Source organism: Fibrobacter sp. UWT3 (assembly GCF_900230125.1).
GTDB lineage: Bacteria > Fibrobacterota > Fibrobacteria > Fibrobacterales > Fibrobacteraceae > Fibrobacter.
Genome location: NZ_OCSS01000004.1, coordinates 5,001 through 194,123 on the forward strand (window position 1 = coordinate 5,001; position 189,123 = coordinate 194,123).

The 189,123-nt window shown below is 51.3% G+C and carries 169 protein-coding genes and 3 pseudogenes; 65 read left to right on the forward strand and 107 right to left on the reverse strand.

Annotation, left to right across the window (positions count from 1 at the left end):
* Positions 1 to 16 precede the first annotated feature (16 nt).
* The 4 genes from CRO08_RS15590 to CRO08_RS15605 all read right to left on the reverse strand — a co-directional run bounded on the left by CRO08_RS15590 (position 17) and on the right by CRO08_RS15605 (position 4,147).
* Complete coding sequence (locus CRO08_RS15590) at positions 17 to 1,933, reverse strand: glycoside hydrolase family 44 protein (RefSeq protein WP_097036986.1); 1,917 nt, start codon at positions 1,931 to 1,933, stop codon at positions 17 to 19.
* 263 nt (positions 1,934 to 2,196) lie between these two features.
* Positions 2,197 to 2,775, reverse strand: coding sequence for a hypothetical protein (locus tag CRO08_RS15595; RefSeq protein WP_141398422.1), 579 nt, complete (start codon positions 2,773 to 2,775; stop codon positions 2,197 to 2,199).
* A gap of 23 nt (positions 2,776 to 2,798) precedes the next feature.
* The gene (locus tag CRO08_RS15600) at positions 2,799 to 3,083 is read right to left on the reverse strand and encodes a hypothetical protein (RefSeq protein ID WP_097036988.1); all 285 of its coding nucleotides are present in this window, start codon (positions 3,081 to 3,083) and stop codon (positions 2,799 to 2,801) included.
* Positions 3,084 to 3,160: 77 nt separating this feature from the next.
* The gene (locus CRO08_RS15605; protein ID WP_176495178.1) at positions 3,161 to 4,147 is read right to left on the reverse strand and encodes an FISUMP domain-containing protein; all 987 of its coding nucleotides are present in this window, start codon (positions 4,145 to 4,147) and stop codon (positions 3,161 to 3,163) included.
* A gap of 518 nt (positions 4,148 to 4,665) precedes the next feature.
* Between CRO08_RS15605 and CRO08_RS15610 the strand changes: the two genes are divergently transcribed.
* Both CRO08_RS15610 and CRO08_RS15615 read left to right on the forward strand, forming a co-directional pair.
* Positions 4,666 to 4,899, forward strand: coding sequence for a hypothetical protein (locus CRO08_RS15610; protein ID WP_073320693.1), 234 nt, complete (start codon positions 4,666 to 4,668; stop codon positions 4,897 to 4,899).
* The gene (locus CRO08_RS15615) at positions 4,892 to 5,299 is read left to right on the forward strand and encodes a PIN domain-containing protein (protein ID WP_217990604.1); all 408 of its coding nucleotides are present in this window, start codon (positions 4,892 to 4,894) and stop codon (positions 5,297 to 5,299) included. Before CRO08_RS15610 ends, CRO08_RS15615 begins: the two co-directional genes overlap by 8 nt.
* Before the next feature lie 357 nt (positions 5,300 to 5,656).
* On the opposite strand, the gene CRO08_RS15620 is transcribed toward CRO08_RS15615, so the two are convergent.
* The 9 genes from CRO08_RS15620 to CRO08_RS15655 form a co-directional block, all read right to left on the reverse strand.
* Positions 5,657 to 6,067 carry a hypothetical protein gene (locus tag CRO08_RS15620; RefSeq protein ID WP_255252424.1) on the reverse strand — a complete coding sequence of 137 codons (411 nt, stop codon included), beginning with the start codon at positions 6,065 to 6,067 and terminating at the stop codon, positions 5,657 to 5,659.
* A 158-nt stretch (positions 6,068 to 6,225) separates the two neighbouring features.
* Positions 6,226 to 6,429, reverse strand: a complete 204-nt coding sequence (locus tag CRO08_RS17105; protein WP_176495179.1) for a hypothetical protein — start codon at positions 6,427 to 6,429, stop codon at positions 6,226 to 6,228.
* 349 nt (positions 6,430 to 6,778) lie between these two features.
* Complete coding sequence (locus tag CRO08_RS15630; protein WP_097036992.1) at positions 6,779 to 8,092, reverse strand: hypothetical protein; 1,314 nt, start codon at positions 8,090 to 8,092, stop codon at positions 6,779 to 6,781.
* A gap of 76 nt (positions 8,093 to 8,168) precedes the next feature.
* Entirely contained in the window at positions 8,169 to 8,636 is a 468-nt protein-coding gene (locus CRO08_RS15635; RefSeq protein ID WP_097036993.1) for a hypothetical protein, read from the reverse strand.
* Between the two features lies 1 nt (position 8,637).
* Complete coding sequence (locus tag CRO08_RS16825) at positions 8,638 to 8,895, reverse strand: hypothetical protein (protein ID WP_141398424.1); 258 nt, start codon at positions 8,893 to 8,895, stop codon at positions 8,638 to 8,640.
* Positions 8,896 to 8,908: 13 nt separating this feature from the next.
* Positions 8,909 to 9,304, reverse strand: coding sequence for a zinc-ribbon domain-containing protein (locus CRO08_RS15640; RefSeq protein WP_097036994.1), 396 nt, complete (start codon positions 9,302 to 9,304; stop codon positions 8,909 to 8,911).
* Positions 9,305 to 9,315: 11 nt separating this feature from the next.
* Positions 9,316 to 9,996, reverse strand: a complete 681-nt coding sequence (locus CRO08_RS15645; RefSeq protein WP_097036995.1) for a hypothetical protein — start codon at positions 9,994 to 9,996, stop codon at positions 9,316 to 9,318.
* A 173-nt stretch (positions 9,997 to 10,169) separates the two neighbouring features.
* Positions 10,170 to 11,441 (reverse strand): IS256 family transposase, encoded by a 1,272-nt coding sequence (locus CRO08_RS15650; RefSeq protein ID WP_097034567.1) that lies wholly within the window; start codon positions 11,439 to 11,441, stop codon positions 10,170 to 10,172.
* A gap of 42 nt (positions 11,442 to 11,483) precedes the next feature.
* Complete coding sequence (locus CRO08_RS15655) at positions 11,484 to 11,819, reverse strand: hypothetical protein (RefSeq protein ID WP_141398425.1); 336 nt, start codon at positions 11,817 to 11,819, stop codon at positions 11,484 to 11,486.
* A 500-nt stretch (positions 11,820 to 12,319) separates the two neighbouring features.
* Here CRO08_RS15655 and CRO08_RS15660 point away from each other — a divergent pair, with 500 nt between their 5' ends.
* On the forward strand, positions 12,320 to 12,547 hold the full coding sequence (locus CRO08_RS15660; protein WP_072813531.1) for a hypothetical protein: 228 nt from the start codon (positions 12,320 to 12,322) through the stop codon (positions 12,545 to 12,547).
* Positions 12,548 to 12,549: 2 nt separating this feature from the next.
* Positions 12,550 to 12,966: a putative toxin-antitoxin system toxin component, PIN family gene (locus CRO08_RS15665; protein ID WP_176495180.1), complete on the forward strand. Its 417-nt coding sequence runs from the start codon at positions 12,550 to 12,552 to the stop codon at positions 12,964 to 12,966.
* A 106-nt stretch (positions 12,967 to 13,072) separates the two neighbouring features.
* On the opposite strand, the gene carB is transcribed toward CRO08_RS15665, so the two are convergent.
* The 9 genes and pseudogenes from carB to CRO08_RS15710 all read right to left on the reverse strand — a co-directional run bounded on the left by carB (position 13,073) and on the right by CRO08_RS15710 (position 40,188).
* Positions 13,073 to 16,291: a carbamoyl-phosphate synthase large subunit gene (gene carB / locus CRO08_RS15670; RefSeq protein WP_097036999.1), complete on the reverse strand. Its 3,219-nt coding sequence runs from the start codon at positions 16,289 to 16,291 to the stop codon at positions 13,073 to 13,075.
* Between the two features lie 312 nt (positions 16,292 to 16,603).
* Positions 16,604 to 16,732 (reverse strand): hypothetical protein, encoded by a 129-nt coding sequence (locus CRO08_RS17460; protein WP_255252425.1) that lies wholly within the window; start codon positions 16,730 to 16,732, stop codon positions 16,604 to 16,606.
* Between the two features lie 2,669 nt (positions 16,733 to 19,401).
* Positions 19,402 to 20,832 (reverse strand): annotated as a pseudogene (locus CRO08_RS17660) (SLC13 family permease); the annotation flags it as partial.
* A gap of 127 nt (positions 20,833 to 20,959) precedes the next feature.
* A complete protein-coding gene (locus tag CRO08_RS15690) occupies positions 20,960 to 29,947 on the reverse strand; it encodes a hypothetical protein (protein ID WP_141398426.1) in 8,988 nt (2,995 codons plus the stop codon).
* Between the two features lie 465 nt (positions 29,948 to 30,412).
* Positions 30,413 to 31,564, reverse strand: a pseudogene (locus CRO08_RS17665) (hypothetical protein); the annotation flags it as partial.
* A 71-nt stretch (positions 31,565 to 31,635) separates the two neighbouring features.
* Positions 31,636 to 32,484, reverse strand: coding sequence for an IS3 family transposase (locus tag CRO08_RS15695; protein WP_176495014.1), 849 nt, complete (start codon positions 32,482 to 32,484; stop codon positions 31,636 to 31,638).
* Positions 32,485 to 32,501: 17 nt separating this feature from the next.
* Positions 32,502 to 32,831, reverse strand: coding sequence for a transposase (locus tag CRO08_RS15700; RefSeq protein ID WP_097034692.1), 330 nt, complete (start codon positions 32,829 to 32,831; stop codon positions 32,502 to 32,504).
* 44 nt (positions 32,832 to 32,875) lie between these two features.
* Positions 32,876 to 33,559: a CUB domain-containing protein gene (locus tag CRO08_RS15705; protein ID WP_097037001.1), complete on the reverse strand. Its 684-nt coding sequence runs from the start codon at positions 33,557 to 33,559 to the stop codon at positions 32,876 to 32,878.
* A 230-nt stretch (positions 33,560 to 33,789) separates the two neighbouring features.
* A complete protein-coding gene (locus tag CRO08_RS15710; protein WP_097037002.1) occupies positions 33,790 to 40,188 on the reverse strand; it encodes a T9SS type A sorting domain-containing protein in 6,399 nt (2,132 codons plus the stop codon).
* 193 nt (positions 40,189 to 40,381) lie between these two features.
* Between CRO08_RS15710 and CRO08_RS15715 the strand changes: the two genes are divergently transcribed.
* Both CRO08_RS15715 and CRO08_RS15720 read left to right on the forward strand, forming a co-directional pair.
* Positions 40,382 to 41,212: a transporter gene (locus tag CRO08_RS15715; protein ID WP_097037003.1), complete on the forward strand. Its 831-nt coding sequence runs from the start codon at positions 40,382 to 40,384 to the stop codon at positions 41,210 to 41,212.
* Positions 41,213 to 41,401: 189 nt separating this feature from the next.
* Entirely contained in the window at positions 41,402 to 41,974 is a 573-nt protein-coding gene (locus CRO08_RS15720) for a porin family protein (RefSeq protein WP_176495182.1), read from the forward strand.
* Positions 41,975 to 42,109: 135 nt separating this feature from the next.
* Here CRO08_RS15720 and CRO08_RS15725 read toward each other — a convergent pair whose 3' ends face one another.
* Positions 42,110 to 42,319, reverse strand: coding sequence for a GIY-YIG nuclease family protein (locus tag CRO08_RS15725; RefSeq protein WP_097037005.1), 210 nt, complete (start codon positions 42,317 to 42,319; stop codon positions 42,110 to 42,112).
* An 86-nt stretch (positions 42,320 to 42,405) separates the two neighbouring features.
* Positions 42,406 to 44,223, reverse strand: coding sequence for an extracellular solute-binding protein (locus CRO08_RS15730; protein WP_255252426.1), 1,818 nt, complete (start codon positions 44,221 to 44,223; stop codon positions 42,406 to 42,408).
* 136 nt (positions 44,224 to 44,359) lie between these two features.
* On the opposite strand from CRO08_RS15730, the gene CRO08_RS15735 reads away from it, so the two are divergent.
* Positions 44,360 to 46,660, forward strand: coding sequence for a glycoside hydrolase family 3 N-terminal domain-containing protein (locus CRO08_RS15735; protein ID WP_255252427.1), 2,301 nt, complete (start codon positions 44,360 to 44,362; stop codon positions 46,658 to 46,660).
* A gap of 36 nt (positions 46,661 to 46,696) precedes the next feature.
* On the opposite strand, the gene CRO08_RS17465 is transcribed toward CRO08_RS15735, so the two are convergent.
* The 11 genes from CRO08_RS17465 to CRO08_RS15790 all read right to left on the reverse strand — a co-directional run bounded on the left by CRO08_RS17465 (position 46,697) and on the right by CRO08_RS15790 (position 54,347).
* Positions 46,697 to 46,828: a hypothetical protein gene (locus CRO08_RS17465; protein WP_255252428.1), complete on the reverse strand. Its 132-nt coding sequence runs from the start codon at positions 46,826 to 46,828 to the stop codon at positions 46,697 to 46,699.
* A gap of 200 nt (positions 46,829 to 47,028) precedes the next feature.
* Positions 47,029 to 47,847: a ribonuclease III gene (gene rnc / locus CRO08_RS15745; RefSeq protein ID WP_072813509.1), complete on the reverse strand. Its 819-nt coding sequence runs from the start codon at positions 47,845 to 47,847 to the stop codon at positions 47,029 to 47,031.
* Between the two features lie 71 nt (positions 47,848 to 47,918).
* Entirely contained in the window at positions 47,919 to 48,158 is a 240-nt protein-coding gene (gene acpP / locus CRO08_RS15750) for an acyl carrier protein (protein ID WP_072813566.1), read from the reverse strand.
* 51 nt (positions 48,159 to 48,209) lie between these two features.
* Complete coding sequence (gene fabG, locus CRO08_RS15755) at positions 48,210 to 48,950, reverse strand: 3-oxoacyl-[acyl-carrier-protein] reductase (RefSeq protein ID WP_097037006.1); 741 nt, start codon at positions 48,948 to 48,950, stop codon at positions 48,210 to 48,212.
* A gap of 126 nt (positions 48,951 to 49,076) precedes the next feature.
* Positions 49,077 to 49,997, reverse strand: a complete 921-nt coding sequence (fabD, locus tag CRO08_RS15760) for an ACP S-malonyltransferase (protein ID WP_097037007.1) — start codon at positions 49,995 to 49,997, stop codon at positions 49,077 to 49,079.
* 349 nt (positions 49,998 to 50,346) lie between these two features.
* On the reverse strand, positions 50,347 to 51,330 hold the full coding sequence (gene plsX, locus CRO08_RS15765; RefSeq protein ID WP_097037108.1) for a phosphate acyltransferase PlsX: 984 nt from the start codon (positions 51,328 to 51,330) through the stop codon (positions 50,347 to 50,349).
* A gap of 36 nt (positions 51,331 to 51,366) precedes the next feature.
* Positions 51,367 to 51,555, reverse strand: coding sequence for a 50S ribosomal protein L32 (gene rpmF, locus CRO08_RS15770; RefSeq protein ID WP_072813504.1), 189 nt, complete (start codon positions 51,553 to 51,555; stop codon positions 51,367 to 51,369).
* A 2-nt stretch (positions 51,556 to 51,557) separates the two neighbouring features.
* A complete protein-coding gene (locus tag CRO08_RS15775) occupies positions 51,558 to 52,088 on the reverse strand; it encodes a DUF177 domain-containing protein (protein WP_097037008.1) in 531 nt (176 codons plus the stop codon).
* Positions 52,089 to 52,179: 91 nt separating this feature from the next.
* Entirely contained in the window at positions 52,180 to 52,650 is a 471-nt protein-coding gene (locus CRO08_RS15780) for a hypothetical protein (RefSeq protein WP_097037009.1), read from the reverse strand.
* Positions 52,647 to 53,015 (reverse strand): hypothetical protein, encoded by a 369-nt coding sequence (locus CRO08_RS15785; RefSeq protein ID WP_097037010.1) that lies wholly within the window; start codon positions 53,013 to 53,015, stop codon positions 52,647 to 52,649. The genes CRO08_RS15780 and CRO08_RS15785 overlap by 4 nt, the downstream gene beginning before the upstream one ends.
* Positions 53,016 to 53,030: 15 nt before the next feature.
* Positions 53,031 to 54,347, reverse strand: a complete 1,317-nt coding sequence (locus CRO08_RS15790) for a GntR family transcriptional regulator (protein WP_097037011.1) — start codon at positions 54,345 to 54,347, stop codon at positions 53,031 to 53,033.
* A gap of 228 nt (positions 54,348 to 54,575) precedes the next feature.
* Between CRO08_RS15790 and CRO08_RS15795 the strand changes: the two genes are divergently transcribed.
* The 3 genes from CRO08_RS15795 to CRO08_RS15805 all read left to right on the forward strand — a co-directional run bounded on the left by CRO08_RS15795 (position 54,576) and on the right by CRO08_RS15805 (position 56,805).
* Positions 54,576 to 55,457, forward strand: coding sequence for a glycoside hydrolase family 26 protein (locus tag CRO08_RS15795; RefSeq protein WP_097037012.1), 882 nt, complete (start codon positions 54,576 to 54,578; stop codon positions 55,455 to 55,457).
* 158 nt (positions 55,458 to 55,615) lie between these two features.
* Positions 55,616 to 56,092 (forward strand): preQ(1) synthase, encoded by a 477-nt coding sequence (queF, locus tag CRO08_RS15800; RefSeq protein ID WP_097037013.1) that lies wholly within the window; start codon positions 55,616 to 55,618, stop codon positions 56,090 to 56,092.
* 2 nt (positions 56,093 to 56,094) lie between these two features.
* Complete coding sequence (locus CRO08_RS15805) at positions 56,095 to 56,805, forward strand: queuosine precursor transporter (RefSeq protein ID WP_097037014.1); 711 nt, start codon at positions 56,095 to 56,097, stop codon at positions 56,803 to 56,805.
* Positions 56,806 to 56,887: 82 nt separating this feature from the next.
* Here the strand turns inward: CRO08_RS15805 and CRO08_RS15810 are convergent, their stop codons facing one another.
* The 11 genes from CRO08_RS15810 to CRO08_RS15850 form a co-directional block, all read right to left on the reverse strand.
* Entirely contained in the window at positions 56,888 to 57,079 is a 192-nt protein-coding gene (locus CRO08_RS15810; protein WP_097037015.1) for a hypothetical protein, read from the reverse strand.
* Between the two features lie 175 nt (positions 57,080 to 57,254).
* On the reverse strand, positions 57,255 to 58,103 hold the full coding sequence (locus CRO08_RS15815) for an IS3 family transposase (RefSeq protein WP_176495183.1): 849 nt from the start codon (positions 58,101 to 58,103) through the stop codon (positions 57,255 to 57,257).
* Positions 58,104 to 58,120: 17 nt separating this feature from the next.
* Positions 58,121 to 58,450, reverse strand: a complete 330-nt coding sequence (locus CRO08_RS15820) for a transposase (RefSeq protein WP_097034692.1) — start codon at positions 58,448 to 58,450, stop codon at positions 58,121 to 58,123.
* Positions 58,451 to 58,505: 55 nt separating this feature from the next.
* Positions 58,506 to 60,851, reverse strand: a complete 2,346-nt coding sequence (locus tag CRO08_RS15825; protein WP_217990606.1) for a GPI inositol-deacylase — start codon at positions 60,849 to 60,851, stop codon at positions 58,506 to 58,508.
* A 3-nt stretch (positions 60,852 to 60,854) separates the two neighbouring features.
* Positions 60,855 to 61,733, reverse strand: coding sequence for a hypothetical protein (locus tag CRO08_RS15830; protein ID WP_097037017.1), 879 nt, complete (start codon positions 61,731 to 61,733; stop codon positions 60,855 to 60,857).
* A 100-nt stretch (positions 61,734 to 61,833) separates the two neighbouring features.
* Positions 61,834 to 62,106, reverse strand: coding sequence for a hypothetical protein (locus CRO08_RS17115; protein WP_176495184.1), 273 nt, complete (start codon positions 62,104 to 62,106; stop codon positions 61,834 to 61,836).
* An 83-nt stretch (positions 62,107 to 62,189) separates the two neighbouring features.
* Positions 62,190 to 62,474: a hypothetical protein gene (locus tag CRO08_RS16835; protein WP_141398429.1), complete on the reverse strand. Its 285-nt coding sequence runs from the start codon at positions 62,472 to 62,474 to the stop codon at positions 62,190 to 62,192.
* Positions 62,471 to 62,647 carry a hypothetical protein gene (locus CRO08_RS15835; RefSeq protein ID WP_176495177.1) on the reverse strand — a complete coding sequence of 59 codons (177 nt, stop codon included), beginning with the start codon at positions 62,645 to 62,647 and terminating at the stop codon, positions 62,471 to 62,473. The genes CRO08_RS16835 and CRO08_RS15835 overlap by 4 nt, the downstream gene beginning before the upstream one ends.
* Before the next feature lie 181 nt (positions 62,648 to 62,828).
* On the reverse strand, positions 62,829 to 63,611 hold the full coding sequence (locus CRO08_RS15840) for an ABC transporter permease (protein ID WP_072813273.1): 783 nt from the start codon (positions 63,609 to 63,611) through the stop codon (positions 62,829 to 62,831).
* A gap of 7 nt (positions 63,612 to 63,618) precedes the next feature.
* A complete protein-coding gene (locus CRO08_RS15845; RefSeq protein WP_097037019.1) occupies positions 63,619 to 65,406 on the reverse strand; it encodes a S41 family peptidase in 1,788 nt (595 codons plus the stop codon).
* 103 nt (positions 65,407 to 65,509) lie between these two features.
* On the reverse strand, positions 65,510 to 66,373 hold the full coding sequence (locus CRO08_RS15850) for an RNA polymerase sigma factor RpoD/SigA (RefSeq protein WP_072813275.1): 864 nt from the start codon (positions 66,371 to 66,373) through the stop codon (positions 65,510 to 65,512).
* A 191-nt stretch (positions 66,374 to 66,564) separates the two neighbouring features.
* Between CRO08_RS15850 and CRO08_RS15855 the strand changes: the two genes are divergently transcribed.
* From CRO08_RS15855 to CRO08_RS15870, 4 genes are all read left to right on the forward strand, one after another.
* A complete protein-coding gene (locus CRO08_RS15855; RefSeq protein ID WP_097037020.1) occupies positions 66,565 to 67,767 on the forward strand; it encodes a sensor histidine kinase in 1,203 nt (400 codons plus the stop codon).
* Positions 67,768 to 67,980: 213 nt separating this feature from the next.
* Positions 67,981 to 69,249, forward strand: a complete 1,269-nt coding sequence (locus CRO08_RS15860) for a hypothetical protein (RefSeq protein WP_097037021.1) — start codon at positions 67,981 to 67,983, stop codon at positions 69,247 to 69,249.
* Position 69,250: 1 nt separating this feature from the next.
* Entirely contained in the window at positions 69,251 to 71,773 is a 2,523-nt protein-coding gene (locus tag CRO08_RS15865) for a hypothetical protein (RefSeq protein ID WP_097037022.1), read from the forward strand.
* Between the two features lie 90 nt (positions 71,774 to 71,863).
* The gene (locus tag CRO08_RS15870; RefSeq protein ID WP_141398430.1) at positions 71,864 to 72,664 is read left to right on the forward strand and encodes a hypothetical protein; all 801 of its coding nucleotides are present in this window, start codon (positions 71,864 to 71,866) and stop codon (positions 72,662 to 72,664) included.
* A 69-nt stretch (positions 72,665 to 72,733) separates the two neighbouring features.
* Here CRO08_RS15870 and CRO08_RS15875 read toward each other — a convergent pair whose 3' ends face one another.
* The 6 genes from CRO08_RS15875 to purD all read right to left on the reverse strand — a co-directional run bounded on the left by CRO08_RS15875 (position 72,734) and on the right by purD (position 79,156).
* Positions 72,734 to 73,489: an acyl-[acyl-carrier-protein] thioesterase gene (locus CRO08_RS15875; protein ID WP_097037024.1), complete on the reverse strand. Its 756-nt coding sequence runs from the start codon at positions 73,487 to 73,489 to the stop codon at positions 72,734 to 72,736.
* 132 nt (positions 73,490 to 73,621) lie between these two features.
* Positions 73,622 to 75,352, reverse strand: coding sequence for a maltotransferase domain-containing protein (locus tag CRO08_RS15880; RefSeq protein ID WP_097037025.1), 1,731 nt, complete (start codon positions 75,350 to 75,352; stop codon positions 73,622 to 73,624).
* A 71-nt stretch (positions 75,353 to 75,423) separates the two neighbouring features.
* Positions 75,424 to 76,347, reverse strand: a complete 924-nt coding sequence (locus CRO08_RS15885; protein WP_072813282.1) for a hypothetical protein — start codon at positions 76,345 to 76,347, stop codon at positions 75,424 to 75,426.
* Positions 76,348 to 76,461: 114 nt separating this feature from the next.
* On the reverse strand, positions 76,462 to 77,223 hold the full coding sequence (locus CRO08_RS15890) for a DUF3108 domain-containing protein (protein WP_255252429.1): 762 nt from the start codon (positions 77,221 to 77,223) through the stop codon (positions 76,462 to 76,464).
* Positions 77,224 to 77,349: 126 nt separating this feature from the next.
* Complete coding sequence (gene purE, locus CRO08_RS15895; RefSeq protein ID WP_097037027.1) at positions 77,350 to 77,820, reverse strand: 5-(carboxyamino)imidazole ribonucleotide mutase; 471 nt, start codon at positions 77,818 to 77,820, stop codon at positions 77,350 to 77,352.
* 52 nt (positions 77,821 to 77,872) lie between these two features.
* Positions 77,873 to 79,156, reverse strand: coding sequence for a phosphoribosylamine--glycine ligase (purD, locus tag CRO08_RS15900; protein ID WP_097037028.1), 1,284 nt, complete (start codon positions 79,154 to 79,156; stop codon positions 77,873 to 77,875).
* Between the two features lie 123 nt (positions 79,157 to 79,279).
* Here purD and CRO08_RS15905 point away from each other — a divergent pair, with 123 nt between their 5' ends.
* A complete protein-coding gene (locus tag CRO08_RS15905; protein ID WP_088641367.1) occupies positions 79,280 to 79,804 on the forward strand; it encodes a hypothetical protein in 525 nt (174 codons plus the stop codon).
* Between the two features lie 28 nt (positions 79,805 to 79,832).
* Here the strand turns inward: CRO08_RS15905 and CRO08_RS15910 are convergent, their stop codons facing one another.
* From CRO08_RS15910 to CRO08_RS15935, 5 genes and pseudogenes are all read right to left on the reverse strand, one after another.
* Entirely contained in the window at positions 79,833 to 80,078 is a 246-nt protein-coding gene (locus CRO08_RS15910) for a hypothetical protein (protein ID WP_097037029.1), read from the reverse strand.
* A 79-nt stretch (positions 80,079 to 80,157) separates the two neighbouring features.
* Positions 80,158 to 80,366, reverse strand: a pseudogene (gene dinD, locus CRO08_RS17670) (DNA damage-inducible protein D); the annotation flags it as partial.
* Positions 80,367 to 80,690: 324 nt separating this feature from the next.
* Entirely contained in the window at positions 80,691 to 81,530 is an 840-nt protein-coding gene (gene dinD, locus CRO08_RS15925; protein ID WP_097037032.1) for a DNA damage-inducible protein D, read from the reverse strand.
* Positions 81,531 to 81,726: 196 nt separating this feature from the next.
* On the reverse strand, positions 81,727 to 82,863 hold the full coding sequence (locus tag CRO08_RS15930) for a hypothetical protein (RefSeq protein ID WP_141398431.1): 1,137 nt from the start codon (positions 82,861 to 82,863) through the stop codon (positions 81,727 to 81,729).
* A gap of 104 nt (positions 82,864 to 82,967) precedes the next feature.
* Entirely contained in the window at positions 82,968 to 84,239 is a 1,272-nt protein-coding gene (locus CRO08_RS15935; protein ID WP_097034567.1) for an IS256 family transposase, read from the reverse strand.
* Here CRO08_RS15935 and CRO08_RS15940 point away from each other — a divergent pair.
* Positions 84,238 to 84,561 (forward strand): hypothetical protein, encoded by a 324-nt coding sequence (locus CRO08_RS15940; protein ID WP_097037034.1) that lies wholly within the window; start codon positions 84,238 to 84,240, stop codon positions 84,559 to 84,561. The two genes, CRO08_RS15935 and CRO08_RS15940, sit on opposite strands and share 2 nt — an antisense overlap.
* Here the strand turns inward: CRO08_RS15940 and CRO08_RS15945 are convergent.
* From CRO08_RS15945 to CRO08_RS15980, 8 genes are all read right to left on the reverse strand, one after another.
* Positions 84,558 to 84,956 carry a DUF1016 N-terminal domain-containing protein gene (locus CRO08_RS15945; RefSeq protein ID WP_097037035.1) on the reverse strand — a complete coding sequence of 133 codons (399 nt, stop codon included), beginning with the start codon at positions 84,954 to 84,956 and terminating at the stop codon, positions 84,558 to 84,560. The genes CRO08_RS15940 and CRO08_RS15945 overlap by 4 nt on opposite strands.
* A 105-nt stretch (positions 84,957 to 85,061) precedes the next feature.
* Positions 85,062 to 85,823: a PIN domain-containing protein gene (locus CRO08_RS15950; protein WP_097037036.1), complete on the reverse strand. Its 762-nt coding sequence runs from the start codon at positions 85,821 to 85,823 to the stop codon at positions 85,062 to 85,064.
* Positions 85,824 to 85,836: 13 nt separating this feature from the next.
* Complete coding sequence (locus CRO08_RS15955) at positions 85,837 to 88,857, reverse strand: AAA domain-containing protein (RefSeq protein ID WP_097037037.1); 3,021 nt, start codon at positions 88,855 to 88,857, stop codon at positions 85,837 to 85,839.
* Positions 88,858 to 88,955: 98 nt separating this feature from the next.
* Positions 88,956 to 90,773, reverse strand: coding sequence for a DUF262 domain-containing protein (locus CRO08_RS15960; protein WP_097037038.1), 1,818 nt, complete (start codon positions 90,771 to 90,773; stop codon positions 88,956 to 88,958).
* A gap of 20 nt (positions 90,774 to 90,793) precedes the next feature.
* Positions 90,794 to 92,002 carry a restriction endonuclease subunit S gene (locus CRO08_RS15965; RefSeq protein ID WP_097037039.1) on the reverse strand — a complete coding sequence of 403 codons (1,209 nt, stop codon included), beginning with the start codon at positions 92,000 to 92,002 and terminating at the stop codon, positions 90,794 to 90,796.
* 189 nt (positions 92,003 to 92,191) lie between these two features.
* Positions 92,192 to 94,066 carry a class I SAM-dependent DNA methyltransferase gene (locus CRO08_RS15970; RefSeq protein WP_097037040.1) on the reverse strand — a complete coding sequence of 625 codons (1,875 nt, stop codon included), beginning with the start codon at positions 94,064 to 94,066 and terminating at the stop codon, positions 92,192 to 92,194.
* Complete coding sequence (locus CRO08_RS15975) at positions 94,059 to 95,555, reverse strand: ATP-binding protein (RefSeq protein ID WP_097037041.1); 1,497 nt, start codon at positions 95,553 to 95,555, stop codon at positions 94,059 to 94,061. Before CRO08_RS15975 ends, CRO08_RS15970 begins: the two co-directional genes overlap by 8 nt.
* Before the next feature lie 37 nt (positions 95,556 to 95,592).
* The gene (locus CRO08_RS15980; protein WP_097037042.1) at positions 95,593 to 98,718 is read right to left on the reverse strand and encodes a type I restriction endonuclease subunit R; all 3,126 of its coding nucleotides are present in this window, start codon (positions 98,716 to 98,718) and stop codon (positions 95,593 to 95,595) included.
* A gap of 279 nt (positions 98,719 to 98,997) precedes the next feature.
* Here CRO08_RS15980 and CRO08_RS15985 point away from each other — a divergent pair, with 279 nt between their 5' ends.
* The gene (locus CRO08_RS15985) at positions 98,998 to 99,324 is read left to right on the forward strand and encodes an addiction module antidote protein (protein WP_097037043.1); all 327 of its coding nucleotides are present in this window, start codon (positions 98,998 to 99,000) and stop codon (positions 99,322 to 99,324) included.
* Between the two features lie 96 nt (positions 99,325 to 99,420).
* On the opposite strand, the gene CRO08_RS15990 is transcribed toward CRO08_RS15985, so the two are convergent.
* Positions 99,421 to 100,026 carry a DUF1349 domain-containing protein gene (locus CRO08_RS15990; protein WP_097037044.1) on the reverse strand — a complete coding sequence of 202 codons (606 nt, stop codon included), beginning with the start codon at positions 100,024 to 100,026 and terminating at the stop codon, positions 99,421 to 99,423.
* 166 nt (positions 100,027 to 100,192) lie between these two features.
* Between CRO08_RS15990 and CRO08_RS15995 the strand changes: the two genes are divergently transcribed.
* Positions 100,193 to 100,438 carry a TIGR03905 family TSCPD domain-containing protein gene (locus CRO08_RS15995; RefSeq protein WP_072799897.1) on the forward strand — a complete coding sequence of 82 codons (246 nt, stop codon included), beginning with the start codon at positions 100,193 to 100,195 and terminating at the stop codon, positions 100,436 to 100,438.
* Positions 100,439 to 100,452: 14 nt separating this feature from the next.
* Here CRO08_RS15995 and CRO08_RS16000 read toward each other — a convergent pair whose 3' ends face one another.
* From CRO08_RS16000 to dxr, 8 genes are all read right to left on the reverse strand, one after another.
* The gene (locus CRO08_RS16000; protein ID WP_097037045.1) at positions 100,453 to 101,040 is read right to left on the reverse strand and encodes a zinc ribbon domain-containing protein; all 588 of its coding nucleotides are present in this window, start codon (positions 101,038 to 101,040) and stop codon (positions 100,453 to 100,455) included.
* 71 nt (positions 101,041 to 101,111) lie between these two features.
* On the reverse strand, positions 101,112 to 101,636 hold the full coding sequence (locus CRO08_RS16005; protein WP_097037046.1) for a flavodoxin domain-containing protein: 525 nt from the start codon (positions 101,634 to 101,636) through the stop codon (positions 101,112 to 101,114).
* A 29-nt stretch (positions 101,637 to 101,665) separates the two neighbouring features.
* Positions 101,666 to 102,031: an ACT domain-containing protein gene (locus CRO08_RS16010; protein WP_097037047.1), complete on the reverse strand. Its 366-nt coding sequence runs from the start codon at positions 102,029 to 102,031 to the stop codon at positions 101,666 to 101,668.
* A gap of 254 nt (positions 102,032 to 102,285) precedes the next feature.
* Positions 102,286 to 102,909, reverse strand: a complete 624-nt coding sequence (locus CRO08_RS16015; protein ID WP_097037048.1) for a CatA-like O-acetyltransferase, family 2 — start codon at positions 102,907 to 102,909, stop codon at positions 102,286 to 102,288.
* 60 nt (positions 102,910 to 102,969) lie between these two features.
* Positions 102,970 to 103,554 (reverse strand): TetR/AcrR family transcriptional regulator, encoded by a 585-nt coding sequence (locus CRO08_RS16020; RefSeq protein WP_097037049.1) that lies wholly within the window; start codon positions 103,552 to 103,554, stop codon positions 102,970 to 102,972.
* Between the two features lie 131 nt (positions 103,555 to 103,685).
* Positions 103,686 to 105,065: an RIP metalloprotease RseP gene (gene rseP / locus CRO08_RS16025; protein WP_097037050.1), complete on the reverse strand. Its 1,380-nt coding sequence runs from the start codon at positions 105,063 to 105,065 to the stop codon at positions 103,686 to 103,688.
* 200 nt (positions 105,066 to 105,265) lie between these two features.
* A complete protein-coding gene (locus tag CRO08_RS16030) occupies positions 105,266 to 107,254 on the reverse strand; it encodes a glycoside hydrolase family 9 protein (RefSeq protein WP_097037110.1) in 1,989 nt (662 codons plus the stop codon).
* 216 nt (positions 107,255 to 107,470) lie between these two features.
* On the reverse strand, positions 107,471 to 108,619 hold the full coding sequence (gene dxr, locus CRO08_RS16035; RefSeq protein ID WP_097037051.1) for a 1-deoxy-D-xylulose-5-phosphate reductoisomerase: 1,149 nt from the start codon (positions 108,617 to 108,619) through the stop codon (positions 107,471 to 107,473).
* A 161-nt stretch (positions 108,620 to 108,780) separates the two neighbouring features.
* Between dxr and CRO08_RS16040 the strand changes: the two genes are divergently transcribed.
* Together CRO08_RS16040 and CRO08_RS16045 are read left to right on the forward strand one after the other, a co-directional pair.
* Positions 108,781 to 110,736: an SUMF1/EgtB/PvdO family nonheme iron enzyme gene (locus tag CRO08_RS16040; protein WP_097037052.1), complete on the forward strand. Its 1,956-nt coding sequence runs from the start codon at positions 108,781 to 108,783 to the stop codon at positions 110,734 to 110,736.
* Positions 110,736 to 111,815, forward strand: coding sequence for a histidine phosphatase family protein (locus tag CRO08_RS16045; protein WP_097037053.1), 1,080 nt, complete (start codon positions 110,736 to 110,738; stop codon positions 111,813 to 111,815). Before CRO08_RS16040 ends, CRO08_RS16045 begins: the two co-directional genes overlap by 1 nt.
* Before the next feature lie 20 nt (positions 111,816 to 111,835).
* On the opposite strand, the gene CRO08_RS16050 is transcribed toward CRO08_RS16045, so the two are convergent.
* From CRO08_RS16050 to pyrH, 4 genes are all read right to left on the reverse strand, one after another.
* Complete coding sequence (locus CRO08_RS16050; RefSeq protein WP_097037054.1) at positions 111,836 to 112,717, reverse strand: phosphatidate cytidylyltransferase; 882 nt, start codon at positions 112,715 to 112,717, stop codon at positions 111,836 to 111,838.
* On the reverse strand, positions 112,710 to 113,420 hold the full coding sequence (locus CRO08_RS16055) for an isoprenyl transferase (RefSeq protein ID WP_097037055.1): 711 nt from the start codon (positions 113,418 to 113,420) through the stop codon (positions 112,710 to 112,712). Before CRO08_RS16055 ends, CRO08_RS16050 begins: the two co-directional genes overlap by 8 nt.
* A 12-nt stretch (positions 113,421 to 113,432) precedes the next feature.
* On the reverse strand, positions 113,433 to 113,966 hold the full coding sequence (frr, locus tag CRO08_RS16060) for a ribosome recycling factor (protein ID WP_072807914.1): 534 nt from the start codon (positions 113,964 to 113,966) through the stop codon (positions 113,433 to 113,435).
* Between the two features lie 137 nt (positions 113,967 to 114,103).
* Complete coding sequence (gene pyrH / locus CRO08_RS16065; RefSeq protein WP_072827780.1) at positions 114,104 to 114,808, reverse strand: UMP kinase; 705 nt, start codon at positions 114,806 to 114,808, stop codon at positions 114,104 to 114,106.
* Positions 114,809 to 115,037: 229 nt separating this feature from the next.
* Here pyrH and CRO08_RS16070 point away from each other — a divergent pair, with 229 nt between their 5' ends.
* The 4 genes from CRO08_RS16070 to CRO08_RS16085 all read left to right on the forward strand — a co-directional run bounded on the left by CRO08_RS16070 (position 115,038) and on the right by CRO08_RS16085 (position 120,764).
* A complete protein-coding gene (locus tag CRO08_RS16070) occupies positions 115,038 to 116,915 on the forward strand; it encodes a M6 family metalloprotease domain-containing protein (RefSeq protein WP_097037111.1) in 1,878 nt (625 codons plus the stop codon).
* Positions 116,916 to 117,135: 220 nt separating this feature from the next.
* On the forward strand, positions 117,136 to 118,017 hold the full coding sequence (locus CRO08_RS16075; RefSeq protein WP_097037056.1) for an electron transfer flavoprotein subunit beta/FixA family protein: 882 nt from the start codon (positions 117,136 to 117,138) through the stop codon (positions 118,015 to 118,017).
* A 3-nt stretch (positions 118,018 to 118,020) separates the two neighbouring features.
* Entirely contained in the window at positions 118,021 to 119,046 is a 1,026-nt protein-coding gene (locus CRO08_RS16080; protein WP_072807905.1) for an electron transfer flavoprotein subunit alpha/FixB family protein, read from the forward strand.
* A 5-nt stretch (positions 119,047 to 119,051) separates the two neighbouring features.
* Positions 119,052 to 120,764, forward strand: coding sequence for an acyl-CoA dehydrogenase family protein (locus CRO08_RS16085; RefSeq protein WP_097037057.1), 1,713 nt, complete (start codon positions 119,052 to 119,054; stop codon positions 120,762 to 120,764).
* Positions 120,765 to 120,838: 74 nt separating this feature from the next.
* Here the strand turns inward: CRO08_RS16085 and CRO08_RS16090 are convergent, their stop codons facing one another.
* Together CRO08_RS16090 and CRO08_RS16095 are read right to left on the reverse strand one after the other, a co-directional pair.
* Positions 120,839 to 121,330, reverse strand: coding sequence for a DUF3368 domain-containing protein (locus CRO08_RS16090; RefSeq protein ID WP_097037058.1), 492 nt, complete (start codon positions 121,328 to 121,330; stop codon positions 120,839 to 120,841).
* Positions 121,331 to 121,332: 2 nt separating this feature from the next.
* Positions 121,333 to 121,605 (reverse strand): UPF0175 family protein, encoded by a 273-nt coding sequence (locus CRO08_RS16095; protein ID WP_097037059.1) that lies wholly within the window; start codon positions 121,603 to 121,605, stop codon positions 121,333 to 121,335.
* A gap of 205 nt (positions 121,606 to 121,810) precedes the next feature.
* Between CRO08_RS16095 and CRO08_RS16100 the strand changes: the two genes are divergently transcribed.
* The 5 genes from CRO08_RS16100 (at position 121,811) to CRO08_RS16120 (ending at position 127,854) form a co-directional block, all read left to right on the forward strand.
* The gene (locus CRO08_RS16100; RefSeq protein ID WP_097037060.1) at positions 121,811 to 123,427 is read left to right on the forward strand and encodes a VPA1262 family N-terminal domain-containing protein; all 1,617 of its coding nucleotides are present in this window, start codon (positions 121,811 to 121,813) and stop codon (positions 123,425 to 123,427) included.
* 41 nt (positions 123,428 to 123,468) lie between these two features.
* Positions 123,469 to 124,101 (forward strand): hypothetical protein, encoded by a 633-nt coding sequence (locus CRO08_RS16105; RefSeq protein WP_141398433.1) that lies wholly within the window; start codon positions 123,469 to 123,471, stop codon positions 124,099 to 124,101.
* A 42-nt stretch (positions 124,102 to 124,143) separates the two neighbouring features.
* Positions 124,144 to 125,415, forward strand: a complete 1,272-nt coding sequence (locus CRO08_RS16110) for an IS256 family transposase (protein ID WP_097034567.1) — start codon at positions 124,144 to 124,146, stop codon at positions 125,413 to 125,415.
* Between the two features lie 78 nt (positions 125,416 to 125,493).
* Positions 125,494 to 127,005, forward strand: a complete 1,512-nt coding sequence (locus CRO08_RS16115) for an ATP-binding protein (protein ID WP_217990607.1) — start codon at positions 125,494 to 125,496, stop codon at positions 127,003 to 127,005.
* Between the two features lie 99 nt (positions 127,006 to 127,104).
* Entirely contained in the window at positions 127,105 to 127,854 is a 750-nt protein-coding gene (locus CRO08_RS16120; protein WP_369684806.1) for a tyrosine-type recombinase/integrase, read from the forward strand.
* Positions 127,855 to 127,963: 109 nt separating this feature from the next.
* On the opposite strand, the gene CRO08_RS16125 is transcribed toward CRO08_RS16120, so the two are convergent.
* Entirely contained in the window at positions 127,964 to 128,449 is a 486-nt protein-coding gene (locus tag CRO08_RS16125) for a hypothetical protein (protein WP_141398434.1), read from the reverse strand.
* 239 nt (positions 128,450 to 128,688) lie between these two features.
* Between CRO08_RS16125 and CRO08_RS16130 the strand changes: the two genes are divergently transcribed.
* The 3 genes from CRO08_RS16130 to CRO08_RS16140 are packed head-to-tail and all read left to right on the forward strand — an operon-like array spanning position 128,689 to position 130,224.
* The gene (locus tag CRO08_RS16130) at positions 128,689 to 128,895 is read left to right on the forward strand and encodes a helix-turn-helix domain-containing protein (RefSeq protein WP_072811780.1); all 207 of its coding nucleotides are present in this window, start codon (positions 128,689 to 128,691) and stop codon (positions 128,893 to 128,895) included.
* A complete protein-coding gene (locus tag CRO08_RS16135) occupies positions 128,888 to 129,226 on the forward strand; it encodes a HipA N-terminal domain-containing protein (protein WP_097037064.1) in 339 nt (112 codons plus the stop codon). Before CRO08_RS16130 ends, CRO08_RS16135 begins: the two co-directional genes overlap by 8 nt.
* Positions 129,226 to 130,224 (forward strand): HipA domain-containing protein, encoded by a 999-nt coding sequence (locus CRO08_RS16140; protein WP_097037065.1) that lies wholly within the window; start codon positions 129,226 to 129,228, stop codon positions 130,222 to 130,224. Before CRO08_RS16135 ends, CRO08_RS16140 begins: the two co-directional genes overlap by 1 nt.
* Before the next feature lie 16 nt (positions 130,225 to 130,240).
* Here CRO08_RS16140 and CRO08_RS16145 read toward each other — a convergent pair whose 3' ends face one another.
* Positions 130,241 to 130,531: a hypothetical protein gene (locus CRO08_RS16145; protein WP_097037066.1), complete on the reverse strand. Its 291-nt coding sequence runs from the start codon at positions 130,529 to 130,531 to the stop codon at positions 130,241 to 130,243.
* 45 nt (positions 130,532 to 130,576) lie between these two features.
* Between CRO08_RS16145 and CRO08_RS16150 the strand changes: the two genes are divergently transcribed.
* On the forward strand, positions 130,577 to 131,710 hold the full coding sequence (locus CRO08_RS16150) for an SGNH/GDSL hydrolase family protein (protein ID WP_097037067.1): 1,134 nt from the start codon (positions 130,577 to 130,579) through the stop codon (positions 131,708 to 131,710).
* 240 nt (positions 131,711 to 131,950) lie between these two features.
* Here CRO08_RS16150 and CRO08_RS16155 read toward each other — a convergent pair whose 3' ends face one another.
* Positions 131,951 to 133,018, reverse strand: a complete 1,068-nt coding sequence (locus CRO08_RS16155; protein WP_176495185.1) for a glucokinase — start codon at positions 133,016 to 133,018, stop codon at positions 131,951 to 131,953.
* A 107-nt stretch (positions 133,019 to 133,125) separates the two neighbouring features.
* Between CRO08_RS16155 and CRO08_RS16160 the strand changes: the two genes are divergently transcribed.
* Complete coding sequence (locus CRO08_RS16160) at positions 133,126 to 135,546, forward strand: FISUMP domain-containing protein (RefSeq protein WP_097037069.1); 2,421 nt, start codon at positions 133,126 to 133,128, stop codon at positions 135,544 to 135,546.
* A gap of 28 nt (positions 135,547 to 135,574) precedes the next feature.
* Here the strand turns inward: CRO08_RS16160 and CRO08_RS16165 are convergent, their stop codons facing one another.
* From CRO08_RS16165 to CRO08_RS16225, 13 genes are all read right to left on the reverse strand, one after another.
* Positions 135,575 to 136,654 carry a lipopolysaccharide assembly protein LapB gene (locus CRO08_RS16165; RefSeq protein ID WP_255252430.1) on the reverse strand — a complete coding sequence of 360 codons (1,080 nt, stop codon included), beginning with the start codon at positions 136,652 to 136,654 and terminating at the stop codon, positions 135,575 to 135,577.
* 147 nt (positions 136,655 to 136,801) lie between these two features.
* A complete protein-coding gene (locus tag CRO08_RS16170) occupies positions 136,802 to 137,446 on the reverse strand; it encodes an energy transducer TonB (RefSeq protein ID WP_097037114.1) in 645 nt (214 codons plus the stop codon).
* A gap of 170 nt (positions 137,447 to 137,616) precedes the next feature.
* Positions 137,617 to 138,021 carry a biopolymer transporter ExbD gene (locus CRO08_RS16175; RefSeq protein ID WP_072798016.1) on the reverse strand — a complete coding sequence of 135 codons (405 nt, stop codon included), beginning with the start codon at positions 138,019 to 138,021 and terminating at the stop codon, positions 137,617 to 137,619.
* 57 nt (positions 138,022 to 138,078) lie between these two features.
* Entirely contained in the window at positions 138,079 to 138,762 is a 684-nt protein-coding gene (locus tag CRO08_RS16180) for a MotA/TolQ/ExbB proton channel family protein (protein ID WP_072811763.1), read from the reverse strand.
* A 1-nt stretch (position 138,763) separates the two neighbouring features.
* Positions 138,764 to 139,051: a GIY-YIG nuclease family protein gene (locus CRO08_RS16185; protein WP_369684807.1), complete on the reverse strand. Its 288-nt coding sequence runs from the start codon at positions 139,049 to 139,051 to the stop codon at positions 138,764 to 138,766.
* Between the two features lie 56 nt (positions 139,052 to 139,107).
* Positions 139,108 to 140,760, reverse strand: coding sequence for a MotA/TolQ/ExbB proton channel family protein (locus CRO08_RS16190; protein WP_255252431.1), 1,653 nt, complete (start codon positions 140,758 to 140,760; stop codon positions 139,108 to 139,110).
* Positions 140,757 to 141,593: a DUF3450 family protein gene (locus CRO08_RS16195; RefSeq protein ID WP_097037072.1), complete on the reverse strand. Its 837-nt coding sequence runs from the start codon at positions 141,591 to 141,593 to the stop codon at positions 140,757 to 140,759. The genes CRO08_RS16190 and CRO08_RS16195 overlap by 4 nt, the downstream gene beginning before the upstream one ends.
* Before the next feature lie 90 nt (positions 141,594 to 141,683).
* Complete coding sequence (locus tag CRO08_RS16200; RefSeq protein WP_097037073.1) at positions 141,684 to 143,384, reverse strand: hypothetical protein; 1,701 nt, start codon at positions 143,382 to 143,384, stop codon at positions 141,684 to 141,686.
* A 137-nt stretch (positions 143,385 to 143,521) separates the two neighbouring features.
* Positions 143,522 to 143,965 carry a hypothetical protein gene (locus CRO08_RS16205; protein ID WP_097037115.1) on the reverse strand — a complete coding sequence of 148 codons (444 nt, stop codon included), beginning with the start codon at positions 143,963 to 143,965 and terminating at the stop codon, positions 143,522 to 143,524.
* Between the two features lie 107 nt (positions 143,966 to 144,072).
* Positions 144,073 to 145,683, reverse strand: a complete 1,611-nt coding sequence (locus CRO08_RS16210; RefSeq protein WP_097037074.1) for a hypothetical protein — start codon at positions 145,681 to 145,683, stop codon at positions 144,073 to 144,075.
* Between the two features lie 145 nt (positions 145,684 to 145,828).
* Positions 145,829 to 147,100 carry an IS256 family transposase gene (locus CRO08_RS16215; RefSeq protein ID WP_097034567.1) on the reverse strand — a complete coding sequence of 424 codons (1,272 nt, stop codon included), beginning with the start codon at positions 147,098 to 147,100 and terminating at the stop codon, positions 145,829 to 145,831.
* Between the two features lie 85 nt (positions 147,101 to 147,185).
* Positions 147,186 to 148,208, reverse strand: coding sequence for a hypothetical protein (locus CRO08_RS16220; protein ID WP_097037075.1), 1,023 nt, complete (start codon positions 148,206 to 148,208; stop codon positions 147,186 to 147,188).
* A 38-nt stretch (positions 148,209 to 148,246) separates the two neighbouring features.
* A complete protein-coding gene (locus CRO08_RS16225; RefSeq protein WP_097037076.1) occupies positions 148,247 to 148,828 on the reverse strand; it encodes a WYL domain-containing protein in 582 nt (193 codons plus the stop codon).
* A 74-nt stretch (positions 148,829 to 148,902) separates the two neighbouring features.
* On the opposite strand from CRO08_RS16225, the gene CRO08_RS16230 reads away from it, so the two are divergent.
* Positions 148,903 to 150,174: an IS256 family transposase gene (locus tag CRO08_RS16230; RefSeq protein ID WP_097034567.1), complete on the forward strand. Its 1,272-nt coding sequence runs from the start codon at positions 148,903 to 148,905 to the stop codon at positions 150,172 to 150,174.
* Positions 150,175 to 150,201: 27 nt separating this feature from the next.
* Here the strand turns inward: CRO08_RS16230 and CRO08_RS16235 are convergent, their stop codons facing one another.
* Positions 150,202 to 150,729, reverse strand: a complete 528-nt coding sequence (locus CRO08_RS16235; protein WP_097037077.1) for a hypothetical protein — start codon at positions 150,727 to 150,729, stop codon at positions 150,202 to 150,204.
* Between the two features lie 171 nt (positions 150,730 to 150,900).
* Between CRO08_RS16235 and CRO08_RS16240 the strand changes: the two genes are divergently transcribed.
* Complete coding sequence (locus CRO08_RS16240) at positions 150,901 to 151,143, forward strand: hypothetical protein (RefSeq protein WP_097037078.1); 243 nt, start codon at positions 150,901 to 150,903, stop codon at positions 151,141 to 151,143.
* 32 nt (positions 151,144 to 151,175) lie between these two features.
* Entirely contained in the window at positions 151,176 to 152,195 is a 1,020-nt protein-coding gene (locus CRO08_RS16245; RefSeq protein WP_097037079.1) for a viperin family antiviral radical SAM protein, read from the forward strand.
* A gap of 153 nt (positions 152,196 to 152,348) precedes the next feature.
* Here the strand turns inward: CRO08_RS16245 and CRO08_RS16250 are convergent, their stop codons facing one another.
* Positions 152,349 to 155,051, reverse strand: a complete 2,703-nt coding sequence (locus tag CRO08_RS16250; RefSeq protein ID WP_141398435.1) for a hypothetical protein — start codon at positions 155,049 to 155,051, stop codon at positions 152,349 to 152,351.
* A gap of 257 nt (positions 155,052 to 155,308) precedes the next feature.
* Positions 155,309 to 156,748, reverse strand: a complete 1,440-nt coding sequence (locus CRO08_RS16255) for a sigma-54 dependent transcriptional regulator (RefSeq protein ID WP_097037081.1) — start codon at positions 156,746 to 156,748, stop codon at positions 155,309 to 155,311.
* Between the two features lie 207 nt (positions 156,749 to 156,955).
* Between CRO08_RS16255 and CRO08_RS16260 the strand changes: the two genes are divergently transcribed.
* From CRO08_RS16260 to CRO08_RS16275, 5 genes are all read left to right on the forward strand, one after another.
* The gene (locus CRO08_RS16260; RefSeq protein ID WP_097037082.1) at positions 156,956 to 157,240 is read left to right on the forward strand and encodes a hypothetical protein; all 285 of its coding nucleotides are present in this window, start codon (positions 156,956 to 156,958) and stop codon (positions 157,238 to 157,240) included.
* Positions 157,241 to 157,282: 42 nt separating this feature from the next.
* Complete coding sequence (locus tag CRO08_RS16265; protein WP_097037083.1) at positions 157,283 to 159,853, forward strand: DEAD/DEAH box helicase; 2,571 nt, start codon at positions 157,283 to 157,285, stop codon at positions 159,851 to 159,853.
* A 19-nt stretch (positions 159,854 to 159,872) separates the two neighbouring features.
* Positions 159,873 to 160,547, forward strand: a complete 675-nt coding sequence (locus CRO08_RS16270; RefSeq protein ID WP_097037084.1) for a hypothetical protein — start codon at positions 159,873 to 159,875, stop codon at positions 160,545 to 160,547.
* 20 nt (positions 160,548 to 160,567) lie between these two features.
* Positions 160,568 to 160,717, forward strand: coding sequence for a hypothetical protein (locus CRO08_RS17120; protein WP_173303459.1), 150 nt, complete (start codon positions 160,568 to 160,570; stop codon positions 160,715 to 160,717).
* A gap of 135 nt (positions 160,718 to 160,852) precedes the next feature.
* On the forward strand, positions 160,853 to 162,541 hold the full coding sequence (locus CRO08_RS16275) for a PspA/IM30 family protein (protein ID WP_141398436.1): 1,689 nt from the start codon (positions 160,853 to 160,855) through the stop codon (positions 162,539 to 162,541).
* A gap of 7 nt (positions 162,542 to 162,548) precedes the next feature.
* On the opposite strand, the gene CRO08_RS16280 is transcribed toward CRO08_RS16275, so the two are convergent.
* Positions 162,549 to 163,715, reverse strand: a complete 1,167-nt coding sequence (locus CRO08_RS16280; RefSeq protein ID WP_097037086.1) for a metallophosphoesterase — start codon at positions 163,713 to 163,715, stop codon at positions 162,549 to 162,551.
* Positions 163,716 to 163,900: 185 nt separating this feature from the next.
* On the opposite strand from CRO08_RS16280, the gene CRO08_RS16285 reads away from it, so the two are divergent.
* The 4 genes from CRO08_RS16285 (at position 163,901) to CRO08_RS16300 (ending at position 167,412) form a co-directional block, all read left to right on the forward strand.
* Entirely contained in the window at positions 163,901 to 165,916 is a 2,016-nt protein-coding gene (locus CRO08_RS16285) for a family 43 glycosylhydrolase (RefSeq protein WP_097037116.1), read from the forward strand.
* A 229-nt stretch (positions 165,917 to 166,145) separates the two neighbouring features.
* On the forward strand, positions 166,146 to 166,400 hold the full coding sequence (locus CRO08_RS16290; protein ID WP_097037087.1) for an AbrB/MazE/SpoVT family DNA-binding domain-containing protein: 255 nt from the start codon (positions 166,146 to 166,148) through the stop codon (positions 166,398 to 166,400).
* The gene (locus CRO08_RS16295; protein ID WP_097037088.1) at positions 166,397 to 166,714 is read left to right on the forward strand and encodes a putative toxin-antitoxin system toxin component, PIN family; all 318 of its coding nucleotides are present in this window, start codon (positions 166,397 to 166,399) and stop codon (positions 166,712 to 166,714) included. The genes CRO08_RS16290 and CRO08_RS16295 overlap by 4 nt, the downstream gene beginning before the upstream one ends.
* Positions 166,715 to 167,013: 299 nt before the next feature.
* Positions 167,014 to 167,412, forward strand: a complete 399-nt coding sequence (locus CRO08_RS16300) for a hypothetical protein (protein ID WP_097035781.1) — start codon at positions 167,014 to 167,016, stop codon at positions 167,410 to 167,412.
* A gap of 52 nt (positions 167,413 to 167,464) precedes the next feature.
* Here the strand turns inward: CRO08_RS16300 and CRO08_RS16305 are convergent, their stop codons facing one another.
* Together CRO08_RS16305 and CRO08_RS16310 are read right to left on the reverse strand one after the other, a co-directional pair.
* The gene (locus tag CRO08_RS16305) at positions 167,465 to 167,995 is read right to left on the reverse strand and encodes a hypothetical protein (RefSeq protein ID WP_097037089.1); all 531 of its coding nucleotides are present in this window, start codon (positions 167,993 to 167,995) and stop codon (positions 167,465 to 167,467) included.
* Between the two features lie 40 nt (positions 167,996 to 168,035).
* Positions 168,036 to 168,566 carry a phage virion morphogenesis protein gene (locus CRO08_RS16310; protein WP_097037090.1) on the reverse strand — a complete coding sequence of 177 codons (531 nt, stop codon included), beginning with the start codon at positions 168,564 to 168,566 and terminating at the stop codon, positions 168,036 to 168,038.
* Between the two features lie 52 nt (positions 168,567 to 168,618).
* On the opposite strand from CRO08_RS16310, the gene CRO08_RS16315 reads away from it, so the two are divergent.
* On the forward strand, positions 168,619 to 168,846 hold the full coding sequence (locus CRO08_RS16315; protein ID WP_073115060.1) for a hypothetical protein: 228 nt from the start codon (positions 168,619 to 168,621) through the stop codon (positions 168,844 to 168,846).
* 9 nt (positions 168,847 to 168,855) lie between these two features.
* Here the strand turns inward: CRO08_RS16315 and CRO08_RS16320 are convergent, their stop codons facing one another.
* The 5 genes from CRO08_RS16320 to CRO08_RS16340 all read right to left on the reverse strand — a co-directional run bounded on the left by CRO08_RS16320 (position 168,856) and on the right by CRO08_RS16340 (position 174,019).
* Positions 168,856 to 170,346 carry a phage minor head protein gene (locus CRO08_RS16320; protein WP_097037091.1) on the reverse strand — a complete coding sequence of 497 codons (1,491 nt, stop codon included), beginning with the start codon at positions 170,344 to 170,346 and terminating at the stop codon, positions 168,856 to 168,858.
* Complete coding sequence (locus tag CRO08_RS16325) at positions 170,339 to 171,844, reverse strand: DUF935 domain-containing protein (RefSeq protein WP_097037092.1); 1,506 nt, start codon at positions 171,842 to 171,844, stop codon at positions 170,339 to 170,341. The genes CRO08_RS16320 and CRO08_RS16325 overlap by 8 nt, the downstream gene beginning before the upstream one ends.
* A gap of 131 nt (positions 171,845 to 171,975) precedes the next feature.
* On the reverse strand, positions 171,976 to 173,382 hold the full coding sequence (locus CRO08_RS16330) for a terminase family protein (protein WP_097035759.1): 1,407 nt from the start codon (positions 173,380 to 173,382) through the stop codon (positions 171,976 to 171,978).
* Positions 173,382 to 173,789 carry a phage terminase small subunit-related protein gene (locus CRO08_RS16335; RefSeq protein ID WP_073323780.1) on the reverse strand — a complete coding sequence of 136 codons (408 nt, stop codon included), beginning with the start codon at positions 173,787 to 173,789 and terminating at the stop codon, positions 173,382 to 173,384. The genes CRO08_RS16330 and CRO08_RS16335 overlap by 1 nt, the downstream gene beginning before the upstream one ends.
* Complete coding sequence (locus CRO08_RS16340; RefSeq protein ID WP_097035758.1) at positions 173,786 to 174,019, reverse strand: hypothetical protein; 234 nt, start codon at positions 174,017 to 174,019, stop codon at positions 173,786 to 173,788. Before CRO08_RS16340 ends, CRO08_RS16335 begins: the two co-directional genes overlap by 4 nt.
* Positions 174,020 to 174,115: 96 nt before the next feature.
* On the opposite strand from CRO08_RS16340, the gene CRO08_RS16345 reads away from it, so the two are divergent.
* The 18 genes from CRO08_RS16345 to CRO08_RS16425 all read left to right on the forward strand — a co-directional run.
* Positions 174,116 to 175,405: a hypothetical protein gene (locus CRO08_RS16345; protein ID WP_097037093.1), complete on the forward strand. Its 1,290-nt coding sequence runs from the start codon at positions 174,116 to 174,118 to the stop codon at positions 175,403 to 175,405.
* 10 nt (positions 175,406 to 175,415) lie between these two features.
* On the forward strand, positions 175,416 to 175,943 hold the full coding sequence (locus CRO08_RS16350) for a DUF2190 family protein (protein ID WP_097037094.1): 528 nt from the start codon (positions 175,416 to 175,418) through the stop codon (positions 175,941 to 175,943).
* Positions 175,944 to 175,946: 3 nt separating this feature from the next.
* Positions 175,947 to 177,026 (forward strand): hypothetical protein, encoded by a 1,080-nt coding sequence (locus CRO08_RS16355; protein WP_097037095.1) that lies wholly within the window; start codon positions 175,947 to 175,949, stop codon positions 177,024 to 177,026.
* Positions 177,027 to 177,035: 9 nt separating this feature from the next.
* A complete protein-coding gene (locus CRO08_RS16360) occupies positions 177,036 to 177,482 on the forward strand; it encodes a gp436 family protein (RefSeq protein ID WP_097037096.1) in 447 nt (148 codons plus the stop codon).
* On the forward strand, positions 177,479 to 178,042 hold the full coding sequence (locus CRO08_RS16365) for a hypothetical protein (protein WP_097037097.1): 564 nt from the start codon (positions 177,479 to 177,481) through the stop codon (positions 178,040 to 178,042). Before CRO08_RS16360 ends, CRO08_RS16365 begins: the two co-directional genes overlap by 4 nt.
* On the forward strand, positions 178,039 to 179,472 hold the full coding sequence (locus CRO08_RS16370; protein ID WP_097037098.1) for a phage tail sheath subtilisin-like domain-containing protein: 1,434 nt from the start codon (positions 178,039 to 178,041) through the stop codon (positions 179,470 to 179,472). The genes CRO08_RS16365 and CRO08_RS16370 overlap by 4 nt, the downstream gene beginning before the upstream one ends.
* 10 nt (positions 179,473 to 179,482) lie before the next feature.
* Positions 179,483 to 179,833 (forward strand): hypothetical protein, encoded by a 351-nt coding sequence (locus tag CRO08_RS16375; RefSeq protein ID WP_097037099.1) that lies wholly within the window; start codon positions 179,483 to 179,485, stop codon positions 179,831 to 179,833.
* Positions 179,833 to 180,366, forward strand: coding sequence for a hypothetical protein (locus CRO08_RS16380; protein ID WP_097037100.1), 534 nt, complete (start codon positions 179,833 to 179,835; stop codon positions 180,364 to 180,366). The genes CRO08_RS16375 and CRO08_RS16380 overlap by 1 nt, the downstream gene beginning before the upstream one ends.
* Before the next feature lie 78 nt (positions 180,367 to 180,444).
* Entirely contained in the window at positions 180,445 to 180,750 is a 306-nt protein-coding gene (locus CRO08_RS16840; RefSeq protein WP_141398437.1) for a hypothetical protein, read from the forward strand.
* Between the two features lie 89 nt (positions 180,751 to 180,839).
* Positions 180,840 to 182,432, forward strand: coding sequence for a phage tail tape measure protein (locus tag CRO08_RS16385; protein WP_097037101.1), 1,593 nt, complete (start codon positions 180,840 to 180,842; stop codon positions 182,430 to 182,432).
* Positions 182,433 to 183,710, forward strand: a complete 1,278-nt coding sequence (locus tag CRO08_RS16390; RefSeq protein ID WP_097037102.1) for a DNA circularization N-terminal domain-containing protein — start codon at positions 182,433 to 182,435, stop codon at positions 183,708 to 183,710.
* The gene (locus CRO08_RS16395; protein ID WP_097037103.1) at positions 183,700 to 184,707 is read left to right on the forward strand and encodes a phage baseplate assembly protein; all 1,008 of its coding nucleotides are present in this window, start codon (positions 183,700 to 183,702) and stop codon (positions 184,705 to 184,707) included. The genes CRO08_RS16390 and CRO08_RS16395 overlap by 11 nt, the downstream gene beginning before the upstream one ends.
* Positions 184,704 to 185,168 carry a phage baseplate assembly protein gene (locus tag CRO08_RS16400; RefSeq protein WP_097037104.1) on the forward strand — a complete coding sequence of 155 codons (465 nt, stop codon included), beginning with the start codon at positions 184,704 to 184,706 and terminating at the stop codon, positions 185,166 to 185,168. Before CRO08_RS16395 ends, CRO08_RS16400 begins: the two co-directional genes overlap by 4 nt.
* A complete protein-coding gene (locus CRO08_RS16405; protein ID WP_097037105.1) occupies positions 185,169 to 185,678 on the forward strand; it encodes a hypothetical protein in 510 nt (169 codons plus the stop codon). It begins immediately after the preceding gene.
* On the forward strand, positions 185,675 to 185,998 hold the full coding sequence (locus CRO08_RS16410) for a phage GP46 family protein (RefSeq protein WP_097034549.1): 324 nt from the start codon (positions 185,675 to 185,677) through the stop codon (positions 185,996 to 185,998). The genes CRO08_RS16405 and CRO08_RS16410 overlap by 4 nt, the downstream gene beginning before the upstream one ends.
* On the forward strand, positions 185,982 to 187,190 hold the full coding sequence (locus CRO08_RS16415; RefSeq protein ID WP_141398161.1) for a discoidin domain-containing protein: 1,209 nt from the start codon (positions 185,982 to 185,984) through the stop codon (positions 187,188 to 187,190). Before CRO08_RS16410 ends, CRO08_RS16415 begins: the two co-directional genes overlap by 17 nt.
* Positions 187,190 to 187,777 (forward strand): putative phage tail protein, encoded by a 588-nt coding sequence (locus CRO08_RS16420; protein ID WP_097034551.1) that lies wholly within the window; start codon positions 187,190 to 187,192, stop codon positions 187,775 to 187,777. The genes CRO08_RS16415 and CRO08_RS16420 overlap by 1 nt, the downstream gene beginning before the upstream one ends.
* Positions 187,778 to 188,209: 432 nt before the next feature.
* The coding region (locus CRO08_RS16425; RefSeq protein ID WP_141398438.1) for a hypothetical protein at positions 188,210 to 189,123 on the forward strand (914 nt) is incomplete at its 3' end.

Here is a 189,123-nt window from a genome sequence, read left to right on the forward strand (position 1 = left end):
TGGTGAGAAAAAGATTCTACTTCACATCGATTTTCCGCATCTGCACACCGCCCGCAGTCTTGACGCGCACAAAGAAGACGCCCTTGCCTAGAGTTTCGCTGGCGAGCCGCATATTGCCGCGTGCAGGGCGTTCCATTTGCATTACGCTCTGGCCGTTACTATTGAACACGCTTACGCTGTGCACATTGCCCAAGCCGTTGTTTATAGCCCAGCCACCGTTATCGCGGTAAAGCAAGTTGCTGGTGAGAGCCTTGCCCGCAGAAATCACGCCCTGCTTCGGATTTGCTGTAGTGAGAAGAACCGCGGAGATGGACTTTGCCGGGAGCGTCATCTTGAAACTGTTGATGCTGTAGTCGCTCGCAGTGGTGGTTCCGCCCTGCGGATTTGCATCCACCACGTTTTCTTTCAAGGCGTTGTTTGTGTGTGAAACGAACGTTTCACCCTGGAGGTTCTGCAGCGTGAGTGTTTTTACCGTTCCATCGGAGGCGAAGTTCGCGAGGCTGAGGTTCACGTCCTGTGCATCCTTCTCTGCGCGGTTCACGAAGATGACCGTGAGCGAATCGCCCTTGTTACTGATGGAACTGTAGGCGGACACGAGCGAGTCGTTGCTGGAAGTGGATTGCACGCGGTTCGGGTGGCCGTAGCGGCTGAACAGGTGGACCGTTTCATACATGCCGTCGCCCCAGGTCCACGGGGTGAAAATCTCCACGCCGTTATCCTGCATGGTTCCGAGGAACGACGCGTAAGTGAGGGCCGTTACCATGGGGTCGGAATCGTTCAGGTCGGTTTCGGTGATGCCGAGCTTAATGCCGTGATCCTTGCCGAAGTATTTTTCGAGCCAGTTGTTGATGCGCACGAAGATGTACGACCTGTAACCCTTCTCCTTGTCGCTCCAGTCGCATTTGCCTGTGGCGCAGCGCACACCGTTGCCGCCTTTGTAGTAGTAGGTGGTGTCGAACAGCACGCGGTGCCAGTTGACGCGGCTTTCGTAGTCCTTTTCAGTGGGGTACCAGTGGATGTCGAAAACATCGAGAAGCTTCATGCCGCTCGTCTTCTCTGCCTCGGCAATTTTCTTGGTGAAGAATTCCAGCCAGCAGTATTCCTGGCCGTCAATCTTGGGCCTGCTTTCATCGTTATAGGCGGAGATGTGGCACCATTGCCATTCGTTGGCGACTACGGGGCCGGTGAGCTTGATGTCGCCCCAGGCGGCGCGGGCCTTTTTGGCAACGTCGATGTAGCGTTCGACAAGGAAATCTCCGGTGACAGGCAAGTCCAAATCGTTGTGGGTTCCGCGCCAGATTTCTATTTCGTTGTCCATGCTCCAGTATTTAAAACGGCTCATGTCGTACTTGAGCTCGTCCTTCCAGTGCGGGATGATTCCCACGGTGGAATCGGCGGGCCATTCCATGTTGTAGAGCGAGGCGTCGCCAGCCTTGATGAGCGTCTGGCCGTCTTCCGATACTTCGCCGCCACCCGCAAGGTCGAATGTCTGTGACGGATACGAGCCGTGTTCTTGTTTCCAGTTCCAGTCGGGGAAATTGTATTCGGTGCTGCTTGCCGCGTAGCCCGTGAGCTGGAAGCCGTACATTGCGTCGACTCCCGGCATCTTATCGAGCACCTTTTTCGCGGTGATATCCCAGTCGTGCGCATAAACGTTGTTGAACCAGTCCGGATGAACCGTCATTTTGTGGCTCCAGTTGTAGCGCGTGGAGTTGTTGCCGTTGTTCGCGCGCATCATGTGGATGCCCGCGTCGAGCATCTGGGCGATAAAAGCTTCTTCGTCTGCGTCGCTTGCGGCGTCCGTATCGCTGATTTTGTCGATGTTTCGCCCGTAAATGTATGGCGAAATCTTCTTGATGCCCGCATCTGCATCGACGGTAACATTGATGGCGAGTGCGGGAAGGTCTTCTTTTGGGCGTTCCCGCACATACATGTGCGGTCGGGCTATATTTGACGCCTACGGTGTCCGCAGCATCGCCTCAGCAATGAAAACAAGCTAGCTTGTTTTCGCTGCATTCGGCTCGCATGCTATTTATAGGTTGCCCGGTTCTCCACAAAGTGGATAACAACGACTAAGAACTAAAGTTCTAAGTCTTGTATAACTCCGTTCCCGCCCAACCTCATAAAACGGCGCCTCGCTCCAAAGAACAGTAATACAAGATTGCCGCAAGTCTCCGCCCCAAAGGGTCACTATCCCTAACGCAAAGTTCTGACGAAATCTTTCCCCATAACATTGGGCATATCTTCAGATACTATTTTAATCCAAAGATAATAAGCCTCAGACATTTCTTTCTCATATTTGTCATGATTTGTTTCAGTATGGTCTTTCAGTTTCGTCCATGTTGTGTAGGCTGTTTCTAACAAATCACAGTAATGCAGATATTTCTCAAATATGTCGGGAAACAAAATTTTCATTTCACCACGAAGCCAATTCAATTCATTCAAAATCGTATTATAACACTTATCTTCAGAACATTTAGGAGCATCACCCCGTTGAAAATCAGATAAAGTATACGGATGATTATTGTCATCTATCTGCTGCATACACCAATCAGGATTACGGTGAACAATTCGAGAAAGCCAAACCAATTTATTTCGCAGTTGCGTTCTACGATCATAAATGTACTTCAATGAATTTTCCTGCTCCTTAATAACATTTGATTTTTTCATTGCCGTAGTATTTGCTCGTATTGTCAAAATGGCAAAAACAAACGCAATTACCGTAATCGCAGTTGCAAAAAAATTCATCACAGAAGAAGTAGAATCACAAATCATAAACATTCCTTTCTTGATAAAAACTAATCATCACCATACATCACATTTTCGCAATCAGGGCACATTGTGGGCATCGCTTTAGAAACGTCCCTGATTGCATCGGAAAGTTCTTTTCTTTCACAAAGAAGCTCTCCTCTTGAAATTTTATAATTGCCGAGTTTATATGCATTTTCAATTCTTGACTCGTCAATTAGATACCCTTTCCCATGGGCATTACATATTTCAGCCGCTTTGGCCTCTTTCAAGATATCGAACGCAACACCTCGAAGATTTGCGTCATCTTCCATCTTATGTTTCACTAAACTCATAATCAAATCTCCTTTAAAATGGTGGAAAGCCTACCAGACATCATCATTCTTTAAGCAACGAATGCCCACAATGTCTTTCATTGGGTCTGGATCATATTCAGACGAATGTGTAGCCCAACCCCAAAATGCTTGATAAAAAAGTTAAACTTTTCATTATAAGTTGACGACCAAAAAAAAATAGACGTTTTAATCCTGTAATTGTTCCAATTTGTTTTATGATTCAACATTTCCTCCAGTTCACGATCGTAGTATGCAGTAATGTTCACTCCGTTAGACATATTTGAGGTTGACACCCATTCACTTGTATCGGGAACATGCCAACCTTGCGGGCAAACCCCCTGTAATGGTAACCCATTATTTAAATAAGCATCATCTATGCCGAGAGCGGCTTTTTCCGAATAACGGCGTCCTAATTCGCATACTTCACTCGTATCGGCATAATTATTGGCATCGTACGAATAATAGCAGTAATTATCGTACCCTGTATCAAATCTTAAATCTTGAAGCATCCATATTTTACCCCCAACCAAACCTATTGCATACGTATTGCCATCTCGGTTGTCTACATAGGTCTTATAAGCCAATCCATCTTTTCTAATTGCAACTCCATCTCCACTTTGGATTGGCCTCCATATCCAAGTTCCTGAAGCGTCTTTATCACAATAATAGAAAGTATTTGTAGAACTTACATATACGGACCAACTTGCACCATCGCATAGACACCGAACAGAATCACCATACACCCATGAACATGAACGAAGGTGCTCATAACCATCAATTGTAGATTTTGCTCCCTTTACACTACCTTTCGTATAGTTCTCGAAGTATTCAAAGACGTATTTGGCGTTATCTATTTCTAACGAAGCTGAACTTGCCGCAGTCTCGTTACATATTCCTAAAGAACATTCACTAGACACACTATTTCCATCTCCTGCACTCAACAATGTCGAAGTGCTGGAATTCACATCATCATTTGATGCGTTGCTTCCACTATCTCCGCCACACGCAGCGAAGATGAATGCAAGGGATAATGCGGCGAAATTGCCAATTCTGTTCCAAGCCATAACAGCCTCCATCGTTAAATACCTATGGAGTTTGCCCCAGTTAAACCGCAATGAACTGAGCCGATTTTGTATGAATACAAAAAAGGCGTAGATCGTCGCGTTTACCTAAACGGGGCTCTGCAATGCCTTGTACGATAAATGCAAACGACCCACGCCCCGAAAGGGCTGTTGCTTTTTGGTCATATATACGACCAAAGACCAGCTAAAAAGCTGGTACAGCAAACCGAAGCATACCGCAAAACGGCATACCTGCGTGAGCGTTCGCCTTGTCCTCGTACAGGTGAAATTTGCAGATTTCGTTTAGAGAACAAGAGCTAAACTCTCTAATATGTCCGATTTAAAAATAACTTAAATATGACCCGAACGCACAGAAAATTTACAAAAGAGGGCATTTTTGTGACGAAAACAGCATTTTTGAGGTAAATTGTAAAGGAAGATGGCTATTCCAACTTGGAAGGGGGTTGCCTTTTGAGCGTGTAAAAAGGTATATTTAGAAGGAACGTTATCGGAGTAAAACCATGATAGCAACTGCAAAAGGATTTTTCGATGGGCAGCAGATTGTGCTAGAACCACCTGTTCGGCTAGAAGCGGGACAGGAGGTTGTTATCGCATATACGGTCGTAGCGTCCTCTGAAAAAAAGAATGCAAAAGCGGATCTCGTTGATTCGCTTATTGGTGCTATTCCCAATACAGGAAAGTCACTAGAAGATTACCGTTCAGAGAGACTCGAAAAGTATGCAGATAATGGTTGACACCAATGTTGTTCTAGATGTTCTGCTGAATAGAACCGCCCATGTGAACGAATCGGCAGCAGTTCTCAAGGCAGCATCAGACGATATCCAAGAATTCATTTCAGCTTCCGCGATTACGGATATCTATTATATCGCACAAAAGGAATTGAAGAAACCGTCCTTAACAAAACAGCTTCTTCGCAACCTACTCCAAATTGTCCATGTTTCTTCCGTATCAGAAGTCGACATTTGGGCGGCTCTCGATAGCGGATGGGAAGATTTTGAAGATGCCGTTCAAAATTCCGTCGCAGAACACCACCGGTTCGACTGTATCATCACTCGCAACACTTCCGATTACAGTAATTCCGCATTGTCTGTAATGACCCCGCAGGAATTCGTCAACAAGTTCGTTTCGAAATAATCTTTTTCAAGTATGATAAAAGGACCTCAGCAATAAAGCTGAGGTCCTTTTGCATTTTAGGGCGGGTGGGCGGGGCAAGCCGGGGCGTTACGGCCTTTGGACACTTAGCACTTTAGTGCTTAGGTGTACATGGCCACCTTTAGGTGGTTTAGGCGACTGAGCACCCGCTAGAAGGGGTGGAGAGCAACGAAGTGCGAACCAGGGGAAGGCTTTCCCCTATACACACAAAAAAGGCCGCAGCATTTTATTGCTATGGTCTTTAATGTTCTGGATACTTCGACTTCGGGCTACGCCCTTCGCTCAGGATGACACGCTTACGCTAGGAGATCCCCGCCTTCGCGGGGATGACATTAAGCATTAAATCTCTTCGATGCTTGCGTGATACTCTTGCAGGCTCTTCACAGCACCATGTCCGTTCCTTGCGGCGGCGATGCCCTTCACGGTGTTGTAGGCACCGGCGAGGGTCGTGATGTAAGGAACCTTGTACTTGATGGCGGCCTTGCGGATGGCGCTTTCGTCCTTGATGGCGTCGCGCTTTGCCCACGGCGTGTTGATGATGAGGTTCACCTGCTTGTTCAGGATGATGTCGAGGACGTTCGGGCGGCCCTCAGCAATCTTGTTCACCACTTCGCACTTGACGCCGGCCTTCTCGTAGAACTTGGCGGTTCCTTCGGTAGCGTAAATCTTGAAGCCGAGCTTCTGGAACTCCTTGCCGATTTCAATCGCCTGTTCGGAGAGGTTCACCTTGTCAGAAAGGCTGATGAGCACGGCACCTTCGTTCGGGAGGAAGGAGCCTGCGGCTTCCTGGCTCTTGTAGTAAGCGAGGGCATAGTCGTCGGAGAGGCCAAGGACTTCGATTATGACGACCGTTCGGCTTACGCCTCACTCTCGCCTTCGACGACTCGTTAAGACGAGTCGCCTACGGCTCACAGGGAGCGCATTTCGTTGTCTTTCACCGGGTCCCCTTCGGGAAAACTCCGCAAGCCGAGAGCAGCGGGACTGCTTGCAGGCCCATTGCCGAGGCGAGGAAGTTTCTGCAACTTGTCGAACGGGAACACGGCTTCCTTGGCGCCGTGGTGGTTGAACTTCTTGTCCTTGAGCTTCAGGTCTTCGAGCTTGGCACCGAGCATCAGGCGGGTGGCGAGGCGGGCTTGTGGAGACCGTTCGGCTTACAGCCTCACTCTCGCCTCCGACGACTCGTTAAGACGAGTCGCCTACGGCTCACAGGCGTGTTACAGACCTTGGAGACCAGCGGCACCATGCGGGAAAATTCTTCTTTGGGCGTTCCCGCACACATATGTGCGGTCGGGTTATATTTTAGGGGCGACCACCTTCGCTTCGCTCGTTACTCGCCTCCTAAAACGAAGCCTTGCTCTCGAAAATATCAAGAAGAAACTGTCCGCAAGTCTTCGCCCCAAGGGGTCACTATCCCTAACACTGATGCGCTTTTTATACAGTCAATTTATTCACATCGACTCATTAATAATCATCATATTCAACATCACATAAAGACTTCAAATTCGGTGTAATGTCTTTACAATCTTCAGAAATATTGCAAGAACAGCCTTCCATATTATGGCATCTTATTATCCAATGACAATTGATTCCAAGAACTTCTTCATTTGATTCCAGCCCAAGTTGAAAATCGTAGCCGCCAAGCTCCGTTCCATCGCGAAATTCAAAAAAATCTGATTTAGGAGATTTATAGCCAATAACATTCCATTCAGGATAATCGCATCCCCCATTTGCACAGGCTATTTTGTATTCATCCATTCTTTTCTTATACGCTTTCATTGTAGGAACAATTTGTTTCATAGCCGTATCACGCCTTTTTTTCTCTTCTTCTAGACGTTGGGTTTCCTCTTCCTCCGCCTTACGCTGGGCTTCCTCTTCTTCTATTCTTTTCTGTTCTGCTGCATTTTTTAACATATCTTCTTTTCTTTTGATAACCCGCGGATCACTATTGACAGCATTGGTTATTAAGATTGCTTTAACTTTGGGATAACTAGCCACTTTTCCTTTTAACAAACTATCTGGCAGTTGATTTGTTGTTTCCGCTTGGTCAACAATTTCTTTTGCAATGTTTTTGTAATCAAAAACAGAATAGGTATGACTGGAGTATACAAAATCAATAAAACGATCTGTATTGACAAGTCCTTGAATGTTACAATTAGACCACTCATCCCCATCAAAACCGTAATAACCTAATTTAAAATCAGAGTCACCGCTATTAGTGAAAACAAATTGAACCGTCAATCGATTAGATTTATTAACAAGCGCTGACACGAAATCAGCTTTAACACCAGACTTAATCTTATTTTCCAAATTCCCATCAAGAGCTATGAGTCCAAAGGACGCAACCGATGCTGACACCAGAATTTTTGCTAATTCCGCTCTATATTTTTGTGCAAATGGGTTTCCTAGGCAAGCATCCATAGCATTAGATGCTGCAAAAGGATTTGCCAAATCATCTCCAACATTATCAATTATAGCGGAAGCCAATAATTCAAGAAAATCTATATCAACATCACCTTTAAATTCAACAAATTTTTGGCCCTTTGCTGTTTCTTTTTCAGTCCATTCGGCATTGCCAAATGACGCATCGAATGCTTGGCCAATAGTGGTTGTGGAATTGTCTAGAAAATGTCCACCCTTAACTTGGCCGACTTTTGAAAACACCTCTGTAATTTTATCTAGTGTTGACGAACCTTCTTTGGGCTTATCATCTCCAAGACATCCTGTAATCGCCATTGCGAACACAACAAGCAGAAGTGTTTGCATATATTTTTTCATGACCGAATCCTTTGTTAGAAATGGATTAAAAAAGCATCCGTAGGTTATCAACCTAAAGATGCTCTATTTGACAGATTTATTTTCCAAGGGACCTAAATTTTTCTCCGAAAACTTTTTCACATGCTTCGGGAACTTTTTCATTACGATTCTTAAGATTTAGGATCCCGCTATATTCACCATCATCTGCAACACATTTAGCCATGCCGTCCTTTACATCACATGATATCGCCCAAACTGTTTGAGCCGGACAACCATCTATTTCAACCTTACTTAAGATGGCAAAACCAACGGATTTCATTTCGAATGCAAAGAATTCGTTCTCTTTAGGGGGAATCATTTCAGAAGTGGGGGACCCCATCTCTTTTGCAACATTCTCTATTTCTGAAGAAGAAGCCAAGTGCCCTTTTTCAGCCACAAGCATGTCTTGAAGTTTTATATATGCATTTGCGGAAAGGATTGCTTGAGACTTCGCTTCTTTTTCCTCACCACAGCCAATCAGAAGAAAAGACGCTAATGTCGCAATTAAATAGAACCTTTTTTTCATATTAATTTTCCTTTTTTTCGACATTCTTTTCTGCAAGTTCTTTCTTGGAATTTTCCCTTATTGCAAAAAGGATCTTTCCCAGATAGTTGCAAACGATACCAGTGCAGATTAGCATAGACGCAATAGCATATCCAAGCCACTGAACTGTTTGTTGAAATGCAGTTTGCACATTTGTCGCAAGACTTACGAACCAAACGATTATACCGATGATTATCAGCAACCAACCGCTAACGGAACCGATTTGTATTTTTTTATTCATATTCCCTCTCTTGTTATGTTTTGTTTTTCTTGTTTGAATTCAACAAGTTCTCCATCAATTTCTTATTGTGCCGATGAGCTGCATAAATAGAACCAATTGTCGCAAGAACAAATAGCGCAAGCAACATTTCAGGAGCGTAAATGAACGACAGAATTGCAGCAATCAACAATATGGTCCCCCAAATGTATTTGCCAACATAGAAATATCCAGCTCCGATTAACGCAATGTTTATGAGACCTGCGACAGCCAATGACTTTTCCTTTGATTTTACCGAAAGAAGATCTTCTTGAAGAATTGGCGATGCCGATTCATTTGATTTTGAAGAGCTTGACGATTCTAGATTATATCCACAGGAAGGACAAAACTTAGATCCATCAATATATTCTTTTCCGCATTGAGAGCAGAACATATCCAACCTCCTTACTTACACAAATTCATAAAATCAGGAGTTATTTCTGCACACGCCTCCTTATTATCGCTCTGTATTGAGCATTCGCATTTGGAGATGTCATTCATATCAGGAACACATAACATAGTCCAACTCGAACGAGCTGGACAACCTGCAAGGTCAATCAAGCTAATTGCTTGAATACCTTCAGCAGCCAAAGTTGTCCCAGTATTTTGATCCGGCATCGAGATTTCCTTGAACATGAAGCTGGAAGATTCCGTAGGTTTAAATGCAATCGCACTCCAAGTTCCAAAACTAAATGATTCAACAAAGTGTGCTTCTAGCATACGCTTAAAAGAACGCATTGTAAATTCAATCACAGAGGCTTCTTTTTTCGCTTTCTGTTTTGCCATACGAGGGTCGTCCATCGCATATTTCTCAACCATTTGTTTTTTTTCTTTTGGAAGCGATTCAACCTTTATCAACACTTCTAAAATTCTTTTTAGATTTGGTATTTTACTTTTCAGCTCTTGGTTTTTAGTATTTTCTTCCACACAAGACATTACTTTGTACATTCCCTGTAATTCCGAATATTCCTTAGACTCCGCAAAATGTTTGCATTTTTCAACAATCTCATCTTTCTCACTTTCTATAACAGAATCAAAAGTTCCATCCTGTACCATCTTTTCCATATTAAGCTGTGCTTCTACCATTTCTTTCGCAAGATCTTCTAAATCAGCATAACACATTTTTTCTAGCAAGACGGCGGCAACAAGGTCCGGCGCAGGTTTTCCACCTAATTCCCATGCTTGGAACTGGAACGAAGATTTTTCTTTGAATTTGTCCCTTTTTTAGTTGAAAATCCAGGTCTCCAACTGGTGTAAATCTAGGCTATTAGCGCTTCATTGTCAAGTAATTTCATGCTCTTTTCCCGAAGTTTTTCGACAAGTTCGGGGATTTCCGCATAGCCGTCCAACCGTCTCCAGTTCTTTTCGCGGTGGAGGACCTCAGCGGCCATCCAGCGTTTGAACATTCCAATGTCCCTGTAGCGCTTCACGTTCTTCTCGATGGCGTCGAGACCGTTGAAGGTGGACTCGATTATGTTGGTCGTTATGAGCGACTTGCGCAGGAGCGCGGGGATGCCCAGCCGGTGGACCGTAAGCAGCCTCTCGCCGCCCTCGGAAAGCGATTTGGCGGCACTCGTGTTTATGCCTTCGAGCCACTCGTGGACCTTGAGAAGTTCCCTTCTCGCGTCCTCGTAGCCCACCATCCCGATGGCGTTGTTGTAGCGCCTGTCGAACTCGGCCCGGTACATCTCGGGCAGATGGGACTCGACGTTGCGCCTCTTGTGGATCACGCAGCGCTGGTGCTTGAGGTCCTTGCCGAAGCGGTCCTTGAGGGCGCGGTTGAGGCCCGTCCCGCCGTCGGTCACGAAGATGATGTCGGGGTGCAGGGCGAGGCCCCTGCTCTCCATGTCGGAAAGGAACGAACGGCACATTTCGGTGTTTTCCGAACTGCCCTGCCAGAGGCCAAGCACGCGCTTGTAGCCTTCCGCGTCAACGCCTATGGCGGCCATCACGACCTCGCCGCAGCGATGCATTGCGTCCATGAAGACGGCAACCGCCTCGAAGTCCTCCAGCCTGCGCTCGTTCAGTTCCTTCAGTTTCCTTGTGCATGCGGCAACGACCTTGCGCGACACCGACGACTTGCTTACGCCGAACGCCTCCCCGGCAGTCGAGAACACATCCTCGTAACGCCTCCCGGACAGGCCTGAGAGGCATGCGTGCAGCAGGTGCTCGGAGAACGCGTCGGGGTCTTTCAGACGGGCGTAGATACGCGATTTGACCTCGCCGTTTTCGTCCCTGAGCCTGGGTACGCGCACCTTCGCCTTGCCACCCGCGATGTACACGGAACCACCCTGGCTGGACCACTTCTTGAAGCCCTTCCTGGGGTGGTATGCTGCACCGCCGAGCTGTTCCCTTTCGGCCAGGAGTATCGCCTCCACGAGCCTTGCGCCCATCTCCCTCGACAGCGCGTCAAGGCAGCTTTTCCCCTGTTCGGCAAGGTCGGCCAGAACCACCCCGACACTGGTCGAAATGTCGATTTCTTCGCGGCGGACGATTGACAGTTTGGGGGTTCTTTTTGTACTTTTCATCATGGTGGTTATCCTCTTGCTTGGTGTTTTTTTGCTGAACCAAATTTACAAGTTGGAGACCACCTTTTTCTTTTTGGTTGCAGAAATTTCAACTAACTTTGGGGCATCTTCTTTTTCTTTATTCAGTCGGAACTGAATTTCTGCTTTGGTCGGTTGATTGTTGTAAGAAATCTCTCCAACAACATTGACATAATCATTTCCATCTTCGCCTACAAGGCTACGCCACTCAGGATTGCCCATATAGCCATTGACCATTTGTTCGACAGTCTTGTCCGGGCAACTCTGAAGCGTTCCTCCTTTTACCATCAGAACTTCACTGCTATCACAAGCAACAAAAGCCAATGCTAAAGCAGATAACATGGTTATTTTAAGGCCATTCATACGATACTCCTTGTGGTTGTTTAACCTTTGGGAGTTTGCCCTTGCTTGCAAAGATTTATGCCAATTTTTGTATAGATACAAGAAAAGGCGCAGATCGTTGCATTTACCTAAGTGGGGCTCTAGACTGCCTCTAAGCGATAAACACAAACGACCCACGCCCCAAAAGGGCTGTTGCCCTTGGTCTAACGACCAACAATCGGCTAATAAGCCGATACAGCAAACTGAAGCATGCCGTAAAACGGCATACCTGCGTGAGCGTCCGCCTTATTCTCGCTTAGGGAAACTGTCTAGATTTCACTTAGAGAACAAGAGCAAAACTCTCTATTTCATTCTAAAAATAACTAATAAATCAGCAAAAAACACATTTCCATCAAAATTTCTAGCGAAAATGATGCCAAAAGCACAATTTTCCAAGCGAATACATATTCCAACTTGGAATGAATTCTCCTAAAACTTGCCTTTATGGGGTGAAAAAGGTATATTTAGGGTGGAGGTCCATCATGGCAGCAGCACAAACGCTAAATCCGACTCAGATACATCTTCTTGAGATGTTTTCCTTTTGCAAAGATGCAGAAGCCTTACAGGATTTGAAGGCTGTTCTTGCTGATTACTATGCCAAGAAGGTTCAAGAAGAAGCCGACGCTCTGTGGGATGATGGCGTGCTAGGTGCAGACGCTATTGAGCAGATTGGCAAAGAACACTGGAGAACCCCTTATTCCAAGGTATAACCTTGCGCCGCATTTGCCTTGACACAAACTGTCTGTTGATGAGTCTCCCGTCTAAAAGTCCATATCATCAAATATGGACCGAATTCTTGAACGGGGACTTGGAAATTTGCGTATCGCCAGAGATACTTCTTGAGTACGAAGAAATTGTTTCCCAGAAAATTTCAAGTCGCATGGCAACCATTTTAATGGAAGCCTTAACCAATCGCCCAAACCTTGTGAGAACAACTCCGACTTGGCGTTTCAACTTGATTACGCAAGATCCAGACGACAACAAGTTCGTTGATTGTGCCATCTGCGGAATGGCAGAATACATCGTTTCTAACGATCGGCATTTCGATATTCTGAAGAGCATCGACTTTCCGCTGGTCACAGTTCGGTCCATTCAAGATTTTTCCAAAGAACTCGCGGACGAGATGTAAAGGATTTAATAAACAACTTATGCAAAAAAAAAGACCGCAGCATTTTTGCTACGGTCTTTGATGTTTTGACAGGAGATCCCCGCCTTCGCGGGGATGACATTAAGCCTTAAATCTCTTCGATGCTTGCGTGGTATTCCTGCAGGCTCTTCACAGCGCCATGGCCGTTGCGGGCGGCGGCGATGCCCTTGACGGTGTTGTAAGCACCGGCGAGGGTCGTGATGTACGGAACCTTGTACTTGATGGCGGCCTTGCGGATGGCGCTTTCGTCCTTGATGGCGTCGCGCTTTGCCCACGGCGTGTTGATGATGAGGTTCACCTGCTTGTTCAGGATGATGTCGAGGACGTTCGGGCGGCCTTCGGCAATCTTGTTCACGACTTCGCACTTGACGCCGGCCTTCTCGTAGAACTTGGCGGTGCCTTCGGTAGCGTAAATCTTGAAGCCGAGCTTTTCGAATTCCTTGCCGATTTCAATCGCCTGTTCGGAGAGGTTCACCTTGTCAGAAAGGCTGATGAGCACAGCGCCTTCGTTCGGGAGGAAGGAACCTGCGGCTTCCTGGCTCTTGTAGTAAGCGAGGGCGTAGTCGTCGGAGAGGCCGAGCACTTCACCGGTGGAGCGCATTTCGGGGCCGAGAACCGGGTCCACCTTCGGGAACTTGTCGAAGGGGAACACGGCTTCCTTGGCGCCGTGATGGTTGAACTTCTTGTCCTTGAGCTTCAGGTCTTCGAGTTTCGCGCCGAGCATCAGGCGAGTAGCGAGGCGGGCCATCTGGGTGTTACAAACCTTAGAGACCAGCGGCACCGTGCGGGATGCGCGCGGGTTCGCTTCGAGGACGAACACCTTGCCGTCTTCGATAGCGTACTGCATGTTCATGAGGCCGCAAACGTGGAGAGCTTCAGCAATCTTCCTGGTGTAATCCTTGATGGTTGCCAAGTTTTCCTTGGTGATGGTCACCGGCGGGATGATGCAGGCGGAGTCACCGGAGTGGACACCGGCAAGTTCCACGTGTTCCATCACGGACGGGATGTAAACGTGTTCACCGTCGGAGAGCGCGTCGGCTTCGCATTCGAGAGCGTTGTGGAGGAAGCGGTCGATGAGGAGCGGACGGTCCGGGGTCACGCCCACGGCCTTCGCCACGTATTCGCGGAGCATGTTTTCGTCGTAGATGACTTCCATGCCGCGGCCGCCAAGCACGAAGCTCGGGCGGATCATCACCGGGTAGCCACCAATCTGCTTGACACAGGCGAGGGCTTCGTCGATGTTCGTGGCCATGCCGCTTTCCGGCATCGGGATGCCGAGCTGGTCCATCATCTTGCGGAACAGGTCACGGTCTTCGGCGATGTCGATGGAGTCGATGCTCGTACCGAGAATCTTGACGCCTTCGTCGGAGAGGGCGCGGGCGATATTCAGCGGAGTCTGGCCACCGAACTGCACGATAACGCCAGCCGGCTTTTCCTTGTGGTAAATCTGAAGAACGTCTTCGAGGCTGACCGGTTCGAAATACAGCTTGTCGGAAGTATCGTAGTCGGTAGAAACCGTTTCGGGGTTGCAGTTCACCATGATGGTTTCGTAACCCATTTCGCGGAGAGCCATTGCAGCGTGGCAGCAGCAGTAGTCGAATTCGATACCCTGGCCGATTCTGTTCGGGCCACCGCCGAGAATCATGATCTTCTTCGGGTTGTTGGAAGCGGTAGATTCGTCCTTGCAGTTGTAGGTGCTGTAGTAGTAGTACTGGTCCTTCACACCGCTCACCGGCACTGCGCACCAGCCTTCGACCACGCCGAGTTCGGTGCGTTTCTTGCGCACGTCCTTCTCGCGGATGCCAAGAATCTTGGCAATGTACTTGTCGCTGAAGCCGTCCTTCTTGGCCTTGACGAGGAGGTCGTCGGCAGGCAGGCGGCCCGGAGTCTTGAGCATTTCTTCTTCGAGTTCCACGAGTTCGCGCATCTGCTGCACGAAGTAGGCCTTTTCGTAGGTGGCGGCGAAGATTTCTTCGTCGGTAGCACCCTTGCGGATGGCTTCGTACATCTGGAAGTGGCGTTCGGAGCTCGGGGTCTTGAGCATTTCCAAGAGTTCTTCCTTGCTCTTCTTGTTGAAGTCCTTCGCAAAGCCGAGGCCGGAACGACCGTTTTCGAGACCGCGGATAGCCTTCTGGAGGGTTTCCTTGTAGGTCTTGCCGATAGCCATGACTTCGCCCACGGCTTTCATCTGGGTGCCGAGGCAGTCATCGACGCCGCGGAACTTTTCGAATGCCCAGCGAGCGAACTTGAGCACCACGTAGTCACCGCTCGGGGTGTACTTTTCGAGGCTTCCATCGCGCCAGTACGGAATCTGGTCGAGGGTGAGGCCTGCGGCGAGCTTTGCAGAAATGAGGGCAATCGGGAAGCCGGTAGCCTTGGAGGCAAGAGCGGAGGAGCGAGAGGTACGCGGGTTGATTTCGATGATCACCACGCGGCCGGTCTTCGGGTCGTGAGCGAACTGCACGTTGGTACCGCCAATCACGCCGATGGATTCCACAATCTTGAAGGCCTTTTCCTTCAGTTCTTCTTCGAGCTTCTTGTCGATGGTGAGGAACGGGGCTGCGCAGAAGGAGTCACCGGTATGCACGCCCACCGGGTCGATGTTTTCGATGAAGCAGATGGCGATCATCTGGTTCTTGGAATCGCGCACGACTTCGACTTCGAGTTCTTCCCAACCGAGGATGGATTCTTCGATGAGGCACTGGTGCGTCATGGAGAGTTCAAGACCGTTAGAGCAAATGGTGCGGAGTTCTTCCACGTTGTAGCAGAAACCACCACCTGCACCGCCCATGGTGTATGCCGGGCGAACCACCACCGGGTAGCCGATTTCAGCAACGATCTTTTCGGCTTCTTCCACAGAGTGGCAAATGCCGGAGCGCGGCGTGTCGATGCCAAGCTTCTGCATGGTTTCCTTGAAGATTTCACGGTCTTCGCCGCGTTCGATAGCGTCGAGGTTCACACCGATGACCTTCACGCCGTACTTGTCCAGCACGCCGGCCTTGCTGAGTGCAGAGGCGAGGTTCAGGCCGGTCTGACCGCCCAAGTTCGGGAGGAGTGCCTGCGGGCGTTCCTTTTCGATAATCTGGGTGAGGCGGGCGACGTTCAACGGTTCGATGTAGGTGGCATCGGCCATGACCGGGTCGGTCATGATGGTAGCCGGGTTAGAGTTCACGAGCACAATCTTGTAACCCTGTTCGCGCAGGGCCTTGCAAGCCTGGGTGCCGGAATAGTCGAATTCGCAAGCCTGACCAATCACGATCGGGCCAGAACCGATGATAAGGACTTTGTCGATGCCTTCAATCTTCATTTTTTATCTCCGTTATTGCTATTTAATTTTTAAACTCTGGTGTTAAAGTGCTCGTGGACCCTATCGCTAAGCTCCAGGGTGACATAAAAAAAACGCTGAACTAAAAAGTCCAGCAAAAATAAAATCAGAAAACGGAAAAACTTTAACTGCTTCGGAACCGTGTGTTCCGCAAGGTGCCTTTGCCTTATTCATCATGTGCAAAATCATCTTTGACCAGCTAAAGTTCTGTCGTTTTAAACTTGCGCAAATATAGAATAAAGAACCCCGTCTTGCAACGGGGGAAAACAAAAAAATGTAAAAGGGTAAAAACGATTACGTACCGGAGTCTACTTCCGGGGTATCGACTTCGCCGCCGTCATCCGTCGTCTGGCAAGAGGCCGCATTGTCATCACAATCGTCGTCCGTATTGGTTCCGCTTCCACTGCAGGCGATTAACCCCATGACAGACAACAAGATAGCAAGTCCAAACATTTTTTTCATACATTCACCTTCTAGTTATGATTTATACTACAAATATAGTGAAATTTTTTCAAAAAGAAAAAAGGGCGCCGACGAGGGCGTCCTTTTGAACCTTGATCCGGCCAGAATTACTTCTTGGCGGGAGCGGCTGCGGGTTTTGCGGCAGCGGGCTTTGCAGCCGGCTGCGCGGCAGGCTTTGCTGCGGGAGCAGCCTTCGGCGCTTCGGCAGGCTTCGCAGCAGGGGCCGGAGCGGAAGCTTCTGCCTTCTTCGCTTCTGCCTGAGCCTTGGCGGCTTCGGCTTCAGCCTTCTTAGCCTCTGCCTCGGCCTTCTTGGCTTCAGCTTCAGCCTTCTTGGCTTCGGCCTCGGCCTTCTTGGCCTCTGCTTCTGCCTTCTTGGCAGCAGCTTCGTCAGCCTTCTTCTTGGCCTCTTCTGCCTTCTTTGCTTCGGCAGCGGCCTTCTTGGCGGCGGCAACACTATCGGCCTTGGCCTTCTTCACAGCGGCAATGCTGTCGGCCTTGGCCTTCTTCACAGCGGCGATGCTATCCTGCTGGGCTTTCTTCGCAGCAGCAGCGGCCTTCTTTTCTTCGGCAGCTTTCTTCTTGGCTTCAGCGGCTTCGGCCTTCTTCTTGGCCTCTTCTGCCTTCTTGGCTTCGGCAGCGGCCTTCTTGGCAGCGGCGACGCTGTCGGCCTTGGCCTTCTTCACAGCGGCGATGCTATCCTGCTGGGCTTTCTTCGCAGCAGCAGCGGCCTTCTTTTCTTCGGCAGCTTTCTTCTTGGCTTCAGCGGCTTCGGCCTTCTTCTTGGCCTCTTCTGCCTTCTTGGCTTCGGCAGCGGCCTTCTTGGCAGCGGCGACGCTGTCGGCCTTAGCCTTCTTCACGGCAGCGATGCTATCCTGCTGGGCTTTCTTTGCGGCAGCGGCAGCCTTCTTTTCTTCGGCGGCTTTCTTCTTGGCTTCAGCGGCTTCTGCCTTCTTCTTAGCTTCCTCAGCCTTCTTGGCTTCAGCAGCGGCCTTCTTGGCAGCAGCAATGCTGTCGGCCTTGGCCTTCTTCACAGCAGCAATGCTATCCTGCTGGGCCTTCTTTGCGGCAGCGGCGGCCTTCTTTTCTTCGGCGGCCTTCTTCTTGGCTTCAGCGGCTTCTGCCTTCTTCTTGGCCTCTTCTGCCTTCTTTGCTTCGGCAGCGGCCTTCTTGGCGGCGGCAACACTATCGGCCTTGGCCTTCTTCACAGCGGCAATGCTGTCGGCCTTAGCCTTCTTCACGGCAGCGATGCTATCCTGCTGGGCTTTCTTTGCGGCAGCTGCGGCCTTCTTTTCTTCTGCGGCTTTCTTCTTGGCTTCTGCAGCTTCAGCCTTCTTCTTAGCTTCCTCAGCCTTCTTGGCTTCAGCTGCAGCCTTCTTGGCAGCGGCGACGCTGTCGGCCTTGGCCTTCTTCACAGCGGCAATGCTGTCCTGCTGGGCTTTCTTAGCGGCAGCGGCGGCCTTCTTTTCTTCGGCAGCTTTCTTCTTGGCTTCAGCGGCTTCTGCCTTCTTCTTGGCCTCTTCTGCCTTCTTGGCTTCGGCAGCAGCCTTCTTGGCAGCAGCAATGCTGTCGGCCTTGGCCTTCTTCACTGCGGCGATGCTATCGGCCTGGGCTTTCTTCGCGGCAGCGGCGGCTTTCTTCTCTTCGGCAGCCTTCTTCTTGGCTTCAGCGGCTTCTGCCTTCTTCTTTTCTGCTTCTGCCTTCTTGGCTTCGGCAGCAGCCTTCTTGGCAGCGGCGACGCTGTCGGCCTTGGCCTTCTTCACTGCGGCGATGCTATCGGCCTGGGCTTTCTTCGCAGCAGCGGCGGCCTTCTTTTCTTCGGCGGCTTTCTTCTTGGCTTCAGCGGCTTCTGCCTTCTTCTTGGCCTCTTCTGCCTTCTTGGCTTCAGCAGCGGCCTTCTTGGCAGCAGCAATGCTGTCGGCCTTGGCCTTCTTCACGGCAGCGATGCTATCGGCCTGGGCTTTCTTCGCAGCAGCGGCAGCCTTCTTTTCCTCGGCAGCTTTCTTCTTGGCTTCAGCGGCTTCTGCCTTCTTCTTTTCTGCTTCTGCCTTCTTGGCTTCAGCAGCGGCCTTCTTGGCAGCGGCAACGCTGTCGGCCTTGGCCTTCTTCACAGCGGTGATGCTATCCTGGCGAGCCTTCTTGGCTTCGGCAGCGGCCTTCTTGGCGGCAGCGACGCTGTCGGCCTTGGCTTTCTTCACAGCGGCAATGCTATCCTGGCGAGCCTTCTTAGCTTCGGCAGCGGCAACGAGAGCAGCAGCTTCGGCAGCCTTCACCTTTTCGATGGAGTCGGCCTTAGCTTGAGCAGCGGCAATACTATCGGCGGTAGCCTGGGCGGCAGCGGCACTATCAGCAGCGGCCTTCGCAGCAACACTATCTGCAGCAGCCTGAGCGGCAGCGGCGCTATCCACGACAGCAGCGTCGCTATCAACAACTGCAGAATCGGCAACAGCGGCAGAATCGACAGCCGCGCTATCAACAGCAGTAGTATCAACAACAGAAGAATCTGCGACTACGGCAGCAGGTGCTTCCGGAGCAGGCTGTTCCACAACCTTGGTCACTGCGGCAGGCTCTGCGACCTTATCAGCAGCCTTCGGCGCCGGCGTACCAAAGAAGTTCACATGGGCGAGGAAAATCATCATTCCCCAAGAGAGAACCAGACCGACCAGTCCCATGACAACACCCGTAATCGCCATACCGCGCGTATCCGTATAGCCCGTCGCATGCGCAAGGGCGTTAGGCGGAGTCGAAATCGGGAGGCTCATGCCGAGAGAGCTAGCAAACGCAACGGAAACGAGGAGAGCGGTCACGCCACCGAGGCCAACGAGGTTGTCTTGGCAAGCGATGCCCACAGCACAAAGAATCGGAACCAAAAGCGTAGCCGTAGAGGTATGGCTCATGAAGTTCGCCATGAACAAGCAAATGATACCGCAGCCGATCATGAGAGCAAGCGGAGACCAGCTTGCAAACGGGATTGTCTTGATAAGGTGAGCGGCAAGGCCAGTCGCATTGAGGCCAACACCCAGGGCAAAACCACCAGCCACGAGCCAGAGCACGTCCCAGCTCATCGCATTCAAATCCTTCTTGGTAATCACGCCGGTAAGGGCAAACACGGCCATCGGGATCATCGCAATCGCGTTATCGTTAATACCGTGAACGTTCTTGCCCGTCACCCACAAAAGCACACACACGACAAAGGTAATGTAAACGATGATAGCCTTGGGGCTCGTATCGAACTTGCCGGCACCTTCAATATTCAGGACCATCTGCTTCATCTTGATCGGGTAAATCTTCACGAGCAGAAGCCAAGCAACCACCATCAAAATAATCACGTACGGAATACCGAAGGCCATCCACTGGCCGAAGGTCACCGGGTTCGCGACAAGGTCACCACGGGCAACGGCATCGTTCAGGGCACCAAGGGCGATGGCGTTAGGAGGCGTGCCGATCGGGGTGCCCATACCACCGATGTTGGCACCGAGCGGAATAGCAAGGGCAAAAGCAGCCTTACCGCGATCGTCTTCGTCAAAGAGCTTGAGCACCGGAGCGAGGATGGCAAGCATCATGGCTGCGGTAGCGGTGTTGCTCATGAACATGGAGAACACGGCGGTAATGAGCATAAGGCCGAGGAGCACGAACTTCGGGTTCTTGCCGAAGGGCTTCAGGAGCACGCGGGCCAGGTTCAAGTCCATCTTGTACTTGGTGGCGGCTGCAGCGAGGAAGAAGCCGCCCAAGAAGAGCATGATAATCGGGTTTGCAAACGTTGCCATAATGGACTTATGGCTGATCATGGTCACGCCGTCCACGCGGAAAGGCGTCAGGGACGAATCGGACATCGTCACGATCATGAGCACGATGACAAGCATCGAGGTGGACCAGATCGGGAACGGTTGCAGGATCCAGAAAAGAGCGGCCATGACGAAAACGCCGATGACGCGGATTTCGAGCGGGTTCAGGATTCCCATGGGACTTGCGGCATCGAATCCGAGGGATTCGTAGGGCAAGAAGAGAGCGGCGATGGCGAGCACCGACGCAATAATGAATTTGATGAATTTAGCCTTTGTCATAGTGCGCCCAAATCTAGAAAAAGGCCGTAGGCATGGCAACGAAAAAGTCCGTTACAAAAAGGCCCGCCAGGGGTGGCGGGCATCAGGTAATTCCGGCAATTTCGGGCGATTTTCGCCGTTTTTGGGGTTATTTCACAAGAATACGGCCGGCATTCATCTGGCTACCCGCACGCACGCGGAGCATGTAGATACCCGGCTTCGGGGCATCGAGGGTCACGCGGTTCACGCCGGCAAGGGCACTCGAAGCCACACTCCGGACAACGTTACCCTTCAGGTCGAGCACGTCCACGCGCACTGCACTGCCCGCAAGGCCCGCACCCGCATCGAAGTCCACCTGGAGGGTCGCGCCCGCCTGCACCGCCTTGAGGCCGGCAAGCGTCTTGACCAGCGCGACCTTCGGAGCAGAACCCACGAACACGGTCGCCTCAATGGCATTCGGCTTGAGGAGCAGGCGCAGGGCCTCGCCCTCGTGCATTTCGGTTGTCTCGCCATCGACGGTCACAAACACCTTAAGTCCGTAAGCATTCAGGTCAGAGATCCCTTCGAGACGCAGTTCGCCATAGCGCTCGGAACTGGCATTGAGCGCAATCTTCCATTCATATTCATCGGCAGGAGCCTTCACGGACTTGGCCAGCATGCGGTTTCCATCCAGCACGGAAAGTTTCACGTGGTCGCCCATGCCCTCGGGAGGCTCGTCGGAGGCAAACGGCCTGCGACTTGCACCCAGCATATTCCAGGAATCCCTATGGCCCTTCGCATCGGAAAGAACCAACTTGATTCTCCAGTCTTCCAGGCCGTCCGCCTTCGCAAGGAGGGCTCTCTTGTTAAGTGATTTCGCAGAGGAATCCAAATCCAGCGAATCCGAGGGCTTCGCGAATTCTGGGCGCACAGGTACAAGCCATTCGGTAGAGGCTGAAGCCTTTACCCAAACAGCCTCATAAGGGCCCACAACCGTCACCTCCTCGTAATCCGACATCTCGCTATTCCAGTGATAGAAGATGGTCCGGGATTCTTCGGTCGGGTCCACATTCTCTTCAGGATGGTCGCCATAGAGGTCGAGCGCAAAGCCCACCGGGTTAGCCACCAGGTTCCAACCGCTGTTGATGCTATCGAGCGACCAGACCACATTATCGATATCGGAATCCTTGGCATCCGGCTTCAAGATAAGCGGCCTACCCTCGATAGAGCTGTACCAGTAACCACGCGCAGGATCGATTTCGTCATTCGGCTTGAATTCCTTATACTGCCAGAAGTCGCCATAGACGCTCGATTCATCCCACCAGTAGAATTTGGCATCGCCATCCCAATTCATAGCGTCCTTGTCAAGATGTCCGATGGAAATCATCTGCCAGCCCTCGGCTGCAACCGCAGCGATTTCGGAAACCACTTCAAATGCATCTACAAACTCGACCGATTCCCTAGCATCGGAGAGGATTGCGGTCAGCACGTACCTGCCAGCACCGAGCGGGTACTTTTCCCAACTTCCTCCGTAAGGCGGCAGAAGGGAATCCCCTAGATAAGCCTCGTCAACGAATTCACCATCAATCGTTTCAAGCCGCACGTAAGCAGAAACCTTACGTGTAACTTCAAAATTGCTCGTTGCGAAACCAAAACGGATGGCGTTACCGGTCTTGTCAATCTTCGGATTCACGAACGCAATATCGATCTTATTCGCCTTGCCGAAGTGAGCCACAAGAGTCGCCCCCTCAAGATTGTAAGGCAGCACACCGCCTTCAAAGGTGGCAAGCCTTTCTTCACCCTGATTACGGACAACCACAAGCGAATCGAGCACGTAGCTGGAATCCGGGAGAGAACGCACCCGCAACATGTTACCGTTCATGACCTTCGGTAGGAGAATCGCATCGCCGGCAGCAAAATCGTGTTTTACCGGGGCGGCGTCTGCTTCAGTAGCCACCTCTACCAGCGCGACAGTTCCATGCGCGCCATGGAGTGCGACATGGTTATACATATCGTCGCAAGCCTCCCCGCTACCCCAGACCGCATAGAGAATATGAACGCTGTCATCGGGCTGGAAGTGCCGCAAAGCCTCCACCATCTCGCTGGAGAATTGCGTATAAAGTACACCATCTCCCTTCTTTGAGAGACTCCAACCCACCATGCACCGGTCAGCCGTATAGACATACGTCGGCAACGGGATGGAGGAAGAATCCCCACTCAAGACATATTTCCCGCGGGGAGTCCAGTCATCGCCATAGAACAGCGTTCCGGATTCGCGATTTACATCAAACTTAAGCGTGTACGCTTCGCCTTCTGCAGGAATAGCAAGTGTCACGTCCTCGTTTACCGTCAAAGAACCATCGGTAAGCGACGTCATGAATTCACCAAGATTATCTACTACGAAAATGGAATCCGTAGTGCCTGCATACCCCGCCTTGAGCGTGTATGCCGCCTTGAAGCGCAAACCGCCATCGACAACGGGGACAACGAGGCCCGTATCGGCCACGTCGAACGAGACCGTAGTATTATCGACATCCTGCGTAAGCACGAGGCTCCCTACATTCGTGTTCGCGAACGTCACCCTGTAGGTCCTGACTTTGGCTGCCTCCCACACCGCATAAAGAGTCGCCTCGCGGGAACTGTCTGTCAAGGCCCCAACGAAATCAGAGGACATATCGAGCACTCCAACCGTATCGGCAGAATCAAGCGCCCATCCCACAAGCTTTGCATCGGCACGATAAATGTTGTTCGGCAAGGCAAGTACGGAATCGTCAAGGGACTTGACCGCGTTCCCGGACCAGCCGTCACCATAGAAGACGTTTGCGTCGCCGCCATTTACGTTGTATGTAAAACTGTAAGTGTAGGCAGCAACCATTGCACCGAGCACAGAGTTCGCCCGCCCGAGTACCATTTTTCCACCATTTGCAACATGCGCAACGGCTACGCCGTCAATATTCTTACTACTCAGGGCATCTTCGGCATTGATATAGTAGCCGGGCCTGACCTCGAACTTCACATTAAACGTGATTCCCCTTTCACTGTACGGAATCTGGATTCCCTGCGATGCCACCTCGATAGGAGCGGTTTCCATGCCGTTTACGGTCTGTGAAATGACAAACAAGCCGTTCTTTTCGTTTTCACTTATCACGCGGACATTTTCAACAACGGCATACTCATCCCACACGGCGTAGAGGGTGTCAGCCCGCATACCAATCGATAGATAAGACTGCAAGTCTTTCTGGAAGGTGGAGTCATACACGGTATAATACTTGTAGCTTGTGCGGGAGAGAGCCCATCCAAGCAAGCGGGCGTCCGTACGCAGCACTCCCACTGGGAAGAACAGATTGTCCCAGTTATCTTCATAGAAAACTGTCGTATTCCTGACATTCATATCGTAGACAAAGAGCCTTTCAACTTCCTTACGACCAAAATAATATGTCGCCGAATCTCCCGCGGTCTTAATCCTGTAACCCAAATCCGATTGCTCAACCGTATCAGTAAGCCAAGCATTCTCGCTAAAGTACCGCACATACGCGCTCATCTTGGAATCCGATGCATCAAATGCATAGCCCGCTCCCGGAATAATGCGTACCGAGATATCATAACCGACAGGATTATCCGCCAATTCCAGATCATATCCAACATCGCGATGCATAAAAGTCGCATCGCCGAGAGTCTGCGTCACGACAAGCGTATCGCCTTCGGCCATTTCAACGAAGTTGTCTTTGTCTTCGTAGTAGCGCAGAGCCATGTTGACTGGGCTTGTCGGATAACTGCAATGTTCACCGTAATCCACCCAAACTGCGGTAAGCAAGGTCGGCATCTTCGGAGAGGTACTGTACTCGCCAATATTCTGCGCAGTCAAATCAGAAACAATCTTTATTATTTCAACTTCACCATCGCCATTGGACTGCGGCAAGCCTGATAGCATCCAACCAGCGAAGCACTTGTCGGCGCGGTAAGGAATCCACAACGGAATTGTCGTTTCATCCGCAGTAATCTGGTATTCGCCATTAGCCACTGCATTCGACGGGAGCCATACCTTCGAAGAATCGTCCTCGTTGAGCGCCAGGTCAAAAGCGATATAGACAGGGTCAAACGAACCAAACTTTACGTGCCATCTCTGATTTTCCGCAATATTAAGCGCGGCACTATCCTCCATCACAACGGTCATGTCGTTTCCGTTCTGAGAGATATTGTAAGTCAGTTCCTTAAGCTCATAGCCGTCCTCAGGCAGCACCACGGGCATAAGAGTCACGCCAGCGTTTTCATATCCCTGATAGGATGTTTTAGGAACCCTGAGCGTCAAAACGCCTTCTTCAGCAACAAACGGATGATGTACATAGCTTTCGCCAACTTTCTGCACCATGTCAAGGGTACCGTTGCCCTCGATTTCCAAGGTCAAGGTGTAAAACTCGTTTACCCACGAGCTATCACTACACAACGGATTTTCTCCATCAGGCACAAATTTGTTGATAGTTGTATCCTCTTCAGACACGAGAGGTGTCGCATATCTGAGCATCTCCAAGACATCCCTATCACCATGAGAATCAGCGACTCCGTCAACCTTCCAGCCAACAAGACACCCCTCAGAATTATATAACCGAGGAGGATCAACCGACATCGCGTTTACATGACCGCCATCACGCCAACCCACCCCATACACAGCGTCACCAGCAGAGGAACCCGCACGCACCTCGTTTGCTACAAAGACTCCAGAGCCCGAAACAGGAGGCAAGAACGTAACATTGTAATCATACATCATGAATTTCACGAAAAACGCCATTTGCGTCATAGCATTTTCGCTCGGCTGGATAATCAAGGAGTCCGTCTCGTCATTGTAACCCCAATTGACGGGTTTTCCGTACGGTGTCACTTCCCATTCTTCCTTGTACGGATAATAATCGGACCCGAGTAATTCCATACCAAATCCAGGATCCGGCTTCAAAGATACCGCAAACGAGAATGTATCATCAACAGCAGGCACACGCAACATTTGCCCACAATAATAGCCCTCGCAATAAGTTTCTGATTCATGCTTTAATTGCCGTTCACTGGCATTCGCATAAGATTGCGTAAGCACAAGCTTCCCGGGGAAATTACCAGAGCTATACACTCTTTCATATTTCACACCATCTATTTCCATAATAGAATAACCGGATTCGTCGGAAGTAGGCGTAAGCGCAATCAACTCAATATTCATCGTAGAGCCATAAGCCCAACTGTCAGCATGATAACTAAATGTATTTTCATAATTTGCGAACAAGGTCATTGTATCAAACCCATCCACGAGTTGCTTTTCCAAATACGCTTCGTCGTGCCTCCGCACCAAATCCTGCGTCAGCATGGTATCTTCATAGAACCCTTTAAGTTCACCGTTCACCATTATCGACCAAGATACCGGGTCCAAACGGCCATTGTCCTTATTAACTGCATAGAACTTGGGAACAACTACAGCATCTTCGGAAGCAAGAGTCATTTTTTGTGATACGGGAGCATCCTTGCCCACAAATATCTCGCCATTGTACGCAGAAAAATCGAGCTTCACATTATAGCGGATTAACTCATAATCAAACGTAGCCACAATATTCGTTCCATTGCTCATGGCCTCCTTCAATTCGAGAGTCTTGTTTTTCGCATCGTAGACATACTTTTCGTCATCTTGGCTAAACTTCACCCCCTTTACCTTGAAACCAGGCGCCGAGCGATAATCGACATCTAGCAGAACATTGCTGCCATAAGGGAGCATTGTTGCAAACTGGTGAATCACCTGACCATTTTTATTATACATATCCAAACGGGTGTCTACAACATTTTCCCAAACAGTCTCTACCCCCCCATTTATAAATTTCTGAGAAAGGACAAGAGTACCGGGAAGAGTCGAACAATACCTATTGTACGGATAATCCCCGTACAGTATAAAACCCTCACAATCAATAATAAGTTGCGTCGTATTCAACAGGTTTATGTCATTCGTTCCTATTTCAGGTATAGGCTTATACCACACAGGATACAACTGTATAGCATTGATTCCATCTTCACCCACCCGCATATACGATTGAGCAGCAGCAACAAATTCCTCCGAAAGTTCCGTAAATATTCCTGTCGGATTCTCTGTAACAAGATTCCGATCTCCTTCATTCAGGCTCCATCCTGCAAGTTCCAGCAAATAGAGCCTTGACATAATCGCCCTAAACGTTGTATATGTCGCCCCATGCAATTTGGGGAACACCAAGCTATCAGTTTTGTCTAAAGAATAAAGCGACGGGAAAGGCATTCCGGTATTTTCAATATACAATTTAAGGACCGATGGCTGGTCATAATTCATCAAATGGAGATCAACTCCGCTATTGAACACAATCCTGTACGGAATACCCTTGTAATTAGCAATAATCGAGAACTGCTGTTGGAGTCCACCCCCCTTCAGCAACTTAGCCTGGCGGACATCGGTCAAATCGATGGTATCTTTATCCGTCAGCCCTCGCCGAATCCATTTACGGCTTTCGCACCTTCCCAAAGAAGATTCCGTTTCACTGGCACGAACAAAGTAATTGTTTTCAACTTCAACAGAATCAAGTTCCATTGTCAATTCACAATCACGTGGTTCTGAAGCCTCATATTCTAGCGTATACGATTCATATGTATAACCCGGTTTTGCGGCAAAGTCCTTTGCAACAAAATACATACCATAAGGGACAGATGCAGAATAGTCATTTTCAGGATTATTCGACGGATGCCCTGTTTGAATAACAATTTTTTCGCCATCCTTATCTACGCCAAATACCTCATACTCAAAGTCCGCATACGAAGATTGTTTCAGCGAGATATTGGGATAATTTGCACCAGACTCACCATACTTGAGCCTTATCGTCTTGGTTGCAGGCAATGTTCTTGCAGCATAGCTGGCAATTTCATAGTACGAAGGAGGGAACGGCATCAACGTTAAAGAATAAGGATTTTCCTGCTCCGGCTGGAGAATTTCGCCCGTCTCATCCAGGAATTCTACTCCCATCTGGAGAGAACCTACTTCGTCCAGCACAAAAGCGGCAGGAATCACAGCAGAATCAGCGGAAACGTCATTGTTGGTAAATGACAACCTAGGCGCAGTGAACACAATAGTCTTGTCGTCGACTTCATCTATCGGCAGGCAGTCATCCTCTTCTTCAGCACAGTACACATATTCCACGGCATAGGTGTTAGCGCTTTTCAGGAAAATCTTTCCCGTAGATTTAAACTTGCCTGCAATATCGACCAGGTCATCATAACCATCGGTCAGTCTCACCTGCTGCGGAGAGTTCGCGTTATTTTTGAACAAGTCCATAACAGCCTTGACGTTTTCCCGGAATTCAGGATTTACATACCCGGCTGCGTCCGTAACACCGACCATATACGGGGCCCCCACCAACGCCGTACGATCTTCAAACACCGCCTCCGCATCATAGAAACCGAAGTTGGACTGCTGTTCCGGAGTCAAAGAAAGCGGAGATTCCACCTTCATCATGACGATTTCACTCGAATTGCGGAACCCATCGTTAAAGAACGGGAGTCCGTCGTTCTCGCCTCCAGACCAAGCCCAAACAGAATTCGTTTTTTCAACACGGCATTGCTCACCCGTTTCAGAATCTTCCTCATAAACCGCCGGATTCAAGTTCATCAGAGCGGCAAGCACACCCGACTTCATATCGGCATCCGAAGCCACCCCGTTTTTCACGACCTGGCCGAGTGCGATATAGTAATTGGTTTCCTCGCCTTCTTCCACACCATACGGGAAAATTTCTACACCATAATCACACGTCGTCGATTCTTCATTTGACTCGGAATGTTTATAGTACCCAAGTTTTCCAGTAATCTCGAGGCCATTTGACGCATTACCATTACGCACGTTTGCATAGAAGTTCCCGGTTGCCCCTTCACGCCATTCCGCCGAAGTGTAAGCACCCAGACTATTCCAGTACTCATAGCGCCCCAAACCTGTCTCAACCGCATCGTTGCCATAGTGGTAGTTGTTGAAAATCGTCGGCAAAACGAAATTATTAAAATCAAGAACAATCGCACCGGCGATATAACCGACAGAAGAATTTGTCGCTCCCGCCACAGAGATGTCGCCAACGGAGTACGTATTCTTTACCGTAAAGTTCAACCCCTGCGCACTGTTCCCGCTTTCAACTTCGTTTACCAAGCCCACTATTCCACCCACATTGGTATTAACAAGCGCCACCCCGTCGCAGGCCGATTCATGCACGACAGGGCTAGAAGAGCCCGACTTCACTGAAGATTTTTCAATAGTAAACAAATCAGTGTTGTAGGCTTCCTGGTAAATTTCGCCCACCAGGCCGCCCACGTTAGAACTCGTATTGCAACTCTTGCCCACGGAACCGGCAAAGGCGATTTCAGAAAGATTCACCATCATTGCAGGCGCATCGGCATCTTCACCATTATCGGAGCCATCGTAATAGCCCAATGCGCCACCCATCTTTGCGCCGCCGCTAATCACAGCATTGACAACTGCGCCTTTGACTACAAACGATTTCCCCGTTTTGTGCGTCACACGCCCAATAATACCGCCCGTAGTTCCACCGCCCGTAATGGAGCCGCCAAACTCAACATTCGAAAGCGACACGGAAACACTCGGTTCCACATAGCCGATAAGCCCGCCCACACTCGATTCTTGCTTATACGAAGAAGCATCCTCTACTGCTGTCCCAGTAACCACAATCAGATTATCTACAAGAGAAACATCCGATTCCCATGAATGCTTTTCCACGTAGCCAATCAATCCGCCCAGGTAAAGTTTGCCGTTTGTCGCCGTAGACGTGCCCGTTGCACGAACCGTGTTGTTCTCAAAGACAATGGTATCCAACATATTGCGCGAGTACGACATCCTTGCGGTTAAGGCACCTGCGGCAAAGATTTCGCCATCTTCGGCATTTTCCGAAATGTCCACTTCGATTGTAGAATTCTTGACACCCACAGTCTGGAACATTGCAAGATCCGCATCAGTAGCGGCACCAAACAATCCACCCGCAGAACGCGCGCCGTGGACATACGCCCCATCTACAAGCACATTCTTAAGACCCAGCATCTGGTAGTTGTTTCTAGAACTAATTACACCAGCCGTTTCACCCTTCACATAAGCATTTGCAAAAGTCAAATCCAAGATAGAGCCATTGGGATAACCATCGTAAAAGCCCGCATTTTGTCTTTCCGGAGCAACGAAACAAAAGCCGTCAATGGTTTTTCCTTCGCCATGGATATCATATTCCGGCCGAACCGGAGTAAACGCCATTCGGCATTTGCCTGCAGTAGCGTCATAGCCACCCAAATACAAATTCGAGGCCAATTCTATATATAAATCTGCAGATACATCAGCATTATAAGTTTCAAACAAGTAATCAAATGTAGAATCAAGTTCATGCAAAAGACTTACTTCACCGCTCCAGCAAGCATAGTCGTGCGCACTTGGATCATCGGTCTTTATCTGTGAAAGTCGGCATGTTTTGTAGAACAGTCTTCCATAGGAACTTACTTCGCCACATTCCACATGGAAATAGGTATTATTGGCAAGACATCCGTTATCATCAAAGGTAATTTCCGACGGCGAAAGAACAGTCTTGACAAAGGTCGCTCCGACAGTTACGTTCTGCTCTTGCATGGTAAACGTGGCAGTATTCGCATACACACCGGTTCCTCTAGTTACAGGCAATGACTTACCGTCCGAACCCACAGCACTGATTGTCGCAATTTCATAGCCCGGTTCTGGAGTAATGGTCAGCGTAACGACATCCCCAATAAAAGCCGCTTGCCTATCGGAACTAATCAGACCACCCGTCAACGGAAGGGGTACAACCTCATGCAATTCAGACGCATCAACAACGGTCACTGTCAAATCAAGCCCCGCGTACTCCGTCGTGCCGTTAGACTGGAAGGCCAACGTCATGACATTTTTCCTGCTGAACAGAGTGCCGATATCAAAAGCTCTTCCCGGCGCAACGCTTCCGGCATTGTTCAGCAAAGTAGTAGCACCTTCCGTTCCATCATAGATGGTCAATCCGTCCCTGCCATCGGTGGTCACGGAGCCATAAATCTTCAGCACATACCCTCTAGGCGCAGTCAACACCAATTTACCCGAAGTGTTCGCACTGTAGTTGCCCACACTGCCGCCATCGTCATACACCTTAAACGAAGTCACCCCATCAGGAATAAAAACGTTGACAGCCTCCGCCAGAGGCATCTCCACATGGAGGTTTGCCGCAGTCAAATCATTCGTGAACGAAGGAGTCACAGCAACATCGCTATACGGCATGTCGAACGAGGCTACACCTGCAGAATACCATTTACCGCCGTTAACTTTTACCGGAGTCTCGCCCGCCATAACGCTAACGCCATCCAGCACATAGCCATAAGCAGGAGTGGCATCTAACATCACTTCTTTCCACAAAGGCACTTCCGAATATATAGAACTTTTAAGCAACCCGTTTTCAGATGTCGCAACTTCAACAGAATGCCCGACAGAGCCATCCAGAACTGCAACATTCAAATCAAGACCGGCAGCATTGCCTTCTTCATCGGAATGGAATTGGAATGTCAATTCTCGATTCCTACTAACGTAGGTCCCGATATCAGAAACGGTTCCACTCATTTCATTCAGCACCCGTTCCGAGCCATCAATGACAGATAAATAGTCGCCATTAAGCAACGCTATGCTCCCTGTCAACTGTAGATAATTTCCATTGGGAGCATACTGGATTTGTAGTTTTTTTAATAGTGGGTTCATGAACAACCATATTCATTACCGGTTAAGTTAAATATATCCTTTTTTCTTGTTAAGTGGTATACCCTTGTGGTCTAGGCAGCCTGTTTTGACAGCCTATATTCAACCGGAGTCATGTATCCCAGCGAACTATGGAGCCGTTTCCGGTTGTAGAACAGCTCGATATACCTGAAAGCGGCCTCCCGCACGTCTTCGATGTCCTTGAAGTCACGCCTGTAGGCCATCTCCTTCTTGAAGCTTGCGAAGAAGCTTTCCATGCAGGCGTTGTCGTAGGGGCAGCCCGGTGCGCTCATCGAGGGCGTTATCCCGTTCTCCGAGAGCATCGTGCGGTAACCCATGCTACTGTACTGCACGCCGCGGTCGGAATGGAAGATGAGCCCGTCGTGATGGCCGCGTTGCATGATGGCATTGGACAACGCGCGCTTGACAAGTTCCGTGTCGATGTTCTTGCTTACGGCGTAGCCCACCGCCTCCTTGTTACACAGGTCCAACACCACGGCAAGGTACACCCAGCCAAGCGTAGTCTTGACGTAGGTGATGTCGCCGGCCCAGACGGCGTTCAGGCTGTCGGGATCGAACTTACGCTGCACCAGGTTCTCGCTGTACATGGCGTCGCATTTGCCCTTGCGGTAGGGTTTCCACTTCCTGAGTGTGACTGGATAGAGCCCGTTCTCGCGCATGATGCGGCGCAGTTTCCACACCTTTACCTCGACACCCTTGTCTTGGAGTGCCGCCAGCATCTTCGGGCAACCGTACACGCGGTGGTTTTCTTCGAAGGTGTCGCGGACCTTCTGGACAAGCCGTTCTTCGCGGGCCTTCTTCTCGGCACGTTTTTCCTGCTGGCGCGACCACTGGTAGTAGGAACACTGCGGTATTCCTAGGGCTCTGCACATCTTCCTGACTGAGTATTTCTTGCGGTTCACGTGTATCGCCTCGCATTTCAGTCGTGTGGTCGCATAAAGATGTGCAGGGATTTTTTTAGGATCTCTACCGTCTCCTTCTCGTCCGCAAGCTCCTTTTCACGCTTCTTCAGGAGTTTTTCCAGTTCCCTGTTCTTGGCGGCGAGTTCCTCGACGGACACCTTGCGGATTCGCCGTTCCTCGCGGTAGCTCGGCAGGTTGTGTTCCTTGCGGTACTCGTTTACCCACCGACCGACTGTATTGGGCCCGATTCCGAGTTCCTTGGCTATTTGGTTTGCTGACTTTTCGCCTTTCAGGACCAGCTTGATGACCTGTTCCCTTGTCTCGGAGCTATAGTTGATTTTTGCCATTGTTTTACCTTTTGGGGGTTGCGCAATGAATATAGTAGCTTATGCTACCCTCTTATTAAACTCCTGCATGGTCCATACAGAGTAAAGGACGCATCCGAATTATCGCTATAATTTCCGTCGGCACCGCCATTGTCGTAGACCTTCACAGCAGTCGCACCTTCTGGAATCACAGCATTTCCATCCCCCGCCACCGGAACGACAGCATGATAGCCACTTCCATCATCATCCAGCTTGGAAACAAGCAATACCTTTAAATCAAATCCTCTATCATTTACACCACCATCTGATGTATAACTAACAGACAAGACTCCACTATTAGAAACAAAAGGTCCTACGGTAAATGATGAACCGTATTTGCTAAAGAGTTTATTACCGTTGATGTTTCCATCATAGATGGACAATACATCCGTATCATAGTTTTCCCCAACATAAGACCCCGCAATCCTAAACGTATAACCCTCTGGGGCTGTCATCACAAGGGTTCCATCACAATCATCGCCATAATTTCCATTTTTTCCGCCATCGTCATACACCATGAACGACGTTATGCCATTAGCAACATCTTCAGACGTAAGAGTCAGCTCATACGTTTCCTTTTTATACATGTTCACGTAATATTCGCGGGCACTTTCATCATAAGAGAGTTCTATGGGAGTCGCCCAACCCGTAGATACGGCAAAAAGCGCAATCCATGCGCAAAGGAAAAGAGCGTGAAACACTGTTTTCATATGTTCCTCTTTAGTAAACTTTTTCCATACAACAAATACGGAAGCGAGGAGCGCTCCTTCCTACGTGCAAAATCTAGTTAAATTCGTCACGCTTTTTTGAATTGCTTGTGCATAAAAGATAACAGTCGCCTTCATTTGGCAACGAAAAAGTCCGTTACAAAAAGGCCCGCCAGGGGTGGCGGACCTCAGGTAATTCCGGCAATTTCGGGCGATATTCGCCGTTTTTGGGGTTATTTCACAAGAATACGGCCGGCATTCATCTGGCTACCCGCACGCACACGGAGCATGTAGATACCCGGCTTCGGGGCATCGAGGGTCACGCGGTTCACGCCGGCAAGGGCACTCGAAGCCACACTCCGGACAACGTTCCCCTTCAGGTCGAGCACGTCCACGCGCACTGCACTGCCCGCAAGGCCCGCACCCGCATCGAAGTCCACCTGGAGGGTCGCGCCCGCCTGCACCGCCTTAAGGCCGGCAAGCGTCTTGACCAGCGCGACCTTCGGAGCAGAACCCACGAACACGGTCGCGACCTTCGCTTCGGAAGAAAGCGCGACCTTCAGCGGTTCGCCTTCCCGCATGCGCGTCGTATTCCCGTCCACGGTCACGTACACGGAAAGCCCGCGGGATTCCAAACCGTCAATACCCGCAAACAACAGGTAACCCGTGCGCGGGCTCGTCGCCGTGAGATCGACGTTCCATTCATACGAAGCGCCCTCGCCCGCCGCCTTCACGCTCTTCATGAGCCTCTTGCCACCATCAAGTATCGAGAGGTTCACGTGGTCGCCCATACCGGCAGGCGGTTCCTCGGACTGCCTTGCAAAATCACCTACGCCGAGCACATTCCAGCTGTCCTTCTTGCCGCGACCGTCACTCAGCATGGCCTGCAACGCCCAGCCCGAAGCGTCACCAATCTTTGCAAACCTGCGGTTGAGCGTCCTGTCCATTTCCGCATTCGCGTCGACATTCGTGTCTTCATCGAACGACGGTCTCGCAGCAATTTCAATCGTCGTGCTCATGGAGCGGTTCAGTTGCGCCCACACCGCCTGGTAGGGACCGAGCTTGCTTACAGGCACATACTGACCCTCTTCCGGATTCCAGCGACTGTACTCCACGAGTGGAACCCTCTTCTTGCGATTGTCCTCGGACTCTTCCTCGGGTTCATCCAGGTCGTACTCGTCCACGCCCAGCTCTATTTGCCAGCCGTAGGGGTTCGCGACAAGGTTCCAGCCACCGTTCTCGTTCGTGAGGTTCCACGTAATGTCATCAGCGAACGCAGAGTCCTTCAGCACGAGCGGGCGTCCCTCGATAGAACTGTACCAGTAGCCGCGTTCCTTTTCGGGCGTCTGCGACTTGACCAATTCCTGATACTGCCAGTACTTGCCATAGTTCCTGTCCTCTGCCCACCAGTAGAACGTCTCGTCGCCGTCCCACGACAACTTGTCCATGTCCACATTGGCAAGCGAAATCATCTGCCAGGATTTTTCACCGGCAATCGCGATTTCGGCAACGACCTCGAAATCCTGTTCACGCAAGAGAGAGTCGTGGCCATCGCGCACCACGCTGGCGGTAAACAGGTAGAATCCGGCAGCAAGCGGGAAACGTTCCCACTCCAAGTCACAGGCATCCGTGGTACACCTGTACTCATTGCCGTCAAGTTCCTTCCCGTCATCGTTTTCAAGCGAAATGCGGATCGATGCCTCGCCATCCTTCACGAAGCCATCCTTGTGGAACGTGAAGCGGACTGCATTGCCCGACTGATAGAACTTGGCACCGTCCGTCACGACAGGTTCTGCGCTTTCGATAAAGTAGGCGCGGATTTCGGCACCATCAACAAGGCCCTCGAGCCATTCGCCGTTTTCAAACGGGATGGTGTCGCCGTCCTGGATAAGCAGAATCTTTTCGAGCACGTAGCCATCATCCGGGATAGCGCGCACCCTGAAACCGCCCGTGTATTGTTCAGGAGGCAGGATGATGGAGCCCTCGCCAAACGAGTGCACGCGCGGTTCACCCTCGCCTTCAAGCAGCTCTATGCGCCCGTTCTCGGCAACCGCCTTGACACGCGCATAGCGGGCGCTTTCCACGCACTGTTCAGCATCGCCCCACACGGCATACAGTTTCTGGGTATCCTGGAGTTTTTCATACAGTTCGCTAGACCAAGTCATAGCCCTGTACGTATGGATTTCCGCATCCTTCTCGGCAGACCAACCGAGCACGCACGAATTCGCCGTGTATATCCATGCAGGCAAACGCACCTGGTCATCGTTGTTCAAGACCTTCAGGGAATCGCCCTGGACAAAATCAAGATCGTAGAACACGTCTTCCTGTTTCGTGTTTAGGTCAAACGCCACAGAGATGAACTTTGAGAACTCGACAAGAAGTTCCGGCGAGCGGGAGCCGCTATAAAATTCAATCACGCCATCGCCATCTTGCATGGCGACATCGATTGTATCGGCTTCGCCCGAAGGTGCGTCCGCGTTTTCCATAATGCCACGGACAAATTTCACGTGCGAAAGCGCATAGCCCGGCTCGGATTCGGCACCCACGTGGAACCGGAAGAACGCCCACGCTCCGGGAATCGCCATCGTGGAATCTTCAAAATCGTGCCTGAACGTCAAAGTGTCCACCGGGTTCACAAGTTTCTGCCAGAGATAAACCTTACCGCCCTCCGGGCCGATATCGCCCTGGTAGTGCAGCGAAATCTGCGAATTCTCTATATTGTCGCAGCCACCCATTTCATAAGTTTCCTTACCGGGCTGACCATCCGCTTCCGTTACAAGAGAATTATTCCAGGATCCGTACAAACTAAACACATTGTCTACGGGTTCAACCGCATTGAGCACGTCCGCATCCAGTTCTCTCGCAAGGAAATCCTGCTTATCGGGACTGACGCTCCAGCCACCAAAACACCTCGTTGTGTCTGTCGTATACAGCATCGGCAACGCGGCCGTCTCGTAGGTTTCCCTTGAATAAATTGCGAGCGTATCCGTATAGCCGGCCACAAACACGTCCATATCAGCGGCATTCACATCGAACGAGATTGCATAGGGAATCGCCTCGAGTTCGGGAATCGCGTGCAGGAGGTAGTAATAATGGAAGTCATTGGTCAACATATCACCCATTCCCACAATAGCGGCAATAACGCTATCCATATCGACAACGCCGTCGGCATCGAATTCCGCACTCCACTTCAAGAACGACCCGTTCTCCATGTTGTCCATAAAGGCGGCCTTGATTGACGACGGTTCCGCGAAATAGTTTTTCGTTGTTTCAAAAGTAACCGCCTTGGAGCATTCTTCCGATGCCTGACCTTCTTCGTAGCACTCCTCTATGTTTCGGTAGCCTGTCATGTGCGCCCAGAAATCCGCCTTCCATTTTTTCAGGATAAATCCCGCATCGGCGGCAATGCTGTACTTGGAAGCCATCGGGACAGACGGATTGTTAAAATACCCCGCACTTGCCGTATCAAATTGTGCCAACAGGCCATCCTTGTAACCATACGCAGTATACATGATTGCATGGTTACCGCTCACGCCGAGAGCCATGGTCGGAGTCTCGGAAATTCCCCCAATCGGGGCATAAATCAAGTGAATGGTATCGCTGTACTCCGGACCGTAACGGCCAGCAATATCTTCCATTATCCGTGCAAAGGTCTTGGTATCACCAAGTTCACCATCAATCTTATCAACATCACAGTTCCCGCCTTCCCTACAATTTATATAGTAACTATCTATGCCGTACTCAACTTTTGTACCGTCATTCATCACGAACACGGGAGGGATAACGGCATGTTCGTTATAACGGCGTACCTTCGTCACCTTCGGCCAGAGATACACCGGGTACGGCAAGGTTTCGTCCAAGTTTCCATACGATGCCGCAGGTTGATCCACAACAACTACCGCCGTCTCGTAGACGACCACGAAACTGCTGTTTTCTTCCGTTTGGTAAAGCACGTCTTGCCACATCGGGTAGGTTTCAAGGTCTATTTCATAGGTTTCCTCGAAAACACCAAAATCAACGCTCAGCGCCCGAATGCGCTTTACAAAATCAGGGCTCACGCGGCGGTCCTTTTCCGTATAGGTAACAAGCGTGTACTCCGTATAATCGTCTTCGGGGGCATAGACTGAATCCAGGATGCCTTCCAGGGATTCCTTGTCCGCATCGGTAAACTTGGAAACAATGTCCTGGATATCCAGTTCCACCTTGTATGCAGTGCGGTTTTCACCTTCGCCGCAAACATGCACAAATTCACCGTTATCGTTTTCCCAGCAGGTATAATCATCTTCTACATTGGTCTCACCACCGGAAGCCCTATTTTCTTTTTGGGTTAACACATAAGCCAACAAGCGCGATTTCATAGTAGATTCGTCAAGAACACCGTTCAACAGTCTGGCATCCTTCGCATTGACAAACCCGCTACCATCTATGTCTAGCACGCCCGTAGATACAAGCGGAGTATTTTCGGATGCAATAGCGTTGCGGTAGTTGTGTGTTATACTATAATGGAAATCCGCAGCATAGCTTTCTCCCTCATCCCAGTCGGTCACCGTTTCCCCGCCCAGAATCATTGTCCCAAGAACCTGTTTTACATTCACATCCTTGGTACCGATATGCACGTTCGAAGTAAGCATCACGCCGTCCGCATCGTTTTGCCTGGACAAAACTTTACCTACGGCAAACCCCACATTGTCTGCACCCGCAAGAATATCACCTTCGCTCAAGTTATCAAAAATAAAAACCCGATAAGAATTGAATTCGCCAAACAATCCGCCCACAGCACCGGAATCGGCGATGGTTGCAGCCGGCACATCGATATCACCTACAACTCTCGCCCTATAAAACTTGATTAAATCTCGCGGAGAAGTCACCTGTCCGGCAAGGCCGCCAGCAAACAATTTTTTCACCGTACTCGAAGATACCGTTATGAGGTTACTGCCTTCGGGCGCCTTGACGGTAGACATGTAGGAATAGAATCCGCCGGCCCCCCTTTCACCACCATTAGCCACACCCACAAGGCCACCCGCATAAACGACGCCTGTAGATGCTGCCTGCATAGAAACTGTAACAGTGTCGGCATCGCAAACGACTTCCATAGTTCCACCCTGATTAGCATTTGGCCCGACCACGCTCCCAAACAAGCCGCCCATCGCCACATTGATTTCGCCTTCCCCACTGCTGGCAATAGAAGCCTTGACATCGCTCTGCGCAACAGCAAGAGTCTTAGTCGCGGCCACCGCACCGGCAACGCCTCCAAAGAACTGCGCTTCGGCACCCGCAGCAACAAGTCTCGCATCAACGTTGTCGTGTGCCACCCGCAAGCCACTAGCACGTTGTATCATCCCAAACTCGCCACCCGCATACACTTCACTTATGATATTCTCAATCTCCTCCGTTTCTGGGTCAGGCGTTCCCTTTGCCGCTACAACCGCATGGATGTCATTCAGGGAATCGGTAACAAGCACATTTTCAAAAGACACCTTGCCAACCAAGCCACCAGCATAGGTAGCATAGCCCGTAGAGTTCACGAATAAGTCAATTTTATTGCTTAGATTCCGGAGTTCAGTCGTCCCTCGCGTACTACTCATAAGGCTTCCGACAAGGCCTCCAGCAGTGACATTGTCAGCGCCATTAGGCACCACAAGGGAGACGGTATCGCCGCCGAACGTGAACTCGGGATTTTGCACCCCAGTAATCACTCCAGCAAAACCACCGGCAGTCACAGCGTCTCCTTCTTCGGCAGCAAGAACCTGTACATCGACAGAAATGCCATTGACAGCAGAGCTGCCCTGCATACTCGAAAACTCTGCTCGACCGAACACACCCCCCACTATCTGGCCACGCAAAGTCGCATCCACTTGCACGGAATATGTACTACTGGTCTCGGCGCCATAACAAGCGACAATTCCTGCCGCCACATATGAAGAACTGACAATAGAATTAGTCACCGAAATATTATCAAAAGAAATGTTGGTTACCGTATCCGCAACTACAGCCGCACGGGCTTCGACACCAGTCGCCTTTACGTAGGCGCTATCGAAATGAATGTCAATGAACCGAGCGTTTTGAACGTCTACAATTACTTCGTTAGGAGTTCCGAAACTTTGAACACCCTTGAAAAAAGACTTATCCCCCTGCCCGATATCGCAATAGCCCTTGATTGTCTTGCCATTGCCATTTATCTCCGTAACATAGTTCGTAAGAACGTCTACAGGAATAAGCACCGGGTCAAAAGCGCTCACGCATACCGTATCACCGTTAGAGACTTCGAAACCGCCCAAGTCAAGGTCGGTTTCAAAACGGAGCTCAAATCCATAGCACAAGCCGTCCCCACTGCAAATTTGCATTGCTTCTTGAATTTCGTTATTGAGTTTTTCGCGGAAACCACCTGTTCCGCTCCAAACGGAAAACAAGTCACCCACACGAAAGCCTTTTTCAATAGCCTCGTCTTGGTTGCCAAACTGGCTTATATAGCAGACCTTCGTAAATGTTTGAATGATTTCATCCGGGTAAGAAGGCTCCGGATACTCGTCATTACACTTGATTCCGGTCCATTTTTCTGCGGCAGACGCCCCAGAAACAAAGCCCCAAACCATAAGGGCTGCCAACAAGAAACATTTCGAGTTCAACTTCATAGATGCCTCGCTTTTTCCTAACAAGATAAATAAAAAAAGATAGCTCGGTAAAAAATCTTTTGCCGTTGTGCCCGAATTCACATCCAAAGCCTCCAATAAAGTGTTAAAGCGCACATTTTGCCCCGACAACCAGGCAAGGACGTCCCATTTTTCTAAATTTTCGGCGGTTTTGAACCATTTCCAAGGAGTCAGGATGTTCAAGAAAATTATTCTCGCGCTCGCAGTGCTCGCCTGTGCAAGTTTTGCCACATGGGACTACTATCCCATCCCGCAAAACAAGAACGGAGGCGCAGAAGCGGGCCTCTACTATGACAAGGACCACCGCTGGTCGCAAGCAGGCCTCAAGATGGGCGCCCGCCTTACGATGATCAAGAGCCTCGAAATCGCCTTTACCGGCTGGGGCTACCAGTTCTGGAACGAGGAAGACTGCTCGGGCTGCGTGAACGGCGGCGACGGGCTTCGCGACCTCACCATCGGCGGGCGTTTCGAAATCGCCCCGATGATTACCGCCTTCCTCGACTTCAACCTTCCCGTAGGTGACGACGAGTACGACGGCGCAGGCACGAACCCGCCCTCCAGCGGAGAATTCTCCATCTACGCAGGTGCGCAGTTCTCGGCCCCGACAAAGATGGACGGGCTCCTGTTCGGCACGGAAGCGGGCTTCCTCTGGGGTTTCGAGCACGACAACCACGAGCGCGGGCTCGACATCCATGTGGGCGCCGAAGTGGGTTACACCATCCCGAAAGTCGGCCTTACCCCCTATATCGGCATGCTCCTCAAGTTCCGCCTCAGCGAGAGCGTATGGTACGATGGCAACGATACCGAACACGGCTATGCCGACCGCAGATCCCGCCAGTACAACCTCTGGATGGGTATCGCCTACGACATCACGCCGATGATTACCGTGAAGGGACAGTTTATCTTCCGCAACGAGAAGTACAAGGGCGTTTGGACTGACGGGAACCCGCACCACCTCGGTGGCGACGCCAACGGGCTCTACATGGCGGCAGTTTTCAATTTCTAGCTTTTTTTCGCACAATATAACAGCGAACTACGAATTATTTAGAAAGTATTAGGACGACGCGGGTAAAATCCGCGCCGTTTTTTATTTTTTGAGAAAAATCACATTTTCCGGGACACACGCACTTTTTTTATGGCAAAAGTGCGTTTTTTATATTATATTTTTTTAAAACCACAAACAAAAGGATTCAATATGCTCAAGAAAATCATTTTGGCAGCGGTTGTCGCAGCGACGGCTTCCTTTGCACAGATCAACGTCGGTGTCCGCGCAGGCCTCGACATGAACACCTTCTGGGGTGACGACACCGAAGACGCCGCTTCCGGAATCGGTTTCCAGGCCGGTGTCGGCATGAAGATGTCCCTCCCGATGCTCCCCATCACCGTGGCACCGGAAGTCGTAATCGACATGCGTAACTTCGACCCGAGCGACAACGTTACCCTGACCGAATGGGCCTTGGACATCCCGGTGCTCGTCCGCTTCTCCCTGCTCCCGATTCTCTACCTCGAAGCCGGTCCGGAATTCGCATTCAACCTGAGCGTTTCTGCCGAAGATGACGACGGTCACGAAATCGAATACGACGACGACTACTTCAACACCTTCGAATTCGACCTGGTGTTCGGTGTCGGTACCGGCATCGTTCCGCTGGTCGACATCGACTTCCGCGTGGTTCTCGGTATGACCAACTTCTTCGCCGACCCGAAGCTCGGCGATCCGCTCGATGTTTCGAACATGCAGTTCGTTCTCGGCGCCACCTACTGGTTCTAACCGAAACTGCTAGCGCATAGCATTTAAAAAAAACGTGCAGCGATGCACGTCTTTTTTTATACCCGAATGTCACCCTGGAGCAAGGCGCAGGCCAATGCTGTCATCCTGGAGCCCTGTCAAGGGCGATAGGATCCATTACAATTTAAAGAACAAGTCATCCCATTCAGGATTCATCGACTGTATCAAGGCAATCTTCTTTTCCCGGAGCAAATTCTTCTTTGTAAAGCCTCCAAAGACCTTCTCCTTATGTTGCATTACTCGATTTTTCAAATCGCTCGTAACACCTACATATAAGGTTCCATTTCTCTTATTGAACAGAATGTACGTGTACCCTTTCTTTTGCATGAATTGGAAAGTACAAAAAGAGCCATTGAAAAACAATGGCTTGGATTCTATCGGCCCCGAAGGGGCCTCCAGAATGACAAGATGGGTTATCTCACGTCATACACCGGGACCGGCAAACTCTCGCCGGCCTTCATCGCGGCGTCAAGTTTCTTGGACTTCTCCGGGTCAAGCCACCAGTAGACGGGAATGGCGTCTTCGCGGTTGAAATGGTCCAGCACACCAGCAGGAGTGCCGTAGCGGTTCCAGTAGAGGATGCGGTGGTGGTCGCACTGCCACATGAGCACGTACGGCACGATTTCGGCGAGGCGGTTATCGAGCGCCTTCAGGATTTCGTTCCGCTTCGCGAGGTCGAATTCCGTCTTCTGCAGGTTGATGAGGCTGTCGACAACTTTATCCTGAACGCCGGCCAGGTTGTTCGTCCCCTTGTCCATCGCGGTAGCAGAAGACCAGCTGGCTTCCGGGTCGCGGAGGCGGCCAGCACCCCAGTTCACCCAGTAAAGGTCAAAGTCGGCATCGTCCAGACGCTTGCGCAAAGTACTCTGGCTCATCTGCTCGATGGTCGCCACCACGCCCACCTTCTTCAGGTCTTCCTGGAACAGCGTGAGGTGGCGCAGGTCTTCCTGGCTCGTGATGAAGTTAATCGCAAACGGCTTGCCATCCTTCTCGAGCACGCCCTGGCCGTTCACCTTGTAGCCCGCCTCAGCAAAGAGCGCGCGGGCGCTATCCGGATTGAACGTGTAGAGCGGCGCCGTCGGGTTCTTGTTGCCTTCCCACAGGTCGGGGTAGTAGCTGTTCAGCAAGAAGTACTGGCCGAACATGTACTTCTCGTTCATCGCCTCGCGGTTCAGGAGCATCGAAAGGGCGCGGCGGACGCGCACGTCCTGGAACTGCGGCTTGCGCAGGTTGATGGCCATGCCCTGGAACCCGATGGGCTCCTTGTTGAAAATGCGCTGTTTCACGGCCCAGCCCTTCTTCACGGCGTCGAAGTCGGTCTGCTTCATCCAGATGCTGCTCGTGTAAATCGCATAAGCGTTGAAGTCCTGCTTCTTGAAGGCTTCCAGCGCCTTCGTCTGGTCGTTCATGAAGCGGTAGCGGATTTTCTGGAAGTTGTACTTGCCGCGGTTCCAGTTCTTGTGGAAACCCCACCAGTCGGCGCGACGTTCCAGTTCCACATAGCGGTCCTCGCGGAAGGTCTTGATCTTGTACGGACCCGAGACTACTGGGAACTCGTAGCGGATCTGGTTGAAGTCCTTCCCTGCCCAGGCGTGCTTCGGGAACGCGAGCATGCCCGCGGCTTCCCAGAAGTTACCCCAGTGCGATTCCTTCGCGGTCATCTTCACCGTGAGGCTGTCGACCACCTCCGGGCGGTCGAAACGGCTAAGCCCGACCTTGAAAATCGGCGTGAGGTTCTTCTCGTCCATGATGACGTCGTAGTAGTACTGCACGTCCTCGGCGGTGACGGGCTTGCCGTCGCTCCACCGGGCCCGCGCATCTACGTGGAAGGTGAACGTCTTGCCGTCTTCCGATACGCTCCAGCTGTCGGCGAGGATACCCACTTCGCGGTCCTCGGTGGAGTGCAGACTCACGAGCGGCTCGAACATCATACCCATAAGCTCGGCAGAAAAGCTGTTGTAGTCTTCCCACATGTTGAACGACTTCGGCATCGCAGAGCCCCAGAGGGTAATCGTCCCGCAGGGGCGAGCGTCCTTGGAGGCAACCGGGTCGAACTCGCCCGTTGCGGTGGAATCGACCGGCAATTCCGGGCAGTTCAACTCGGCGTTCTTGCCCGCAGGCTTCGCGCCCGCAGAGCCCTGCTCGTTGCAGGCGGTAAGGGAAAACATCGTTACCAGGGCCAGCGCACCAAGGCCAGCAGCACGAAAAACAGGGAAGGAAAAATGTTTCATACCCCACAAAATAGATTTATTCGCCCTATTTTTGGGAAAAACGCGCCTGTTTTCCATCGTACACAAGAAATAGCAGACTTTTTTCCAAAATGCGCATCCGCGAAAATAGATTTACCTTGTAAAACAAGGTAAAATCATGAAACTTACAAAAATCGGCATTTTCACAGTCACCGCCTGCACGCTAGCGCTGGCAGACATTACCGGTACCGTCGTCGACGAATCGGGCACGCCCCTCCAGAACGCAGTCGTCTCCATGAGGAACCTCCCGAGCCTCCTTTCGAACGCACGCACCCTCACCGACACCCAGGGCAAATTCGTCTTCACCGACGAATCGAGCGCCATCAAGGGAGCACTCGATATCAGGAACGACCGCCTGGTGCTGAATGCCAAGAAGAATGCCGCCATCGAGATTCTCGACCTGACCGGGAAGATTGTCAAAAGCAAGACCCTCGACACCAGCACGCGCACCTACCCCATCAAGGACGCAAACAAACTAACAGCCGGATTGCCGAACGGGATGTACGTCGTGACCGTCAACATCGACGGGAAACGCACCCCGCTTTCTAAAGTCAGCACCACGGCCAACGTGAAGACCGCGCTCAAGAAGGAAGGCGGCGAGAGCCTGGTCATCCGCAAAGCAGGATTCCTGCCCGAGACCCTCAGCGTTAACGGCCCGAAGGACTACGGCCAGATTACCCTGAAGCGCGACCCCATCGAAACGACAATCGACAACCTCATCGCCACCATGTCGACCGACGACATGATCGCCCAGATGACGCAGGCACAGGCCCCCACGACAAGCTGCGGCGGCTCTACCTGCGGTTCTGCACTCGAGGGCGGTGGCGGATACACCTCCAGCTTCTACTCCCGCGCCTGGAACAAGAGCATTCCCATCATTTACGGCAAGGACAACGTGCACGGCATGGGCGACGTGAAGAACGCCACCATATTCCCGCACAACATCGGGCTCGGAGCCACCCGCGATTCCGCGCTGGTCCGCAGGATAGGCCAGGCCGTCGCAGAAGAAATGTGGGCGGCACATATCGACCTGAACTTCGCACCCGCAGTGACTGTCCCGCAGGATGAGCACTGGGGCCGCATGTACGAAGGATTCGGCGAGACCCCGGAACTCGCCGCAAGCCTCGGTGCCGCATATGTGCGCGGGCAACAGGGCGACCGCTTCAACGCGGAATGGCGCGTCATCAGCACCGCGAAGCACTTCGTTGGCGACGGCGCCACCGACAACGGTCACGACCGCGGCAACGCCACCATGACCGACAAGGAACTCTACGAGAAGTACCTGCCGCCCTACGAGGCCGTCGTCGAGCAGGGCGTGCTGAGCGTCATGGCGAGCTTCAACCAGATTAACGGAATCCACCAGCATGTCGATTCCGCAAGGCTTACCGGAATCCTCAAGACCGAACTCGGGTTCGACGGCTACGTGATTGCCGACTGGGAAGGCATCGAGAACTCCACCACGCCGGGGGCCGCGGGCGACTACTCCGGAACCGTGACAGGCACTTCCTCGAAGGACGCCATCAAGAACGCCATCAATGCGGGCATCGACATGGCAATGGTACCGTCTTCTGCCGCAGATTTCGTGAGCAACATGAAGTCGCTCGTACAGGCGGGGCAGATCAGCCAGGACCGCATCAAGGACGCCGTCCGCAGGATTCTGCGTGCAAAGATTCGTGCCGGAAGGCTCGACAACCCGAACGGTCCCAGCGCATACGTAGGCGTCACCAGCAACATCGGGAGCGCCGCCCACAGGCAGATTGCCCGCGAGGCCGTGCAGAAGAGCCTCGTCGTGCTCAAGAACGAGAGCGTTCTCCCGCTGGCGACTACAGACAAGGTGTTCCTTACCGGAAGCCACGCAAACAATACCGGGCTTCAGTGCGGCGGCTGGACGCAAGGCTGGCAGGGCAGCACCAGCAACAACATCTCAGGCGCGACCTCCATCCAGGCCGGTTTTGACGAAGTCGCGAGCGGCGCCCGCGTCACCTCCGCCGACGCGGCAGGTACCATCGTCTACGTAATCGGCGAAGTCCCGTATGCCGAATGGTACGGCGATTTCCGCAACGGCGACTTCAACAACAAGGTCATCTCTTCCGCAAGCTACGAGGGCGTTTCCTTCAGCACCACCGATTCCTACATATCGCAAATCAAGAACTGGCAATCCGCAGGGCACAAGGTCGCCGTCGTGTTCATCACCGGCCGTCCGCTCCCCGTCACCTCGCTCATCGAGGCCGCCGACGCATTCGTGGTCGCATGGCTCCCCGGCAGCGAAGGTGCTGGCGTTGCCGACGTGCTATTCGGCAAGGTATCGCCCACGGGCAAGCTTCCGCACACCTGGCCCAAGGATGCAAGCCAGATTCCCATCAACGAAGGCGACGGGAAAGAGGGATTGTATCCATATGGTTACGGACTGACATACTAGGCGTCTCCCCTGCATTGGGGCGCACCTTGTTTATATCTAAAAAGTTCGTTCGCGCACGACGTATTGCGGCGACTGGTTGATGCTGATGTAGATACGGCCGACATATTCACCGATAAGCCCGAGCAGCAGCATGATCATGCCGCCCACAAAGAGCAACGTGGCAAGCATGCTGGTATAGCCCACGGGAACTTCGGGATTGAGAAATTTCTGATAAACGATGTAGAGGCCTGCGACAAACCCGACAAGGGCGCTCAGGAACCCGACTCGTCACACCGCAGTCCACCGTCATACCGAAGCCACGTGGTGGCGAGAGCATCCATGGACAACTTGTGCCTTCGGCATCAAGATGACTCACTCTTTCGTCTAATCTACGGTCTAAAATACCTTTTCGGCTTGACGGGTTTCTCGCCGGACGGCTGCGGGGCGTTCTTCTCGCGCTCCGCCTCCTCGGCCTTGAGCATTTCGAGCGTCGTGCGGGCCGCTTCCTGCTCCGCCTTCTTCTTGTTCGGGCCCGTCCCGCGGCCGTAGACCTTGCCGTTCACGTGAACCTCGGCGGTGAACACCTTCTCGTGTTCCGGCCCCGACTCGTCCACAATCTTGTATTCCGGCGCCACGTGAATAGAGCTCCCCTGGGTGTATTCCAGCAGGGCGCTCTTGTAGTTCACGAAGTCTTCGGCGCTCATGATTTCCGCCACCCGCGGGAAATGGAACCGGTTGAGAATCGCCCGGACCTCGTCGAGCCCGCCATCCAGGTAAACCGCCCCGAGAACCGCCTCGTAGGCGTCGGCCAGGATGCTTTCCTTGCCCCGACCGCCCATCTTGGCCTCGGACTTGCCTATCTTGACGTACTCGCCCAAATCCCATTCCTTCGAGGACTGCGCGCAGGCGTGCCCCGAGACGATGGCGCTCTTCCGCTTTGAGAGTTCGCCCTCCGGGTCGTTCGGGAAGGCCTTGTACAGGTACTCCGTGGTGAGCATGTTCAGCACGGAATCGCCCAAAAACTCGAGCCGCTCGTTGTTGCTCGTGTACGAGATGTCCTTCCCCATCAGGTAGGACCGGTGGACCAGGGCGTGAGCCAGCAGTTCCGGTTCGCGGAACCGGTACCCGAGCTTCGCCTCAAGCCCGTCACCGGACTTCTGGCGAAACCAGAGTTTTAAGACTTTATGCAAAAGGGTTTGATTTTCCATAGGCGGTAAAGAAAAAGGGCAACCCGTCCGGGGTCGCCCTATTTAGTCCTGTTTTCGAAGAACCCGGCTAATTAAGCCTTCTTGGCTTCGATGAAGGCGACCACGTCAGCAACCTTCTGGAACTTTTCGGCGTCAGAATCGAGGATTTCGACTTCGAATTCGTCTTCGATAGCCATCACGAGTTCGACGCGATCGAGAGAGTCAGCACCGAGATCGTTGCCGAATTCGGATTCGGGCTTCACGTCTTCGGCCTTAACGCCCAGCTTGTCAACGATAACAGCGGTGACCTTCTTGAAAATTTCTTCGTTCATTGTAATCTCCATTTGGATTGATTGTTTGACTTAAAATTTAGTAAAAAACGCCTAGGCGTTCAACCCCCCGTCAACCCCCAGAATCTGGCCTGTGATGTAGCAGGCATCGTTGGAGGCCAAAAAAGCGACCGCATTGGCCACATCTTCGGGCTTTCCGATACGTCCGAGGGGGATCTGGGCTGCATATTTTTCCTTGGTGGCATCGTCCATGGCGGCAGTCATGTCCGTCCCGATAAAGCCGGGGGCGATGGCGTTCACCGTAATGCCGCGGGAGGCAAATTCCCTGGAATTCGAGCGGGTCATACCGATAATGCCCGCCTTGGCGGCGGCGTAGTTGGCCTGGCCGGCCTGGCCGCGCAGGGCATTGATGCTCGAAATATTGATGATTCGGCCGGTGCGCTTGCCCATCATGGTGCGGGCCACGGCACGGGTGCAAAGGAACACGGAACGCAGGTTCGTGGCAATCACGGCGTCAAATTCCTCGTCCTTCATGCGCATCAGGAGGCCGTCGCGGGTAATACCGGCGTTGTTCACCAAGATGTCTACCGTACCCATGTCGGCAATAATCTGCTTGAACACGTTCTGCACCGTTTCGGAGTCGGCCACGTTGCATGCGTAGCTCTTGACCTGCACCCCAAGTTCGGCGGAAAGTTTGGCCGCCAGGTCTTCCTTGACCGAGGTAGAGAGGATGGCGACGTCGGCACCCTCGCTTGCAAGCTTGGTGGCGATGGCGAGACCGATACCGCGGGAAGCGCCGGTCACGATGGCTTTTTTACCTGTAAGTTTACCCATAGTAGAACCTCTTTCTGTTAACCGTGTCATTCTGAGCGGAGCCACCAGGCGTAGTCGAAGAATCTAAAATTGACTCAAAAGAGATCCTTCGATGCGCTTCGCTTACTCAGGATGACACTCTGAATGTTATCCCTTAAGTGCCTGGAATGCCTCGATGGTTTCGACCGGAGTGACCTTCACGTCGCGGCTGATCTTACGCATCAGGCCCATGAGCACCTTGCCGGAACCCACTTCGACACCCTGCGTCACGCCCAAGGACATAGCCTTGTTCATGCAATCGTTCCAGCGGACCGGAGACACCAGTTGGCGCACCAGCAGGTCGGCAATTTCGCTACCCTTCGTGACCGGTTCGGCAATCACGTTGGCAATCACCGGCTTTTCGACATCGTTGAACTTGGTCTTCGCGATGGCTTCGGCAAGGCCAGCCTGGGCGAACTGCATCAGCGGGCTGTGGAAGGCACCCGAAACGGCGAGCGGAATAGCCTTGATACCGGCGGCACCGCAGTTTTCGACGAGTTTGTTCACGCCGGCGACCGCACCGGACACCACGATCTGGCCCGGGCAGTTGATGTTCGCGGGCACCACAGCACCCACATCCTTCACGGCTTCGCAAAGTTCAAGAATCTTGGCTTCGTCCTGGCCCATGATGGCAGCCATGGCACCCGGGTTCTTGCTACCGGCGCTGGCCATAAGTTCACCGCGGGTACGCACCAGGCGGAGACCCTCTTCGAAGCTGAAACCGCCGGCAGCATAGATGGCGGAATATTCACCGAGGGAGTGACCCGCCACGTAGTCGAACGCGAAACCTTCGGACTTGAGGAGTTCCATCACCATGGCAGACACGGTAAAGAGAGCCGGCTGCGTGTTGTCGGTGCTCTTCAAGACTTCTTCGGGACCTTCGGCCATGAGCTTCGAGAGCGAGAAGCCGAGAATCTCATCGGCCTGCATCATGAGTTTCTTGGCCGGTTCAAAAGTAGAAGCGAGCGTCTGGCCCATGCCCACGTACTGGGCGCCCTGACCCGGGAAAAGCAAAATCGTCTTAGACATTATATACATACCTCTGCGGTTAGCCCGCAATTTTTGTTCCCCCCAAATTTAAAAAAGAACGGTGGGATTTCTAGAGCCGCCGGGCAAAAACCGCGCAATCCCCCGCAAATGAAAGGAAAATAGAATGTTTTTGTAAGCAGGTACGAAATGAGACTAGGGAGGGCTACGCACGACTAGCCCTCCCTAAGACCCTCCCGACGCGCACATAATTGCCTAGAACAAGGCAAAGGTTTTAGGGTTGCGGCAATTAAGTGCACGCGCACACCTTCGGTGTGCATATAAAAAAAAGAGACGGAACCGCAAGGTTCCGTCCCCAAAAGCCTTTTGCAAACAAACTAACTAAAGCCGGTTACTTGGCTTCGGCGGGTTCGTCCTTGATGGCGAGCAAGCGTTCGTTGACGTTCTTCGAGACACCCTTCTCAGCGTACTTGGCGGCAACTTCCACAGCCTTCTCGATTGCGAGGGCGTCGGAGCGGCCGTGAGCGATGATGCCCGTGCCGTTGAGGCCGAGGAGCAGGGCTCCACCCGTCATGCGGTAATCCCACATCTCGTCGAAACGACGACCTTCGGGAGTATCGATAACACCGAACATCTTCTTGTGCAGTTCATAGAAGCCTTCGAGCATCTTCAATACAACGTTGCCCGTATAGCCCGAGGTCACCACCACGTCGGCGACACCTTCGATAAGCGTTTCACCTTCGATATTGCCGATGAAGTTCACCGGGGCGGACTTCAACAGCTGGTGCGCTTCCTGGAGCACCGCCGGACCCTTGTGTTCTTCTTCGCCCATGTTGAGGAGGCCGACCTTCGGCTTCTCGTAACCGAAGTAGGTCTCGGCGAAGGCGGAACCCGCGATGGCGAAATCCACCAGCGTGGAGGCGCGTTCATCGACGTTCGCACCGGCATCGACCAAGATGATCGGACGGTCGGCGGTCGGGATGACGCAGCCGATGGGCGGACGGCTGAACTTGTCGGTCGTACGGCCCAGAAGCATGAGGCAGCTAGCCATCATGGCACCGGAGTTACCGGCACTCACGGAAGCATCGACCATGCCCTTCTTCTGCAGGGCCACACAGGTCACCAGGCCGGAGTGCGGCTTGGTCTTGAGAACCTGAACAGGGTGTTCGTCCATGGCCACAGGATCCGGTGCATCGACCACGGAAATGCCTTTGCCAGCATAGCCAAGTTTTTCGAGCTTAGCCTTGACCACGGCCTCCGGTCCGCACAGGACCACGTGCAGGTTGGCGTTCTTATTGACTGCGTTTACCGCACCTTCAACAACGACGTCGGGGGCGAAATCGCCGCCCAGAGCATCAAGAGCAACTTTTACCATGAACATCTCCTTGCAACAAGCGTTGCATTCAACGAATTAGGCTTCGGCGTCCTTCATGTTGACAACTTCGACACCATTGTAGTAGCCACAAACCGGGCACACGCGGTGCGGGCGCTTTGCAGAACCGCAGTGGTCGCAGGTAGCCATCGCGGGCACTTCCATCTTCCAGTGGGTGCGGCGCTTGTCACGACGGGCGGTCGAGGTTTTTCTTTTAGGTACTGCCATTTTTAACTCCTATTTTCCATTTTGCTCTTTAGAGCCTTGAGTTTCTCCCAGCGCGGGTCCATGGGCTTTGCGGCCTCGTCGGAACCTTCGTCGGGCGGATTGTTTGATACAAAGATAAAATCTTCGTCAGGATTTTTCACGGGCGCGACCGGTTCTTGCAGTAAAACCAGCTGTCGGATGCACTCGGATACATCTACGAAGTCCTGCCCCTGGGGAATCTTGTAGGCGAAGACATCTGCATCGTCCTCGTCCAGCTCCTGCTTTGCGATAGGGAGCCTCTCGACCTCCGCCACGATTTCGGTCGTAAACGGGCGGTCGAACAAGTCCAGCGTCCTGGAACAGGTCAGAGTTTGCACTCCGGAGAGCGTACCGGTCACGAGACACTTACCGGGGCCTTCGGGGCTCACCAGCACCTCGGCTACCAGATCGCCCTTGAGGTGCAGTTCGTCGAAGATTTCGGGAGCGTCGGCATGGGACCAGACTGCTCGGCGGTCTTCGGGTTCAGTAAGTTTCTGTGCGATATCGATTCTCAAAGTGGCCCAAATTTAATAAAAAACAAGCCTGATTTCAACATTCAGGCTTAAACTATATGCGGGAGGGGGACAGCTCGGAGTTTTAGCCGTTCTATTTGCTCGGGTCGGGCTGGTCCCAGGGGTAGGCCAGGACCGCAGAATCGGGCGGCATCACGGGTATCATGACCTCCGTCGGGAAGTATTCCGTAGTCGTGGTGATGTATTCCAGGGGCAGCAGTGCTCCGGCAGCAATGCCCATCGGCATCCCGACCGCCTTGACCGCGACCTTGGTCGCGCTCTCGGTCGTCCCCCTGCGCAGAATGGTCTGCGTGCTATACCCGCCATCGCCACGGTGTATCACCGCCTCCCCATACACGACGCCGTTCTTTTCGGCCTCCAGGTACATCTCGTCGCCTCCGGCAACCGGGGCTTTGCAGTTCCTAGAGTCGTCGCAGACCTTCTTGCCGTTACAGTAGATGGCATAGCCTTCGCGGGAATCGTCCACCTCGACCTTCACGGTCGCACCGCCGGCAAGCACCGCGGGCACAACGCCACACGCCATCACAAGGAGAATCTTCTTCATCGGATTTTCTCCTTCGAGACGCGGCTCACTATGGGAATGAATTCATTCGGGTCGTATGCGATGTGGCGGTAAACCCATATGAGGGAGTTGTCCTTCGACTTGCGCATCTCGAACACGACAACGACGCCCGCCGTATCGCGGACCAGCTGCAGTTGCAGTTTCCGGTTGCTCTGCTGTTCGTCCTCGACCAGCGTCACGTTGTCATCGATGATTACATACTGCTTGGTCAGCACGCGCAGGCGCTCGCCGTAATCCGGGTGTACTCCTTCTACTTGCACCGGGGGCATGTACACCTTGGAACACCCGCAAAGCATTGCGGCGCAAAGCAGCATAGCCATAAAACCAAAGCGAACGAACAAATTCATAGGCTTCAATATAAATTATTTCTCCACCACGGAGCCGGAGAGTTCGCGGAAGTCGTCCTTCTTGTAGAGCGTGACCCCAGGCGACACGATGTGGAACACCGACTGTTCCGCAAGCGTATCAAGGTTGAACCTGAAGGAATCCAGACGGATGCGGTAGCTGTCCACCGTATTGTCGAAAGAAACCACATAGGGCGGGCGCGCAAGTTCCCCGCGCATGAACATGCGGTGCAGCGCAAGGCCGACCTCGTCGTTCACTACGACCCAGGCATCGACATCGTGCGGGAGTTTAGCGGCAAGGCGCGCGACAACTTCTTCGAAAAATGCCGGAGGTTCCTTGCTGAATTCGAACGGACTTGCGCGTTCGGCATCCACCGCCTCGAAAACATTCAGGCCCGATTTCTTGAGCCCGTTCAGGCGATCGATGGACCAGGAACTCAAATGGTACGGCGATATGTAGGCAACATTCGAGCAGCCCTTTTCACGCAAGAAACGCCCCACCGCCCTTCCCGGGAACTCACCGAAGGCGAGATTGAAGAAGGCGTACCGCGGTTCCTTCTTGAGGGCGCGCGGGATTTCAGAAAGCGGGTGTTCCCACCAGACCGATATGGGGAATCGCGTCCTCGCAAAATGCATAAAGAGGCGGCCCGGTTTAAAGACGAGCATCGTGGAAAGTATCGCCCCGAAGGCATCGCGAAATGTCTCGGGCAACACGGCATTGCCCGCACTGTCGAGGAACCGGCCCGAATCCTCGTGGTACCCGAGAACATGCACGCGCAACTTGCGCTTCTCGGCCTCGGCGTACACCTTCTGCATGAATTCCAGTTCACGCTCCCCCAGGCAGTAGAAATCCCCCGTCGGGTTAGCGCGCATCACCAACAATATCTCCTTCGCCTTCGGGGCATGCGCCGTGCGGAAAAAGAACCGCCCGCGACCGCGGCGCGAAAGGATACCCGCCGCCTGCAATTTTTCGAGAGTGCGTCTCATGGAACCGACCGAAGTTTCGTACTGCATACAAAGTTCCTTGATGGTCGGGAGAGGAGCATCGGTCGCAAAGTGCCCGGATTTCCAGTCCTCCTGGAGCAGGCGTTCCAGCCGTTCCACCACCTGCTCGCGCACGGGCGGCTCCGGCAAGGCGACCTTGACGGAGCCCCAGAAATAGCCGTTGCCCTGCTCGCCATGAATCATCTTCTTGTCGATGAGTTTGCGGTAGGCGCGGAATACGGTACACGTCGACGCAGAGAGCTGTTCCGACACGCTGCGCACCGATGGCAGGCGGTCACCTTCCCTGAAGTTCGAGGACTCCAGCCACTTGCAGATTTCATTTACCGTCATTTTTCAACCTCCCGGGACTCGAAACGTGTACGGAGATCCCCGCCTTCTCCCCAAAGAGGATAACTCTACTATGGCAACAAGTTGCCAAGTATCGTATAGCGGGGATGACAAAAGTGCGTCACATCACACCGGCGTAAAACACTAGATACACTTTGGAAAATAATAAAAAAACGCGTCCTCCGCCAACAGCAAACGAAAAAATATCTTTACCCTAACACCGGAGGTTACATGCAAAAAACAATCCAGATAGGGGCATGGGTTGGCGGTAACGGACAGTATCCGCAACCCACGGCAGGCAACATCCAGGCATTCCAGGCTCTCCAGGGAGGTCGTGCAGAACTCTTGAGCCTGTTCGCACTGTTCGATATAAACACATGGGACTGGGTAGAGCCATTCGCCGAAACGGCACGCGAGAACGGGTCAACGCTCGTCATCACGTGGATGCCGAACGGCTACAGTGCACGCAAAATCATCTACGGGGAAGCCGACCCCTACATACGCCATTTCGCAAAGGGCGTCAAGAAGTACGGCCACGAAGTCTGGCTCCGCCCGCTGCACGAGGCGAACGGGGACTGGTACGACTGGGGCGTGGGCAAGCTCGGCGCAGGCAACACCGACGCGGACGTCGCCGAAGCCTTCCGGCACATCGTAAGGATATTCCGCGAGGAATCCGTCAAGAACGTCAAGTGGGTGTGGACGACAAATTCCTCGAACGTGGGCGAAAACACGACCTTCACGGGAACCTACCCCGGCGACGACTTCGTGGACTACATCTCCATCGACGGCTACAACTGGGGCGACAAGAAATGCTGGTCCCGCTGGAAGAGCTTCTCGGAAGTCTTCCGGAAGTCGTACAACGCGCTCGCGGACATCGACAAGCCGATGCTTATCGCTGAGACGTCGTGCACGGAATCGGGCGGGAACAAGGCAGAATGGATAACCGACATGTTCAGGGTGCTGCCCGTGGAATTCCCGAGGATTTTCGCCATCATGTGGTTCAACCAGAGCAAGAGCTTCGAGGCGGACTGGGCGCTCGACACGTCGAGTGCGGCAGTGGATGCCTGGAAGGCGGGACTCAACGCTCCCCACCGAGTTGCAGCATCACGGTGATGCCGTAGCCGGATTATCCCGCTTCATCCGGGCTTTGATAAAAGCCCGGATTTTTTTATCTTTGGGCCAGTCAGTTCGAAATTCCATCCTGACTTTAGGCGGCAACATCAGTATACAAGATGCCTCGCCAGCCTATAAACCAAAACTAGGAGATTTGTATGCGTTCTGAAGCAGAACTCGAGGGCGTCACGCTGCTCGGCAACAACAAAACACAGTACAAGACCACATACAGCCCCGAAGTGCTCGAGAAGTTCCCGAACAAGCACCCGGGAAACGACTACATGGTCACCTTCAACTGCCCGGAATTCACGAGCCTCTGCCCGAAAACCGGCCAGCCCGACTTTGCCGAGATCAAGATTAACTACATCCCGGACCAGTTCCTGGTGGAATCGAAGTCCCTCAAGCTCTACATGTTCAGTTTCCGTAACCACGGAGACTTCCACGAGGACTGCGTGAACATCATCATGAAGGACCTGGTGAAACTCCTGGACCCGAAGTATATCGAAGTCGAAGGGCTGTTCATGCCCCGCGGCGGTATTTCGCTCTACCCCTTCGCCAACTACGGCAAGCCGGGCACCGAATTCGAGGCCCTCGCAAAAAGCAGGCTGTTTGCAGCAATCGACCGGAGAAAGTAACCATGCAAAACGAAATAGTCCTCATCGCATCCGTCTTCGTGTTCTTCGGCGGCCTCGTCGGCTTTTTCCGTTTCTTTGGCAAGCAGGGCATTTTCGCGTGGACCGTCATCTGCACCATCGCCGCAAACATCGAGGTGCTTATCCTGGTGCACGCCTTCGGGCTCGATACCACGCTCGGGAACGTCATCTTCGCGTCCTCGTTCCTCGCGACCGACATCATGAGCGAAATCTTCGGAAAAAAAGAAGCCAACCGCTGCGTGAAAATCGGCATCCTCGCGAACATCACATTCATTTTGATTTCACAGAGCTGGTTCCTGTACATTCCCGCCGAGGGCGACACGATGGCAGAACCCATCCGCACCGTATTCGCGAATACCCCGCGCGTGATGCTCGCAAGCCTGTTCGCCTATGCCGTCTGCGAGATGTTCGACGTGTGGGCCTACCATGCCTGGTGGAAATGGACCGAAAAGAAGTTCGGTGACAAGCGCGGGTTCCTGTGGCTCCGCAACAACGGTTCCACCCTCGTAAGCCAGCTTATCAACGTGGTGGTGTTCAACCTGCTTGCCTTCGCGGGCGTATTCCCGTGGAACACCATCGGCGAAATCCTCGTCTTCGGGTACGGCATCTTCATCGTGACCTCCCTGATGGATACACCATTCGTGTACCTCGCACGGCGCATCGCCGACAAGCACCCCGAACTCGTGAAGGGGTAGCGTCTACCCCAAAAATCGTAAATTTTCACCGCGGAAACGTCGTGCACGGAATCGGGCGGCAACAAGGCCGAATTACACCCAGTTATTCCTCGTACAGGCAGCGGTCTACAAAAATCGCTTCGCGTTCGTCGCTATTACCCTCTGCGATTCGGGTCGTATATTTCTGAATCACGACATTCTCATCGCAAGTGTATTCATACTCGTAATCCGGGTCTTCAGACATTTCGGCATTGAGCTCTGCAATAGCGGTTGCGCATTCTTCGGCACTTTCCAAGCCGTCATCGTATACGGAAATAGCCGTATACTTGTACTGGTCGTTGCTATCCCAGGTGAATATTTCGGTTATGGATTTGTAGTTTTTTTAATAGTGGGTTCATGAACAACCATATTCATTACCGGTTAAGTTAAAATATATCCTTTTTTCTTGTTAAGTGGTATACCCTTGTGGTCTAGGCAGCCTGTTTTGACAGCCTATATTCCACCGGTGTCATGTAACCGAGCGAACTATGGAGCCGTTTCCGGTTGTAGAACAGCTCGATGTACCTGAAAACGGCCTCCCGCACGTCTTCGATGTCCTTGAAGTCTCGCCTGTAGGCCATCTCCTTCTTGAAGCTTGCGAAGAAGCTTTCCATGCAGGCGTTGTCGTAGGGGCAGCCCGGGGCGCTCATCGAGGGCGTTATCCCATTCTCCGAGAGCATCGTGCGGTAGCCCATGCTGCTGTACTGCACGCCACGGTCGGAATGGAAGATTAGTCCGTCGTGATGGCCGCGTTGCATGATGGCATTGGACAACGCGCGCTTGACAAGTTCCGTGTCGATGTTCTTGCTCACGGCATAACCCACCGCCTCCTTGTTGCATAGGTCAAGTACCACGGCAAGGTACACCCAGCCAAGCGTAGTCTTGACGTAGGTGATGTCGCCGGCCCAGACGGCGTTCAGACTGTCGGGATCGAACTTCCGCTGCACCAGGTTCTCGCTGTACATGGAGTCACATTTGCCCTTGCGGTAGGGTTTCCACTTCCTGAGTGTGACTGGATAGAGCCCGTTCTCGCGCATGATGCGGCGCAGTTTCCACACCTTTACCTCGACACCCTTGTCTTGGAGTGCCGCCAGCATCTTCGGGCAACCGTACACGCGGTGGTTTTCTTCGAAGGTGTCGCGGACCTTCTGGACAAGCCGTTCTTCGCGGGCCTTCTTCTCGGCACGTTTTTCCTGCTGGCGCGACCACTGGTAGTAGGAACACTGCGGTATTCCTAGGGCTCTGCACATCTTCCTGACTGAGTATTTCTTGCGGTTCACGTGTATCGCCTCGCATTTCAGTCGTGTGGTCGCATAAAGATGTGCAGGGATTTTTTTAGGATCTCTACCGTCTCCTTCTCGTCCGCAAGCTCCTTTTCACGCTTCTTCAGGAGTTTTTCCAGTTCCCTGTTCTTGGCGGCGAGTTCCTCGACGGACACCTTGCGGATTCGCCGTTCCTCGCGGTAGCTCGGCAGGTTGTGTTCCTTGCGGTACTCGTTTACCCACCGACCGACTGTATTGGGCCCGATTCCGAGTTCCTTGGCTATTTGGTTTGCTGACTTTTCGCCTTTCAGGACCAGCTTGATGACCTGTTCCCTTGTCTCGGAGCTATAGTTGATTTTTGCCATTGTTTTACCTTTTGGGGGTTGCGCAATGAATATAGTAGCTTATGCTACCCTCTTATTAAACTCCTGCATGGTCCACTTCTTGGAAGTTGAAATTCATGCGAATTTGACGCAGACGATGCGGCATCAAATCATCAACAACGAAGGAATACTTTTCAATCCAATTATCAACCGTAATTGCTAGCACGTTGTAACGCTCCACATGGCGGATGGGGACACCCTTCTCATTTTTAGAACCATCAGGATGCAGACCATCTACCTTTTCCCAGCGGTCCACCTTCACTCCCATTTTGGACCAGTCGGATTCGGACTTGAATTTAAGTTCACTTAACGCGGAGATATGTTTCTGAATTGCGGATGTCAAGTCGTCGGCCTTGTAGAACAAGCCCACAGCGCAGTTCACAGAGTTGTCCGAACCTAGGTAGTAGCAGTTTCGGTTCAACGATGCAACGGATTTTCTTTCCGCCTCAAGCAGGCTCCCCTGAATCAAAAGCGCATCTACATCCTTTTTTAACGAATCCGGCAACTTGCCAAGGGAATCAAGGATGAATCCGAATCTTGACTCAGCACGCACACCCGCATTCTGAATCGTATCCAACGTATGCAAATCAAGCATCGCGAGGTTCACGAAGGGACGCTCGTACAGGAAGTCTTCCATAAGGTAAGGGGTATACGAAAACTCCCCTGATTCTATTGGAACGAGCAAATTCTTGGAGGTTTTCATTGTATCAAGATTTGATGTATACAGAGGCATCGTGTGGGAATTTGCAAGGTCATCAACAAACCCAGCGATTGCGGCCGGCGTAATTTTAGCAGCAAGACTTACCGCTCCAGTCACGCCTATTGCAATCTTGCCAGCTGTTGTCGCAGCACCACCAATACCAAGGACTTTCGAAAGAATTTCCAACGCAAGCATGGCATCCACAGAAAGCGAGGCAAGAGCCGCTATTCCAACGCCAGGATCCGAAGAATGAGGAGCCGCATTGAAGAATTCTCTTTTCACATCAACTCTTTCGTCATTAAGCATTCCAACATGTTTCGCTTCACTCGAGAAATCCGGAACAATACTACTTCCATTGTCCTGAATTGATATTCCCAAAAGCCCGGCAATTAGGCCATCCACTGAGTTGACATAACACGCTTCACCTTCCGAATTTCCTGTGATTTGCGAAAAAAAGTTTTCAAATGGAAGTGACACGTCGTCTGGAATAAGTGCCCGATAAATAGACAAGCCTGTCTCATCCGAGCCAGCAGTAGGATCAGTAAACGTCATGCCATTTCTACCGCCTAGAATCCTAAACATAGGCATCTTTTCAGAGTCATACTCTCTACCGTTCAAAGAATCGATTGTTCCATACCCATGCTTTTTAGGATCAACATATCTAACAAGCGAATCACTCGAATAGTAAATTTCTGGCGACGAGGCTCTCGTTACATACGGAGAAACAGCATCTAGAATAAAAGTTGTACCAAATGTTATAAGCCCCGCAAGAAGAGCTGTTTTTTCACTAGCAACAGCCATCAATGCTAAAGAAATTGAACCGGCAAAAACTCCTGACTGCGCCAACTTTTCAAAGGCATCCTTAGCTAAAAGATTTCTAGCCTCCTTAGCAACCTGCATATTTAGCGCACCGGTGCCCTCATGGGGGCTATCAAGCGTAACAATCTTATCCACATCATCATTATAATAATCGCTCTGCACATATTCACGTGAAACGACCCCGCCCATGCTGTGCCCGATAAGGATATAACGTGAAGCAAGTTGGCGATATAAATCAGGATATTTACGTATGGAATCGAGGGCAGTCTGTCCATAGATGTATTTCCTTTCTGTAGAATCATATACTGAAGCTTTTACTTCTTGGGCTTCTTCCATCAAAGCTCGACGACGACCAAAACCACCTTTACCATAATTTAGATTTCCTTTATTCCAAGCTCTATCGCCCAATTCGTGTGCATTATTACTCGAACTATTTGCTGGATTAGAAAAAGAACGCCAGTTGTATATGTACGAATTACGAACATTCTCATACTCTTTACTATATATTTTTTCCTCAAATACTTTTTCATTGAGCCATCTCGTTATCCTACTATCCGATGTATAAGACCCCAATGTGGCTTTTCCCAAAAAAGCCGTATCATCGTATGCAGACGGAAGAGCCGTATCCAGTGCATCAATCACATCGTCTAAACGAGTTCTTATTTCAGACTTGAAATCTTCATACCCATAGGATTCTTCCCAATAATCTTCAGACATATGAGGCCATATAAAGCCTTTGTTCCAACCATAAGCTCCGTGCACCATCAAAACATTGTAGTTTTCAATGGATTCCATCGGCTTGGGGATGGACCACGAATCACAAATTAAAATCAACACCAACAAAAAGACAACATACTCTTTCATACATTACTCCAAATCAACGACGACTTCATCATTTTGATAGAATTTTAAAGGTTCTCGCCATGTAAAATCAGGATTAAGGCATATAATTGCTTTCGTTTCTAAACGGCAGATGCTAGCACGAAGTTCAATCATCTTACCCCAAAAAATACCCCTACTAAATATCAAGGGTGAAGAAAGTGTATCGATATTATTTTTTAGAATATGGCCTTCAAGAGGGTGTTCGCCAGGTGCTGAACAATAGACATCCTTCCCCCAAGCCCTTACATCGTCACACACCTTAATCCATTCCAAATCCTTATCTAGCCGCTTATAAGTTAACATCCCCGAAAGCGTATCCAAAACCGCATACTGGCAACTGTCACCACCGGCATTTAATGATTTATCTCCAAGTGCAATAAATCTGCCATCAAGCCATTGTTTCACAGATTTCGTTTTGAATTCTACAGAACAGTTGTCATACGAGATTTTAGGATTTATTATATGCGGTTGTTCGTCAATCTTCCACATTTTGAAAGACCCCGTTAAGGATCCACCCCAAATTATGGAATCCGTCAATTGTCCGCTGAACCAACCGGAAGCATTTTCTTCGACAATGGAATCGCACCACCTGGGACCATTCTCCTGCACTCGATAATTGTATGTACATAGTCTGGGATTTGCGGTTCCATCATCTTCCAAATACTCTCCATTCCAGCGTTCCGTTGTCTCATGCCAAAAAAGATAGTCCCCAACAATCACAAGAGAATCATCCACAAAACCTACAACCTTGGCATTTCCACGCCCCTGCCACTCAAACGACACTTCGTCCGAGCACCCCCACATGCCTACGCACGCAAGTGTTGTCAAAGCAATTACGAACAACCTTTTAATTTCAACCATCATAAAGGAGACCTCCTTTGCCACCAGTCCAAAACCAGGAACGGTTCGGGTGTACGTGACGAGAAACTCACATAAATATACTTTATATTTTGTACAAAATCAACTATAATGGCTTGGACCAGTCGGATTCGGACTTGAAGCGGAGTGGCGTTGTCAAGCCCGAAAGAGACAGATTCTTTTGAGTTGAATTCGAGTCATTCGCAGCCTTGAAAAGACCTACAGCACAACTTGTCGCCTTTTTGACTACAGCGTCTTTCGCCGTATCGCCAGAAGCAATGTAATAGCAGTTATGGTTTAGGGTGGAGACATCCCGTGCGGAATCACTCATCCCCTGAAATTGATTCAAGTTCGCCGTATCGTTCAACGCCAGGTTCACGAAAGGCTTCTCATAAACCACTTAGCACTTTAGTGTTTAGCGCGCATGGACACCAAGGTGGGAATCTCCAAAAATATTATAAACTAAATGGGTTGATACATAAAGATGCAGCCCTCATCATACTTAGGTTTGACATGGCACTGCACAAATTTTTCTTGTTGTTCAGGAAGACGTTCAAAACCCATTGTTCGACAATGATTAATCAATCGTTCCTCAGGCAAAGCATAAATATATACCGCATTTACTCCAATATAAACAGACATCCGTTGAACAATTGGAAGTATAAATTTTTTAAAAGTGTAGAATCCCAGCTTTTGCGTTTCAGGATGAGAATCTTTGGTATCGACAACCGAGAATTCGACAATCATTTATTAGACGCCTCCATCAACAAGCGACGGTCCTTAGCATGTTCTTCAGTAATCCATTTTTCGAATTCCTCGACTTCCTTGTCCAGTTTTGAATGATCCGGCCTGTGCGATTTCGAAAAAAGGGCGAACACATCACTATCTTTCAGCATCTGCTTGAATTCTTGTGAAATCACTCGCATAATAGACCTCCAATAACAAATATATACTAATTGACGATAAAAGGCAAGTCGCCGAACTCAATGGCAAAGTCCAAAAGAAGGCTATAGAAGCATTCATCTGACAAATACCTTTTTACAGAAAAAGATGTTCCCTTTTGAATCCAATCAAAAAAACAAAAAAACTTAAATATACCGCTTACACGAGCAGTAGTTTCGAAAGCGTGAAGCCGCCGATAAGAATGCTCGTCATGCCGGCAACCACGGTGGCCTTGGTGCTCTTGCCCACGCCCTCGGCACCGCTATGGGTGAAGAACCCGAAAAAGCATGCGTAGCTTGCGATAAAGTAGCCGTAGAGCGTCGCCTTGATAAGGCCCACGACAAGGTCCCAGTTGTGGTAGAACATGCGCACGCCGTAAAAGAACACCGACCACGAGACTTCCTTGTACAGGTGGGCCACTTCGTAACCGCCGGCGATGCCGATAAAGATGCTTATCACGGTAAGCGTCGGGAGCATAATGACCGTCGCGATAAGGCGAGGCGCCAGCAGGAACTTGTAGGGGCTCAGGCCCAATACTTTATATGCATCGAGCTGTTCTGTAACCGCCATGGTGCCAAGTTCCGAACACATGGAGGCGCCAATGCGGCCAGCAAGCACCATCGCGGTAAGGATGGGGCAGAGTTCCACCATCACGGACTTGCCCACGGCCATGCCCACGAACATCATCGGGATCATGTCACCGAACTGGTAGGCAAGCTGCCACGACATGATGGCGCCCGTAGCCATCGACGCAGCAAACACCACGGGCAAGCTCGTGACGCCCACGCGATGCATCTGTTCCACGGTCGTATGGAAGTTCGTGAAAGCGCCGGGAATGTTCTTGAACAGTTCCCACACGAACTTGAAGTAGTTCAGCACGGTCCGCAGGAACCTGCGTACAAACCTACCGAGTGCTTCCGCTATGCCGTTCAGCAATCCCACCTAAGGCCTACTTCTTCTTCTGCTTGGGCTTGTCGGCGGGGCGCTTGCCCGGGCCCGAAATGGTCTTCTTGTAGAGTCCCGTATCGGAGAGGTACTTGATGGCTTCCTTCAGCTGCTCGTCGCGCTTGAGCGAGAACGCCGTACTCACGGAGTCGTTCACCATCGCGGTCAAGAGTTCACGCTTGATGCCGTCCTTGATGTAGTCCTTGTTCTCGTCGAACTGCGCGTCGCGCTTTGCCTCGAGGGCCTTGCGCATGTCGGCAAGCCTGTTCGCAAGCGTCGTATCCGTCACGGTCTTCGAGCTGTCGCCCATGTAGTTCTGCTCGTGCACGATGCTCTTCTCGAGCTGGTCCACGCCCACGAGGGCATTGCTCTTCACCTTCACGAAGTTCGTGTCCTTCATGCAGAATTCCTTGAACTGCGTGTACAGGGAATCGGGCACCACCCAGTTCGCGTCAATCTTCACGTTGGCGGCATCGAGCGAGGGGCGCACCTTCACGGCGAACTTGAAGTACATCGCCATGCGTTCCTGCACCTGCACCACCCAGGGCATCGGGGAAAGTTCCACGTCAACGTCGGGCGTAATGCCGCCACCGCCGAACATCATGCGGCCGTTGTTCGTGTAGAACGTGTCGCGCACCACGGAATCCTTCTTCACGGTATCGGCGGCTGCGCCATCCTCTTCTTCGGAGGCGGCCTCCTCTTCTTGCAGTTTGAGGCCCTTGATGCCGTTTTCGGGCTTGTTGATGCAGCGGCCGAAGGGCAGGTAGTAGAATGCGGTAGTGAGCTTGAGGGCGTTGCCCTGGTTGTCGAGCGGGAAAATCGTCTGCACGGAGCCCTTGCCGAAGCTCGTCTTGCCGACCACGAGGGCACGGTCCCAGTCCTGCAATGCACCCGAGACGATTTCGGCGGCACTCGCGGAGCCCTGGTTCACGAGCACGGCCATCGGCACGTCGGCGCCAAGGATGCCGTCACGGCGGGCGCGGCTTTCGGTCCGCTGGGTGCGGCCGAGCGTAGACACAATCACGTTCCCCTGCTTGAGGAACAGTTCGCTAATCTCGATAGCCTGGTTCAGGAGTCCGCCCGGGTTGTAGCGCATGTCGAGGATAAGCTTCTTCATGCCCTGCTTCTTGAGCCCGCGGATGGCGTTCTCCACGTCGCTCCTGGTCTTGTCGCTGAAGGTGGCGAGCTTGATGTAGCCGATATCCTTCGAGACCATCCCGAAGTAAGGCACGGCGTGCACCACGATTTCGGCACGCGTAATCGTGAACTCCATCAGGTCGGCAACGCCTTCGCGCTCGATAGAAACGGTAACGTCGGTACCGATCTTGCCGCGCAGCTTGCTCACGGCGTCGTCGAGCGAAAGGCCCTTCGTGTCCTTGCCGTCAATCTTCCTGATTCGGTCGCCCGCACGGATACCGAGCCTGAAGGCAGGCGTGCCGGAAAGCGGAGAAATAACCGTAAGGATGTTGTCGCGCAGGCTAATCGTAATGCCCACGCCGCCGAACTTGCCTTCCATCGAGACCTTGAGGCCCTCGTAGTCCTTCGGGGTAAATACCGTCGTATGCGGGTCCAGAATGTCGCGGATGCCGTTCAGGGCGGCATCGGTCAGTTCCGTGGGGTTCACGTCCTCCACGTACTTGCGGTTGACTTCAGAGAGCACCTTGTTGAGGCGGGAAACTTCATCGTAAAAATCCCCGGGAGGGGTCTTGGTATCGCCCGCGGCAAACGAGAGCGACATCGCCGACAGGGCGACCATAAAGGAATTGCGGAAAAACTTCATATTAAAATCCATATACCGAAAAGATACAATTTCACGGCGGGCGCGAGGGCACAAAAACGGAAAAAACCGGCCCAAACGGACCGGTTTCAAAAAAAAGGAGAGAGAGAATGAAAAATCAGGCGGCTTCAGTCAAGATTCGGTGAATCTGGTCGTTCTTGAGCTTAGCCAAAGCGGATTCCTTGAGCTGGCGGACGCGTTCCTTGGAGAACCCGACCATCGGGGCGACTTCCTTCAGGTTGAGATCGGCGTCCATCGAAAGCCCAAAGTAGAGCTTGACGACGTCCAGTTCCTGCTCGCTGAGGTTGTCGCGGAGCACCTTCTCGAAGATGTCCTTGCGCTCGTTATCGCAGGCAACGTTGTCCGTCGCGGGAGTATCGGATGCAAGCGTATCGCCAAGGGTCATTTCGCCGGATTCGCCCACGGGAGCATCGAGCGAAGAGGCACGGTTGTCCATCATGAGCACCTTCTCGATGGCGTCGCCCTTGTACTTGGAAACCCCGGCAAGGCTTTCGGTATCGAGAACGTAGGTACCGCCCACCACCTGGCGGAACTTGCCACCCTTCTTGTTGAAGCGGCGGAGCACGAGTTCCTTCTCGGCGCTGATGCGGACCATGCGGCCCTTCTCGGCAATGGCGCGGGTGATGTTCTGGCGGACCCACCACACGGCATAGCTGATGAACTTGATTTTCTGGTTCTGGTCAAAGCGACGTGCAGCCTCCATGAGGCCCATGTTGCCCTCGCTGATGAGCTCGCACACGTCGAGCCCCTGACCCTTGTACAGATTGGCGATGTTCACCACGAAGCGGAGGTTCGACTTCACGAGCAAATCCATCGCTTCACGGCTTCCCTGCCTGATCTTCTTCAGCAGAAGCGTTTCCTGTTCCCGAGAGAGAAGCGGGTACTTGGAAATATCGTTCAGGTACTGGAAGTAGACATCCCTTTCATTCGAGCGAGCGGTTGTGTAAGCGTTGTTAGTCATGATGAACCTCGTTGTTCGTGTCCTATCTCTTTACATCTTCAAATTTACCTCCGATTCCTCTTTACTGTGTCATTATCGGGAAAGCCCTTCGCAAAAGTTAAATCGGCTTTCTGTCGTTTTTTTCTGCATTTTCGTCATGAAATTGTCACAGAGGGGGTGCAAAAAGCCCAAATTTGACTTAATTTTACCTTATGACCGTAAAAAAGACGAAAAAAGCCGTTACAAAGTTCTTCGAAACCAAGCGAGAAACGTTCGAGGAAATCCAGGAAGCCAGTTTCCAGCGCAGCGAAAAACTCCTCGTCGACGTGCTGAAGGAAAAGATAGGGACCATCAACTACCCGTTCCCGCCTTTCGTGCCCATAGCCCTCGCCTGGATATTCATTATCCTGTTCCCGCTCGCGTTCATCCTGGACCCGTCATTCACCACCTCGCTCGACATGAGCTCCCGGAAGATTATCGGGTTCTACCTCCCGCTGCTCGCGACGGCCCTCATCTTCTTCATCAACCAAAAAGCCCTCGTACGCAGCTGCATCTTCAAGAAGCACTACGTTCGTTACTTTATCTATAACAGTTTCCTGCTTATCGCCCTGCTCCTGCTGCGCGAGGTGGCGCTATTCCTGACCGACCGTTCTGCAGGCGAAGGCATCGCGGAGTTCTTCTCGACGTACTATTTCTCCACCATCAAGGGGCACTTTAGCATCCGCACCGTCATCTCGTTCGCATTGATGGTTTCGTTTGTCTGCGTCACGAGCGTTTTCTACAACATCATCTTACGCCAGACACTCAAGGCGTTCTTGCAGCGCGAAAAGAAGAACGTGGAACTGCAGTACGAACTGGACTTCCTCAAGAACCAGCTGAGTCCGCACTTCCTCTTCAACACGCTGAACAACATATCGGCGCTCATCACCATCGACCCGAAACGTGCCGAAGAATCGATGGCGAAACTCTCGAAACTCCTGCGCGTGATGCTCTACCAGACAAGCGACGCGACCATAACCATCAAGGAAGACATCGACATCTTGCAGAAATATGCGGAACTCGAAAAACTCAGGCTCGACGAAAGCTACGACCTGAAATTCAACATAAATCTCGAAGACGAAAACTTCCAGATTGCACCGCTTATCGCCATGCCTCTCGTAGAAAACGCCATCAAGCACAGCGTGAACCCGGACGGCAAGAGTTTCGCGCACATCTCGATTACCCAGGCGGGGAACAAGATTACCTTCGAGACGGAGAACTCCAACTACCCGCGGAAGGCGAAATCGAACGCGGGCGGGCTCGGGCTCGCGACCTTCAAGAAGCGCCTTGACCTGCTCTACACGTCGCGATACACCTACGAAACGGACGTTGAAGGCGACATCTACAGAGCAAAACTCGAGATAATCACCGATTAATCATTCTAGCCACGCGATTAATCGCAAATCGCGGCATTTTTTCTAAAAAAAATTTTTGAAAGACTCCTTTACAGGAGTTTTTTGTTTATGTAGTTTTTTTGACCCAACAATGAGGCACGGCGGATTAACGCGAATAGGAAACGTTTCTGCCGGGGCTTAGGCTGTGGCCCCCGGGCCATTTACTTTATATACATCGACGATGGGAGCTATCCTATGAAGAATAGGACTCTGAAGGGCATTGCTATCGCAGGGCTGTGTATGGCTATCTGCGGGCATGCCGAAAACTGCAAGGAAACCGTACTCTACGACGGCTCCGGCGCAAACGGGCGGATGGAAGAAACCGGCCGCACGTTCCCCGAGGCGCCCGAATGGAACGCGAACTGGGGAAACCTCGACAACATGAACCCGCCCTACATCAGGCTTTCGGGCCAGAAGGGCGCGAAGGCCGACTGGACGGGAAGCCTCGTGTTCGACAAGCTGCCGCTCCGCCTGAACGGCGGTTCGCTCAAGATTACGGCACGCGCGACGCAGAACGTGAAGTTCGGAATCTGGCTTACCGGCAATTCCGGCAGCGGAAACGTCGCGTTCTACAACCTGCAGGCAAACAGCACGAAGGCAATCGAGGTGCCCGTGGCAAGCCTGCTCGGCGCGGGCGACGTTACCGCAAGCAAGGTGGGCATCGGGCTGTTCGGTGTACCCGCATACCAGTACACCACGCTGTTTATCGACAACGTGAAATTCACCTGCGCTGCGGGTAATGCGGGGAGCAGCTCCGGCGCCACCTCGGCGGATACCGACGGCGAAAACACCCCCTACTACTTCCGCGACGTGGTGCCGAATTCGCCCGCACGCGAATTCAGCGGTGACCCGCTGGCCGCCCCCGCAGGCGCGTACACCGCGGGCGAACGCAGCGCCCTCCGGCAAAAAACGCAAAGCCTGTTCGTGCTCGGCGAGCAGGAACACCGCCAGATTGTGCGCTTCCAGGAATCGAAGGCGCTTACCGCAAAGCAGTCCCGCGACGGCTGGTACAACAGCATGTTCCTCGTGGAGCGCAACCGCCTGAAGGACAGCGTAATCGCAAGCCCCAAGAACCTCTTCCTCGAAGCAGGCGAAATCGCAGCCGCCAGCGGGAACAAGAGCATCCCGCTGCTCGTTGCCGACCTGGATTATGCCATCAAGTACTTTACCGACTCGACCCTCGTGAACTACAGGCTCCAGGATTACCACCTGCTGCTCGCCGGCCTCCCCGTTACCGAAGTGCGCACGTCGAAGGTAAAGGTCGCCTACGACCCGTTCTTCACGGCAACTACCCGCAACACACTCCCGAGCGTCGAGATTTGCGCCGCGGGCAAGTGCAACGCGGTACAGCCCGGCAGCGAAACCGAAATCGAGTTCGCTACGGCGGGCCTGCAAGAAATCACGGTAAAGATGCGTTCCGGAAACCTGAACGTAAACCAGACTCTCAAACTGGAGGTAAAGTAACATGAACAAGCTCTACCGCATCGCATCTGCAATCGCCTTCGCGCTTGCCTCCGCAGGCACCGCCAACGCAACGCACACGGATTTTCACTTCTTTGAAAAGGCCTCCGGCAATTGCATTTCGAAGTCGCCCTCGCCCGTATTCTCGAAGTGCTACGATTCCGCAGGCGAGAAGGTTTCCACCAACACGGTCCCGATGGTGCGCTTCCGCGTCATCGACCCGGTCGTCGACGAGTCGGCCCGCTTCAAGATTGCGCTCAGCCGCCCGTTCTTCATTATCGACGGCATCCACCTGAGTACTGACGAAGCACGCACCCTCGACCAGCTGCACGAAGAGACCGAGGCGTTCGGCATTCCCGGGATCCTCACTGCCCTCGGCTACACGCCCGTGCTGGTGCAGTTCCAGGAGACGGTGCGCGCGCCGCTCCAGACGAACGCGACCTTCCTCGCCGACCTCTTCGGCTACCTGAACAGCAATGCGAACATTCCCTTCTTGAACAAGACCGAGGACGGATTCATCGTACTCGGGATTAGCCAGGGCGGAATCCTCGGGCGCTACGCTTCGTACCTGTACGATTCCAAGCGCAAGCCGGGCGATGCACCCGTGCGCCTGTACGCCTCGCTCGATTCGCCCCACCAGGGTGCGGTAATGCCCCGCGGGCTCATTTCCACGCTCGACTTCTGGGCGAACAAGGCGGCCGTGCCTGCGGCAGAGGCGTTCAACGACCTCATTACCTCGCCGGGCGCGCGCGACCTGCTGCTCTACGATACCGAAGCGGGAAACGGCACCTACGAGGTAAAGACGAGCACGGACAGGTTCCTGTTCGGCGAATACCGCAAGGCGGCAAACTACAAGGGGTTCCCCGCGGTACTCATCGCACAGGGGCAAATGAAGGGCAAGTCGCCCGAGCACGCAAAAACGTACTACAGCCTCAACAGGGCCGCAAAGAGGGGCAGCGAACCTTGGGGCAGGGCAGAAAGCCGCATGATGGCCAGCACCTCCGAAAGCGAGGAATTCTCGCACAATCACGTGTACAAATTCCTTGACCAGAACAAGACGGCAGGCCCGAAGGGAACCGCGAGCCACGACTTTATCCAGGGAAGCACCTACCCCTTCGCGCGCACCATCTACAAGGCACTCCGCGAAGGCATGCTGGATGCCATTCCCGACGACATGAAATTCACCATAGGCATATCCAACATCGGGTATACCATCGAGTTCGACAACGTGTGGGATGCCGACACGCTCTACCAGGCGAGCAGCACGTTTATCCCGACGGCGAGCGCCATCGACCTGCAATGCGGCGGCGACCTCGCCATCCGCAGCGACTGCGCGTTCAGCAAGTCGCATGAAGGTTTCCCGTTCGAGGCGCCCGGAGCACAGTCCACCGCCGGTTCCGTGTACGCGGTAGATGCAAGCCACCCGCGGTTTGGCGAGCCCATCAGCGGGCGCCATATCGAGCCGCCGGTAAATTCGGACGGCAAGATTGACAGCACCGTGCTCAAGGGAATGCAGACCGACGTGTGGCGCCTGCTCTGCGAGGTGGCAAAACTCGACTACGACACCACGCAAAAGCAGTTCCGCAACGCGAAACTCACCGGAATCTTCTCGCCCGCTACAAGCTGCATGGACAATTCCAAGATGCCCGAGATTATCGCGAACGGTGGCATGTTGCAGACAAAGCGGTTCGGTTACATGCGATACGACTACAACGCCGATGCCACCGAGAGCGATGAGGAAGTACAGTTCCGGCTCCCCTCCGGCTGGCAGCGGGTAATGACCATCGACAATGCGAAGGACGTACCCGAGGGGGCGATCTTCGAGGTCGAAATCAGGGTGAATAACCCGAAGAGCAACTGGATGAAGGCGGAACTTTTGCTGACACCGAACAAGAGCGGCGGTGGACAGGTGCAACTCGACGAACTGAATGTAAAGCAGGACGGCAACTTCCACGCTATCCGCTGGCAGATGCCTACCGCAAAGGGCGCGATGGCAAAGTACCGCTGGTTCCGCCTGGTACTCAACAGCAACGGGGGCGATGTTACCCTCAGGAACGCAAGGCTGATTACCTCGGCCAGGGTGTTTGGCGAAAAGCCCGCGGCAATCAGGGGCGCCGACATGTTCCCGGCAATCTACCCGCTCGTGAACTGGAACGAATCTACCGGCATCGAGACCGGCAAGGTCCAGAACATCGACGCAACGACATTTACCTTCAAGGAACGCTACGCGGGCATGCATCTCGATTTCGGCGGGACGTTCTCGTTTGACAACTACAAGGAACTGAGCGTCGAGTACCTGGGCGGCACCTGCCAGAACAGCGAGATGTATTTCGGTACAAATTCGCACGGAAAGGCGAATCTTGGTAACAACTCGGTGCAAAATGCGTTTGTTACCAAAGTTTTACCCCTACCTGAAATCGTCAACACGCGCGTTACCGCAGGCAACGGCTATTCCGCGTCACGCTTGACCTTGCAGGCCCTGAGGGCAAACGAGACCTGCGTCATCCGCGCCATAAAACTGCAATAAGCGGCTATTGACGAGTAACATCAAATAAGATAACTTTCAGAAAACACATACATACAGCGCCGGGGGCGACCCCGGCCAAGGGATGTTACAATGAGAACAAACAAGACATTCATGCTTGCGGCAAGCAAACTCGCGGCAGGTATCGCCGCCGCCTTCGCGCTGACCGGGTGCATTCCGCCCCAGATGCAGTCGATGGGGGCAGCACCGCTCCCCGCATACCACCAGCCGAAATCCACTCCGGATGGCGAAAAGCAGATTACCCTTTCTGCCGATGCCTACGGGACCTTCGCGGCTTCCGGATTCAACGTGGAGCAGGTGAACGCGGGCGGCGGAGCGCTCAGCTTCGAGTTCCACCCCGCGGGGGCGATTTCCCCGCTGTTCGTGAACGCGAGCGTCGCGGGAATCGCGGGCACGCTCCAGTTCGGGTGCAACGACGTTCCCTGCAATTTCGACGGCTACAACGCTTGGCTCGATTCCAAGGACGGCGACGAGGACTACACGTTCTGGAACCTGCAGGAACGCATTGTCGCGGGTGCAGAATTCAACCTCGGAAGCCACCTGTTCCTGGGAGCCGCGGGCGGTATCCAGTTCTACCAGGGCGGTGGCGATTACGAAAGCAAGCGCGAACGCCTGGAAGACGCAAGGCTCGTGGAAAACATGGACGAAAGGGCCGACTGGAGGCCCACCGCTTCCCTGTGGTTCGGCCCGCGCCTCGGTGAAAGTGCAGGCTCGCTCGCCATCGAGTACGGCGTCACCTTCGCGGACAAGGTGAAGGAATGGAACACGACGCTCGGAATCTCGTATTTCCACCCGAGCGGATTCCACGGCACCGTCTACACGAACACCAACACCTCCTTCGCGGTATCGCTCGGGAAGTCGTTCCAGTTCTAGAATCACTCCTACAAAACAAAAAAAACTGCATGGTTTGTGCCGTGCAGTTTTTTCATATCATCAAGTCAATTACTTCATCTTGATTTTCATTTCGAAGACCTGGCGGCCTTCATCGTCCTCAATCTTCATGTAGGTCGCACCCATCTTGTCGGCACGGGAAATGCGCACTTCCTGACCCTCGTGCGTCTCTCCCATAAAGTGCACCTCGAGCATCGAGGGAATGCAGAGCTCCAGATCTTCGGCGCTGAACACGTTCAGCGCGAGCTTTACGTACTCGATGTTGTTCATGTGGTGCGACATGTCGATATGCTGGGGCAGCACCTTCTGGCGGTAAACCTCCACGTATTCCGCGGGTTCCACCGGGAACTTCGTGAACTTGCTGTCCATGAACGGCTCCGGGGCGCCTTCCGTCGGGAAGTCGACCGCAGAAAGTTTCACGGGGCGATGGCGCTGCAAATCCAGGCAGCAAGCCTCCTGCACGGCGAGGATAATCGGTTCGCCTTCCAGCGTGGTAATGGCCGTATTTTCGTATGTGCGGATAGGCGCGTTGTCGGCGGGGAACGACGTGGTAACCACCTTGTCGCGCCAGAACGGGCGCTGGAAAAACTTGAATTTCGCCTTGTAGATAACCCAGTAGGCGCCTTTCTCGTGAACGCAGAAGTTGTCCTGCCTGATGGCGCCGAAATTCTCGGTGAAGTTGTCCTGCACCATGAGCACCGTCTGCGCGATGCCCATCTTGCCCGAAACGTCGATGTATGCCGAGGTGATAGTGCGCTGTTTCTGGAAAACCAGCGGGTTCTTTGCAAGTGCGTAAATATCAATCATATCTTGAATATATATAAAATAAAGCCCGAGCGCAACGGCACGCGGGCTTACTTTGCTATTGCGGAAATTGCCACGGCCCCACTTCGGCTTCGCTCAGTGACCTTGGGCCTCGCAATAACACGCAAATTTACGCTAGATTTTCTTGAGCACGAGCAGGTGGCCGGGCGCCTTCGCGGGGTCAAGACGCACGAAGTTCCTGTTGCCGCGCCATACGAAGCTCTCGTCGGTAATCAGGTCCTTCAGGAAGAAGAACGAATCCTGCGAAAGGCCGAGCTTACCCATGTCGAGTTCCACCATGCCTTCCTGCGCGTTGTCCATATCCATATTGCATACGCACAAGATAACGTCGTCGCCAGTCTTCTTGGAATAGACCATCAGCTGGTCGTTCGCGCAATAGTGGAAGTCCAGGTTGTCGTATTCCTGCAAGGCAACGTGTTCCTGGCGGGCGGTGTTCACGCGGCGCACAAAGTCCTGGATGCCGGGGCCATTCCAGTTGTGGACCTTGTACTGGTACTTCTCGCTGTCGGCAAGTTCTTCCTTGACCGGCGAGGGGATGTTTTCGCACAGCTCGTAGCCGTTGTACATGCCCGTAAGACTGCTAAGCGTACCCGCGAGGAAGTAGCGTTGCTTGAACGCGTTCGGGCCCTTGTACGCGAGGTACTTCGGGAAAATATCCGGAGTCGTCGGGAAGAAGATGCCGCGCATGTATTCCTTCGCGTCGCTCTGCGTGAGTTCCTTGAGGTACTGCTCGAATTCCCACTTGGCGCTGCGCCAGGCGAAATACGTGTAGCTCATGTCGAAACCCGACTTTGCAAGGCGGTGCATCATCTTCGGGCGGGTGAAGGCCTCGGCGAGGAACACGAGTTCCGGGCGCTTTTCCTTCACGTCGGCGATGAGCCATTCCCAGAACGGGAACGGCTTGGTGTGCGGGTTATCGATACGGAAAATCTCGATTCCCTTGTCGGCCCAGAACAAGATAATGTTCTCGATTTCTTGCCAGAGCGCCTTGTAGTTGTCGTTGTAGTAGTCGAACGGGTAGATGTCCTCGTACTTCTTGGGCGGGTTTTCCGCAAACTTGATGCTGCCGTCCGGTTCGTGGTAGAACCATTCCGGATGGCTCTTCACGTACGGGTGGTCGGGGCTGCAGTTGAGCGCGATGTCGAGAGCGAGGCGGAGCCCCTTGTTGCGGGCGGCCTTCGCAAAGTGCTCGAAGTCCTTCATGCTGCCGAGTTCCGGGTCCACGTCGTAGTGGCCGCCGTTCTTGTTACCCACGGCATACGGGCATCCCGGTTCAAGCGGTTTGCCCTTCTTGTCGGTCTTTGCATGCAATGCGTTGTTCGCACCCTTGCGGTTCGTGACGCCAATCGGGTGGATAGGAACAAGGTAAACGGTATCGAACCCGAGACCCGCGATGTAGTCGAGCTGCTTTTCGCAGTCCTTCCAGGTCGCGCTCTTCTTGGGGTCGGTGCCCTGGCTCTTGGGCCACATCTCGTACCACGTGCCGATGCGGCTGTAGGTCGGGTCCACGCGGAGCATCATCACCGGGCTTTCGGTCGGCACGTCTTTCGGGGCGAGCGTCCAGGCGCAAATCTTGTATTCGTAGTAGCCGATGTTGTTGACCGTGAAGGAGCCTTCCCACTGGTCGTTGTCCACGAAGTGCATGGGAGCCTTCTCCCACTTCTTCTTGCTCACGTGGCGGTAGAAAATCGCGGCGTCGTACTTTTCGTGGCTGTGGCGGAAAATATCCGCGGTGAGCGTGACGGTATCGCCCGGTTCACGCTTGAGCATAAAACGCCCACCTTCGATCTGGGGGCGGATGTTTTCAATGACGAGATTGTCTTTACGTGTAGGGATTGTAGCCATAGTGAGTGAAAAAATAGCAATAAAAAAGGGCCGCGAGTGCGGTCCCTTGAAAATCCGGTTTCATGCCACGATTAACGGCGGGAAGCGCGTTCGCGTTCCTTCTCGCGCTGGCGGCGACGCTTTTCGGTATCGTCCGGGAAAAATTCCGGCAGGGCATAACCGATGGCAATGCCGAACACGATGCCCGTCTTGTTCATACCGTCCTCGTTAACGACGGAGGAGATAATCTTCGAACTACCCGCAGACTGGTAGCGCAGGCTCGGGTTTTCTTCCGGAGTATCCTTCGCGAGTTCCGGAGCGTAGTACATACCCACGGAGAACTGCAGGTAGTACCATTCGTTCGTGAGGTAGGTAATCAGGACATCGAACTGGAAACCGTTGACCGTGATAATCGGGCGAACGCCATCGGCATCCGGTTCCACGCTGTGGTCGAAGTAGACCGTACCGTAGGAGGCGGAAACACCCAGGTGAAGCGGGTTCTTGGGGAACAGGTAGTAGTTGAGACCCACCTTGTAGCCGTAACCACCTTCGAGTTCAATGCCCTCGAAGTCGTTGTCATCGCCCTTGAAAAGCATACCGCCCGAACCATAGAGAGCGAGGCCCCAGCGGGTAATGTACTCGGCACCGATACCGAAGCCCATGCCCATACCAGTTTCACCCATGAACGGGTAGCGGGAACCCATACCGACCTGGAAAACCAAGCGGTCCTTGAGCCAGTTACGACGGCGGAGCGAGTTCGCGTATTCGTCCTGGCGCTGTTCCTCTTCGAACTTCTTGCGGGCTTCCATGTCCTGCTTCTGCGCAGCAGTGAGGGAAGGGCCTTCAGCATCTTCAAAGTCGCTGTCGTCGTCAGACGCCATGGCAGCACCCGAACCACCCTCTTCGGATGCAGCAGCGGGAGCCGACTCAAAGTCGCTATCATCAAATTCATCGTCATCCTGCGCCCAGGCAAGGAACGCGGAAAGACACAGAGTCAAACACAGTTTCTTAAACATTAAAAGCCTCTGATTATAGAATCACTTTTGGAATATAACTTATTCTCCGGTTTTTATTCACGCCAAACCTTGTAAAAGTTGCTTAAACTTGCAGAAAATCGACCAAAAACGCCCCTATTCCGCCTTGATGAGCTTCGCCTTGATGCTCCCGAGGGCGATTTCGCACTGCATGAGCACAGGAATCCGGCGAGAGTCGTCGGTAAGCCAGATGAAAATGCGGCCCTTGGAATTGAATATGCCGTCGCCGTCGAGCACCGGTTCCACCTTGACCGTGTTCACCGTGCCGATGGATGTCTTGAGCGACTCGCGCCCGTGGACCAGCACCTTCAGTTCGTAACGCTTCTTGCCGCTCACCGCCGAAAAGCGTGACGTGTCCCCGACGGTCAGGGGCATCGTCCGCACGTAGTAGAACGCCGACATGATGCTGTGTTCCATGCCCTGGATAGCGACCGCGGTATCGGCGGAGCGCTTGACCTTGCGGGTTTTCATGTCGGTAAACACCGTGTCGGAGAGCCACGCCTTCTCGCCCTTGCGGTCGAACCGGATGACGGAAGTATTGTGGAACGTGCCCTCGTGGAGGTTCTTGCGGAAAACCTCCGTCATGAGTCCCTTGTTGCGCACGCGGGTATAGACCGTATCGTACACGGGGTAGATGCGCGTGATGGCGCTGTTGCCCTGCGCGAACGAGAGGAACTCCGTCTTGCCTCCGGGGAGCGGCTTGACCTCGAGGGTCGCCGTGCCCGCGGTAATCGGGCCCCAACCGAGACTGAAGGTCAAGCGTTCTCCCTTCATCCACGGGGCCTGGACTTCCGGCAGGTTCGGTTCGCCGGCAAAAGACGACGTCACGAGGAATGCCGTGAGAAAGACGATAGACAATAGACGATAGACGATAGAGAACAACATCAAGACAACCAGGTCCAAGACTAAGAAAAGACTAGCCGACAAACGAAAGTGAGAAGCATCTTTCGTCTTTCGTCTGTAGGGCGAAGCCCGTTCTTTCGTCTAATCAATATCCCCGAGGCTCTTGCGGTAGGCGACGAGCTTTTCGCGAACTGCGGGGTCTGCGATGGCGACGATGTGGGCGGCGAGGTAACCGGCGTTCTTGCCGTTGCCGATGCCGACTGTTGCCACCGGGATTCCCGGGGGCATCTGCACGATAGAGTGCAGGGCATCGACGCCGTTGAGCGGGCCGCCGGCGCAGGGCAGACCGATGACCGGAAGAATCGTGTGCCCTGCGAGCACGCCCGGGAGGGCTGCAGCGAGGCCTGCGACACCGATGAGGACCTGGAGGCCTCGCCCGGCGGCTTCGCGAGCATACTTCGCGGTGGCGTTCGGGGTGCGGTGCGCAGAGAGAATGTTGAATTCCCACACGATGCCGAAGCTGTCGAGCACGGCGGTGATTTTATCTACAGTTTCCTGGTCGGACTTGCTACCCGCAACGATACCGACCTTTGCATTTTCTTTTAAGTCCATTAATAATACCTCTTGTGTATATAAGGTTGCTGAGCTTGTCGAAGCACCGCCCTTATTTCGCCAGTCGGGCCAAACCCTTCTTGCCGATGTCCTTGCGGTAGAACTTGCCTTCGAACTGAACCTTTTCGGCGGCTTCGTAAGCGATGTCGAGAGCGGCCTGGAGCGTTTCGCCATGGCCCACCACGCCGAACACGCGGCCACCGTTCGTGACCAGCTTGCCATCGACCATCTTGGTGCCGGCATGGAGCACCTGGGCGCCGTTCTTTTCGGCTTCTTCGATACCCGTCACGACCTTGCCCTTTTCGTAGGAGCCCGGATAGCCCGCGCTTGCGAGCACAACGATTGCGGAACTGCCCTTCGGAGCCTTCGGGGCACCGAGCTTTGCGAGTTCGCCCTTTTCGGCAGCGTCGAACAGAGCGAGTACGTCGCCGTCATAAAGCGGGAGCACAATCTGGCATTCGGGGTCGCCCAAGCGGCAGTTGTATTCCACGACCTTCGGGCCCTTCGCCGTCACCATGATGCCCACGTAGAGCACGCCCGTGTAAGGCTTGCCTTCGGCAGCCATGCCCTTGAGGGTCGGTTCGATAATCGTCTTCTTCACTTCGTCGAGGAGAGCGTCCGTCACCACCGGAGCCGGGCTGTAAGCGCCCATGCCACCCGTGTTCGGTCCCTTGTCGTCGTCAAAGACGCGCTTGTGGTCCTGGGCAGAAGAGAGGATCACGTAGTCCTTGCCGTCGCAAACCACGAAGATGGAGGCTTCTTCGCCGTCCATGAATTCTTCGATCACGACCGTCTTCCCGGATTCGCCAAAGACGGCCTTGTCGCCGAGCATTTCTTCGACAGCGTCGTTCGCTTCCTTGTCAGTCATGCAGACGATAGCGCCCTTGCCCGCAGCGAGGCCCGACGCCTTCACCACGATTGGAGCCGGGTGCTCGGCGAGGAACTTTTTGGCGGAGGCGAGATCGGTGAAGGTCTCGAAGGCTGCCGTCGGCACGTTGTACTTCTTCATGATATCCTTGCTGAAAGCCTTGGAGCCTTCGAGCGCGGCAGCAGCCGCAGTCGGGCCGAAAGCGCGCAGCCCGCGACGGCGGAATTCATCCACCACGCCCGCGACCAGCGGAATTTCGGGGCCGATGACCGCGAGGTCAATCTTTTCGGCCACGGCGAGGTCGGCAATGGCCTTCGGGTCGGCCACATCGACCGGCACGCACTTGCCAAGGTTAGCCATGCCCGGGTTGCCCGGAGCGCACACGAGAGTGTCGCACAGCGGCGACTTCTTGACTGCAAGAGCGATGGCATGTTCGCGACCACCGCTACCAACGACGAGAATATTCATAAGCGAGTCCTTATCTTTTGGGAAAAATGTAGAAAAATGCATTATAAGAAATCTGCCAACATACGGAATAATGTATAATTAGAGTTATCCAAGCCCCTCAACACGTCATCTCTGGAGGAAAATATGAAAAGAACCCGCTACTGGGCAGTTACAATCTTAGGCATTATCACCTTATCAATATGCGGTTGTGCAACGGCAAAAGGCTATCATGCACTACCCAGCATTTCCCAAAAAGCAACTTCAGCCCCCGAAGCTTGTATTTTCCTTGCCGTTGACGACACAGCACATTATGAAGGCATTCACAACGCTATAGGCATCAATAATGACAGTTTGTATTTTGAATACAACATCTACAAGAAAACAGATGCCGACCAAGAATATCAAATGTACGAAACCATTCACATTTCCAAAAAGCCACATGACTTGAAAGCGATGTTTTTCCCATACCGAGACAAGAACGGCACTATCAATGACCGCTATATAATAAAGCCGATTTCCAACAACGAAGAGTTAGACGCAATTCCTTTAACATACTACACAACCGATTCAACCTACTTCACACAAATTGAACATCGTTCAATGGAATCGTCCAAAGCAGATACACGGCTTTACAATCTAATTCTTTACGTCGAAAACGTTTCAAAATAGATAGTGCAGCGTTCCGCTGCATTTTTTTTCAAAATGCCCAGTATAGGCCCAAGCCCCCTAAAACAGTTATACCTAGGCCACCACCAAGCATCGCACCTCCGTTATCGCCCCCGTCCTTGAGTTCCGCGGCCCCCATCACACCCCAAGAAAACCCGAAAATAACAAGCATAAACGAAATCACACCCACAAAGGGTTTAAAGAAACTGAAATCAGCCTCCGATCTCTCGTTATAGTCAAAATCGTCGGAGAACATAGTCCCTTCATATTCCTGCATTGACAAAATTTATACAACTTCTGCATTTAAAATAAAATTTCACTGTAAGACCGTCAACATTACGGTTCCGTTTTTGCAATTCTTCCGCAACCTGTGCCACAGAGTCCGAAATTTCCTTCTGCCGGGTTTTAACAGCAAAATATGTTTGACCCAGGGCAACCACTTCTTTGCGGGGTCTCCGTTCATCACAATCAGGTAACAAGCGTAACGGGAAAGCTTGATGTCAGTAATTTCACGCTGGGCCCCTTTAGCGAGATTTATCATTTTGCCGACGTCGGCAAAATGATCTGTTTCGACAAAACCAAATAAAGAAAAAACGCATCATTCCTTTCTACGGAATGACACATCAATACGTATTTTCCCTTGCCTGCGCCCACAACAGGTTCCACTATATTTAGCGTTTTCATCCGCTTTATAAGATTGGTCGCAGTAGCCGGAGCACACTTTAAATTTTCGCCATCAATCCCTAAGTTTTTCGACCCAAATCCCGATTTTTTAACGATCAAGCAAAACGCGGGATTAAACCCGTTTTTTCACTAATTGTATGTAAAATCTTGATTTTTACCTACATAACCATTTTGCCGACGTCGGCAAAATGGGAGCCGTAGTTTGTCATTTCTTCGCAATGGCTTTTTTGCGTTCCTGCTTCAACTTTTTGGCACTGATTTTGGGCGTGGGGAGATTTTCAGGCATTGTTCCGCCAAGTTCGGCAATCGTCTGGCGGACTTTTTTACCTACGGCATAATGTGTTTCGTTTGCCCGCTCCTTCCCCTTGATGTTTTCACGACGGAGTTTGTCGTCAGTCTGGGTGATGCGGAACAGGTTCGCCGCAAGTTCGGTGGCCCCCATGTGGTCCAGGATCTGTTCGTTTTTCTTGAGTCCCTTGCGCTTGTGAATATCCTTCATTCCCAACCCGTTGTAAAGTCCCTGGTAACCGCGATTCTGGAACACGGCGTAATCTACGGGAGTTTCAACACCGGCCGCCTTTGCAGAACTGGCAAGGAATTTGTTGCGAATGGTCACTTCGTCACGAATCGCCAGGCGTTTTTCGTCTTCCGAAAGCTGTGCCGCAGAATCCGAAATTTCCTTCTGCCGGGTTTTGACGGCAAAATATGTTTGACCAAGGGCAATCACTTCTTTGCGGGGGTCTCCGTTCATCACAATCAGGTAACAAGCGTAACGGGAAAGCTTGATATCGGTGATTTCACGCTGGGCACCTTTAGCGAGGGTTATCATTTTGTTGACGTCAACAAAATGATCAAGTTCCGCAAAACCGCTTGCCGCGCAAGCTTCTTTTGCGCGTTTTACGCTTTTTTCAAAATTTCTCCATTCTGTATATTCAAGGGCCGTTTGCAGCTCCCTTGCATACCAGAATTCAGTTCCATTTTCGTCGGTGTGCTTGATATTCTCGAACGTCTGCTGAGAATAAGTGACAACTTCTTTTTTAGCCATAGGGCCTCCTGTGTTTGTTGTTTTTACTAGGAACGCCCTTGCAATACGGCAAAGCCAAATAAAGCAAAAGCGCACCATTCCTTTCTAGGGAATGACGCGCTGGGATGTAATGTACCTAATATTCAGAAAATTGGCAAGGGGCTTAAGGAAATTTTACAAAGGGTATTCCTTAACTTGCCTATATCTTATAAACTCTTCACGGAAGCGTATAATAATCAAGAATCAGGTCAACCGCACTTGCGTCCTTGAGGATTCGGTTTTCGTAGCGAATTCGTCTGTTTCTTATTTGATCCTTCGCCCATTTTTCTTTCTGTTTATATTCCTGTTGACGCATAACACTATTTTTAAAAGGGCCGCGTTGAACTTCTATTTCGGGCATTGGCTCGGGTTCGTTTCTTTTTTCAAAGTCCTTGAGGTCCAAATACGTCGAAATCCTTAGACGGTTCTGAGAAGACAAGCCCATGGCCGTTGCATAGACTTTTGCGTTTCGAATAATCTCAGCACCACGAGGAATCCCTATAGATTCCAGATTATCCGGAATATAAGAGAATCCCATAAAATAGACTCGCTCCGCATTTTTCAGGAATCCTTGATACTTTTCTTTTTCGGATTCATTGCGATTCTTGCGTTTTTCCCAGACAGTTTCCATACCCTTGGCGATTTCTTGATACTTACCATTGCCAACAGCGCCAAAGGGAATTTTCTCAAGAGGTCCGATAAAGCCATTGACATGAAATATTTTCATATCCTTTATAAAGGCATGAGCGGCAGCATCTGCATATTGCTTGTCCGATGTCAGATACAAGAAGATGCAATATTCCAGGACGCGGTCATAATTAAAAGTAAGAAACACCGTTTGTTTTAAGATTTCTTCCCAATTATCTTGTTGGTCTATCCGAGAAAGCAAATGCTGAATCCAATCGATGTTGTCGACACACTGCTCTTTCTTTTTTCTTTCAGGGCCTCTCGTATAAGGATATTCCGATTCTTTTTCGGCAATAAGAATCTCTTGAGCAATAAGACGCTTACCAAAATCAGCTTCGTTTAATTTCTCCTGACTGAGGCGGTTCTTTAAGAACTCATCCGTCGAAACCATCATTGAATGGCGAATGCTTTTTGCAAAGGGAAGTATAGTTTCACGCATTTTGTTAGAAACTTTAACTTCAATACTATCTGCTTCAAAACTGTATTGCCCGCCAGCCTTTCTTAAGTTGGCGTATTCTTGATATTTCCCAAAAAGTTCATGGTATAAATCAAACAGGTAAGAAGGAGGAGAAAAGTATTGATTATCAAGATTATAGCCTCCGTACTCAAAATCCTTCAAATTCTGCATCAGCATAGCGCCCGTAGGGAATCCATACGGGACACTGCAACCAGCACCTATGATGAATTTGTCCCTTTTTTAGTTGAAAATCCAGGTCTCCAACTGGTGTAAATCTAGGCTATTAGCGCTTCATTGTCAAGTAATTTCATGCTCTTTTCCCGAAGTTTTTCGACAAGTTCGGGGATTTCCGCATAGCCGTCCAACCGTCTCCAGTTCTTTTCGCGGTGGAGGACCTCAGCGGCCATCCAGCGTTTGAACATTCCAATGTCCCTGTAGCGCTTCACGTTCTTCTCGATGGCGTCGAGACCGTTGAAGGTGGACTCGATTATGTTGGTCGTTATGAGCGACTTGCGCAGGAGCGCGGGGATGCCCAGCCGGTGGACCGTAAGCAGCCTCTCGCCGCCCTCGGAAAGCGATTTGGCGGCACTCGTGTTTATGCCTTCGAGCCACTCGTGGACCTTGAGAAGTTCCCTTCTCGCGTCCTCGTAGCCCACCATCCCGATGGCGTTGTTGTAGCGCCTGTCGAACTCGGCCCGGTACATCTCGGGCAGATGGGACTCGACGTTGCGCCTCTTGTGGATCACGCAGCGCTGGTGCTTGAGGTCCTTGCCGAAGCGGTCCTTGAGGGCGCGGTTGAGGCCCGTCCCGCCGTCGGTCACGAAGATGATGTCGGGGTGCAGGGCGAGGCCCCTGCTCTCCATGTCGGAAAGGAACGAACGGCACATTTCGGTGTTTTCCGAACTGCCCTGCCAGAGGCCAAGCACGCGCTTGTAGCCTTCCGCGTCAACGCCTATGGCGGCCATCACGACCTCGCCGCAGCGATGCATTGCGTCCATGAAGACGGCAACCGCCTCGAAGTCCTCCAGCCTGCGCTCGTTCAGTTCCTTCAGTTTCCTTGTGCATGCGGCAACGACCTTGCGCGACACCGACGACTTGCTTACGCCGAACGCCTCCCCGGCAGTCGAGAACACATCCTCGTAACGCCTCCCGGACAGGCCTGAGAGGCATGCGTGCAGCAGGTGCTCGGAGAACGCGTCGGGGTCTTTCAGACGGGCGTAGATACGCGATTTGACCTCGCCGTTTTCGTCCCTGAGCCTGGGTACGCGCACCTTCGCCTTGCCACCCGCGATGTACACGGAACCACCCTGGCTGGACCACTTCTTGAAGCCCTTCCTGGGGTGGTATGCTGCACCGCCGAGCTGTTCCCTTTCGGCCAGGAGTATCGCCTCCACGAGCCTTGCGCCCATCTCCCTCGACAGCGCGTCAAGGCAGCTTTTCCCCTGTTCGGCAAGGTCGGCCAGAACCACCCCGACACTGGTCGAAATGTCGATTTCTTCGCGGCGGACGATTGACAGTTTGGGGGTTCTTTTTGTACTTTTCATCATGGTGGTTATCCTCTTGCTTGGTGTTTTTTTGCTGAACCAAATTTACAAGTTGGAGACCACCTTTTTCTTTTTGGTTGCAGAAATTTCAACTAACTTTGGGGCATCTTCACCTATGATAAAGACATCAGACATCATTCTTCGCCCTTTAAGTTTTTTTGACACTTCTACTGCGGATATATGGGAATTCTCGACAATCAGCCTAATTACCTACTGCTCATTTATACCGACATCAACCCCTTCAATTGCCTCATTTTTGCCAATCAGGGCGCTTGATATTTCAAAGTTTTATTTTAAGAGCAGCAAGCTTTTCTCTTGGATTTAAGCTAGAGTATCGTCATTCGACACCGACAACAGACGCTTAAAATGGGACCAATTAAGATTGCGCACACATGTGTTCACAATCTCAAAATCGTTAAACAATAGATAAAACTTCCTGAAATACTGAACATTCCGTTTGCCGTAGCCATCCCCGAATTTTCTAGTCAAATCCTCCGAAATAAGTTCAACAAGCCTATCTCCGTATGCAGCCCTATTCTTCCCCTTCTGTTCTTGTTCGACAATTCTTCGCCCAATATTCCAGTTTGTGACTACAATGATTGAACTGACGGCGCTGTTGGCCGCATTCCTGGCGTTCTGGACAAGTTGAGCTATTTCGTCCAAGAACTTGCTTTCGCTTTTAGTCGCAACTTTCAGGTGTTTTACTTTTGGCTCAGTCATTTGTCATATCCCTTTATCAGCATTCACGATTAAATATACATTCTCACCAAGACATAATTTGACATTTCAAAGTTTTATTTTGGAGGGACAAGAAAAAATTTGCAACTATTTATACTTGACCTGGTTGTTTTTCGAGAGTTCCAGGAAACCTGCGTTTTGGAGGGAGTCTATCAGGCTTTGAATATTTGCGTCAGTCAGCTTTTCTGCAGCGAACCAGTTCTTTAGCGTCTTCTGCAATTTAGCCTTGGTTGTGGGCGGATTCTTTGACATACCCTTCAGATTCGCCTTCGCCTTTTCGAGAGCCTTTTGCAAGTCAAACGCCTTTTGTGGCGTAGCCTTCTTCGTGGGCTTCGCCGGTTGCGGAGCGGGCTTCTTGGGCGCAGCGACCTTTTTTGCTTCTTGAGGCTTCGCGATTAGCCCCAGGTGTTTCGCCAGTTCCTCGTACGATTCCACGCGTTCGCAGCGGTCTTCGCCGAACTGCTTTTGCACATGCAGAACGAGCGGGTCGTAGTCGTGATCCTTCGAAAGAATCACGCAATGGCTGTTGAACGGTTCGCGAGGCATCACCTGGCCCATGTAAAACGCGATGTAGAAGTCGAGCGCATTTTCGGCCTGCTTCTTGGTCATCTTCTCGGGAATCGCAAGTTCCACAAGTTCGACGCGGCCTTCGCTCAGGGCGTAGCCGAAATCCTTCAGCTGCGTAAGCGAAAGGTTTATCTTGTTCGTGGAATTGTGGAACAGCACGAACTTCAGCGGAGAGCCGTCCGTATTCACGACAAGGTCGGTCAGGCCATTCAGCCCGACATTTTCGCAGTCCACAAGAACATGAGATATGGGGAGATTTTCAGCCATAGCCAGCTCCAGCATAAAATGTTAAAAGTTATCTCTTAAAGTACTCAATCAAAATTTCTTTGATGTGATTATAGCGTCTAGCATATGAATTAGGAATGCGAATAAGTTCAAAAAAGTGATCTTTACAAATCCGCTCTTTTGCCTTGTCACACCTTATGCGGTTTTCGTTGGTTCGATGCTCCTCACCGTCCAATTCAATGGCTAAAATTGGAACTTCATACTGACCATCTTTTTCATAAAGAACAAAATCAAAGCGGCCGGAATAAAAGAGATTGTCAGAACTTTTATTTTCTTGAAACACTTGTGCTATTGGAACATCCTTTTTAACAGAATATCTTTTACGCGGATCAACAACACTCAAGACATGGCTTATATTCTCAAAGAAATCCGATTCTGTTTTGGTACTATATGTTTTCACTCCCAAGGCTCTAGAATGGGAATGTTTGGGGGTTACCTTATATTCACCTTTCGTTTGTACATATTGAACTAATTCATAAAGATCGTCATTATCTTTACGCAACCTATTCAATGTTTCGCTATTAGAAAAAATCACCAACTCTTCTTTGGCTCGCGAAACAGCAACATTTATCAATTCCTTGTTTCCTGCAAACCAATTATATGTATTCTGCGACGTTCTTTTTGTCAGGGCAAAAGAAAAAAGAATGATATCTTTTTCATCCCCTTGAAAAGTGTGGACAGTCCCGCAGGTTGCAGCAACACCCCTTGACGAAAGTTCTTGGTCTATAAGTTGCTTTTGCGCCACAAATGGCGTAATAATCCCTATTGACTTTTCTGGATGATTCGCCACAAAATCCGCAATGGTCTGCGCTTCATTTAAGGACGTATTACGATTGACAGGATCTTCATTTGCAGTTTCTTGGAACACAAGCGGAGGCGAATTTCTTTTTGGGGTATCGATTTGCAACTTATTATTGTAATACTTTTTGTTATTGAATCCAATAATTTCTTTTACAGAGCGGTAATGGTGGCTCAGCAAGACTTCGTCGCTTATAGAATCTGCAGCTAAATAGGATTTATAAATGGAATTTTTCTTGTAATCATACTCGGGAGCGATTTTATACTTCTCTATCAAGCGCTTATTGTCCAAGTCATCCAACGTTATAACGGGATTCAATTGTTGCGGATCGCCTACTAGCATTAAACTTTCACCACGCAAAATAGGCAAAAGAGACATGGCTATGTTACACTGGCTTGCTTCATCAAGAATGGTCAAATCAAAATGAATTTTGGGCGAACCCAATTTCTTTGCAGACTGGCTCGTAGTTGCAATAACAGGAAACACTTTTTGAAGATTGTTTAAATTTCCGTCATCTTTTAAATATTTATTAAACCGCTTAACAGCTGTATCTCTATCTTCACAATTAACAATTTCCCAAAGTTCCTTATACTTGGGTTCTTTTAGTCGCTGAATGCATTTTGCAGAAAGAAAACGAATGTAGTATAAGAATTTTTCATAATCATTCGGCAGATATGACAATGCCTGATCTGCCGATATTTCGCCAAGACTTTCAATATCTTTTAAAATCTGATCCAGTTGTTTGCTTTGAATATTGATGCTAATGTCAAAAGCCTTATTCTGGCGTAAAAAGTCTTCAATTGCCTCTTTGCGTTCTAACAAATCCAATTTGTCTTCATATTTTTCAAGATATGCCGCCAATTTTGTAGTATTTTCTTTTTTCTCGGCATTAAAATCATCTAACGCTTCATCCCTTATTTTCCAATTCTGGGTAAATTCATAAATTTCTTTTATGTAGTCTAAGGAATTCTTGACTTCTTCATTGTTCCCTAAACGTAAAATTGGGAAAGGGATTCTTTTTTGATGAATCTCAATATTCTTTAATTGTTCAACAGCGCCATCGACAGGATGATTGTTCTGCGACGAAAGTAAAACAGTTTTATTATTGAAAAATGCACTGATAATTGTATTTACTATGGTCCTGGTTTTACCCGTTCCCGGAGGGCCCTGAATGTATGCCATTGGGTATTTGAGAGTCTTATGAATGGCAAGCAATTGGTCAAGATTGACTTTGTTATCTAACACAGCAATAGGATAATTCTTTCTTTTTCGTGATCGACTTAGAAACTCCCCAAAAAAAGCACGCAGCGGTGTAGAAAGATTCTTCTTGTCTAGAGACTCTGCAATGGCATTGTATTCGCTCGTCAAATCACAAGTGCTGGATTCCAACGCCACAATATGCGGCATATCGTCAACCAACTCCTTGTAATTCAACTGCTTATTTTCAATAATGGCGTCCTTGATTTTCTTTTCGTTCGCATCAAAATTTTCTAGCAAGAAAAGTTCGTCTTCGTGCAAATATTTCGATATTTTGGCTGTCTGCGAGATGTTACCGTTCTTGAGCACAAATTTCTTTAAGATGGTCGGTTCTCGCTGCAACCGCAACGACCGATTTTGAATATCAAACAAGAGTTCATTATACGCCAAGACATAAAGGCCTTTTTCGTTTTTTATGCTTAACTTATTTAATCCCAACTTTTCAATTGGAACAATTTCTCCCTTTGATCTTTTATTTTGTCTATTTACGAAATAATCGATTAATGAGTTGTTTTCCTCTTCCGTAAGACGATATGTACCATTATGGAATTTAGATTCGTCCAAGTGTTCAAGCAACCGAAAAGATTTCAAGTAGCTATCGCTAGAAAGCTTTTCACATTCCTGAAGATAGTTCAATATCCCTATATTGTGGGTATTTGTGAAAATTGACGAATATTTGGAGGGGTTGGCATTAATATCACAAATCAATTTTTCATTTCGAGGAGCAAAGGAGCCTTCTATTATTTCGGCATTTCGTATGCCATCGCAATACATAAAAAGTTGTTTGCATGTCCGCAATCCCAAATGTAAGCCAAAAACATTTAATTGAACGCGGTATTTCCCGTTATAATTTTTGATTTCAATATTTGATATGCTTATCCAGTAATAAGTGGTTTTAGCATCCGCATTGACATATTCAATAGAGAGCCAACGGCCCTCATGTATTGCTCTAAATATGTTCCTAGCGACGCTCATATAGGTAATATAATACTCCAACTCATCGTTTTTATTTAAAAAAGCTTAAATTTGTTAAAAAACGATTTTAATGAGTTAAGTCCAATTTTTTTTCTCTTCTACAAACCCTCATAGTATTCCTTAATTTTCTGAGCCATTAGCTTACGTCGTTCCAAGAGGAACTGGTCGTAATTTTCATACGTCCAGTCTTTTATTGTTGCAGGAATACAATTTGTGTGGAGGTTTTGATTGAAATCATCAATAGACGTGATATTTCCTATTTGCTTTTCGCCTGAAGCACAGCCATCTTGAATTTGCCTTAAGGCTCTGGAAAAATACGAATTTGGAGCGTCATCACCCACCGCAATATTCGTAGGCGTATCCAAATAGGTGTAATTTGCAACCTGGTTGTATTTACTCTTTTCGTTAATCCCATTTTTCTGCAGATATTTTTTGGGGAAAATGTGATGGACGTCGCCAATAACAGTAATCAAATTTGACACTGCACAGTTCTTGGTGAACAACGCATCATCTTTCATGCGAACTTGTGCCGCCCAGTAAACATTGATGTAAGGGCTATTTACAGCTGTAGTTTCAAAATTTTGGACCAGACCGTCATTCCAGAATACGTCAGAAAGTTCCGCACGTTCAATTTCTTCTAAGTATTTACAGAAACCTTTTTCACTAATACGGCGTAGATCCGTGTCCATTGCCGATTCTGGCGAAGCAATATAACGGCTTGTGAGCGTAGTAAGCACATACCATTTTTGAACATAGCGTTTCACCTGAGTTTTATCAATGTCAGAATTATGCAAAAGTAAATATAATGTGTAAGCAAAATCCAAGGTCAAATCAGAATTCATCAACTTATTGGATATAAAACCGGCATCCTTAATGGCTAGGGTAAACTGCTTAAAGTTATACTCGTTCATATAGTCCATTACACCGTTTTTCAGCTCCTTAAAAGACTTCTCTGCTATTTCTTCCTTGAACTCGCGAGTATCAAAATCTCGACCACTAAGTAAAGAAACAAGATCCTTCATTTTGCCGCGATTAAATTTATACATGAAGGCGACGCGAAGCATATCGGAATAGCTAGGATCATAAATGGCTTCAGTATCGTTCTTAAGCCATTCCATTTTCTTTGCATATTCAGTATTGGCAAATTCCTTGTCTTTGCACATCTCCGAATACCATTCTGGTTGTACGGCCAAATGGGAAAAATAGTCTATCGCCTTACGTAGCAAGCGGCCTTCATTCTTTTCGTCTGACGCAATCTTTGACATTGCAAAATCAGCTTGATTCAACTTCGCTCCGCGACTGTTTATGCGGATAAAGATTTCCGTAACTTCATCAACAGTCAATTCTCTATTTAGTGTAATAACTCCAATTCTTCGGTTTTTTATATCCGTAATTTTCTGGACTCGAGCATTAATATCTTTCGATAAAACACCTGGATTTAAAGCACAATATTCATTGACAAATGTAAAGGAGTCAAAATCCGTTTTGAAAAAAATTGAAATATCAGGAATCCATCTTTTGTCTTTTAAAATGGCAGTATCAAGAACCTTGAATGATTCTTCACCTTCTTCGGCAAAGGGATTAAACGATATTTTTATGACTTTCTTCTCAAAATCCTCGTTGAGAACTTCTTTACCCAAAATTGCAGTCATCATAGCGGTAACGCGCTGCTGACCATCAATCATGATTTTCTTGCCTTCTGAAAGAGTTCCATCCTTCAGACGCATATTGGGACTTTGGGAAATAATCAAGTAGCCTGTAGGATAGCCGTTATACAAGGAATCTATCAGGTCGCGAACTTGCTTGGGTTTCCAAACAAAGGGCCGTTGAATTTCAGGAATAGCGACTTCACCAGAATTGATAAAGCCAAGAATAGATTCTATACTTTTTGTGGACGGTTCATATTTTTCAGGCATAACCTAATTCCTTATCCATTTTATATTTCCAGTTCGCCGTTCATGAGTTTGGGGAGTAGGCGGTCGCGGGATTGCGACAAATTTTGAATTTGTTTTTGTTTTGTAAAAATCTGATCAAAAATCGGCTTCATCACTTTATGAAACGCTTTAACAATATCGTCACTTGGCATGACAAAAGGCATGGCTTTGACAATCTTTGAATTGATTGCTTTTGAAATTGAAGATGTGCTGCCTAATTCATCATAATGGAAATTTTTGAGATAGCAATAGGTGTATTCTCTTAAAGAATCATCGTTTGTGACAAAATGGGCAATAGCCTCATTTGTGCACATTTCTGTTGATGCGATAGAAACCCGTCCGACAGTTAGTTTAAAACTCAACAAAACCGTATTTGCAGGGACAACTTTTACATTGTAGCGTTTAATAGCTTCTAATGTCAATCCCTCTGATGTTTCAAATAAAAATGCTGAATCCGCCCCCATATCGGAAATCGAAATCCATGGCATTCCGCTTTCATCTTCAGTAAACCACTGTTTTTCTGCTCTCGGTGGAGTTTTGCCAATGGTAATATTGAAAAATGAATCTGCTCGGTCTTTCCTCCATCCCTTCGGCAGTCCATCTACGATTTTGGTGGTTTCGTGGCCAGGGTAGCGGAGGTCGATGAACCATTGTTTGTAGAGACGCTGGGCGGCTTCTTCGAGGAGTTTTATTTGCTTCTGGTTGTTTTCTATCAGGTTGTCGTAAGCGGAAAGGATGTCGGCAATTTTCTTCTGCGTTGCAAACGGAGGCACCTGTATTTTTAATTGTTTCAGCCTAGATAATGGAATTAATTTTTGAGCAGCACCGTTAGCAGCATTTTCTGCTTGTTTGAAAAAATCAGGGGTATTTACAGAATAAAATAAAAAACGTGAATCAACACCCTTTTTCGGGTGTAAAAGAGCAATATTACGTTCAAAACAAAAAGGAATGTCAAAGTTTACATAAGCAGACAAACCATAAGAACCAACAACCGTATACAAAGTATCACCTAAAACAGGTTTACGATTTCTTTGTATACCGTCATAATAAACCAGAGGAACATGCAAGGCTTCTTTAAAATCAACCCGACTATCTTTTATATCCTTGATTTTAATAAATAATACGCCATCATCAGATTTAGGAGCGGGTTGATGATCGCCATCAGTTATGTACTCCGTACACTCTTCTAGAGTTTTTCTATTCCAAGCCATTAGCAAACACCCTCCATGGATTGCCACCACCACGCTTCGCTCGTGGCAGGCTCACTACGCCCTCGCAATGACGTGGTATCAACCCTATGCTTACTGGAGAATTCAGGATGACTCGTAAAAGCATGGATCCTTCGCTTTGCTCAGGATGACACACTCTCTCGTCTTTCGTCTCTCGTCTTTCGTCTAGCTTCACAGTCCCATCTCCTTCATGTTCTTCGAGATGGTTTTCATGAGGGCGTTGCTTTCGTCCTGGAGTTTCAGGAGTTCCTGGTGGATTTCGGTCATGCGTTCGGCAAAATCCACGCCGTCGTCTTCTACGGGGGCGACGCCTACATAGGCGCCGGGGGTCAGGCTGTAGTTCTTTTCGGCGATTTCGGCACGGGAGGCAATCTTGCAGAGCCCAAGGATGTCCTTGTATTTGCCGTCACCGAACTTTTCGTAGAGCCAGTCGGCTTCCTTGGCGACTCCGATGATTTCGTCGAGTTCCGCGAGGCGGGCGTCCCATTCTTCCTGGGTTTTCTTCTTGCTCTTTTTGTCGGCGGCTTCTACGGCGGTTTTCGCCTGTGCGCGGAGCGTTTCGCGGTGTTCCTTGAGTTCCGCGAATATTTTTGCAATCTTTGCGGACTTGCGGAGAATCTTTTCGAGTTGTTTGTCTTCGGTGGTGTCGGCGTAGGCAAGCAGGGCGCTACGGTATTCCACAAGCAGGCATTCATACTTGTCCGTTTCGCCGCGGTAGAGCCAAACAATGGCGTTCAAGTTCTTGAGTTGCCATTCGTTCCATTCGTTCAGAGTGCGGTCCACGACGGTGTAATAGTTGCGGGCATCGATGAACAGGACCTTGTCCTGAATTTTCTTCTTTTTGCCCTTGTCAAAGAACCAAAGGGTGCACGGCAGGCTCTTGGTATAAAAGAAGTTGTTGCCCACGCTTATCATGCAATCCACGTGTCCCGTAGCCACCAGCTTTTCGCGGATGTCCTTGTCCTTGCTCTGGCTGTCTGTCGCGGAGGCGGCCATCACAAAGCCCGCGCGGCCGGTTTCGTTCAGGTAACTGTAAAAGTAAGAAATCCACAGGTAGTTTCCGTTGCCAATTTCCTTGTCCTTGTTTACCGCAGGGAGCCCGAAAGGGAGTCGCCCGGCATTCTGGCAGCTTTCCGCTTTTACCTTATCTACGTTGAAGGGCGGGTTCGCCATCACGTAATCGCATTCGCCTGCAAGGTTGTGCGCATCGTGATAGAAGGAGTTCGCCTCGTCGCCGGACTTTACAACTCCGGTAAGCCCGTGCACCGCCATGTTCATCTGGCAAAGTTGGGCGTTGTATTCCACCTTTTCTTGGCCGTAAAAGGTCATGGTTTCGTTGCTAGCCATGCCGGCGGCATTCACAAAGTCACCGGTCTGCACGAACATTCCGCCCGATCCGCAAGCGGGGTCCAGCAATACGCCATGCGTGGGCTCCAACACGTTCACAATCATCTTCACCAGGGATTTTGGCGTAAAGAAAACGCCGTCGTCGCTTGCGATGTTCTTGGCAAACTTGCTGAGGAAGTATTCGTAGATGCGGCCCATCACGTCGCCGCCCACATCGTCGAGGGCGTTGTTGTTGAAGGTGCGCAAAAGTTCGGCAAGCAGTTCGTCCTTGAAATCGGTGTAGGTCTTGGGCAATACGCCTTTCAGCTTTTCACTCTGGGCTTCGACAAGTTCCATGGCGTTGTTCACGACTTCGCCAAGGCTGTTGAGCGGCTGACCATGCGCGTTCTTGAGTTTTGCCGATGCAATATTTGCAGGCAAGTTCACGAGGTAATCAAATTGCGCTTCTTTCGGGAGGAACAATGCACTCTTGGACGCAAAATCACTGGGTTCTACAGGGAGAACGCGGCCACCGCGACTCGGGCGGTTCTTGAGAATTTCGGCTTCGACTCTCTTAAAGCGGCCATAGGCGTAACGCAAAAACAAAAGCCCCAAAACAGGCATGCAATACTGATTCGATGTCAACTTGGAATCGGCACGGAGCAAGTCCGCAGATTCCCACAAATCGGCTTCAAGTTTCTTTAAGCTCTTGTTATCCATTTGGGTCCTTGCTAGTTTCTTGATTGAGCATGTATTTCCCTTTGCCATTTCCTTGCACGGGCTTTATAACGCCCAAACTAAACATTTTCTTTATAATTCCGATTGCGGCAGTTTTGCTAACCTTAAGGGAATTGGCAACATACTTGGCTCCAAAAACCTGTTGCAACCCAACTTCGGTAATCATTGCCTTCATGTGCCTTTTCATCGTTATATTGTACGTTGAAGCGTCTACCATTTTTTCAAAGTTAAGTTTCTGCGGACCAAAGTCAACTTTTTTCGAAGAAAAGCCACTCTTTTTGGGGTTAAAGTCAACCTTTTCCGGAGCAAAGTCAACCTTTTTTAAAACATAACCCGAATTTCGGATAATGGCTTTCAAAATAAAGGAGTCCTGTTTGTATTCCGGCTTGGGCAGCCCCTGCGCTTCCATTTCCCGGCACATACGGTCCACACCTTCGCCAAAATCCTTCACGTACTTGTAATCCTTCAAGTATTCCGCGATATGGGAATTGCGGGCAAAGTGGGAATTACGAATCTTGTTGATTTTCACCTGACTGGGCAAATTCCCCGGAGATTCCACCACCAAATGGTCATCGAACATCTTGATTTGGATTTCGGTTCCGCGAATGGAATAATCCCTATGGGTTACCGCATTTACGACCAGTTCTGTACGCACAAATTCCGGATATTCAAGTTCGGTGGTAAAGATTCCGCCCGAAGTCAAATAAGTGCGTTCCTTGATTTGCGTTTGGATGTAGGCGACCGCCTGGCGAATCTGCTCCAGAATGCGACCTTCAAAAGTCACATCCTTGATAACGTTCATCTCGGCACCGAATTTTTCTTCTGTACCTTCGTAACGGATAAACCTGACTCGGGCCCTCGGGAAAAACGACTGGGGTTTCTTGCCGAATAGCAAAATGGCTGCAACGCTGAGTTGCAATTCTCCCTCTTTCTCTTTTGCGAAGTTCTTATTCTGTAGCAAATATTCTCGTGGGGATTTAGAATATCCGATTAAGCTCAAATATTCTTTGAGATAAGATTCCTCTATATCCTCGTAGCTGGAGTCTGGAACAAGAAAATCTTCAAAGGAACGCAACCCTTTGTCGAGGGTCAGCGTCAAACGGTCATCGTAAGAAAGTAGTTTGGATTTGTCGCCCACACGCATATAAACGTCATGCGCCTGGTTTTCGTGAACAAAGGGGCTTGCCTCTATGTGGAATACCAGCACATGGTTCGGCTTACCTTTGGCATCAACGCATTCAACAAGTTCATGAGCAAAAGGAACCGTCGGCGAACAAAAATCCATCGGAACACGCAAGAGTTCATTGACATCTTTTTCACGATGGTCAACACCCTCGATGCGGCGATTTTTATCAGAAACGCCGACAACGATGATTCCCCCGTCGGCATTTGCAAAAGCGCACACATGGTTAGAAAAATCCTTCGGAGCAATGTTTATGCTCTTGCGGTCAAAAGTCTGGGATTCTTCCATAGCGAGAATATCTTCTATACGCACTGGGCCTCCAGATTTATGCTACACGATAATGGGTGTAAACGTATTCGTAAACGCGGGCACGATACATGTTGATGGCCACGTCATCGTAACTTTCGGGCAGCTCTTTCCAAAGCGTGTCACGAATGAGGGTGTCCACCGCGGCCTTGGTTTCTTGCTTATCGGTCCAGTGGTCCAGACTCCCAATTTTCGCCTTTATCTTTTCGAGCAATTCTACGGCAACAGATTTTAACTTCTTGATGTCCTGCTTGCTCAAGTTATCCTTGAAAAGCAAGTCATACATGGAAAGTTCTTCGTCGTTCTTGAAACCTTCACGGACAAAGCGCTGTTGCTCGGAATCCATGGATGATGCCAAATCCATCAAGTCCATAAAGGTCTTTTCGATGGTCGCACGGTCCTGTTCGCTATTGTAGGCGTTGATGATTTCTTGATAACGCTCGTAAAAATTGATTCTACCGGAGTTGGTCGCCAACAGCAAAGAAAGTCGCTCCTTTAACAGTTCTTCCAAATCGCGGAGCAAAAGGTTCTTGTGCTTCGCCTTGGCAAATTCCCGGCCGAGCAATTCAAAATCAATCTTGCTGATGTCGAACTGCTTGGGATTCTTTTTACCGCCTACGTCCATCTGAACGTATTCGTTCACAATCTTGTTCAGTTCCACCATCAAATCCACATTGGTCACATGACGGCGTTTTGCCTTCAAGTTGCGGGCAACCGCGTCAATCGCGTTTATCTTGTCGCGATTCTCGGCTGTAACGTCTTCGCGGTTCGTGTATTTTACTAGGCGCGAAAGTTCAGCGGCGTATGTAGAGAAAGTCTTCTTATTTTCTGCCGAAGAACAGACTGCATTTGCGGTATCTTGAATTGCGGCAATCTTATCAAAGCCCTTGGATTCAACAACCTTTGAAAGTTTAGCTCCGACTCCGCTTAAGAACGCTTCCGCTTTTGCAATAATTTCGATAATGCGATTCAGCAATTCCGACTTGTCAATTGTCGGGTCGGCACGCCCGCCGCTTACATTGTTCGTATAATCGGCGAGAGCCTTGCGCAACGCCTTTACAATGCCAGCATAATCTACAATCAGGCCGTTGCTCTTGCCTTCGTTCACACGGTTCGCACGTGCAATCGTCTGCATCAGCGTGTGAGCCTTCAACAGTTTATCCAAGTAAAGGCAACTGAGGCACTTGACATCGAAACCGGTGAGCCACATGGCACAAACGAACACAACGCGGAATTTATTTTTGGGGTCCTTGAATTCCTTGTCCAGTTCCCGCTTTTCCATCTTGGTGCGGTGCGGAGTAATGTCCAAGCCCCACTTGGCAAATGTCTGTTGCTCGTTCTGTTCCTGACTTACGACGACAGCCATTTCCGTTTCGCGCATCCACTGGATTTTGCGCTCCAGTTCCTGGGCTTCTTGCTGGGTTGCTGTTTTCAACTGCTTTTCGATAGCGGCGATTTCTTCGGCCCAATATTCCTGAACGTAATTGTACATGCGAACGCAAGTCACCTTGTTCAGGCAAACAAACATCGCCTTGCCGCTAGTCCATAAGTCGGAATAATGATGCGCAAAATCTTTTGCAACCAGACGCAATCGCGGTTCTGCCGTAAGCAGGTGGTATTCCTTGGCAAAATCCTTTTCCAGTTTTTCTTGCTGTTCCGGGTCAAGGTCTGCGGCTTCAATCGCATTGAGAATCTTGTCTGTAATTTCAGGATTCTTGAGTTCCTTGATTTTGTCGGCACGATTTTCGTAATAGAGCGGAACTGTCGCACCATCTTCTACGGCACGCTTGAAATCGTAAATAGAAATGTAGCCGCCGAAAGTTCTTTCGGTGATGTTGTCATCTTTCAAAAGCGGAGTGCCCGTAAAGCCGATACGCGAAGCCGTCGGAAGCAAGGCACACATGTTGTCTGCAAAAATTCCATTCTGGCTGCGATGCGCTTCGTCGGACATCACTAAAATATCGTGATCTGGATAAATCGGGGTCAAATCTTTCTTGTTGAACTTTTGAATCAGCGTGAAGATGAAACTCGGGTTGCCCTTGAGTTTTGTAACAAGGTCGTTCCCGCTCGTGGCAATGAACTTGGATGCTTTTACCTTGCCGAGCATTCCGCAGTTTTCAAACGTATCGCTAATCTGCTTATTCAGTTCGTCACGGTCCGTAAGGATGACGATTGTAGGCGAACCTTTTGCACAACGGCGAATCTTTTGCGACAAGAACAACATCGAGTAGCTTTTGCCACTCCCCTGCGTATGCCAGAAAACGCCCAACTTGCCATTGCGAAGTTTGCGGTTTTCGTACGCTTTGAATGCCTCGTTTACACCAAGATACTGGTGGTTGCGGGCGAGAATCTTAACCGTATTTCCATCGGAATGATCGTAAAGAATGAAATTCGCCAACAGGTCAAGGAATGTTTCTTTTTTGCAAATCCCGCGAAGCATCGTCTGGAGTGCAACGGAACCCGCATCGGATTCTTTGAGACGTTTCCATTCGTGGAAAAAATCATACTTGCTGCCAAGCGTTCCGACTTTCGCTTCTACCCCATTAGAAAGCATCAAAAATGCGTTGTAATAGAAAAGTTGCGGAATCGTCGAAAGGTAATCCGTGTAGTTGTCGTCGTAGGCGTTTTGCACAGCGACATCGTTACGTTTGAGTTCCACAAACAAAAGCGGGATGCCATTAACAAAGCCGACTATATCGGTACGGCGGCGATAAATTTCGCCGTGAATTTTCATCTCCTTGACGGCGAGAAAATCGTTGTTCTCCGGGTTCAAAAAATCAATGACGAGAGCCCGCTTGACATCCGAAGTTCCATCGGTTTTCTTGTAAGAGACAGGAATGCCATCGCGAATAAAGCCGTACTTTTCTTCGTTGATTTGAAGCAGCGAAGACGTGCTGAGCGTCGCCGTGAACTTTTGTACGGCTTCGTCAATTTGTGTAGGCGTTATCCACGGATTCAGCTTTTGAAGTGCTTCGCGAAAATACCGATGCAACAAAACTTCTCTGTAAGAGGTGCGCCCGAATGTTCCATTTTCGCCTAATTTTTCTTCATTATACGCAAAAACAACGCGCCAGCCCAACTCATGCTGGAGCAGGTCGCCGGCACTCTCTTGAACGAGGATATTTTCGCTGTATTCGTAGGACATAAAAGCCAAACTATTCCAATGTAAATATAAACAAAATAGGTTGTCATAATATGCCAAAAACTCGCGGGCCTATTGACAAACAAGATTTTTGAACCTACATTTAGTGCACAAGTGTGTAGTCTTTGGTATTTTTTCGCTTGTATGCCAGAGGAGTTGACGATGAAGAAAGATGTTGCGGCCAGTGCGGCCGGGGCCGAGATTTATTTAGCAATCCCCCACATTGCCCTATTGACAATTTGTAGCCGATTGGCTACATTGTAGGAGGGCAGGAGTTAAACAATGAAAAAAAGTGATGCAGAAGTTTCTGATCTGGATGTTGCCGATCTTCTTAAAACAGAAGAAGATGTAAAACTCTTTTTGGAAGAAGCCCTTGCCGAAAACGACCCCGTCCTCTGGCAACATGCCATTGGAGATGCGGCCCGGTCAATCGGAATGGCAAAAATCGCCGAGTCTGCGGGCCTGAATCGAGAAAGCTTGTACAAGGCACTAAGAGAAGACGCGCATCCGAGATTCGACACCATCATGCGTGTGCTGAACGCCATGGGTTTAAAACTCTGCATAACCCCCTGTGCAGTCGCCGAGAAAAAGGCCATGTACAAAGTTTAACTCCCAGCACCAGAAAAGGTGGTATTATAGATCGCGGATATATACCATCCGCGAAGTTAAGGTCATGCTCGATGCCGATTTGGTGGAAATCTACGTTTACGCATCCGGTTGTTGGCCGTCGTGCGCTTTCCATGCGCATTCCGTCACTTGCATATCCGTAAATCGAGCCGTGAAGCTGGAATTTTCCGGGCTGCATGCATATATGCCAAACCGAATTTTTCCGGCTCCTTCGAGCATGTGGCAAATCCGCATTTGAGAAAACTGCACCCCGTCTCGAGAACATTCTATGCAGTAGTCATCTTCGCGCCTGCTGAGCCTATACCACATGGATTTTACATCTGCAGCAATCGCGGTCGTCGCCCAGTCTGAATACCCGCGGTTTGTCACGACAGAACCCAGGTGCTGGAAATTTTCATTCTCATATTCGACTGACGCCTTAAGCCAATTTTCCGAATCCAGATACAGCGCCACCCCGCACTGGTCGAAGCGATGACGACTTTCGGAAAAATCGGTTTTGACGACAAAGGAAAAGAACTTTTCTTCTGTTTCCATCTGCAGAACCGGGGCATTATCGTTTCTGAAATGATAGTAGGTCCTTTGCCAAAGGTCCGTATGCGGGGCGGTCACAATTTCGACGCATTCCTGATTGATGCTGTAGTTCCGGGGTTCCCGGACCCATTTCATTTTAGAAATATCAAACATTTCTGTAGCCTTTGAATTGACGCGCTTTGTTGCTATAATCTATAAAAACAGCTAGAGATTGCCAAGTCATCTCGCCCAACGCCAAGACATTCTATATTTATCAAAAAAATGGATCCCCTCCCTGACGGTCGAGGATGACAACAAACAAACCTGCAACGAGTTTATTATGGAAGAGACTTTCAAGACCAGAGGCGTTTGCGCGACGACAATCCAATTCACGCGCGACGGAGACAAAATCAGAAACATCCGCTTTACGGGCGGATGCAACGGGAACTTGAAGGCAATCGCGAAGCTCTGCGAAGGTATGAGCGCCGAAGATATCGCGGCAAAGCTCTTGGGCAACACCTGTGGCGGGAAGCCGACTTCGTGCGCCGACCAGCTCGCCCGCGCTGTTCTCGGGAAAGAAGCCTAATACAAATTTATTCTTTATCGTTTCTTGAATACGACGATTTCGGCATCGGCGCCATTCTTGCCGTATTCGCTCACGAGAATGTAGCGTTCGTCGCAGGCGATTCCGAAGCAGTGGCCTTCGGCTCCAATCTTTTCGACCTGATTGCCCCAGTAGCTTGCGTTATCGTCCAGGAGCTTGACGCTGTTGCCGTTGATCTTGTATTCCTGATTGATGAACGAGCCCTGCAGCACAAAGAGGTTGTCGATGGTCGGCATGTCCTTGATACCCAGCGCGTTGACTTCTTCAATGAACTTCTGCTTCATGGGCGATGTGGCATGCGGCAGTTGATCTGCCGGGAGGCGCCAACGTTTTAGCGTCGGGAAGTACTTGCGAAGCTCCGCCTTATATTCTTCGCGGGTCAGGCTCTTGCCGGTGTTCTTGTTGAATTCATCGACGAACTGCGAGCAGAATTCAACCATCTGTTCCATGTTGAAGTCGCCGGTGAAGGCGCCGTCTTTGTAGCAGTAGATGCAGTATTCTTCGTTCTTGCTGCCGTCGGCGTTGGTGCCCAAGATTTCCGGTGTGAGCGGCATTCCGCAGCTCTGACAAAATTTTAATTCCATAGGTTCTCCTTTTTTAGCTCTATGCACAAATGTACACTATTTTAAAATTCTTGTCAAGGAACTTATTCAAATTATTTCAAAATTTGAGCAATCGGTTCCAGGGTATCGAGATTCACGAAGTCCACTTGTTTGCCATAGGTGGCGATGAGGGCGCGGACTTCGGCGTTGCGCTCCGCTTCGGGGATTTTCGTGACCTTCGAATACAGGAGTTTCATCATGATTCGGTGTTTCAGGCCGAGCTTGGTGTAGTCGATAGCACCGCGAAGGTGGAAAATTTTACTTTCATCGTAATGCGATGCGGGAACTTGCTTTTTGAGGCTGTCCCTGATGTGGTTGACGTTTTCGGCATCGATCGGGTCGGCGAGACCGACGGTCGCGACAAACAATTCCTGACTTGCGGAGAGGCCGCAAACCGTTTTCTTGAGGCCCATGACACCGCCAGCGCAGAGGGCGCCCAGATAGACGATGCGGTCATAGCCGGCAACGCTTTTCACGTCTTTGAAAAAAACAGCCTTGAGCCCCGTGATTTCGGAGAGGCGTTCAGCATAGCGCTTTGTCGAGCCGTAGCAGCTACCGTAGATGATAATAGTGTTCATCCGATTATAATCCTTTCTTTGAGGCTTTATCACACCACATCATATCCCGCATCAGACAAGACTTTCAGCGCTTTCTCGAAATTTTCGGCTTTCACAAGGATATAATCCGTATTGAAAGTGGATATCGCAAAAATACCAATGTTATTTTCTGCGAGAATAGCTGATAGCTTTGAAAGAATGCCGATAAGAGAAAAATCAAGTACACCCTGAATACGGAATCCTCGCCATCCATCATCTCGTTCAATAGTATTTTGGAGAACATCATCTGTTTTGCATACGAGGGATATTTCTTCGTTGGTCTTGCCAATGAAATAAAAATCCTTACCCGTATCAAAATCACTAACGTCCGCTACTTTACAGACTGTTAGTTTGTGATCCAATTTCTTTATTACCATAAATTCAATCGTTTGTTAGAGTTTTACTTTCGTCGTTGACTATACTAAATACAAAAGATTTAGGACGTTCGCCTCCCCAAATTAACTTCAGGTCAGGGCATACAACATCCAAATGTGGCCTGATACCATCTGATGCATGAAGTCTTTAATTCCATAGGCTTCGAATGCCTCGTCTAAAGCGAACAGGCAGGCTATATGACCAATGGCTATAAGGAAGTGGAGCGCTGCTCCGAATCGTAATCTTTTCATGTTTTTTATCGCAGCTCATTGATAGCCTTTTGCAAATTCGCGAGGAATTTCCCGGCGTGTGCCCCGTCCATTTGCGTATGATGGAACTGGAACGAAACAGGCAATTCATAGCGGAAAAACTTTCGCCTAAACCGCCCCCAAATCATAAACGGGTTGTTGAAAATGCCGGAATTCATGCCGACAGCGCCGTCAATTTCCGTGTCGATAATCGCCGATGTGCCGATGACCATGCTGTTCTCGGACAAGTCCCAGTCCACACAACTTTCCGCTACGATTTTGGTGTATCTGAGATAGTTGCGGTTGAATGTCGCCAAGCCTTCGGAAAACGGAATGTCGCAAGAGTTGACTTCGCCTTCGTCGTTCTTCACGATTGTGTTCACCGCAATAGAATCGTATTGCATAAGCTTCCCGTTTACCGGGAGCATGTAAAACTCTTTAACGCTTGCGGCCGCCTTGCCGATGCAGTAATCCATAAGCATGTTGAATTTCAAGCCGCGCTTTTTGCTCACCTTCACAAGCCTTGTGACGTTCAATGTTTTGAAAAATGTCACCATCGGATTTGGAGCTTGCATCCAAAGCTTGAACGCCATTGCTCTAGTGGTGCTTTTCGGGTCGATTTCTTTTGCCATTTTTTTGCCTTAATTTTCCGTCAACGGACATCAGCATGAACAATGTGGTGATTGGTCGATTCATTTCTTGTAGGTTTTGAAAAAATGCTGTAAGTGCTTCTCGATGAATTTGAGTGCCTCTTTTTCGCATTTCGGCTGGCGATCAACTTTAGAAATCCAAAGTGCGACTGGCGCAGTAATCTCTGTCGCGAGCATTTCCGGGTCGTCTTTGACGATTATACCTGCAGCCATCAAGGTCTCGAGAATTTTCTTGTACATTTGCAGAAGCCCATCCACCTGATGCCTTGTCGTGATTTCGGCGAGGCGCTCGCTGCGAAACTGTTCCTGCACCAAGAAAACACGCATCTTCTTGATAATCGGGTCGCTCATCGTAAAGCGGATGCGCTTTAACATCTCGCGAATGAATCCGTCGATATTTTCGGGAACTGTGCCGATTTTTTTCGCGGAGCCGAACGATTCCTCGTAGCGCGCTTCGGCGATGTCGATGAGCGCATTCAAGATGTCTTCTTTGCCCTTGAAGTGCTTGTAAAGCGACGGCGCCTTGATGCCGACATCTTGGGCGATTTGCTCCACGCTGGTGCCATCGTATCCGTTTTTGGCAAATAGCGTTAGGGCGGTTTCAAGGATTTTTTCTTTTGTGGACATGACACCTCTACAGTCAGCTAACATTCATTAGCTAAAATAGCTAACATTTATTAGCCTGTCAAGAGGAAAATATCATCATCGGAGCCGAAACTTTCAGTATCGGCACGAATAACGCAACATGAGTGTCTTTGTCACTTCAAAAAGAGCGAGAGCTTGCTAAAGTCAAGAATCGTGATAAACACGAAGAAGCTGATGAAGAACGCGGCAGCCACATTCTGAATGACCGTCTGCGTCTTGGTGGAAAGCGGCTTGCCGCGCAGTTTTTCGATACCGAGGAACATGAGCAGGCCACCGTCGGTAATCGCAAGCGGAAGCAGGTTCATGACGCCCAGGTTGATACTGATAAGGGCAAGCAACATCAGGAACTCCTGGAAACCGCTCATCCACACGTTACCCATCACGGCGACAATAGAAACCGGACCGGAGAAGGCATCCACCTTCACCTGGCCCTGGAACATGCGCTTGAAATAGCGGAAGATGCTCGTAGTCATTTTCCAGCTGGTAGCACAAGTCTTCGTAAAGGCCTCGACAGGGCCGCGGCGCACAATCTTTGTTTCGCGGAAGAGCACGTAGCCCATTTGGATGCCAACCATGTAACGCTTGTATTCCTCGTTGTACACAGGCGTAAGCGGCTTGGTAAGCGTATCGCCATCGCGGATGACGGTAACATTGACAGTTTCACCCTTGCTACCGTCGATGATGCGTACCACCTCCTCGTAACGGGAGATGTGCTCGCCGTTGATTTCAAAAATCGTATCGTTCTGCTGGATGCCGGCCGTAGCCGCGGCGGAACCTTCAACAGGCGGGAGGCGCACGATGACGCGGTTGCGCGGGTAAATGCCGATGTCGCCAATACCCATCTTGATTTCAGAGCCGGTAGAATCCTGCGCGGGAATCACGAGTTCTTCGGGAACGACTGTTATGGTGAGAGGTTCGCCACCGCGATGCACCGTGAGGGGGACGTTCGCCCCGAGGCTCACGCCAATCTGCTCGCGGAAATCGTCCCAGCCCTGCGTGGGCTTGCCGTTCATGGCGGTGATGGTATCGCCCGGCTGTATGCCCGCAGCGAGCGCCGGGGAATCCTTCGCGACAAAACCCACAATAAGTTCGTTTGTCGCAGGTTCCTGCACGCCCACCATGTAGAGCACCATCAGGAGCACGAACGCAAACACGATGTTGATGAACGGGCCCGCAAATGCAATCGCGGCGCGGGCACCCACGGATTTCGCCACAAAATCGCGTTCGTCCGGGACTTCGCCCTCCTCGAGCGTGTCGGGATTTTCCCCCGCCATGGCCACGTAGCCACCGAACGGGATAGCCGAAATGCAGTATTCCGTCTCGCCCCTTTTGATGCGGATGAGCTTTTTGCCGAAACCGACGCTAAACGTATTCACCTTGACGTTATTCCACTTGGCGACCAGGAAGTGGCCAAGTTCGTGAATAGTCACGAGGAAACTGAGCGCAAGGAGGCCCAGGATGAACATCACGACGTTGGAGAAAATGGATTCCATTACAGGATAATGTAGTAAAAAAGATCCCCGCCTACGCGGGGATGACTAATTAAAAAGCGGGGATGACAATGCGGGTTGGAGATGGACGGCTTCGCCGTCCGTGGCTGCATTCGGTCATATTTGCAAATTACTTTGCAAATACGACACTCATTTTGCACACTATTGCCGCGGGGCGATGCCCCTCGCAATGACAATATGGTTTAGTGCAGCCTGTTGCCGCGGAGGTCATAGCGTTTGCCGTTTTTCTCGACGACAAGCTTGAAATCCTTCACGCGGAGGCGCGGTGTTGCATCGCCCTGCATTGCGGCAGGCACAACCTCGCGAATTGCGGTAGTCGCGCTGGAACTGGCCGGATTCCACGGGTTCCACTGCGACGAGCTGGACTGCGGCGGCTGCCACTGCGAAGAGCTCGAAGCAGGCACCGCGCTAGAAGAACTAGAGCCCTGCGGGGCGGAACTGGACGAAGACTGCGCCGTCGCATTTTTCCTCGCGACTCCTGCAGCGGCAAAGTCGGGAGCGAAGCCCGCGTTTATCGCCTCGAGAGCGCCCGCCAAGTAGGCAAGCGGGGCATTCCAGTTGATGGCGACCTCGTTCGTTGCATAACTGCAGCGCTGGTCGGTGTAGGCGGTCGCAGCCTGACCTGTCCTGTAGTCGGCGCACTTCCATTCCGCAGCGGAGCCGACATCCTCGCCACCGGGCTGCGGGCCACCCACGAGCATTCCCGGGATAGGCTCAGTTACGTTATCCGAAGTACTCGGGCGGTGGTGCGGCATCATCGGAGACTTGGTGCCATAACCCGTCACAAAAGACATGTCGAGCGGGTTCTTGCCGAGCAGGTAATCGAGCACCTTGAGCGCTGCGGCATAATACTTCTCGTCGCCGGTGAGGTAGTAGGCATGCAAGAGCCATACGCCCTGATTGGAGGCCACGGCGTTTGAACCCCACACAAAATCGTCCTTCGCCATCACCACGCCAAAACCGGACTTAGTGCGGTTCACGAATCCGTCGGCGGTCGAAAGGATTTTCTGCTTGGCCTCGCCCGCATCACTAAAAACAGACGCGTGAGTCGCCTTGCCGTAGGTGGCAATTCCCTTCATGTCGCCCCAGTAGGAGATATACTCCGTGGTACCCGACTGCTTGTACGACCCGTCGTTTGTCGTAATGGCAAGTTCCGTACCGGCGAAAAGTTTCTCGTCGCTCGCATTATTGCCTTCGTAGGCACCGGTCGACACATCGGACGGGTTTGCCGTGAAGTGCACGTTCATGTTGTTCGAGCCCCAGGCATAGGCCTTCTTCGCCGCCTCCAGGCACTTGTTTGCGTAGTTCGAATCGAACGGCTTGTACACGCGGGCGGCAACAGCCATCACGCCCGCAAAGTCAAAAGCGGCCTCGGCGCTCTTGCCGATAACGTAAAGCTTCAGGTTGTCCTGCGCAGGCATCACATCGCCCGGGAACCCGAGAGACGTAAGCTTGTGGTACACACTGCCGTCATTCGCCTGCATGGTAAGCATCCAGTCCAGGTTCCACTTGATTTCGGCAAGCAGGTCCGGGAGGCTACCCTCCGCAGGGATATTCCACTTGAGGCTCTTGAAGTAATTCGGGAAATGCTCGTAAAGCGAGAGAAGCGTGTAGGTGGTAATGCCCGAGTTCACGATATAACGGCCGTAGTCGCCTGCATCGTACCAGCCCTTGGTAGACTGGATAGAGCCCGAACCGGCGGAGTTATGGAGTTCCACCGTAGAATTCGTGTGCCCCGCGGCACGGCTCCACTTGCCAGCATACTGACTCTCGAGAGCCATCGATGCGCGCTGGTAGTAGAACCACTTGGCGGCAGCCTTGAGCACGTCCTCGAACGTGTTATCCTTGACCACCAAATCCTGGCGGAGTACCTGTCCGCCCACCTTGATGGAATACTTGCCTGCGGTCTTGAGTTCGGAAAAATCCACGAGCTGAACATTCTGCCCGCTCGCATCCCAGTAAGATGCGGCCCCCGGAGTCACGGAAAGGGCCGTCTGGCCAGACGCGTTCACGATTTCGACATTGCCCGAGGCGCCCACCAGCGAGAACTGCTTGGGGTCGGAAGGGCGGTAACCCACCTGGTTTATGTAGGCATTGGCTGCAAAGGCCGTCGAAACACCGGCGGCAACGGTCGCGGAAAGCACGACCAGCTTGATTCTATTCGTTTTCAAAACATCCTCTCTTGCGCAAGAAAAGTTGTCATACACCTGAATACAATATAAGGAAAGGCGGCCCGTATAGGTCCGCCTATTAAAGAATTATAAACCAAACTGTATCAAGTGTTTTACTTTTTCACAAAAAGGAACAATCTTTTGTTGTATAAAAAAACAACCCTTTTGCCGTTTTCAGGGCAAAAGGGCCATTCAGGATAACTCGCTTTTGTAAAATTACTTTATCAGCGCAGCAGTGAGCCTGCGGGCTTCGGCGTCGGCCTCGAGAACCTGGTCAAGCGTGAGGTGGCCGGTCACATCGGGGGCCTTCTCCATCACCATTTCCACGTATTTCGGGATATCGGTGAACTTGAGGTTCCCCTTGAGGAAGCGATCCACGAGCACTTCGTTCGCGGCGTTCATCATGGAGGGCACGATACCGCCACGGCGGCCCGCCTCGAACGCGAGGGCAAGGCAACGGAACTTCTTGAAATCCGGTTCGAAGAACGTGAGTTTTGCAAGCGTCGGCAGGTCGAGGCGCTTGGTTTCGAGACGCAAGCGGTCGGGCCACGTGAGCGCCACCTGGATGGGGATGCGCATGTCGGGAGCGCCGAGCTGGGCCATCAGAGAACCGTCGCGGAACTGCACCAGCGAATGCACCATGGACTGCGGGTGAACCACCACCTTAATTTGTTCGTACGGAATGTGGAACAGGAAGTGAGCTTCGAGAACTTCGAGGCCCTTGTTCATCATGGAGGCGGAATCGATGGTAATCTTCTTGCCCATGCTCCACACGGGGTGATTGAGCGCGTCGGCCACCGTGATGGTTTCGAACTTCTCAACAGGCCATTCGCGGAAAGGCCCGCCGGAAGCGGTAATCTCGAGGAATTCCACCTCGCTTTCGCGCTTGCCGCCTTCGAGGCACTGGAAGATGGCGCTGTGTTCGGAATCGATGGGAGTGATAAACGACTTCGGGTTTTCCGCAAGCTTGTCCCAGATGACGGGGCCCGCCATGACCATCGTTTCCTTGTTCGCGAGGGCCACGTGCTTGCCGTGCTCGATGGCGGTAATGGTCGGGAGGCAGCCCACCGCACCCATGAGCGCGTTGATGATGATATCGGCCTTCGGGTCGGCGGCGAGTTCGCACAGGCCTTCCATGCCGGCGAGCACCTTCATGCCGAGGATGCCCTCGAGTTCCTTCGCGGCGTTCGGGTCGAACATGCACACGCGTTCCACTTTGTACTTGCGCACGATTTCAGCAACCTTCTGCACGCTACTGTTCGCGGCGACCGCATACAAGTTAAAAATGTCGGAATGTTGCAGGATGACATCGACGCTGGACGTACCGATGGAGCCTGTGGCACCGAGAAGGACGACGTTTTTCATAAAAAGCCTCTTTTGTTTTTCAAAAAAATAGAAATTAATATTCGGGCTTTTCGCGCGAATTCGGCAATTGTCCACACATCTACTAAAATTTACAGACGCATTCGACAATTTTAGATTATTTTAAAAGCGGGTAATGGTTATGGACTCGAAGGAGGTGCGCTATGCGCATGCGCTTTTCGGGTGTTTTAGCGGCGTCGATAATCGCCGCTGGGGTGTTCTGGAGCTGCTCGGAATCTTCCGACGGCGTTTCTGTTCCAGAGGGTGAACTCTCTTCCAATTCATTTGCAGGCAATACCGGCGACTATCCGGGAGACGAACTGTCTTCGAGAGGGATGCCCGCAATTTCTTCGGGAGAACTGCCCGCGACCTCATCGGGCGCGGAGCCGACAAGCGCAGGCTCGGCGCCCAGCTCGAGCACGAACATTGCAGGCTCGAGCGGGAACATTCCCGGCAGTTCGGGCGGTTTCGGGGCCGGCAGTTCAAGCAGCACCGGCGCGGGTTCTGAATTTACCTACGTTGCACCGGCCACCTTCGCCGACACCGTAAACGGCGCGGTATTCAGCATGGTGTATGTCGCAGGGGGCACGTACACGCGCGGGTGCGACAACTGCGCCGAGCAGGACAAGATTTACGAGACGCCTGCGCACAAAGTAACGGTAGACGCCTACCACATCGCGAATACCGAAGTCACCATCGGGCAATGGAACGCAGTGATGGGCGGCAAGAAAAACGCCTGGGAATCGGACAAGGCTCCCAAAATCGGCGTAAGCTGGTTCGACGCGAACAGTTTCGCCTGCAAGCTCGGGCAACTTTCGGGCCACCAGTACCGCCTGCTGACCGATGCCGAATGGGAATTCGCGGCACGCGGTGGCAAGGACGGCGTTCCCGACAACTTCAAGTTTTCGGGCAGCAACAGTGTCGATGACGTGGCATGGTATTCCGAGAACAGCAGCGGAAAGGCGCACGACGTGGCGACCAAGAAGCCGAACAAGCTCGGGCTCTACGACATGAGCGGGAACTCGTGGGAATGGGTCTACGACTGGCTCGTGGGCTATACCGCGGGCGACAAGGTGAATCCGGTGCAACTCACGGGTAGCGGGAACAAGACGCGCCGCGGCGGGAGTTATGGCGAACCGGCGGAATTCGCGCGGGTGAGCCGTCGCGCCATCCGCAGCCGCGATGGCGCCGCCGACATGGGATTCCGTATCGGCATGTCGGCGGAACTCCCGCCGGGCATGGTGAGCCCCTGCGAAGCGGCGAACCCTTCGGCCGCCGCCTGCCAGGGCGAAAAGAACCGCGACTGCCGCCTGATTACCGCGGCCGACGAGGCATGGATCAGCGATGACTACACCGTAGTCATCGCCGAAGACGGCAACGCGGCAGTTTCGGGATTCCCGAACGTGTCGGGGCAGTGGTACACGCTCAACAACCGCAGTTTTAACGTGGTCACACGGAGCGGCACCAAGACATACGCTTACTACATCTTTAGCCAGGACGAAATGACGATGATCAGCGACGACGGCATTCCGTACCGCCTGTATCGCCGCTCCATGAGCGATGCGAAAAACAAGGTCACGCTCACTTCCGCAAGCAACCCAAAAACACTTGCACAGCTGATTGCCGCAGTGGAACCCGAGCGCCTCGTGACCGACGAACAGCTCGCCCACCCCGACACGAGCGTGCGCGACCCGCGCATCGCCGCCGCGAGCGGATACACCTGGTTCTTCGACGGCCGCTGCTGCGGGGGCAACCACAAGTACCGTTTCCATCTCGATAAAAATGGTGACGCCGAATTCGTGGTGATGGACTACGACGACACGCACCACGAGAACATCCTCGCGAAGGGGCGCTGGTTCACCGTCGGGAACATCGGGCTACACATCGTCCTGAACGGCAAGTACTTCAACTACCTCTACACCGCGGGCGAACGCACCATGAGCTACAGCGAGTACATGCCGGCAGGGCCCATATTCTGCCACATCTCGTTCCAGAGCTACGAACGCGGGGACTTCCGCATTTTCAACAAGACTGTATTCGACGACAAGATCAAGCGCCCACGCGGCTTCAACGGTGAAAACCCGGTGTACGAGGCGGGCGATTACCAGTGGGGTTCGTAATGCGCGCCTTCACTCTCGCCATCTTCACTGCAGGCGCATTCGTTGCCTGCAACGATTCGGGCACGTCGTCAACCGACACGCAGTCAACCGAAATTGAATCAAGCGCAGACGGCCTTGACATTTCTGACTCCGATAAATTGTTTGGGGGATCATCTGCGCAAGATTCACCGGAAGGGCCTGTAGCCACCACATCCTCATCGGCCCTTCCGGCCTCCTTTTCCAGCGGGCAATACGACCCGCCGCACGACTCTCCGGCAGAGTCTTCCTCTTCGGTGGAACCCTTTCCGGAATCTTCGAGTTCCGCAGAATCCTCCGGTTCCGCGCCCGCAGTAACGGAAATCCCGCTCGACAAGGACGGCTTCGCGACGGTCGCCGATGTCTACAGGAGTCTAGCGCCTAGCGAGAAGGCGGTTTTCATCATACGCCATTCCGAACGCGAAGACGCCGTGACCATCGAGACGGAACTCACCGCAAACGGCGTGAAGATGGCACAGGATTTGGGAGCAACACTCAAGAGCGACGAGGAATTCAGCTACATTACCTCGGGATTCGTGCGCACGAACGAGACTGCGAACAACATATCAAAGGGGCGCGGAGAAGCGAACCTCCCGAAGCTCATCACGAACTACGACATTACCGGCAACTGGTTCCTAAAAATTTCTGCGGACTCGCTCGCTCAATACGCCTCAAAGCTCGGCATGCAGGGCAGTTCCGTAGAACTCATGGCCCACTGGGCATACGGAGAACCCTACCCCGACGCACTCTACGAACTTGAGCCCCGCGCCCAGGAGTTCATGGAAAAGGTCATCCTCAAGAACTTGCCCAAGTGGAAGCGCGTGAGCATCATGGTATCGCACGATATATTTGTAATGCCCCTGGCCGTGTTCGGTTCCGAAGGGAAGGTCGCCCTCAAGTACCACGAGGACTATCACTGGATAAACTACATCGCAGGTCTCGCAGTCATCATCGACGCGCAGAACAACCTGCGGTATGTTCCCGTGAAGGGAGCAGATTCAGGAGTTATCGACTATCTCGCCATCTACATGGCGGAACACGGCTACGGCGGTTACAAGAAATAAGCCGTCAGCATGCAGTTGCGCTACGCTATCTGCTTGAGGAAATCAAGCACCAGGTAGAGTGCAGGGGCCGCGAGGTAGAACGAATCGCAGCGGTCGAGCACGCCGCCGTGCCCCACGAACAAATTGCCCGAATCCTTCGTGCCACTCCAACGCTTGAGGGCACTCATCAGCAGGTCGCCTGCCTGGCCCGCAACAGTGAGCAGCACACCAATCGCAATGGCAATGCCCCAGTTGAATTCGATATTGAAGCAGGAGAGAGCCGCACTGCACTTGACCCAGTAGGCCACCCACGCAATCGTCGCGATGGAACCGGCGATGCTACCTTCCCAAGTCTTCTTGGGGCTGATGCTCGGGGCAAACGGGTGTCTCCCGAAGGGGCCCTTGCCTGCCGCAAACTTGCCGAAGAAGTACGCCACCGTATCGCAGAGCCACATGGATGTCATCACGAGGATAAACGGATAGCAGTGTTCAAAACCCTGGCCGTTGCCCATCATGAGCACGTTCATGCCACCCCAGAGCCCTATATAGAGCGGGGCCCCGAGCTGCATTACGAGCCAGGGGAACAGGTGATCGATTTCCACCTTCTTGTAGGCCGCACCGATATAGACCGCAAAAATCACGAGGAACGTCATGCCCACCACGTACGGCACCGCAGGCAGCCCGAAGTAGCCGCCCTTCGAAAGGGTCCACGCAAGCGTGAGTGCAAAAGTGGAGGCGAACGAAAGGAACCGCATGTCCGGCCCCTTGTACATCTTGGACGCCATGCGCGCCCATTCCCAGGCAGCTACGCCCGCAAGGAAGCACATGAGGCCAACACGGCTGTAGTCGCAGAACCACAGCAGCACGAACACTATAGGAATGGCGACAAACGCCGTAATCAAACGCTGAGCCAAGTTACTCATGCAACACCTTCCCAAACCTTCTTTCGCGGGTTTTGAAAAATTCCACGGCCTTCAGGAACTCTTCCTTGGTAAAGTCGGGCCACAGCGTGTCCGTCACGTAGAACTCGCTGTAGGCGGCCTGCCAGAGCAGGTAGTTCGAAAGCCTGAACTCGCCACCGGTACGGATAACCAGGTCCGGATCGGGTGCGCCCTTCAAATACAAATTCTTCGCGAACACGTTCTCGTTGATATCCTCGACCTTGAGCGTACCCGCCTGCACCTGCGTGGCGATAGCCTTCGCGGCATCCACGATTTCCAGGCGTCCACCATAGGATATGGCGAGGTTCAGCTGCATGCCGGTATTGTTCGCCGTCTTGTCGATAGCGGACTGCAGGCTCGCGCGTGGCTTTTCGGGCAGGCGTTCCATGTTCCCGATAACCTTGAGCTTCACGTTCTTCTCCATGAGGTCGGGGATTTCCTTCACCACCATCTCGATGAGGAGGTTCATCAGGTAATCCACTTCCTTGCTGGGCCTGCCCCAGTTCTCGGAACTGAAAACGTAGAGCGTCATGTGCTCGAGCTTCAGGTTCACGCCGACTTCCACCGCGTCGATGGTGGCCTGCGTGCCCTTGCGGTGCCCGAGAAAACGTTCTAGCCCGCGGCTACGGGCCCAACGCCCATTGCCGTCCATGATAATCGCAACATGTCTAAGCTGGTTCGCCACGGCCGCCCCGGACTACACCTTGAGGATGTCCGCTTCCTTCTCGGCGAGAAGCGCGTCAATCTGCGCGATAGCCTTGTCGGTCGCCTTCTGGATTTCGTCCTGCTGCTTCTTGACTTCGTCTTCGGGCAGGTCCTTGTTCTTCTTGATGGCGTCGTTCGCATCGCGGCGGATGTTGCGGATTGCCACGCGGCCTTCTTCGGCATGCTTGCGCACGATCTTCGCGAGTTCCTGGCGACGTTCCGTAGTGAGGATGGGGAGCGACACGCGGATGCAGTTGCCGTCCTTCATCGGGGTAAGGCCGATGTTCGCGGCGAGGATAGCCTTGTCGATCGGGTCCACCATGGTCTTTTCCCACGGGGTCACGAGAAGCATGCGCGGTTCGGGCACGGAGACCTTGGCCACCTGCGAAATCGGGGTCGGGGTTCCGTAGTAGTCGACGCGCACGTCGTTCAAAATCGCGGGCGTCGCCTTGCCGGCGCGGACCTTCGCAAATTCACGTTCGGTGGCCTCGATGGCCTTGTCCATTTTTTCGGTATAGTCTGCCATAGTTCGTTCCTAGTCACTAGTCATTAGTCACTAGTTAGTTAAGAGTTGATGGTTTGTTTCCGTAGTTAAATATAAGTAAAAATCCCTAAAAAGTACCGCGTAAAGATCCCCGGTCGAGCCGGGGATGACGATGAGGGTTAGCAGTGGACCAGCGTGCCGAGGTCGCCTTCGATGGCCGCACGGGTCAAATTGCCCTTTTCCATCTTGAACACGAAGATGGGCATGTTGTTTTCCATGCAGAGGGCGACGGCTGCGGTGTCCATGACCTTGAGGCCGCGGGAAATGACTTCCTTGTAGCTGATGTCGTCGAAGCGGGTGGCTGTCGGGTCCTTGACCGGGTCCGCGGTGTAGATGCCGTCGACCTTGGTAGCCTTCATGATGACGTCGCATTCGCTTTCGATGGCACGAAGGGCGGCGCAGCTGTCGGTGGTGAAGAACGGGTTACCCGTACCGGCGGAGAAAATCACGACGGAGCCTGCGGACAAAAGCTTGAGGGCCTTGCGGCGGTCGAAGAATTCGCAGACCGGTTCCATGCGGATGGCGGACATCACTACGGAGTCGATCCCCTGCTTGTCGAGGGCATCCTGCATGGCAAGGCCGTTCATTACGGTGCCGAGCATGCCCATGGCATCGCCCTGGGCGCGGTTCATGCCACCTGCAGAAGCGGAAATACCACGGACAAGGTTACCGCCGCCAATCACGAGCGCGACCTGCACGCCCTGCTTGACGATGGATGCAATTTCGCTTGCCATGTCGGAGAGAATCTGGTTATCGATACCGTGGCCCTTTTCGCCTGCGAGGGCTTCGCCACTGAGCTTCAAGAGAATTCTTTTAAATTTCATAGTCTACCAATTATTTGTTGCACCTTGTCATCCTGAGCGTAATGCCACAAGGCATGAAGCCGAAGGATCCAGGCTCATGTTTCAGGGAAAATGTAATAAAATGCGGGGAGGAAAAACAAACAACAAATTATTACACGTCTTTAACACGGATTCTTGGCTACAGGCAACCGCTTCGTCCCAAAAAAGAATATATTAACACCGGGTGTATGATTCTTGCAGAGGGATGTTTATGAAAAACAGGATTCCGTTTTTTGGTCTTATCGCACTGATGCTACCCGCGATGGCGCTCGCTGACATCGTGTACCAGGGGAAGCGCGTCCAAGAATGGCCCGCCGAGGCTATGCCCACGTTCAACAACCGCACCCTTATGAAAACGACAGCGGTCACGACCAAGAGCCACTACGCCGCTCCCAAGGGCAAAATCTACAGCCTTACCCTGCTCGTCGATTTCTCGGACCAGGCGGCTCCCGTTACGGTGAGCGAAGTCGAGGAATGGCTCAACAAGGAAGGTTTCAACAGGGACGGCTGCAACGGCTCCGTGCGCGACTACTACCTGGACGTATCTAACGGACAGCTGGACCTCACCAACGAAGTCTACGGTTGGTACCGCGCAAAACATCCCAAGTCCTGGTACGAAGGTTTGCAGGGATACTCGGGTTCCGATTCGCTCATGAAAGAGGTGTTCGCGTATTTCGATTCGCAAGTCGATTTTTCACGCTACGACAACGACAAGGACGGCACCACCGAAGCCATAAACATCGTGTACGCAGGCCCCGGACAGACATGGGGGCAGGGTCTTTGGCCTCATTCCGGATGGTCCAACGAAAGGCGCGACGGCGTAAAGCTCACGCACCACCAGATGACGGACATGCCGGGCAAGTTTTCGATATACGTCTTTGTGCATGAATCGGGGCACATGATTTTCGGCTGGCCGGACCTCTACTGGTACGGCGACTACTGCACCATGGGCAACCGCGCGAACGACTGGAACCCGGTAGCGATAAACGACTTCTACCGAGCAGACCAGGGCTGGATTCCGTTCGTGGACATCACAAGCGAAGATGTAGACAACGTAACAAGTCTTGAAGTTTCCAAGCCTGGCGAGTTCTGCTACCGCTACAAGAACCCCGCAAGGCCAAACCAGGAAGGCCTCGTCTGGTCCTACGTGCGTAACACGGGCCGCGACAAGGTACTCGCCGGGAGCGGGCTCTTGATGCAGCATTACGACTTTTCGATTGAAGGAAATTCCTCCGCAGACAAACTCGGACTCCGAATCGTGCATGCCAGCGCTGCAGGAAAATCGAGCGACGCCGTAACCGACCAGTGGCCAAGCCCGGGCAGCACCGCCAACACCTTCTTCAAGAGCGGAACCTACGCGGAATTTTCAGACGACGCCTACCCCGCTATCCGCTGGTATAACGGCTCCAAGACGGGATTGAAAATCACCGACATCGGGACACCCGGAGAGACGCTCACGTTCTGCATCGGCGAAAACTGCTCCGAACCCACGTCCAGTTCGTCGACAGCGACAAGTTCCAGCAGCGTCGCTGAAATCACGGTCCAGAAAATTGCGCTCGAAACGACACTGCCGATAAGCGAAAACTATGCGCCCGTAACGCTCGACCTGAACGGCAATGAAGTTGCGAGCATCTTCGGAATCAATCGGACCGAAATTGAAGACAAAGTAGAATTCTATGGCGTAGAACCCGACGGAACGCTCAACAGCCAAACAACCGGCGAAGGCACCGGACACTGGTTCGACAATGGCGGCAAAATTGTCGCCTGGGACCCGAACGGCACCAGCATTGTGTTCTCCAACATGGACCTCACGACCATGACCACTAAAATAGGCCACATGCCTGGTAAAGTCAATGCCGGAGACTCCTTCACCGTAAGGCAGGCACTCGTTTACGGGAGCAAGCAGGTCACCTTCGAAATCAAGGTGACAATCGAAGGCGGCACCACCATCATCCGCAATATAGAGAAGGCTCGTTACGGCAAACCCGGGAACAGGATATTCAACGTGCTCGGCCAGCCCGTGGGGGTGCGCAACGCCAACGGAACCCTCCCCGACCTGCCCAAGGGCATTTACGTGGAAGTGAAATAAGCAGTATAATACACTTTGAAATCACGTTAAGCCCGATTGAATCTCAAATCGGGCTTTTTTCGCATTTAAGCCAAAGTATTTTATTACAAAAAAACGTCAATTTTCTTATGCGGAGATGACGTGGGAAAGACCTCTACTGGAGGTCGGGGCGGGACACCCGATAATTTCTATCTTGTACACAGCAAAACATAAAACGTAAATTCAACACTATAAGGATATAATGAGTCTTAAAATCGTTGTGCTTGCTAAGCAAGTACCTGATACACGAAACGTGGGCCCCGATGCCATGACGGAGCAGGGAACCATCAATCGTGCCGCATTGCCCGCGGTCTTCAACCCCGAAGACCTGAACGCCCTGGAGCAAGCCCTTCGTTTGAAGGACCAGTTCCCGGGTTCCACCATCTCTGTGCTGACGATGGGTCTCCCGAAGTCTGCCGAAGTCGTCCGCGAAGCTCTGTACCGCGGTGCCGACTGCGGTTACGTGATTACGGACCGTTCCCTCGGTGGCGCAGACACGCTCGCTACTAGCTACACGCTCGCCCAGGCCGTCAAGAAGATTGGCGACTACGACATCATTCTCGGTGGCCGTCAGGCTATCGACGGCGACACCGCACAGGTCGGTCCGCAGATTGCAGAAAAGCTCGGACTTACGCAGGTGACCTACGCCGAAGAAATCCTCTCCCTCGACGAAAAGGCCCGTAAGGTCGTTATCCGCCGCCACATCGACGGTGGCGTGGAAACGGTGGAAGCACCGCTCCCGCTGGTCGTGACCGTGAACGGAAGTGCGGCCCCGTGCCGTCCGCGCAACGCAAAGCGCCTCATGAAGTTCAAGAAAGCTACGGTGGTTGCCGAACGCAAGCCGGAAGATGCCGAAAAGTACGAAGCCCTCATCGCGAAGAAGCCCTACCTGAACATTCCGCAGTGGGGTGCCGCCGACATCGACGCAGACCCTGCCCAGATCGGTAAGGCCGGTTCGCCGACGAACGTGAAGGCTGTCAAGAACATCGTGTTCAAGGCGAAGGAAAGCCGCACGCTCACCGCAAGCGACGCCGACGTCGAAGGACTTATCAAGGAACTTTTAGACGGGAAGATTATTGGCTAGCCTATGAATAACGTATTTGTATATTGCGAAATTGAGGGCACGACCGTTGTCGATGTTTCCCTCGAACTTTTGTCCAAGGGCCGCAAGCTCGCCAACACGCTCGGCGTTCAGCTCGAGTGCATCTGCGCAGGCAAGGGCCTCGACGGAATTGAAAAGCAGGTGTTCCCCTACGGTGTGGACAAGGTCCATGTGTTTGATGCCGAAGGCCTGTTCCCCTACACCACCAACCCGCACGCTTCTCTCGTGGTGAACCTCTTCAAGGAAGAGCAGCCGCAGATTTGCCTGCTGGGTGCAACGGTGATTGGCCGTGACTTAGGCCCGCGTATTTCTAGCGCCATGCACAGCGGCCTTACTGCCGACTGTACCGAACTCGAAATCGACAGCTTCGAAATGAGCATCGGTGGCGTGAAGAAGTTCTACGAAAATCAGCTTTGCCAGATCCGCCCGGCGTTCGGCGGCAACATCGTTGCTACCATCGTGAACCCGGAACACCGCCCGCAGATGGCGACGGTGCGCGAAGGCGTGATGAAGAAAGAAATTGTCGACCCGAACTACAAGGGCGAAGTCATCAAGCACGACGTGGCCAAGTACGTGCCGGAAACGGAATACGTGGTCAAGGTGCTGGAACGCCATGTGGAAAAGGCCAAGCACAACCTCAAGGGCGCTCCGATTGTGGTCGCCGGTGGTTACGGCATGGGCTCCAAGGAAAACTTCGACATGCTGTTCGAACTGGCGAAGGAACTCCACGCCGAAGTGGGCGCAAGCCGTGCCGCTATCGACGCGGGCTTTGCCGATCATGACCGCCAGATTGGCCAGACCGGCGTGACCGTACGCCCGAAGGTGTATATCGCCTGCGGTATCTCCGGCCAGATTCAGCACCTCGCCGGCATGCAGGATTCAGGAATCATCATCTCCGTGAACTCCGACCCCGACGCCCCGATCAACGCTATCGCTGACTACGTGATCAACGGCACCGTCGAAGAGGTCATCCCGAAGATGATCAAGTATTACAAGGCAAACAACAAGTAGGCGTTATGGCGAATTTTTACACAGACCATCCCGAGATTAAATTCAACCTCGAAAGCAATTCCCTGATGCCGCGCATTGTCGAGCTCAAGGAAAAGGGCTATGCCGACAAGGACGCTTTCGACTATGCGCCGGAAGATTTTGCCGACGCGATGGACAACTACAACCGCGTGCTCGAAGTCGCTGGCGACATCACCGCAAACACTGTCTTCCCGAACTCGGAAGAAGTGGACGCCGAAGGCCCGCACTGCGAAAACGGCCGCGTTCGTTACGCATCCAAGACTTATGAAAACCTCGAAGCCACCCGCAAGGCTGGCCTCAACGGTGTCACGATGCCGCGCCGCTTTGGCGGCCTGAACTTCCCGATTACCGCCTACACGGCCATCAACGAAATGATCGCCTCTGCAGACGCCGGTTTCGAGAACATCTGGTCCCTGCAGGACTGCATCGAGACGCTCTATGAATTCGGCGACGAAGACCAGCGCTCCCGTTTCATCCCGCGCATCTGCGCCGGCGAAACGATGTCGATGGACCTGACCGAACCCGATGCCGGTTCCGACCTGCAGCGCGTGATGCTCAAGGCCACCTACAGCGAAGAAGACAAGTGCTGGTACCTGAACGGCGTGAAGCGCTTCATCACGAACGGTGACAGCGACATTCACCTGGTGCTCGCCCGCTCCGAAGAAGGCACCCGCGACGGTCGTGGTCTTTCCATGTTCATCTACGACAAGCGCGACGGTGGCGTTGACGTTCGCCGCATCGAAAACAAGATGGGTATCCACGGAAGCCCGACTTGCGAACTTGTCTACAAGAACGCCAAGGCTGAACTCTGCGGCCGCCGCAAGTTCGGTCTGATCAAGTACGTGATGGCCCTCATGAACGGCGCCCGCCTCGGCATTGCCGCCCAGTCCGTGGGCATCAGCCAGATGGCCTACAACGAAGCTCTCGCCTACGCCAAGGACCGCAAGCAGTTCAGCCAGGCCATCGTGAACTTCCCGGCTGTGTACGAGATGATTTCCCACATCAAGGCTCGTCTCGACGCAGGCCGCGCCCTGTTGTACCTGACCGCAAGCTACGTGGACATCTACAAGGGCCTCGAAGACATCGAACGTGACCGCAAGCTCACCGACGAAGAAAAGGCTGAACTCAAGAAATATCAGAAGCTCGCCTCCGCATGCACTCCGCTCGCGAAGGGCTTGAACTCCGAATACGCTAACATCAACAGCTACGACAGCATCCAGGTGCACGGTGGTTCCGGCTACATGCTCGAATACGCCTGCCAGCGCCTCTACCGCGACGCACGCATCACCTCCATTTACGAAGGTACGACGCAGTTGCAGACGGTTGCGGCCCTCCCGCACGTGACCACCGGTACTTACAGCCAGATGCTCGAAGAATTCGAAGCTCAGGATGTGCGCCCGGAATACGAAGCACTCAAGGCCCGTGCAAAGGCCATGGACGTGAAGTACAACGAAGCTGTGGAATTCGTGAAGTCCGCCGAGAACAACGAGTTCACCGACCTCTGCAGCCGCCACCTGTACGAAATGGCCGCCAACTGCGTGATGAGCCAGCTGCTCCTCCGCGATGCAACCAAGTCGCCTGAACTGTTCGACAAGAGCGTGAAGGTGTACCTGAACCTCGCCGAAGCCGAAATCGCGAAGCACTACAACTTCGTGAAGAGCTTGAGCGTGGAATCGCTGGAGAGCTACAGGAAGGCGTAAGCCTCGCTAACGCGATATTCGAAAACCCCGGCTCAATTGAGCCGGGGTTTTCTTGTTTTAACAATAATCTCCAATTACTTTAAATTTTCAATAACGGAATTCAAGAGTGTTTCACTAATATGCCTATTTGACATCCGAAGGTTTTTAACGCATTCGATAGCCTCATCCTTTTTCAGCAATCCATTCTCATTGGCGGCTGTCAATATGCCAATTGTTCCAGTAATTCGCAACCTCATACTTGTAGCCACATGCCTAGCGCGGACTTCATCAACAATCAGGAGATCGCTCTTATTTTCATCGGAATAGACAATGGCTTCACTTTCGCCCAAATCCAAGCCAGTCACCCGCATCAACATATCGACCGTTTCGCTATTGCCAACAGAAACCATTTTGAAGAATTCGCAAGCTTTGACTCGTTCTGCTTCTTCCTGAAAAGCAGAATTCGAAGTCAGTTCTTCATACACGGCCTCGGGGAGCAAGACCTCACCAAAGAGTTTATTAAGAATGTCAAGACGATTAATTTTAAGGAATGAAATTATCGGGGTGGCATCAGATACGACAATCATTCTTACCTCTTGGAAAGAAGTTCAGAAACGTTGGCTGCATCTTGCTCAACCTCGTCCCAGTTCTGGTCAATATAGGGAATTCCTTCACTTCCGTAAAGTTCAATCAGTTCCCATTTGGAAATGCCCAAAATGTCCGCAGCACGACCATGCGAAATAGTTTCGTTCTTAATGAAAGGATACAATAGCAACGCATTACGACGGAGTTCGTCGCTTTTATTATCACACACCATGAAGTCCATAATTTCTTCAGGGATGTCCATTGTTACCGTAGCCATAAGAGACCTCCACTATTAAATATACACTAATTTAGCGAGAGAGGCAAGTCGGCAAACTCAAAGGCAGAGTCAAAAAAGAAGGCTATAGAAGCATCTATCTGACAAACACACCCTTTTTCACAAAAAAAGATGTTCCCTTTTGAATTGCCAACGACTCACATAATATTATATTAAGTCAAAGGACTCAATAATAGAAAATGCATATATGAACATAAAGACCAACACCGTCAACGAAGAATTCGATTTACTTCTAAAATCGGGCATCATTGCATTTTATAAAAGTTGCGAAATTACGCAATTTTACATCACTGATAAGCGATCCAACGAAGTCGCAAATTTCTACACGCTCTTCGTTTTTGAAGAACTAGAGTGTCCAAACGAAATTTCAAAGTTTCTTTTCAAAGCACCAATTTCTATTGGAAAAAATCATTCTCTAAGAGCAATTCAAAAAAGGATCTCAATAGAAAAGGCAAGGCATATTTTTTACGAAATTCAGCAAGGCCGATTAGACATAGAGGAGCCTTGCAAGGTTTCCCCACAAACAAGACTTTTACCCAAAGCGTTCCTTCCCCGAAGTCTGAAAAACGACGTCTTCGTTAATCGTATTATCAAAGAAAATGTTTGGGGATGCAATTACATTATTGAATTCTTCAACGAAAACAAGATTTTTAATTTAGGAGACCAAGAGCGAGAATTTGTAGATTACATAAATGCAAAAATAAAAGAAGTTTGCAGCATAGACTTAGCTTCCGTCTATGACCGTATTGGCAACATCATTTTTCAATTTCCGATAACATTAGCGGCAATAAATGTGGATTTCACAAACGACAACCTTGGAGCCAAAATTCTTTGTAAGCCACACCATCTACTTAGCGAACCAAAGAACATCTGCATGCAAATTCAAACTTACTTAGACAACGTGATAACTGGATTTGACATCAAATCAATTTCTGGGCTAGATTTCGAAATTAAAGCAGCACTTGGAGATGACAACAATATCCATGTAACAATTTCTGATGTCCAAAGAAATCTGTTGTTATATGACGAAAATGACATCAACCGACTCAAATCAGTTCAAAGCGATTTTCATATAATAAATTCAGACGAACCGAGAACAATTCCACAAAGAGACGGCTCCGAAATAAAAATACAAACTCATGATTCATTTATTTCAATAATTGGAGACGAATCACATGGCAAAGATTATCAAAGTCAAATAATCTCTAGAAGTCAAAACAATGAAATATTAATGCACGGTGACGATTACCATGTTTTCAAGTATAATCAAAAAGAAAATGCACTAAACTTTATACGGACAAAGATCAAACAACATTCTCATATAAAAGAAATTTGCCTCTGGGATCCTTATTTGAGCGCCTACGACATTATGGATACCTTATATTACGAGCCCACAGGAATAAAATTTAGATGCATTTCAAGCGTTTCAAAAGCGAATAACGCAAACAATGCCCCATCAAATTCATCATCTAACCGCGGATTTGAAATCTTTCGTCATAACAACCAATCTATTTTCAAAAAATCAAACAACAAAAAAATCAATCTTAAATTTCTAGCACAACACGATTACTTCGGGTGGAAATTTCATGATAGATTTTTGATTTTCGTCCCTTCAGATACAACAAAACTACCTGAAGTATATTCTCTTGGAACATCCGTGAATCAAATTGGTATGCACCACCACATTATTCAAAAAGTCACAAATCCAAGAGAAATCCTCAACAATTTTGAGGAGTTGTGGAAACAGCTTGACAATGATGAATGTTGCGTAGTTGATTATCCTAAAATGCTGGACAAAATATAATGCTAGACAATTTTCAAAATACAGTCAAATTCATTCAATCAATGATGGCAACATCATTTTCAGATTCGACATATCATAAGATACGCCAAACAGTACATTCATTTCTAGAAAACAGCCAAGCAGAAAAGGAATTTCGGAAAGAAAAAATAAAAAATTACTCCATAGAATTATTTGACAACTCTTTAGAGCATGAAGATGTAAAGCAACTTTTAATTGCGGCATCAATAAGTGAAAGCGCAAGCGACTCATTTTCCTTCCTAAATTTATCTAAAATCGAGCACTCTTTTCAAGAAAAAATTAAATCAACCTTCATCAAGATGTCCTTCGACATCACTGTTCCCGAGGATGCCTGCTACAGCGATAGACAAACATCATCATATTTAAAAGATTCTATCGCACAAAAAGATTTCATCAGCATAATAATCCATCTTGAACCATACTATGGAAACCGAACTTTTATTGACTCAATGAACGGCGTTGGCAATTTTTTTTGCCGTCTATTATGGGATATTGACAAAGATTTCCTCATCCAGTACATAACAAAAAACGAATGGTCGTTCAAAACGGAACTAGTTCTTTTTACTTTAAGGAACCACTCCGCAGAAATAGAAGATGCCCCAAAGTTAGTTGAAATTTCTGCAACCAAAAAGAAAAAGGTGGTCTCCAACTTGTAAATTTGGTTCAGCAAAAAAACACCAAGCAAGAGGATAACCACCATGATGAAAAGTACAAAAAGAACCCCCAAACTGTCAATCGTCCGCCGCGAAGAAATCGACATTTCGACCAGTGTCGGGGTGGTTCTGGCCGACCTTGCCGAACAGGGGAAAAGCTGCCTTGACGCGCTGTCGAGGGAGATGGGCGCAAGGCTCGTGGAGGCGATACTCCTGGCCGAAAGGGAACAGCTCGGCGGTGCAGCATACCACCCCAGGAAGGGCTTCAAGAAGTGGTCCAGCCAGGGTGGTTCCGTGTACATCGCGGGTGGCAAGGCGAAGGTGCGCGTACCCAGGCTCAGGGACGAAAACGGCGAGGTCAAATCGCGTATCTACGCCCGTCTGAAAGACCCCGACGCGTTCTCCGAGCACCTGCTGCACGCATGCCTCTCAGGCCTGTCCGGGAGGCGTTACGAGGATGTGTTCTCGACTGCCGGGGAGGCGTTCGGCGTAAGCAAGTCGTCGGTGTCGCGCAAGGTCGTTGCCGCATGCACAAGGAAACTGAAGGAACTGAACGAGCGCAGGCTGGAGGACTTCGAGGCGGTTGCCGTCTTCATGGACGCAATGCATCGCTGCGGCGAGGTCGTGATGGCCGCCATAGGCGTTGACGCGGAAGGCTACAAGCGCGTGCTTGGCCTCTGGCAGGGCAGTTCGGAAAACACCGAAATGTGCCGTTCGTTCCTTTCCGACATGGAGAGCAGGGGCCTCGCCCTGCACCCCGACATCATCTTCGTGACCGACGGCGGGACGGGCCTCAACCGCGCCCTCAAGGACCGCTTCGGCAAGGACCTCAAGCACCAGCGCTGCGTGATCCACAAGAGGCGCAACGTCGAGTCCCATCTGCCCGAGATGTACCGGGCCGAGTTCGACAGGCGCTACAACAACGCCATCGGGATGGTGGGCTACGAGGACGCGAGAAGGGAACTTCTCAAGGTCCACGAGTGGCTCGAAGGCATAAACACGAGTGCCGCCAAATCGCTTTCCGAGGGCGGCGAGAGGCTGCTTACGGTCCACCGGCTGGGCATCCCCGCGCTCCTGCGCAAGTCGCTCATAACGACCAACATAATCGAGTCCACCTTCAACGGTCTCGACGCCATCGAGAAGAACGTGAAGCGCTACAGGGACATTGGAATGTTCAAACGCTGGATGGCCGCTGAGGTCCTCCACCGCGAAAAGAACTGGAGACGGTTGGACGGCTATGCGGAAATCCCCGAACTTGTCGAAAAACTTCGGGAAAAGAGCATGAAATTACTTGACAATGAAGCGCTAATAGCCTAGATTTACACCAGTTGGAGACCTGGATTTTCAACTAAAAAAGGGACAAATTCCTATTTTTCCCTAATTTCTAGTATCAAAATGCCGCAAATTTGCTCAATTTGCGAAAAAAGTGCTTATTACATGGCGGAAAGTGGGGTGAAAGGTGCACTTTCCGCAGTGCAATCGGGCATTTTTGGCGAAATTCGCTCAATTATCGGGCGTCATGAGGAGAAAAAAGTTCTCCAAAGGTGTGTGGATAGTGAAAGAGCTGAGTTTGTCGCGATATATGGTCGCAGGAGAATCGGCAAGACTTTTCTGGTAAAGCAGTTCTTTGAAAGCTCGTTTGATTTTTATACGACTGGAGTCTATCAGGTCTCTCGTTCTAAACAATTGAAAAATTGGCAAAAGCAGTTACTGAAATACAGTAAACAGAGAAGGAATACGCCTAAAGATTGGTTTGAGGCTTTTGATCAGCTTCAAGAGTATCTGCAATCCTTAAAAAAGGAACGGTTTGTCGTTTTTATTGATGAATTGCCTTGGCTCGATACTCCCAAATCGAATTTCCTAAAGGCTCTTGAAATGTTTTGGAACAGCTGGGGTTCTGATTGCAATCGACTAAAGCTGATTGTTTGTGGCAGCGCCACAACCTGGATGATTAATAAACTGCTAGGTGATAAGGGCGGTTTGCACAATCGTGTGACAATGCCGATTTGCCTTTCTCCGTTCACCTTGCACGAAACAAGTCAATACTTGACTTATATGGGCTTTGACTGGTCCGATATGGAAGTTATCGAGACTTACATGGTATTGGGTGGAGTTCCTTATTATTTGTCTCTGTTGAGCCCCTCTTTAAGTTTGCGGCAAAATATAGACAACCTGTTTTTTAAGCGTAACGCGGTGTTAAAAACGGAATATGACTTCCTTTTTAACTCGCTTTATAGCGAAGCACAAGCATACAAGAAAGTTGTGGAACTTTTATCGTCAAAAATGATTGGCATGACTCGTAGCGAGATGATGTCGAATCTTAAACTTTTGGACAATGGTTTTTTCTCGATAGTTCTTGATAATTTGGAAAAATGCGATTTTATTCGGCATTATCAATCTTTCGGAAAAAGAAGAAACGAAGCGTTATACCAGCTGACGGACATGTTCACACTGTTCTTTGTGCGGTTTGTCAAGAATTATAACGGCATGGATGAAAATGCCTGGAGTCATTTGCCCAATGGCAAACGCAATGCTTGGCAAGGTTACGCTTATGAACAGGTTTGCATACACCATATAAACCAAATAAAAAAAGCTTTGGGCATATCAGGGATTGCAAGTGATGTTTGCTCATGGACTAAAAAAGGAGAGAACGGCGCACAGATAGATTTGGTTATTGATCGGAGCGATAGGGTGATTGACTTATGCGAAATCAAGTATTGCGATCGACCGTTTGAAATCAAAAAAGATTATGCAGATTGGCTTAAAGAACGACGTGATATTTTTAGAGAGAATGTGCGAACGAACAAGACTTTGCACCTGACCATGATTACCCCCTTTGGATTGGCTAAAGGGAAATATGAATCCTGTGTTCAAGGATGTGTGACGGCAGCAGACCTTTTTCAATAAGGAGAGGAGATACTTGCGATGGATTGTTTCGTTTTCTACCTTGCAGAAAGACCTTCGTTTTACCAGTATCTGGAAGGGCAGAACCTTGCTGTCAATACGATGGATTCGTATTGCTGGACAGCGGACTTCTTCAAGTCGCATTTCGGACGGTTCGGTCGTAAGTCGCTGGCTGATTATAAGAGTTTTCTTTTAGAAAATTACAAACCCAAAACTGTTAATTTGCGAATTCAGGGCATCAACAAGTATTTGGATTTTGCAGGCAAATCGAAGTTACGGATCAAGAATGTCAAGGTTCAGCAAAAAAGTTTTCTTGAAAATGTCATCAGCAATGCCGATTACAGATTCTTGAAGACGAGTCTATTGCAAGATGGCCAAACCAAGTGGTATTTTGTGGTGTGGTTTCTTTCGGCGACGGGCGCCCGCGTGGGCGAACTGGTGAAACTCAAGGTAGAACATGTAGAGTGCGGATATTTTGACATTTACGGAAAAGGCGGAAAGTTGCGTCGGCTCTACATTCCTGAGACATTGCAAAAAGAATCTTTGCGTTGGTTGGAAAGTGAAGGCCGTTCCAGCGGATACCTGTTCCTAAACCGTTTTGGCAAGCAGATTACCCCGCGGGGGATTGCCTCGCAACTGAAAACGTTTGCAAAGAAGTATGGCCTAGATGAAGCCGTCATTTATCCACATTCGTTTCGTCACCGCTTTGCTAAGAACTTTCTGGAAAAGAGAAACGACATCGCTTTGCTTGCCGACCTTATGGGGCACGAACATATCGAAACGACTCGTATATACTTGCGCCAGACGGCCAGTGAACAGCGTGAAGTCGTAAATAAGGTGGTGACGTGGTGAAATATATAAGAATCAGCCTTTCTTCCTAAAACATTACAAAAATCAGGCAAAAACACATTTTCCTGCCCAATTTTCATGGGATGTTACACATTTTCCCGCCCAGTTTCCCTCAAAAGCATTCCACCCACTTGCCGCGGGCGACGGCGCGGGCGTGAATGGGCCCGAGCATCCGGCTGCCTTTCAGCGCCCAGAACACGAGGTAGCTCGATGCAAGATCGACCATGTGCATGCAGAACTTTGCCGTCGCGAGGTTGTGCCGTTCGCGGTTGAAGCACGACACCATCAGCAGGCGCCCGCTCTTCACGGCCTTCTTGCAGAAATCGGGCAGGGTATCCGGCAGCTTGCAACCCATGAACCACACGGCAGAACCGCCATATTTCAGAACAAGGTAAAGTATCTCGCATTCCGAGCGCGAATGGAACGTGCCGACAATGCACTTGCGTTGCCGGCCCTTCGCTACCGCCCACTGCTCCTTGACAATGCTCCCCACGCTATCCAGCTGCCGCGACGCGAAAACGCCGATGCGCGCATGCGGTTTCTGCAGCAGCTCCACATTGCCTATCGTGCGCATTCCCACCATTTCAAATTCCTTCATCTGTACTCCTTTTTTGGGCTTTTCCATTTTCACCGCATAAAAAAAGACCGTCTCCGCGACAAACGCGGATAGACGATCTTATAATACGGGGCCGGCCACCTGACCGGCTATTCTAAATATACAAAAATCCGCTTCAACGAAAATTCTGCAATATATTGCGGTTTTCTATTGACAAAAGGACGGCAATTATATATTTTAACCTAAAAACTGCAATATATTGCGGTATCAAGGTTCGTCAAATGGAAGAAATCGGCAAACAAATCGCAGAAAGGCGGAAGAAAAAGGGGCTATCCCAGCAGGACCTAGCCGAAATGTCCGGCATTTCTCCCAGAACCATCAACTCTGTCGAGCAGGGAAAGGCGAACCCGTCCATAAACGTGCTGAACAAGATGGTTAGGCCTCTCGGTTTCGTGGTCACCTTGAGCGAGCGGGTAAGGCATGAATAGCGTAACGAAAGTCCGTAGCGCCTGCGTGTACTACAACGATATGCTGGCGGGGCACCTTCTGCAAAACGGGAGGCGCTTTGCCTTCCTCTACACCCCGCAATACATCGCGTCAAAGAATCCGTCCATCGCCCTGGACATGCCCAAGAAGAAGCGCTTCTTCAGTTCGCCTTTTCTGTTCCCGTATTTTCAGGGCTTGCTGCCGGAAGGCGCGAACAAGGCGTTCTTTTGCAAGCGCCTCGGCATCCCGCATTCCGACAAGTTCACGATGCTCTTGAAACTTGCCAATTACGAGACGATCGGCGCAGTCACCGTGCGCGAGAGGGGGCGCTGATGGGGCTTTGCCATTGCTGCCTGAAGGAGACCGAACGGGATTTCTGTAGCGCCTGCTCGAAGGCGCTGTTCGGCGTTTCGAATTTTGATGCGCGTCTGGATTATAACGCTCCGCAACTGGCCTTCGCCCCCGACGGTTCGGTCAAGAGGATTTCGATTTCCGGTGTGCAGACCAAGTTTTCGGCGCGGGTCGACAACAAGAAACTGACGAGTGCCGACAGGGGCGGGACGCACATCCTCAAGCCCATCCTGCCTTCGCATTACGAGAACTACCAGGATGCCCCGGCCAACGAGCATGTGACCATGTTGATGGCGCGTACGATTTTCAAAATCCCGACCGCGCTATCGGCCCTGCTTTATTTCGAGAACGGCGACGCAGTGTTTGCGACCAAGCGTTTCGACGTGGTAGACAGCGGCGAGTATGCAGGTTTCCGCCTGAGCCAGAGCGACTTTGCCCAGATTGCGGGGCTTGTTCCCGAAAGGGATGGCGAAGACTACAAGTACAAGGGGTCGTACGAGCGCATTGCCGAGTTGATCCGCGAGAACGTGAGCGCGGCCGATGTCGCCGTGGAAGTCTTCTTCAGGATAGTCCTGTTCAATTATCTTGTCTGCAACGGCGATGCGCATGCCAAGAATTTTTCTCTGCAAAATAGCGTCGAGAATCTTGACGTGTACGATTTAACTCCTGCGTACGACTTGCTGAATACGTCGCTCCATATCCCTAACGAGCAATCCCGTACGGCGTTGGACCTGTTCAAGGACGAGGACGATTTCAAGACACCCTTTTACGATGCGAATGGTTTTTACGGCACTCCGGATTTTATGGAATTCGCCAGGAGAATCGGGGTTGTCGAAAGTCGCGCCCGCAGGTTCATAAAACAGGCGATTGACGCCGTGCCCGTCATGGAAGAAATGCTGGATAAATCTTTTATGAGCGAAAAGAGCAAGGCTCTGTATAAAGAAAATATCCGCGACCGCGCCAAGGCTTTGGGATACTAACCTACCGGTTCCTAAGCTACCTGTTCCAGCCGGAATGACCTTCGCCGTAATAGAGGGTGGCGTCTTCGGGCCCGAAGTCGTCGGCCACAGTATCACGCGGAGAAAGCCACCCGCGCATCTTCTTGATGCGGGCCTTGCGAGCCGCGGCAGCGGTGTCTGCTGAAGTTCGGGCGGCACGGTCCGCGGCATCTTGGGCAGCGGGGTCTGCCGAAGTTCGGGTAGCACGGTTTGTAGCGTCTTGTGCGGCAAGAGTCGCAGCAAGGTTCGTGCGAGTTTCAATGTGCTTTTCGTCAAGTGAATCGGCCATACGTTAAAGATACATTTTTCCTCCCGAAATATCTATCTTTGGTACATGCCAGAGATGTATTCGAAATGGGTTGCCTGCTGGGGCAACGCGACCTCCATCACCGACCGCAAGGAAGCGACCTACGCGAAGGACCTGACACTGCGTTACCCGATACGCGCGTGCTTTTCGGGCAACAAGTTGCGGTTCCATTTCTCGAACCTCACCGGCACGGAACCCGTGACGATTAGCGAGGCGTATGTTGCTAAAGATGTTCCGACCCCCATCACGTTCGGAGGGCACACCTCCGGCACCATTCCCGCGGGCGAAGAAATCCTGAGCGACGAAATCGCATTCGACGTGACCGCGGGCGAGACTCTCGACGTGAGCCTGTACTTCGCGGGCTTCACGCAGATGAACGCGGGCACGGCAATCACGGGTCCGCTTTCGGGCGGCAAGTACAGCTACGGCAACTTCGCGAAGTCTGCCGAACTCCCCGACAATCTCACGCGCAAGACAAACTGGATTTACTTCCTCAATACGGTCGACATCCTCACCGAAGAGAAGAACTTCGCGCTCGTATGCTTCGGCGATTCGATTACCGCTCAGGACTGGCCCGACTACCTCACGCTGCGCTGTGCCCGCGAGGGGTTCAACAACGTGGCGATTATCCGGCGCGCGGTAAGCGGCACACGCATCTTGCGGGAATACAGCTGCATCACGTATGCGGCATACGGCCTGAAGGGCGCCACGCGCTTCCCCATCGAGATGAACGTCGCAGGTGCACGCGCAGTCATAGTGCAACACGGTATAAACGACATCATCCACCCTGTCGGAGTCGAGGTGAACAAGTTCCGCCCGTGGAGCGACATGCCCACGGCCGACGACCTCATCAACGGGGTGCGCTCGCTCTACATTACGCACGCGCGCAAGCTCGGGCTAAAAGTTTATAGCGGGACCCTCCTGCCCATTTACGGCTGGCGCACCTACAACGAGAACCGCGACATTGTCCGCATGGCGTTCAACCAGTGGCTCAGAACTGCACCGGAATTCGACGGCTGCGTGGACTTCGACAAGGCAGTCCGCGGGCACGAGAACCCGAAGGCATTCAGTAGCGGTTTCGATTCGGGCGACCACCTGCACCCGAGCGCAAGGGCCTACGAGGCCATGGCGGAATGCGTCCCCGAAGAGCTCCTAACGTAAAAAAATCTTCATTTTTCGCTCAATTTCGCCATAAAAAGTGTTGTAAACACGCATTTTGCGTAATCCACATCACGCGTTTACCCCTGTAAAATTATTTGCTTCTTACAGGGTGGTTTTTTGCCACCCTATAATTGTATTTTATGGCCATGAGTTCACACGAAGTACATATTCTCAAGCAAATCGTGCTGCTGGTCGCAGTGGCCATTACGCTTGGCTTTATCTACGGCTAACCGAAGCAGATTACTTCTGCAGGTTCAGGCTCGCATTTGCGGCTCCGTACAAACTAATGCTATAATCCTTGATGATGTACACCGGAATCTTGTTCAATAGCGGACGGATGTTCGGGTTGTAGTTCTTCTCGAAATACTTCATGAACAGGTTGTCGCGCTCGAGCCAGCGCAGGTCCTTCTGCACCGTACCGCCGGCCAGGTAGAGGCCACCCAGGGGCAAGAACAGCGTGGAGGCATCGCTTGCAAAGCGGGCGAGCATCTTCACGAACAGGCGCATCATCTCGGCAGCCACCGGGTCGGTGTCGCTCGCGCGGCTGATGTACTTCGGGCGATCGTTGGGTTCAGTTTCCTCAATCTTCTTGAAGGCTTCGTTATCGGGAACGCCGCGGGTCTCCTTCCACCATTCGTACATGTTGCGGAGCCCCATGCCAGACACGAGCGGTTCCACACCGGGCACGGTACCAATCTTCTTTTCCATGTAGTCGTGGAATTCCTGCGAATCCTTGTCGAACGGAGCGAAGGTGGAATGCCCGCCTTCCGAGGAAGCGGGGATGTACTTCTCGCCGTCGAAGGCAAGGAAGCCGACACCCATGCCGGTACCCGGGCCAATCACAGCCTTGGTCGCCTTCTGCGGGGCAGGCTGGCTACCGTCGGTATGCGTGAGCTTGAAAATCTGCTTCGGGTCGTCCACGTCGAGAGTGGGGATACCGTAGCTGATGGCCATGAAGTCGTTGATGACAAGGGTCGGGATGCCGGTCGCTGCGGTGAGGGCATCGCCATCCACGCTCCACGGGAGGTTCGTCATGACGCACTTGTTGGCAGCCACCGGACCCGCGGCACTGATGCACACGTGGCTCGGTTTGAGGTCAGCACGGCTTTCCGCGGCAAGCTTGAGCGTCTCGCGGATAGGAGCGTCAAGACCGTCGATATCCTTGGAGGGGCACACCGTTTCAAGAATCAGCGTGAACTTTCCATCCTTGTAGCCCACGAGGCCAAGGTTCGTGTTGGTGCCGCCAATGTCGCCTGCAAGGACGAGGCGGTCAAACTTTGCATCGGGATTAAGCCATTTGATTTCCATAAAAAACTCCGGTATTTGTACGTAATGAATATAGGAAAAACCGAAACGCATAACCGGAGAACCCGACATTTTAGGTATATTTTATGCGGGATGTTAAAGGAGGATGAATGAAACATTCCGTGCTTAGATACCTGCCTAGCCTGTGTGCCCTGACTGCGGCAACGGCTTTTTTTACTGCCTGCAGTGACGATGACGACTTTGCCCCGGTTTCGAGGAACCGCGGGTATGACTACGCGTTCACATCGACCAAGGAATTTGCGGAGTACCCCTGCAACGACGTTCGCGAGGGTCGCGAGGCCATCGTGGGGCGCGACAAGGACAGCTATTACTGCGAGTTCGACTCCCGCGACTCCGTGTACATCTGGGTCGGCGATACTGACACGCTCACCGCTGAGGGCCGCGAGTTCCATCGGGCGGAAAGTTCGAGCAGTTCTTACCGCTCGTCGAGCAGCTATTCCTATGAGGAAGTGTTCAATCCGGATATCGACTATGGCCCCATGACAGACCCGCGTGACGGCAAGACATACAGGACTGTCGTCGTGAATGGCCAGCTCTGGATGGCGGAGAACCTGAACTACTCCGGCAATAACGTAGGAAAGGCCCCCTGCTACAATAACAGAGATTCGCTTTGCGCGCAGTTTGGTCGCCTGTACAGCCGCGATGCCGCGATGGACGATTCACGGTGCGAATATCTGTCGAGCTGCGACCTGGGTGAAGGCCCCATCCAGGGAATCTGCCCAGACGGATGGCATATCCCGACCGTGGAGGAAATGGAAGACCTCGTGAATTTCGTAGGCGACTATGCACCGCGTTATAAATCAATGGGATCAACCTGGAGTTATAACGACGGAACAGATACTTACGGGCTCTCCTTCCTGGGAGCGGGGAACTGGGATTCCGACGACGGTTTCGAGGACATCAACAGGTACGAAGTGACATGGGCCTACGCGCCGGACACATATCAGCATTACCTGCTACTCGGAGGCTCAAACGCTATCGTAGAGGTTATGAGTTATAAGGATTCAGAATATTATAGCTCAGTCCGTTGCGTTAAAGGGAAGGCTAACCCAGTCTCCTCGAGCAGCTACTCCAGTTCCTCGGCAAGGTCGAGCAGCAGTTCTTACCGCTCGTCGAGCAGCAGCTACAGCTCATCGAGCAGCTACTACACCAGCGTATGGTCCAGCGAGAACCCTTCCAGCAGTTTCTCCATAAGTTCCAAGGAAGACCTATTCAACCCAAGCCTGACCTACGGCACAATGACCGACCCGCGCGACGGCAAGACATACAAGACCATAGAATTCAATGGACAGACCTGGATGGCGGAGAACCTGAACTTCTCCGACTCGAGCATTGTCCCGCTCCTGGAAGGGCACAACACGTGCTACCACGAAAAGGAGAGCGAATGCGAACTCATGGGCCGCCTGTACAGCCGTGACGCAGCGATGAATTCCTTCAGTTGCGCTTTCGGTCGTTCATGCAGTTTGGGTGACGGTCCCATTCAGGGAATATGCCCCGACGGCTGGCACGTGCTATCGTATGACGAAGCCAATTCCATGATAAGTTACGTAGGCTCAAACTATGCGGAAAAAATAATATCGGCCAAGGGCTGGGGCTCCTCTGTAAACGGTGAAAATACCTACGGGCTTTCCTTCATTGCTCCGGGCACACGTGATGGCGGTAATTACGATTCCAAGGGCGGCTACGCTTTCTACTGGGTTTACAGATCCTCCTCCTACAGCCAGAATTACCTCCTCATTGACGGCGAAGATGCAACATTGGACTTAAGTACCTATAACAGCCATGAACTTTCCCTCCCCGTACGCTGCATATCGGATACCCCTGTTGCCAACTCGTCAAGCAGCGGGTCCTTGAGCAGTTCTTCTAGAGCCAAGCAAGAAGACGCCGAGCCGTACTTGGAAGCCGCTGGCGAGCAGTTCAACCCGGACATCGAATATGGCACCATGACGGACCCGCGCGACGGCAAGACATACAAGACCGTGGATGTCAAGGGAACAATCTGGATGGCGGAAAACCTGAACTATGCCGGCAACGAAATTGGAGTATCTACCTGTTTCAACGACGACGACCGTTTCTGCGAACTATACGGTCACTTTTATAGCCGCAGCGCGGCGATGAATTCCTCCAGTTGTGCCTATAAATCTTCATGCGACCTGGGTACCGGCCACATCCAGGGAATCTGTCCTGACGGGTGGCATATCCCGACAAATAAGGAGGCGCAAGACCTTGTAAATCTTGCTAGCGGACACGCACTCCCGTTGATGTCGGCAAAGGGATGGAAAACAGGAATTACACCCGGGACTGATACATACGGGCTCTCCTTTGTGGGCGCTGGATGCTATTGCAGCGATGATGGATTCCATTCTTTGGGTGAATATGGACGTCTATGGGTATATTATGCATCCTCGACCCAATACTACATTGTAATAAGGGGATTAGAAAATGAAGCGGAAGTATGGGACTATAACGACGAAGAGTGCTATAACCCAGTCCGCTGCGTGAAGGATTAAAATTTGTCCGGCTCACTCGCCGGACTTTTTAGTTCTTCTCGAATTCCAGGATGTCGGCCTGCACGGTGATATCGTCGGGGAAGTACTTCTGCGCGACACGCAGCAGGCGGAGCGCCTCGCCATCGCGCTTTTCGGCGTGGGCATCGTAGGCCATGTTCTTGAACCCGAAAACGGATTCCGCGTTGCCCTGTTTTGCCGCAAGTTCGTATGCGGATTCGGCGCGGTCAAGGAACTTCGCGTCGTAAGCGAGATTCCCAAGGAATATGGCCGCATCGCTGAAATCCGGCTTGATTTGTACCAGGTTGTTGAGTACGTCCATCGCGATAAACGGCTTGTTGTCTTCGGCGAGGATGTCTGCTAGTTTGTACATAGTGGCGGTATCGTCAGGGCGGACGCCCAGCGCTTCGCGGTAAGCGGCTGCACTTTCCTCGAACTGCTTGTTCAGGCGGTACACGTCACCGAGATACACGAGAAAGTCCACTTCGTCGGGGTGCGCGGCGTAGCCCTCGCGGATAACGGCTACGGCGCGCTCGAAATCGTTCAGCGCGATGTTCGCTTCCGAAAGCTGGTAGACAATGCTTATGTCTTCCTTGTCGAGCTGGTAGGCCTTCTCGATGGCACGTAGCGCGCCGACCGCGTCGCCGGTTTTACCGTAGGCTTCGCCGAGGTAAAGCCAGCCCGAAACGTTTTCGGGCTCCAGTTTCAACGCCCTGTGGTACGCCGCCACGCATTCGGGGTACTGCTTGAGCCTAAAGTACACGCTCGCCATGTTGAAAAGCGCAGGGGAAAACGCCCCGTTCGAGAAGTCGACGGCCTTGCGGTACGTGGCGGCGGCGTTCGGCAGGTCGTTTTGCTGGTAGTAGCTGTTCGCGATGTTGAAACTGGTGGCGACGGGGTCCGCGCCGCGGGATTCCGCCTTGCGGTAGAGCATGATGGCCTGCTTGAATTTGCCATCGCGGTAGAGGGCGTTCGCGCGTTCCATCAGGTCGTACGCGGATTGCGCCGCGAAAGCAGGTATTGCAAAGAGTAAGGCGACTAGCAAGGAATCGCGGGCAACGAGACTACGAGAATTATAGGCTGCGAGATGCCCACGCAAGCCTCGTCTCAATTCATAAAAAATATTTATCAATTTAAACAAATTCATAAATTCCATTGGATCCTTCGACTACGTCACTTCGTGACTCCGCTCAGGATGACACCATACATTGCTTTTCGTTCCACACCTCACATTCCACATTACACACTACACATCGCATCAGTCCCTGAACTTCACTTCGAACGGCTGTTCCATCCCGCAGAAGGGCACCGCCTTGCCCGCCTTTTCGGCTGGCGCGAACGTCATACGCGATAGCGCCTCTCGGCCGGCGGCGGCGAGCCCGGAACCTGAGGGAGATTCCTCCAGCACCTTGATGTCGTAAGCCTTGCCGTTCACGTCCACACAGAAACTGAGCCGCAGCATCGCATCGATTTCGCGGTCACGGATCTGCGGGGGCACCTGAAAGTTCGGATACGCCCTGCTTTCGGGTTTCTTGTCCACGTCTCCCTTTTCGGTCGAAAGCGTCCCGCCGCGGAAATCGGCCACCATGTCCTCGCTTACGGCGGCGCCGGCGTTACCCGATGCCGTCCCGAGGTTCATCGCGAAACGCGGCCCCGCCTTCGGGGAACGCGAATTGGATTTCTGGCGGTCGGGCTTGCGCGCAGGCTTTTTCTTCTCGACCTTCTTCTCGACTTCTTCCACCTTCTTCACGGCAATTTCCGTCTTGTTGTACTTCTTCTCGTGAAATACCTTGCCCGTCAAGAATAGGTTCGCCATCGTCACGGAGAACACGAGCGCACAGCTCGCGAGGATTGCCGCGATGAGGATAGCAAAACGCTTCAGCAACTTTTTAAAAAACTTCAATACCATTATTCTATCTATTCTGATATTTTATCTATTAAACTCTAATTACCGCTTCACATCTAGATCCTTCGACTCCCCCTTTACAGGGGTCGCTCAGGATGACACTCCAAAACATTCCAAATCTCACACTCCACATCATCAATTATCAACTATCAATCATCCATCATCAATTACTCCGCCTGCGCCGCGATGGAGACCTTCTTCACTCCGGCCAGGTTGCACATGTCGATTACCTGCACGAGCACGCCCGTCTCGGCACCCTTATCCGCAATCACAACGGCTTCCCTGTCGGGCGCCTTCGCAAGCGACTGCTTCAAGATATCTTGCAGGCTCGCGAGGTCCACCTGCCGCTCGTTCATGTGGATTGTCCCTTCGCGCGTAATCGCAATCAAGAGGTTCTCCTTCTCGAGCTGGCTTGCGGACTGTGCCTGTGGTTTCGTCACGTCAACGCCCGTCTCGCGGGTAAACGAGGACGTCACCACGAAAAAGATGAGGAGGATGAACACGATGTCCATCAGCGGGCCCATCTCGATGCCCATATCCTTCTGCTTTCTTCTCGGCAAGTTGAATTCCATAATAAATCCTTCATTCCTAGATTGCCACGGCTTCTTTCGAAGCCTCGCAATGACGAATCACGGGCACTTCCTCTCTACAAAATAATTCTCTATAACGGTCGCGCCGAGTTCCATCTTCTGGCGCAGCATTTCTACGCGCTCGTCCAGGCGCTGTTTCAGGAGCGTGAGCGGGAACGCCACCAGGAGTCCGCTCTGCGTCGAGATGAGCGCCTCCGAGATACCGTCGGCCATGAGCACCGGATTCTGGTTCCCGTACAACGTAATTACCTCGAAGGTAGAAACCATTCCCGTCACCGTGCCGAGCAGGCCCAGCAACGGCGCTGCAGACGCCATCACGGATACGATGTGGTTTCCCTGCTCCATGTAGCGCACCGTCTTCATCATGCGCACCTGCATGTAGTCGCGGAAGCCCTCGGGATTGGTGCTCGCGACGTCAATCGCATAGCAGAGTTCCCGCGAGAGGAGCCCGCCTCGCTTGCGCAGCCTGCGGAGGGCCTTCTTCACGCTGGGCGGTTCCGCATTCTTCTCGTCTTCCTCGATTCCGCCGTTCAGGTCCACGCGCATGCGCTTGATGACCTTGTGGATGTCGGTGCGGAAAAAGTCGCTCCCGATGCGGAACCAGCTCGAAAACAGGTAGTAGAAACCCACGACACCCGCCAAGAGAATCGGGAGCATTACCACGCCGCCGGCATGGTACGTATTCTCGAGCGACTCGATGAGTATGTAGTGGGTGTTAGTCATTCTAGGCAGACTCGCGTTTATTTGCGCTGGATTTAGAAAGGTCGGTGAGCTTGCCGAACTGACCTTGAATTAAAGCCTCTTTCTTTGAATGAGACCAGCCTTGAATTTGTTTTTCTCTTGCATAGGCGTCATCAACTCTTTGAAATTCTTCAAAGTAAACAAGTTCTACAGGACGATGCTTACGAGTATAATTAGCCCCTAAACCCATATTATGTTCCATAACGCGCTTTTCCAATTCTCTTGTGCTACCTGTGTAGTAAGATCCGTCAGAACATTTCAATATGTACATGTAGCTACTCATTTCATTACTTTCCAGATATGTTCCCTTCGGCAAGCTCAGGGAACTTATTGGTCCTCGTTCTTTTCTGATCTTGAACCGGTCGCCGAGCTCGTCGAAGCGCCAAAAATGCGGTTCAGGAGTGCGGTGCTCTGCACGTACATCTCGCTCGTGACCTTCTCGATTTTTTCGCTCAGGAGGCCATGCAGAATCATCACGGGGATTGCAATCACGAGGCCCGTTTCCGTAGTCACGAGAGCCTCCGAAATGCCACCCGCAAGCACGCGCGCGTCGTTCGTGCCCACCTCGGTAATCACCGTAAAGAGCGTGATGATTCCCGTAACCGTACCGAGTAGGCCGAGCAGCGGGGCAATCGAGCCCATCGCGGCGAGGAGCCCCATGCGGCGTTCCAGTTTCGGCTGCTCGCGGAGCAAAGCCTCCTGCAGGGCGCGTTCCGCATCCTCGCGCTTGTCGCGGGCGCGGTTCAGCACCGCAAAGAGCACCATCGAGAGGCTCGTTTCCTTCTTGAGGCAGAGACCGGCCGCATCCTCGTAGCGGCTTTCCTTCACGAGGGCGTCGAGCTTGCGATTAAACCTGCGGCTCAGATGCCCGCGGTAGCTGAGCACCAGGAAGCGTTCCAGGCAAAGCAGCAGCGCGAAAATCGCCACCAGCATGAGCGGGTACATCACGATACCGCCCTTCCTGAAGAACGCCTGGAATTCCTCGCGCCAGGTAAGTTCCTTCGTGTCGGTAATCGCGTTCTTGACCGCCTTGTTCTGCAGTACGTCCAGCGGGATAGAGACAACCGTGGAAGCCCCCGAGGCCTGCGATACGGCCTGCTTTATATTCGCGGCCATCTCCGGAGGGAGCGTCGCGTTCCATTCGAATATCTTGCCCTGCAGCGCACCCGAGCGGAGCAGCGCCTGCACCTCGCCGTTATCCTGCGCGACCTCGCCCAAGAAGACCGTACCCAGGCGCAAGCGGTTCACGTTCACGTCGGGGCGGTTGCCCACCTGCGAAGTCTCGCGCCCGTAAAATTGCGTGTAGGTCAGTTCATGACGCAGCAGCAGGTCGTTCATAAAATTCTGCACCGCGCCAACCGTATTCGGCACGTTCTTTTCGGCATCCTCGGAGGCCTGCTTCAGGCGAATCAGGCGCCCGTTCATGCCCACCGGGTAATCGCCCATCACGTCACCGAGAGTCTTGTCAATCGAGAGCTTCACCTGCGTGTTGAGCGCATCGTACGCCGACTCGTCGGCCTGCGCCTTCTCCTCGGCATCGCCCGTCATGCTCCTGCTCGCCATGGCCTCCTCGTTCACGCGGCCAAGATCCGTCGAGAGCTTGGAATAGCGGCCGTCAAGTTCACGCGATGCCGCCTGGTGCTCCTCGGTCAGTTGCGACTCGGCATAGCGCTTGCGCCAGTGTTCCGCCTCGAGTTTCTCGAGCGAGTCCGCCTTCTGCAGGCGAATGCGGGTAAGCGCCTCCACCTCGCGCTGCAAGCCGCGCACCTCTTCCATCTGCAGGGAATCCTTGATGCGCGCCTGGTCCTCGGCGGTAGACTTCTTTTCGCCCGAAGACCACGGCCATGCGAATGCAGTAGATGCAAGAAACAATGTAATTAGAGCGGTGCTAACAACGCGTCCACAGTTAAGTTGGTTCGGCAGGCTCACCAACCTTACAGTTCTTTCGTCTTTCGTCATTCGTCTTTCGTCTAATCTCATCTTTCACCTCCCACGATAGAGAGGCTCACGGGCAACTTCACGATCTGGGGCGGTTTCTTCGCCTGCTTCACGTCGAGCGCGAGCTTTACCGCCGCGCGCTCTTCCAGGTTCAATTCCTCGTTCCATTCGTATGCAACTTTCCCGTCCACGACCTTGCGCACCAGCGCACCGAACACCGTGCCGTTCTCGTCGCTATAGACCATCCACTGGTTCCCGATACGCAAAATCGCGGCATTGATGACCTCGCCGTTCTTGCGGGTGAGCGGACTGTTGATAATCGCTACCTCGTCGCCAAACTTCGTCTCTTCGGCAATGAGCGACTTGAGGCGCGAAAAGCCCTCTTCCTCGCTCGCGTTCCCGCTCTCGATATCGCGGGTCAGGGATTTTACGCGATCGAGCCTACTTTCAAGTTCCCACGGGACCGTCTGCGCCACCTGCGATTCAAGCCTCTTGCTGATACCTGCAAGTTCGGTACGCAGCGCCTTGCGCTTTGCAGCAACGTTGTCTGTACGGTTCTTCGCGCGAGCCTGCTTATTGCGTTCCGCCTGCAGGTCACCTGCGACCGCCTTTATCTTCGCGTTCAGGCTATCGATTTCGGCACGGCGGCGTTCCGTGTCGGCCTTGTAGCGCTGCTGCAGAGTCCTGTAGCGGGAATCGTCCGCCTTGAGCATCGAATCGGTCGATGATATCTGGCGGTTCAGTTTCTGGATTTCGGAATTCAGCTTTTCCTTCTCAAGCTTCAGGTCCTGAATTTCGGAAGCGCGGTCGGCAAGGGCCGGGCCCGAAACAAGCAGCACCAACAGCACGAAAGGCAATAATCTTAAACGTTTCATAACTTTCCGCAATGGTTAGGTATCAAAATTACATAATTAAAACACCCGAACCCGTCAAATGTGTCACCACGAATATTAATTTGAAAGCATTTACTCGCATTCTACGCGATAGGGTCTGTTTCCGTCGCGGTATTTGCACCAGTTCGCACAAATCGGGGTGCGAAATTCTGCGTCTATGTTTTCGTCTTCGTCAATGTGCGGGAATGCGTAGTTGCAAATCTCTTCCACCTCGCGCTTCAATATGCTCGACTTCTGCTCTTCCAGGTAATAGCGGCTCACAAATGCGCTACGGCACTGCTCGTATTCCAGCATATCCCAGTCGCGGTCGGCGCACCATTCCCAAAGGTATTCCTTGCAGTAGTTCTTCTCGGTGTTTTGCAGGCACAGTTCCTCAAGTTCGCTGCAGTCCGCTATGTGGTTGCTCTTGAAGTTGCTCGCCACGCAGTAGCGCTTGAGACCATCGGCATACGCTTCCGACTTGTCCGCGTCGCTGATGGTATCGGGCAGGAATATCGACCACTTGGTGGTATCAAGCATCATGGCCATCTTCACGTGTGAAGGGAAGCAGGTCTTGTAATCCCTGTTGGGATTGCTGTAAGAGGAGTCCCCGTAGTACTGGTATGCGTGCGCATTGCCCCAGACCAGGTCCGACGAAATGTCTGTTAGCGATACGCCCGCGCAGGCGATGTCCTGGTACAGCCTGCAGGCGCGAGTTTCCCAGCTTTCCTCGTCGCCGTTTCCCGTGTAGTCGCATTCGTTTATGGCGATATGGTCCATGTTCACACCTTCGCCACGCACGATCAGTTCAAGCGATGTCTTCGACATCCCGAAGAAAACGCCCATACCGTTCTCGATGTTCGATTCCGGCACCACGCGCGAATCGCCTACCGATTCCTTCACTTTGCGTTCGTAATCCACGTACGCGCGGTCCGTCGTGTACATGTCTACGGAAATATCGCCGATGGGCAACATCATGTTCATCAGGTAGAGTGTGTCGAGATTGTTGAACCCGCCTATCCAGCGGTTTTCCGTGTAGCCCAGGTTCTGTCGCCTTTCGAACGGGTCGTGCATCGCGATGCCCCGGTACCCCGCGGAGTCCGCTTCGGTAAGGCCCTCGAGCATCTGGTTGATTGTCGTGTTCTGCGATTCCACGCTAGAGGCGTCGTAATTCAATACCGAGAGCACACCGCCGATGGACTTGTCGAAATCCAGTGCGCATTTTACGAACTCCATGTCCATCGGGAATTCAAGGAAGTCCACGCCGATTACCTTGCCATCGGTATATTCCCGGAATTCGTAACTGCCGTCCTGCTTGGGGATGTTCAGGCCCGTGACCTTGACCGGCTTGGGGATAGATGCCACCGCAGTGTACCGCGACTTTACCGTACTGCCCGCGCTATCCCATACAAAGTAAGCATCCATCGTGTAACTTTCGCCGAGGATTCCGCGCTCGTTCGCCCTAAAGCAGTTCGGATTGCCTATCGTTCGCATGACAATCGTGGTGTCGTACCCGTTCTCGCCTATCTTGAACTTGCCCTGCAGAGTCACGTAGGCACTGTCGTAGAACGCGAAGTTTTCTGCCGATGCCTCGTCTAGTTCGTAGACCTTCGAAAAGCAGATTTCCGGATTCGTGAAGTCGGAAATGTGGCCGTACGTGTATATGCCCGTATAGACCTCGCGCTCGTCGGGGTAGTATTCCCACGGCCCGTGAAAGTCGCAGGCAGTAATGGCCACGAGCAAGACCGACAAGACAGCCGGCGACACGAAACTCTTTTTAAGGAAACTCTTCATCGGACCCTATAAATTTACATTATTGAAACACCCGACCCGGGCAAAAGTGTCACCCCCTCGCGAAAATTTTTATACGGGAAAGGCCGAATCCCGTTTATGGAACCCGGCCTTGGTATTTTTCGGGACTTGCCTTTGGGTCAGTTTTCCCCGCGGCTCATCTCCATCTGTTCACGGTCCAGCGTCTGAGTCAGGTACTCCTTGAAGTCCCGGTCAATCTTCACCCCGTCGAAATCTTCTACGTTGTCCGAGAAGACGTCGATCAGCGAAAGATTATCAATCCAGCCTTCGATGTTGTACTCGTTGAAGCTGAGGCTCTTGTCGCCTGCGGGCTTTGCCACCAGTTCGACCTTTGCCTTGTCAACCCAACCCTGACCGCAACTCCCGCGCACGAGGACATCCGTATCTGCCTCCTTGACGACGGTGAGTTCATCGTAGAACCCTGCTGTGCATACTATGGTGCTCCCGCCCCGCTCGAAGGCAAGATCTATGTCGCCCTGTTTGGACTTGACTGTCCTTGCGGCAAAAGATGTCGTCACGAGAAGAACGAAGGCAATGAACAGGATAACGTTTGCGCGTTTCATGATGGCCTCCTTGTTGTGGGGGCGGACATCCACCCCGTTAAACAAGGTACAAAACCGCACGAATGTAAACCACTGTTTACATAGTCTAATGTGGAATAGGGGGTATTTTAAAGTAAGTCAACCTTCACATCGTCACAATAATTCATAGCAAATGCCATATAAATGAGATAAATGGAAATTTCCGTATTGTATTGGCTATAAAAATCCATAAACTTGACAGAGTGCTTCTGATCAACAGGATCAAAATCATTTACCATGAACATAATTTTCAGTAATCGCTCAAGACGCTTTTCAAATATTTCATAATTCGAGTCAAGCTTTTCCGAAATTTTGGAATAAGAAATCTTAATTTCTGCTGCACCGTGTTCTGCTATATAAGCCAAAAGTTCATCAACAGTTGATGCGTCTTTTCCAAGAGTCTTTTCATATTTACAGTCGTCAAATATAACCGGCGGTTTTGATATAATAACGCCTGCACTTTCTTGCACCAATGAAACGAGAATATTATAAATATCCTCAACCTCTGATTGAAGGAATAGGTTTTGGAAAAATGTATCATCTTCTTGAATATTATAACCTTCGCGAAGACAGATTCTCTCACTCCACAAATAACATCTTAGCAACAGATAATAATAAGCTAAGGCCCTTAATAAGTTCGCCCAGTTTTTGGGCTCCATAAGAGCGTTTACACTTGAATGCTCTGAATGATGCGTATAGGAATTTCTATCTCGATATAAGTATCTAGTTGTCAACCCTCTTTCATTAATAACACGCCAATTCAATTCACCATCGGAATACTCATTATCTGTTTCCCAAATCAATTTACAGTCAACACGATGTTCAAAACCAAATGAAAACAGACCTTGCTTATTACCTTTTAACCAAATTTCTTTTGAATGGAAAGAACTTGCGGAAAAAGGATAAAAGCTTTGCGAGAAGGAATTCAACTTAAATCCACAGTCAATCTTTTTTAGTTTCTCAAGATTTCTTTTTGAAACCTTGTTATATTCTTTTATCTCCTCGGCCTTAGCTTGAAATTTTTCTCCCCTAGGAACATCTTTTATGTCAACATGTAGTTTTTCTTTTTGTATTTCCCTGATTGAGTTAATCTCATTGATAAGAAATTCCCTACTATTAAATTCGGCGCGGGAAAGATTGTATACTAAAAGTACAACATTTTTGCAATTCTTTATTTTATCTATAGACAAGTCTATTTCGTTTTCCACACCCATCTTTTTCAAGAGTGCGTTGAAATTCACATTTACATATTCAATGTTTGCATAATCATTGCCCATCAATCCATTGAGAAATGGAATTAGCATTTTATCGCGTTGTGAATATCGCTTATAGACATCTTCATCATTGTCATAATAAAGACCACATTTGAAAACAATAGTAAGCCAAAGAAAGCGCTGCAGCAAATCTCTTTTTAAATCTAATTCAGTGTCAATTCCCAATTCCTGATTTTGCTTTTCTTTCTGCAATTTTAAACATTCCTCAGTTTTGCCCTTATTTATAGCATCTTTGTATCCAGAGAAAATGTTATGATATCTTCGATAATTTTTACCTCGTTCTCCTCTAATTTCTAAATTACGATTAATTATACTTTCTCGTTTAAGAGTATCATCAATTTTCCTCAGATAATGAACAGCAAGTTTGCCATCTCTTTCATTTTCTTTTTCTAATGAAAAGAATTTAAAGAATGAATCGGAATCCATTTCCGTTGACAACAAGTAAAGACATGCGATAATTCCAGGATTCTGATTGAAATCCTCTTTGAATACATAAAAAACAGCGTTAAATAGCTGATAGGGAATTTGTCCCTTTTTTAGTTGAAAATCCAGGTCTCCAACTGGTGTAAATCTAGGCTATTAGCGCTTCATTGTCAAGTAATTTCATGCTCTTTTCCCGAAGTTTTTCGACAAGTTCGGGGATTTCCGCATAGCCGTCCAACCGTCTCCAGTTCTTTTCGCGGTGGAGGACCTCAGCGGCCATCCAGCGTTTGAACATTCCAATGTCCCTGTAGCGCTTCACGTTCTTCTCGATGGCGTCGAGACCGTTGAAGGTGGACTCGATTATGTTGGTCGTTATGAGCGACTTGCGCAGGAGCGCGGGGATGCCCAGCCGGTGGACCGTAAGCAGCCTCTCGCCGCCCTCGGAAAGCGATTTGGCGGCACTCGTGTTTATGCCTTCGAGCCACTCGTGGACCTTGAGAAGTTCCCTTCTCGCGTCCTCGTAGCCCACCATCCCGATGGCGTTGTTGTAGCGCCTGTCGAACTCGGCCCGGTACATCTCGGGCAGATGGGACTCGACGTTGCGCCTCTTGTGGATCACGCAGCGCTGGTGCTTGAGGTCCTTGCCGAAGCGGTCCTTGAGGGCGCGGTTGAGGCCCGTCCCGCCGTCGGTCACGAAGATGATGTCGGGGTGCAGGGCGAGGCCCCTGCTCTCCATGTCGGAAAGGAACGAACGGCACATTTCGGTGTTTTCCGAACTGCCCTGCCAGAGGCCAAGCACGCGCTTGTAGCCTTCCGCGTCAACGCCTATGGCGGCCATCACGACCTCGCCGCAGCGATGCATTGCGTCCATGAAGACGGCAACCGCCTCGAAGTCCTCCAGCCTGCGCTCGTTCAGTTCCTTCAGTTTCCTTGTGCATGCGGCAACGACCTTGCGCGACACCGACGACTTGCTTACGCCGAACGCCTCCCCGGCAGTCGAGAACACATCCTCGTAACGCCTCCCGGACAGGCCTGAGAGGCATGCGTGCAGCAGGTGCTCGGAGAACGCGTCGGGGTCTTTCAGACGGGCGTAGATACGCGATTTGACCTCGCCGTTTTCGTCCCTGAGCCTGGGTACGCGCACCTTCGCCTTGCCACCCGCGATGTACACGGAACCACCCTGGCTGGACCACTTCTTGAAGCCCTTCCTGGGGTGGTATGCTGCACCGCCGAGCTGTTCCCTTTCGGCCAGGAGTATCGCCTCCACGAGCCTTGCGCCCATCTCCCTCGACAGCGCGTCAAGGCAGCTTTTCCCCTGTTCGGCAAGGTCGGCCAGAACCACCCCGACACTGGTCGAAATGTCGATTTCTTCGCGGCGGACGATTGACAGTTTGGGGGTTCTTTTTGTACTTTTCATCATGGTGGTTATCCTCTTGCTTGGTGTTTTTTTGCTGAACCAAATTTACAAGTTGGAGACCACCTTTTTCTTTTTGGTTGCAGAAATTTCAACTAACTTTGGGGCATCTTCGCTGATAGGGAGTAGTATAGTAATCGTCTCTGTTGAAACCGATAATGTCATTTTTTAATATTTTGTCTTCGAACAAGTTACTTTTCCAAAATTCATTTGCTTCTTTAACTGCAGTTCTATTACTCTGCAAGGAGTAGGAGATGGAATATTCGTTGTAAAACACCTTGGCCATTAACTCTTCAAGAATATTCTGCTTAACGTCATCACGAACAAGACAATCAATGCAAACCATGCCATAGATATCTTTTATACTCCAGTTGGAGAATACATCTTCCTTTAATTTATGATTAGAAATTCGTCTTTCAATCAGTTCAAGTTCTGTATGCATGAACTTCTTATCAATGGTCTGTAAGTCGCAAAAGAGGTAAAAATACTTGACTATGATTTCATTGACTAATACAGAGAATTTCTCAGGATTTCGTGCGTTGCCCACATAGTCAATTATTGATTTGAAGTTTAAATACCAATACGGGTTCTTTTTTTCCATGTATTTTGAAGCGGAAGCAACATAAAAACCTAGTGCATAATCATAATATTCTTCTTTTGGCATTTTTGCTTCTAGTAGTTGATAAAAAGCTTCAATTTCGGGCTTATTTCCTTCGCTTGTTTCGTTATCAAAATACTCGCGCTCTCGTTTAAGGCTTTCATCCATTAGTGCGTTGGAATGTATATATCCAATAGTTTTAAATATCAACTCTTTCAGCTGGTTTGATTCCAATTTAAAGAACTCAGAATCTTTAATCTGTATTGTTCGCATAAAGAAATAAAAAATAGCGTTCTCCATGAGGAAATCGCCCGCATTTTCCTTATTAAGTTCATCAATAGTCATGAACAAATTGCGATCATTCCATATTTCTGAAAAACGCGCTTTAACATCTAAAAGCGTTATGTAATCTTTCTCGCCAAAAGACATATTTAGATTCTGTTGGGTCCTTTTTGCTCTTGCATTAACGAGCATATCATTTAGCAGGATTTGCAATTGCGGTAAGCTTGTACTCATTGAAAAACTCCTTATAATTTGGTGACGAATAGATCCATTTAAACAAACTTAGATCTCTTTGAAGTAATCATTCTGTATCGATTCAGCATTGTCTTGACATCATTAATTATTTCTTTTCGCAGAGAAGGTGGTTCAAGAACAATTCTCTCCCCAAATTTTGAAGCCATTTCTCTTTTCAACTCAAAATTGACGATGCAATTAATGCGGAATAGTTTTCCATCATCGGGAAGACGATATCTTTTCCGAAGTTCTGCATCGTTCTTTTTTAGGGGTGTCATGGATGAATGGACCGGTTTACCGGCCAAATAGGCACACTCATCCTGCGAGGCCCAGAAAACAATATCCTGTGGAGTATCATCAGCTTTTTTTGTAACACCAATTACACTTTCAAAATATTCATCCCATCTTCCATCATATGGTTCGTATTTTATTGGTAGAGGCTTTATATCCTCTATTTGGTCCATAGAATAGCACATGACCTCTTTTGTATCAACAGTAGTGCCAATCAGAAACCATCTGCCTTTACATTGCTTTAGGACGTGAGGGAATATTTGTTTTTTATTCCGTTTTTGAGCGTCTTTGATGCGAAGATGCCCCAAAGTTAGTTGAAATTTCTGCAACCAAAAAGAAAAAGGTGGTCTCCAACTTGTAAATTTGGTTCAGCAAAAAAACACCAAGCAAGAGGATAACCACCATGATGAAAAGTACAAAAAGAACCCCCAAACTGTCAATCGTCCGCCGCGAAGAAATCGACATTTCGACCAGTGTCGGGGTGGTTCTGGCCGACCTTGCCGAACAGGGGAAAAGCTGCCTTGACGCGCTGTCGAGGGAGATGGGCGCAAGGCTCGTGGAGGCGATACTCCTGGCCGAAAGGGAACAGCTCGGCGGTGCAGCATACCACCCCAGGAAGGGCTTCAAGAAGTGGTCCAGCCAGGGTGGTTCCGTGTACATCGCGGGTGGCAAGGCGAAGGTGCGCGTACCCAGGCTCAGGGACGAAAACGGCGAGGTCAAATCGCGTATCTACGCCCGTCTGAAAGACCCCGACGCGTTCTCCGAGCACCTGCTGCACGCATGCCTCTCAGGCCTGTCCGGGAGGCGTTACGAGGATGTGTTCTCGACTGCCGGGGAGGCGTTCGGCGTAAGCAAGTCGTCGGTGTCGCGCAAGGTCGTTGCCGCATGCACAAGGAAACTGAAGGAACTGAACGAGCGCAGGCTGGAGGACTTCGAGGCGGTTGCCGTCTTCATGGACGCAATGCATCGCTGCGGCGAGGTCGTGATGGCCGCCATAGGCGTTGACGCGGAAGGCTACAAGCGCGTGCTTGGCCTCTGGCAGGGCAGTTCGGAAAACACCGAAATGTGCCGTTCGTTCCTTTCCGACATGGAGAGCAGGGGCCTCGCCCTGCACCCCGACATCATCTTCGTGACCGACGGCGGGACGGGCCTCAACCGCGCCCTCAAGGACCGCTTCGGCAAGGACCTCAAGCACCAGCGCTGCGTGATCCACAAGAGGCGCAACGTCGAGTCCCATCTGCCCGAGATGTACCGGGCCGAGTTCGACAGGCGCTACAACAACGCCATCGGGATGGTGGGCTACGAGGACGCGAGAAGGGAACTTCTCAAGGTCCACGAGTGGCTCGAAGGCATAAACACGAGTGCCGCCAAATCGCTTTCCGAGGGCGGCGAGAGGCTGCTTACGGTCCACCGGCTGGGCATCCCCGCGCTCCTGCGCAAGTCGCTCATAACGACCAACATAATCGAGTCCACCTTCAACGGTCTCGACGCCATCGAGAAGAACGTGAAGCGCTACAGGGACATTGGAATGTTCAAACGCTGGATGGCCGCTGAGGTCCTCCACCGCGAAAAGAACTGGAGACGGTTGGACGGCTATGCGGAAATCCCCGAACTTGTCGAAAAACTTCGGGAAAAGAGCATGAAATTACTTGACAATGAAGCGCTAATAGCCTAGATTTACACCAGTTGGAGACCTGGATTTTCAACTAAAAAAGGGACAAATTCCTTTGATGCGATGATATTTTAGTTCTATGGTGGTTTTGCGTTCAATCAGTCTAAAAAGCTTTGGCAGTAAATCGCGACCGTTCAAATCTTCATTTTTTTCAAAAATAATGATTGGCTGTTCCTGGTCGTTTGCTGAATCCTTCAGTTGATTCAATAATTCAAAGTCTTCAACACCATCCATTTTTCCAAAAGTCTGCGAAACTGCTTGTAAAATTTTTCGCTCAGATGGGGATATCTTTTGGTTAAAAATGCTGTCTGTTTGATTGGTATAGCGTAATATTTTCTTTTTTCCCGATCGAATTCTTTCGATTTTTCCAAAATTTTTTTCAATAAATTGTATATCCTCTTCTATGCAGCGACGAGTTACTGTGCTTTGTCCAATTTCTTTAAGTTCATCATTGCATTTATCTGTCAAATCGCCCGTCGTATACCGGCGAACGACGCTTTCTGACAGCAGTCTATCTAGAATTTTAATCCGATAATAAGCGTTTTTATTAGTCGGCATCGGTAAAACATCCTTGTTGCTTTGTTATATCATCAAATATAAGCAAAAAAATATAGAACCGAACATTTTTTTCTAAAAAAAATACTTGCTACGAAGATACAGTTCGTACGAACATAGAGTTCGCAAGTTGATAATATATTGTGGGTATCACATTTAACTACGAGGTACCCAATGATCTACATCTCAGCCGACAAACGTATCAACGAATTCTGCAACGCACTCATCCGGAGCAAGCGTTGGCGATTCATTCCAGGTAAAACACACCCTTCGCTTAAGCATACATCTAAGGGAGGCTTCAAGACACTCATCGTGTCAAGTACTCCCAGCAACAACTACGCCTACGAAATGATGCGGCGCGATTACAACCGCTACCTTCGCCAATTCCTCATCCAGACCGGTCTCATCATCGCCTAAACATTCACCACAAACCTAGGAGAAAAAGAATTATGAACATCAAGACAATCGTCATCAACTGGCACATCACCGAAGCCTGCAACTATCGCTGCAGTTTCTGCTTCGCCAAGTGGAACAAGCCTGCCGAAATCTGGAGCAATCCCGAAAACGTGCGAAAGATTATCGTGAACATCCGCGACCATTTCCGCAGTCAGGGAGTCTTCAACATCAGACTCAACATTGTCGGAGGCGAGCCGATAATGTTCCCCGAACGCCTGTGGAACGTTGTAGAGACGGCATACGAAAACGGAATGGATATTTCCATCATCACCAACGGCAGCCACCTCGAAAATATCCGCCCCTTCGCGCACCTGATTTCCCAAGTCGGGATATCCATCGACTCGTTGGATCATGAAACCAACATGAAAATTGGGCGGGAATGCGGAGGAAAGACCATCTGTCTCGACGCTTTGCGCCAAAAGATCGAGGACCTTCGCAAGGTTAATCCCGATATCAAGATTAAACTGAATACGGTTGTAAGCAAGCACAACTTCAACGAGGTTCTCGTAGAGCGTTTTGCCGAACTCCATATCGACAAGTGGAAAATCTTGCGACAGAGGCCGTTCAACGGAAATTCCGGCATTAGCGATTACCAGTTCTACGCGTTCCTCAGGAACAACTACAATGAAGGCCTTATGCAGGCGAACGTCTTGAAGCGCCACACGGAATTGCCCCTCTCATTTTTAATAGACGGGTCCGATAGACAAGACCAGGAAACAAAGCAGGTTATCTATATCGAGGACAAGGACGTGATGACCGAAAGCTACCTGATGATTTCGCCGGATGGACGACTGTTCCAAAACGGGAGCGACGAGTACACCTACAGCCGTCCCCTTACAGAGGTCCCCTTCGCGGAAGCCCTGTCCGACATAAGGTTTGATAGCGAAAAATTCGAAAGCCGCTACGCAACCTGGCCTACACAGGAAGCGGTATATGAAATGGAGTACTTCTTCCACCTTGTCGAGGACGATTATGACGACTTCGACTGCTTTACGGACTTGAGCGACGACTAGCCCGCTGCCGTAACAGAATCTTCCAAACAAGCAAATAACCCACGCCCCCTATTCCCCGGGCCAGGCTTCGCCAGACTGAAATCGGCAAATTCAGGAACGCAGCGAGGCCTGAGCCTTGGGGGAATCCCTTCCACTACTATGGCTTCGTGCGGTTTAATTCCGGCCGCCGTAAACAGCCTTCAAGTCCATGCGAGTCATCTGCAGAGTCACCTTCATGAGATAGAGCATAATCTTGTACCCATAAAGGTGGAATACATTCCTGTTGATGCGATCGTTCTCGGATTGGCGAAGATATTCCATTCCAAAAACTGTGTCCAAAAAGGCCCGCAATTCCTTTACCAGGGCCTTCGGATAGGTCACCTGATCGCCCATGTCCTCAAAGGTAACATCACCCTCGCGATTCAGCAGAGGCCTCTGTACACCTTCTTCATTGAACTCGGATTTTTTCTTCAACTGGTCTACAACACCAGCCGTACTCGTTACACACTGGATTACCTGCAACAGTAGGGAGATGCATTTCTTCAGGAACGGCGAACCGTAATCAGGTTCATTCTTGAACAAGTCATAACTTACGGCATCGTAGGACTCCTGCATCGCCAGGAGCTTTCCCTTTGCCGCATCACTTACCTTCATCGCAGCGGCATCCACATTGGGCGAAAACCGACCCACCAATCTCTTGTGCAAATTGGCCAGGTCCTGGAACAATTCTACAGCCGATTTATCAGTATCCTTATCTAGGACCGACCTTTCAATCATGCTCTCACAGGATTTCAAGTAATCAAGCAATCCCATTTCATCTTTTTTTTCAATGGCTTCCTCTAGCAACCATTTTTCATTCGAAATCCACATGGTATCCCATATAGAGTCGTCATCCAGAGAATTAGAATCTTCAAACTTGAACAAGCGATTATTCAAATCAGACTGGGAACAATCCTTCTGCATTTGCCTCATCAGTGAATACAGGATGCGCAACAAATCTGGGTAATGCCTCGAATTGAGCAGACTGCCAGTATAATTGAGATCAACGTTATGCGTCTTCATATTGCGGGCATAATGCAAATACCCGCATTCCAACATTCTACGGTTCCTTTGCAAGTGATAATCTCTCTTCTGCAGAATCCCTTCGGGGCCGGGCACGCAGGATACATCTGTCTGCAAGAAGAGCTTCATTTCAAAGTTTCTGGAAAAAAACTGGTTGCTACAACCCGGAATCTGCTGAAGATAATTTGGAAGAAGGATGCCGCAGTCAATCTTCTTCATCTTGTCAGATTCCAACTTCATCTTCTTCTGCTCATCGGCAGTATAGTCTGTATAGCGTTTTGTATAGGGCTTTACCCAATTTTCCGCCTTATTTTCCGGTTCATTTGCAAAGGTCGCCTGCACCTTGGGGTACACGAACACGGAACGGTGTTCACCGATATTATTGATTTGTTGCGTGATATTCAGGATTGCCCTCGATTCCGAATAGCAAGCCACATTATACATCAGATTCAAAACCGACTGCGTGGCAAAAAAGCGCTTGTCGATATACTTTTTAAATGTCATCTCGTCGGCAGTAATAGAGCAGTTTATGCCATTCTGTTCAAGAATGCGCATAAACAACTTGCTCTGCACCGCAGGTTCAAACCAATCCCCCCTCTCAAGGGCGGTAAGGAAATCATCACCGATTTCATATCGTCCATTGACCTTTGCGCCATAGCTCATGTCGAACAGCGTGAAGAAGAACAGGCATTGTAGCCCAGGACATTCTTTAATATCCTTGAAAATAAGTTCACCACCTTCTCCGACGGGTTTCTTGAAAAGTTGGAGCAGTTCCTCTTCTTCCAGGTAATGGACCATCATATAGCAGAACATCGCCAGGAAAGGCCACTTCTTCAAGAAAGTTATTTTCTGACTCAAGATGGAACGTATAGAATCCAGCAGCCTTTCTTGCTTGGGTTCATCCCCAAAAGCACAGTCATCTTCGGAATCAAAAGCCTTATTCACCAAATTGAGAAGACTATTATACAGGGAGTTGTAACCCCTATTAGAAGCCTTCACAAAGTTATGGTACCTCAACAGGTCAATGAATTCCTCGTTATCCTTTATAGTTGTCAGAAGGTTACCTTTTTTACAAATGTACCTTAACTTGCGAAGCCCCCTTTCAAAAGATAAACTCCTCCCCTTGATATTGGCAAAAAGGTTCAGTGCGTAGTTGTTGACGTTCTCAATCAGCTTTTCCTCATTGCGGGCATAGGCGCAGTAGGCCGCCAGGGAATCAAAAAAATTGTCACCGACAATATCGTAATTTTCAAAACCGACAGGGAGAGAATGCCTGAAATATTTCAGGAACAGCCAAAGGAATCCAGATAACCCCATCTTGGGAACCTTGCCCGTATCAATAAACGCCTTAAAAGGCCAGAGCCTTTCATCAAGCCAAGCGTCTTCATGATGAAGCCATTCATACGGAACGTCCGTGCCCCTATTCTCGTCCAATTTTGCGGGATTAATAATATCAAAATCACATGCCACGCGATCGGAGCGAGAAACCCTATCTCGCAGGGGGATTCTTCCGACACTTTCCCTCACCCGGCACGCCAATTCATCCCGCTCCGCCTGATACCGGGGCGACTTCAGCGAAAACAAGTCATACACCAGGTAAAGTGCACTCGCCAGAACAAAGTAGAGCGTTAGCAGGTCCGGGTTCTTTTCATCATATTCCGGCACCGGCATTTCCACCAATTCTTGTCGTGCTTCCTCAATAAATTTTGTATACTCGCCCTTGTCCGTGCCGAAGAACCGACCTTCAAAATCTATGCCATCCCTAATATGATGCTTCAAATTGGCAAAACGCCATTCCAGTCTATCTGTATCCATAGTCATATTTCCTTAAAAAGAATGTTCAACTTTAGTTCTTTTCTGGAAACAACAAAAACATCTCTTCAAAAAGGGATGTTTCAAACGAAAAAACAAAAATGCCTTGTCATTTGAAAAAATCGTCTCCAAAAAATTATAACAAGTCAACAATCCTTTCAACGACAATCTAAATATAAACCCTAAAACAAGAAAAAACAAGCCTTTTTCTAAAAAATTTCTTATCAGAATGTCTAACGATTGCGCATTTCATGCCGACCTTATTTTTTCAAGGCATACTGCAGGGTTCTTGGCGTACAATTCTGTTTTTCGGCGGCGAGTTTCTGCGTACCATATTTTCTGCAGGAATATTCCGCAAGCATGTGTTGAAAACGGTCAACCGCTTTGTTCCATGGCATTTCACAGAATTCGTCAAGGCTCACGCTCTCGGGATTATTGTCGCTAGCGTCTTCTTCGGGGGGCATCTCTTCCAATATCTCTTTGATCGTCTTCTTGCTCTGCCATGCGAGAATGTGGTAGGCAAGTTTCTCCAGGGTACGGAAGTTTCCAGACAAACTAGAAGTCGTCAGGAATTTCTTTAGTGTGGGGTCCATCGGGGCTTCCTGTTCGGAACCCTCGGGCCGCTTGCGTACCCAGACATCATGCCAGTAGGTAAGGATGTCTTCGCGGCACTCGCGCAACGGGGGCAGCGTAACCTTGAAAACTGCGATGCGGTCGTAAAAGTCGGGGTCCAGTTTTTGCCGTAATTCTTTTTCGGGCAGGTTCGATGCGCATACGAGTTCCATGTTCGTTTCCTGCTCCTCGGTATCGCCAAGTATACGGTATTTGTGAGTCTGCAATGTCTGCAGGAGCATGCGCTGAACGTGTTTAGGCATGTCCTGGATTTCGTCCAGGAACAGGATGCCGTTGTCGGCTTTTTTCAAAAGGCCGTCCTCATCTTTGATGGCCCCGGTAAAGGCGCCCTTCTTGTGTCCGAACAGCTTTGATTCTAGCAGGTTGGAATTAAGCGAACCACAGACTAGGGGGGTGACTTCTTTACCGCCCTTCGCCGACTTTATGTGTGAGCCCACTATGGTGCTCTTGCCGATGCCCCGTTCGCCGAGCAGAAGTATTGGAACATTCGGAAATTCGGAATACACCTTTATCTTTTCGTAAGTTTCCTTTAGGATCTCTGTTTTCGCATCTATCCGGTAAAACGGCTTGTCCGGATTTTCCTTTTCGTACTTGCGTAATTCGGTAAAGAGCGTCTTTACGGGGAAATCGACTTCATCGCATGTCGTTTCATTGGTATCGCGCTTGATTTGGGAGGAGATGAGTTTTGTCCCTGTCGGGAAGTTCCCCCATGCAAACAGGAGAAGCCAGACGGCGTGCATGGTCGGGGTACCCGAAGAAAGGTTAATGACCAGGTTTTCCTCGTTCTGGACCATGGGGACAATTTTCCCCTTGACGATGTCGAAAATTTCCTTGTGTGCTGTCGGGTCCTTAACGCTGACGGGGATGGTAGTGAGGCCGGGGTACACCGCCTTTGCGCCCTCGAACTTTTCTCGGGCATCCTTGTTGCGGGCAATCAGGCCTTTCTGGTAGATGTACAGGACCTTGACAATATCGTAGTCCTTCCCCAGGTTGGCCAGTAGCGATTTCAGGGCGTAGGGGTCGTTCTTGGTTGCCATCCACGTAAGTACGGTAATCTTTTTCTTCATGGTTATAAATATACGAAAAATTTTTCGCAATAGGCGAAAATATCTTCGCTTTCTTAATCCACCAAGTGGCGAAATTCGCTCAAAAACGCCAAAAATACTTTTGGCACACTTCTTGCTTATTGCTGGTGTCGGCCGATTGGCCGAAGATGCTAACTCCCCGCAGTCGCGGTACGAAAAAAGAAAAACTTTCAACAGTGAGGTGTCACTATGAAAAACTCCGTCCGTTCTCTCCACGCCCTCAAGAACATGAAGGGTATCCTTGTCTACCGTATCGAGACGCTGGAAAAGCGTCTTGCCAGGAGGGCTTATGCCCTTAGCGCCAGGGAGGTCCGCGCTATCAATGCGCGTATCCACGAAATCGCCTGCGAACTCGGCGACGTCAATGACCGTATCATGGACATTGAATGCGGTAGCCTTTACGTCTCGTACCCTGTCGCTTGCAAGGCGCTGGTGGGCCGTAAGACTAAGGTGGCATGTGCTCCCGCGGCGTAATGCCTTTTGTTTGATTTTCACTTGACTAGGAGGACCACAATTATGTGTACGACCAAGCATTATCTCCACGCCCTTGAGAAGGAGATCGAGCTCCGCCTCAATGGCTTCCAGACCACCCTCTTCGAAGGAAAGTACCTAGAGAAGGATCGTCATGGTTTCAAGTACGTGATGACCGAATCGAACCGCACCAACGCCAAGTTCGAGGACATCCAGAACAGCTTCGTTCAGGCTGTCAAGAAGGGGACAAATTTCGCCCGCGTCTATATGGTGCCCGAAAACAAGGTGCCCAGGGTGGAACTTGATCCTGATAACCAGATTGATATGGTGCGCTTTAGCGTTGACGAAGGCAAGAATACCGGTAAGAAGACTGTCTACTTCTGGACGAAGAGGCTCATCAAGGAGGGGCACATCCTGTGCATTCCGCCTTCCACCGTCCAGATTGCCGCCGAAATCGCGGTGATGGAGCATGTCAGCGGTGAGCGCGGGGACCTGGGCGTGGCTGCCCGCAAAGAGGTGGACGATTTCGAATTCTGCTATGGCATCCCCAAAAAGATTCCCGAAGCCCTTACCAGTATCATGCAGAAGGGGGAACTGGACCTTCCGAGTTTCATGCCTACCGAACTTGTCGATGATGACTACTATATCCTTAAGGATAACGACCGCCCGGGCAACGACGAACAGCGCAAGTTTGTCTGCAACGCCCTCTCCACTCCGGATTTCACCATCAAGGTCGGGCCTCCCGGCTCCGGCAAGACTACCGCCATCATCGAACTTATCATCCAGATGGTCAAGCGTGGCAAGCGCATTCTGCTTGTCGCCTCTACCAACGTGGCGGTTGACAACATCCTGGAAAAGCTGAAGGATCACCTGGACCTTACCTGCGTCAAGCGCTACGGCTGCGAGGACAATCCCAACATCAGCAACGACGCCAAGAAGTTCATTAACGGCAGGCCCTTTATGAAGACGGAGGCCAGGGCGCTCCAGGAACGCCTGAAGAGGGTTCCCGAAGACAAGCGTACCGCAGTCCAGCAGGAACTCCTGGAACATAGCGATGTCAAGGATAACCAGCTGCTGTATGAGCTCCTTCAGGAAAACACGCCCATTGTCGCGGGTACCACCTTCGGGGCATCTCTTGAAGTGATGAAGAAGTTGAGGTTGAAGGGTATTGAGGAGCCGCCGTTCGACTGCCTGATTCTTGATGAAGCCTCCAAGACCACTATCCAGGAATTCCTTGTTCCGGCATGCCTTTGCAAGCACTGGATTATCGTGGGTGATATCCAGCAGCTGCCGCCCTACGTGAGCGACGATGACTTGGCCGAGAACCTGCAGATTTGCTACCCGGATGATTCCGACAAGGAGCGCGAATACACCGTGGCTTCGGATTCGCTGCTGATGTCTGCCGGCAAGCAGATGCGCCAGACCGTGTTGCTGGTGGAGAAGGAATCCGAGATGGACGCCTACTTGTACAAGGAGTATGCCAAGAAGTACAACATCCTCTTTGCCGATGCCGATAAGCCCGAGTACGATGATGTGTTGCCCTACGCTACCGTTATCGTGGGAACCCTGCCCTCGCTCAAGGAAAAGCGTGACATGATTGCGCCCCGCGTGACCACCGTTCGTGTGGCCCGCGACAAGAACACCGGGCGCATCCTCCATGCGGAAGGCATGCAGGAATGGGTGGCGGCCGCACGTTACAACCGCGAGAAGCTCTTTGATCGCTATGACGAGAACGAGCCCAAGGAGTGGCACGACGAGATTTCGTGGAGGCTGATCCGTATGTTCGAACAGCGCGATAACGACGTGAACGCCGACAAGAGTACGCTCACCCGCCTGAAGGAAGAAGTTGACCAGATGATCCCCGAGGGGGACGAGGAAGCCTGCAAGAAGCGCATCCGCATCTTCGAGCAGATCTACCTGCCTTCGTGCATGGAGCTCCTGAGCAGGGGCTACGGTGAATACAGGGACCTCGCCCTTTTCCGCGGGATTCCCGAGAAGATGCTCGATGAACGCTGTGTCAAGCTCTCTTACCAGCATCGTAGCCACCAGCAGATCGCGCAGCTTGCCTCCGACGAGTTCTACGACGGCATGGCGATGCGTTCCGAGCACATGGAGGGCAAGCGCGAGTGGCCGTACAAACGTTTTGGCAAGAAGCATGTGCACTGGGAGAACATCAGGGGGCGCTGCGACCACAAGAACCGCAACAGGAATGAACAGCGTTGGATTGCAAACGAACTGGAAAAGTTCCGCGAGTTCGCGAAGGCGAAGCCCAAGAAGGACGGTAAGTGGTCTGTCGCGGTCCTTTCGTTCTACAAGGAACAGGCCGAGGAACTGAAGAACGTTTGCCTGCGCGTGTTCAAGGACTGTTCGAAGTTTGTGACGTTCAGCGTGGGTTCCGTAGACTCCTTCCAGGGGCACGAGGCGGACATCGTGTTCCTCAGCTACAGCAACCAGGTCGCGACCTGCTTCATCGGTGCCCCGAACCGCCTGAACGTCGCCATCACCCGCGCTCGCTACATGATGGTGAACGTCGGCAACTGGCGCGCCATGAGCAAGGGCCAGGGAGCGCTTGGCCGCATTGTCCAGAAACTCAAGAACATAACCCATAACCTGTAATCCATAGGAGGACCTAACCATGAAACTCAATATCAATAACAAGATCGCTTTCCGCGTCATCAAGGGCGAAATCAGCGCCCTCAGGAAGAACTTGTGGATCTGCCCGTTCCTCAAGTACTTCGTGGAACATCCGCATGCCAACGAGGTGGATATCTGTCGCGACCTCTTCTGCGACAACGGCGAGGCCCGCAGGGCCGCTGTCAAGAACATCCTCTTCTTCTTCAAGCAGCAGGGCCTGCTTGCTTACGACAAGCAGAACGGCTACGAAGTGACGGCCATCGGCATGAAGGCCATGGAAACGGGGAATGTCTGGCAGGGGCTGAAGGGCGCCTTCCTTATGACCCTGTGGAACCCGGAGGGGGAGATGCCCTATATCCTCGATGTCCAGCCCGTTCCCGATAGTTGGTACGACAAGGGCAAGAACGAGCCCGAAGAGATTCCGGAGGAATACGGCAGGAACATGGAGAACCTTACGGTCTGTTCCGACAAGATCATGCTTGTGTCTACCGGCAAGTCGTTCGTCACCACCTATGCCAAGATGGAGTTCAAGGCCGACCTGAAGTCGAATGGCTTGGTCAAGTTCGTTGGAACGTCTGCCCAGGATGGGCTCGAATCCTTCGATGTGACCTTCCGGATCGGTGACGAGCTCATGTCGCGCCTCATGGACGGCGATGATGACGACGACGAATTCTAACCCCAAACAAGGAGATGACAATGTCCAAACTCACCCCGCGTGACAACCACGCCAACCAGAAGAACGCCAACCGCGGCACGAGCGGCTTCAACAAGCAGTACCTTGCTGTGCACAAGAACCGTTCGATCCAGTTGAACCCGACCAGCAAGCTTTTCAAGGGAGGTAAGTAGTTCCTGATCATCTATTAAGATATATGCCGCGTGGGCATGTCTTTGCCCGCGCATTTTCATCTATGATTGGTGAAAACCTTTGACACCCTTCCTTCCTTCAACTATCTTTCCAAAAAAAATTTCTAGGGGACTTTTATGCAGTTAATTAGAACTTCTTTTAACCTGCGTAGTGACATGCCGTGGGACGAACTGTACCGCGAATGCATATACGCCTGGCTTGGCAGCAGCAAGGACGAGCGTGGCAAGCGTTATTACGAGCACCTATTCCGCAAGCTACCCAGGGATATCGACTTCGACGAGAATCCTTCCGACAAGTTTGAGTTTGCGGGCGACAAGCTGGAATACAACTCCTTCTCGTGGAAACTCTGCGACTACATCGGGTTCACGTTCACCACCAAGGACGCCGTGTCCGGCCGCATCTGGAAAACGCAGATTGCCATCAAGAGGACGGAGGAGCACGCGTTCTGCTTCGTCTCGCTGGACTGCGACCTCGGGCGTGACAAGCGGCCGCCGCGAATTGCACGCCCGCGCGTCATAGAACTGCTGCTCACGAACTTCCAGGATGGAGACGGTGCCATCGACGAGATCAAGCGGCAGGCGCATATCCTGGAGCCGAGCGAGATCGACCGTGCGAAAAGCGCACTGACCGGCGGGCTACGCAACGTGCTGCCCATCGTGTACCTGAGCTGTTCGGCAAAGACTCACGCGCTCATGCCGAGCAAGGTGGCCGAAAGCCTGTTCGGCGTCGCGCACGTATTCGCAGAGCAGAACCCCATGCTGAGGGACCGTCTCGCGCAGGAATTTACAGACAAACGAATCCCGCAGGGTGGCGAGATCGGCATCTGCTACACGGGCCAGCCCATTACCATATTCAACCGTTTCGATGTGGTGGACTGGGCCGAGAATCCCGAGACGCTGGTGCAGGACATATTCCCCAAGATTCTCAAGGCGAATCTCTCGCTCAAGTTCAACTTCACGTGGGACGACCTGCTCACGGCACGCGAAGACTACGAGAACGAACTTGTCGAGCGCGAACGTGTCGAGAAGCTGAACACCATAAACGAGATGCGCGAGGAATGGCTGCAGGCGCGGCAGGCCCGCATGGACATGTCGTGCCTTGTTGAGAAGCTGATGAACGACCTCGAGCGCGTCACGGCGGAACGCGACCAGTACAAGGACGAGCACGCGAAATACGATTCGCTCAAGCGAAAGTACGACAACTGCCTGGACGAGCGCAACACCTGGGAAAGTCTCGCCGTGGAGGCGGACGAAAAGCGCGAGAAGGCGGAAGCGGAACTGCGCGATGCAAGGGAACAGCTGCACCAGGCGTCTACAAAATCGGATGCGCTCAGGCAGAACCTGAATTCAAAGAACGTCAAGGGAGTCCGTTACCTGCCGCTCGTACTCCCGCCCGAAAGCGAGATGTACCCGAACGAATACATGTGCCAGCTGGTGCGCATACTGACGCTCGCCCTACCGAACGTGCCCACTACGGACAAGTCGCCAAGGGTACGAACAAAGTCATTTATCGAGGATATCCTCGCGGCCAACGCGGATGCGGTCCGTACCTTCAACGAGTACGATGCGAAAAAACGCGAGCTCGAAATGGCGGCGCGGCAGGAAGGCGTCCAGGGCAAGGACGGCATGAGGGTGGCGAAGTTCTTCAATATGGAAATCATCAAGAAGGGCAACAACCACGGGAAAATACGGTTCATCAACGATGCACAGGAAAGGTTCCTCGGGACGGAGGCGTCTTCGGGCAGCGACAGCGCCCACGGCGGCAAGAACGAGGCGAGCGACGTGACGAAAGCGATGCTGTGGTAGCGAATCTTTATCGCCCGCCGGCCACAAAGTGCAAGACCCACATGTCGGCGTCGGTGCCTACGCGCACGGGCGGCCCCCAGCAGTCCACGCCGGCACTCACGAGCCAGCGTACGCCATCGAGCACGCCCTCGCCGAATGCGAGCCTCCACACGAAATTGATGACGATGTTCCCGGGGAAGAACTGCCCGTTGTGCGTGTGTCCCGAGAGCGCGTAGTCGGGCAGGCGTCCGGAATATTCCGGCTCGATTCCCTTCGGCTGGTGATCCAGCAGGATCCACGGGCGCGTGGTATCGCGCGGGGCGATAGTCGCTAGCGGCAGGCGGTCGATGTCGCGGTGGCGCGCCACCTGGAAATCGGTACGGCCCGTAAAGCACGCGGGCCCAATGCAGGCGCTAGAATCGTCGAGCATCACGAACCCGACCTTGCGCATCCATTCTCCCGGATCGGAACCGGGTCGTTCCTGCATTCCCTCGTGATTCCCGTTGATGGCGACGGCGGCGATTTTCGCCTTCGAGGTCAGCGTTTTGAACAAACTATCATAGCCCCACTCGTCCAGCTTCGGCATCGGCACATCGGCAAGGTCGCCGCCGAAAAGCAGGTAGTCAGGCGCAATGGAATCCACGTGGGCTATCATGCGCTCGAGTTTCGCGCGGTCAAACAGCGGGTCCACGTGAATGTCGCTGAAAAATACGGCAGTAAATTCGCGAGACTCCGCGGCAGTTTCTGGCTGTGCGATGGTATCAAATGCATCGCCTGCCTGGGGCTCCGCAAAGTAGCGTGCAGGCAGCTCCACGCGGGTTTCTATTAGTTTGTATTCACTATTGTGCGGAACGCCGTAAAGGAACAGGCCCGCGGTAAGCGCGACGGTAAATGCGAGCAGCCCGCGGCTCACGCGCATAAGCATGCCCGCCTCCATCGGGGCGCGCCTCACAATTCTCCGCACCACCCTGAAAATGCCCCACGGGATATAAACGAGCAACGCCTGGCACAGCCACACGGAGGTAAACGCCACCACGGCACTACCCGCGAGCGTATCGCGGAACGACATGCCTGCAAAAATCGCGACAAGCACCCCGAGCGCAACCAGCTTGCCCTTCTTGCCCGGGGCGACAGCACTCACGTTTATGTATATAAGGGCGAGGCCCGCGAGAAGGATAAACAGGAATATGAACATGGCTAAAATATAAAAAACAAGTCAAACGTAGACTTTTTATTACATAAACAATATTGACATCTTGTTTAATAGTATATTTCTGCGCAAATATGTAGACTTTTAAAGTAAAAATATGTTGACTACGGTTCTCAATTAATATATATTACTGCGTGTAAACCTCGGAAAGGGAGCAGTTTATGTTTGGTATGGGATCACGCTTCGGCGTGCGTGCTATGTTCGGGCGTGTTGGCCTTGGGCTTGCGTTTGGAGTGTCGGTTTCCTCCGCTGCCGACTGGTATGCGAAGGATAATTTGCAACCCGGTCACGACCCGAGCATGGTACGGTTCGAGGACGGCTACGCCCTCATGAGCACCAACAACAATCTGCAACTCTGGACATCCGAAGACGCATACACCTGGCGCGACCACAAGTCGACCGTGAGCGCCATTCCGCAGTGGGCCTACACCTATGCTCCGGGCACCGAGGGTATCTGGGCTCCCGACGTTTTCTACATGAACGGCGAGTACCGCGTGTATTACTGCGTGTCCGTCTTTGGCAAGCGTTCTTCGGCAATCGGCTACCAGTCCACAAAGTCCATTATGCCGGGCTCATCGGGCTACGGCTGGACCGACCACGGCCACGTTTTCCACACGACGACTAGCGACAAGTACAATGCCATCGATGCCGACGTTGTGCGTGACACCGAGGGCAATTACTGGATGGCGTTCGGTTCGTTCGGGCTTGGCATTCAGCTGATTAAGTTAGATGCAACGACAGGCTACCAGGCGAGCGACGACAAGACGGTCTACAACATTGCGCGCCGTACCAGCAGCGCGAGCGGCGGCGCCGAAGAAGGCCCGAGCCTGATTGAGCATGGCGGGCAGTACTTCCTGTTTACGGCATGGGACAAGTGCTGCCAGCAGGGCGCAAACATCGAGCAGACAACGTACAAGACGGCTTACGGCCGTGCAGATATAGTAACCGGACCGTACAAGGACCGCGCTGGTTACAATATGGCGACGGGCGGCGGCACGATTCTCTTGGAACGCTACGGGCGCTACGTGGGTCCGGGCGGCGGCGAGGCCTTCCAGGACCTGAACCGCGTGCGATTTGTGCACCACTACTACGACTTGAACGGAGACAAGTACAATCACATTCATATACGTGATATTGTCTTCACCGAGGATAACTGGGCTGAGATGGGACAGCCCTTCCTCGGGCGTTATTTGAGTGCCGAAGTTGAGCACGGCGTGCTGACCCGCGCTGTTTCGGGCGACCTCGCGATTACGCGCAGCAATACGGCCTCGAACGGGGAATACCTCGCGTACGTGAATACCGAGGGCACTAAGATTCGCCTGCCGATGAACATTATGCAGGCGGGCGATTACCTGCTGCGTTACCGCTACGCGAACGGTGGAGATGCGGCCGCGACGCACAAGGTGACGGTGAATGGCAAGTCGCAGACGGTGACGCTCCCGCCGACGGGTTCCTGGGGCACTTTCCCCGAAAAGTCCGTGGTGATGGTGCCTGCGAAACTCAAGCGCGGTGGCAACTTCATAGAACTGGAACCTTCGCCGAACGGAAATTTTGCGGAACTCGACCGCATCGACTTCTTGCGCATTATCCGCGATACGATTCCCGCGAACGGCTTTGACAACGGCATCCGCGTGCGTTTGACTGCGGACGACGAGTTCGCCATCAAGGACGGCGGCTATGCGATTTTCGAGAACGTGGTGCTTGATTCGCTCAAGGATATCGGCAATGTTTTCCTTCAGGTGAAAAATGCTTCGTCGGGCAAGATCGTGATTCGCGACGGCAAGAAGGACGGGACTGCGGTCTTCACATGTGACCTGTCAAATAGTTCTCTCATGGGTGGCGGCTGGTCTGCGGCAAAATGCTCGGGCGATATGGGCCTGCGCGGCATCAAGGACCTGTACCTGACGGCATCGGGAATTTCCGGCGAGGCGATTCTCGGGAATCTCATCTTTGAGCCGATGCAGGTTGTCTGCAACCAAGCACCGTGTGGCGACCCGGTTTCCAGCTCCAGCGACCCTTCGACCAGCTCAGGAACCGCTGAACCGCAGTCTAGTTCCAGCAGCGGAACGACCGCGATTGTCCCGCGTGCTGTGCGCCACGATTTGCAGGTGCCCGCCCGCAAGGCCTACCGCGACCTCAAGGGCCGTAGCTTTGAAAAGCAGATTCGCTATAGGGTGATGTTCTAAGGGGTGGTTTTATCAAGCTCTTTTTGCTGGATTGCGCCTATCCATGTCGTCCTACCGAAAACAGGACTGGATGGACAAAGAGCCTCTCTACCTTGCAGAACGGGCGAATTGATATAAAATCAGAAAAAATGGATGCAATCCTGGGATTAGAGCCGTTTTTAATTTGGACTATTGACTGCCACGAAGTTTTTATTTATATTTGTGGTAAGAATATCTTACCGGAGGCGCTATGGACACTCTAGAAATAACAAGCCTATCGACAAAAGGGCAAATTGTCATTCCAAGGAGTATCCGTAATCAACTGAACCTGGATACCGGGGATAAGCTGATTGTCGTGTGCGATGGTACGAATATTTTGCTCAAGCCGGTACTTATGCCCAGCATGTCTGAATTCAAGACTCTTGCGGAAGAGACGGATAAAATCACAAGTGAACTGGAAACGACTCCGGATATGCTAAGCACGTTCATCAAGGAAAATCGATGAACGTCGTTGTAGATACCAACGTACTTGTTTCGGGTATTTTTTGGAATGGTTCGCCTCGAAAATTCCTGTCGCTTATTTTTCGCCAAGAAATAAAGCCCTTTGCAACTATCGACATAATGGCAGAGTATTGCCGTATTATTGATAAAGTAGCCAGCAAAAGGCCCGATATCGCAGCAAGGTGGAAAAGCCAAATTGCAAAGGTAATGACCATTATCGAAAAGAATGCGGCTGTGAATGTCTGCAGGGATCCTAAAGATAATATGTTTTTGGAATGCGCGATTGCCGCAAACGCCTATATGCCAAAGCGGAAGTAATGAGACAAGCAATAAATCAGTGAATATAGCTGGAAGCCTTGATTTTATTGGGTTTGCTTGTCTCATTTAACCCGATTAAAGTGTGTTTTTTGATTTTGCCGTTTTTTCGCTATTTTCGCGGTTTCTTCATTTTGCGGAAAAAGATGTTTCACTTTTCGTGAGACATTTTTTTTTGTGAATTGGCGTTTTTAAGCCGTTAAAGGCGTTTTTAATTTTTATTGAAAATTGGGGTGCGGACATTTGGTGCGGACATGTTTTTGAGGCTTGACGCATTTCGTGAGATAAAGTATATTTAAAATATGATAGATGAATTCGTAGAATGTAAATTTGCCGAAAAGGCTGAATCTGATGATTTAAGCATTATTGAAATTCTTGGAAATACATTCAATGGAGTAGCAGCTGGAAAGGCTTATTCTCCAGATCTTATGTCGTATTCAGAAGATGTAATGAAAAATAAATTTCGACAAATGATTTATGGTCAGGATATAGCTAGTAATCTATCTAAAGAAGAATTGAAGGAATACTCGGAAAAATTCATCGGTTTAATTATTGCATCTACATTTGGTGATAAGGTGATTTTAACAGAAGAAGGATTCAAGTTTTTCAAGAAATATGCTGGTATGACTCCGAAACAATTTATTGAGAGCACCAATCGCAGAATTGACAAATTGAATGTAAGTATTGAATTGAAACTATAAAAAAGAGGCAGGATTTTGCATCCTGCCGTTAAATTTTTCGCGGTGTAGAAAATCAGCCTTCGGCTTTTTCCGTTTTTTTCTTCTGGAGTATGGCGGCGAACTCTTCGATGGTGGGCACCTGGAGTGTTCCTTTGCCGTAGGGGTTCGGGGAGCGCATCTGCGGGCATCCCGTGCCGAGTTTCCTGCTGGTGGCGTATTTCTTGACCATTTCGTGGACTTCGAAAACGTTGAAGTTATAATCGAAGCGGTCGAAGCCGTAGAACTGGAGCACGGTGCCGATGAACGGATCGTGGAATACGAGCTTTTCTTTCTGCTTGGCGAGCGATGCCGTTTTCTTGAGCAGCATGGGAAGCAAAAGCTCCAGCTGGCTGTCGGTTTCAGCCTGTTCAGAGGTCTTCTGTGAGCCCTGGAAGTCCTTCCAGTTCCTGAGCGCGGCATGCCAGTCAGAGAGCGGGAGCCCGGATTTCATCTTCCAGCCGGTCATCGAATAGTAGTTGTAGAAGCGCCTTGCGCAGTCTGCAGACTTGCCGAGCTTCGCGGCGTACTCTACGGCTTCGTCTTCGCTTGCCGGGCGGTTGCCCACGTTTGTGCGGGTGTTCTTCCCGGAGCGCTTGACGGACTTGTCATTTGAGACCTCCTTTCTTTTTCATTTCATCAACGATTCTGTTTGCCAGGATATCCTTGATCTTGGTTTCGTCCTCTTCCTGGAGAAGCATGTAGGGGCGAGCGGGAATGTTCGCACCTGGGTGGTGAGCGCTCTTGCGGTAGAATACCGTGCCGCCCACTGTGAAACGGAGCGCCCTGCGGTTCTTGGCCACGATGTCGTGTGCGGGGATTGAACCGCCGAACTGGTGGATGTGGGCATATTTTTGGGGGCCGGTCATTACGGTGACGGCGTTGCCGTCGCTGTCGAGCTCGTAGTGGATTCCCTTCATGAGCGCCCCGGTGCCAACCAGGGTCTTTCCCTTGGGCTTTTTCGAGCTGGGCCACCGGACGGGGCGGCCCCCTTCGCGGAAGTTCTGCTTGACGCTCTTTGCCACAAGGTTGCCGATAGCCGCCATGGCGGGCTTCAGGTCGCTTGCCGTCCGCTTCGCGATATCGATAATTTCGTTGAATTTATCGATTTTTACGTCTGCGTTGATAAAATCTGCCATGGGGTTGCAATTCCTTGAAAAAAGTGGTATATTGTCCTAAAAGAGGTTAATCATGATTACGGTTGACAAAGAAACAAGAAAGTTCGAGTTTTACAAGAAGCGTGAAGGGGATAAAATCTGGTGGGTTGAGTATTTTGGAATCTGTGGTCTTCAGGCGGTGTCTTTCGACAAAAAAAAGATATTGCACATTTTTGGAGACTATCCAAAAAAATTTTCAAAAGAAGAAAAGGCTTTGTTTGATAAAGAAAATCCATCATGGAAAGAATTGCTCGGCGGTTAAATAAATACATCATTTTTTAGTGTTGAAAAATCCAATAAGCTCCCTAAATTTTTGGGAGTCTTTTAATTTTTCAACATCTATTAAGCAGTCAAACGATTCAGTTCTACTATTTTTTGTACCGAATCGATCATAGAGTTTAAATTCAGTCAATTTATAAAAACCATTTCGTTTTTTTCTTCCCTGTAGTTCCAAATACTCAAAGTGGTCCCCATTCTTGCGAATTATAGCAGCGTGTTCTCTACTCTTGAAATAATATTCCTTTCCGGGTTCAACCATTTGTAAAAGCGCTTCAACGTTTTTGAAGCCATTTTTACCAATAACAGAAAAACCACCTGATTTCGTTAACTCGTTTAGCGTTTCGTTGTCGCCAAAAAAGGCGCGGCTTTGTCGTGCTCTATAATCGGTAACATTATATCCGAACTTATTGGCTATGTAAGCCAAAGCTTGTGAAGAACAAGCACCACCAACTTTATCAATGGCTCCAATTTTTTTTATTATTTGATCTTCCGTTAGCGGTTTTTTCAAAGGCTTTGCTTCAATGTACTTGATGTTCTTTTTTTGAACTTCCTTGATAAGTTTTCCTATGTTCCGTTCTCTTGCGTCTCTCTCAGCTTGAAGTTCCATCTTGCTCAAATGTTTTGCTTTTACCATTTTTATTTTACTAAGGTCAATTCCTGTTTTTAATTTCCAATATTCATCATCGTTCCTTTCGGAATTTCCCTTTTCAATTCCCTTGTCAATGGAGTCAGAAACTTTATAAGCGTTCTTCTTTGCTTCCGGATATTTCCTGAAAAGTTTTTCTTCTTTCTCTTTCGTGTATTCCTTTAGCCGCTGGTTTTCGGCATCGGCGTCGCCAATGCTGTAATCCCAGTTCTCGCCGATGTTCCTGGTGTCGTTTGCGGCGGTCGGTGCCCTGGTCACCTTCTCGTCGCCACGGTCCATTTCATACTTGGAGATAAACTCCTTTTCGCAGAGACAGCCGAAGCCGTTGGGTGGGCTGTGCTTTTCCCACCAGGGGTCGTTTACGGGGAGCACGGTGCCGTTCCAGTGCTTGTGTTCCTCGCGGCTACCGGGGAGCATCATGCACACGTACTTGGCGTGGGTGAACACGTCGGGCAGGGCCCTTGCCTGTCGCTCCTGGGCTGCCGCCGCTGCGGTGAGCATGTTCGTCTGGTAAATGACCTTGGAACGCCACGCACCGTATTTCGGCTTTTCCATCTTCGCGTCAAAGCTAGGGTCGGCGGCACGCCACTTGCTTGCAATCTTGTAGAAGTTGTCGCGGAAGTCTTGCAGTGAGTCACCCTTTTCGATGGCCCTGTCAACCGCATTTCGGAAATCGAGCAGGATGTCGGCACGCATTGCGCCGGCAACGGTGAACGCCCTCGTGTGCATTGCACCCTTGAGGCTGTTCCAGCGTTTTGTAGGAATGTTGATTTTCTGCTTGAAGTAATCGACGGCTTCCTTATACGCCCCCTGCTTGAATCCGAGTTCCTTAGCCATTGACGATTCCCGCCTTTTTCAGAATGGAGAAACGGCCCGCAAGATCTGCGGCGAGGAACGCCTGTTCCATTTCGTCGGCGATTTTGTCCATGGGCATTTCGCCGTAGCAACCGCCCAGCTTGTCGCGGACTTCTTCGAGGCTCTTTGCGTTTTCCACCAGTTCCCTGATGGGAGCGAGAATATCCACCTTTTCGCATTCGTCTTCCAGGTGTTCTGTGAATGCGTTCACCTGGTTGCGGAGCTCGTGGGCGGTCTTTCTGACCTTGCCCTTCTTTTCGGGGCCTTCGGCGAACATGCCGCCTTGCTGAACTTCGGTCATCTCGAAATACTTCTCGTCGATTCCGTAGATGTCGCTGATGTACTGGGCGTTGAACTTGACTCCCAGCTGCGAGAGCTTTGCGTCACGTTCGAGGCGAGCCTGCTGCATGTCTTCCGGGAGAATGATGTTCATCCACGGTATGACCTTTTCGCCAGGCCAGTTGATTTCGTAAATCCACCTGATAAGCTGATTGAAGCTGGATTCAATCATGGCGGCATCGTCAAGGGCCAAGTCCAGGCGCACATCGTTGTGGACGGTGGCCATGGCCTGGGTGCCGCCGGAATTTGTCTGCTCGGTGGTGAGGGTCTCGCCAAGCCACGCCTTGCTGATTTCGGAATCCGCCCAGGCAACGATTTCGCTGTGGGGATTGGTGCCGCTCATCTTGGTTTCCAGGAGTTCCACGGAGCCTGTCTGCGGGATGACCGCCACGGCGTCACGCACAAGCCCAGAAAGCATCCTGAGGAAGGTGCTCTGTTCCTTGTCGGTCGCTCCCGGAGGAATCTTCCCGACGGCCTTGGGCATGCCGTACTTCTCGACGAATATCATCCAGAACTTGAGTCCGCCCTTCTTGAAGGCCATGGGCCAGAAGCAACGGGCATAGACTGGCTCGCCGTAGGGATTGGTGGCCGTGGGGCGGTTGCGGGTCACGATGAACTTGCGGTCGGGTACGGGAACCTTCGCGTTGAACTTGTTCTGGAATAGCAGCCTGCCTTCGTCATCGAAGCGGAACCATTCCTGCGGGCGGTCCTTGATGGCAACGGGCAGAATGAGTGTTCCGTAGGCCGTGGGCACTGAATCCCATACGACTTCGTGGACGGCGAAACCGAAGCCGATGGCCTGGAGCATCTGCGAAATGGTGTTGCGCAGTTCCAAGTTCCAGAAGTATTCTTCAAGCATCTTCGCTTTCTTGGGGTCGCCCTTGCTACCGTCGATGGTCCAGGTGCGGCTGGTGATGGATGCGAAACGCTTGCTCTTGACGGCATCGAGGTGCCCGTCCACAAAGTTCCGGTAAACCTTGATGTTCCCACCCTGCGCCTTGAGGATAGGGTCGGGGTTGGGCAGGTAATCTTCGCCCGTGACAAAAGTCGCTGCCGCCCGGGTGGCCACTTCGGTCGCCAAGCGGAGTTTTTCACCACCGTTCTGGGTGTTTTCGGTCTGTTTTTTCCTTTTTTTGCTCATGCAGTCCTCGGTGTATTTCTAATCTCGTTGAATGGCCGTTCAAATTCGTTGAATTTTGATTTTCTAAAATTGGATGACCGTTTACTAGTCCAAAACAAAAACGGGCTAAAAAGGGCCTTTCTGTGCGATTGTCAGAAACCGTTAAAATTCATGCTTTCCCCTTTGAACGGATTTGCGGTCTGGATGAATACCGGACCAGCGTCACTTGCGTTTTTCGCATGGTATGCAAGTGCGGCTCCCCAGAAGAAGTCGCCGTGGCCCTGCTCGGTGCTTGCGGCATCGTAGCGCACGTTCCCCGCACTCGTGACAATCTTTCGAACGGCGTGGATGCTTTCGGCCTGTTCGTCCTCGATTTTGGTGTCGATGCCCGGGAACTTCGGGCACTTCTCGATGATGAGCTTCTGGTCTTCAAACGCCTGCAAAAGGTTGATGGCAAGGTCGGCCTTTACCGTGTTCGAGAAAAGAACGCCTTCCACCTTGACAGTGCCGAATTTTTCCTGGGCCCGTTCGGTGAACTGGTCGCCACATCCCGTGCGGTCGATACAGCCACGGATAAGGTTCGGGAGTTTCAGGAACTTGTAGAGTTTCTGTTCAAGGTAGCTCCACTTCTTGTTCTGATAGGCTTCTACTGCACGGCAAATTAGGCGGTCGCCGATGTCTTCGAACACGTAGATGACATAGAGGTGGCGGTGGCGTGCCACGTCGCAACCCAGGTAGAGCGGGCCTTTGGCCTTTTCGAGCCCGAGCACTCCCAGGCGCTCGCAGCTGTGAATCAGGTCGTAGCTGATCATGGCCTTGGATTCGTCCTGCGGGTTGCAGCAGTATTCCTCTTGCCATATCGCCTCGGTCAAGCAGCCTTTGTGTTCCTGCTCCAGCCATTCCTCGCGTTCTTTCCTGGAGAGCTTTTTGCCGCAGATGCGGTCGGCAACGCCTTCCTCTACTGCGAGCTGGATTGGCACGGTGTGAACGCTGTAGTCAAGTTCACCTTTTTTGCACTTCTCGATGAGCTTGTAAAATAGCGAGTTTACGCCGTTGTGCGTTGACAAGATGCGGATGGGATAGCCCCACATGGCGGCGGGCTTGGCGGCTGCCCACATCTTCTGGTCGTTTTCGTGGTGGGCGGCTTCGTCCCACACGATTTTACCGCCTTTGGAGCGGAATGCCTTGGGGTTGCTGGAGAGCACGTAGATTTTCGAACCGTTGTTGAACTCGATAATCTTGCTCTTGATTCCCTTGTCCTCGTCGGCAAATTCGCAGTCCTCGATGTCTTCGGAGTTGATTTCGGCGAGGGCCTTTGCGATGGCGTTGAGTTTCTGAATCCACGATTCGCAATAGTCGATGTATTCGGCTGCGGCGGTCATGTCGGCAGAGCTGAAAAAGACCTTGAGTCCGGGCTGCTCGATACAGTCCTGCACGTCTTCGAAGCTTTGCACCCACGTGCCGCCGATACGGCGGGACTTCTCGAAAATCTTGACTTTCGACTTGTCGGCTAGCCACCGCTTTTGATACGGAAAAAAGAATTCGTCAAGTGCTGCCATTATACGCCCAGGTGTTTCTTGATTTCTTCGAGCGCCTTCTTGGCACGTTCTTCCGGGGAAAGCTCGGACTTGTTTTTCTTGGGTGCCACGGCCTCATACTTGCGGGCGTGTTCGGCGGTGTCTATGATTCGCTGGAGTGCGGTGTAGCGTTCGGCTGCAACCTTTACGCCGTCAAGTTCATCCTGCTTGATCTTGCGGGCCATTACTTCGCCCAGCTCGAACAGCTGCGCGTGAAAGTTCTTTTCGCTGCCGCTGATTTCGGCACGTGCTTCGTCCCAGTGTTCTTCAGATTTCCAGTTCTGAAGGGTGCGCGTGGAGATGTTGAGCCGGCGGCTAATGTCAGCTAGGCTCATCTGGTGAATGGTGTAAAATTCTTTCGCCTTGGGCTTGAGTTCGGACTTGCTCACGGTTGCCTCCCTGTCGTATGCGATTCCATGCAACAGGCCCGTATCGCGTCAAGCGCCCTTTTCTGGTCGTCGCTATACTGTTTCAGAACCGCTTCCCAGCGCACCTGGTCATTGGCGGCGTTCTTTTCCCACTTTGCGTTTTCGTTCGTGTAGAAGATGGCAAGCATCAGCGCGAAAATGACGCCGATGCCGAACTGTTTCAATGCTTCTTGCCAGAAAGTTTTATCCATGGTATATACCTCCTCGCAAAGTTACCCAATAGGCTCTGACATAGGGCATGACAATGTCATGTCCTCGTTCGCTTTTATTCGGGTATCTTTGAGGCCATGAAAGACAAAATTCTGAAATCGGAAGATTTGAAGGAACCATGGGTCGAGGCGTTCAAGGTCGGCAAGGTCACTGACATGGCTGGCAATGAACACGACTTCAGTGAAGCGGACCTCAATGACCTCAACGAAGGAATCCATGACCAGCTTGCAGCCGGTTACCAGCCGCCGATGGTCAAGGGCCACCCGAAACTCGACGATCCGCGTGTAGCCTCGATTGTCGATTCCAAGGTGGAAGACAATGTGCTGAAAGTGAAGCTCGACGACGTGAACCCGGACTTTGCCGAAGAAGTGAAGAAGGGCGGCTTCAAGTATCTTTCCGCAGCCATTTACAGCAACTTGAAAAAAGGCTTGCGGCATCTGGGCGCTCTCGGTGCGGTTGGCCCTGCTATGAAGGGTATGGCCCCGCTGTGTTTCGGTGAAGGAATGTTTGCTGAAGCCGACAAGGGCGTTACAGAGCAGGACGTGTGCGTCTTTGCAGAGCCTTTCGCATGGGACCGCCTGGTGCCTCGCAGTGTCTTTGAAACGCTTGTGTACAAGCTGAGCGGCATTGGACGTATGTTCCGCAGCCAGCGCGAACAGCTTATCGAGAAGGATGGCATTGAGGCTGCCGACAAGGTTTTCCCGGAATACGCCATCAAGGACATCGAAGAAATCGAAAGCGTCTTGAAGGACGCAAAGGACTTCCCGCAACAGCCGAAGCCTGTTGTGGAAAAGCCTGCGGAATCTACAGCTTCTTTCGGTGAACCGAATACCGACGGTTCTGATTCGCTGGAGAACGGGAATCAGAATCCTCAGCCTACAACGCCCCCTCGTAACGAACCGACCGAATCTATCCCGGAAGGTAATTCTAGCGAGGCGACGCGGTTGAGCGAAGAGAATGCCGCACTCAAGGCTGAAAACGAGGCACTCAAGGCCGACAAGCTTGCGGCGCAGCGCCAAAAAGCCGGTGCGGCGTTCTCTGAGACTTTAGACAATGCTATTGCTGAAGGCCGCTGCAACCAGGCGATGAAGGATTGCTTCATGAAGGTCTTTGGCGCTATGCAGGCCTTGCCTGTCGATGGCGAAGGCTGCTTTGGCGAAGGCGACGAACGAATGAACCCGATGCAGGTTCTGGGCGACACGGTAAAATCCTTACCGAAGATTGTCCAGTTCGGTGAATTTGCGCCCGCGGCGACTCCTAACTCGGAGTCTGCGGCGGTACGCATCAGCAAGTATCACGATGAACAGCTGGCAAAGGGGCGCAAGCTCAGTTTCGCCGAAGCTGCGGAAGAATGTTACAATCAATAAGGAGTACCTGATGAAGGGCAATATCCTCAACTTTACGGCGGAAACCGCCGTCCCCGCTTTCCGTTTCGTCAAGGCTGGCGAAGCCCAAGGCAATGTTAAACTTGCAGGTTCCGGCGATGCCGTGCTTGGCGTGTCCATGGATGTGGATGTCAATGAAGGCAACCGCGTCGATGTGCAGCACGACGGTATCGGCCATGTGGAACTTGGTGCCGACGTGACCTACGGCCAGGCACTCTCCTCCGATGCCGAAGGCCGTGGCATTCCTGCCGAAGGTGCGTCCGGCATCGTGGCCCTTGATTCGGGCACCGAAGGCGATGTGGTCCGCATCAAGGTGGACTGCGCCGGTTCTGCTGCGACGGCATCCACTGGCGACGAAACGCCTTCCACTGGCGATGACACTCCCGCTGGCGACAACGACGCCCCGGCAAACACCGAAGGTGGCGAAACGCCCACCGAACCCACTGAACCTGAAACCAGTGGAACCGAAGGTGGCGACACCAATGGCAACGAAAACGAATCTTCCAACGAAGGAGCATAACCCATGAAGAAAATGACCAAGATCGCTCTTTTCCTCATCACCTTTGCGCTTACCATCTGCGCCTTTGCAGGTGGTGATACGCTTACCGCCTGCGGCGTTCCGCAGTTCATCGTCGATTCGCTGAGCTTTGGTAGCGCGGGCGCAAGCTTTGCCACCATCCTGCCTATTGGCGAACAGCAGACCGGCCTTGTGACCGCATTCAAGAACGGTCGCCTGATTGCCGACGAGGTGATGCCAATCAAGCAGCTTGACGGTAACGAACTCGCATTCAAGTATTTCCGCAGAAATATGGGCGACGCCTTCGGTGCCCAGGACACCCAGGTGGGCCGAATGTCCGCTCCGAATGTCGTGTATTTTGGCGGTGAAGAGATTGCAGGGCTTGCCAAGGCTTACGGCTTGCAGACTCCCGTTCCCTACGAAGACCTTGACCAGGTGAAGAACAAGGACCGCTTCGTCAACAAGACCATCGAAAACCTGATTGACCGTATTCTCCTGGACAGGGAAATCCGCATCGCGAAAATCGTTCAGGATGCAGCCAACTATGAATCCTCGCAGGTCAAGACCCTTTCTGCTTCTGAAAAGATCGGTGCTGAAGGTTCCAACATCTTCGAGCTGATTATGGATATGATGGAATCCGCCCTTGTGCGTCCGAATGTGCTTGGCATGAGTTCCAAGGTGTTCTACAAGCTGCGTACCGACAAGTCCGTGATTAACGCCATCTGGCCCACCAACAATGGCTCCGGCGTCGCCACCCGCGAACAGATTGCCGACCTCTTCGAGGTTGACCGCATCATCGTCGGTCAGGCCCGCGTGAACACCCGCAAGAACCCGAAGAAGCCTGATCTCACCTCTTGCTGGGGCGAAAACATCTTTGCCCACTACCAGGAAGAACTTTCCGACTTGAAGGAAGGTCTTGCCTGGGGTATGACTGCCCAGGTCGGCGAACGCTACGTGGAAGTCATCGAAGACAAGAAGATTGGCCTCAAGGGCGGTGAAATCGTGAAGGCTGGTTTCTACCAGGCTGAACTGGTGACCGCTCCTGGTGCTGGCATTCTCCTCAAGGACGTCCTCAAGACTGCCTAAGGTAAGCCGATGAACTACTGCACTCTCGACGATATACGGGGGCACGTGCCTGACGCGCGTTTGGTGGAGGTCACCGATGACCTCACGCCAAATGCCGACGGTGAAATCAAGGAGAACATCGTGGTCAAGGCCATCGAGGAAAGTTCTACCCTGATTGACGCCTATATCGGCAAGCGTTTCAGGTTGCCGCTCCCGCGTATTCCGAGAGTGCTCCGCATGATTTGCGTTGACCTGACGATTTACAACCTTTACGAGCGCCTGACGGAGATGAACATCACCGAAGGGATGAAGCTCCGCTACAATAACGCCATAGCCCTCCTGAAGAGCATTGCAGAAGGCAAGGCGGACATCGGCCTGGACGAAATCGGCCCCGTCGATGAATCCGGATTCAAGGTGTCTTCAAGAGTCGATGGCGGTCCTGCAATTTTCTCGCTTTCGTCCATGAGGTCCCTATGACCGATTTCGATATCGAGGAAAAGATAAATCAACTCTTTTGCGGTGAGAATGGCAAGACTCCTGCGAAGGAAAGAGATGCCTTTTGGTTTAAGGCTGTTGAAATTGGCTCCGTCGTAACGGTCCTTTCGCGCCCAGGTTTTTCTGCCGCCGTCATATCGGGCAGCTATGAAAAGGAAGACTCTACCGACAAGCTGAAAGTGACTTCCAAAATTATCGTTTACCTGGTGTTCAAGAATGTTGCGAACGAAGTTGAACGCCGCAGGCTTCTACACCCTGCAGTCAAGTATGTGGTAGGCAAGCTGCAAGGTAACAACCTTGGCCTTGACATCGAGCCGCTGAATGCCAAGAACTGGAAAGAAACGACCACCCCAGAACATCTTATTGACAAGATCCTGGAAGCTGAAATTGAATTTGAAACGGCGTACACGCTGACGCCTGAAACAGAAGAAGCAAGCTACCGCAACCTGCTTTCTATCTGGAGTTCCTTCAAGAGCGAAGAGGAACCGCACGAGGAACTCGCTACATCCAAAGTGAACTTTGATAACGGAGAAACACCATGACACTGACCAACAACATCCCGGAAACCATGATTCCGGGCTCCTACTCGGAATACAACTACTTTGCCGGCCCTAACGGACTCCCGGCGAACATCCAGAAGGTGCTTCTGGTCGGCGACATTGCCGAAGGCGGCACCCTTGCAGTGGCGAAGCCCACGGCGGTCTACAACGAAAGCGAAGTGCTCGCTCTCGCCGGGGCCGGTTCGGTACTCCACCAGATGTACAGGGCCGCAAAGAATGCCTGGAAGTACGCCCAGATTACCCTGGTGCGCCACAAGGCTACTGCGGGAACCCCCGCCACCTGGACCATCACGCTTTCCAACCCCAGCGGCGAAACCGCTGCAACCGTTGGCGGCCTTGTCCGTGTCGTCTATAACGGTAAGAATGTCAATGTCGGCGTGAAAATCGGCGAAACAGCAGCCAAGGTTGCTGAAGACATTGCCACCGCCTTGAATGCCGAAGTTGCCGCACCGTTTACCGCAGAAGCTGCGGAAGGTGTCGTGACCCTTACCGCCAAGGCGAACGGTGCCTACATTTCTGCCGCCAAGGGTGGCGTAAACGTCTCCGTCGAGGTCGTTTCCACCGATATCACGGCAGCAGACCCGATTCTTACTGCGGGAACAGGCGAAATCGACGTGGAAAGCGCCCTTGCAGCAGCCTTCCCGGAACGTTTCCACCTGATTGTGCTCCCTACGGCCGATGCGCCCAATTTGACCCTCTTGAAGACGCACTTGATGCAGGCCGCTGAACCGCTTGAACAGCGTGGCCAGCGTGGCATTGTGGCTACAATCGTTGACGGGGCTAGCGATGCCATTTCCCTTGCAACCGACTTCAACTGCGAACGTCTGCACATTGCCGCAGTCAAGAACGCCATTCCCGCCACTACCTGGGAAATTGCCGCAGGCCTTGCCGCCATCTTTGCCAGCAATTCCCAGCCCAACAAGCCCATGAACGGGCTCCCGATCCCTGGCATCGGACTCCCGGATATTGCCGACAAGTGGAGCGGCGAAGAGCAGGACGCCCTGCTTTATGGCGGCGTGATTCCCCTGGTAGAAACCGACAGCGAACTTTGCATTGTCCGTGCCGTGACTACCCGCAGCACCAAGGACGGCGTCCGCTTCACCAAGCTCATTGACACGGGTGTTATCGCCTCGCTCGACTATTTCCGCGATTCCATCCTTGCCATGCACAAGGTGAAGTACAAGAACAAGGTCATCCACGAGCTGTTGCCCGATGCCCTGAACGAAGACAACATCGCCGTGGCAAAGAGCCTCGAAGGGGTGCAGATTCTGCGTTTCATTGACCAGTATGCAGACCAGTTCATCACCGAGGAATCGAAGGATGAACCGGGCCGTATGCTCTGCCAGATTCCGGCTCCTGTCGTGCCTGGCCTGAACCAGATCTATTCCACCATCGACCTTTACCTCAACTAAGGAGTGAACCATGAAGATTTCCCAAGTTACAGTTGTCCTTAACGGCGACAAGATTACGGGCTTCAAGCAGTTCAAGGAGAACGAAATCGAAGAAGCCCAGACCGTGGAACTCGCCGATGGCGTAGATGTGGTGGAAGTACCGCCCAACTATGGTTTCCAGCTTACCGTTGTGCCCGATAGTGGTGCCGACCGGGATTGGACCGGAACCAGCGACGCCACTGTTGTCGTGCAGTACAAGGGCGGCAAGAAGGTGGTGTTCACCGGTTGCCGTCTCCTGAAACAGACTCCGGGTGACATTGACGGCAAGAACGCCAAGGAAACCCAGCTCGACTTCTATGCCCGCGCTCGCAAGGTAAGCTAATGACGGAACTTGAAAAAGCTATCCGCGAAGATAAACCCGACGAACTCATCGAACGCATCAAGGCCTCCCACGATGTCAAGCGTGTCGTGAGTTGGCCGGGCAGGCCGGACATCAAGATCGAAATTCGACTGCTGTCGCTTTCCGAAACCCGCAAGGCTAAAGTCGATAACCAGCAAGAGTTCAAGCACGACGGCATTGATATCGCAATGCACAATGTTACCGACTACCGTGAACAGGAGGCTGCTCACGGTATGTGGCGGGCTTTCTACAACGTCGATACGGGAAAACGCATTTTCCGCTCTGCGGAGCACCTGCGTTCGTTCTGTACCCCCGACGAACTGAAGAAACTCTGCGACGAATACAATGCATTTGCCGAGGAATGTGACCCTAACCTTGACGAAGTCTCCGATGACAGTATCGAGACGCTCATCGAAACGCTAAAAAAAACGCCGGACCTGGTTCAATTGAAAGTCGTAAGCTTGAATACGGCCTGGAAGCTAGTGCGTACTTTGGTTGCCCGGTTGCAAGCATAACTGACGCCCAGTGGCTCCTTGTCTTTGCGATGAAGGGGCTTTTGGAACCCAACGAAGAAGATAAAGGATGGCAGACAATTGGCGAATAACGAAGTCACATTGCGAATCGGTGCGGATGCTACAGGTCTCCAGAATGGCCTGCGCCAGTCATCGACTGCCGTCTCTTCTTTTGGGACGAAGGCTCGGGCGACCATTGCACGTGTCGGCGGATCCATGCGGGGCCTTGCCGACAGACTGGTGACTCCGTTCAATTCGCTGGTCCTTGGGGGTGGCCTTGGCATGGCCGTCAAGAATGTGGGCGACCTTCCGAATCGCTCATGTATTACGGTTTGCGGCAAAGAAAAGCGACGCGGACACGAAGTTGTTCCGCGAATCGCTGCATAAGACGGCTATCGAAACAGGTGTGCCGCCAATGAAATCTGAACGGCGTTTCAAAATTGGCGAAATCACGGTGATTTGATTTTGCTGAAAAAATGAGTGAAAGCCTGGCTAAAGCGTCCAAAGCATCTAAGGCTTCTGTTGAAGATTTGGCCACTGTAGCGTCTTCCATGAAAGGTTCTATGGGGTATAGCGCCGACCAGGTTTTTAAAGCCTTTAATGCCTTGATTATCCAGGGAGAAAAAGGGTCCTTTACTTTACAGGGCTTCGCCACCGAAGGTAAGGCTTTGCTGGCGTCTGCTTCTACTTTTGGCATTAAATCTACGGATCAATTTGCCAAATTCGGGGCATTCCTACAAATTGTCAATGAAAAAATCAAGAGCCAGGCGGAAACGACGACTTCCGTTTCGACATTGTTTTCGGAACTTATTGACAAGGCCGCCGATATTAAGAAGAAATTTGGCGTTAGTGTTTTTGACAAGAACAATGAACTTCGCGAATTTGATGTAATTATCAAAGAAATCATGAAAAAAACAGGCGGAAGTCTTAAAAAATTGTCGCCTGTGTTTGGCGCTTCTTCGATGAAGGCAATCAACCCCCTGATCGGGGAGTTCCAAAACAACTGGGAAAGAATGGATGAAATTGCCCAAGCTGGTATCGAAGGCATGAAAAATACCGATGTTTTGGAAGATTATTATGAAAAGGCTTCCAATTCGTTCAACAGCAATGTTGACAAGATGAAGAATGTCGCCCTGCAATTTGCAGACACGAACCTTACAGGGCCTGTTGAACAGCTGACGACCGCTCTGGGCTTTCTATCCCGCCACCAGGGAATAGTTACGGCGGGCTTCAAGATGATGGCCGTTGCCGCTGCAGCTTTGGGTGCTGTCAAAATTGGCGGTCTCGTGAAAGATGTGGCCGGACTCGCCAGGGATATCAAGGGTATCTGGAGCAAGAAGGGCGGCGCAGGGGCATCTGCCGCAGGGACGGGCGCTTCCGTTTTGGATGCATCTGTCCAAAAGGTATTCGTAGTCAATATGCGCAGCGGTTTTGGCGGTGGTTCTGACTACATGGACGATGATGCGCCTATGTATCAGCCTGCTACCCAGAAGGCGGCCCAGGCTATGGAATCGACCACAAAAGAGGTCGGTAGATTCCGCCAGGGCCTTTCCACCGCACGTGCGGGGCTTAACAAGCTCGGCAATACGGCCCTGGGGCGTATTGGACTCACGGCGGCCACCGGCTGGGCAATGGACAAAATCTACGACTTTGGCCAGGCCTTTATGGAATGGCGTAATGTCGTCGCCGATGTCGAGGCCAACAGCCGGGCCATGGAGGACCGTAACCAGGCAGAATTTGAAAAAAGATATGGGCCTGAAGCGGCAAGGTGGAGCAAGAAGCATGGGGACACCCTTCTCGAAATCCAAAAGGAAGAAAACAGCTTCTTGCCGTCACAAAAGAAACTTGACAAGCTTTATGGCGATTTACGGCTATACAATCAGCTGACGAAGAATGCTGTCGCGGCTCAAAAGGGCGATAAAATGATGTCGCCCCAGGAATACATGCAGGCTTTGAACCAAAACATCATTATCAATGTGGATTCCAACGGCAAGGCTGTCGTCGAAACCGACAAGGGTAAACCGCCTAAAGTCAGCGGACGAAAAACAACACCGGGATGGGGGGCATAAATGGCAGAAGAAAAAATTCCAATGCTTGGCCCATGGAAACTTCGGCTGGAGTCGATTGGCGACGAAATCTCTCACGCTATAGCCGAAACTAAATACCCTTACAAGAACGGAGCCGATCTCGAAGACATGGGCGTTGATCCTGAAACGCTCAAGTTCTCTGGTGTTTTGATCAATGACGAGTATGACAGAAACTATACCGAGCTGAGAAATTGGTTCCTATCGATTTTCAAAGCGCCAGTCTTGCTGGTACATCCCAAGCATGGCGCGGTTACAGGCTATCCCAAAAACGTATCATTCAGTAATGACCGTCGCAAGAGATATGCTGCATTTACATTTGATTTTGTGGTAGCGCATGTTCAGGACGATATCCAGAGCTATACGGACCCGTATGACGCCAATTTCGAAGAAACACAGGCTCTCAATTTGGAAGTCCAGGAGAGTGTCGCCGTATCGATGCAACAGACCGGCGTTCCCGACATTCCCGGTTCTTCGGACTGGTCGCTTATCGATGTTTGGGGCTCATTAGGCGATGCCGCCCGCAGCTTTGGCGAAGCGACAAACAAGGCCATGGGGCAACTCCTGGGAACAATTGAATCCATAAAGGCCCCTGTCGATGCAATCAATACGACCATCGATTATATGGACTCGCTGTCAGGAACCTTGACAAAGGCTATCCAGGAATGCTGCGATTCTTTCGTGACACTTGCCAGAAAGGCCGGTTCCAACAAGGGCAAATCCAGGGCATCTACCGCCACCTTGGTCACCAACGCTTCATCGATGTTGGCATCTCTTTATGGTGCCCCCGCAAGCGTTCGGGCTGCATTTGCGACCCTTGCTGCCGCTACTGTCGCTACGGAGACCGCCAAGCAGATTTCTGATGACGAGAAAAAGATGGGCGAATCTATTGCGGCTGAACGAGTCGCCATTGACGATGCCGAAGGCCGCGAACTGGCTTCGGAAAGCGAACCGTATCTGCTTTCCCCCGATGAACTTGAGGATACGTTAGCCTTGGCAAGGGAGTTCATCCAACAGGTTCTTCCGCAGGCAGTAAGCCCCTACAGGCTCAAGAAAATGGCTGCAACGCTGTCGGATGCGGTACTTCGTATCAAGCTGGAATACATGACCACCAAGACAATCAACGTGACCCACGAAACACCGCTCCACAAGATTGCTCTGGACAACAAGCTGAATTATAAGGCGGCTGAGCGCCTTTGCGCATTGAATAACGCCAAGAATCCCACGTTCATGAAAGGCGAGGTGCTTGTCTATGCAGAATGATGAAGTCATCGTGCTTGTGGCGAATGCCAAAGGGAGAGCTCAGGTGGACAAGTTCGTGAGCTACACGATCGATGCGGACCTCTATTCCCCGGAAGGCTCATTCTCGTTCGAATGCGATTCTAAGTACGATATGAACCGCGGCAACCTGTGTCAAATCTTTGTGAACCGCAAGTGCGTCATGGCGGGGATTATCGATACCGTGCGCCGTTCCCTTTCTCGCAGCGGGCCCAAGATGGAAATCGAGGGGCGATCGGTGGCGTCGGTGCTAGCCGACTCCAGTGTGACAAAGTTTGGAACTTTGCCAAGGACGCTGCCCCAGCTGGCAGAACGGCTTGTGAAGGACCTGCCGTTTCTCTCCAGGAAAGATTTCGTTTTCAACTCCGGGTCAGACAAGGATAAAATCAAGCGCAAGTTCGTCGAGCTTTCTCCGGGAGATAGCGTCTTCGATGTCCTGAAGAAAGCGGCCAATTCGCTCGGTTTTCTATTCTGGGCGTCTCCTGACGGCTCCTTGGTCTTCGACAAGCCTGTTGAACGTGGCAAGGCTGATTTCAGAATCCATGCCTTTGAAAATGGCGAGGAAATGGACTATATCGAGGGCTCTGTCACCGAAACATTGAACGGTCAGCACTCGCTTATCAAGGTTATCGGCGAGAGCCAGGACGATAGCGACATCAAGTATGTAGCCGCCTCGGTCAAAAATGACGATTTCCCGTTCTATCGCCCTCTTGTGGTAAACTGGAACGAGAACGAGGGCCCTGCCAAGAAAACCGCAGAACTTCAGCTGGCAACGGAAAAGGCTTCCGCAATCCAGCTCGAATACACGATGCCCGGGCACTCGCAAAACGGTATTCCCTGGACAATCAACGCCTTTTGCGACGTAGAGGACCATTACAACGGCGCTGTTGACTCGTATCTGATTAAACGCCGCACGTTCACGCTCTCCAGGAGTGAGGGCAAGAGAACCCGCCTTGAATTACAGCCTGGAGGCTCCCTATGATGAAATTTTTCACAAGCTTGGTAACCAGCTGCAAGGATGTGGCAGGCAAGCTCCGCAGTATCAGCGGCAAGGCTAACGGTATCGAATTTGAAGGCCGTCAGATGATGCAGCATTTTGGCTTTATCAGCATTCCCAAGGCCGGAGAGCGTTGCCTTTTCTTGCAGTTTGGCAATGTGGTCATTGCGGTTGCAAGCGACGGCAAGGACCATCCCGCCGTAAAAGAAGGCGAAACGGCCATTTACCGCGAAAAGGCACACTATATCATCCTCAAGGACGATGGAACCATCGCCATCAAGGCCGAGGGCGGTCTTGATATCGATGGCGACGTGCGAGTCAATGGCGAAGTTAAGGATAAGATCGGAAATCTCTCAAAACTTCGCGATACCTTCAACCAGCACACTCACGTGGGCAACCTTGGTGCACCAACAGCAACGCCTGTGCCGCAGGATACGGGGGCCTAAATGCTTGACCTGGACACTCTCGATTCCGAATTTTCCCGGATTGTCAAGTCTGCCGACGGCAAGACAAGCGTGGCCCCTCAGCTTGCCAAGGCCTACGATGACTACGCCAAGTGCGGCGTTATCCTCGGTGCAGACCTGTCAGCTGGTGGCGACAAATCACTACTTGAAAGCGCCTTTACAGTATGCAATCCATCCGAAGGTACTGCCGCCAACATGGCCGCCAGGCTCTGTGCTTATTGGCAGGGCCTGCCTAAGCCCGGAATACCGTCCCACGGTGGTGTGACTGTGGTTTCGGTCGTTCCGACTTTTGCGGCGGTCCAGCCTGCTGTTTTGGCGGTCATCACGGATTTGGTAAAAGAGCAAGCTACTTCCAAGCAGGAAGTTCAAAAGCCATACAAGAAACTTTTTGGGGCCATTGAAACGGTCTTGAAAACCGCTATTTGTACCGTGACTGAAACCATGCCCACGACACCGCCCAGCCCGTCACCTTTCCCGGAGACCTTACAATGACTACAGACCAGATCAAAGAAGAAGTTCAGCTTTCGCTTACCGTGGCAAAAGGTTCATTTTACAAGAAACCTGAATTTGGCCACCGTTTCAAGGAGCTCGCCCGTGAAGTGGCGTCCGAGAACACCAGGAGCAAAGCCGAAACTTATGCCACCGAGGCACTAAAGTGGATGCTGGATTACAAGCACCTTAGAAGCGTAGAATCGACGGCCACCTATGCCGATGCGGACAAGCTCCTGGTGCATGTTGTGTGCGTCGCTTACAATGGCGATGTGATTGAATTTAAACGTTTTGTGGAGGTCGGCGATGTCCGTAACAGTTGATCAAATCTTGCAGCGCATGATTGTCGATGCGAAGAACTACAACCAGACAATCAAAATTAGCCAGGGCACGGAAACCTATATCCGATTCGCGACTGCTGCGTCTGCCATCTGGGGCCTCTACAAGCAGATGGACTGGACCCTTGACCAGATTTTTCCGACCACGATGAACCAGGAAAGCCTGGAACAGTGGGCGAACGATCGTGGGCTGGACTACAGCAACCTGACCGCAAGCGAGCTTTTGACGTTCATCCTGTCGTATCTTCGCAACCCGAAGAGCGGCGGCAAGCCTAGTGATTACGAACGCTGGTCACTTGAAGCCTCTTCTACTGGCAGGGCTATCGGGCTCGAATCCTCGATGATTTCCGGCAACATGCCCGACCTGAACGCGGCCAACGCTGTCAAACCGCACGACCGCGAAAACATCGCCTTTACTTGCGGATCCAGCGACACTGAAAAGAATGTTGTGATTGATTTGGGCGATTCGAAGAAAATCTTTGGAATTGGTCTTGGTTTCATTACCAACCGACCGGCTGCTTTTGGAATTTATACGTCCGACGACGCCCAGACCTGGACCAAGCAGGGCAAGGTCGATGCCGCCTACTGGTGGGCTATAGCCACCTTCGATTCTGTTTCTACCCGCTATGTCAAGGTTGAACTCGAAGAAATCGAAGCGCTCGAAAGCTGGCAAACGGAATCCCTGAACGAGGTCAAGTGCTTCGGGGTCGAAGTCTATGAGTCGAGTGAATCTAACGAAGTCCCGGCTACAGCTCGTTGTCTTGATAACCACTATGGCGTAGGTACCGTTCTTATGCTCATTGGCCCCAGTACGCTCTCAATGCGCTGTTGTGAAGCTGTCCGGGCAAAGTGCGAATACGAAGGCCCCGTCGCACCTCGTGAAATCTGGGTCAATGTTCCTGTAGAAATAACTCTTTCTCTACGTGTTACGGTGCGAAAACTGCAACAATTGGACGAAGACGGTTTCCGGGAAGATGTCAATAAATATTTCGCCGATTTAGAACCAGGAGATCTCTTTATTCCTTCACAAATTGTTGTATACGCAATCAAAAATGGTGGCGAGAATGCGACTACTATCGAAGTGTCGAAAAATGGTGGGGAATATCAGGTTGAAACAGATGCAATTGACTCGTATTCCACTGAAAAATTCGTCCTTGGTGACCTGGTGGTGCAGTAATGGTTGAGAATCCCTTCGAAAGCCCGCACCATAGAGCTCTTACGCAGCTCTATCCGCTCCAGATGGACGCGGAGGAATATGCCGTCGCCAAGGAACTTGACCGAGCCCTGGAAAGCGCCAATGCCGTCTACCGTGAAATCTTTCCTGGTTCAGCAATAACGACTCTCGAACGGTGGGAAAACCTTTATGAATTAGGCCATTCCGGCTCCTTGGAAGTTCGCCGCCAAGCCCTTTTAGAGGCTATCAACAGGGATTCAGGCATTGCGGAACGTCATTACAAGGCGCTTGCAGCGGCAATCGGTTTCGATATCGATATTGTAAAACCGCCCAGGATGCTCCGTGCGGGCCTTGGCCGAGCAGGCTTTGAAGTATACGACCAGGATGAACAATACACCTGGACGGTTAAATGTGATAGACTGAAATCTTCTTGTACCAAATTGATACAGACATTGGAAGCTCAGAAAATCCCGTTTACTCAAATTAAATGGAAATTCCAACAGCCACCTGCAGGTCGCTTGTTGCTCGAAGATGGCGGAGCCCTGCTTCTTGAAAACGGACATCAACTTCTCCTGGAGAACGAAACATGAACGAAGAAACCTTAGACAAAAAATGTCTCAAATGGAAACAAAAACCTTGGCTCAGGCCTTGGCCGCAATGCATCTTTGGCCGGATTTGCCGGACAGGAGAATTTCACCTTGCCCGTTGGTGAATTGCTTCCTAGTCATGATGAATCGTTAGAAGGTGACGGAACTCCCGAAATCCACTGAAAGTTAATATCGAGGAAATCGAACATACCGTAACCGAAGAAGTCGAAGAAGCCGTGGATACCATCAAGAGTAAAATCGTCTATACACTTGACCTTGGCGCAGTCCAAACGGTATAGCTATTCAAGGAAATGGTACCTTGTTTGCCAAAGCAACCCTTTTTAGCCCTGGCATGGATCAGGAAATCAACGATACTGATTCAAAAATCATGTTGCGACGAATCAGACCGGCTCTGTTTCGAAATTGATATTTGCCTTGTACCGCTACGACTTGGCAGACAATACAATTCATTGGGTAGCCAACACTGACAATGTGGCGTCGCTCGTTTCTACTACAGGCTTGCATGTCGCACCAATCAAATATGTTGCTTCCGTGCCTGAAGGAAGTACGCTACAGCTTAAATCCAATAAATTATACTATTTGGTGGTTTTTACGGATGCAAACAGCGTCAAAATCGCAGGGAACACTTATTCCGAAAACATGAATACCATACCGCTTCTTGGTTGGTATGCAGACAATTTGCAGGATGTAACGGCAGAATCAATAAAAAACACCTATTCTGTCATCAATCCTAATGGAGAAAATCGCTCTCGTTTATTTGCCGCAATATCGAATATTGCCATAGAATCGGCTTCCACACCCGTTGCTACAGGTCCATTTACCGAACTCTCTAACTATGCCGTATCCAATTCTAAACGGATCCAATCTGTAGCCCAAGCGCTAACCCTGTCTTCTTCAGGCATGGTTTTCCAGAAAGTTGTTCCCGCAGCCGATGTCGACATCGTTGCCTGGCAATTTTTGGATTATCATGGTTCTCAGCCCAATCACTATGGCGCTCTTGTTCTTGATAGCCAACTGACGCCGGTAAGCGATTCTTCTGACACCTCTTGTACTGTTGGCGACAATGACAGCACTAAAGAAGGTAACTTCTATGTGCACAAATACGAAAAGAATTCGGGGTCCATTCACCTTACTGCGGGTGAAACATATTGGTTCCCGGCCATAGGCAATGGTAGCAACCAGAACCTAGAATGGCTTATTCAATACAGTTCGGCAACGCCCAGTATTCCTACAAGAGATTTATTGCTTGTTGAGGATTGCTCCAACTTGGGGAACTCGAACAACGAAACAGTGGTTGCCGAGAACGGTTGCTACTTAAAACTTTGGGA

What these genes read in the sequence shown, in the direction of transcription:
- CRO08_RS16290 (WP_097037087.1), top strand. Translation starts at nt 166,146, where the DNA reads ATGGACACTCTAGAAATAACAAGCCTATCGACAAAAGGGCAAATTGTC.
- CRO08_RS16300 (WP_097035781.1), top strand. Translation starts at nt 167,014, where the DNA reads ATGATAGATGAATTCGTAGAATGTAAATTTGCCGAAAAGGCTGAATCT.
- dinD (WP_097037032.1), bottom strand. Translation starts at nt 81,530, where the DNA reads ATGGCTAAAAAAGAAGTTGTCACTTATTCTCAGCAGACGTTCGAGAAT.
- CRO08_RS16255 (WP_097037081.1), bottom strand. Translation starts at nt 156,748, where the DNA reads ATGAAGAAAAAGATTACCGTACTTACGTGGATGGCAACCAAGAACGAC.
- CRO08_RS15615 (WP_217990604.1), top strand. Translation starts at nt 4,892, where the DNA reads ATGGTTGACACCAATGTTGTTCTAGATGTTCTGCTGAATAGAACCGCC.
- CRO08_RS16395 (WP_097037103.1), top strand. Translation starts at nt 183,700, where the DNA reads ATGCAGAATGATGAAGTCATCGTGCTTGTGGCGAATGCCAAAGGGAGA.
- CRO08_RS15605 (WP_176495178.1), bottom strand. Translation starts at nt 4,147, where the DNA reads ATGGCTTGGAACAGAATTGGCAATTTCGCCGCATTATCCCTTGCATTC.
- CRO08_RS15910 (WP_097037029.1), bottom strand. Translation starts at nt 80,078, where the DNA reads ATGCAGGAATATGAAGGGACTATGTTCTCCGACGATTTTGACTATAAC.
- CRO08_RS16000 (WP_097037045.1), bottom strand. Translation starts at nt 101,040, where the DNA reads ATGGAATTAAAATTTTGTCAGAGCTGCGGAATGCCGCTCACACCGGAA.
- CRO08_RS17105 (WP_176495179.1), bottom strand. Translation starts at nt 6,429, where the DNA reads ATGCTCGGTGCCAAGCTCGAAGACCTGAAGCTCAAGGACAAGAAGTTC.
- CRO08_RS15660 (WP_072813531.1), top strand. Translation starts at nt 12,320, where the DNA reads ATGGCAGCAGCACAAACGCTAAATCCGACTCAGATACATCTTCTTGAG.
- dxr (WP_097037051.1), bottom strand. Translation starts at nt 108,619, where the DNA reads ATGAAAAACGTCGTCCTTCTCGGTGCCACAGGCTCCATCGGTACGTCC.
- CRO08_RS16270 (WP_097037084.1), top strand. Translation starts at nt 159,873, where the DNA reads ATGAAACTCAATATCAATAACAAGATCGCTTTCCGCGTCATCAAGGGC.
- CRO08_RS16020 (WP_097037049.1), bottom strand. Translation starts at nt 103,554, where the DNA reads ATGTCCACAAAAGAAAAAATCCTTGAAACCGCCCTAACGCTATTTGCC.
- CRO08_RS15970 (WP_097037040.1), bottom strand. Translation starts at nt 94,066, where the DNA reads ATGGATAACAAGAGCTTAAAGAAACTTGAAGCCGATTTGTGGGAATCT.
- rseP (WP_097037050.1), bottom strand. Translation starts at nt 105,065, where the DNA reads ATGGAATCCATTTTCTCCAACGTCGTGATGTTCATCCTGGGCCTCCTT.
- CRO08_RS16115 (WP_217990607.1), top strand. Translation starts at nt 125,494, where the DNA reads ATGCCGCAAATTTGCTCAATTTGCGAAAAAAGTGCTTATTACATGGCG.
- CRO08_RS16280 (WP_097037086.1), bottom strand. Translation starts at nt 163,715, where the DNA reads ATGTTCATATTCCTGTTTATCCTTCTCGCGGGCCTCGCCCTTATATAC.
- CRO08_RS15950 (WP_097037036.1), bottom strand. Translation starts at nt 85,823, where the DNA reads ATGCTGGAGCTGGCTATGGCTGAAAATCTCCCCATATCTCATGTTCTT.
- CRO08_RS15705 (WP_097037001.1), bottom strand. Translation starts at nt 33,559, where the DNA reads ATGAAAACAGTGTTTCACGCTCTTTTCCTTTGCGCATGGATTGCGCTT.
- CRO08_RS15870 (WP_141398430.1), top strand. Translation starts at nt 71,864, where the DNA reads ATGAGAACAAACAAGACATTCATGCTTGCGGCAAGCAAACTCGCGGCA.
- acpP (WP_072813566.1), bottom strand. Translation starts at nt 48,158, where the DNA reads ATGAACGAAGAAATTTTCAAGAAGGTCACCGCTGTTATCGTTGACAAG.
- fabD (WP_097037007.1), bottom strand. Translation starts at nt 49,997, where the DNA reads ATGTCTAAGACGATTTTGCTTTTCCCGGGTCAGGGCGCCCAGTACGTG.
- CRO08_RS15730 (WP_255252426.1), bottom strand. Translation starts at nt 44,223, where the DNA reads ATGAAACATTTTTCCTTCCCTGTTTTTCGTGCTGCTGGCCTTGGTGCG.
- queF (WP_097037013.1), top strand. Translation starts at nt 55,616, where the DNA reads ATGCGTTCTGAAGCAGAACTCGAGGGCGTCACGCTGCTCGGCAACAAC.
- CRO08_RS16095 (WP_097037059.1), bottom strand. Translation starts at nt 121,605, where the DNA reads ATGGCTACGGTAACAATGGACATCCCTGAAGAAATTATGGACTTCATG.
- CRO08_RS15855 (WP_097037020.1), top strand. Translation starts at nt 66,565, where the DNA reads ATGACCGTAAAAAAGACGAAAAAAGCCGTTACAAAGTTCTTCGAAACC.
- CRO08_RS16005 (WP_097037046.1), bottom strand. Translation starts at nt 101,636, where the DNA reads ATGAACACTATTATCATCTACGGTAGCTGCTACGGCTCGACAAAGCGC.
- CRO08_RS15830 (WP_097037017.1), bottom strand. Translation starts at nt 61,733, where the DNA reads ATGATGGTTGAAATTAAAAGGTTGTTCGTAATTGCTTTGACAACACTT.
- CRO08_RS16250 (WP_141398435.1), bottom strand. Translation starts at nt 155,051, where the DNA reads ATGGATACAGATAGACTGGAATGGCGTTTTGCCAATTTGAAGCATCAT.
- CRO08_RS15820 (WP_097034692.1), bottom strand. Translation starts at nt 58,450, where the DNA reads ATGGCAAAAATCAACTATAGCTCCGAGACAAGGGAACAGGTCATCAAG.
- CRO08_RS16380 (WP_097037100.1), top strand. Translation starts at nt 179,833, where the DNA reads ATGACGGAACTTGAAAAAGCTATCCGCGAAGATAAACCCGACGAACTC.
- CRO08_RS16110 (WP_097034567.1), top strand. Translation starts at nt 124,144, where the DNA reads ATGATGAAAAGTACAAAAAGAACCCCCAAACTGTCAATCGTCCGCCGC.
- CRO08_RS15860 (WP_097037021.1), top strand. Translation starts at nt 67,981, where the DNA reads ATGAAGAATAGGACTCTGAAGGGCATTGCTATCGCAGGGCTGTGTATG.
- CRO08_RS16195 (WP_097037072.1), bottom strand. Translation starts at nt 141,593, where the DNA reads ATGAAACGTTTAAGATTATTGCCTTTCGTGCTGTTGGTGCTGCTTGTT.
- CRO08_RS15630 (WP_097036992.1), bottom strand. Translation starts at nt 8,092, where the DNA reads ATGAAAAAATATATGCAAACACTTCTGCTTGTTGTGTTCGCAATGGCG.
- CRO08_RS16420 (WP_097034551.1), top strand. Translation starts at nt 187,190, where the DNA reads ATGGTTGAGAATCCCTTCGAAAGCCCGCACCATAGAGCTCTTACGCAG.
- CRO08_RS15985 (WP_097037043.1), top strand. Translation starts at nt 98,998, where the DNA reads ATGAAAAAAAGTGATGCAGAAGTTTCTGATCTGGATGTTGCCGATCTT.
- purE (WP_097037027.1), bottom strand. Translation starts at nt 77,820, where the DNA reads ATGGACTTAAAAGAAAATGCAAAGGTCGGTATCGTTGCGGGTAGCAAG.
- CRO08_RS15905 (WP_088641367.1), top strand. Translation starts at nt 79,280, where the DNA reads ATGAAAAGAACCCGCTACTGGGCAGTTACAATCTTAGGCATTATCACC.
- pyrH (WP_072827780.1), bottom strand. Translation starts at nt 114,808, where the DNA reads ATGAAATTTAAAAGAATTCTCTTGAAGCTCAGTGGCGAAGCCCTCGCA.
- CRO08_RS16315 (WP_073115060.1), top strand. Translation starts at nt 168,619, where the DNA reads ATGATTACGGTTGACAAAGAAACAAGAAAGTTCGAGTTTTACAAGAAG.
- CRO08_RS16040 (WP_097037052.1), top strand. Translation starts at nt 108,781, where the DNA reads ATGCGCATGCGCTTTTCGGGTGTTTTAGCGGCGTCGATAATCGCCGCT.
- CRO08_RS15945 (WP_097037035.1), bottom strand. Translation starts at nt 84,956, where the DNA reads ATGACTGAGCCAAAAGTAAAACACCTGAAAGTTGCGACTAAAAGCGAA.
- CRO08_RS16340 (WP_097035758.1), bottom strand. Translation starts at nt 174,019, where the DNA reads ATGGATAAAACTTTCTGGCAAGAAGCATTGAAACAGTTCGGCATCGGC.
- CRO08_RS16320 (WP_097037091.1), bottom strand. Translation starts at nt 170,346, where the DNA reads ATGGCTAAGGAACTCGGATTCAAGCAGGGGGCGTATAAGGAAGCCGTC.
- CRO08_RS16100 (WP_097037060.1), top strand. Translation starts at nt 121,811, where the DNA reads ATGAACATAAAGACCAACACCGTCAACGAAGAATTCGATTTACTTCTA.
- CRO08_RS16220 (WP_097037075.1), bottom strand. Translation starts at nt 148,208, where the DNA reads ATGAGTACAAGCTTACCGCAATTGCAAATCCTGCTAAATGATATGCTC.
- CRO08_RS16160 (WP_097037069.1), top strand. Translation starts at nt 133,126, where the DNA reads ATGAAACATTCCGTGCTTAGATACCTGCCTAGCCTGTGTGCCCTGACT.
- CRO08_RS16390 (WP_097037102.1), top strand. Translation starts at nt 182,433, where the DNA reads ATGGCAGAAGAAAAAATTCCAATGCTTGGCCCATGGAAACTTCGGCTG.
- CRO08_RS15940 (WP_097037034.1), top strand. Translation starts at nt 84,238, where the DNA reads ATGGTGGTTATCCTCTTGCTTGGTGTTTTTTTGCTGAACCAAATTTAC.
- CRO08_RS15780 (WP_097037009.1), bottom strand. Translation starts at nt 52,650, where the DNA reads ATGAAGAAGATTCTCCTTGTGATGGCGTGTGGCGTTGTGCCCGCGGTG.
- CRO08_RS16190 (WP_255252431.1), bottom strand. Translation starts at nt 140,760, where the DNA reads ATGAGATTAGACGAAAGACGAATGACGAAAGACGAAAGAACTGTAAGG.
- CRO08_RS16120 (WP_369684806.1), top strand. Translation starts at nt 127,105, where the DNA reads ATGGATTCGTATTGCTGGACAGCGGACTTCTTCAAGTCGCATTTCGGA.
- CRO08_RS16370 (WP_097037098.1), top strand. Translation starts at nt 178,039, where the DNA reads ATGACACTGACCAACAACATCCCGGAAACCATGATTCCGGGCTCCTAC.
- CRO08_RS16105 (WP_141398433.1), top strand. Translation starts at nt 123,469, where the DNA reads ATGATGGCAACATCATTTTCAGATTCGACATATCATAAGATACGCCAA.
- CRO08_RS16245 (WP_097037079.1), top strand. Translation starts at nt 151,176, where the DNA reads ATGAACATCAAGACAATCGTCATCAACTGGCACATCACCGAAGCCTGC.
- CRO08_RS15720 (WP_176495182.1), top strand. Translation starts at nt 41,402, where the DNA reads ATGCTCAAGAAAATCATTTTGGCAGCGGTTGTCGCAGCGACGGCTTCC.
- CRO08_RS15845 (WP_097037019.1), bottom strand. Translation starts at nt 65,406, where the DNA reads ATGGATTTTAATATGAAGTTTTTCCGCAATTCCTTTATGGTCGCCCTG.
- CRO08_RS15960 (WP_097037038.1), bottom strand. Translation starts at nt 90,773, where the DNA reads ATGCCTGAAAAATATGAACCGTCCACAAAAAGTATAGAATCTATTCTT.
- CRO08_RS15995 (WP_072799897.1), top strand. Translation starts at nt 100,193, where the DNA reads ATGGAAGAGACTTTCAAGACCAGAGGCGTTTGCGCGACGACAATCCAA.
- CRO08_RS16240 (WP_097037078.1), top strand. Translation starts at nt 150,901, where the DNA reads ATGATCTACATCTCAGCCGACAAACGTATCAACGAATTCTGCAACGCA.
- CRO08_RS16155 (WP_176495185.1), bottom strand. Translation starts at nt 133,018, where the DNA reads ATGGAAATCAAATGGCTTAATCCCGATGCAAAGTTTGACCGCCTCGTC.
- fabG (WP_097037006.1), bottom strand. Translation starts at nt 48,950, where the DNA reads ATGGGTAAACTTACAGGTAAAAAAGCCATCGTGACCGGCGCTTCCCGC.
- CRO08_RS15805 (WP_097037014.1), top strand. Translation starts at nt 56,095, where the DNA reads ATGCAAAACGAAATAGTCCTCATCGCATCCGTCTTCGTGTTCTTCGGC.
- CRO08_RS15715 (WP_097037003.1), top strand. Translation starts at nt 40,382, where the DNA reads ATGTTCAAGAAAATTATTCTCGCGCTCGCAGTGCTCGCCTGTGCAAGT.
- CRO08_RS15645 (WP_097036995.1), bottom strand. Translation starts at nt 9,996, where the DNA reads ATGGTAGAAGCACAGCTTAATATGGAAAAGATGGTACAGGATGGAACT.
- CRO08_RS16200 (WP_097037073.1), bottom strand. Translation starts at nt 143,384, where the DNA reads ATGAAGAGTTTCCTTAAAAAGAGTTTCGTGTCGCCGGCTGTCTTGTCG.
- CRO08_RS15640 (WP_097036994.1), bottom strand. Translation starts at nt 9,304, where the DNA reads ATGTTCTGCTCTCAATGCGGAAAAGAATATATTGATGGATCTAAGTTT.
- frr (WP_072807914.1), bottom strand. Translation starts at nt 113,966, where the DNA reads ATGGCAGACTATACCGAAAAAATGGACAAGGCCATCGAGGCCACCGAA.
- CRO08_RS16085 (WP_097037057.1), top strand. Translation starts at nt 119,052, where the DNA reads ATGGCGAATTTTTACACAGACCATCCCGAGATTAAATTCAACCTCGAA.
- CRO08_RS15650 (WP_097034567.1), bottom strand. Translation starts at nt 11,441, where the DNA reads ATGATGAAAAGTACAAAAAGAACCCCCAAACTGTCAATCGTCCGCCGC.
- CRO08_RS16415 (WP_141398161.1), top strand. Translation starts at nt 185,982, where the DNA reads ATGTCCGTAACAGTTGATCAAATCTTGCAGCGCATGATTGTCGATGCG.
- CRO08_RS16150 (WP_097037067.1), top strand. Translation starts at nt 130,577, where the DNA reads ATGCCAGAGATGTATTCGAAATGGGTTGCCTGCTGGGGCAACGCGACC.
- CRO08_RS16010 (WP_097037047.1), bottom strand. Translation starts at nt 102,031, where the DNA reads ATGGTAATAAAGAAATTGGATCACAAACTAACAGTCTGTAAAGTAGCG.
- CRO08_RS15935 (WP_097034567.1), bottom strand. Translation starts at nt 84,239, where the DNA reads ATGATGAAAAGTACAAAAAGAACCCCCAAACTGTCAATCGTCCGCCGC.
- CRO08_RS15980 (WP_097037042.1), bottom strand. Translation starts at nt 98,718, where the DNA reads ATGTCCTACGAATACAGCGAAAATATCCTCGTTCAAGAGAGTGCCGGC.
- CRO08_RS16145 (WP_097037066.1), bottom strand. Translation starts at nt 130,531, where the DNA reads ATGGCCGATTCACTTGACGAAAAGCACATTGAAACTCGCACGAACCTT.
- CRO08_RS15600 (WP_097036988.1), bottom strand. Translation starts at nt 3,083, where the DNA reads ATGAGTTTAGTGAAACATAAGATGGAAGATGACGCAAATCTTCGAGGT.
- CRO08_RS15930 (WP_141398431.1), bottom strand. Translation starts at nt 82,863, where the DNA reads ATGCAGAATTTGAAGGATTTTGAGTACGGAGGCTATAATCTTGATAAT.
- CRO08_RS16235 (WP_097037077.1), bottom strand. Translation starts at nt 150,729, where the DNA reads ATGCCGACTAATAAAAACGCTTATTATCGGATTAAAATTCTAGATAGA.
- CRO08_RS15590 (WP_097036986.1), bottom strand. Translation starts at nt 1,933, where the DNA reads ATGTATGTGCGGGAACGCCCAAAAGAAGACCTTCCCGCACTCGCCATC.
- CRO08_RS15710 (WP_097037002.1), bottom strand. Translation starts at nt 40,188, where the DNA reads ATGAAGTTGAACTCGAAATGTTTCTTGTTGGCAGCCCTTATGGTTTGG.
- CRO08_RS15725 (WP_097037005.1), bottom strand. Translation starts at nt 42,319, where the DNA reads ATGCAAAAGAAAGGGTACACGTACATTCTGTTCAATAAGAGAAATGGA.
- CRO08_RS15595 (WP_141398422.1), bottom strand. Translation starts at nt 2,775, where the DNA reads ATGATTTGTGATTCTACTTCTTCTGTGATGAATTTTTTTGCAACTGCG.
- CRO08_RS16275 (WP_141398436.1), top strand. Translation starts at nt 160,853, where the DNA reads ATGCAGTTAATTAGAACTTCTTTTAACCTGCGTAGTGACATGCCGTGG.
- purD (WP_097037028.1), bottom strand. Translation starts at nt 79,156, where the DNA reads ATGAATATTCTCGTCGTTGGTAGCGGTGGTCGCGAACATGCCATCGCT.
- CRO08_RS16215 (WP_097034567.1), bottom strand. Translation starts at nt 147,100, where the DNA reads ATGATGAAAAGTACAAAAAGAACCCCCAAACTGTCAATCGTCCGCCGC.
- CRO08_RS16125 (WP_141398434.1), bottom strand. Translation starts at nt 128,449, where the DNA reads ATGAAGGAATTTGAAATGGTGGGAATGCGCACGATAGGCAATGTGGAG.
- CRO08_RS16180 (WP_072811763.1), bottom strand. Translation starts at nt 138,762, where the DNA reads ATGACTAACACCCACTACATACTCATCGAGTCGCTCGAGAATACGTAC.
- CRO08_RS16355 (WP_097037095.1), top strand. Translation starts at nt 175,947, where the DNA reads ATGAAGAAAATGACCAAGATCGCTCTTTTCCTCATCACCTTTGCGCTT.
- CRO08_RS15700 (WP_097034692.1), bottom strand. Translation starts at nt 32,831, where the DNA reads ATGGCAAAAATCAACTATAGCTCCGAGACAAGGGAACAGGTCATCAAG.
- rnc (WP_072813509.1), bottom strand. Translation starts at nt 47,847, where the DNA reads ATGGAAAATCAAACCCTTTTGCATAAAGTCTTAAAACTCTGGTTTCGC.
- carB (WP_097036999.1), bottom strand. Translation starts at nt 16,291, where the DNA reads ATGAAGATTGAAGGCATCGACAAAGTCCTTATCATCGGTTCTGGCCCG.
- CRO08_RS16230 (WP_097034567.1), top strand. Translation starts at nt 148,903, where the DNA reads ATGATGAAAAGTACAAAAAGAACCCCCAAACTGTCAATCGTCCGCCGC.
- CRO08_RS15975 (WP_097037041.1), bottom strand. Translation starts at nt 95,555, where the DNA reads ATGGAAGAATCCCAGACTTTTGACCGCAAGAGCATAAACATTGCTCCG.
- CRO08_RS16825 (WP_141398424.1), bottom strand. Translation starts at nt 8,895, where the DNA reads ATGAATAAAAAAATACAAATCGGTTCCGTTAGCGGTTGGTTGCTGATA.
- CRO08_RS16375 (WP_097037099.1), top strand. Translation starts at nt 179,483, where the DNA reads ATGAAGATTTCCCAAGTTACAGTTGTCCTTAACGGCGACAAGATTACG.
- CRO08_RS16350 (WP_097037094.1), top strand. Translation starts at nt 175,416, where the DNA reads ATGAAGGGCAATATCCTCAACTTTACGGCGGAAACCGCCGTCCCCGCT.
- CRO08_RS15880 (WP_097037025.1), bottom strand. Translation starts at nt 75,352, where the DNA reads ATGGCTACAATCCCTACACGTAAAGACAATCTCGTCATTGAAAACATC.
- CRO08_RS16090 (WP_097037058.1), bottom strand. Translation starts at nt 121,330, where the DNA reads ATGATTGTCGTATCTGATGCCACCCCGATAATTTCATTCCTTAAAATT.
- CRO08_RS16400 (WP_097037104.1), top strand. Translation starts at nt 184,704, where the DNA reads ATGATGAAATTTTTCACAAGCTTGGTAACCAGCTGCAAGGATGTGGCA.
- CRO08_RS15785 (WP_097037010.1), bottom strand. Translation starts at nt 53,015, where the DNA reads ATGAATTTGTTCGTTCGCTTTGGTTTTATGGCTATGCTGCTTTGCGCC.
- CRO08_RS16365 (WP_097037097.1), top strand. Translation starts at nt 177,479, where the DNA reads ATGACCGATTTCGATATCGAGGAAAAGATAAATCAACTCTTTTGCGGT.
- CRO08_RS16410 (WP_097034549.1), top strand. Translation starts at nt 185,675, where the DNA reads ATGACTACAGACCAGATCAAAGAAGAAGTTCAGCTTTCGCTTACCGTG.
- CRO08_RS16075 (WP_097037056.1), top strand. Translation starts at nt 117,136, where the DNA reads ATGAGTCTTAAAATCGTTGTGCTTGCTAAGCAAGTACCTGATACACGA.
- CRO08_RS16265 (WP_097037083.1), top strand. Translation starts at nt 157,283, where the DNA reads ATGTGTACGACCAAGCATTATCTCCACGCCCTTGAGAAGGAGATCGAG.
- CRO08_RS16295 (WP_097037088.1), top strand. Translation starts at nt 166,397, where the DNA reads ATGAACGTCGTTGTAGATACCAACGTACTTGTTTCGGGTATTTTTTGG.
- CRO08_RS16325 (WP_097037092.1), bottom strand. Translation starts at nt 171,844, where the DNA reads ATGAGCAAAAAAAGGAAAAAACAGACCGAAAACACCCAGAACGGTGGT.
- CRO08_RS16360 (WP_097037096.1), top strand. Translation starts at nt 177,036, where the DNA reads ATGAACTACTGCACTCTCGACGATATACGGGGGCACGTGCCTGACGCG.
- CRO08_RS15790 (WP_097037011.1), bottom strand. Translation starts at nt 54,347, where the DNA reads ATGACGGTAAATGAAATCTGCAAGTGGCTGGAGTCCTCGAACTTCAGG.
- CRO08_RS16045 (WP_097037053.1), top strand. Translation starts at nt 110,736, where the DNA reads ATGCGCGCCTTCACTCTCGCCATCTTCACTGCAGGCGCATTCGTTGCC.
- CRO08_RS16175 (WP_072798016.1), bottom strand. Translation starts at nt 138,021, where the DNA reads ATGGAATTCAACTTGCCGAGAAGAAAGCAGAAGGATATGGGCATCGAG.
- CRO08_RS16070 (WP_097037111.1), top strand. Translation starts at nt 115,038, where the DNA reads ATGAAAAACAGGATTCCGTTTTTTGGTCTTATCGCACTGATGCTACCC.
- CRO08_RS15795 (WP_097037012.1), top strand. Translation starts at nt 54,576, where the DNA reads ATGCAAAAAACAATCCAGATAGGGGCATGGGTTGGCGGTAACGGACAG.
- CRO08_RS15655 (WP_141398425.1), bottom strand. Translation starts at nt 11,819, where the DNA reads ATGAATGGCCTTAAAATAACCATGTTATCTGCTTTAGCATTGGCTTTT.
- CRO08_RS17465 (WP_255252428.1), bottom strand. Translation starts at nt 46,828, where the DNA reads ATGCTTGCCACGTTGCTCTTTGTGGGCGGCATGATCATGCTGCTGCTC.
- CRO08_RS15885 (WP_072813282.1), bottom strand. Translation starts at nt 76,347, where the DNA reads ATGTTTAAGAAACTGTGTTTGACTCTGTGTCTTTCCGCGTTCCTTGCC.
- CRO08_RS15875 (WP_097037024.1), bottom strand. Translation starts at nt 73,489, where the DNA reads ATGATTGATATTTACGCACTTGCAAAGAACCCGCTGGTTTTCCAGAAA.
- CRO08_RS16130 (WP_072811780.1), top strand. Translation starts at nt 128,689, where the DNA reads ATGGAAGAAATCGGCAAACAAATCGCAGAAAGGCGGAAGAAAAAGGGG.
- CRO08_RS16140 (WP_097037065.1), top strand. Translation starts at nt 129,226, where the DNA reads ATGGGGCTTTGCCATTGCTGCCTGAAGGAGACCGAACGGGATTTCTGT.
- CRO08_RS16285 (WP_097037116.1), top strand. Translation starts at nt 163,901, where the DNA reads ATGGGATCACGCTTCGGCGTGCGTGCTATGTTCGGGCGTGTTGGCCTT.
- CRO08_RS17460 (WP_255252425.1), bottom strand. Translation starts at nt 16,732, where the DNA reads ATGGGGTTAATCGCCTGCAGTGGAAGCGGAACCAATACGGACGACGAT.
- CRO08_RS17120 (WP_173303459.1), top strand. Translation starts at nt 160,568, where the DNA reads ATGTCCAAACTCACCCCGCGTGACAACCACGCCAACCAGAAGAACGCC.
- CRO08_RS16205 (WP_097037115.1), bottom strand. Translation starts at nt 143,965, where the DNA reads ATGAAACGCGCAAACGTTATCCTGTTCATTGCCTTCGTTCTTCTCGTG.
- CRO08_RS15865 (WP_097037022.1), top strand. Translation starts at nt 69,251, where the DNA reads ATGAACAAGCTCTACCGCATCGCATCTGCAATCGCCTTCGCGCTTGCC.
- CRO08_RS16080 (WP_072807905.1), top strand. Translation starts at nt 118,021, where the DNA reads ATGAATAACGTATTTGTATATTGCGAAATTGAGGGCACGACCGTTGTC.
- CRO08_RS15825 (WP_217990606.1), bottom strand. Translation starts at nt 60,851, where the DNA reads ATGAAAGAGTATGTTGTCTTTTTGTTGGTGTTGATTTTAATTTGTGAT.
- CRO08_RS15990 (WP_097037044.1), bottom strand. Translation starts at nt 100,026, where the DNA reads ATGTTTGATATTTCTAAAATGAAATGGGTCCGGGAACCCCGGAACTAC.
- plsX (WP_097037108.1), bottom strand. Translation starts at nt 51,330, where the DNA reads ATGGTAAAAGTTGCTCTTGATGCTCTGGGCGGCGATTTCGCCCCCGAC.
- CRO08_RS15955 (WP_097037037.1), bottom strand. Translation starts at nt 88,857, where the DNA reads ATGAGCGTCGCTAGGAACATATTTAGAGCAATACATGAGGGCCGTTGG.
- CRO08_RS16185 (WP_369684807.1), bottom strand. Translation starts at nt 139,051, where the DNA reads ATGTACATATTGAAATGTTCTGACGGATCTTACTACACAGGTAGCACA.
- CRO08_RS16385 (WP_097037101.1), top strand. Translation starts at nt 180,840, where the DNA reads ATGAGTGAAAGCCTGGCTAAAGCGTCCAAAGCATCTAAGGCTTCTGTT.
- CRO08_RS16260 (WP_097037082.1), top strand. Translation starts at nt 156,956, where the DNA reads ATGAAAAACTCCGTCCGTTCTCTCCACGCCCTCAAGAACATGAAGGGT.
- CRO08_RS16835 (WP_141398429.1), bottom strand. Translation starts at nt 62,474, where the DNA reads ATGATTGTCGAATTCTCGGTTGTCGATACCAAAGATTCTCATCCTGAA.
- CRO08_RS15635 (WP_097036993.1), bottom strand. Translation starts at nt 8,636, where the DNA reads ATGAAAAAAAGGTTCTATTTAATTGCGACATTAGCGTCTTTTCTTCTG.
- CRO08_RS15965 (WP_097037039.1), bottom strand. Translation starts at nt 92,002, where the DNA reads ATGGCTTGGAATAGAAAAACTCTAGAAGAGTGTACGGAGTACATAACT.
- CRO08_RS15735 (WP_255252427.1), top strand. Translation starts at nt 44,360, where the DNA reads ATGAAACTTACAAAAATCGGCATTTTCACAGTCACCGCCTGCACGCTA.
- CRO08_RS16405 (WP_097037105.1), top strand. Translation starts at nt 185,169, where the DNA reads ATGCTTGACCTGGACACTCTCGATTCCGAATTTTCCCGGATTGTCAAG.
- CRO08_RS16050 (WP_097037054.1), bottom strand. Translation starts at nt 112,717, where the DNA reads ATGAGTAACTTGGCTCAGCGTTTGATTACGGCGTTTGTCGCCATTCCT.
- CRO08_RS16210 (WP_097037074.1), bottom strand. Translation starts at nt 145,683, where the DNA reads ATGGATTCCGATTCATTCTTTAAATTCTTTTCATTAGAAAAAGAAAAT.
- rpmF (WP_072813504.1), bottom strand. Translation starts at nt 51,555, where the DNA reads ATGGCAGTACCTAAAAGAAAAACCTCGACCGCCCGTCGTGACAAGCGC.
- CRO08_RS15850 (WP_072813275.1), bottom strand. Translation starts at nt 66,373, where the DNA reads ATGACTAACAACGCTTACACAACCGCTCGCTCGAATGAAAGGGATGTC.
- CRO08_RS15610 (WP_073320693.1), top strand. Translation starts at nt 4,666, where the DNA reads ATGATAGCAACTGCAAAAGGATTTTTCGATGGGCAGCAGATTGTGCTA.
- CRO08_RS16330 (WP_097035759.1), bottom strand. Translation starts at nt 173,382, where the DNA reads ATGGCAGCACTTGACGAATTCTTTTTTCCGTATCAAAAGCGGTGGCTA.
- CRO08_RS16345 (WP_097037093.1), top strand. Translation starts at nt 174,116, where the DNA reads ATGAAAGACAAAATTCTGAAATCGGAAGATTTGAAGGAACCATGGGTC.
- CRO08_RS16015 (WP_097037048.1), bottom strand. Translation starts at nt 102,909, where the DNA reads ATGGCAAAAGAAATCGACCCGAAAAGCACCACTAGAGCAATGGCGTTC.
- CRO08_RS16135 (WP_097037064.1), top strand. Translation starts at nt 128,888, where the DNA reads ATGAATAGCGTAACGAAAGTCCGTAGCGCCTGCGTGTACTACAACGAT.
- CRO08_RS16310 (WP_097037090.1), bottom strand. Translation starts at nt 168,566, where the DNA reads ATGGCAGATTTTATCAACGCAGACGTAAAAATCGATAAATTCAACGAA.